The 224,588-nt window shown below is 68.3% G+C and carries 237 protein-coding genes, 1 tRNA gene, 2 pseudogenes and 1 riboswitch (2 of these 241 only partly in view); of the genes and pseudogenes, 97 read left to right on the top strand and 143 right to left on the bottom strand.

The features are described from left to right. Positions 1 to 599, top strand: partial view of a phosphate signaling complex protein PhoU gene (phoU, locus tag PV646_RS08880; RefSeq protein ID WP_500340949.1) — the 3' portion only. The gene continues 67 nt to the left of window position 1, outside the view; only the last 599 of its 666 coding nucleotides appear in the window; the start codon falls outside the window, past its left edge; its stop codon occupies positions 597 to 599. Between the two features lie 6 nt (positions 600 to 605). Here phoU and PV646_RS08885 read toward each other — a convergent pair whose 3' ends face one another. From PV646_RS08885 to PV646_RS08935, 11 genes are all read right to left on the bottom strand, one after another. Continuing rightward, positions 606 to 1,766 (bottom strand): hypothetical protein, encoded by a 1,161-nt coding sequence (locus PV646_RS08885; RefSeq protein ID WP_500340950.1) that lies wholly within the window; start codon positions 1,764 to 1,766, stop codon positions 606 to 608. Between the two features lie 60 nt (positions 1,767 to 1,826). After that, positions 1,827 to 2,618 carry an ESX secretion-associated protein EspG gene (locus PV646_RS08890; RefSeq protein ID WP_500340951.1) on the bottom strand — a complete coding sequence of 264 codons (792 nt, stop codon included), beginning with the start codon at positions 2,616 to 2,618 and terminating at the stop codon, positions 1,827 to 1,829. Beyond that, positions 2,615 to 4,135: a hypothetical protein gene (locus PV646_RS08895; protein WP_500340952.1), complete on the bottom strand. Its 1,521-nt coding sequence runs from the start codon at positions 4,133 to 4,135 to the stop codon at positions 2,615 to 2,617. The genes PV646_RS08890 and PV646_RS08895 overlap by 4 nt, the downstream gene beginning before the upstream one ends. Positions 4,136 to 4,150: 15 nt before the next feature. Further along, positions 4,151 to 4,684: a DUF3558 family protein gene (locus tag PV646_RS08900; RefSeq protein ID WP_500340953.1), complete on the bottom strand. Its 534-nt coding sequence runs from the start codon at positions 4,682 to 4,684 to the stop codon at positions 4,151 to 4,153. A 15-nt stretch (positions 4,685 to 4,699) separates the two neighbouring features. Beyond that, positions 4,700 to 5,062 carry a hypothetical protein gene (locus PV646_RS08905; protein WP_500340954.1) on the bottom strand — a complete coding sequence of 121 codons (363 nt, stop codon included), beginning with the start codon at positions 5,060 to 5,062 and terminating at the stop codon, positions 4,700 to 4,702. Positions 5,063 to 5,340: 278 nt separating this feature from the next. Beyond that, complete coding sequence (gene pstB / locus PV646_RS08910) at positions 5,341 to 6,117, bottom strand: phosphate ABC transporter ATP-binding protein PstB (protein ID WP_500340955.1); 777 nt, start codon at positions 6,115 to 6,117, stop codon at positions 5,341 to 5,343. Positions 6,118 to 6,127: 10 nt separating this feature from the next. Further along, on the bottom strand, positions 6,128 to 7,042 hold the full coding sequence (pstA, locus tag PV646_RS08915; protein ID WP_500340956.1) for a phosphate ABC transporter permease PstA: 915 nt from the start codon (positions 7,040 to 7,042) through the stop codon (positions 6,128 to 6,130). Then, positions 7,039 to 8,103, bottom strand: coding sequence for a phosphate ABC transporter permease subunit PstC (gene pstC / locus PV646_RS08920; RefSeq protein WP_500340957.1), 1,065 nt, complete (start codon positions 8,101 to 8,103; stop codon positions 7,039 to 7,041). The genes pstA and pstC overlap by 4 nt, the downstream gene beginning before the upstream one ends. Before the next feature lie 33 nt (positions 8,104 to 8,136). Beyond that, entirely contained in the window at positions 8,137 to 9,252 is a 1,116-nt protein-coding gene (pstS, locus tag PV646_RS08925) for a phosphate ABC transporter substrate-binding protein PstS (RefSeq protein ID WP_500340958.1), read from the bottom strand. Between the two features lie 197 nt (positions 9,253 to 9,449). Continuing rightward, complete coding sequence (gene mshD / locus PV646_RS08930) at positions 9,450 to 10,325, bottom strand: mycothiol synthase (RefSeq protein WP_500340959.1); 876 nt, start codon at positions 10,323 to 10,325, stop codon at positions 9,450 to 9,452. 10 nt (positions 10,326 to 10,335) lie between these two features. Continuing rightward, positions 10,336 to 11,097 carry a winged helix-turn-helix domain-containing protein gene (locus tag PV646_RS08935; protein ID WP_500340960.1) on the bottom strand — a complete coding sequence of 254 codons (762 nt, stop codon included), beginning with the start codon at positions 11,095 to 11,097 and terminating at the stop codon, positions 10,336 to 10,338. 241 nt (positions 11,098 to 11,338) lie between these two features. Between PV646_RS08935 and PV646_RS08940 the strand changes: the two genes are divergently transcribed. From PV646_RS08940 to PV646_RS08990, 11 genes are all read left to right on the top strand, one after another. Beyond that, positions 11,339 to 11,995: an alpha/beta hydrolase gene (locus PV646_RS08940; protein WP_500340961.1), complete on the top strand. Its 657-nt coding sequence runs from the start codon at positions 11,339 to 11,341 to the stop codon at positions 11,993 to 11,995. Beyond that, complete coding sequence (locus PV646_RS08945; protein WP_500340962.1) at positions 11,992 to 12,810, top strand: LmeA family phospholipid-binding protein; 819 nt, start codon at positions 11,992 to 11,994, stop codon at positions 12,808 to 12,810. The genes PV646_RS08940 and PV646_RS08945 overlap by 4 nt, the downstream gene beginning before the upstream one ends. Beyond that, a complete protein-coding gene (locus PV646_RS08950; protein ID WP_500340963.1) occupies positions 12,807 to 13,220 on the top strand; it encodes a thioredoxin family protein in 414 nt (137 codons plus the stop codon). Before PV646_RS08945 ends, PV646_RS08950 begins: the two co-directional genes overlap by 4 nt. 79 nt (positions 13,221 to 13,299) lie before the next feature. Continuing rightward, entirely contained in the window at positions 13,300 to 13,377 is a 78-nt protein-coding gene (locus PV646_RS08955; protein ID WP_373294250.1) for a putative leader peptide, read from the top strand. Positions 13,378 to 13,449: 72 nt separating this feature from the next. Further along, positions 13,450 to 13,887 (top strand): DUF4395 domain-containing protein, encoded by a 438-nt coding sequence (locus PV646_RS08960; RefSeq protein WP_382435413.1) that lies wholly within the window; start codon positions 13,450 to 13,452, stop codon positions 13,885 to 13,887. Positions 13,888 to 13,917: 30 nt separating this feature from the next. Beyond that, positions 13,918 to 14,763, top strand: coding sequence for a sulfurtransferase (locus PV646_RS08965; protein WP_500340964.1), 846 nt, complete (start codon positions 13,918 to 13,920; stop codon positions 14,761 to 14,763). Positions 14,764 to 14,768: 5 nt separating this feature from the next. Further along, positions 14,769 to 15,068 carry a DUF1416 domain-containing protein gene (locus PV646_RS08970; RefSeq protein ID WP_500340965.1) on the top strand — a complete coding sequence of 100 codons (300 nt, stop codon included), beginning with the start codon at positions 14,769 to 14,771 and terminating at the stop codon, positions 15,066 to 15,068. A gap of 783 nt (positions 15,069 to 15,851) precedes the next feature. After that, a complete protein-coding gene (locus PV646_RS08975; RefSeq protein WP_189159127.1) occupies positions 15,852 to 16,463 on the top strand; it encodes a heme-binding beta-barrel domain-containing protein in 612 nt (203 codons plus the stop codon). 203 nt (positions 16,464 to 16,666) lie between these two features. Then, positions 16,667 to 17,254, top strand: a complete 588-nt coding sequence (pxpB, locus tag PV646_RS08980; protein WP_500340966.1) for a 5-oxoprolinase subunit PxpB — start codon at positions 16,667 to 16,669, stop codon at positions 17,252 to 17,254. Continuing rightward, positions 17,251 to 18,102 (top strand): 5-oxoprolinase subunit C family protein, encoded by an 852-nt coding sequence (locus PV646_RS08985; RefSeq protein ID WP_500340967.1) that lies wholly within the window; start codon positions 17,251 to 17,253, stop codon positions 18,100 to 18,102. Before pxpB ends, PV646_RS08985 begins: the two co-directional genes overlap by 4 nt. A 132-nt stretch (positions 18,103 to 18,234) precedes the next feature. Continuing rightward, positions 18,235 to 20,721, top strand: a complete 2,487-nt coding sequence (locus PV646_RS08990) for a glycosyl hydrolase family 18 protein (protein ID WP_500340968.1) — start codon at positions 18,235 to 18,237, stop codon at positions 20,719 to 20,721. 3 nt (positions 20,722 to 20,724) lie between these two features. Here PV646_RS08990 and PV646_RS08995 read toward each other — a convergent pair whose 3' ends face one another. Next, positions 20,725 to 21,567, bottom strand: coding sequence for an aminodeoxychorismate lyase (locus PV646_RS08995; protein WP_500340969.1), 843 nt, complete (start codon positions 21,565 to 21,567; stop codon positions 20,725 to 20,727). A gap of 27 nt (positions 21,568 to 21,594) precedes the next feature. Here PV646_RS08995 and PV646_RS09000 point away from each other — a divergent pair, with 27 nt between their 5' ends. The 5 genes from PV646_RS09000 to PV646_RS09020 are packed head-to-tail and all read left to right on the top strand — an operon-like array spanning position 21,595 to position 25,785. Then, positions 21,595 to 22,029: a Fur family transcriptional regulator gene (locus PV646_RS09000; RefSeq protein ID WP_229693728.1), complete on the top strand. Its 435-nt coding sequence runs from the start codon at positions 21,595 to 21,597 to the stop codon at positions 22,027 to 22,029. Next, positions 22,026 to 23,087 carry a CAF17-like 4Fe-4S cluster assembly/insertion protein YgfZ gene (gene ygfZ, locus PV646_RS09005; protein ID WP_500340970.1) on the top strand — a complete coding sequence of 354 codons (1,062 nt, stop codon included), beginning with the start codon at positions 22,026 to 22,028 and terminating at the stop codon, positions 23,085 to 23,087. Before PV646_RS09000 ends, ygfZ begins: the two co-directional genes overlap by 4 nt. An 18-nt stretch (positions 23,088 to 23,105) precedes the next feature. Then, entirely contained in the window at positions 23,106 to 23,930 is an 825-nt protein-coding gene (locus PV646_RS09010) for a beta-keto acid cleavage family enzyme (protein WP_500340971.1), read from the top strand. A 60-nt stretch (positions 23,931 to 23,990) separates the two neighbouring features. Then, entirely contained in the window at positions 23,991 to 24,560 is a 570-nt protein-coding gene (locus tag PV646_RS09015; RefSeq protein WP_500340972.1) for an RsiG family protein, read from the top strand. A gap of 43 nt (positions 24,561 to 24,603) precedes the next feature. Continuing rightward, a complete protein-coding gene (locus tag PV646_RS09020; RefSeq protein WP_500340973.1) occupies positions 24,604 to 25,785 on the top strand; it encodes an MFS transporter in 1,182 nt (393 codons plus the stop codon). On the opposite strand, the gene PV646_RS09025 is transcribed toward PV646_RS09020, so the two are convergent. Next, entirely contained in the window at positions 25,728 to 26,618 is an 891-nt protein-coding gene (locus PV646_RS09025) for a DUF8083 family protein (RefSeq protein ID WP_500340974.1), read from the bottom strand. The two genes, PV646_RS09020 and PV646_RS09025, sit on opposite strands and share 58 nt — an antisense overlap. Before the next feature lie 143 nt (positions 26,619 to 26,761). On the opposite strand from PV646_RS09025, the gene PV646_RS09030 reads away from it, so the two are divergent. After that, a complete protein-coding gene (locus PV646_RS09030; protein ID WP_500340975.1) occupies positions 26,762 to 26,950 on the top strand; it encodes a DUF3073 domain-containing protein in 189 nt (62 codons plus the stop codon). A gap of 73 nt (positions 26,951 to 27,023) precedes the next feature. Here the strand turns inward: PV646_RS09030 and PV646_RS09035 are convergent, their stop codons facing one another. From PV646_RS09035 to PV646_RS09085, 11 genes are all read right to left on the bottom strand, one after another. Beyond that, positions 27,024 to 28,019: an NADH:flavin oxidoreductase/NADH oxidase gene (locus PV646_RS09035; protein ID WP_500340976.1), complete on the bottom strand. Its 996-nt coding sequence runs from the start codon at positions 28,017 to 28,019 to the stop codon at positions 27,024 to 27,026. A gap of 81 nt (positions 28,020 to 28,100) precedes the next feature. Then, the gene (locus tag PV646_RS09040) at positions 28,101 to 28,775 is read right to left on the bottom strand and encodes a pentapeptide repeat-containing protein (RefSeq protein ID WP_500340977.1); all 675 of its coding nucleotides are present in this window, start codon (positions 28,773 to 28,775) and stop codon (positions 28,101 to 28,103) included. 51 nt (positions 28,776 to 28,826) lie between these two features. After that, on the bottom strand, positions 28,827 to 30,680 hold the full coding sequence (gene iolD / locus PV646_RS09045) for a 3D-(3,5/4)-trihydroxycyclohexane-1,2-dione acylhydrolase (decyclizing) (RefSeq protein WP_500340978.1): 1,854 nt from the start codon (positions 30,678 to 30,680) through the stop codon (positions 28,827 to 28,829). Further along, on the bottom strand, positions 30,677 to 31,564 hold the full coding sequence (gene iolB, locus PV646_RS09050) for a 5-deoxy-glucuronate isomerase (protein WP_500340979.1): 888 nt from the start codon (positions 31,562 to 31,564) through the stop codon (positions 30,677 to 30,679). Before iolB ends, iolD begins: the two co-directional genes overlap by 4 nt. After that, on the bottom strand, positions 31,561 to 32,466 hold the full coding sequence (locus tag PV646_RS09055) for a Cgl0159 family (beta/alpha)8-fold protein (RefSeq protein ID WP_500340980.1): 906 nt from the start codon (positions 32,464 to 32,466) through the stop codon (positions 31,561 to 31,563). Before PV646_RS09055 ends, iolB begins: the two co-directional genes overlap by 4 nt. Next, positions 32,463 to 33,395, bottom strand: a complete 933-nt coding sequence (gene iolC / locus PV646_RS09060) for a 5-dehydro-2-deoxygluconokinase (RefSeq protein ID WP_500340981.1) — start codon at positions 33,393 to 33,395, stop codon at positions 32,463 to 32,465. The genes PV646_RS09055 and iolC overlap by 4 nt, the downstream gene beginning before the upstream one ends. Further along, entirely contained in the window at positions 33,392 to 34,162 is a 771-nt protein-coding gene (locus PV646_RS09065; RefSeq protein WP_500340982.1) for an ATP-binding cassette domain-containing protein, read from the bottom strand. Before PV646_RS09065 ends, iolC begins: the two co-directional genes overlap by 4 nt. Next, positions 34,159 to 35,208, bottom strand: a complete 1,050-nt coding sequence (locus PV646_RS09070) for an ABC transporter permease (protein ID WP_500340983.1) — start codon at positions 35,206 to 35,208, stop codon at positions 34,159 to 34,161. Before PV646_RS09070 ends, PV646_RS09065 begins: the two co-directional genes overlap by 4 nt. A 15-nt stretch (positions 35,209 to 35,223) precedes the next feature. Further along, the gene (locus PV646_RS09075; RefSeq protein ID WP_500340984.1) at positions 35,224 to 36,210 is read right to left on the bottom strand and encodes a sugar ABC transporter substrate-binding protein; all 987 of its coding nucleotides are present in this window, start codon (positions 36,208 to 36,210) and stop codon (positions 35,224 to 35,226) included. A gap of 14 nt (positions 36,211 to 36,224) precedes the next feature. Next, positions 36,225 to 37,085 carry a TIM barrel protein gene (locus PV646_RS09080; RefSeq protein WP_500340985.1) on the bottom strand — a complete coding sequence of 287 codons (861 nt, stop codon included), beginning with the start codon at positions 37,083 to 37,085 and terminating at the stop codon, positions 36,225 to 36,227. Positions 37,086 to 37,087: 2 nt separating this feature from the next. After that, the gene (locus PV646_RS09085; protein WP_500340986.1) at positions 37,088 to 38,083 is read right to left on the bottom strand and encodes a Gfo/Idh/MocA family protein; all 996 of its coding nucleotides are present in this window, start codon (positions 38,081 to 38,083) and stop codon (positions 37,088 to 37,090) included. Between the two features lie 110 nt (positions 38,084 to 38,193). On the opposite strand from PV646_RS09085, the gene PV646_RS09090 reads away from it, so the two are divergent. The 5 genes from PV646_RS09090 to PV646_RS09110 all read left to right on the top strand — a co-directional run bounded on the left by PV646_RS09090 (position 38,194) and on the right by PV646_RS09110 (position 42,522). Next, positions 38,194 to 39,195: a LacI family DNA-binding transcriptional regulator gene (locus PV646_RS09090; protein WP_500340987.1), complete on the top strand. Its 1,002-nt coding sequence runs from the start codon at positions 38,194 to 38,196 to the stop codon at positions 39,193 to 39,195. Further along, positions 39,192 to 40,685 (top strand): CoA-acylating methylmalonate-semialdehyde dehydrogenase, encoded by a 1,494-nt coding sequence (locus tag PV646_RS09095; protein ID WP_500340988.1) that lies wholly within the window; start codon positions 39,192 to 39,194, stop codon positions 40,683 to 40,685. Before PV646_RS09090 ends, PV646_RS09095 begins: the two co-directional genes overlap by 4 nt. A 402-nt stretch (positions 40,686 to 41,087) precedes the next feature. Then, complete coding sequence (locus PV646_RS09100; protein WP_500340989.1) at positions 41,088 to 41,366, top strand: hypothetical protein; 279 nt, start codon at positions 41,088 to 41,090, stop codon at positions 41,364 to 41,366. Between the two features lie 377 nt (positions 41,367 to 41,743). Beyond that, the gene (locus PV646_RS09105) at positions 41,744 to 42,013 is read left to right on the top strand and encodes a hypothetical protein (RefSeq protein ID WP_500340990.1); all 270 of its coding nucleotides are present in this window, start codon (positions 41,744 to 41,746) and stop codon (positions 42,011 to 42,013) included. Next, positions 42,010 to 42,522 (top strand): BTAD domain-containing putative transcriptional regulator, encoded by a 513-nt coding sequence (locus PV646_RS09110; RefSeq protein WP_500340991.1) that lies wholly within the window; start codon positions 42,010 to 42,012, stop codon positions 42,520 to 42,522. The genes PV646_RS09105 and PV646_RS09110 overlap by 4 nt, the downstream gene beginning before the upstream one ends. A 39-nt stretch (positions 42,523 to 42,561) precedes the next feature. On the opposite strand, the gene PV646_RS09115 is transcribed toward PV646_RS09110, so the two are convergent. Genes PV646_RS09115 through PV646_RS09125 form a run of 3 tightly spaced genes read right to left on the bottom strand, consistent with a single transcriptional unit; the run spans position 42,562 to position 45,575 of the window. Beyond that, positions 42,562 to 44,073 carry a tripartite tricarboxylate transporter permease gene (locus PV646_RS09115; protein WP_500340992.1) on the bottom strand — a complete coding sequence of 504 codons (1,512 nt, stop codon included), beginning with the start codon at positions 44,071 to 44,073 and terminating at the stop codon, positions 42,562 to 42,564. Then, positions 44,074 to 44,592, bottom strand: coding sequence for a tripartite tricarboxylate transporter TctB family protein (locus PV646_RS09120; RefSeq protein WP_500340993.1), 519 nt, complete (start codon positions 44,590 to 44,592; stop codon positions 44,074 to 44,076). It lies immediately after the preceding gene. Further along, positions 44,589 to 45,575 (bottom strand): Bug family tripartite tricarboxylate transporter substrate binding protein, encoded by a 987-nt coding sequence (locus tag PV646_RS09125; protein WP_500340994.1) that lies wholly within the window; start codon positions 45,573 to 45,575, stop codon positions 44,589 to 44,591. Before PV646_RS09125 ends, PV646_RS09120 begins: the two co-directional genes overlap by 4 nt. 112 nt (positions 45,576 to 45,687) lie before the next feature. Between PV646_RS09125 and PV646_RS09130 the strand changes: the two genes are divergently transcribed. Together PV646_RS09130 and PV646_RS09135 are read left to right on the top strand one after the other, a co-directional pair. Continuing rightward, the gene (locus PV646_RS09130; RefSeq protein ID WP_500340995.1) at positions 45,688 to 47,226 is read left to right on the top strand and encodes a sensor histidine kinase; all 1,539 of its coding nucleotides are present in this window, start codon (positions 45,688 to 45,690) and stop codon (positions 47,224 to 47,226) included. After that, positions 47,223 to 47,894, top strand: coding sequence for a response regulator (locus tag PV646_RS09135; RefSeq protein WP_500340996.1), 672 nt, complete (start codon positions 47,223 to 47,225; stop codon positions 47,892 to 47,894). Before PV646_RS09130 ends, PV646_RS09135 begins: the two co-directional genes overlap by 4 nt. On the opposite strand, the gene arfB is transcribed toward PV646_RS09135, so the two are convergent. The 9 genes from arfB to PV646_RS09180 all read right to left on the bottom strand — a co-directional run bounded on the left by arfB (position 47,877) and on the right by PV646_RS09180 (position 54,317). Then, positions 47,877 to 48,305, bottom strand: a complete 429-nt coding sequence (gene arfB, locus PV646_RS09140; RefSeq protein ID WP_191297930.1) for an alternative ribosome rescue aminoacyl-tRNA hydrolase ArfB — start codon at positions 48,303 to 48,305, stop codon at positions 47,877 to 47,879. The two genes, PV646_RS09135 and arfB, sit on opposite strands and share 18 nt — an antisense overlap. Before the next feature lie 9 nt (positions 48,306 to 48,314). After that, entirely contained in the window at positions 48,315 to 49,472 is a 1,158-nt protein-coding gene (locus PV646_RS09145; protein ID WP_500340997.1) for a SigE family RNA polymerase sigma factor, read from the bottom strand. A gap of 53 nt (positions 49,473 to 49,525) precedes the next feature. Continuing rightward, complete coding sequence (gene purM / locus PV646_RS09150; RefSeq protein WP_500340998.1) at positions 49,526 to 50,587, bottom strand: phosphoribosylformylglycinamidine cyclo-ligase; 1,062 nt, start codon at positions 50,585 to 50,587, stop codon at positions 49,526 to 49,528. Positions 50,588 to 50,635: 48 nt separating this feature from the next. Continuing rightward, the gene (gene purF / locus PV646_RS09155) at positions 50,636 to 52,162 is read right to left on the bottom strand and encodes an amidophosphoribosyltransferase (protein ID WP_500342342.1); all 1,527 of its coding nucleotides are present in this window, start codon (positions 52,160 to 52,162) and stop codon (positions 50,636 to 50,638) included. 77 nt (positions 52,163 to 52,239) lie between these two features. Beyond that, complete coding sequence (locus tag PV646_RS09160) at positions 52,240 to 52,584, bottom strand: hypothetical protein (protein WP_500340999.1); 345 nt, start codon at positions 52,582 to 52,584, stop codon at positions 52,240 to 52,242. Continuing rightward, positions 52,584 to 52,919 (bottom strand): hypothetical protein, encoded by a 336-nt coding sequence (locus tag PV646_RS09165; protein ID WP_500341000.1) that lies wholly within the window; start codon positions 52,917 to 52,919, stop codon positions 52,584 to 52,586. Before PV646_RS09165 ends, PV646_RS09160 begins: the two co-directional genes overlap by 1 nt. Continuing rightward, positions 52,919 to 53,254 (bottom strand): hypothetical protein, encoded by a 336-nt coding sequence (locus PV646_RS09170; RefSeq protein WP_500341001.1) that lies wholly within the window; start codon positions 53,252 to 53,254, stop codon positions 52,919 to 52,921. The genes PV646_RS09165 and PV646_RS09170 overlap by 1 nt, the downstream gene beginning before the upstream one ends. Beyond that, positions 53,254 to 53,571, bottom strand: a complete 318-nt coding sequence (locus tag PV646_RS09175) for a hypothetical protein (RefSeq protein WP_500341002.1) — start codon at positions 53,569 to 53,571, stop codon at positions 53,254 to 53,256. The genes PV646_RS09170 and PV646_RS09175 overlap by 1 nt, the downstream gene beginning before the upstream one ends. Beyond that, a complete protein-coding gene (locus PV646_RS09180) occupies positions 53,571 to 54,317 on the bottom strand; it encodes a maleylpyruvate isomerase N-terminal domain-containing protein (RefSeq protein WP_500341003.1) in 747 nt (248 codons plus the stop codon). Before PV646_RS09180 ends, PV646_RS09175 begins: the two co-directional genes overlap by 1 nt. 94 nt (positions 54,318 to 54,411) lie before the next feature. Between PV646_RS09180 and PV646_RS09185 the strand changes: the two genes are divergently transcribed. Then, complete coding sequence (locus PV646_RS09185; RefSeq protein ID WP_093596295.1) at positions 54,412 to 54,735, top strand: DUF2563 family protein; 324 nt, start codon at positions 54,412 to 54,414, stop codon at positions 54,733 to 54,735. Beyond that, positions 54,732 to 56,702 (top strand): alpha/beta hydrolase, encoded by a 1,971-nt coding sequence (locus PV646_RS09190; RefSeq protein ID WP_500341004.1) that lies wholly within the window; start codon positions 54,732 to 54,734, stop codon positions 56,700 to 56,702. Before PV646_RS09185 ends, PV646_RS09190 begins: the two co-directional genes overlap by 4 nt. On the opposite strand, the pseudogene PV646_RS09195 reads toward PV646_RS09190, so the two are convergent. After that, positions 56,699 to 56,989 (bottom strand): annotated as a pseudogene (locus PV646_RS09195) (sterol carrier family protein); the annotation flags it as partial. The gene PV646_RS09190 and the pseudogene PV646_RS09195 sit on opposite strands and share 4 nt — an antisense overlap. Before the next feature lie 147 nt (positions 56,990 to 57,136). Between PV646_RS09195 and PV646_RS09200 the strand changes: the two are divergent. After that, a complete protein-coding gene (locus PV646_RS09200; protein ID WP_500341005.1) occupies positions 57,137 to 58,669 on the top strand; it encodes a hypothetical protein in 1,533 nt (510 codons plus the stop codon). Then, positions 58,666 to 60,354, top strand: a complete 1,689-nt coding sequence (locus PV646_RS09205; protein WP_500341006.1) for a hypothetical protein — start codon at positions 58,666 to 58,668, stop codon at positions 60,352 to 60,354. Before PV646_RS09200 ends, PV646_RS09205 begins: the two co-directional genes overlap by 4 nt. Here the strand turns inward: PV646_RS09205 and PV646_RS09210 are convergent. The 5 genes from PV646_RS09210 to PV646_RS09230 form a co-directional block, all read right to left on the bottom strand. Continuing rightward, positions 60,349 to 61,929 (bottom strand): glycosyl hydrolase family 28-related protein, encoded by a 1,581-nt coding sequence (locus PV646_RS09210; protein WP_500341007.1) that lies wholly within the window; start codon positions 61,927 to 61,929, stop codon positions 60,349 to 60,351. The two genes, PV646_RS09205 and PV646_RS09210, sit on opposite strands and share 6 nt — an antisense overlap. Positions 61,930 to 62,048: 119 nt before the next feature. Beyond that, positions 62,049 to 62,855 (bottom strand): ESX secretion-associated protein EspG, encoded by an 807-nt coding sequence (locus PV646_RS09215; RefSeq protein WP_500341008.1) that lies wholly within the window; start codon positions 62,853 to 62,855, stop codon positions 62,049 to 62,051. Then, positions 62,852 to 64,123, bottom strand: a complete 1,272-nt coding sequence (locus PV646_RS09220) for a hypothetical protein (RefSeq protein ID WP_500341009.1) — start codon at positions 64,121 to 64,123, stop codon at positions 62,852 to 62,854. Before PV646_RS09220 ends, PV646_RS09215 begins: the two co-directional genes overlap by 4 nt. Before the next feature lie 15 nt (positions 64,124 to 64,138). Then, positions 64,139 to 64,513, bottom strand: coding sequence for a hypothetical protein (locus PV646_RS09225; RefSeq protein WP_500341010.1), 375 nt, complete (start codon positions 64,511 to 64,513; stop codon positions 64,139 to 64,141). 123 nt (positions 64,514 to 64,636) lie between these two features. Beyond that, a complete protein-coding gene (locus PV646_RS09230) occupies positions 64,637 to 65,227 on the bottom strand; it encodes a DUF3558 domain-containing protein (RefSeq protein WP_500341011.1) in 591 nt (196 codons plus the stop codon). 150 nt (positions 65,228 to 65,377) lie between these two features. Between PV646_RS09230 and PV646_RS09235 the strand changes: the two genes are divergently transcribed. Further along, positions 65,378 to 68,017: a glycoside hydrolase family 2 protein gene (locus tag PV646_RS09235; protein ID WP_500341012.1), complete on the top strand. Its 2,640-nt coding sequence runs from the start codon at positions 65,378 to 65,380 to the stop codon at positions 68,015 to 68,017. On the opposite strand, the gene PV646_RS09240 is transcribed toward PV646_RS09235, so the two are convergent. The 3 genes from PV646_RS09240 to PV646_RS09250 are packed head-to-tail and all read right to left on the bottom strand — an operon-like array spanning position 68,014 to position 72,872. After that, complete coding sequence (locus PV646_RS09240) at positions 68,014 to 69,810, bottom strand: glycoside hydrolase family 15 protein (protein ID WP_500341013.1); 1,797 nt, start codon at positions 69,808 to 69,810, stop codon at positions 68,014 to 68,016. The two genes, PV646_RS09235 and PV646_RS09240, sit on opposite strands and share 4 nt — an antisense overlap. 20 nt (positions 69,811 to 69,830) lie before the next feature. Then, entirely contained in the window at positions 69,831 to 71,996 is a 2,166-nt protein-coding gene (locus tag PV646_RS09245) for a putative bifunctional diguanylate cyclase/phosphodiesterase (protein WP_500341014.1), read from the bottom strand. A 60-nt stretch (positions 71,997 to 72,056) separates the two neighbouring features. Then, positions 72,057 to 72,872: an SAM-dependent methyltransferase gene (locus PV646_RS09250; RefSeq protein ID WP_500341015.1), complete on the bottom strand. Its 816-nt coding sequence runs from the start codon at positions 72,870 to 72,872 to the stop codon at positions 72,057 to 72,059. A 71-nt stretch (positions 72,873 to 72,943) separates the two neighbouring features. Here PV646_RS09250 and PV646_RS09255 point away from each other — a divergent pair, with 71 nt between their 5' ends. Further along, a complete protein-coding gene (locus PV646_RS09255) occupies positions 72,944 to 73,816 on the top strand; it encodes a pentapeptide repeat-containing protein (protein ID WP_500341016.1) in 873 nt (290 codons plus the stop codon). Between the two features lie 868 nt (positions 73,817 to 74,684). Here the strand turns inward: PV646_RS09255 and PV646_RS09260 are convergent. Then, a complete protein-coding gene (locus PV646_RS09260) occupies positions 74,685 to 75,578 on the bottom strand; it encodes a LysR family transcriptional regulator (RefSeq protein WP_500341017.1) in 894 nt (297 codons plus the stop codon). 78 nt (positions 75,579 to 75,656) lie between these two features. On the opposite strand from PV646_RS09260, the gene PV646_RS09265 reads away from it, so the two are divergent. Both PV646_RS09265 and PV646_RS09270 read left to right on the top strand, forming a co-directional pair. Beyond that, positions 75,657 to 76,496: an aldo/keto reductase gene (locus PV646_RS09265; protein WP_500341018.1), complete on the top strand. Its 840-nt coding sequence runs from the start codon at positions 75,657 to 75,659 to the stop codon at positions 76,494 to 76,496. 42 nt (positions 76,497 to 76,538) lie between these two features. Then, on the top strand, positions 76,539 to 77,333 hold the full coding sequence (locus tag PV646_RS09270; protein ID WP_500341019.1) for a lysozyme: 795 nt from the start codon (positions 76,539 to 76,541) through the stop codon (positions 77,331 to 77,333). Positions 77,334 to 77,366: 33 nt separating this feature from the next. Here PV646_RS09270 and purL read toward each other — a convergent pair whose 3' ends face one another. The 4 genes from purL to PV646_RS09290 form a co-directional block, all read right to left on the bottom strand. After that, the gene (gene purL, locus PV646_RS09275) at positions 77,367 to 79,628 is read right to left on the bottom strand and encodes a phosphoribosylformylglycinamidine synthase subunit PurL (protein WP_500341020.1); all 2,262 of its coding nucleotides are present in this window, start codon (positions 79,626 to 79,628) and stop codon (positions 77,367 to 77,369) included. Beyond that, on the bottom strand, positions 79,625 to 80,296 hold the full coding sequence (gene purQ, locus PV646_RS09280) for a phosphoribosylformylglycinamidine synthase subunit PurQ (RefSeq protein WP_500341021.1): 672 nt from the start codon (positions 80,294 to 80,296) through the stop codon (positions 79,625 to 79,627). The genes purL and purQ overlap by 4 nt, the downstream gene beginning before the upstream one ends. After that, positions 80,293 to 80,532, bottom strand: a complete 240-nt coding sequence (gene purS, locus PV646_RS09285) for a phosphoribosylformylglycinamidine synthase subunit PurS (RefSeq protein WP_030465889.1) — start codon at positions 80,530 to 80,532, stop codon at positions 80,293 to 80,295. Before purS ends, purQ begins: the two co-directional genes overlap by 4 nt. Before the next feature lie 230 nt (positions 80,533 to 80,762). After that, positions 80,763 to 81,371 carry a hypothetical protein gene (locus PV646_RS09290; RefSeq protein WP_500341022.1) on the bottom strand — a complete coding sequence of 203 codons (609 nt, stop codon included), beginning with the start codon at positions 81,369 to 81,371 and terminating at the stop codon, positions 80,763 to 80,765. 80 nt (positions 81,372 to 81,451) lie between these two features. Between PV646_RS09290 and PV646_RS09295 the strand changes: the two genes are divergently transcribed. Continuing rightward, positions 81,452 to 82,432, top strand: a complete 981-nt coding sequence (locus tag PV646_RS09295; RefSeq protein ID WP_500341023.1) for an NAD-dependent epimerase/dehydratase family protein — start codon at positions 81,452 to 81,454, stop codon at positions 82,430 to 82,432. Here PV646_RS09295 and PV646_RS09300 read toward each other — a convergent pair. Continuing rightward, positions 82,416 to 83,342, bottom strand: coding sequence for a trypsin-like serine peptidase (locus PV646_RS09300; protein ID WP_452250595.1), 927 nt, complete (start codon positions 83,340 to 83,342; stop codon positions 82,416 to 82,418). The two genes, PV646_RS09295 and PV646_RS09300, sit on opposite strands and share 17 nt — an antisense overlap. A 264-nt stretch (positions 83,343 to 83,606) precedes the next feature. On the opposite strand from PV646_RS09300, the gene PV646_RS09305 reads away from it, so the two are divergent. Then, on the top strand, positions 83,607 to 84,230 hold the full coding sequence (locus tag PV646_RS09305) for an MBL fold metallo-hydrolase (RefSeq protein WP_500341024.1): 624 nt from the start codon (positions 83,607 to 83,609) through the stop codon (positions 84,228 to 84,230). Here the strand turns inward: PV646_RS09305 and PV646_RS09310 are convergent. Next, entirely contained in the window at positions 84,193 to 84,828 is a 636-nt protein-coding gene (locus PV646_RS09310; protein ID WP_500341025.1) for a hypothetical protein, read from the bottom strand. The genes PV646_RS09305 and PV646_RS09310 overlap by 38 nt on opposite strands. 65 nt (positions 84,829 to 84,893) lie before the next feature. Further along, complete coding sequence (locus PV646_RS09315) at positions 84,894 to 85,778, bottom strand: phosphoribosylaminoimidazolesuccinocarboxamide synthase (RefSeq protein ID WP_500342344.1); 885 nt, start codon at positions 85,776 to 85,778, stop codon at positions 84,894 to 84,896. 79 nt (positions 85,779 to 85,857) lie between these two features. Between PV646_RS09315 and PV646_RS09320 the strand changes: the two genes are divergently transcribed. Next, positions 85,858 to 86,298, top strand: coding sequence for a hypothetical protein (locus tag PV646_RS09320; RefSeq protein WP_500341026.1), 441 nt, complete (start codon positions 85,858 to 85,860; stop codon positions 86,296 to 86,298). On the opposite strand, the gene PV646_RS09325 is transcribed toward PV646_RS09320, so the two are convergent. Genes PV646_RS09325 through PV646_RS09355 form a run of 7 tightly spaced genes read right to left on the bottom strand, consistent with a single transcriptional unit; the run spans position 86,295 to position 91,692 of the window. Beyond that, positions 86,295 to 87,083, bottom strand: coding sequence for an MOSC domain-containing protein (locus PV646_RS09325; RefSeq protein WP_500341027.1), 789 nt, complete (start codon positions 87,081 to 87,083; stop codon positions 86,295 to 86,297). The two genes, PV646_RS09320 and PV646_RS09325, sit on opposite strands and share 4 nt — an antisense overlap. Positions 87,084 to 87,085: 2 nt before the next feature. Next, positions 87,086 to 88,504, bottom strand: coding sequence for an adenylosuccinate lyase (gene purB / locus PV646_RS09330; protein WP_500341028.1), 1,419 nt, complete (start codon positions 88,502 to 88,504; stop codon positions 87,086 to 87,088). A 25-nt stretch (positions 88,505 to 88,529) separates the two neighbouring features. Beyond that, positions 88,530 to 89,279 (bottom strand): hypothetical protein, encoded by a 750-nt coding sequence (locus tag PV646_RS09335; protein ID WP_500341029.1) that lies wholly within the window; start codon positions 89,277 to 89,279, stop codon positions 88,530 to 88,532. Next, on the bottom strand, positions 89,276 to 89,809 hold the full coding sequence (locus PV646_RS09340) for a SigE family RNA polymerase sigma factor (protein WP_030477787.1): 534 nt from the start codon (positions 89,807 to 89,809) through the stop codon (positions 89,276 to 89,278). Before PV646_RS09340 ends, PV646_RS09335 begins: the two co-directional genes overlap by 4 nt. Before the next feature lie 57 nt (positions 89,810 to 89,866). After that, the gene (locus tag PV646_RS09345; RefSeq protein WP_500341030.1) at positions 89,867 to 90,448 is read right to left on the bottom strand and encodes a TetR/AcrR family transcriptional regulator; all 582 of its coding nucleotides are present in this window, start codon (positions 90,446 to 90,448) and stop codon (positions 89,867 to 89,869) included. Between the two features lie 27 nt (positions 90,449 to 90,475). Next, positions 90,476 to 91,153 (bottom strand): hypothetical protein, encoded by a 678-nt coding sequence (locus PV646_RS09350; RefSeq protein ID WP_500341031.1) that lies wholly within the window; start codon positions 91,151 to 91,153, stop codon positions 90,476 to 90,478. 20 nt (positions 91,154 to 91,173) lie between these two features. Further along, positions 91,174 to 91,692, bottom strand: a complete 519-nt coding sequence (locus PV646_RS09355) for a SigE family RNA polymerase sigma factor (RefSeq protein WP_500341032.1) — start codon at positions 91,690 to 91,692, stop codon at positions 91,174 to 91,176. Between the two features lie 132 nt (positions 91,693 to 91,824). Between PV646_RS09355 and PV646_RS09360 the strand changes: the two genes are divergently transcribed. Beyond that, positions 91,825 to 92,817 carry a GntG family PLP-dependent aldolase gene (locus PV646_RS09360; RefSeq protein WP_500341033.1) on the top strand — a complete coding sequence of 331 codons (993 nt, stop codon included), beginning with the start codon at positions 91,825 to 91,827 and terminating at the stop codon, positions 92,815 to 92,817. Then, the gene (locus PV646_RS09365; protein WP_500341034.1) at positions 92,818 to 93,414 is read left to right on the top strand and encodes an HAD-IA family hydrolase; all 597 of its coding nucleotides are present in this window, start codon (positions 92,818 to 92,820) and stop codon (positions 93,412 to 93,414) included. Here PV646_RS09365 and PV646_RS09370 read toward each other — a convergent pair. The 9 genes from PV646_RS09370 to PV646_RS09410 all read right to left on the bottom strand — a co-directional run bounded on the left by PV646_RS09370 (position 93,358) and on the right by PV646_RS09410 (position 100,296). Then, the gene (locus PV646_RS09370) at positions 93,358 to 94,083 is read right to left on the bottom strand and encodes a potassium channel family protein (protein WP_500341035.1); all 726 of its coding nucleotides are present in this window, start codon (positions 94,081 to 94,083) and stop codon (positions 93,358 to 93,360) included. The two genes, PV646_RS09365 and PV646_RS09370, sit on opposite strands and share 57 nt — an antisense overlap. A gap of 38 nt (positions 94,084 to 94,121) precedes the next feature. Next, positions 94,122 to 94,271: a hypothetical protein gene (locus tag PV646_RS09375; protein WP_030465871.1), complete on the bottom strand. Its 150-nt coding sequence runs from the start codon at positions 94,269 to 94,271 to the stop codon at positions 94,122 to 94,124. A gap of 59 nt (positions 94,272 to 94,330) precedes the next feature. Further along, positions 94,331 to 95,461, bottom strand: a complete 1,131-nt coding sequence (locus PV646_RS09380) for a pyridoxal phosphate-dependent aminotransferase (RefSeq protein WP_500341036.1) — start codon at positions 95,459 to 95,461, stop codon at positions 94,331 to 94,333. 20 nt (positions 95,462 to 95,481) lie between these two features. Beyond that, positions 95,482 to 96,648, bottom strand: a complete 1,167-nt coding sequence (locus PV646_RS09385; protein ID WP_500341037.1) for a transglycosylase SLT domain-containing protein — start codon at positions 96,646 to 96,648, stop codon at positions 95,482 to 95,484. A gap of 10 nt (positions 96,649 to 96,658) precedes the next feature. Then, on the bottom strand, positions 96,659 to 96,964 hold the full coding sequence (locus PV646_RS09390) for a hypothetical protein (RefSeq protein ID WP_500341038.1): 306 nt from the start codon (positions 96,962 to 96,964) through the stop codon (positions 96,659 to 96,661). Between the two features lie 133 nt (positions 96,965 to 97,097). Further along, complete coding sequence (locus tag PV646_RS09395) at positions 97,098 to 97,835, bottom strand: ESX secretion-associated protein EspG (protein WP_500341039.1); 738 nt, start codon at positions 97,833 to 97,835, stop codon at positions 97,098 to 97,100. Positions 97,836 to 97,858: 23 nt separating this feature from the next. Then, positions 97,859 to 99,166, bottom strand: coding sequence for a hypothetical protein (locus PV646_RS09400; RefSeq protein WP_500341040.1), 1,308 nt, complete (start codon positions 99,164 to 99,166; stop codon positions 97,859 to 97,861). 9 nt (positions 99,167 to 99,175) lie between these two features. Then, entirely contained in the window at positions 99,176 to 99,775 is a 600-nt protein-coding gene (locus tag PV646_RS09405; protein ID WP_500341041.1) for a DUF3558 domain-containing protein, read from the bottom strand. A 2-nt stretch (positions 99,776 to 99,777) separates the two neighbouring features. Then, the gene (locus PV646_RS09410) at positions 99,778 to 100,296 is read right to left on the bottom strand and encodes a hypothetical protein (RefSeq protein WP_500341042.1); all 519 of its coding nucleotides are present in this window, start codon (positions 100,294 to 100,296) and stop codon (positions 99,778 to 99,780) included. Positions 100,297 to 100,538: 242 nt separating this feature from the next. Between PV646_RS09410 and PV646_RS09415 the strand changes: the two genes are divergently transcribed. Next, complete coding sequence (locus tag PV646_RS09415) at positions 100,539 to 101,387, top strand: AraC family transcriptional regulator (RefSeq protein ID WP_500341043.1); 849 nt, start codon at positions 100,539 to 100,541, stop codon at positions 101,385 to 101,387. Here the strand turns inward: PV646_RS09415 and PV646_RS09420 are convergent. From PV646_RS09420 to PV646_RS09440, 5 genes are all read right to left on the bottom strand, one after another. Further along, positions 101,377 to 102,285 (bottom strand): ADP-ribosylglycohydrolase family protein, encoded by a 909-nt coding sequence (locus PV646_RS09420; protein WP_500341044.1) that lies wholly within the window; start codon positions 102,283 to 102,285, stop codon positions 101,377 to 101,379. The two genes, PV646_RS09415 and PV646_RS09420, sit on opposite strands and share 11 nt — an antisense overlap. Continuing rightward, entirely contained in the window at positions 102,282 to 103,538 is a 1,257-nt protein-coding gene (gene purD, locus PV646_RS09425; RefSeq protein ID WP_500341045.1) for a phosphoribosylamine--glycine ligase, read from the bottom strand. Before purD ends, PV646_RS09420 begins: the two co-directional genes overlap by 4 nt. A 16-nt stretch (positions 103,539 to 103,554) precedes the next feature. Then, positions 103,555 to 104,535, bottom strand: coding sequence for a TAXI family TRAP transporter solute-binding subunit (locus PV646_RS09430; RefSeq protein ID WP_500341046.1), 981 nt, complete (start codon positions 104,533 to 104,535; stop codon positions 103,555 to 103,557). Further along, positions 104,522 to 106,459: a TRAP transporter permease gene (locus PV646_RS09435; protein ID WP_500341047.1), complete on the bottom strand. Its 1,938-nt coding sequence runs from the start codon at positions 106,457 to 106,459 to the stop codon at positions 104,522 to 104,524. The genes PV646_RS09430 and PV646_RS09435 overlap by 14 nt, the downstream gene beginning before the upstream one ends. 77 nt (positions 106,460 to 106,536) lie before the next feature. Next, a complete protein-coding gene (locus PV646_RS09440; protein ID WP_500341048.1) occupies positions 106,537 to 106,797 on the bottom strand; it encodes a UBP-type zinc finger domain-containing protein in 261 nt (86 codons plus the stop codon). Between the two features lie 20 nt (positions 106,798 to 106,817). On the opposite strand from PV646_RS09440, the gene PV646_RS09445 reads away from it, so the two are divergent. After that, complete coding sequence (locus PV646_RS09445; protein WP_500341049.1) at positions 106,818 to 108,374, top strand: Na+/H+ antiporter; 1,557 nt, start codon at positions 106,818 to 106,820, stop codon at positions 108,372 to 108,374. Positions 108,375 to 108,440: 66 nt separating this feature from the next. Further along, complete coding sequence (locus PV646_RS09450) at positions 108,441 to 109,523, top strand: glycerophosphodiester phosphodiesterase (RefSeq protein ID WP_500341050.1); 1,083 nt, start codon at positions 108,441 to 108,443, stop codon at positions 109,521 to 109,523. Here the strand turns inward: PV646_RS09450 and PV646_RS09455 are convergent. Genes PV646_RS09455 through PV646_RS09470 form a run of 4 tightly spaced genes read right to left on the bottom strand, consistent with a single transcriptional unit; the run spans position 109,513 to position 113,084 of the window. Further along, positions 109,513 to 110,637 (bottom strand): LLM class flavin-dependent oxidoreductase, encoded by a 1,125-nt coding sequence (locus tag PV646_RS09455; protein ID WP_500341051.1) that lies wholly within the window; start codon positions 110,635 to 110,637, stop codon positions 109,513 to 109,515. The two genes, PV646_RS09450 and PV646_RS09455, sit on opposite strands and share 11 nt — an antisense overlap. Next, complete coding sequence (locus tag PV646_RS09460; protein ID WP_500341052.1) at positions 110,634 to 111,605, bottom strand: ABC transporter substrate-binding protein; 972 nt, start codon at positions 111,603 to 111,605, stop codon at positions 110,634 to 110,636. The genes PV646_RS09455 and PV646_RS09460 overlap by 4 nt, the downstream gene beginning before the upstream one ends. Further along, positions 111,589 to 112,290 carry an ABC transporter ATP-binding protein gene (locus tag PV646_RS09465; protein ID WP_500341053.1) on the bottom strand — a complete coding sequence of 234 codons (702 nt, stop codon included), beginning with the start codon at positions 112,288 to 112,290 and terminating at the stop codon, positions 111,589 to 111,591. Before PV646_RS09465 ends, PV646_RS09460 begins: the two co-directional genes overlap by 17 nt. Next, positions 112,275 to 113,084: an ABC transporter permease gene (locus PV646_RS09470; RefSeq protein ID WP_500341054.1), complete on the bottom strand. Its 810-nt coding sequence runs from the start codon at positions 113,082 to 113,084 to the stop codon at positions 112,275 to 112,277. Before PV646_RS09470 ends, PV646_RS09465 begins: the two co-directional genes overlap by 16 nt. A gap of 146 nt (positions 113,085 to 113,230) precedes the next feature. Between PV646_RS09470 and PV646_RS09475 the strand changes: the two genes are divergently transcribed. Beyond that, positions 113,231 to 114,388 (top strand): hypothetical protein, encoded by a 1,158-nt coding sequence (locus PV646_RS09475; protein WP_500341055.1) that lies wholly within the window; start codon positions 113,231 to 113,233, stop codon positions 114,386 to 114,388. Here the strand turns inward: PV646_RS09475 and PV646_RS09480 are convergent. Further along, positions 114,381 to 115,670, bottom strand: coding sequence for an adenylosuccinate synthase (locus tag PV646_RS09480; RefSeq protein ID WP_189157335.1), 1,290 nt, complete (start codon positions 115,668 to 115,670; stop codon positions 114,381 to 114,383). The two genes, PV646_RS09475 and PV646_RS09480, sit on opposite strands and share 8 nt — an antisense overlap. 110 nt (positions 115,671 to 115,780) lie before the next feature. Here PV646_RS09480 and PV646_RS09485 point away from each other — a divergent pair, with 110 nt between their 5' ends. The 3 genes from PV646_RS09485 to PV646_RS09495 all read left to right on the top strand — a co-directional run bounded on the left by PV646_RS09485 (position 115,781) and on the right by PV646_RS09495 (position 117,375). Continuing rightward, positions 115,781 to 116,389 (top strand): hypothetical protein, encoded by a 609-nt coding sequence (locus tag PV646_RS09485; RefSeq protein WP_500341056.1) that lies wholly within the window; start codon positions 115,781 to 115,783, stop codon positions 116,387 to 116,389. Between the two features lie 105 nt (positions 116,390 to 116,494). Further along, positions 116,495 to 117,124 (top strand): HNH endonuclease family protein, encoded by a 630-nt coding sequence (locus tag PV646_RS09490; protein ID WP_500341057.1) that lies wholly within the window; start codon positions 116,495 to 116,497, stop codon positions 117,122 to 117,124. Next, positions 117,124 to 117,375: a hypothetical protein gene (locus tag PV646_RS09495; protein WP_500341058.1), complete on the top strand. Its 252-nt coding sequence runs from the start codon at positions 117,124 to 117,126 to the stop codon at positions 117,373 to 117,375. The genes PV646_RS09490 and PV646_RS09495 overlap by 1 nt, the downstream gene beginning before the upstream one ends. Here PV646_RS09495 and PV646_RS09500 read toward each other — a convergent pair. Next, complete coding sequence (locus PV646_RS09500) at positions 117,284 to 118,528, bottom strand: FUSC family protein (RefSeq protein ID WP_500342346.1); 1,245 nt, start codon at positions 118,526 to 118,528, stop codon at positions 117,284 to 117,286. The genes PV646_RS09495 and PV646_RS09500 overlap by 92 nt on opposite strands. A gap of 516 nt (positions 118,529 to 119,044) precedes the next feature. Further along, the gene (locus PV646_RS09505; RefSeq protein WP_500341059.1) at positions 119,045 to 119,464 is read right to left on the bottom strand and encodes a DUF3151 domain-containing protein; all 420 of its coding nucleotides are present in this window, start codon (positions 119,462 to 119,464) and stop codon (positions 119,045 to 119,047) included. Between the two features lie 319 nt (positions 119,465 to 119,783). Here PV646_RS09505 and PV646_RS09510 point away from each other — a divergent pair, with 319 nt between their 5' ends. Next, positions 119,784 to 120,902, top strand: a complete 1,119-nt coding sequence (locus PV646_RS09510; protein WP_500341060.1) for a hypothetical protein — start codon at positions 119,784 to 119,786, stop codon at positions 120,900 to 120,902. Here PV646_RS09510 and PV646_RS09515 read toward each other — a convergent pair. Further along, on the bottom strand, positions 120,882 to 121,172 hold the full coding sequence (locus PV646_RS09515) for a winged helix-turn-helix transcriptional regulator (RefSeq protein ID WP_500342348.1): 291 nt from the start codon (positions 121,170 to 121,172) through the stop codon (positions 120,882 to 120,884). The genes PV646_RS09510 and PV646_RS09515 overlap by 21 nt on opposite strands. 169 nt (positions 121,173 to 121,341) lie before the next feature. On the opposite strand from PV646_RS09515, the gene PV646_RS09520 reads away from it, so the two are divergent. Further along, positions 121,342 to 122,169 (top strand): SDR family oxidoreductase, encoded by an 828-nt coding sequence (locus PV646_RS09520; protein ID WP_500341061.1) that lies wholly within the window; start codon positions 121,342 to 121,344, stop codon positions 122,167 to 122,169. Positions 122,170 to 122,217: 48 nt separating this feature from the next. On the opposite strand, the gene fbaA is transcribed toward PV646_RS09520, so the two are convergent. Next, positions 122,218 to 123,252, bottom strand: a complete 1,035-nt coding sequence (gene fbaA / locus PV646_RS09525; protein ID WP_500341062.1) for a class II fructose-bisphosphate aldolase — start codon at positions 123,250 to 123,252, stop codon at positions 122,218 to 122,220. 157 nt (positions 123,253 to 123,409) lie between these two features. On the opposite strand from fbaA, the gene PV646_RS09530 reads away from it, so the two are divergent. After that, positions 123,410 to 123,694 carry a DUF427 domain-containing protein gene (locus tag PV646_RS09530; protein ID WP_500341063.1) on the top strand — a complete coding sequence of 95 codons (285 nt, stop codon included), beginning with the start codon at positions 123,410 to 123,412 and terminating at the stop codon, positions 123,692 to 123,694. On the opposite strand, the gene PV646_RS09535 is transcribed toward PV646_RS09530, so the two are convergent. Beyond that, positions 123,684 to 124,457, bottom strand: a complete 774-nt coding sequence (locus PV646_RS09535; protein WP_500341064.1) for a TIGR03620 family F420-dependent LLM class oxidoreductase — start codon at positions 124,455 to 124,457, stop codon at positions 123,684 to 123,686. The two genes, PV646_RS09530 and PV646_RS09535, sit on opposite strands and share 11 nt — an antisense overlap. 38 nt (positions 124,458 to 124,495) lie before the next feature. Between PV646_RS09535 and PV646_RS09540 the strand changes: the two genes are divergently transcribed. Next, positions 124,496 to 125,422 carry an aldo/keto reductase gene (locus tag PV646_RS09540; RefSeq protein WP_500341065.1) on the top strand — a complete coding sequence of 309 codons (927 nt, stop codon included), beginning with the start codon at positions 124,496 to 124,498 and terminating at the stop codon, positions 125,420 to 125,422. Between the two features lie 45 nt (positions 125,423 to 125,467). After that, positions 125,468 to 126,319, top strand: coding sequence for an SDR family oxidoreductase (locus tag PV646_RS09545; protein WP_500341066.1), 852 nt, complete (start codon positions 125,468 to 125,470; stop codon positions 126,317 to 126,319). Here PV646_RS09545 and PV646_RS09550 read toward each other — a convergent pair. After that, positions 126,309 to 126,590: a YciI family protein gene (locus tag PV646_RS09550; RefSeq protein WP_500341067.1), complete on the bottom strand. Its 282-nt coding sequence runs from the start codon at positions 126,588 to 126,590 to the stop codon at positions 126,309 to 126,311. The genes PV646_RS09545 and PV646_RS09550 overlap by 11 nt on opposite strands. Positions 126,591 to 126,630: 40 nt before the next feature. Between PV646_RS09550 and PV646_RS09555 the strand changes: the two genes are divergently transcribed. From PV646_RS09555 to PV646_RS09595, 9 genes are all read left to right on the top strand, one after another. Then, entirely contained in the window at positions 126,631 to 127,194 is a 564-nt protein-coding gene (locus tag PV646_RS09555) for a SigE family RNA polymerase sigma factor (RefSeq protein WP_030477748.1), read from the top strand. A gap of 9 nt (positions 127,195 to 127,203) precedes the next feature. Next, on the top strand, positions 127,204 to 127,782 hold the full coding sequence (locus tag PV646_RS09560; RefSeq protein WP_500341068.1) for a GNAT family N-acetyltransferase: 579 nt from the start codon (positions 127,204 to 127,206) through the stop codon (positions 127,780 to 127,782). Positions 127,783 to 127,885: 103 nt separating this feature from the next. Then, complete coding sequence (locus tag PV646_RS09565) at positions 127,886 to 128,794, top strand: ROK family protein (RefSeq protein WP_500341069.1); 909 nt, start codon at positions 127,886 to 127,888, stop codon at positions 128,792 to 128,794. A 26-nt stretch (positions 128,795 to 128,820) separates the two neighbouring features. After that, on the top strand, positions 128,821 to 129,945 hold the full coding sequence (gene nagA, locus PV646_RS09570) for an N-acetylglucosamine-6-phosphate deacetylase (RefSeq protein WP_500341070.1): 1,125 nt from the start codon (positions 128,821 to 128,823) through the stop codon (positions 129,943 to 129,945). Positions 129,946 to 129,949: 4 nt separating this feature from the next. Beyond that, the gene (locus tag PV646_RS09575; protein WP_500341071.1) at positions 129,950 to 130,144 is read left to right on the top strand and encodes a hypothetical protein; all 195 of its coding nucleotides are present in this window, start codon (positions 129,950 to 129,952) and stop codon (positions 130,142 to 130,144) included. Between the two features lie 17 nt (positions 130,145 to 130,161). Continuing rightward, on the top strand, positions 130,162 to 130,884 hold the full coding sequence (locus PV646_RS09580; protein WP_500341072.1) for a DedA family protein: 723 nt from the start codon (positions 130,162 to 130,164) through the stop codon (positions 130,882 to 130,884). A gap of 149 nt (positions 130,885 to 131,033) precedes the next feature. Then, positions 131,034 to 132,179 (top strand): glycoside hydrolase family 18 protein, encoded by a 1,146-nt coding sequence (locus PV646_RS09585; RefSeq protein ID WP_500341073.1) that lies wholly within the window; start codon positions 131,034 to 131,036, stop codon positions 132,177 to 132,179. Positions 132,180 to 132,181: 2 nt separating this feature from the next. Continuing rightward, a complete protein-coding gene (locus tag PV646_RS09590) occupies positions 132,182 to 132,385 on the top strand; it encodes a hypothetical protein (RefSeq protein WP_500341074.1) in 204 nt (67 codons plus the stop codon). Between the two features lie 34 nt (positions 132,386 to 132,419). Further along, positions 132,420 to 133,844, top strand: a complete 1,425-nt coding sequence (locus PV646_RS09595) for an amidohydrolase family protein (RefSeq protein ID WP_500341075.1) — start codon at positions 132,420 to 132,422, stop codon at positions 133,842 to 133,844. Here the strand turns inward: PV646_RS09595 and PV646_RS09600 are convergent. Further along, on the bottom strand, positions 133,841 to 135,217 hold the full coding sequence (locus tag PV646_RS09600) for an FAD-binding oxidoreductase (protein ID WP_500341076.1): 1,377 nt from the start codon (positions 135,215 to 135,217) through the stop codon (positions 133,841 to 133,843). The two genes, PV646_RS09595 and PV646_RS09600, sit on opposite strands and share 4 nt — an antisense overlap. A gap of 174 nt (positions 135,218 to 135,391) precedes the next feature. On the opposite strand from PV646_RS09600, the gene PV646_RS09605 reads away from it, so the two are divergent. From PV646_RS09605 to PV646_RS09615, 3 genes are all read left to right on the top strand, one after another. Further along, positions 135,392 to 136,039, top strand: a complete 648-nt coding sequence (locus tag PV646_RS09605) for a DedA family protein (RefSeq protein ID WP_500341077.1) — start codon at positions 135,392 to 135,394, stop codon at positions 136,037 to 136,039. 280 nt (positions 136,040 to 136,319) lie between these two features. After that, positions 136,320 to 137,081 carry a right-handed parallel beta-helix repeat-containing protein gene (locus PV646_RS09610; RefSeq protein ID WP_500341078.1) on the top strand — a complete coding sequence of 254 codons (762 nt, stop codon included), beginning with the start codon at positions 136,320 to 136,322 and terminating at the stop codon, positions 137,079 to 137,081. A 16-nt stretch (positions 137,082 to 137,097) separates the two neighbouring features. After that, the gene (locus PV646_RS09615) at positions 137,098 to 138,195 is read left to right on the top strand and encodes a right-handed parallel beta-helix repeat-containing protein (RefSeq protein WP_500341079.1); all 1,098 of its coding nucleotides are present in this window, start codon (positions 137,098 to 137,100) and stop codon (positions 138,193 to 138,195) included. Here the strand turns inward: PV646_RS09615 and PV646_RS09620 are convergent. Next, positions 138,192 to 138,827, bottom strand: coding sequence for a nucleoside/nucleotide kinase family protein (locus PV646_RS09620; protein ID WP_093595565.1), 636 nt, complete (start codon positions 138,825 to 138,827; stop codon positions 138,192 to 138,194). The two genes, PV646_RS09615 and PV646_RS09620, sit on opposite strands and share 4 nt — an antisense overlap. After that, positions 138,791 to 139,672, bottom strand: a complete 882-nt coding sequence (locus tag PV646_RS09625) for a PfkB family carbohydrate kinase (RefSeq protein ID WP_500341080.1) — start codon at positions 139,670 to 139,672, stop codon at positions 138,791 to 138,793. The genes PV646_RS09620 and PV646_RS09625 overlap by 37 nt, the downstream gene beginning before the upstream one ends. Between PV646_RS09625 and PV646_RS09630 the strand changes: the two genes are divergently transcribed. Both PV646_RS09630 and PV646_RS09635 read left to right on the top strand, forming a co-directional pair. Continuing rightward, positions 139,671 to 140,645 (top strand): LacI family DNA-binding transcriptional regulator, encoded by a 975-nt coding sequence (locus PV646_RS09630; protein WP_500341081.1) that lies wholly within the window; start codon positions 139,671 to 139,673, stop codon positions 140,643 to 140,645. The two genes, PV646_RS09625 and PV646_RS09630, sit on opposite strands and share 2 nt — an antisense overlap. Beyond that, positions 140,639 to 141,370 carry a sugar phosphate isomerase/epimerase family protein gene (locus PV646_RS09635; protein ID WP_500341082.1) on the top strand — a complete coding sequence of 244 codons (732 nt, stop codon included), beginning with the start codon at positions 140,639 to 140,641 and terminating at the stop codon, positions 141,368 to 141,370. The genes PV646_RS09630 and PV646_RS09635 overlap by 7 nt, the downstream gene beginning before the upstream one ends. Here PV646_RS09635 and PV646_RS09640 read toward each other — a convergent pair. From PV646_RS09640 to pyrE, 4 genes are read right to left on the bottom strand one after another with little or no spacing between them, the layout of a single operon-like run. After that, entirely contained in the window at positions 141,360 to 142,457 is a 1,098-nt protein-coding gene (locus PV646_RS09640; protein WP_500341083.1) for a glycoside hydrolase family 76 protein, read from the bottom strand. The two genes, PV646_RS09635 and PV646_RS09640, sit on opposite strands and share 11 nt — an antisense overlap. A 25-nt stretch (positions 142,458 to 142,482) precedes the next feature. Further along, positions 142,483 to 143,148 carry a TrmH family RNA methyltransferase gene (locus PV646_RS09645; protein WP_500341084.1) on the bottom strand — a complete coding sequence of 222 codons (666 nt, stop codon included), beginning with the start codon at positions 143,146 to 143,148 and terminating at the stop codon, positions 142,483 to 142,485. Beyond that, positions 143,120 to 143,488 carry a DUF2784 domain-containing protein gene (locus tag PV646_RS09650; RefSeq protein ID WP_500341085.1) on the bottom strand — a complete coding sequence of 123 codons (369 nt, stop codon included), beginning with the start codon at positions 143,486 to 143,488 and terminating at the stop codon, positions 143,120 to 143,122. The genes PV646_RS09645 and PV646_RS09650 overlap by 29 nt, the downstream gene beginning before the upstream one ends. 59 nt (positions 143,489 to 143,547) lie before the next feature. Continuing rightward, entirely contained in the window at positions 143,548 to 144,096 is a 549-nt protein-coding gene (gene pyrE / locus PV646_RS09655; RefSeq protein WP_307789490.1) for an orotate phosphoribosyltransferase, read from the bottom strand. Between the two features lie 71 nt (positions 144,097 to 144,167). On the opposite strand from pyrE, the gene PV646_RS09660 reads away from it, so the two are divergent. Next, positions 144,168 to 144,719: a hypothetical protein gene (locus tag PV646_RS09660; protein ID WP_500341086.1), complete on the top strand. Its 552-nt coding sequence runs from the start codon at positions 144,168 to 144,170 to the stop codon at positions 144,717 to 144,719. A gap of 7 nt (positions 144,720 to 144,726) precedes the next feature. Here the strand turns inward: PV646_RS09660 and PV646_RS09665 are convergent, their stop codons facing one another. From PV646_RS09665 to clpB, 8 genes are all read right to left on the bottom strand, one after another. Continuing rightward, positions 144,727 to 145,161, bottom strand: coding sequence for a hypothetical protein (locus PV646_RS09665; RefSeq protein ID WP_500341087.1), 435 nt, complete (start codon positions 145,159 to 145,161; stop codon positions 144,727 to 144,729). Beyond that, a complete protein-coding gene (locus PV646_RS09670; protein ID WP_500341088.1) occupies positions 145,158 to 146,051 on the bottom strand; it encodes a WXG100 family type VII secretion target in 894 nt (297 codons plus the stop codon). Before PV646_RS09670 ends, PV646_RS09665 begins: the two co-directional genes overlap by 4 nt. Then, on the bottom strand, positions 146,048 to 146,362 hold the full coding sequence (locus PV646_RS09675) for a hypothetical protein (RefSeq protein WP_500341089.1): 315 nt from the start codon (positions 146,360 to 146,362) through the stop codon (positions 146,048 to 146,050). Before PV646_RS09675 ends, PV646_RS09670 begins: the two co-directional genes overlap by 4 nt. A 37-nt stretch (positions 146,363 to 146,399) precedes the next feature. Next, positions 146,400 to 147,173 carry an SDR family NAD(P)-dependent oxidoreductase gene (locus PV646_RS09680; RefSeq protein WP_500341090.1) on the bottom strand — a complete coding sequence of 258 codons (774 nt, stop codon included), beginning with the start codon at positions 147,171 to 147,173 and terminating at the stop codon, positions 146,400 to 146,402. A gap of 49 nt (positions 147,174 to 147,222) precedes the next feature. Further along, complete coding sequence (locus PV646_RS09685; RefSeq protein WP_500341091.1) at positions 147,223 to 147,399, bottom strand: LPXTG cell wall anchor domain-containing protein; 177 nt, start codon at positions 147,397 to 147,399, stop codon at positions 147,223 to 147,225. Between the two features lie 258 nt (positions 147,400 to 147,657). Further along, positions 147,658 to 148,392: a TtfA family protein gene (locus PV646_RS09690; protein ID WP_030477725.1), complete on the bottom strand. Its 735-nt coding sequence runs from the start codon at positions 148,390 to 148,392 to the stop codon at positions 147,658 to 147,660. Positions 148,393 to 148,465: 73 nt separating this feature from the next. After that, positions 148,466 to 148,858: a hypothetical protein gene (locus PV646_RS09695; protein WP_500341092.1), complete on the bottom strand. Its 393-nt coding sequence runs from the start codon at positions 148,856 to 148,858 to the stop codon at positions 148,466 to 148,468. Then, positions 148,855 to 151,437: an ATP-dependent chaperone ClpB gene (clpB, locus tag PV646_RS09700; protein WP_500341093.1), complete on the bottom strand. Its 2,583-nt coding sequence runs from the start codon at positions 151,435 to 151,437 to the stop codon at positions 148,855 to 148,857. The genes PV646_RS09695 and clpB overlap by 4 nt, the downstream gene beginning before the upstream one ends. Before the next feature lie 126 nt (positions 151,438 to 151,563). Between clpB and PV646_RS09705 the strand changes: the two genes are divergently transcribed. Beyond that, positions 151,564 to 151,947, top strand: coding sequence for a VOC family protein (locus PV646_RS09705; protein ID WP_500341094.1), 384 nt, complete (start codon positions 151,564 to 151,566; stop codon positions 151,945 to 151,947). On the opposite strand, the gene PV646_RS09710 is transcribed toward PV646_RS09705, so the two are convergent. Together PV646_RS09710 and PV646_RS09715 are read right to left on the bottom strand one after the other, a co-directional pair. Next, positions 151,845 to 153,512 carry an MDR family MFS transporter gene (locus tag PV646_RS09710; RefSeq protein WP_500341095.1) on the bottom strand — a complete coding sequence of 556 codons (1,668 nt, stop codon included), beginning with the start codon at positions 153,510 to 153,512 and terminating at the stop codon, positions 151,845 to 151,847. The two genes, PV646_RS09705 and PV646_RS09710, sit on opposite strands and share 103 nt — an antisense overlap. A 544-nt stretch (positions 153,513 to 154,056) precedes the next feature. After that, positions 154,057 to 154,689: a pyridoxamine 5'-phosphate oxidase family protein gene (locus PV646_RS09715; RefSeq protein ID WP_500341096.1), complete on the bottom strand. Its 633-nt coding sequence runs from the start codon at positions 154,687 to 154,689 to the stop codon at positions 154,057 to 154,059. 314 nt (positions 154,690 to 155,003) lie between these two features. Here PV646_RS09715 and PV646_RS09720 point away from each other — a divergent pair, with 314 nt between their 5' ends. Both PV646_RS09720 and glyA read left to right on the top strand, forming a co-directional pair. After that, entirely contained in the window at positions 155,004 to 156,107 is a 1,104-nt protein-coding gene (locus PV646_RS09720) for an FAD-binding oxidoreductase (RefSeq protein ID WP_452250529.1), read from the top strand. Between the two features lie 6 nt (positions 156,108 to 156,113). Beyond that, positions 156,114 to 156,198: riboswitch (ZMP/ZTP riboswitch) on the top strand. Between the two features lie 13 nt (positions 156,199 to 156,211). Then, complete coding sequence (gene glyA, locus PV646_RS09725; RefSeq protein WP_500341097.1) at positions 156,212 to 157,429, top strand: serine hydroxymethyltransferase; 1,218 nt, start codon at positions 156,212 to 156,214, stop codon at positions 157,427 to 157,429. Here glyA and PV646_RS09730 read toward each other — a convergent pair. Beyond that, entirely contained in the window at positions 157,412 to 157,987 is a 576-nt protein-coding gene (locus PV646_RS09730; protein WP_500341098.1) for a TetR/AcrR family transcriptional regulator, read from the bottom strand. The two genes, glyA and PV646_RS09730, sit on opposite strands and share 18 nt — an antisense overlap. Positions 157,988 to 158,072: 85 nt before the next feature. Here PV646_RS09730 and PV646_RS09735 point away from each other — a divergent pair, with 85 nt between their 5' ends. Further along, positions 158,073 to 158,972 carry an SDR family oxidoreductase gene (locus PV646_RS09735; protein WP_500341099.1) on the top strand — a complete coding sequence of 300 codons (900 nt, stop codon included), beginning with the start codon at positions 158,073 to 158,075 and terminating at the stop codon, positions 158,970 to 158,972. A 411-nt stretch (positions 158,973 to 159,383) separates the two neighbouring features. On the opposite strand, the gene PV646_RS09740 is transcribed toward PV646_RS09735, so the two are convergent. From PV646_RS09740 to PV646_RS09775, 8 genes are all read right to left on the bottom strand, one after another. After that, a complete protein-coding gene (locus tag PV646_RS09740) occupies positions 159,384 to 159,812 on the bottom strand; it encodes a heat shock protein transcriptional repressor HspR (RefSeq protein ID WP_191297829.1) in 429 nt (142 codons plus the stop codon). Positions 159,813 to 159,817: 5 nt separating this feature from the next. After that, positions 159,818 to 160,984, bottom strand: a complete 1,167-nt coding sequence (gene dnaJ, locus PV646_RS09745) for a molecular chaperone DnaJ (protein WP_500341100.1) — start codon at positions 160,982 to 160,984, stop codon at positions 159,818 to 159,820. Between the two features lie 34 nt (positions 160,985 to 161,018). Beyond that, a complete protein-coding gene (gene grpE / locus PV646_RS09750) occupies positions 161,019 to 161,645 on the bottom strand; it encodes a nucleotide exchange factor GrpE (RefSeq protein ID WP_500341101.1) in 627 nt (208 codons plus the stop codon). Beyond that, on the bottom strand, positions 161,642 to 163,516 hold the full coding sequence (gene dnaK, locus PV646_RS09755) for a molecular chaperone DnaK (protein WP_500341102.1): 1,875 nt from the start codon (positions 163,514 to 163,516) through the stop codon (positions 161,642 to 161,644). The genes grpE and dnaK overlap by 4 nt, the downstream gene beginning before the upstream one ends. A gap of 186 nt (positions 163,517 to 163,702) precedes the next feature. Further along, positions 163,703 to 164,545 (bottom strand): DUF4097 family beta strand repeat-containing protein, encoded by an 843-nt coding sequence (locus tag PV646_RS09760; protein ID WP_500341103.1) that lies wholly within the window; start codon positions 164,543 to 164,545, stop codon positions 163,703 to 163,705. Positions 164,546 to 164,627: 82 nt separating this feature from the next. Further along, positions 164,628 to 165,182: a hypothetical protein gene (locus PV646_RS09765; protein ID WP_500341104.1), complete on the bottom strand. Its 555-nt coding sequence runs from the start codon at positions 165,180 to 165,182 to the stop codon at positions 164,628 to 164,630. 4 nt (positions 165,183 to 165,186) lie between these two features. Further along, a complete protein-coding gene (locus PV646_RS09770; RefSeq protein WP_500341105.1) occupies positions 165,187 to 165,765 on the bottom strand; it encodes a TetR/AcrR family transcriptional regulator in 579 nt (192 codons plus the stop codon). An 8-nt stretch (positions 165,766 to 165,773) separates the two neighbouring features. After that, complete coding sequence (locus tag PV646_RS09775; protein ID WP_500342350.1) at positions 165,774 to 166,154, bottom strand: DMT family transporter; 381 nt, start codon at positions 166,152 to 166,154, stop codon at positions 165,774 to 165,776. Positions 166,155 to 166,241: 87 nt separating this feature from the next. Here PV646_RS09775 and PV646_RS09780 point away from each other — a divergent pair, with 87 nt between their 5' ends. Further along, complete coding sequence (locus PV646_RS09780; RefSeq protein ID WP_500341106.1) at positions 166,242 to 168,464, top strand: (Fe-S)-binding protein; 2,223 nt, start codon at positions 166,242 to 166,244, stop codon at positions 168,462 to 168,464. Between the two features lie 56 nt (positions 168,465 to 168,520). Here PV646_RS09780 and PV646_RS09785 read toward each other — a convergent pair whose 3' ends face one another. The 3 genes from PV646_RS09785 to PV646_RS09795 all read right to left on the bottom strand — a co-directional run bounded on the left by PV646_RS09785 (position 168,521) and on the right by PV646_RS09795 (position 170,900). Further along, positions 168,521 to 168,901, bottom strand: coding sequence for a phage holin family protein (locus tag PV646_RS09785; protein ID WP_500341107.1), 381 nt, complete (start codon positions 168,899 to 168,901; stop codon positions 168,521 to 168,523). A 34-nt stretch (positions 168,902 to 168,935) separates the two neighbouring features. Then, complete coding sequence (locus tag PV646_RS09790) at positions 168,936 to 170,189, bottom strand: hypothetical protein (protein WP_500341108.1); 1,254 nt, start codon at positions 170,187 to 170,189, stop codon at positions 168,936 to 168,938. A gap of 159 nt (positions 170,190 to 170,348) precedes the next feature. Beyond that, positions 170,349 to 170,900 (bottom strand): MarR family winged helix-turn-helix transcriptional regulator, encoded by a 552-nt coding sequence (locus PV646_RS09795; protein WP_500341109.1) that lies wholly within the window; start codon positions 170,898 to 170,900, stop codon positions 170,349 to 170,351. 255 nt (positions 170,901 to 171,155) lie between these two features. Between PV646_RS09795 and PV646_RS09800 the strand changes: the two genes are divergently transcribed. Further along, entirely contained in the window at positions 171,156 to 172,136 is a 981-nt protein-coding gene (locus PV646_RS09800) for a cation diffusion facilitator family transporter (protein WP_500341110.1), read from the top strand. Here PV646_RS09800 and dcd read toward each other — a convergent pair. Continuing rightward, a complete protein-coding gene (gene dcd, locus PV646_RS09805) occupies positions 172,133 to 172,714 on the bottom strand; it encodes a dCTP deaminase (RefSeq protein WP_500341111.1) in 582 nt (193 codons plus the stop codon). The two genes, PV646_RS09800 and dcd, sit on opposite strands and share 4 nt — an antisense overlap. A gap of 73 nt (positions 172,715 to 172,787) precedes the next feature. On the opposite strand from dcd, the gene PV646_RS09810 reads away from it, so the two are divergent. Further along, positions 172,788 to 172,861 (top strand) — tRNA-Gly (locus tag PV646_RS09810). Positions 172,862 to 172,919: 58 nt separating this feature from the next. On the opposite strand, the gene PV646_RS09815 is transcribed toward PV646_RS09810, so the two are convergent. Together PV646_RS09815 and PV646_RS09820 are read right to left on the bottom strand one after the other, a co-directional pair. Continuing rightward, positions 172,920 to 173,612 carry an Eco29kI family restriction endonuclease gene (locus tag PV646_RS09815; protein ID WP_500341112.1) on the bottom strand — a complete coding sequence of 231 codons (693 nt, stop codon included), beginning with the start codon at positions 173,610 to 173,612 and terminating at the stop codon, positions 172,920 to 172,922. Continuing rightward, entirely contained in the window at positions 173,599 to 174,474 is an 876-nt protein-coding gene (locus PV646_RS09820; protein WP_500341113.1) for a GIY-YIG nuclease family protein, read from the bottom strand. Before PV646_RS09820 ends, PV646_RS09815 begins: the two co-directional genes overlap by 14 nt. An 89-nt stretch (positions 174,475 to 174,563) precedes the next feature. Here PV646_RS09820 and PV646_RS09825 point away from each other — a divergent pair, with 89 nt between their 5' ends. Next, complete coding sequence (locus PV646_RS09825; protein ID WP_500341114.1) at positions 174,564 to 175,916, top strand: DNA cytosine methyltransferase; 1,353 nt, start codon at positions 174,564 to 174,566, stop codon at positions 175,914 to 175,916. Positions 175,917 to 175,922: 6 nt separating this feature from the next. Next, positions 175,923 to 176,690 carry a very short patch repair endonuclease gene (locus PV646_RS09830; protein ID WP_500341115.1) on the top strand — a complete coding sequence of 256 codons (768 nt, stop codon included), beginning with the start codon at positions 175,923 to 175,925 and terminating at the stop codon, positions 176,688 to 176,690. Positions 176,691 to 177,217: 527 nt separating this feature from the next. Here the strand turns inward: PV646_RS09830 and PV646_RS09835 are convergent. Further along, positions 177,218 to 177,703: a hypothetical protein gene (locus PV646_RS09835; protein ID WP_500341116.1), complete on the bottom strand. Its 486-nt coding sequence runs from the start codon at positions 177,701 to 177,703 to the stop codon at positions 177,218 to 177,220. A gap of 454 nt (positions 177,704 to 178,157) precedes the next feature. On the opposite strand from PV646_RS09835, the gene PV646_RS09840 reads away from it, so the two are divergent. The 3 genes from PV646_RS09840 to PV646_RS09850 all read left to right on the top strand — a co-directional run bounded on the left by PV646_RS09840 (position 178,158) and on the right by PV646_RS09850 (position 179,956). Then, positions 178,158 to 179,009, top strand: coding sequence for a MarR family transcriptional regulator (locus PV646_RS09840; protein ID WP_500341117.1), 852 nt, complete (start codon positions 178,158 to 178,160; stop codon positions 179,007 to 179,009). 47 nt (positions 179,010 to 179,056) lie between these two features. After that, positions 179,057 to 179,425: a roadblock/LC7 domain-containing protein gene (locus PV646_RS09845; protein WP_500341118.1), complete on the top strand. Its 369-nt coding sequence runs from the start codon at positions 179,057 to 179,059 to the stop codon at positions 179,423 to 179,425. 159 nt (positions 179,426 to 179,584) lie between these two features. After that, positions 179,585 to 179,956 carry a hypothetical protein gene (locus tag PV646_RS09850; RefSeq protein ID WP_170176301.1) on the top strand — a complete coding sequence of 124 codons (372 nt, stop codon included), beginning with the start codon at positions 179,585 to 179,587 and terminating at the stop codon, positions 179,954 to 179,956. Between the two features lie 68 nt (positions 179,957 to 180,024). Here the strand turns inward: PV646_RS09850 and PV646_RS09855 are convergent, their stop codons facing one another. Continuing rightward, positions 180,025 to 180,441 (bottom strand): hypothetical protein, encoded by a 417-nt coding sequence (locus tag PV646_RS09855; RefSeq protein ID WP_500341119.1) that lies wholly within the window; start codon positions 180,439 to 180,441, stop codon positions 180,025 to 180,027. Between the two features lie 117 nt (positions 180,442 to 180,558). Between PV646_RS09855 and PV646_RS09860 the strand changes: the two genes are divergently transcribed. Beyond that, positions 180,559 to 180,921: a hypothetical protein gene (locus tag PV646_RS09860; protein WP_500341120.1), complete on the top strand. Its 363-nt coding sequence runs from the start codon at positions 180,559 to 180,561 to the stop codon at positions 180,919 to 180,921. Here the strand turns inward: PV646_RS09860 and PV646_RS09865 are convergent. After that, positions 180,881 to 182,389: a sodium:solute symporter family protein gene (locus PV646_RS09865; RefSeq protein ID WP_500341121.1), complete on the bottom strand. Its 1,509-nt coding sequence runs from the start codon at positions 182,387 to 182,389 to the stop codon at positions 180,881 to 180,883. The two genes, PV646_RS09860 and PV646_RS09865, sit on opposite strands and share 41 nt — an antisense overlap. A 278-nt stretch (positions 182,390 to 182,667) precedes the next feature. Here PV646_RS09865 and PV646_RS09870 point away from each other — a divergent pair, with 278 nt between their 5' ends. Continuing rightward, entirely contained in the window at positions 182,668 to 183,306 is a 639-nt protein-coding gene (locus PV646_RS09870) for a LuxR C-terminal-related transcriptional regulator (RefSeq protein WP_500341122.1), read from the top strand. Between the two features lie 245 nt (positions 183,307 to 183,551). Further along, positions 183,552 to 185,387 carry an acyl-CoA dehydrogenase gene (locus tag PV646_RS09875; RefSeq protein WP_500341123.1) on the top strand — a complete coding sequence of 612 codons (1,836 nt, stop codon included), beginning with the start codon at positions 183,552 to 183,554 and terminating at the stop codon, positions 185,385 to 185,387. 77 nt (positions 185,388 to 185,464) lie between these two features. On the opposite strand, the pseudogene PV646_RS09880 reads toward PV646_RS09875, so the two are convergent. Further along, a pseudogene (locus PV646_RS09880) lies at positions 185,465 to 186,493 on the bottom strand (Cmx/CmrA family chloramphenicol efflux MFS transporter); the annotation flags it as partial. 171 nt (positions 186,494 to 186,664) lie between these two features. On the opposite strand from PV646_RS09880, the gene PV646_RS09885 reads away from it, so the two are divergent. Continuing rightward, positions 186,665 to 187,111, top strand: a complete 447-nt coding sequence (locus tag PV646_RS09885) for a hypothetical protein (protein WP_500341124.1) — start codon at positions 186,665 to 186,667, stop codon at positions 187,109 to 187,111. Here the strand turns inward: PV646_RS09885 and PV646_RS09890 are convergent. The 6 genes from PV646_RS09890 to PV646_RS09915 form a co-directional block, all read right to left on the bottom strand. Continuing rightward, positions 187,101 to 187,892: a DUF1206 domain-containing protein gene (locus PV646_RS09890; RefSeq protein WP_500341125.1), complete on the bottom strand. Its 792-nt coding sequence runs from the start codon at positions 187,890 to 187,892 to the stop codon at positions 187,101 to 187,103. The genes PV646_RS09885 and PV646_RS09890 overlap by 11 nt on opposite strands. 46 nt (positions 187,893 to 187,938) lie before the next feature. Next, a complete protein-coding gene (locus PV646_RS09895; protein WP_500341126.1) occupies positions 187,939 to 189,942 on the bottom strand; it encodes a VanW family protein in 2,004 nt (667 codons plus the stop codon). A 75-nt stretch (positions 189,943 to 190,017) separates the two neighbouring features. Next, entirely contained in the window at positions 190,018 to 190,311 is a 294-nt protein-coding gene (locus PV646_RS09900) for a GroES family chaperonin (protein ID WP_084401587.1), read from the bottom strand. Positions 190,312 to 190,347: 36 nt separating this feature from the next. Beyond that, entirely contained in the window at positions 190,348 to 192,153 is a 1,806-nt protein-coding gene (locus PV646_RS09905) for an NHL domain-containing thioredoxin family protein (RefSeq protein WP_500342351.1), read from the bottom strand. 53 nt (positions 192,154 to 192,206) lie between these two features. Next, the gene (locus tag PV646_RS09910) at positions 192,207 to 192,608 is read right to left on the bottom strand and encodes a DUF4259 domain-containing protein (protein WP_500341127.1); all 402 of its coding nucleotides are present in this window, start codon (positions 192,606 to 192,608) and stop codon (positions 192,207 to 192,209) included. 16 nt (positions 192,609 to 192,624) lie between these two features. Continuing rightward, on the bottom strand, positions 192,625 to 193,533 hold the full coding sequence (locus PV646_RS09915) for a pentapeptide repeat-containing protein (RefSeq protein WP_500341128.1): 909 nt from the start codon (positions 193,531 to 193,533) through the stop codon (positions 192,625 to 192,627). Between the two features lie 106 nt (positions 193,534 to 193,639). Between PV646_RS09915 and PV646_RS09920 the strand changes: the two genes are divergently transcribed. Then, the gene (locus PV646_RS09920) at positions 193,640 to 194,692 is read left to right on the top strand and encodes an NAD(P)-binding domain-containing protein (protein ID WP_500341129.1); all 1,053 of its coding nucleotides are present in this window, start codon (positions 193,640 to 193,642) and stop codon (positions 194,690 to 194,692) included. Here the strand turns inward: PV646_RS09920 and PV646_RS09925 are convergent. Beyond that, positions 194,689 to 195,357, bottom strand: coding sequence for a dienelactone hydrolase family protein (locus PV646_RS09925; RefSeq protein WP_500341130.1), 669 nt, complete (start codon positions 195,355 to 195,357; stop codon positions 194,689 to 194,691). The genes PV646_RS09920 and PV646_RS09925 overlap by 4 nt on opposite strands. 97 nt (positions 195,358 to 195,454) lie before the next feature. On the opposite strand from PV646_RS09925, the gene PV646_RS09930 reads away from it, so the two are divergent. After that, positions 195,455 to 197,767, top strand: a complete 2,313-nt coding sequence (locus PV646_RS09930) for an RCC1 domain-containing protein (RefSeq protein WP_500341131.1) — start codon at positions 195,455 to 195,457, stop codon at positions 197,765 to 197,767. A gap of 117 nt (positions 197,768 to 197,884) precedes the next feature. Continuing rightward, the gene (locus PV646_RS09935; RefSeq protein ID WP_500341132.1) at positions 197,885 to 198,658 is read left to right on the top strand and encodes an HAD family hydrolase; all 774 of its coding nucleotides are present in this window, start codon (positions 197,885 to 197,887) and stop codon (positions 198,656 to 198,658) included. Here the strand turns inward: PV646_RS09935 and PV646_RS09940 are convergent. From PV646_RS09940 to PV646_RS09960, 5 genes are all read right to left on the bottom strand, one after another. Next, entirely contained in the window at positions 198,655 to 198,999 is a 345-nt protein-coding gene (locus PV646_RS09940) for an NTP pyrophosphohydrolase (protein ID WP_500341133.1), read from the bottom strand. The two genes, PV646_RS09935 and PV646_RS09940, sit on opposite strands and share 4 nt — an antisense overlap. Positions 199,000 to 199,013: 14 nt before the next feature. Beyond that, entirely contained in the window at positions 199,014 to 200,381 is a 1,368-nt protein-coding gene (locus PV646_RS09945) for a S28 family serine protease (RefSeq protein ID WP_500341134.1), read from the bottom strand. 52 nt (positions 200,382 to 200,433) lie between these two features. Then, positions 200,434 to 201,285, bottom strand: coding sequence for an NAD(P)-dependent oxidoreductase (locus tag PV646_RS09950; RefSeq protein ID WP_500341135.1), 852 nt, complete (start codon positions 201,283 to 201,285; stop codon positions 200,434 to 200,436). 230 nt (positions 201,286 to 201,515) lie between these two features. Beyond that, positions 201,516 to 201,662, bottom strand: a complete 147-nt coding sequence (locus tag PV646_RS09955; protein ID WP_189157408.1) for a hypothetical protein — start codon at positions 201,660 to 201,662, stop codon at positions 201,516 to 201,518. A gap of 160 nt (positions 201,663 to 201,822) precedes the next feature. Further along, positions 201,823 to 203,016, bottom strand: a complete 1,194-nt coding sequence (locus tag PV646_RS09960) for a DUF8462 domain-containing protein (protein WP_500341136.1) — start codon at positions 203,014 to 203,016, stop codon at positions 201,823 to 201,825. Between the two features lie 154 nt (positions 203,017 to 203,170). Here PV646_RS09960 and PV646_RS09965 point away from each other — a divergent pair, with 154 nt between their 5' ends. The 6 genes from PV646_RS09965 (at position 203,171) to PV646_RS09990 (ending at position 206,500) form a co-directional block, all read left to right on the top strand. Beyond that, positions 203,171 to 203,785, top strand: coding sequence for an SIMPL domain-containing protein (locus PV646_RS09965; protein WP_500341137.1), 615 nt, complete (start codon positions 203,171 to 203,173; stop codon positions 203,783 to 203,785). Further along, on the top strand, positions 203,785 to 203,964 hold the full coding sequence (locus PV646_RS09970) for a hypothetical protein (RefSeq protein WP_500341138.1): 180 nt from the start codon (positions 203,785 to 203,787) through the stop codon (positions 203,962 to 203,964). Before PV646_RS09965 ends, PV646_RS09970 begins: the two co-directional genes overlap by 1 nt. A 165-nt stretch (positions 203,965 to 204,129) precedes the next feature. After that, the gene (locus tag PV646_RS09975) at positions 204,130 to 204,828 is read left to right on the top strand and encodes a hypothetical protein (protein ID WP_500341139.1); all 699 of its coding nucleotides are present in this window, start codon (positions 204,130 to 204,132) and stop codon (positions 204,826 to 204,828) included. Continuing rightward, on the top strand, positions 204,828 to 205,166 hold the full coding sequence (locus tag PV646_RS09980) for a hypothetical protein (RefSeq protein WP_500341140.1): 339 nt from the start codon (positions 204,828 to 204,830) through the stop codon (positions 205,164 to 205,166). The genes PV646_RS09975 and PV646_RS09980 overlap by 1 nt, the downstream gene beginning before the upstream one ends. Positions 205,167 to 205,202: 36 nt before the next feature. After that, positions 205,203 to 205,913: a WXG100 family type VII secretion target gene (locus PV646_RS09985; RefSeq protein ID WP_500341141.1), complete on the top strand. Its 711-nt coding sequence runs from the start codon at positions 205,203 to 205,205 to the stop codon at positions 205,911 to 205,913. Further along, positions 205,910 to 206,500 (top strand): hypothetical protein, encoded by a 591-nt coding sequence (locus tag PV646_RS09990; protein WP_500341142.1) that lies wholly within the window; start codon positions 205,910 to 205,912, stop codon positions 206,498 to 206,500. Before PV646_RS09985 ends, PV646_RS09990 begins: the two co-directional genes overlap by 4 nt. A 29-nt stretch (positions 206,501 to 206,529) precedes the next feature. Here PV646_RS09990 and PV646_RS09995 read toward each other — a convergent pair whose 3' ends face one another. Together PV646_RS09995 and PV646_RS10000 are read right to left on the bottom strand one after the other, a co-directional pair. Beyond that, positions 206,530 to 206,790, bottom strand: a complete 261-nt coding sequence (locus tag PV646_RS09995) for a hypothetical protein (protein ID WP_500341143.1) — start codon at positions 206,788 to 206,790, stop codon at positions 206,530 to 206,532. A gap of 76 nt (positions 206,791 to 206,866) precedes the next feature. After that, a complete protein-coding gene (locus PV646_RS10000) occupies positions 206,867 to 208,072 on the bottom strand; it encodes an acetyl-CoA C-acetyltransferase (protein ID WP_500341144.1) in 1,206 nt (401 codons plus the stop codon). Positions 208,073 to 208,116: 44 nt separating this feature from the next. Between PV646_RS10000 and PV646_RS10005 the strand changes: the two genes are divergently transcribed. After that, positions 208,117 to 209,361 carry a 3-oxoacyl-ACP reductase gene (locus tag PV646_RS10005; RefSeq protein WP_500341145.1) on the top strand — a complete coding sequence of 415 codons (1,245 nt, stop codon included), beginning with the start codon at positions 208,117 to 208,119 and terminating at the stop codon, positions 209,359 to 209,361. Between the two features lie 11 nt (positions 209,362 to 209,372). Beyond that, complete coding sequence (locus PV646_RS10010; RefSeq protein ID WP_500341146.1) at positions 209,373 to 210,134, top strand: MaoC family dehydratase; 762 nt, start codon at positions 209,373 to 209,375, stop codon at positions 210,132 to 210,134. Here PV646_RS10010 and PV646_RS10015 read toward each other — a convergent pair. Further along, complete coding sequence (locus tag PV646_RS10015; protein ID WP_191297787.1) at positions 210,123 to 210,758, bottom strand: TetR/AcrR family transcriptional regulator; 636 nt, start codon at positions 210,756 to 210,758, stop codon at positions 210,123 to 210,125. The genes PV646_RS10010 and PV646_RS10015 overlap by 12 nt on opposite strands. Before the next feature lie 101 nt (positions 210,759 to 210,859). On the opposite strand from PV646_RS10015, the gene PV646_RS10020 reads away from it, so the two are divergent. From PV646_RS10020 to PV646_RS10030, 3 genes are all read left to right on the top strand, one after another. After that, positions 210,860 to 211,489 carry an SCP2 sterol-binding domain-containing protein gene (locus tag PV646_RS10020; RefSeq protein WP_500341147.1) on the top strand — a complete coding sequence of 210 codons (630 nt, stop codon included), beginning with the start codon at positions 210,860 to 210,862 and terminating at the stop codon, positions 211,487 to 211,489. A 10-nt stretch (positions 211,490 to 211,499) separates the two neighbouring features. Further along, positions 211,500 to 212,714, top strand: a complete 1,215-nt coding sequence (locus tag PV646_RS10025) for an acyl-CoA dehydrogenase family protein (RefSeq protein ID WP_500341148.1) — start codon at positions 211,500 to 211,502, stop codon at positions 212,712 to 212,714. Positions 212,715 to 212,787: 73 nt separating this feature from the next. Further along, a complete protein-coding gene (locus PV646_RS10030) occupies positions 212,788 to 213,759 on the top strand; it encodes a thermonuclease family protein (RefSeq protein ID WP_500341149.1) in 972 nt (323 codons plus the stop codon). Positions 213,760 to 213,859: 100 nt separating this feature from the next. Here the strand turns inward: PV646_RS10030 and PV646_RS10035 are convergent, their stop codons facing one another. From PV646_RS10035 to pdhA, 6 genes are all read right to left on the bottom strand, one after another. Continuing rightward, positions 213,860 to 214,186 (bottom strand): hypothetical protein, encoded by a 327-nt coding sequence (locus tag PV646_RS10035; RefSeq protein ID WP_500341150.1) that lies wholly within the window; start codon positions 214,184 to 214,186, stop codon positions 213,860 to 213,862. Positions 214,187 to 214,254: 68 nt separating this feature from the next. Further along, the gene (locus PV646_RS10040; protein WP_500341151.1) at positions 214,255 to 215,175 is read right to left on the bottom strand and encodes a helix-turn-helix domain-containing protein; all 921 of its coding nucleotides are present in this window, start codon (positions 215,173 to 215,175) and stop codon (positions 214,255 to 214,257) included. Positions 215,176 to 215,209: 34 nt separating this feature from the next. After that, positions 215,210 to 215,386 carry a hypothetical protein gene (locus tag PV646_RS10045; protein WP_500341152.1) on the bottom strand — a complete coding sequence of 59 codons (177 nt, stop codon included), beginning with the start codon at positions 215,384 to 215,386 and terminating at the stop codon, positions 215,210 to 215,212. Positions 215,387 to 215,488: 102 nt separating this feature from the next. Further along, on the bottom strand, positions 215,489 to 216,856 hold the full coding sequence (locus tag PV646_RS10050) for a dihydrolipoamide acetyltransferase family protein (protein ID WP_500341153.1): 1,368 nt from the start codon (positions 216,854 to 216,856) through the stop codon (positions 215,489 to 215,491). A 38-nt stretch (positions 216,857 to 216,894) separates the two neighbouring features. Then, positions 216,895 to 217,920 carry an alpha-ketoacid dehydrogenase subunit beta gene (locus PV646_RS10055; protein WP_189157420.1) on the bottom strand — a complete coding sequence of 342 codons (1,026 nt, stop codon included), beginning with the start codon at positions 217,918 to 217,920 and terminating at the stop codon, positions 216,895 to 216,897. Then, entirely contained in the window at positions 217,920 to 219,116 is a 1,197-nt protein-coding gene (gene pdhA / locus PV646_RS10060; protein WP_500341154.1) for a pyruvate dehydrogenase (acetyl-transferring) E1 component subunit alpha, read from the bottom strand. The genes PV646_RS10055 and pdhA overlap by 1 nt, the downstream gene beginning before the upstream one ends. Before the next feature lie 355 nt (positions 219,117 to 219,471). On the opposite strand from pdhA, the gene PV646_RS10065 reads away from it, so the two are divergent. Continuing rightward, on the top strand, positions 219,472 to 220,890 hold the full coding sequence (locus PV646_RS10065; protein ID WP_500341155.1) for a M20/M25/M40 family metallo-hydrolase: 1,419 nt from the start codon (positions 219,472 to 219,474) through the stop codon (positions 220,888 to 220,890). Here the strand turns inward: PV646_RS10065 and PV646_RS10070 are convergent. Then, positions 220,841 to 222,916 (bottom strand): P-loop NTPase fold protein, encoded by a 2,076-nt coding sequence (locus PV646_RS10070; RefSeq protein ID WP_500341156.1) that lies wholly within the window; start codon positions 222,914 to 222,916, stop codon positions 220,841 to 220,843. The genes PV646_RS10065 and PV646_RS10070 overlap by 50 nt on opposite strands. Before the next feature lie 133 nt (positions 222,917 to 223,049). On the opposite strand from PV646_RS10070, the gene PV646_RS10075 reads away from it, so the two are divergent. Then, positions 223,050 to 224,588, top strand: the 5' portion of a protein-coding gene (locus PV646_RS10075; protein ID WP_500341157.1) for an MGH1-like glycoside hydrolase domain-containing protein. Its footprint extends 1,116 nt past the window's final position; 1,539 of the gene's 2,655 nt are visible here — the first part of the coding sequence; its start codon is at positions 223,050 to 223,052; its stop codon lies beyond the right edge, outside the window.

Below are 224,588 nucleotides of genomic sequence, written 5' to 3' on the forward strand. Positions count from 1 at the left end.
TCGCCGAGGCGATGCAGAACGCGACCGCAGCCCTGCTGCAGGCGGACCTCGGTCTGGCCGAGCAGGTCATCAGCGGTGACCAGAAGGTCGACGACGTCCGCTCCAGCATCGAGGAGCAGTCGTACGCGCTGCTCGCGTTGCAGGCACCGGTCGCGACCGACCTGCGCACGGTGCTCGCGGTGATCCACGCCGCCGAGAGCGTCGAGCGCATGGGCGACCTGGCGCTGCACGTGGCCAAGGCCGCGCGCCGCCGGCACCCGGCGTCGGCGCTGCCCGAGGACGTTCAGCCGTACTTCAGCGAAATGGGCCAGATCGCGGTCAAGCTCGCGACCGAGGCCGCGGAGATCATCCGCAACAAGGACGTCGACCGCGCGCGTGCCCTCGAGGACGAGGACGACGCGATGGACGACATCCACCGCCACCTGTTCTCCGTGATCATGGACAAGGAGTGGCAGCACGGCGTCGCCGCCGCGGTCGACGTGACGCTGCTCGGCCGCTTCTACGAGCGCTACGGCGACCACGCCGTGTCGGTCGCCAAGCGCACGGTCTTCGTCGTCACCGGCCGGATGCCCGGCTACGGTGGCGACGAGAACCTCTAAAGTCCCTTAACGAAACTGCCCATCGCGTTCGGCGACCAGCTCCGGATCGGCGTAAGCCTCGGAGAACTCGGCGAGCACGGTGGGCAGTTCTTCGTCCCACGTCGCCCGCGCCTCGTCACGCGGCAGGTCCCGCGCGTCGACGGTGAAGTACGCCCACGCCCGCACGATCTCGGGCAGCAGCGCCAGATCCGCGTCGGACACGTGCAGCTTGGCGGCCACGTCGAGGATCAGCACGGCGGTCAGCGACGCCGGTCCGTAGACGACGGGATCGCGGTTCTGTTCCACCGCAGAGGAAGCGACGATCCGCGCGAACGCCCGTGCAGCCTCGACGTCGGCGATTCCGTGCTCCGAGGCCAAGAACGCGTCGACGACCTCGTCCGTCCTTTCCGGACTGATCGTGGGGATCTCGTATTCCGTGGGCACCAGCGTGCTCACACGGGCGTCGGCGAGTGCGATCAGCTGCACGGGGTGGCGCACGTCCTCCTCGCCCATGAGGCCCTCCTCGGCCTCCTCGTCCGGCCCGTCCGCCCAGAACTGCTCGACGTCCGGCCACACGCGGTCGTAGACGTCGCTGGCGCTCAGGGCGGTGATCCCGTCGCGGAACGCGTCGGGCGTGGAGGCGATCATGTCCTCCAGCAGCGCGACGGTGCCCTCGTCCGGCGTCGAGAACAGCTCGATCGCGGTGGCCCCGAGCACCGGCTGGCGCATGAACAGCACGGTCTCGCCGACGCCCGCGCGTTCCTGGGTGATCGCGATGACCTCGACGTCTCCCAGCAGGTTCGTGACGAGGAAGGCGTCGCGGAAGTCCGGGACGGTGCCGGCGACGAACCACGGGGGCTCGGCGACACCGCGGGCCGCGACGACATCGGCGGCGGCGGCCGAGGCGGCCCGGTTTTCCTCGGAGCCCACGCCGGAGAGCGCGCGCAACGCGGTGAGCGCCGCGGGGTCGTCCATCTCCTGCAGCGCCTCGATCAACGGCGCGGTGCCGGATCCGGCGAGCCAGAGCGTCGCGTAGAGCTCGCTGGCCCAGGCGTCCGCGAGCAACCAGGACTCCGAACGCACCGCGGCCGCCGACTCGAGCAACGCCCCGTACGGGGAGTTGTTCTCGGGCCTGCGGCCGGGCGCCTTGCCTTGCTTCTTCTTGCGGGACTTGCTTTGCGGGCTCACCCGCAGCAATTTAGTCCACCCCGCGGATTTGGCCGAACCGGCCGGAGATGTGCTCCTCCGTCAGGCCATCAGGGTGTTGAGCTCACCCGCGAGCTGCGCGGCGATGCGGGCGTTGTCGGCCGGAGCCTGGACCAACCAGTCCTGGCCGTCGGAACCTTTCCTCTTCTGCGTCAGGTAACGACCTTGGTCCGTGTCGAACCACGCGACCTGCGGCGCGCGGAGTTCCCGCCCGTCGCGTTTCCTCGCCACGACGCCGAACTGCCCGACCCTCAGGCGCGGGCGTTCGGAGATCGCTTCCAACGCCCTGGTCTGCGATTCGGCGGGTGACTGGGTGCGCACGCTGCTCAGATAGGAAGAGGCCTGGTAGTCCTCTTCTCGTCCGCGCTTCGGCTGTTCCTTCACCGGCCGCGGAATGCTCAACGACTGTCCTGGGCCTGGTCGCTCGTTCGGCACGAGGTCCACAACGGACCGGATGAGCTGCGGCGCGCGGATCAGGTCGACCTTCATCATGCGGTCGTCCAGCACGGCGAGGGCGGCCTGTTCACCGGCCGCCCCACCTCTCGCGAGCAACTGCACGTCGCGGTCGGGGTCGAACATCGCGATGGCGTTGACCCCGAACTCGAAGCGGACCAGCAAGGTCAGCGCTTCCTCGATCTCCCCCACGACTCGGCCTCGGCGCGCCAGACCGCGGTTGCCCAGTTCGTTGTAGACCGCGTTGCGAATGCTGCGGCGTTCGTCGTCGGTCTGCCCGAAGTAGGGAAAGTCGAACGGGTACGGGCGGCTACCGAGCCTGAGGTCCTCCCAGAGGATGTCGGCAGCCGCGTGGGACAGCGAGAACGAGTACACCGTCACCCACCGATCACCGGCGGCGCGACCATCGTGTTGTCACCGAAGACGTCGTCCGCCTCGACTAGGTAGGACGGAGCCTTGTGCTCGAGGTCGTCGTCGCCCTGCCCCTTGCCGGCGCCTGCACCCATTCCGCCGCCCATGCCACCCGCACCGGAGGGGCCGCCACGTCCCGCGGCACCCGAGCCGGAGGGACCGAACCCTCCCTGCTGGTTGCCCATGACGCCGGCGGAACCGCCGGGCCCGAAGCCCGCCTTGGCCGCCGCTGCTCCGCCGAAGTTGCCAGCCGCGCCAGGACCGCCGCCAGGGCCGCCCCCACGACCGCCGCCGCCTGCGCCACCTCCGGCACCACCGCCAGCGCCGCCGCCGGCCCCGCCCTGACGTCCGCCGCCGGGACCCTGCTGACCGGAGAGACCAGGGCCGGTTCGTCCAGGCAGGCCGGGGCGACCCGGGCCGTTCGGTCCGATGGGAAGCCCTGTGCCGCCAGGGCCGTTGGCGTTGGTCAGGCCGTTCTGGCCCGTCTGGCCGCCCTGCCCTCCTGGCTGGTACGTCGACCCACCGGGACCGACCTGCGACAGGTTCGTCGAGCCGTTGTCACCGCCCTGTCCCACTCCGCTCGGCGGGGTGTAGCCGCCCGGCGGGGTGTTCGGCCGGCTCGGGGGAGGGCTGAAGGGCGGGGGTGGGGGCGTGGGAGGAGGCGTGGGCGGGGGCGTGGGACCGCCGCTGTCCGCCACGGTGGGCGGCGCCGCGAACGCGGGCATCGTGGCACTCGACTGCTGGAAGCTGCTCGACATGGTCGACATGACCTGAGCGGCGTCCTCGTGGGCCTTCTGCTTCTCGTCGAACTTCGCCTGGATCTTGTCGACCGTGTCGGCCACCTCCCAGGGAGGAGCGGAGAAGAAGTCCCTCAACGCGTCCTTGGTGCTGTACTGAACCGGCGCCGGCATGCTGTGCTTCGCCAGGCTCGCGGCCTGCTCCTGCTGGGAGAGCTGGTTACCGGTGAGCTGCGCGGCCTGAGCCGCGTTGCCCGACCACGCGGCAACGTTGGTGAAGTACCCCTGCGCCTTGCTCGCCGCCACACCGTCCCAGGAGTCGCCCGCGACCGTGGTCGCGTTCTGCAGGTCGGCCTGCAGGGTGGCCAGCGTGTTGCCGATCCGGTTGAACGCGGCCCCCTGGGCGTTCGCCGTGCCGGGCTCCATGTTGTCCGTGACCATGGCCTTGAGCTGGTCGTGCGGATAGCCCATGTAGTACGAGCACGCACTGCTCATCGGCGGCCGGTACGTCTCGACCTGCTGCCGGAGTTCGCGGTTCTGGTCCTCGCGGTACTGGTTCGCCTGCGCCTTGTACTTGAAGTAGTCGGCGATGCTGTTGAACTGACCGAAGAAGCCGGGGTCGTTCTTCCGCCCCTCTTCCCACTCCCGCATCAGCTCGGCTTCGCGGTCCCCGGCGTAGGTGGACTGCCGCGCCTGGCTGTTCGGCTGCGGCGCGCTCTGCGGACCAGTCGTCGCATTCGGATACGTCATGGCTCCCCCTCCGAACTACGGCAGATTCGGCTCGATCGCCTCGGCGACGCTCTGCGACGCCGCGCAGGACCCTTCCAGGCCAGGACCACTTGAATTGACGTCAACGCGTGAAGTAGCCGTTAGGCCGATAGAGACCGCACACGAAAAAGAAGAAAGCGTCTTCTTGATCAGCTTGGCCTCATGCGTTCCCACCTTGATGTCAGATGGCTCCGAGTTCGGCCCCAGCACATAGTCTTTGAGGCCCTGAGTCGCATAGGTACCGAGCCTGACAAGCGTACGATCCTCAGTGCGCCACTGGCAGCTGTTCGCATCCACTTTTTCCGCAGCCGTCAGTTTGAGCCTGGCCACATCAGCCGCCTTCAACAGCGAACACGGGTCGACGTTCGCAATGCCGCTGCCGCTGTTACTGGACGACGAGGCAGGCGAACTCGCGGTGGTCGCCGATGGCGTGTCTCCAGGAGTCGCCTTGCCAGGTTCTTCGCTGGAGCACCCAGAGAGCGCGAGCCCGAGAACAGCGACCGGCAAGACAACGCGTAGCTTCAAAATCATGATCACCAGTGGCTTTCAGTCGGTGTTCCGGAAGGAGCTCGCGTTACTGCTGTCGACATTCTCATATGTCTGAAGAACCGTCTTCATCGCCGCAAGCGCGTCATCAAGCGCAGTCTTCAACTGCTCGATCGCGGGAACGATACCTGTAGTTCCCGCCCCACCCGTGGCGCCTTCATGGTTGTACCTGCTCAGCGTCTTTCCATCCGGACTCGTACCGAGCTTTGTCTCTTGAACAACATCGTTCAAGTCCTGGTCCATGGCGTAGACGTCGTCCAACGCTCGCTGGATGGCGGCGACGTAGGCCTTGGCGCCTTCCTGGCTGACCTTGAACCCGCCCGACGAGGCCGCGTCCTTCAAGCCCCGCATGCTTTCGGTCATCGACTGCATCGACGCCTGGCTCCACGCGCCGTCCGCTGGCCGCACGACTACCCCCTGTGCTCACACGCTCCCGGACAGGACCGTACCGCCATCTGGCGGGGTCTGTCCCGGCTATGACGACACAAGTACCGGTGTGGGTTTCACCAATCAAGGAAGTCCACGCGATAACGACTACTACTGCCGGTTCGAATTCCAACCGAGGCCAGGGAAACGAAAACCGGCCTGGGCGTGCATGCCCAGGCCGGTTGACAGCTCTGCACGAGCCTCGCGCCGCGGATTTAGCCGAACCGGCCCGAGATGTAGTCCTCGGTCGCCTTCTGGGTGGGGTTGGAGAAGATCTTCTCCGTGTCGTCCACCTCGATCAGCTGCCCCGGCTGACCGACACCCAGCAGGTTGAAGAACGCGGTCTGGTCCGACACACGCGCGGCCTGCTGCATGTTGTGAGTCACGATGACGATCGTGTACTCCTTCTTCAGTTCCGTGATCAGGTCCTCGATCGCCAGCGTGGAGATCGGGTCCAGGGCCGAGCAGGGCTCGTCCATGAGCAGCACGTCGGGCTGCACCGCGATGGCACGCGCGATGCACAGACGCTGCTGCTGACCACCGGAGAGACCGCCGCCCGGCTTGTCGAGCCGGTCCTTGACCTCGTTCCAGAGGTTGGCGCCGCGCAACGAGCGCTCCGCCACCTCGTCGAGCTTCTTCTTGTCCTTCACACCCGAGAGCCGCAGGCCCGCCACCACGTTGTCGCGGATGGACATCGTGGGGAACGGGTTGGGGCGCTGGAACACCATGCCGATGGTGCGGCGCACCTCGACCGGGTCCACGGTGGACGTGTAGATGTCCTCGCCGTCGAGCAGCACCTTGCCCTCGACGCGGGCGCCGGGGGCTACCTCGTGCATGCGGTTGAGCGACCGGAGCACGGTCGACTTGCCGCAACCCGAGGGGCCGATGAACGCGGTGACGTTCTTCGGCGGCACCGCGAGCGAGACGTTCTCCACGGCGTGGAACTTGCCGTAGAAGAGGTTCAGGTCCTTGATGTCGAGTCGCTTGGCCATGTCCGCCCGCTCACTTCGTCTTCGGCGCCAGCGCCCGCGAGATCACGGTCGCCAGGAGGTTGAACAGGGTGATGAGGACGACGAGGGTGATCGCCGCGCCCCAGATGCGGTCGAAGCCCGCCGCCGTCGGGTTGTTCCGCTCGTTCACCATCATCAACGGCAGCGACGCCATCGGGCCGTCGAAGAGGTTGTAGTTGATGAACGGCGCGTACGCGGCGAGCACCAGCACCGGCGCGGTCTCGCCCATGACGCGGGCGAGCGCCAGCATGATGCCGGTCAGGATGCCGGACAGCGCGGTCGGGATGACGATCTTGACGATCGTCTTCCACTTCGGGATGCCCAGCGCGTACGAGGCTTCGCGCAGTTCGTCCGGGACGATCTTGAGCATCTCCTCGGTCGTGCGCACGATGACCGGCACCATCAGCAGCACCAGGGCGAGCGACACGGCGAGCGCACTGCGGCCGAGGCCGAAGTACGTGATCCACACGGTGTAGACGAAGAGCGCCGCGACGATCGACGGGACGCCGGTGAGGATGTCGACCATGAACGTCGTGGCCTTCGCCAGCTTCGAGCGGCCGCCGTACTCGACGAGGTAGATGGCGATCATGATGCCGATCGGCACCGAGATCACGGCGCAGACGAGGCCTTGGACCAGCGTGCCGTAGATCGCGTGGTACGCGCCGCCACCCTGCTGGCGAGCCAGCAGGCCGGACATCGACTTCTGCCACCAGTCACCGTCGAGGATGACCGGGAATCCGCGCTGGATCACGGTGTACAGCACCCACACCAGCGGGATGATCGCGATCAGGAACGCGCCCCACACGAGCGCGGTGGCGATGCCGTTCTTGATCTGGCGGGAGGTGCTGACCTTCTGGAACGTCGGCGGCGTCGCGAGGCGCGTGGGGTCCGCGAGGTTGGTGCTCACTCGTACTCCTTGTGGCCGGCGACGATCGAGCGCGCGATGGCGTTCACGACGAAGGTCAGCACGAACAGCACCAGACCGGCGGCGATGTAGGCGCCTGCCGAGCGCGGGTCGTTGAACTCGGGTGCGGCCAGCGCGATCTTCGAGGCGAACGTCGAGCCGCCGTCGAACAGCGACCAGCCGAACGACTGGGTGGCGGTGCTCAGGATGATCGCGACGGCGATGGTCTCACCCAGCGCGCGGCCGAGGCCGAGCATCGAGGCGCTGACGTAACCCGCCTTGCCGAACGGCAGGACGGTCGTGCGGACGACCTCCCACTTGGTCGCGCCGAGCGCGATCGCGCCCTCGACGTGCATCGTGGGCGTGCGCTCGAAGACCTCGCGGCTGACGGCCGTGATGATCGGCAGGATCATCACCGCGACGACGATGCCCGCGGTGAAGATGGTGCCGCCGAGCTGCACGTTCACGTTGCCCTTGGCGAAGATCGGGATCCAGCCGAGGTGCTCGATCACCCACTCCGAGAACGGGAAGAGCACGGGGCCGAGCACGAACAGGCCCCAGAGGCCGAAGACGATCGACGGCACGGCCGCCAGCAGGTCGATGACGTAGGCGAACGGCCGGGCGAGGTTGCGCGGCGCGTACTGCGTGAGGAACAGCGCGATGCCCAGCGCGATCGGCATGGCGATCAGCAGGGCCAGCACCGCGACCACGACGGTGACGAGCGTCAGGTCGAGGATGCCGAACCGCAGGTTCGTCGGGTCGGTGGTGTTCCACTCACGGCTGGTGAGGAAGTTGACGTTGTCCAGTCCGAGCGACGGGATGGCCTGCAGGATCAGGAACAGGCCGATCGCGCCGATGAGGACGACGATGAAGACACCGGACCCCGTCGCCAGGCCCCGGAAGATGCGGTCGCCAGGCCGGACGTGAGGTGCCTTGGTCGTTACTGGAGCTTCCGGTGTCGGGGGAATCGGAGCCTCCGAGGCGTGGGGAGCAGCCGCGACGCCCCGCTCCGCACCGGTGTCACCGGGGCGGGCGGGGCGCTTGGCCACGACGGGATCGTTCATCGCGTCAGCGTTGGCCGAAGTCTCGCATCAACCTCAGGCGATCGCCTTCACGGCGGTCAGGAGCTTGTCCTGGAACGCCTTGGGCAGCGGCACGTAGCCGGCGTCGGCGAGCTGGGCCTGACCGGTGGTGGCGGCAACCGTGAGGAACGCCTTGACGGCCTTCGCGGTGTCGGCGTCGTAGCCCTTCGAGCACACGATCTCGTAGGTCGCGAGCAGGAGCGGGTACGCACCGGCGGCCTTGGAGCCGTAGATCGAGTCGAGGTCGAGGACCAGGTCGTTGCCCTGACCCTTGACCTTCGCGCCGTCGATGGCCTTGCCGGCCGTCTCGGCGGTCAGCTCGACCGCACCGGCACCGGAGTCGATCTTGGCGATCGAGAGCTTGTTGTCCTGAGCGAAGGACCACTCGACGTAGGTGATCGCACCGTCGATGGAGCCGACGGCCTGGGCGACACCGGCGGACTTCTCCTTGCCCTCGCCGACACCACCCTTGAACTGCTTGCCGTCACCCTTGGTCCAGCCACCGGCGACCTTGAGGTACTTCTGGAAGTTGTCGGTGGTGCCCGACTCGTCCGAGCGGTAGATGACCGCGATTTCCTTGTCCGGCAGGGTCGCGGAGCCGTTCAGCGCCTTGATGGCCGGGTCGTTCCACTTCTTGACCGCACCGGAGAAGATCGCGGCGGTGGTCTTGGCGTCCAGCACGAGGCTGTCCACACCGGACACCTTGTAGCCGACGGCGACGGGGCCGAAGACCAGCGGCAGGTTCCACGCCGGGTTGGTCTGGCAGCGCTTGGCGGCGGCCTCGGTCTCGGCGCCTTCCTTGAGCGCGGAGTCGGAGCCACCGAAGTCGACCTGGCCGGCGTTGAAGTTCTTCACGCCCGCGCCGGAGCCCGACGGGTTGTAGGCGAGGTCCACACCGGGGCAGGCGGCCTGGTAGGCCTGCACGAACGCGTCGACCGCGTTCTTCTGCGCGGAGGAGCCTTCAGCGTTGAGCTTGGTCTTCCCACCGCACTCGACGGGGACGGAGGCAGCGTTCGACGCGGTGTTGTTCGTGCCACCCGTCGGAGCGTTGTTGTCACTGCCACACGCACCGAGCAGCAGCGCGCTGGCCGCGACGAGGCCGAGTACGGCACCGTGCCGCTGGATCTTCACCTGGGTCCTCCACCTTGCGGAAGCATTTAGCGGTTCGCGACGAACCCGCCGCTCGCTACGGAAGGTAGGTAGCCAGAATGGACAACCCACCTTGACCAGGTGAACGAGAGGTGAACACAGGACGGGAAGTGACGGGTCACACGGCCGAAAGAGTGAGTGCGTGACCAGCGCGTATGCGTTTTGTGACGGTACGTTGACTACCGCGCGTACTGGACGTCTGCGTCCCAAAGGGTGAAGCCGAGCTTCGTGTAGACGCGGACCGCCGCCGTGTTGTCCGACTCGACGTAGAGCATGACTTCCTTGACGCCCTGTTCCCGCAGGTGACGCAGGCCGGCCAGCGTCAGCGCCCTGCCGAGACCACCGCCCTGGCGGTCCGGGTCGACGCCCACGACGTAGACCTCACCCAGTTCGGGCGTGTGCACCTTGGTCCAGTGGAAGCCCGCCAGCCGGTCCTCGGCGTCGAACGCCAGCAGGAAGCCCTCGGGGTCGAACCAGTCCTCTTCTTCTTTGGCGCGCACGTCCTCGATCGACATCGCGCCCTGCTCCGGGTGCCAGTCGAACGCACGGTGGTTCACGTAGACGACCGCGGCCTCGTCCTTGCCCGCGACGAACGACCGGAGGGTGACGCCCTCGGGCAGCTTGGGCTCGGGCAGGTCGTTCTCGACGCGCAGCCGCATCCGCAGCAGTTCGCGGACCTTGCGGAAGCCGAGCTTCCCGGCGAGCTTCTCGGCGTCCGGGTGGCCGCCGTGCGCCCAGATCCGCAGGGACTCCTGCGGGAGCGCCTTCACCAGTGCCTCGCCCACGCCCTGATGGCGGTACGTCGGGTGCACGGCGAGCTCGGCGACCTTGTTGCCGCCGGAGTCACCGATCAGGTCGACGTGCGCGTATCCGGCGAGTTCGCCGTCCAGGTGCGCGAGGAGGTGCCTGCTGCCGGTCGCGCCGGGGCGCATCCGCAGTCGCACGGCCTCGCCGACCGGGGCCACGCCGTCGGTGCCCCTGGCAGCCTCCAGCAGACCCGTCACCTCGGCGGCCTGGTCGGCCGTCAGCTCCTCGAACCAGCTCAGTTGCGCCACACAGGCGAACCTACCGCGCGATCAAACGCTCATCCAGGACGCGGACGGAGTCGTCGATCTCCACCTCGGCCATCTCGGACGGGCGGCGGGACGAGCCGGGACGCGGCGGGCGGACGAACTTGTAGCCCACGTTGCGGACCGTGCCGATGAGCGCCTCGTGCTCGGGGCCGAGCTTGGCGCGCAGCCGTCGCACGTGGACGTCGACCGTGCGGGTGCCGCCGAAGAAGTCGTAGCCCCAGACCTCCTGCAGCAGCTGCGCGCGGGTGAAGACCCGGCCCGCGTGCTGTGCGAGGTACTTGAGCAGCTCGAACTCCTTGTAGGTGAGGTCGAGCGGGCGGCCCTTGAGGCGCGCGGTGTAGGTGGCCTCGTCGATCACGAGGTCGCCGAGCTGGATCGCGCCGTCACCACCGGGCGCCGTGGTGCCGCGGCGCGAGCGAACGAGTCGCAGGCGGGCGTCGACCTCGGCGGGGCCGGAGTTCGGCAGCAGGATCTCGTCGACGGACCAGTCGGAGTTGACCGCGACCAGACCGCCCTCGGTGACGACGGCCACGACGGGCACGTCCACACCGGAGGAGTCGAGCAGGCGGCACAGCGACCGGGCGCCGACCAGGTCCGTGCGGGCGTCGACCAGCACGATGTCGTGGGGGCCGGCCTCGAGGAGTGCGGACACCTCGGGACGCAGCGGGCGGACGGCGTGAGGAAGCAGAGCCAGAGCGGGAAGCACAGCCTCCGGGTCGGGGTCTGTCGTCAGCAGCAGCACGTCGATGCTCATCGGGGTGCCCTCCAAATCGGCCGTGGTCAGGTCACCTCGACCAGACCAGCGGCGTACGGTGACCGGGCCCCGTTGCCTGCGGATGACGGAGACAATACCGGTGCACCCCGAGAAAGTCCCAGGTCAAGAAGCCGTGCTCACATTTGTTTCCACAGGCGTCATGCCTGTTACATCCACGTCACACGACGGGGTGCTCCTGCACGGCGTCCACCACAAGTGTGAAAGCGACGTCGCTTTCGTTGTGGGACATGGGTTCACGAACCACGTGCGGCGGCCGCACGTGGCCCGCGTGCTCGCCCGGCTGGCCCGTCGGGCCGGTGTCGTCGCGTTCGACTTCCGCGGCCACGGACGCTCCGAAGGACGCTCCACGGTCGGCGCGGACGAGATCCACGACATCGAGGCGGCCGTCCGGACGGCCCGCTCGCTGGGTTACTCGAAGATCGCCACGATCGGGTTCTCGATGGGCGCGTCGATCGTCCTGCGGCACGCCGTGCTGGGGGAGACGAGGCCGGACGCCGTGGTCTCGGTGAGCGGCCCGGCCCGGTGGTGGTCGCGCGAGACCGCTCCCATGCGCCGGGTGCACTGGCTGCTGGAGCAGCCGCACGGGAAGCTCGCCGCACGGGCGCTCGGGGTTCGACTCGGCGGTAGCTGGGTACAGGCGCCGGAGAGTCCGCTCGAGGTGGTCGGGCGCATCACGCCGACCCCACTGCTGATCGTGCACGGTGACCTGGACCACTATTTCTCAGTGGAGCACGCCAGGTCGTTGCACCGCGCGTCCTCAGGACATGCCGAGTTGTGGATCGAACCCGGCATGCGGCACGCGGAATCGGCCGCGACTCCAGAACTGGTAGACCGGGTGGCGGCATGGATCGCCGTTAACGTCGAGGACGAGGGATGACTGCGCAAACCCCTGCACGGCCGCGAAAGAAGAAGTCCCGTCGCGGGAAGTTCCTCATCATCACGGTCATCGTGCTGGGCGTGCTGCTCGTGGCGGCCGACTTCGCCCTGGCGGCGGCCGGCGAGTACCAGATCGCCCAGCGGATGCGGGAGAAGCTGCAGCTCAGCGAGGACCCGTCGGTGCGCATCAACGGGTTCCCGTTCACGCTGCAGGCGTTGCGCGGCGACTACAAGCACGTGGAGATCCGCGCGTACGGCGTGCCGATCCGCAACGAGCAGCAGAACGTCGACCTGCGCGACCTCGACGTCGAGGCCGACCTGCTGCACACCCGCGTCGAACTCGCGGACCTGCTGGCGGGCAACGTCTCCAAGGCGACCATCGACACCGTGAAGGGCAGCGTCCGGATCAAGGCGCTCGACCTGAACCGGCTGGCGAACCAGGTGACGCCGTTCGACAAGCTCTCGATCGAGCCGGACAACCGAGTCGCAACGACGACCCCGGTCGACCCCAAGGCACCCAAGACGACGGCCGCGGTGAAGCTCTCCGGCCAGACCAACGTCGCCGGCAAGGTCATCACGCTCACCGCGTACGGCCAGATCGCACTGGTCAGCGGCGCCATCCAGATCAACATCGACGACATCGAACTCGACGACGCGTCGCTCAAGCAGATCATCCCGCAGCTGCGCCAGGCGCTCGCGATCAAGATCGACCCGGGCACGCTGCCGTTCGGCGCGACGCCCACCGCCGTCGAGGTGGAGAGCGGTTCGTTCAAGCTGTCCGGCGAGATCGCGGATGTACCGTTGGTCCAACGATGACTGGTGTGTGGGCGCTGCTGGGCGCGCTGGCCGTGGCCGGCGCGATCGGTGTGCTGCTCAAGGTCCGCGAGGGCCGCATCTCTTCTCGTTCTCCTAAGCCTTCCGCCGACCTGCCCGCTCCCGTGCGCGACCTGCTCGCGCCGGGGGTGACGCTGGTGCAGCTCTCCACCACGTTCTGCGCGCCGTGCCGGCACGCGAAGGTCGTCCTGCGCGACCTGGCCGACCGCACGGACGGCCTCACGCACGCCGAACTGGACGTCACGAACCTCCCGGACGTCGCGTCCCAGCTCGGCGTCATGCGCACCCCCACGACGCTGGCCCTGACGGCCGACGGCACCGAGGTGTTGCGAGTCGGCGGAGTGCCGAAACGCGACTCGTTGCTGACCGCGCTGCGCCCGCATTTGCCCTAATCCGGTCGGGTGAACCTGCGCTGTTCCATCAGTTGGACATACCTCCCGCACCGAGGGATTGAGGGCTACCCTCGCTGCCATGACCTTGCTGCTCACGAAGCGACGCGCGGTTGATCTGTGCCGCGTGCGCAGCAGCCTGTGTCGCACGACGAGCTGAATCGGGCTGCTTGACGCCCATCAGCTACCTCTGCCGGACTGAATCCACTCGTCCGTTTGCCCGGAGGTCGTCGTGCCCAAAGACTCCCCTGTAGACCCGCGCGGACCGCGCTTCTCCGCCTGGATGACCACCGTCATCCTCGCGATCGTGTTGCTCACCGGCTGGTGGCGTCTGCTCGCCGCCCAGACGGTGCTCTTCGCGATGTGCGCGTTCATCTCGTTGAAGTTGAACCCGTGGGGTCACGTCTACCGCTACGCGATCCAGCCGCGCTTGACCCCGACCACCGAACGCGAGGAAGCAGCCCCGCTGCGCTTCGCCCAGGGTGTCGGCTTCGTCTTCGCCCTGATCGGCACCCTCGGCTACGCCACCGGCCTCACCACGCTCGGCATGGTGGCCACCGGTTTCGCTCTGGTGGCAGCGCTTCTCAACGCGGCGCTCGGCCTCTGCCTCGGGTGCGAGATGTACCTCGTTCTGCGCAGGTACGTGCCTGCCCTCGCTCGACCGCAATAACGACACGCACTACTACAGGAGCAAAGTCCCATGAGCCGTGAGAACGTGCTGGTCTCGGCCGCCTGGTCCGAGGAAAACCTCCAGGCGCCCGGCGTCGTGTTCGCGGAGGTCGACGAGGACACCACCGCGTACGAAGGCGGCCACATCCCCGGCGCCGTCCGGATCAACTGGAAGACGGAGCTGCAGGACCCGGTCCGCCGCGACTTCATCGACCGCGAGGGCTTCGAGAAGCTGCTGTCGGCCAAGGGAATCTCGAACGACGACACCGTCGTTCTCTACGGCGGCAACAACAACTGGTTCGCGGCCTACGCGTACTGGTACTTCAAGCTCTACGGACACACCAACGTCAAGCTCCTCGACGGCGGCCGCAAGAAGTGGGAACTCGACGGCCGCCCCCTGGACAAGGAGGACGTCTCTCGTGAGGCCACCTCCTACTCCGCCCAGGAGCAGGACCTGTCGATCCGCGCGTTCCGCGACGAGGTCGTAGAGGCCATCGGCAACAAGAACCTCGTCGACGTGCGCTCCCCCGACGAGTTCTCCGGCAAGCTCCTCGCCCCGGCCCACCTCCCGCAGGAGCAGGCGCAGCGCGGCGGCCACATCCCGTCCGCGGTGAACGTCCCGTGGTCCAAGGCGGCCAACGAGGACGGCACCTTCAAGTCCGACGACGAACTCCGCGAGCTCTACGCCGAGGCGGGCTTCGACGGCAGCCGCAAGACCATCGCGTACTGCCGCATCGGCGAGCGCAGCTCGCACACCTGGTTCGCCCTGCGCGAGCTGCTCGGCCACGAAGACGTCAAGAACTACGACGGTTCTTGGACGGAGTACGGCTCGCTCATCGGCGTGCCGATCGAACTCGGTTCCGGCAAGGAGGCCTGATTCCCATGTCCAACGGCTGCGGCGCCCCCACCCAGGGCGGCACGATCGACGCGAACACGACAGAAACCGTGCTCGAGGGCAAGGTCGTCTCCGACGGCACCCCGGTAGGCGGAGCCTTCGTCCGCCTGCTCGACTCCACCGGCGAGTTCACGGCAGAGGTGGTCACCTCCCCGGAGGGCGACTTCCGCTTCTTCGCGGCACCGGGCAGCTGGACCGTCCGAGCCCTGCACCGCACGGGCAACGGCCAGGCCGCCGTCTCGGCCTCCGGCCCCGGCGTGCACGCGGTACAGATCGCAGTCGCCTAGACCTGGTCGGTACGACGAGGGCCCCGGCGGTGCTACACCGCCGGGGCCTTCCGCGCTCCGCACTCCACCGCGATGCCGGAGGCGAGCAGTCCGTCTTTGTCTTTCGCAAGCGGTCCAGGCGGTGGGGTCCCATCACGAGTCGCGCCATAGCTCTTGCTGCATGCCTGGAGGGGTGTCAAACCGCCACGCTTTTCGGCGGTTTGACACCCCTCCAGGCATGTGGCCCGCTCTTGGTGTGACTCGTGATGGGACCCCACCGCCAACGCAACCAAACTAAGCAACAGGCAGCCGCCCAACGCAACAGGCGTGCCATCAACCCGCTCATGGCGCGGGCCCCCTGATCAGATTGCCGGGGGTCTGGGGGCAGCGCCCCCAGGGGAAGCACCCAGCAGCGACCCGCCACTCGCTAGGTGACCACCCGCAAGGTCGCGGAGCGCAAGGCGGACCACCCGCAAAGTCGCGGAGCGCAAGGTGACCCTCGCCAGGTCAGCGGACCGCAAGGGCGACCACCCGCAGAGTCGCAGATCGCAAGGTGCCCACGGGACAAGGTCGCGGACCACAAGCCAACACCCCACCCGGCCAACAGACCGCAAACATGACCACCAACCGCACCCCCTCCAACCGCACCCCCGGTGTCCTCCACCACCACAACCCTGCACGTCACCACCAGCGAGATATCCTCTCCACCGTGGAACACATCTTCACCGGACTCCTGGTGCTAGTGACGATCGCCGTGACGTGGTTCGCCGGCTACGTCGTCTACCGCCTCTACTCCGACCAGCGATGAGCAGCGGCGACGAGGCCATCCGCCTGGCCGAGGAACGGGCAGCCGCCACCAAGGCGCGCAACCTCCCGCAGTTCGACGACATGCCCGTCCCGGGTGACACGGCGAACCTGCGCGAGGGCGCGAACCTGAACGACGCACTCCTGGGCGTGCTGCCGCTCGTGGGCGTCTGGCGTGGCGAGGGCGAGATCGTCTACCCGACGATCGACGGCCCGTTCCGCTTCGGCCAGCAGATCACCTTCGCTCACGACGGTCGTCCGTTCCTCGTGTACGAGGCGCGGTCGTGGCTGCTCAACGAGGCGGGCGAGGTCATTCGTCCGGCGGCTCGGGAGCAGGGCTTCTGGCGGCCGCAGGAAGACGACACGATCGAGCTCCTGCTGACGCACAACACGGGCATCGTCGAGCTGTACTACGGCAAGGTGCGCACCCAGACGTCCTGGGAGTTCGAGACGGACGCGGTCATCCGCTCCGCCACGGCCAAGGACGTCAAGGCCTCGCAGCGCCTGTACGGCGTGGTGAACGGCGACCTCGCGTACGTCGAGGAGCGCGCCATGATGGGCCAGGAGATGCAGCCGCACGCGTCGGCGCACCTCAAGCGCATCGTCGGCTAGTTGGATCGTTGAACGATCCCTCGATCTGGAGTCGCCCGGCTAGCTGGATTGTTGAACGATCCTTCGATCCTTCGAACCGGAAGCGCGTGGCTCGTTGGATCGTTGGACGATCCGACGAGCCCGACCAGGTCGATTGCGGGATTGTTGAACGATCTGCGTGTCGGATTGTTCAACAATCCAACGATTCCCCGTAGCATGTACCCATGCTTCTGCGGCGTTGCGGAACCGACGCACTCCTGGTCGAGGTCGACTCCCTGAGCGAGGTCGCGGCCGTCCGCGCAGCCCTCGAACACCTGGACGGCGTCGAGGAACTGGTCCCCGCCGCCCGAACGGTGCTGGTCAAGGGCGCGCTGACCCAGGTCAGGGAAGTTCTCCGGACGGTCGACCTGACCGGAGCCCCCACCACGCACTCCCGCGAGATCACCATCCCGGTCAGCTACGACGGCCCGGACCTGGACCTGGTCGCCGAAACAGCCGGCATCACGACAGCCGAAGTCGTCAAGCTCCACACCGACGCCACCTACGAGGTCGCGTTCTGCGGGTTCGCCCCGGGCTTCGGCTACCTCACCGGCCTCCCCGAGGTCCTCCGGCAACCCAGGCTCGACTCCCCGCGCACGAAGGTCCCGCAGGGCTCCGTCGGCATCGCGGGCGAGTTCACCGCCGCCTACCCCAGACCGACACCGGGCGGCTGGCGGCTCATCGGCCGGACCGAGATCACGCTGTTCGACGCCAAGGCCGAGACCCCCGCACTGCTACAGCCGGGCGACCAGGTCAGGTTCGTGGTCGCATGAGTCGCAAGATCACGATCATCAGGACCGGCCCGCAGGCACTGGTCCAGGACCTCGGCCGCCCCGGCAACGCCCACCTGGGCGTGCCCCCGTCCGGCGCACTGGACCAGCACTCCCTCAAGCTCGCCAACCGCCTGGTGGGCAACGCCGAGGGTGCGGCCGGGCTGGAACTCCTGCTCGGCGGCCTCCGGATCAGCGCCGGCACGAGCTGCACGGTCGCCGTCACCGGGCCGTCCGTCGAGGTCCGCGTCAACGGCAGGCTCGCCGACTCGCACCACCCGATCCACCTCGACCAGGGCGACACCCTCGAGATCGGCACCCCGGACACCGGGCTGCGCACCTACCTCGCGATCTCCGGCGGCGTCGACGTGCCACCGGAGCTCGGCAGCCGCTCCACCGACCTGCTCTCCGGAATCGGTCCAGAACCCTTGCAGGACAACGACGTCCTGCATCTTGGGACGCCTGGACTGCCCGAAGGTGCCGATGTCGTGCCACCGCACGACGCGCTGCAAACGTTGGTCATCCCGATCAGGCTCGGGCCGCGCGACGACTGGTTCGACGAGGCGGAAACCCAGCTGCGGCAAGGCAAGTGGACGGTGTCGGACCGCAGCAACCGGGTGGGCGCGCGTCTGCAGGGCACGAAGCTGAATCGTCGTGACGGGGAGATTCCCAGCGAAGGGATGATCACCGGCGCGGTCCAGGTGCCGCCGGACGGGCAGCCCGTGGTGTTCCTCAACGATCATCCGACCACCGGCGGTTACCCCGTGATCGGCGTGGTGGACAACGATTTCCTCGGAGCGATCGGACAGGCGCGCCCCGGCACGGAGGTCAGGTTCCGTCCGATCGACTGAAGACAGCGTCGTTGACGAGAGTGGTCCAGACCAAATACCGTAACTGCCAGCCGCCGCGGAATCTCTACCAAACTGGAGTTCCGCATGCGCCGGATCCCTGCCCTGTTAGCAAGTCTGGTAGCACTCCTAGCCTTGGCGGTCCCTGCACAGGCCGCCACGGGCATCACCGCGACCTTCTCCCGCACCGGCACCACCGGCAAGTTCGTCGTCGCCAACGCGAGCACCACCGCGCTCAACGGGTGGTCGGTCAAGTTCGACCTGCCCGCCGGCGTCACGGCGAGCAGTCCGCAGAACGCGACGATCGCCCAGAACGGCACGCGAGTGACGCTCACTCCGGCCTTCTACATCAACAACCTTCCCGCCGGACGCAACACCGAGCCCTACAGTCCGACGTTCACGCTGAGCGCTGCGGCCGACCCCACCGGCTGCAAGATCAACAACATGGAGTGCGACGGCAGCGGCACAGCACCACCGGCGCCGACCGGACTGACCGCCGACTACTCGGTCGCCGCAGGCACGGCGAAGTTCATCGTCCGCAACCACGGGACCGCCGCCGTCAGCGACTGGTCCATCTCCTTCACGCTGCCCAACGGCGTGACGGTCGGCAACGGCCAGAACGGCACGGTCAGCCAGAGCGGCAACCAGGTCACCGTCACCCCGATCTACTACAACAAGACCATCAACGCGGGCGCCAGCACCGAGCCCTACAGCCCGACGTTCTCCATCAGCTCGAACGTCGACCCGGTGACGTGCCGCGTCAACAACGCCAACTGCGACGGCAGCGCCGACACACCACCAAGTGTCCCAACGGGTCTCACGAGTCCGAGCAAGACCACGCGCACGGTGAGTTTGCAGTGGAACGCGTCCACGCCGGGTTCGTTGCCGGTCGCGAGCTACGACGTCTACAACGGCTCCACCGTCGTCGGCACCTCCACCACGACGTCCACGATCGTCACCGGCCTGAACCCGAACACCGCGTACTCCTTCACGGTGCGGGCGAAGGACACCAAGGGCGCACAAAGCGGACCCAGCGCCGCCGTCAACGTCACCACCAACAACCCCGCCAACGACACCACGCCACCGACCGCGCCAGCCAACCTGCGTGCGACGGCCAAGGACGCGGGCAGCATCACGCTGGCGTGGAACGCCTCCACGGACAACAGCGGGATCGCGAACTACGACATCTATGTGGGTTCGACCGTGAAGACGACGGTCGCGAGCACCACCGCGGTGATCACCGGCCTCGCGCCGTCCACGAGCTACACCTTCACCGTCAAGGCGAGGGACCTCTACGACAACGTCTCCGCCGCGAGCAACGCGCTCACTGAGCGCACCAACGACATCGTCGGTGGCTACGCCCGTGTCGGGTACTTCGTGCAGTGGGGCATCTACGGACGCCAGTACTTCGTGAAGGACATGGACGCCGCGAAGATGACGCACGTCAACTACGCGTTCGGCAACATCGACCCCGTCAACCTGACGTGTCTGCACGGCGTCACGAAGGGCACGAGCCCGAACCCGCAGGACCCGAACCAGGGTGACGGCGCGGGGGACGCGGAAGCCGACTACAGCAGGCCGATGAGCGCCGCGCAGTCCGTCGACGGCGTCGCGGACAGCGGCTGGGAACCGTTGCGCGGCAACTACAACCAGCTCAAGAAGCTCAAGGCGAAGCACCCGAACCTCAAGGTGCTGATCTCACTCGGCGGTTGGACGTACTCCAAGTACTTCTCGGACGTCGCGGCGACGGACGCGGCACGCAAGAAGTTCGTCTCGTCCTGCATCGACGTCTACATCAAGGGCAACCTGCCCGTGTACAACGGCGCGGGCGGTCCCGGCAGCGCGGCGGGCATCTTCGACGGCATCGACCTCGACTGGGAGTGGCCGGGCGCGGAAGGCCACGCGGGCAACCACTTCGGGCCGCAGGACAAGGTCAACAACACCCTGCTGATCGAGGAGTTCCGCCGGCAGTTCGACGCGCTGAGCACCACCACCGGCAAGCGCTACCAGCTCACCGCGTTCACCCCGGCCGACCCCGGCAAGATCGAGGCGGGCTGGGAGCTCGGCCGCGTCGCGCAGTCGATGGACATCTTCAACGTCCAGGGCTACGACTTCCACGGCTCCGGCAGCGACAACTCGTGGGAGCCCAACCGCACCGGCCACCAGGGCAACCTCTACCCGGACCCGGACGACCCGTACACGACCAAGTTCAGCGTCGAGAGCACCGTGCAGGCCTACCTCGACGCGGGAGTGCCGTCGCGCAAGATCACGCTCGGGCTCGCGTTCTACGGCCGTGGCTGGCAGAACGTGGCCAACGGCGGCAAGAACGGTGAGTGGCAGACAGCGGGAGGTGCGGCTCCCGGCCAGTTCCCGGAGGAGTCGGGCACGCGCGGGTACGCCAACCTCGTCGCCTCGGTGCCGAACTGCACCGTCTTCCACGACGAGGTGGCGGTGGCGACGTCCTGCTACACCGGCAACCAGTGGTGGACCTTCGACGACGTGTGGTCGATCCAGAAGAAGACCGCGTGGCTGAAGTCGAAGAACCTGCTGGGCGCGATGTTCTGGGAGATGTCCGGTGACCGCGGCCCGTTGATGGCCGCGGTCGACGCCGGACTCAGGTGAGGATCAGTACTCCGACTCGTACAGGCCCTGCAGCTCGGTCAGCAGGGCCGACGAGTCGGGCAGCTGCTTGCCGTCCAGCACCGTCACCCGCGTGATCTTGCGGACGCTGGAGCAGAGGAACACGCCCTCGGCGTCGTAGAGCTCGCCGGTCTGGATCGGCTCCACGAGCACGGTCCAGCCGGCGCGCTCGGCGGCGCGGAACAACGCGTACTGCGTGGTGCCGGGCAGGATGCCGAGCTTCGACGGAGGCGTCACCAGGGTCCTGCCGCGCACCAGGATCAGCGTCGAGGTCGGGCCTTCGAGCACCGAGCCGTCCGACGTCGTGAAGACGACCTCGGCGGCACCGCGGCGCTCGGCCTCGCGCAGCGCGGCCATGTTGATCGCGTACGACAGCGACTTGGCGCCCAGCAGCAGCCACGGCGCGCGGTCGGCCAGATCGGCGTCGATGCCCCGGTCGAGCGTCACCGCGGACAGGCCCTCGGCGCGCTGCTTGAGCACCTTCGCGCCGATCTCCATGCCGAGCGCGAACCCGGTGGGCGTGCCGTCGCCGCCCTCGACACCGCGCGTGTAGATGAGCTTGAGGGCGAACTCCTGGCCGCCGGCCCAGTTGCCGATGACGAGCTCGACCGCGCGCTCGAACTCCGCACGGGGAGGGGGCGCCATGTCGAGCATGGCCGCGGACCGGTCGAGCCGGTCGAGGTGGGGCGTGAGTTCGCGGGGCTTCCCGTCGACCACGAGGATCGTTTCGAACACGCCGTCACCGCGCATGAGTCCCAGGTCCTCGACGCGGATCTGCGGCGAGTCGGGGTCAGCGAGGGTTCCGTCGAGCAGTGCCAGCACGCGCATGTGAGCGAGCCTACTAACATCAGTGATGTGGAGACCGCAAGAGGCCTGCGCAAAACGCTGCACGACCGCGGTATGCGAATGACGCCGCAGCGTCAGCTCGTGCTGGACGCGGTCAGGTCGCTGGAACACGCGACACCCGAGCAGATCTGTCAGCGCGTCCAGGAGACGGCGCCGACGGTCAACATCACCACGATCTACCGGACGCTCGATCTTCTCGACCGGCTCGGACTGGTTCGGCACACGCACCTTGGCCACGGTGCGCCGAGCTACTCGGTCGACGATCACCAGCACGTGCACCTCGTGTGCCACGTGTGCGGCTCGATCCAGGAAATCCCGTGTGAGCTTCTCGACCCGTTGGTCGGAACATTGCGGGAGCGCGACGGGTTCGAACTTGATGCAAGCCATCTCGCGCTGTCCGGCACGTGCCGAGACTGTTTGAAGCAGGAGCAGGAGACCGAGTGAGCCTCCCCGGAGCCGTCCCGCCGCCCGACGATTCCACCGACGCAGGCGTGGCCTGGCACTACGGCGACCCGTTCGCCGAACAGCGCTCGGCCGTCCGGTCGGTGGTCGTGGTCGACCGCTCGAACCGGGGTGTCATCGCGATCCCGGGCGAGGACCGGCTCAAGTGGCTGCACCAGCTCACGAGCCAGCACTTCGAGCAGCTGGGCGAGGGCGCGTCCACCGAGGCGCTGATCCTCGACGCCCAGGGCCGCCTGGAGCACCACATGGTCGTCGCGAACGTCGGCGGCACGGTGTTCCTCGACGTCGAGAAGGTCGACGACCTGCTGGCGTACCTGAAGAAGATGGTCTTCTGGTCCAAGGTGGAGCCGCGCGACGCCACGGCGGAGTTCGCGCTGCTGACGATCACCGGGCCGGACGCACCCGCGTTGCTCGAGAAGCTCGGCATCCCGCAGCCGTCGCACGTGGACGCGCTCGGCGAGGGTTTCGTCCGCCGCACCTCGTGGCCCGGCCAGAGCTCGTTCGACCTGCTGGTCCCGCGCGACGAGAAGGCGGCGTGGTGGCAGCGCGTCACGGACGCCGGCGCACGCCCCGCGGGCAGCTACGCGTTCGAGGCGCTGCGGGTCGAGTCGCTGCGCGCACGGCAGGGCATCGACACCGACGAGCGCACGATCCCGCACGAGGTCGGCCTGATCGACCCGGCCGTGCACCTGAACAAGGGCTGTTACCGCGGCCAGGAGACGGTCGCCAAGGTCCACAACGTGGGACGCCCGCCCAGGCGAATGCTCCTACTCCACCTGGATGGTTCTGCCGACGCCCAGCCGGAGACCGGTGACCCGGTCACGCTGGACGGCAGGGTCGTGGGCCGGGTGGGCAGCGTGGTGCTGCACCACGAGCTGGGCCCGGTCGCGTTGGCACTGGTCAAGCGCTCTGTACCGATCGACGCGGAGCTGGTCGCCGGGGCCCCCGAACGGGAGGTCCAGGCACGAATCGACCCCGACTCGGTGCCCGCTGACACACCCGGTCTGGGCCGGGAAGCTGTTCGCAACCTGCGGGGATGACCCCCTAGAGTCGCGCCTATGTCCCTGGGCACGCTCATCACTGTCGCTCCCACCGGAGCGGAGCACGCGAAAGCCGACGTCCCGCAGCTTCCGGTGACCCTGGAAGAGCTGGTATCGACGGCGCAGAGCTGCGAGCAGGTCGGCGCGGCGATGATCCACGTCCACATCCGTGGCGAGGACGCGAAACCGTCGCTCGACCTCGGCCGGCTGAAGGCCACCGTCGAGGCGCTGCGCTCCGAAACGAACCTCGTCGTGCAGCTGTCGACCGGCGGGTCGGTGCACGACCCCGAGGAACACCGGCTGCGCGTGCTCGAGGCGATGCCGGACTCGGCGTCCTGCACGATGGGCACGGTCAACTTCGGTGACGACGTGTTCATGAACCGCTGGGAGTTCATCGTCTCCCTGCACAAGGGCATGCAGGAACGCTCGATCGTCCCGGAGTACGAGATCTTCGACATCGGGCAGCTCGCGTCGCTCAAGCGCCTGCTCGACCAGCACGGCCTGCCCGCGGGCGGCCACGTGCACGTCGACTTCGTCATGGGGGTGCCCGGCGGCATGCCCGGTGACGCCGCGACTCTGGTCGCCGCAGTCAGCGCTCTGCCGGACGGGGCAACGTTCTCCGCCACCGGGATCGGCCGGACCACCCTCCCAGTGATGTTCACCGCTTTGGGTGCGGGTGGCCACCTTCGAGTGGGTATGGAAGACACCGTGAGCTACTCGCGGGGGGTGCCGGTGCGGGACAACGCACAGCTCGTGGCACGTGCCACGGGTCTCTCCAAGATCGCCCAGCGACCCGCTTTGACCCCGGACGAGGCGCGAAAGCTGCTGGGCGTGCACATTTGAGACAAGTTTGGTGCATGGGATGTGTTGGCGGGTAGGGAGGAACTACCGCAGGATGGACACGTGATCGAGGTGCGTCCTGGCGGGCGCCGCCGAATCGACAGGGTGCTCGCCCCCGACTACACGGAGGGCGTCGAGCAGCGCCCGCTCGTCGAGGTGCGCGAACTCCGCGACGAAGCTGCGCAGGAAGAGACAGATCTGTCCTACCTGCGGCGGCTGTTGCACGCGCGCATCGACATCGTGCGGGCGGAGCAAGAGCGCCGCAGCTCGGGTGGCTCGGCCGTGGTCGAGCAACTGGCCACCATCCTCTCCACGAACGCCGTGGGTCCCGCGACCGGTCTAGGCCGGTACCAGACCCATGAGCCGTCACGTGCTGATGCGCATCAACGGCACGTCGAGGCGCTGATCTCCGACGTGGACCTCTCCGACGTGAGCTCCCTGGACGACTCGAAGCTCGGCGAGGTGCTGGAGACGTTCATCTCGGAAGAGGCGTCCGTGTCGGTGCGCCGACGCGAGGTGCAGGTGGTCGTGGACCGGCTCAACGCCGAGATCGCCGCCCGCTACCAGCGCGGGAGTGCGTCGGTGGACGAGTTGCTGGCCGCCGAGCGCGGGCACCGCCGTCCCAAGAGATAAGACGACCTTTCCACTTTCTGAGCAGCCGACCTAGCGTGCCCCCATGGGGTATCGCTGGGTCGTGCTGTCGGTGGGTGCGTTGGCTCAGGGCACGAACGCGGCCGTCTTCCTCGGCCTGCCGGCCATCAGCCCGCAGCTCCAGCAACACTTCTCACTGACGTTGCCCCAGGTCGGGCTGCTTCTCGGCGCGGTCAACCTCGGCACGATGATCGCTCTCGTGCCGTGGGGAGTCGTCGCGGACCGACGTGGCGAACGGCTCGTGATGACCATCGGCGGCGTGGGTGCCGCAGGGTGCCTGCTGTCTGCCGCACTGGGCAACGCCTGGATCGCCGGACTCGCCCTGCTGGGGGCCGGGCTGTTCGGAGCCAGCGTCAACGCGGCCAGCGGCCGGGCGGTGATGTCGTGGTTCGGCAAGGAGTCACGCGGGCTCGCGATGGGCGTCCGGCAGACCGCGACCCCGCTCGGCGCGGCCCTCACCGCGGCCGTCCTGCCCGGCATCGCCCTCTCGTCCGGGGTGCCCACGGCGTTCGTCGTGCTGGCGGGAGTGACGGCGTTCGTGGCGCTCGCGGTCGCGTTGCTGGTCAGGGAACCGCCTGGCGCGATCCGGGCGGGCTCCGAGCACGGGCTGGTGCTCAAGGACCCCCGGTTGCTGCGGTTGTCGCTGGCCAGCGGGCTGCTCGTGGTGCCGCAGTTCACCGCCACCGCGCTGACGGTCCCGCTGCTGCACGAGCACCGCGGCATGAGCGTCACGGCGGCCGCGGCCGTCTTCGCCGTCGCGCAGGTGCTCGGCGGTGCCGGACGGCTGGCGGTCGGGGTGTGGTCGGACCGGGCACGCAGCAGGATCGGACCCCTGAAGATCGTCTCGGTGCTCACAGCGGTCGGGTTCGTGCTGGTCGCGGCACTGGACCAGGCCCCGTTGCCGCTGCTGATCGCGGTCCTGGTGCCGACCTCGCTGTGCGCGCTGTGCTGGAACGGGCTGGCGGTCACCGAGGCCGGTGAGCTCGCGCCGGACGGGCGCAGCGCCACGGCGATCGCGATGCAGAACTCGGCGAACTACCTGAGCGCGGCGGTGACCCCGTTCGTCGCGAGCTTCGTCGCGGTGTCGGTGGGGTGGCCTGCGGCGATGGTGCTGGCGGCGGTGGCCGCCGTGGTCGCGCGGGTGCTGCTTCAGCCGTGGCGTTCCCTGCGGGCCAGCTCGCCCCAGAACTCGCGCAGCGCCTCGTAGCGCAACGCGACCTCCTCGGCGTCGTCCGCTTCGAGGGCGTCGAGGATGGCGTTCACGTCGGCCGCCGACGTGTCCTCCAGCAGGTCCTTGTCCTCCAGCAGCTGCACCAGGCCGCCGTAGTCGAGCTCGACGGCGGAGTGCGGGTGGAAGTGCTCGAGCCAGCGGCCGGTGTCGGAGAGGACCTTGGCCGGCCCGTCCTCCCCCAGGGAGCGCTTCACGGTCTTGAGCGCCCGTGCGACCCGTCGGCGGGCGTCGGCCATGGCCACTCGCCACGACACCTGCCGTTCGGGGTCGTCCTGGGCGCTGGCGAGCACCACACGGCGCTGGGCGGGGTCGACGAGGGCGAACCACGGCAGCGGGATCGTCCAGGTCGTGGAGATCACGTGGACCGCGCCTGCGGAGAGTTCGGCCATCACGGCGGACGCGCGCGCTCGGACCGTTTCCGGCGAGAGGTTGAGGGCGGCGTCCTGGAGGATCGGCGGCGCGGACGCCAGGAAGCCCACCAGAGCGGCGGCGGAGCGGGCCCGGAGGTCCAGCGGGCAGACGAGCGGCCCCGGTCCGACGCGGGCGGCCTCGGAGGTCGGAACCTCGGCCGGACTGATCGTCATCACGTCGAAGGACTCGCCCGGGAGGAGCTTTCGTCCCAACTGTGATCGCAACCACAGCTCCCGTTCCCTCTCGCCTACCTCCGAGCGGGGGATCGGGCCCTCTTCCAGGGCTTTTTCGACCTTGGAAGCTAGCGTTGCGTCCAAGACCGATAACGGTTCGTACACCCGTAGGTAGGCGACGAACGGTCTGGGCACGTGTGCATCCTTCCACGCGAGGGGGGCCATGAGATTTGGCGGTACGTGTCACGCCTACCGCGTCGCGAGGAACCCCATCGGCACGGTACGGTAGTTACCAGGAATCAGTTGTCGAGACGAGTGGGGCCGCCGTTCCCCCGGCCGCCCCCGTCCCTGTGCGAGGGGGTCGAGCCATGGGGCGCGGCCGAGCTAAGGCCAAGCAGACGAAGGTCGCCAGGGAGCTCAAATACAGCTCTCATGAGACCGACTTCGCTGCGTTGCAGCGCGAGCTGTCAACTGACGAAGGGTTGCCGAACGGGAGTGGTGGTGGCGATGAGCCACACGACGACCCGTACGACGACTACGACGATTACCGTCGCTGAATTCAGCCTTCGGAGTTCAAGGGTTGGGCCACCGGTGACCCCGGTGCCCAGCCCTTGAACTCTGAGGGCTCTTTCAGAACGCCCTGGCGTACTGCTTCGGCGCCCTGACCTCCACACCCAGCTGCTGTGCCGCGCGCAGCGGCCAGTACGGGTCGCGGAGCAGTTCGCGCGCGAGCAGGACCAGGTCGGCGGAACCGTCCGTCAAGATCTGTTCGGCCTGCTTCGCCTCGGTGATCAGGCCGACCGCACCCGTGGGCACGTCTGCCTTGCGTCGCACCGCTTCGGCGAGCGGCACCTGGTAGCCGGGCCCGATCGGGATGTCCGCCTGCGCGGTGTTGCCGCCGCTGGACACGTCGATCAGGTCCGCACCCGCGGCCTTGAGCGCCTGTGCCAGCACGACGCTGTCGTCGGCCGTCCAGCCGTTGTCGACCCAGTCGGTGCCCGAGATCCGAACGATCACGGGCACCTCCGGGCCGACCGCTGCCCGGACGGCCGCGGTGACCTCGACGGGCAGGGCGATGCGTTCCTCGATGCTGCCCTCGTTCGTGAGCGGCGAGTAGAACTCGTGCAGCAGGTAGCCGTGCGCGGCGTGGACCTCGAGGACCTCGAACCCGGCCTCGATCGCCCGCAGCGCGCCGTCGACGAACGCCTTCACGATCTGCGTGGTGTTCGTCAGCTTCTCCGGCTGGTTGCCACCGGGGAACGGCTCGGTCGTGGGCGCCACCGGCACCCAGTCGCCGATCGCCTTGCGCCCGGCGTGCGCGAGCTGGATCGCGGGCACCGCGCCGTGCTCCTTGATGAACGCCGTGATGGGCTTCCAGGCCTCGACCTGCGCGTCGTTCCAGATGCCGGTGTCCTGCGGCGAGATCCGGCCACGCGCCTCCACGGCCGTCGCCTCGGCCACGACGAGGCCGGCGCCACCGACCGCGCGGGAGCCCAGGTGGACGAGGTGCCAGCTGGTGGGCACGCCGTCCTCCTTGTCGACCGAGTACTGGCACATCGGGCTGACCGCGATGCGGTTCGGCAACGTGACCGAGCGCAGGGTCAGCGGGGAGAACAACAGGCTCACGGGAGCTCCTCGAACGTTCGTAGACCTAACTAATTGTTCAAGGAACCGGCTCTGCGGGTTGTTCCCCGCGATGGGGTCGTCTCAGTCACTGAACAGCGACGCAGAGACACGGGCGGGCGTGAAGCCCGGCGGCCAGATCGTCTTCCGGTCGACCCTGGCTCCGGCGAGGGCCGCCTTGTCCAGGTTGTCGGCTCGCATGTCGGCACCGCGCAGGTCCGCGTTCGTGAGATCGGCGGCGCGCAGGTCGGCGCCCTCCAGGCAGGCGCCGCGCAGGGAGGCCTCGCGCAGGGAGACCCCTCGCAGGTCGGTGCCGCGCAGGTCGACGTGGGACAGGTCGAGCGCCTCACCCGGCTGCCGGGTGAGGATCGCCAGGGCCGCCTCGACGTCCGGCGCCGGGCTCTCGCCGACCGGTCGCGACGGGTGCTCCGAAGCCGTCCAGGGTGATCGCTCGCGCAGGAAGTCCCCGATGGTGACGTCCACGAGCAGGCGGCTCTTCGCGGAGTCCTCCGCGATCTGTTCGAGCAGGTGGAGACCGTCGACCCTCAGCTCGGCCTCGTCGCTCCCCAGCAACCGGACGGCCCGGCGGTACCCGTCGACGAGTTGGCCGTCCCTGACCTGGAGCCAGGCCAGGGCACCGGACGCGAGGACCAGCATTGCTCCGGAGAACGACGGCAGCGGAGCGGTCGGCGGCACCAGAAGGGCGACACCCAGCGCGAGCAGGGCAACCGCTCCGAGCCTGAACATCCGCTTGCTCACGGAGAGTCATCTTCGCGACCGCATCCGCCCGGCGGTATCCGCTGTTGGAGTTCAGCTCAAATAACGGACCTGCTTGATCTTGCCCTCCTGCACTTCCTCACGGGCCCGGGAGATCTCGGGCCGGTGCGACACCTCCGGCACACCGACCTCCCACCACGCCCCCGCCTCCGTCCACGACGACGGGTGCGTGCGGATCACGACCACGGCGGGACGCCTCTCCGCGACGGACGCTTCGCGCGCCTTGCGGTAAGCGCCTTCCAGGTCACCCAGTGAGTCCACGGTGAACACCGCGCACCCCATGGCCGCGGCGTGGGCGGCGAAGTCGGTGCGCGGGGGTTCGGGGTGTGCCGAGGTGCAGTCGGCGTAGAGGTTGTTGAAGCCCGCGCCGCCCTGGCCCGTCTGCAGGCGGTGGATCACGGCGTACCCGTCGTTGTCGCAGACCACGGCCACGAAGCCGTGGCCCGCGAAGGCTGCGGAGAAGAGCTCGGAGTTCAGCATCAGGTAGCTGCCGTCGCCGAGCAGGGTGGTGACGACGCCCTGGGTGTGGGCGATCGCGGCACCCCAGGCGCCGGCCAGTTCGTAGCCCATGCAGGAGAAGCCGTACTCGACGTCCATCGTGGACTCGCCCGTCGCCCGCCAGCCGCCGATCAGTTCGCCGGGGAGGCCGCCGGACGCGGTCATGACGTAGTCGGTGGGCTCGCTGACGTCGTTCACGACGCCGACCACCTGGGCGTAGGTCGGGAGGTCGGTCGACGGGGTGCGCAGCTTCGTGATGTGCGCGTCCCACTTCGTGCGTTCTGCCAGCGCCTTCGACGCCCATTCCCTCGGCGCCTGCCAGGACCCGAGGACGTCGGTGAGTTCGCGCAGACCCTCGTCGGCGTCGGCCACCAGGGCGAACGCGCCGTGCTTCACGGCGTCGAAGCGGGCCGCGTTCAGGGACACGAGGTGCGCGTCCGGCGAGAAGACGGTCCAGGACGCGGTCGTGAAGTCCTGCAGCCGGGTGCCCACCGCGATGACCAGGTCGGCCTCGCCCGCGAGGACGTTGGCCGAGGTCGAGCCCGTGATGCCGAGCGGACCGGCGTGCAGCGGGTGCTCGTGCGGGATCAGGGTGCGGCCGGCGGTGGTCTCGACGACCGGGATGTCGTGCTGCTCGGCGAAGCGCAGGGCCCGGCCCGCCGCACCCGAGTAGCGGACGCCACCACCCAGCACCAGCAGTGGGCGGGACGAGGTGCGGATCGCCGACGCGGCTTCGGCCAGTGCGACGAGATCCGGGCGCTGGCGCAGTGGGCGGTGGACGACCGGTGCGAACAACGCGTCGGGGAAGTCGTAGGACTCCGCCTGGACGTCCTGCGGCAGCGCCAGGGTCACCGGGCCGCAGTCGGCCGGGTCGGTGAGGACCCTGGCGACCTGCGGCAACGTCGACAGCAGCTGTTCGGGGCGGGTGATCCGGTCGAAGTAACGGCTGACCGCGCGGAACGCGTCGTTGACCGTCGCCGTCGGGTCGTGGAAGTGCTCGACCTGCTGGAGAACGGGGTCCGGGGCACGGCCGGTGAACGTGTCGCCGGGCAGGAGCAGCAACGGCAGGCGGTTGGCGTGCGCGACTCCGGCAGCGGTGACCATGTTCAGCGCGCCGGGGCCGATCGACGACGTGGCGACGCCGACCTGGCGGCGGTGGGTGGCCTTGCTGATGCCGACGGCGGCCAGGGCCATGCCCTGCTCGTTGTGGCCGCGCCACACCGGGATCCGGTCGCGGACCTCCTCCAGCGCGTTGCCCAGGCCGAGGACGTTGCCGTGGCCGAAGATCGCGAACACGCCGGGGAACAGCGGCGCCCGCGAGCCGTCGAGGAGTTCGGTGTGCTGGGCCAGCATCCAGCGGACCAGCGCCTGCGCGGTCGTGAGCTTCACTTGACCCGCCCCTCTGCGGTCGTGACCGGGCAACGGGGGTCCAGTTCCTGGCTCGCCCAGCTGTCGCGGATCCAGGTGTGCGCCGGGTCGTCGCAGAACGCCATCGAACGCTCAGGGCCCGGACCTGCGAGAACGTTCAGGTAGTACATGGGGTAACCCGGCGCCGCGACGCACGGGCCGTGGTAGCCGCGCGGGATCAGGAAGACGTCACCGTCCCGCACCGTCACGTCCTCGTCGATCGAGCCGTCGTCGGTGTACGTGCGGTGGAAGCCGAAGCCCGTGCGGGACGGGGTGACCTGGTCCCGGTCGGCGATGCGGAAGTAGTAGATCTCCTCGTTGTTCACCTCGCACGGTTCGGACTCGTCGTGCTTGTGCGGCGGGTACGAGGACCAGTTGCCGTCCGGGGTGATGAGCTCGCACGCGTTGAGCTTGTCCGCGTGGTCCCAGACGCCCGGAGTGCCGAAGTTCGTGACCTGGCGGGTCGCGTTGCCGGAGCCGCGCACCTCCACGGGGACGCCGTCGGCCGGGCCGTACTTCGGGGTCAGCTTGTTCTCGCAGCGCGCCATCGGGAGGGCGACCTCGCAGCCCTCCTCCGTGGCGAGACGGACCGTCTCGTCTCGCGGGACGTAGGCGAAGTCCGTGACGCGGGTGAAGACCGACTCGCGGCCCTGCAGTTCATAACGCTCGTCGTTGACCTCGACCGACAGCGACCCGGCCAGCGGCAGCACGAACGCCTCGAACTCGCCGGTCTCGATCGTGCGCGACCCACCGGCCTCGATCCGCAGCACGCGCAGACCGGTGTAGGCCCAGCCCGCGTCCTCCGGGGTCAGCGCGATGACGTCGTCGGAGGTCGACAGTGTCCCGTGTGGACGGTGCAGGGTCATTCCGTGATCCCCTTCGCGGTACGGAGGATTTCGGCAGCGGCGGCAACGGCGGCGGCGACGTCACCGTCCGGCGGGTAGAGCAACGCGCGTCCGACGACCAGGCCGCGCACGGTCGGGTGCTGCAGCGAGCGACCCCACGACTTGAGGTCGTCCTCTGGCCGTTCGGACGGAACACCGCCAAGCACCAACGCAGGCAACGCGGTGGTGTCCAGCACGACTTCCGGTTCCTCGGGCGCGGGCAGCTTCAGCCAGGTGTAGGCCGAGGTGGCGCCAAGTCCGGCGGCGACGGCGGAAGCGCGCGAGAGAGCGGCGGCATCCTTCTGCAGCACCAGTTTGTCGTTGTGATCACGCTTGTACGGCAACGGTTCGACCATCGCCATCAGGCCGTGCTCGGCGAGTTCGGTGACGGCCCGCGCGCAGCCTTCCAGCGTCGGGATCGTGCCGGGGTCCGAATCGACCAGGCGCAGCAGCATCTTGCCGCCGTCGAGCCCGAACGTCGCGATGGACGACGCGTCGTACGCGGTGAACCTGTCGTCGATCTCCCAGTCCGCACCGGCCAGGCCGCCGCGGTTCATCGAGCCGATGACCACTCGCTCGTTCAGGCCGTCCAGCAGCAGCAGGTCCTCGATCACGTCCGGCGTGCCGAGCACACCGTCGACGTCGGGGTTCGCCAGCGCCGTCAGCAGACGGGACAACAGCGACCGGCGGTCGGCCATCGCCAGCGGGTCGCCGCCGACGCCGAGGGCACCGCGCGCCGGGTGGTCCGCCGCGACCAGGAACAGCGTGGACTTGCCGTTCAGCAACGAGTGGCGCCGCTTGCGCGACTGGTAGGCCCGTCTGATCGAACCGGGGTCCTCCGCCCGCCGCCACAACAGTTCGCGCCACTGGCCGTCGGTGATCACAGCAGTTCCTCGATCTCTTCCTGGTCGGGCATCGCGTCCGCACAGGCCAGCCGGGACGCCACGATCGCGCCCGCCGCGTTGGCGTAGCGGGCGATCTTCACCGGGTCCCAGCCGGACAGCAGGCCGTGCACCACGGACCCGCCGAACGCGTCGCCGGCGCCGAGGCCGCAGACGACCTCGACGGGGTTCGGCTCGACGGTCCACCGGCCCTCGGGCGTCGCGACGAGAACGCCGTCGGCACCCTTCTTGACCAGTGCCAGCGAGATCCCGCGGTCCAGCAGTCGTGAAGCGGCCTCGTCGGGATCGGACGTGCCGACCGCGATCTCGCACTCCGTCCGGTTGCCCACGGCGACCGTCACGTGGTCGAGCATCCAGCTGATCTCGGTCCGCGCGGTCTCGACGTCCGGCCAGAACATCGGCCGGTAGTCCAGGTCCAGCACGGTGTGGCCGCTCCGGGCGCGGTTCGCCAGCATCATCCGTTGCGAGCCACGAGAAGGTTCGGCGGAGACGCCCGTGCCCGTCACCCACAACAGCGGGACCTCGCGCGTGAGCGACCACGGCACGTCGTCCTCGCCGATCGTCATGTCCGGCGCGGTCGGCAGGCGGTAGAAGAGCAACGGCGGGTCCGCAGGCGGGTTGAGCTCGCAGAACACCACCGGTGTCAGCAGATCCGGTGAGGTGCCGACGTACTTCGACGAGACGCCGAAGCCCTCCAGCGCCTCGCGGACGTAGGTGCCGAAGCCGTCCGGGCCGACCTTCGTCAGCACCCCGGCACGACGGCCGAGCCGCGCGGCGGCGACCGCGACGTTGGTCGCGGTCCCGCCGAGCGACTTGGCGAACGTGCTGACCTGGGCCAGCGGCACCCCGGACTGCTCCGGGTACAGGTCGACCCCGACCCGGCCGACGGTCAGCACTTCCAGAGAGGTCACGCCTCGACACCCCGCAACTCGTGCTCCAGCGCTTCGAGTTCGGCACCGCCGGCCATCTGCTTCGTGAGCTCGTTGATGTCGATCTCGGACTTCTCGTAACTGCCCAGCGCACGGCCTCTCTTGAGCAGGAGGAACCGGTTGCCGACCGGATAGGCGTGGTGCGGGTTGTGGGTGATCAGGACGACGCCGAGGCCACGATCACGTGCCTGGGCCACGTACTTCAGCACCACTCCGGCCTGCTTCACGCCGAGAGCCGCCGTCGGTTCGTCGAGGATCAGCACCTTGGCGCCGAAGTGCACGGCGCGGGCGATGGCGACGCACTGCCGTTCACCACCGGACAGCGTGCCGACCGGCTGCTCGACGTCGCGGAGGTCGATGCCCATGTCGGACAACGCCTTCTTGGTGATCTCCTTGCCCTTCCTGCGGTCCAGGAAACCGAACTTCGTCGTCGGTTCCGAACCGAGGAAGAAGTTGCGCCACACCGACATCAGCGGCACCACCGCGAGGTCCTGGTACACGGTCGCGATGCCGCGGTCCAGGGCCTCGCGGGGCGACGAGAAGCGGATCTCCTCGCCCTCGACCTTGAACGAACCCTGGTCGTGCTGATGGACTCCGGCCAGGATCTTGATCAGGGTCGACTTCCCGGCGCCGTTGTCGCCGAGCACGCAGGTGACCTCACCCGCGTTGACCACAGTGGACACATCGCTGAGCGCGATGACGCTGCCGTAGGTCTTGCCGATGTTCTCGGTCTCGATCAGTGACGTCATCGCCTGACCCTTTCCGCCCGGCGGCGCAGCATGTTGTTGACCAGCACGGCGGCCAGCAGCATCACGCCGAGGAACAGCTGGAACCAGTCGCTGTTCCAGCCGGCGTAGACGATGCCCTGCCGGGCCATGCCGAAGATCAGCGCGCCGATCGCCGCACCCACCGCGGAACCGAAGCCACCGGTCAGCAGGCAGCCGCCGATCACCGCCGCGATGATGTACTGGAACTCGAGGCCGATGCCCTGGTTCGCCTGCACGCTCGCGTACCGCAGGATGTTGATCGAGCCGACGAGCCACGCGGCGAACGCGGTCGTCATGAACAGCAGGATCTTCGACCGCACGACCGGCACACCGACCGCGCGGGAACTCTGCGCGGCGCCGCCGATCGCGAAGATCCAGTTGCCGAACTTGGTGCGCATCAACACGGTCGACGCGATCACGGTGAACAGGACCCACCAGATGATCGACACGTAGAAGCTCGTGCCGCCGATCTGGAACGTCGAGGCGAACAGGAACCCGGCGGACTCGTAGCCCGCCGCCTCCCGCATGCCCGACACCTGCACGCTGCCCGTCACCAGGCGCGTGATGCCGAGGTTGAGGCCCTGCAACGCGAGGAAGCTGCCCAGCGTCACGATGAAGCTCGGCAGGCCTGTACGCATCACGAGCCAGCCGTTCAGCGCGCCCACCGCGAGTGCGAAGGCGAGCGACACCAGCAACGACAGCCAGACGTTGAGTCCCAGCTGGGTGGCGAGGAGAGCCGTGACGAGCGCGGTGGACGCGGTCATGACGCCGGCGGACAGGTCGAACTCGCCGCCGATCATGAGCATCGCCACCGCGACCGCCATGATCCCGAGCATCGAGGCGTCGTCCAGCCAGGTGGCCGCGCCTCCGATGCTCAGGAACTGCTCGGTGACCACGGAGAAGAACAGGAACACCAGCAGTGCGCCGAGCATCGCGCCGATCTCAGGGCGCTTGATCAGCTGATCCATCGCCTTGGGCTTGCCCAGCCGTTCGTCGGCAGCCGGTGGAGCTGTGGCTGTCACGGTCATCTCCCCGCCTCCTCCTTACCTCTTGCCGTTCTTGGCGTACTCCGCGACCTTGTCCACGTTGGACTTGTCGACGAAGCCCGGACCGGTGAGGACGGGCTTGCCGCCACCGAGCGTGTTCGCGTTGTCCTTGAAGAGCTTCAGCATCACGATCGGCAGGTAGCCCTGCTGGTACTGCTGCTGGTCGACGGCGAAGAGCACGTCGCCGGCCTTGATCGAGCTGACCACGTCGGCGTTCAGGTCGAACGTCGCGACCTGCGCCTTCGAGCTCGCGCCCTTGATGGCCGACGCCGCGTTCACGGCGACCTGGGGGTTGAGCGCCAGCACACCGTCGACGGCGGTGTCGGACTGCAGCTTGGCCTTGATGCGGGCCTCGACGTCCGTGGGGTTGGAGATGTCGACCTGGAGGTTCTCCACCGCGCCGCCGAAGCCGGTGCGGGCACCGTCGCAGCGCTGGTTGAGGCCCGAGTTGCCGGCCTCGTGGATCACGCAGAGCAGCTTGGTCTTCCCGGCGGCCTTGAGCTTCTTGCCGGCTTCCTCACCGGCGATCGTCTCCTCCTGGCCGACGTGCGCCATGGCACCGAACTCCGCGCTCTTCGCGCTGCCGGAGTTGATCGTGATGACCGGGATGCCGGCCTTCACCGCGTTCTCGATGGACGTCTTGAGCGCGTCCGGGTTCGCCATCGACACCACGATGCCGCCGACCTTCTGCGACACGGCGTTGTCGATCAGCTTGGCCTGGGCGCCGGGGTCGCCGTCGGAGTTGTAGGTGACGCCGACGCCGAGCTGCTTGCCCGCGTCCTCGGCGCCGACCTTCACGACGCTCCAGAACGCGTCACCCGCGGTGCCGTGCGTGATGACGGAGACCTTGAGGTCACCCGAGGCGGCCGGTGCGTTGTTGCCGCCTGTGTTCTGCGACTGCGTACCCGTGGGGCCGCTGCACGCGGCGAGTAGAGCAACACCGGCGAGAGCGACGCCCGCACGGATGACCAGACGAGACTTCATCGTCTCCAGTCCCTTCAGAGGATCTTGCTGAGGTGCGCAAGACTGCGCGCGGTGTCCTGAAGTGGCTTGTCCACGGGACTTCCGTCCTTGAGCCGGGTGTCCTGCTCAAGCACGAACCAACCGGTGTAGCCCGCCTCTTGAACGAGCTCCACCAGCGCTTCCACGTCCACGTCGCCGTCCCCGAGCGGCACGTAGATGCCCTGTTCCACGGCATCGGTGTAACTGAGCTCGCCGCTGCGCACCTTCGCCGCGATCTCGTCACGCACGTCCTTGAGGTGCACGTGACCGATCCGGTCCGGGTAGCGGCGCGCCAGCTCGACCGGGTCCGTGCCACCGATGAGGAGGTGGCCGGTGTCCAGGCAGAGCTGGAGATCGGAGTCCGCGAGGAACCTGTCGACCTCCGCCTCCCGCTCGACGTGGGTGCCCACGTGCGGGTGGAGCACGGTTTTCAGGCCGTGCGTTGCGGCGATCTCACGGATCTTCGCGCAGGTGCCGACGAGGGTGTCCCACTCGTCGTCGGTGAGCTTCGGCGTCTCGTCGTAGCCGTCGAGTCCCGTGGCGGCGGCGAGCACCAGGACCTCGGCACCACCGGCCTTCAGGATCGCGGCGACGCGGTCCGCTTCGTCCAGAGTGGACTGGACGTCGGTGTGCAGCGTGACGGCGAGGAAGCCGCCGACGAGCCCGAGTTCGTGGCCCGAGAGCAAGGTCTTCAGCGCGGCGGGGTCGGCCGGGAGGTAGTCCGGCGGACCGAGCTCGGTGGCGGTGAGGCCGAGGGAGCGCATTTCGCTCAGCACCGTCTCGGACGGGAGCACGGTGCCCCAGCCCGGTACCTCGCACACACCCCAGGAGATCGGTGCCCCAGCGATCTTCGCCATGCCTAGTTCCCCTCGATCCTCACCGGTGCGCCGCTGCGGCGCGACTGCTCACAAGCTTCTGCCAGGCGGAGGCTGATCAAACTCTCTCGCGCCGGGGACGGGTTCGCGACCTCGCCCTTGATGACCTGCGTGAACAGGTTCATCTCGTTGACGTACGCGCGGTGGAAGCGCTCCGGGAAGCCGGGGTAGGCGTCCGCTCCGGCCACGTGACCGCCGGGCTCCAGCGAGTTCAGCGGGGTCTTCGGGTCGACACCCGCGACCAGCGAGTCCTTGCTGCCCAGCACCTCGATGCGGTGGTCGTAGCCGACCGGGTCGTGCCGTCCGCCGGCCAGCGTGGCGTGCGCGCCGCCCGCGAACTTCAGCATCACGACGGCGTTGTCGACGTCGTCGGCGTCCGCGAACGCCTGGTGCACCAGCACCGAACCGCTCGCGTAGACCTCGACGACCGGCTCGCCGACGAGCCACGGCACGCAGTCGAGGTCGTGGATCAGCAGGTCGCGGAAGATGCCACCGGAGGCGGGCAGGTAGGAGAAGTCCGGCGGGTTCGCGTCGTTGCCGACGGCCCTGACCAGGTAGATGTCGCCGACCTCGCCTGCCTTGATGCGGCGGTTCAGCTCGTAGATGGCGGGATCGAAGCGGCGCTGGAAGCCCACGAGCACCTCGACGCCGGACTTGTCGACGTCCGCGATCAGCGCGGCCATCTCGGCGACGTCGCTCGCGATCGGCTTCTCGCACAACGTGGGAACGCCCTTGCCGATCGCCGCGCGCAGCATCTCGGGGTGTGTGTTCGTCGGGGTGGCCAGGAGCACCCCGTCGACGTTGCTCAGCAGCGTGTCGAGGTCGTCGACGGCCTTGGTCCCGGCGAGCTCCGCAGACGCCTGCGCTGCCCTGCCGGGCACCGGGTCGAAGAGAAGCACCTCGTCGACTCGATCCAGTGCGGCGAGGTTGGTCGCATGCATGGTGCCGATCCTGCCGACACCCGCTACTCCGATCCGCATCGCAGGTTTCCCCTGTTCATCGACTTGAAGCGTTAGAGCGCTCTATTGGTTGGAGCGCTCCAATGCTGTAACTTCGGCCACAGGGTGTCAAGAGGGGAGGTGGTTGCGAAGTGGTCAGGCCGACGATGGAGGACGTCGCTCTGCGGGCCGGCGTGTCCCGTGCACTGGTGTCGCTGGTGATGCGCGGTTCACCCAAGGTGAGCGAGCTGCGACGCAGCGCAGTGCTCAAGGCCGCGGAGGAGTTGGGGTACTCGCCGCACGCCATGGCGCGGTCACTCGCCTCGCGCACGTCGACCGTTCTCGGCGTGATGGTGTCCGACCTGCACAACGCGTTCTTCGCGGAGGTCGTGGACGGCATCGACGAGGTCGCGCGCGAGCAGGGCTTCGACATCATCATCAACACCGGCGGCCGCTCTCCCGCCCGGGAACGCCGGGCCCTGGAGTCGCTGCTCTCCTTCCGCCCCGCCGGGCTCATCCTGCTGTCGCCGGTCGTTCCCGCACTCGCGATCGGCAAGGCAGCCGAACAACTTCCCGTGGTGCTGGTCGCACGTTCGTCTCGTGTCTCCACTGTGGACACCGTGAACGACGACGGCGAGGTCGGCGCGCGACTGGCCGTCGACCACCTGGTGTCCTTGGGACACAACCGGATTGCTCATCTGGACGGCGGCGAAGGCACTCAGGCCGGGCCACGTCGACGTGGGTACGTCGCCGCGATGGAAGCGCACGGGCTCGTGCCGCAGGTCGTGACTTCCGAGTACACCGACGCCGCTGGCGCGCGGGCCATCCGGGGATTGATCGCCGACGACGCCCTGCCCACGGCCATTCTGTCCTGCAACGACTTCAACGCCGTCGGTGCGATCTCGGCACTGGAGGACGCCGGGTTGCGCGTGCCTGCCGACGTTTCCGTCGTGGGGTACGACAACACCTCGCTGGCCGCGTTGCGCCACGTCTCCCTGACCACGATCGACCAGCCCCGTGCCGAGTTCGGCCGGTTGGCCGCCGACGCGCTTCTGCAGCGCGTTCGTTCCGAGCGCACCGAACCGGTGCGCCATCTCCTCACTCCCTCGCTCGTTGTCCGGAACACGACAGCTCCCCCAGGAGGACCGCGTTGAGCACCATCCCCCACTGGATCGACGGCGCCCGCACCACCGGGGTGTCGTCCCGGACCTCTGACGTCTTCAACCCGGCCACCGGCGCCGTCGCGGCTCAGGTCGTGCTGGCCGAGCAGGCCGACGTCGACCTCGCGGTGTCCTCGTCGCTGAAGGCCGCGCAGTCCTGGTCGGAGTCGTCGCTGTCGACGCGGTCGCGGATCCTGTTCGCCTACCGCCACCTGCTGCACACCCATCGCGACGAGCTCGCCGCGATCATCACGTCCGAGCACGGCAAGGTGCTCTCGGACGCGGCCGGCGAGGTGCAGCGCGGCCTGGAGGTCGTCGAGTTCGCGTGCGGCATCCCGCAACTGCTGAAGGGCGAGCACTCCGAGCAGGTCTCCCGCGGCGTCGACGCGTACTCGTTCCGGCAGCCCCTCGGCGTCGTCGCGGGCATCACGCCGTTCAACTTCCCCGTGATGGTCCCGATGTGGATGTTCCCGATCGCCATCGCGACGGGGAACACGTTCGTGTTGAAGCCTTCCGAGCGCGACCCGTCGGCTTCGCTGCGCCTGGCCGAGCTGTGCCAGGAGGCCGGACTGCCCGACGGCGTGCTGAACGTCCTGCAGGGCGATGCCTTCGCGGTCAACGCTCTGCTCGACCACGCCGACGTGGCCGCGGCGTCGTTCGTCGGCTCGACCCCGATCGCGCGGCACGTCTACTCGCGCGGCACGGCGGCCGGCAAGCGCGTGCAGGCCCTGGGTGGTGCCAAGAACCACATGGTCGTGCTGCCGGACGCCGACCTCGACGTGGCCGCGGACGCTGCCGTTTCCGCTGGATATGGCTCTGCGGGCGAGCGGTGCATGGCGATCTCGGTGGTCGTGGCGGTGGGCTCGGCGGGTGACTCGCTCGTTGAGAAGATCGCGTCGCGGACCCGTGAGCTGCACCCGTCCGTGCTGCCGGGCACCGACCCCGCCGCGCAGATGGGGCCGTTGGTCACCGGCGTGCACCGGGATCGTGTGAAGTCCTATGTGGACGCGGGCGAGGCCGCCGGTGCGTCCCTGGTCGTCGACGGTCGTGGTTACGCGCCCGAGGGGCACTCGGACGGGTTCTGGCTCGCGCCGACGTTGTTCGACCACGTCACGCGGGACATGTCCATCTACACCGACGAGATCTTCGGGCCGGTGCTGACGGTCGTGCGTGCCGAGACGTTCGAGGACGCGCTGGAGTTGGTGAACGCCAACCAGTACGGCAACGGCACGGCGATCTACACGGGTGACGGGCTTGCTGCTCGTGAGTACCAGCGGCGGGTGCACGTCGGCATGGTCGGCATCAACGTGCCGATTCCCGTGCCGATGGCCTACTACTCGTTCGGTGGGTGGAAGGACTCGCTGTTCGGGGACACGCACGTGCACGGGGCTGAGGGCGTGAAGTTCTACACGCGGGCCAAGGCCGTGACGTCTCGGTGGCCGCAGCAGCACGGCGTGAACCTGGGCTTCCCCACGCACGGCTGATCCGTTCAGAGCAACGGCCGCCCTGTCCGCCTCAAGCGAACAGGGCGGCCGTTTCTATTTGGTACGAACCACTTTCCACCTGAACAGCTCGCTGATCTGGACAGATGAACTAAGCGAACGATTGTCCTGCTGAAATCACGACCAATTTCGCTGATCTTGGAATATCCGCGCGCGATGGATCGACTCGACAAAGGTGCTGGACACGGAGGTAAGATCCGCGTTCACACCGCCGAACATCGCTTCCTTTCTCGCGGACGCCGCAACGTTCGTTACACCGAGAAAGGGAGAAGAACGCCCTCAGCAGGAGGACCGAACACGATGTCGCCCAGTGAGGACGACAGTCCTTTCGCGACGGCATGCCGCGCCAGCACCCGTTCCGAGTACCTCTGTGCACTGAACCAGTTGCGCCTGTCGAGAGAGCTTTCGTTCCAGCAGGTCTCGGCCAACGCGGGTGAACGCGCGTTGGCGAAGAGCAGCGCACACGCGATGTGCCGCTATCGGTTGCCCAAGCAGGAGGCCACGCTCAGAGCGTTCCTGACCGGCTGCGGAGAGCCGGAGGAGGCGCTCGACCGCTGGGTGGAGCAGTGGCGGCGCGTGACGGCCTCCCGCGCCAACAGGAGGCCGCACCCCGCTGCTCAGCTGGTCCAAAGCTCGGCCAGGGGTTCAACACCACCGGAATGACGCTCCGGCGCGTGCGCGAGCCTAACGTTCCGGCAGAACGCCGACCAGGAAGTTGGACAGAATTAGACGCGGTCAATACGACCAATTGTCGACAGCGTGGTCAGCGACACCGGCGAAGTGGTCAGCGACTGGACACCTGGACTCCGTCGGACGGAGTTGGACGCCGTTGCACCGAGGACATGAAAAACCTGGACGGCGATTCAGTTGGCAATCACCCGTGTGAGTGACATCCTCGTGGTCAAGCCGTTATGCCGCCGAGTTCCGCAGCAACGCCAATTGCCTGCGAACGCATTCCGCGCATCCGGTTCGTAGCTGTTCCCGCACCAGCTGGTCCCCCCGGCGCACGGTGACGCGCCGAGCCCCTTCCAGGAGTTCTGATGACCACCCCTACGCCCTACAACGGGGTTCCGCACCCCCGCAGGCGCTGTTCCCCCTCCGGCACCAGCACGGTCCTGCTGGCGTCCGCCGCCTTCGTCTTCACCGCGTGGATGCTCGCGCACGACCACTCGCCGGTCGTCTCCGTGTCGACGACCGCCGCCGTGCTCGCGGTGACCATCACGCTGAGCCGCAGCCGGCCGTTCACCGCGAGGTTCGGACCGCTGCCGCCGGCGGGTTCGATGGTGGTCTGGGAGGACGACCAGCGATGACGGGCACCGAGGGCGACACGCTGGACCGGTTGAACCGCCTCTGGCCGCAGTTGCTGCTGGGCCTGTCGAGACCGGGCCGGCGTGCGGAGGCGATCGCCGCGTACCGCGAGGTCCACGCGATCCTCGAGGCGGAGCTCGGCACCGGTGCCGAGCAGGTGCGGCCGTTGATCCCGACGTCGACCACCGAGCTGCGGGCCGCGACCGAGGCCGAGTTCGTCGCGCTGCTGCGGAAGATCCACGCGCGGTCCGGGCTGACGCTGCCGGAACTCTCACGGCGGGCGGGTGCGGTGACGTTGCCACGCAGCCAGACCTACTCGTTGCTCAAGCGCGACAAGCTGCCCACGAAGCCCGACCAGGTGCGGGCGTTCGTGAGCACGTGCGGGTTGTCCGAACCGCAGGTGGCCCGCGTGATGGAACTGTGGGCGACGTTGCGCGAGCAGACCGAACTCGCGGTGCGTGGGCCGGAGGACGACAAGCCGTTCGCCATCCTGATCGTGCGCAGCGCATGAGAAAGCCCCCGCCGGGAGAGCGGGGGCTTTCGCGTGCGATCAGGCGTCGACCTTCTCGCGTTCCTCGGACGGAGCCACGGGCGGCTTCGGCAGGAACCTCTTGAGCAGCGGGAAGAACAGAATCACCAGGATGACCACGTAGACGACGATCGCCATCGGGCTGTTGACCAGGCCGGTGAGCGAGCCGTCCGAGAGCTGCAGCGAGCGGCGCATCTGCTGTTCCGCGGCCGGGCCGAGGATCACGCCGATGATCGCGGGCAGCACCGGCAGGCCGTAGCGGCGCATGCCGAAGCCCAGCAGGCCGATCACGAACATCAGCAGCAGGTCGAAGATGTCCGCGTTGACCGCGTAGGCGCCGACCGAGGCGAAGAACAGGATGCCCGCGTAGAGGTACGGGCGCGGGATGCGCAGCAGCTTCGCCCACAGCGGGGCCAGCGGCAGGTTCAGCACCAGCAGCAGCGTCAGGCCGATGAACAGCGACGCGATCAGCGCCCACACCAGGCCGGACTCGCGCTGGAACAACAACGGGCCGGGCTGGATGCCGTACTGCTGGAACGCCGCGAGCATGACTGCCGCGACCGCCGTGGTGGGCAGGCCCAGCGTCAGCATCGTGACGAGGGTGCCCGCGGCGGAGGCGGAGGCCGTGGACTCCGGGCCCGCCACGCCTTCGATGGCGCCCTTGCCGAACTCGTCCTTGTGCTTGGAGAGCCGCTTCTCCGTCACGTACGACAGGAACGTCGGGATCTCCGCGCCGCCGGCCGGGATCGCGCCGAACGGGAAGCCGATCACCGGGCCGCGCAGCCACGGCTTCCAGGTGCGCTTCAGGTCCGCCTTCGAGAGCCACGGGCGGCCGACGGGGATCGGCTCGAACGGCTTGCGGCGCAGGTGGGCCGCGACCCACAGGGCCTCGCCGACCGCGAACAGGGCGACGGCGACCACGACGATGTCGATGCCGTCGGCCAGGTGCAGCGAGCCGAACGTGAGGCGCTGCTGGCCGGTCATCTCGTCCAGGCCGACCAGGCCGAGGGTGAGACCGATGAGCAGCGACGCGAAGCCGCGGATCCGGGAGGCGCCCAGCACCGAGGTGACGGCGATGAACGCCAGCACCATCACCGCGAACAGGTCGGGGGCGCCGATGTCGACGGCGTGCTTGGCCACGAACGGGGCCAGCAGGACGATCAGGATCGTGCCGATGATGCCGCCGGTGAAGTGACCGATGGCGGCGGCGGCAAGCGCTTGCGCTCCTCGTCCCTTGCGGGCCATGGGATTGCCCTCGAACGCGGCCACGACCGCGGCGCTCTCACCCGGTGTGTTCAGCAGGATCGACGTGGTCGAACCGCCGAACATGCCGCCGTAGTAGATGCCCGCGAACATGATGAACGCGCCGGTCGGCTCCATGCCGTAGGTGACGGGCAGCAGCAGCGCCACCGCCATGGCCGGGCCGATGCCCGGCAGGACACCGATCGCGGTGCCGAGCAGCACGCCGACGGCGGCGAGCAGCAGGTGTGTCGGCGTCAGCGCGGTCGCGAAGCCGTTGAGCAGTTGTTCCACCTAGAACACCTCCATCAACGGGCCACCGGGGAGCGGGACACCGAGCAGGTTGTTGAACATGACGAACGTGAAGATCGACAGGCCGGCCGCGATCAACGGGTCGCGCACCAGGTTGCGGCTGCCCAGGGCGTAGGCCGCTCCCCAGAACAGGATCGCGCCGGAGATCGGGAACCCGACGACGCCGATCAGCACGGCGTTCGCGAGGAAAGCACCGCACAGCAGCAGAACCGTGCGCCAGTCGGCGGGTGCGGACAGGTCGACGTCCTCGCCGGCCTCCGCCTCGCCCTTGCCGCCACGCAGCACGTCGCGGGCCAGCAGTGCGGCGACGAGCAGCAGCAGCGAGCCGACCAGGATCGGCACGGCCTTCGGGCCGACCGGGCCGCGCTGGGCGAAGTCCGTGGGGATCCGCAGCGCGTCGGTGAGCACCAGCACGCCGAGCACGACCAGAAGGGCGCAGATGCCCAGCTCGGAGTGGTCGCGGAGCCACTGTTTGGGCCCCGGCTTCGTCACGGTCGTCATGCCAGCCCCAAGTCCTTCAGCACCGTTGCCACCCGCTTGTTCTCGCTTTCCAGGAAGGTCCCGAACTCGTCTCCCGGCGCGAAGGCGTCCGTCCAGCCGTTGCGCTGCAGGGCTTCCGACCACTGCGGCGTCTTCTGGAGGTTCTGGAACACCTCGACCAGCTTCGCCTTGTCGGTCGGTGAGATGCCGGGAGGAGCGACGATGCCGCGCCAGTTCGTGAACTCGACGTCCACACCGGCCTGCCGCAGCGTCGGCGCGTCGATGCCGTTGATGCGGTCCTTGCTCGTCACCGCAAGCACCCGCAACGTGCCGGCCTGGATCTGGTCGCGGTACTCGCCGACGCCCGAGACGCCGAACGCGACCTTGCCGCCGAGCACCGACGCCAGCAGCTCGCCACCGCCGTCGAACGGGATGTAGTTGACCGTCTTCGGCGGCAGGCCCACGGCCTTGGCGATCAGCATCGGCGCCAGGTGGTCGGGGCCGCCGGGAGCCGAGCCGCCGCCGACCGTCACGGTGCCGGGGTTCGCCTTCCACGCGTCGACGAGTTGTTGCATCGACGTGTACGGCGAGTCCTTCGCGACCACGACGATGTCCGGTTCCTCGATCAGCTTCGCGATCGGGGTGGTGTCGAGCAGCGAGTTCGGCGACTTGTTCGTGTACACCGCGCCCACGACGCCCAGGCCCATCGACATGATCAGCTTGCCGTTGCCGCGCTCACCGACCGTGCGGCCCAGTCCGACCGTGCCGCCGGCGCCGGGGAGGTTGAACACCTCGGCGTTGCGCAGCAGGTCAGCGTCTTCCATGGCCTTCGCCGCCGTGCGCGCCGTGATGTCGTAACCGCCGCCCGGCGAGTTCGGCACCAGCACCCGCAACGCCCGCACCTGGTTGCTCTCGCCGCTGTCCGCACCCGGCGTCAGCAGCGGTGGCACGAGCAGGACGGCGAGCAACGCTGCCGTCACTGCCACCCACACCTTCACCGACACTGTGATCCCCGCCTCTCGTCCGCGTGGTTGGACATGTTGCTCTCGTGTAAACCTTGATGTCGCTCTTGCGCTTCTAAGGTTTCTTTCGGTCTTTCTGGTCACGGGAGGTCGCATGCGTCGCAGCCGTTCCCTGGCCAGTCAACTTCTCGCATGGCAACTCGTAGTCGTCACGCTGCTACTGGGCGCGGTGGGCGCGCTGACAGTCGTCCAGACGGGCAGCAACTTTCGCTCCAACGAGGAACGCCGGATGCTGTCGGTCGCCGAGACCGTCGCCGCGAACTCGCTGGTCCAGGAGCGGATGGGCAACTGGCGTGAGCTGTCGGCGCCCGCCGAGACGGCCCGCAGCCTGTCCGGTGCCTCCTACGTGCTGATCCTCAACGACAAGCGGCTCGTGATCGCCTCGCCGGACCCGTCCCAGATCGGGTCCACTCTGGACACCCGCACCACCGCGCTGGAGGGCCGCTCCTGGACGGGCTCGGTCCGCGACTCGATCGAGGCGCACGTGCCGGTGTTCGACCCGCTGAGCCGCCGGGTCAACGGCATGGTGATCGCGGGCGCGGAGGATCCCGGGGTGTTCGCCGGCGCGCTGGAGCAGCCCGTCGACGTGCTGCGCTACCTGGCGATCGCGCTGATCATCGGCGTCACCGGGTCGTTGCTGCTGGCCCGCCGGGTGAAGAACCAGACGCTCGGGCTGGAGCCGCACGAGATCACCGCGCTGGTCGAGAACCGCGAGGCGTTGCTGCACGGCATCCGCGAGGGCGTCGTCGGGCTCGACGGGCAGAACCGGATCACGCTGGTCAACGACCACGCGAGCGACCTGCTGGCGTTGCCGGAGGACGCGGTCGGCCGCTCGGTCGAGGAACTGGAGCTCAACGACCGGCTGCGGGACGTGCTGACCGGCCGCGCGACCGGCGTCGACCAGCTGGTGCTGCGGCAGGGCGTCGTGCTGACGTTGAACCGCATGCCGATCGACGGTGGCGAGGGCGCGGTCGTGACGTTGCGAGACCGCACGGAACTCCTTGCGCTGCAACACGAACTCGACGCCTCGCAGCACGCGACGGACACGTTGCGGGCGCAGGCGCACGAGTTCGCGAACCGGCTGCACACCATCGCCGGGCTGATCTCGTTGAAGGAGTACGACGAGGTCACCAACTACGTTCACCAGATCAGCACGGCGCAGGACCAGTGGCGGACCGAGGTCGGTTCGTCGATCGGCGACCCCGCCGTGGCCGCGCTGCTGATCGCCAAGGCGTCGCTCGCGGCCGAACGCGGCACGGCGTTGCGGCTGGGTCCGGACAGCGTGCTGGGCAGGGTCGACGAGGCCCTGTCCGCGGATCTGGTGATGGTGCTGGGAAATCTCGTCGACAACGCGCTCGACGCGCTGAGTTCGTTCAGCGCCAACGGAACTGGGAAGTGGATCGAGGTGGGTGTGATGCAGTTGGACGACGAGGTCCAGGTCGTGGTGCGCGACTCCGGTCCCGGGGTGGCACCGGAACTCGCGGAAGAGGTGTTCCGGCACGGGTTCACGACCAAGGCGGCATCGCACGGCGAACGCGGCATCGGGCTCGCGCTGATCAGGCGGGCGTGCCTGCGGCGCGGCGGTTCGGTGACCGTGTCCGGTTCGGTCTTCACGGCAAGGCTGCCCTGGTGATCCGGGTGCTGGTCGTCGACGACGACTTCATGGTGGCCAAGGTGCACAGCGGGTACGTCGCGCGCACCGGCGGGTTCGAGGTCGTCGGGGTCGCCCACACCGGCGGGGACGCGTTGCGGCTGGTGCGGGAGTTGAAGCCCGACCTCGTGCTGCTCGACGTCTACCTGCCGGACGTCACCGGGCTGGAAGTGCTGAAGTCGTTGCGCGCCAACGAGGATGTGGACGTCATCGTGATCACGGCGGCGACCGACGTCGAGACCGTGCGCAGTGCGATGCGCGGTGGCGTGCTGCACTACCTGATCAAGCCGTTCGACTACTCGGCTCTACGTGACCAGCTCGCGCACTTCGCGTCGTTGCGCGAGAAGCTGCATCGGCTCGACTCGGCCGGACAGGCGGACGTGGACCAGGTGTTCGGCGCTCGGCCCACCTCGAAACCATTGCTGCCCAAGGGTTTGACGCCGGAAACCGCGCGGCTCGTGGAGAACGCCCTGAGGGCGCATCCGGAGGGGCAGTCGGCGTCGGAGTGCGCGTCGTCGACCGGGGTGGCCCGGGTCAGCGCGCGCCGGTACCTGGAGCACTTCGTGTCGATGGGACGGGCCGAGGTCCGCCTGCGGTACGGCGGAACCGGCCGGCCCGAACGGATCTACGCGTTAGTCCCAGGAGCCTGAACGGCCGCGGCCGCGCTTGGTGTCCGCACGGCGCTTCTTCGAGGCGATGCGGCGCTCCTGCGAACCCCTGGTGGGCTTGGTCGCCCTGCGCACCGGAGGCGGCGGCGCGGCGGCCGCCCGCAGGATCGCGGCGAGCCGTTCCCGGGCCGCGGCACGGTTCTGCAGCTGCGCGCGGTGCTCGGAGGCGGCGATCGTGAGCACGCCGTCGACGAGCCTGCCGGCCAGCCGGTCGAGCATCCGCGCCTTGAGGTGCTCGGGCACCGACGGCGAGGCAGCCAGGTCGAACGAGAGCTCGACGCGGCTGTCCGCCGTGTTCACTCCCTGCCCGCCCGGCCCACCTGACCTGGAAAAACGTTCGCGCAACTCGGACGCCGGCAGCACCAGCGTCCTCGTCACGGTCACGTCGTTCATGCCTCCAGGTTAGAAGGTCAGACCCGGAAGTGTCGCGATCTTTATCAGTTCCTCGCGGTTCAGCAGCGGCGCGGACCTCTGCGGAACGCCCCCCAGGTCGGGCTGGCCCCACACCGCGTCGCTGAAGCGGCCGATGTTGTCGCTGCTGAGCATGATGGTCGTGCCGTCGGGGCGGATGGCGTCGACGTACAACACCTGCGCCCCTGGGGTCGTGCTCGGCAGCTGGATGCTGCGGATCCTGATGCCGTCACGTTCCTCGATGCGGCACGACGGATCGTCGCAGTTGCCCATCTCGGAGCGCGTGGTACGGCCGATCGCGATCGTGACGCCGCCGACGCCCTGCGCGTCCCGCAGCCTGGCCACGGCTCGTCGCTTGTTGTCGGGCGTGTTGGTGTCGCGGGTGAAGAACACGAACGCCTGCGCCCTGATCTCGGGGACGTCCTCGGCGGTGATGCCCGGCGGAAGCCGGTAGCCGCTCCTCAGCAACGCCGTCAGCTGGGCGTTGCGGTCGACCACACCCCCGGAGTCCTGGGACATCGCCGGTGCCGACGCCTTGTGCGGCACCGCCGCCAGGTACCCGGTCACGCCGACCCCGGCGAGCAGCGTGAACACCATCGCCCCCGCGAGCGCCGTGCGCCGGCGGACGAGCTTGGTCTTGCCCTTGCGGATCACCTCGGAGGTGTGGATCCGCGACACCGGCTCGTTCTCCAGCAGGTCGCGCAACGCGGCGAGCCCCTTGGCGGCCTGACTCTTCACCGTGCCCTCCGTCCTGCCGAGGATGCGGGCGGTCTCGGTGATGCTCAGGTCCTCCCAGTACCGCAGCACGACGACGGCGCGTTGGCCCGCGGGCAGCGCGCCGAGGGCCTGGCGGAGGTCGAGGTCCGTGGTGGCGTCCGTGACCGCGCTCTCGGGCACGGCGTCGACGATGCGTTCGCGCTGGAAGAATCCGCGCCGCGTCTCGTCGATGGCGGTGCGCACGAGCACTTTGCGGGCGTAGGCGTCGACGCTGTCCTTGCGCACGCGCGACCAGGCCACGTACATCTTGATCAACGCGGTCTGGACGATGTCCTCCGCGCGATGCCAGTCGCCGCACAGCAAGTAGGCCGTGCGGCGCATGACGAGAGCGCGTGCGTCGACGAACTCCCCGAACTCGCGGTCGCGGTCCAAGTGCCCCTCCTCGGTCGCCGCTTAGTACGCGGCGACCGGTTCAGGAGGTTGCCTCAGAAACGCGGGTGATCGCCAACGAGCTTGGCGCCGCCCTCTTCGGACTTGGTGATCTCGCCGAGCACCCACGCCGGCACGTGGCGGGCGGTGAGGACGGCCAGCGCGCGGTCGACGTCCTCGGGCGCGACGACGGCGACCATGCCGACGCCCATGTTGAACGCCTTCTCCATCTCCTCGCGCTCCACGCGGCCGCGCTGGGCGATGAGCTGGAACACCGGCGCGGGCGTCCAGGTGCCGCGGTCGAGCGTCGCGTGCAGGCCCTCGGGCAGCACGCGGGCCAGGTTCGCGGCCAGGCCACCACCGGTGACGTGGGAGAAGCAGCGGACCTCGGTCTCGGCGATCAGCGCCAGGCAGTCCTTGGCGTAGATCTTGGTCGGCTCCAGCATCTCCTCGCCGAGGGTGCGGCCGAACTCCTCGACGTGGCCCTCCAGCGGCATCCGCGCGATCTCCAGCAGCACGTGCCTGGCGAGCGAGTAACCGTTGGAGTGCAGGCCGGACGAGCCCATCGCGATCACGACGTCGCCGTCGCGGACGCGCTCGGGGCCGAGCAGCTTGGAGTGCTCGACGACGCCGACGCCGGTGCCGGAGATGTCGTAGTCGTCGTCGCCCATCAGGCCGGGGTGCTCGGCGGTCTCGCCGCCGAGCAGCGCGCAGCCGGCCTGGACACAGCCTTCGGCGATGCCCTTGACCAGCGACGCGATCCGGTCGGGGACGACCTTGCCGACCGCGATGTAGTCCTGCACGAACAGCGGCTCGGCGCCGCAGACCACCAGGTCGTCCACGATCATGGCGACGAGGTCGATGCCGACGGTGTCGTGCTTGTCGAGCGCCTGCGCGATCGCGATCTTGGTGCCGACGCCGTCCGTGGACGAGGCGAGGATCGGCTCCTTCCAGCGGTCGAGCTTGAGCTGGAACAGGCCGGCGAAGCCACCGATCCCACCGAGCACCTCGGGCCGGTGCGCCTTGGCCGCCCACGGCTTGAGCTTCTCCACCGCCTCGTCACCTGCGGCGATACTGACTCCGGCGGCGGCGTAGGTGGCCTTGGCGCTGTCGGTCACGTCAACTTCTTCCACTTGGATCTGGGATGCGTAAGGACGTACCCAAAATCAGGGACGTCGGAGTGCGTCTTCGGCACCATAGCCGCTCGCCAGAACGGGAGCCGCCGAGCCCGAGACTCCCTTGAGGCCTTCGAGCAGGTGCTTGCCGATGAGCGCGTCCTGCGGCAGTTCGATCGGGTACTCGCCGTCGAAACAGGCCGAGCACAGCCGCGACTTGGGCTGTTCCGTGGCCGCGACGAGCTGCTCCAGCGACACGTACCCGAGCGAGTCGGCGCCGACCGAGCGACGGATGCCGTCGTCGTCCAGGCCGTTCGCGATGAGTTCCGCCCGTGAGGCGAAGTCGATGCCGTAGAAGCAGGGCCACTTGACGGGCGGCGAGGCGATCCGCACGTGCACCTCGAGCGCACCGGCCTCGCGCAGCATGCGGACGAGCGCGCGCTGGGTGTTGCCGCGCACGATCGAGTCGTCCACGACGACGAGCCGCTTGCCGCGGATCACGTCGCGCAGCGGGTTCAGCTTCAGCCTGATGCCGAGCTGGCGGATGGTCTGTGACGGCTGGATGAACGTCCGGCCGACGTAGGCGTTCTTGACCAGGCCCGACCCGTACGGGATGCCGCTTGCCTGCGCGTAGCCGATGGCCGCGGGCGTGCCGGACTCCGGCACCGGGATCACCAGGTCGGCCTCGACCGGGTGCTCCTTGGCGAGGCGGCGGCCGATCTCGACGCGGGTGGCGTGCACGCCGCGTCCGGAGATCGTCGTGTCCGGCCGCGCCAGGTAGACGTACTCGAAGATGCAGCCCTTGGGCTCGGGCGTCGCGAACCGGGTCGACCGCAGGCCGTCCTCGTCGATCGCGATCAGCTCGCCGGGCTCGACCTCGCGCACGAAGCTCGCGCCGACGATGTCCAGTGCCGCGGTCTCGCTCGCCACGACCCAGCCGCGTTCCAACCGGCCGAGCACCAGCGGGCGCACGCCGTGCGGGTCGCGCGCCGCGTAGAGGGTGGACTCGTCGGAGAAGGTCAGGCAGTACGCGCCCTTGACCGTGGGCAGCAGCTCCAGCGCGGCCTGCTCGATGCCCTTGTCGGCCGCCGCGTGGGCGAGCAGGCCGCAGAGGATGTCCGAGTCGGTGGTGGCGCCGTTGCGCTCGACGATGCCGAGACCCTTGGCCTTCTCCAGCAGCTCGGCGGTGTTCACCAGGTTGCCGTTGTGGCCGAGGCTCAGCGCGCTGCCGGTGGCCGTCGTCCGAAACGTCGGCTGGGCGTTCTCCCAGGTCGTGGACCCGGTGGTGGAGTAACGGCAGTGCCCGACGGCCACGTGGCCCTTGAGGCTCTGCAGGACCTGCTCGTCGAACACCTGGCTGACGAGACCGAGATCCTTGAAGACGACGACCTGAGTCCCGTCGCCGACCGAGATGCCGGCCGCCTCCTGCCCGCGGTGCTGCAGGGCGTAGAGGCCGTAGTAGGTCATCTTGGAGACGTCTTCACCCGGAGCCCAGACGCCGAAGACGCCACACTCCTCACGGGGTTCCTGTTCGGACTGGGAATGGTCGTCGACCACCGAATTGGCTCCCTCACGAATGGGGCTGGCTGCATCCCGAGTGTAAGTGGCGCACCCTGTGCTAGACCCCCCTCAGACCCCTGGTGAGGTGATGAAACTCATGCCTTCCGGCACTCTTGGAGCGTCAGCGGTAGGCCGTTCAGGTACTCGAAGCCGTCGGACACTTCCCGCGCCGCACAGATGATCTCGTCGCCCGTGTTCGCGGTCACGCCGCTCGCGAAGTCGCCCAGTTCCACGAAGGCGTCCTTGAACGCCTCGGGCTCGGGTGCGCCGGACGGCAGCTCGCCGACCGGTTTCACGTACATCCGGGTGGCGCAGATGACGTCGCTGTAGCCGTCGTAGCAGGTGTTGATCCGGGTGACCTCGAAGCGGATCTCGTCCTCCCAACGGCCGCAGCCGGTGAGGACGAGACAGGCCGCGAGCACCGCGATGATCTTGCGCATCAAGCCTTCCTGCACCGGAACAGCTCGGTGGTGATCGCGTTCGTCTGCAGCGCCCCGATGGAGCGTTGCTTGGCGAGGCAGATCACCTCGTCCCCGACCTCCACCTCGCCGTCGATCTCAGCCGGGTGCACGCTCGTACCGGTGAACTGGTCCTTCCGGTAGGCGCCGGGCAGTTCGCCGACGAGTTCCAGCCGGAGACGCGGTTCGGGAGGGGCGGTGTCGTGGAAGGTGTAGACCTCCTCCTCGGCCACCTCGAGGCGGACCTCTGCCGACCAGTCGCCCGCACAGCCCGTGAGCGCGACGCATCCGGCGAGCGCCAAGACGATCTTGCGCATCATGCCTTCCTGCAGGAGACGTGGGTGCGGATCACGGTCGCCTGCGTGTAGCCGTCGGTCTCCTGCCGCGCGCTGCAGCGGACCTCGTCACCCTCACGCACCTCGCCGGAGACCTGGAATCGCTTGACGACCTGCGGTGTCAGGGTGTCCGGCTCGAGGATGTCGCCGGGCACCTCACCCACGAGTTCCATGCGCAACGTGTCGTCCTTGCGGTCGTACCCGGCGCCGACCTCGTAGACCTTGACGATCTCGAACTCGACCTCCTGCTCCCACTCGGCCGCGCCGCAGCCGGACAGCGCCAGACATCCCAGGAGGATCACGACGATCTTGCGCATCAAGCCTTCTTGCAGCTGTTCAGGTGCGTGACGACATTCGAGTTCCCGAACGCGTTCCCCTTCTCCTGCTCCACCTGACAGACCACCTCGTCGCCGACTCGGGCACCTTCGACCTTCGAGGCCTGCATCGACTTCTTCTTCAACATCTCGGGTTCGAGCGAACCCTTGGGCGCATCTCCCACCAGTTCGAGGTCGAAGAACTCGGTCGGGGTGCTGTTGTCGAAGGAAATGATCTTGTACCGAAGCTCCTGTTGCCACGACGCCGCACATCCGGTCAGCAACAGACAGCCGAGCAACACCGCAGCGAGCTTGCGCATCAGTGCCCCCGTCCGACCTGGAGGACGTCCAGCACGCGCCGATCGCCGGTCATCTCCTTGAAGTTCATCCGGTTCCAGAGCCAGAAGTAGACGACCTCTGCCTCGCCGGTCACCTGCGCGTCGCCCTCTTCGCCCGGGGCTGCGGCGCGCAGTTCGGGCACCTCACCCGCGACGAGGGAGATCAGCCACGACTCTGGAACGTCTGTGGGACGCACCGCCGCGGTGCCGGTCACCGTGCTCGGTACGTCGCCGTCGAGGTTGGCCGCGACGATCGTGCTCAGCACCTCGTCGATGCCGTCGGCGCAGAGGTCGGCATCCGTGGCCACGACCTGGCGGACGACCGTCTGCGCGTCGAACCGGCGCAGCACCGTCTCGTGCGCGATCCGGCGGTGCCACACCCAAGCCAGATCGGGCGCGGCCGGCGAGAACGTCCACACCGGGCGATTTCCCGGCACAGCGGCCAGGATCTCCGCGGCTGCGGCGAGCTGCAGGTCGAGGTACTGGAGCGGCGACAGGCCCGCGGGCGGGGGCGACGGCCGCATCGCGGTACGGCTGCCGGTGCGCAGGTACTCGGTGGAGGTCTCCAGGAAGCGCGCGAGGTGGATCACCAGGTCCTGGACGGTCCAGCCCGGCCGGGTCGGTACCTCGGCGGCCGGATCCGCGTCCGCCACTGCCTTGCGGAACAACTCCGCCTGCTCGATGAACACAGCGGTCCACCGCTGGGCCGTCCACCCTGTCTGCACCATGAACGACATCGTGCCCGAAACCGTCCTCCTGCGAAGGGGGAACCGACCATCATGTATCTGCGTCGCATTGATCGGTGACCAACAGGGGGTGGCGATGTTCGGCGTTGAGCCAGAGCTGCTGCGCAACGCGTCCAAGGAGTTCGGCAACGGCTCCGACGCGGTGCGCGAGGCGGCGGAGATGATCTCGATGCTCCAGCTCGACGCGGGCGCGTTCGGTGAGGTCGACGCCGCCGCGGAGTTCGCGGACGCGCTGTCGAAGTTCGTCGGCACGCACTCCCAGGACCTGCAGCGCGGTTCCTCCTGGTTCACCGACGCGGCAGAGGGTCTCGTGTCGAACGCCGAGGCCTACCAGCGCACCGACGAGGACCACGCGGCAGCGCTGAAGAAGCTCTTCTCGGGACTTGGGGGCGGTCAGTGAGCTACACGGATCCCGAGAGCCTGTACGGCAGGCTCGCGTCCGGCGACGTCGGCCGGATCGCCGCGGCCGCCGACCCGATCACCGGCGCGATCAGCGCGGTCGGTCGCGCCGGTGAGTCCGTCGCCAACGGTGGCAAGACCGCCGTGAGCAGCTGGACCGGTGACGCGGCCTCCAAGTTCACCGCTCGCGCCCAGCTGTCCGCCACTGCTGCCAAGGCCGCTGCGGAACGCCTCGGCGCGGGTGTGGACATCGTCCAGGCCGCTTCGCGTGCCTACGGCCAGATGCGCGGCGCCGCAGACCAGGCGATCGGCGTGTGGCGCGGCCGCCCGCCCGGCATGGACGAGGAGCAGACCCGCCAGCTCGCCAACCAGGTCAACCAGCACCTGGACAAGGTGAAGTCGGGCTACGACAACGTTCTGCGCTCCTACGCGAACGCGCTCGCCAAAATTCCGCCGGGCTTCGAGGAGTCCGCGCGCACCGACTCCGGCTGGGGCCGCGCGGCCCAGCGCGGTGGTGCGGGTGGCGCTCTGCCGCCGGTTCCGCCGCCGGGTTCCGACCCGAAGGCCGTCGCCGACTGGTGGAAGTCGCTCAGCAAGGACCAGCAGGAAGCGCTCAAGAACACCAAGTACCAGGAGCTCGGCCAGCTTCGCGGACTTCCCGCCGACGTGCTGGACCATGCGAACCGCAAGCGGATCCCCGAGGACCAGGCGCGGTTCCACGCGGAGAAGGACCAGCTCAAGCAGCAGCTCGCCGACCGCGCCCGCGAGCTCGGCGTCGATCCGAACTCGTCCGAGGGCCAGCGCGCTCTGCGCAACGACGCCCAGGGCTCGCAGCTGATGTCGCAGTACGACGAGGCGGCACGGCGGGCGAAGAACGCGGATGACGCGTTCGGCGCGTTGGGGACGGCCCGAGACCTGAGCAAGGAGACCGGCAAGCAGGCGTACGTGCTGGCCTGGAGCCCGGACGGTGCCGGGGCCAAGGAAGGTGCGATCGCCGTCGCGTTCGGCAACCCGGACACGGCGAAGAACCTCGCGGTGTGCGTGCCGGGCACCACCTCGACGCTCAGCAGCTTCGGCCTGGACCAGGCCTCGAACCTCAGCGCGAAGATGGGCCCGGACGGCGCCGCGATCCAGTGGCTCGGCTACGACGCGCCGGAGTTCCTGCCCGGCCAGGTCAACGACCCGCAGCAGGCGGTCGAGGGCGGCCAGATCCTCGCGAAGGACGTCGACGGCTACCGCACCGCGAACCCCAACGCGCACGTCACGGTGATCGGCCACAGCTACGGCAGCACAGTCGTCGGTTACTCCGCGATGGACAACGGCCTCAAGGCGGACGACATCGTGTTCGTCGGCTCACCGGGCGTCGGCGCGTCGAACGTGGACCAGCTGTCGGCCGGTGGCGGTCACGTCTACGTCGGTGGCACGGAGCACGACCCGGTCATCCAGGCGACGAGTGGCGACTGGTTCACCAAGGACGGGTCGTCGACCGGCCCTTACGACTCCTCGTTCGGCGCCAAGACGTTCGGCACGTCCGGCGAGTCCTGGATCGGGCACGCCCACTCGTCGTACTACGACAAGGACTCCGAGTCGCTGCAGAACCTCGCCAGGATCGCCAACGGTGACGGCGGCAGCGTCACCGAGCAGCGCTGGCAGGACGCTCCCACGCCGCGTGAGGTGCCCGGTTCGGACCTTCCCGGGGTCGGGCCGGTCATCGACTGGGGGGTCAACACCGGCAAGGAGGTCGTCGACATGGGCGAAGACATCTGGCGCGGTGGTGGTCAGGTCGTCGACGACATCTCGAACGGGCGCTGGGGTGACGCGGCCGGGCACGCGGTGGACACCGTGGGCGAGGTCGCCAGTGACGCCGGTGACGTCGTGGTCGACACCGTGGGCAACGTGGTGGAGCTCGGGCGCGACGCCGTCGAGGGTGTCGGTGGCGCGATCAAGACGATCGGGTCGTGGTTCTAGAACCTCACGACCGGTAGCAGTGGTGAGAGGTCGGCTCGGGTCCCGGAGGCGGTGACCCGGGCGTCGTCCATCGCCTCGGTCCAGGCGAGGGTGCCGGTGGCCAGTTCCAGCCACGTGCGCGGGTCGGTCTCGACCACGTTCGGGGGTGTGCCGCGGGTGTGGCGCGGCCCTTCGACGCACTGGACCGCCGCGAACGGGGGAACGCGCACCTCGACGCTGCGGCCGGGCGCGATCTGTTCGAGGGTGCGCAGGCTCAGCCGGACGGCGGCGGCGAGCGCGGGACGTTCTGGCTGGTCAGCCTCACCTCGCAGCCACGGGAGCACGGCTGCCACGGCGGCACGCATCTCGGCGGGGTCGACGGCTTTGGCTGGCACGTCCCCCACATTAGCGAAGGGGCAGCGGCACTCCCGGCGCTGTTGGTATACACCTGGGCTGTGATCAGGAACTTCGCCGTCGTCGGTCCCGGGCAGGCGACCAGGGAGCGGCTGACGACGGCTCTGGCAGCGGCACCGAACATCTCGGTGTACCGGATCGGGCGCGGCGCGGACCCGTTGCCCGTGTCCGCGACCTTCGACCCGGCGGACGAGCCGGGGTGTCGCAGCCTGCTGGACTGGTTCGAACGCGGTGCGCCGTCGGGCGCGGTACTGCTGATGGACGACTGGGAGCTGTGCTCCGGCCTCGACCCGGCGCTGGACCGGACCGTCGAGTGGATCGCCGCGTTCGGGCCGGCGCGTGGTGTGCAGGTCGTCGTCACGGCCCGGAGGTGGTCGGAGGTGCCCGGCCGGCTGCGCAGGCACCTGCACGGCGAGGCCACGGACTTCCTGGCGCTGCACGAGATCGAACCCGATCTGAGCAACAAGTACCAGCGCCACGACCTCCAGGCGGCCATCGGTGCCGACGCCCGCGGCTGGCCGGTGTACCTGGACGTCAACGGGACCCTCGCCGCCTGCCTGGCCCCGCCCGCGGAACGTGAGCAGAAGCTGTTGAGCGCGTTGTTGGGCCTCATGGTCACGCACTCGTCGGAGGACCTGAACTTCGCCCTTTTCGACATGAAGAGCGTCGGGTTGTTCGACGGTCTGGAGGCGGCGCCGCACGTGGCGTGCGCGTTCACGGGCGAGGACGACGACGAGGTGCTCCAGCAGTTCCACACCGGCCTGGCCGCCGAGCTCGACCGCCGGCGTCGGCTCAAGCAGACCGGCGAACCCTTCCCCGCCCTCATGGTCTGCGTGGACAGCCCCGAAGCGCTGGTGGAACGGCACCCCGGTTACCGCGGCCTCCTGCAGTCCCTCAGCGGGGCGGGTCACGAGCTCGGCGTCCACCTGCTCTACTCCGGTGACGGGCAGGCGGCGGCCCCGCCGGCGCAGATCCCCGCCTGGCCGGCCGCGGTTCCGCCGTACGACCTCGAGGAGTGGGCCGAGGTCCTGCCACCGGCCCTGGTCGGCACCTGCCCACCCGCGCACGTGCTCGCCCAGCCGCCGCCCGGCGCCTTCCAGTCCACGCAGAAGATCACGCTGCCGCCACGACCGTCCTCTTCGGACCTGAGGCTGGACGTGCTGCCGCCGGGCGCCATCGGCCTGATCGACAAGCCGGGCGAGCAACGCCGCGACGTCCTGTTCCCGGCGTTCACCGACGAACTGCGCCACGGCGCCATCGTCGGCAAACCGGGCACCGGCAAGAGCACGACGCTGCGCACCCTCGCCGGCCTCCTCGCCGACCCGAGCCGCTACCAGCTCCTCGACGGCCCGGGCGAGCCGCTCGACCCGCAGCGCCACATCGTCGTGACCGCTCGCTCGTGGAACCAGGTGCCGCCGTTCATCCGCGACAGCCTGGGGTTCGCCGTCGAGTTCCGCCTGGACGACCCGGCCACGTCGCTGATCGACCCCGCCCAGGCCGCCCGCGTGCCGGACCGGCCCGGCTTCGGCCTCTCCCTGCCCGACGGCCTCCACACGCAGATCGCGCTGCCGTGAACCACCTCGCCCTCATCGGACCACCCGGCCTCGTCGCGCGCCGGATCGCCGCGCTGCAAGGGATCTACCGCATCGGCCGAGGAGATGCGGCCGGCGTCGCGGTGAGCTTCGAGCCCGGCGACGAGCGGCGGCGGCAGAACCTGCTGGCGTGGTTCGAACGCGGGGCCGAGCCCGGTGCGACGCTGCTGATCGACGACTGGAAGTACTGCGCCGCACAGGATCCCGGGCTGACCGACGCCGTCCGGTGGATCGCGGCGGCCTCGTGGAACGTGCGGGTGATCATCACCGCGCGGGTGGTGGACGAGCTGCCGGAACGGGTGCCGCTGCGGGTCGAGGTGCTGGACTTCCTGGCGTTGCACGGGTTGCGGCGGTTCACCAAGGCTCTCGCGTGGAAGGGGCGGTGGTGGAAGGTCCCGGCCGGTGTCGACTCGAACGGCGTGCCGGTGGTCGTGGAGCTGACGCACTTCGCTGACGGAAAATGGCGCACGGGAACGCATTTGAGCGTCACGTCCCCGGACGCGTTCCGCAGTGTGGTGCTGGGCCTGATGGCCACGCACTCGCCCAAGTTGTTCCAGGCGGTCCTCGTCGACGCGCACGACTCGGACGTGTTCGACGGACTCGACCAGGCCCCGCACGTGCTGGCACGTCATCGCCACGCGGCACGCGATCCGCAGAAGATCGCGGACGTGCTGGCGGCGGAGTCGGAGCGACGGCTCGAGGTCGTCGGCAACACGTGGACGGTCTTCGACCACCGGGGCTTCGACCAGGTGTTGCCGCAGCTCCTGGTGTGTGTGAGCGGGTTCGAGGACATCGGGGAGGCGGCGTTCGCCGGCGTCGCGGCGGACGTCGGGAAGTCCGGGATGCAACTCCTGCTCGACGGTCCGAGCGGCCTGGCGGACCTGCTGGTCGACGACTGCGCGGCGCCCGCGAACCTCGACGAGGTGACGAGCTCGTTGCCACCGCTGATGCACGAGGAGGAGCCCGCACCGGACTTCTTCGCCCTGCACGAGATGCCGAACAGGCACGTGTGGAAGCCACGCCCGGTCAGGCTGCAGTACCGGGTTCCGGTGGGTGTGGACGAGTTCGGGCAGCCCGTCGAGATCGACCTGAAGTCCAAGCACCTCCAGGACGGGATGGGGCCGCACGGTGAGGTCGTGGCACCGGACGACCGACGAGCGGAAGGCATCCGCGCGCTGGTTCTCGGGCAGCTGGCACGGCACTCACCGGACGAGCTGGAAGTCGTTCTCATCGACTTCCACGGCAACGGGGTGTTCGCGGGCATCGACGGCGCACCGCACGTGCGGCACGGCATCGTGGACCTGCTGGAGGACCACGAACAGCGCGCCAGAACTCTGGCGCACAACAACTTCCGGAACATCTGGGACTACCGCGCGGCAGGACTGGTCATGCCCGAACTGCTGATCTGCGTCGACGGCGTGCACGGGCTCCTGGAAGCACGCCCGGAGTTCCGGACGATCCTGCAGACACTCGCCACGGCGGGTCGCACGTACGGGCAGCACCTGCTGCTGTCCGACGTGACGCCGGGCGAGCACGGGTCGTTCCGGCTGGAGTTCAGCGACCAGGGCTGGGTCCGCAGGATCGGCAGGTCGGTGGAGAGGGTCGTGCTCCCCACCGACCTCAACGACGTGGCGTGGTCGTTGCCCGTGGCGATGGCTAGCTCATGAGCGGCGCAGCTTCCGTTGTGCGTCATAGAGGTTGCGCGGCGTGACGCTGGTGGTGCCGTAGAGCTCCAGGCGGGAGTTCAGCTCGCCGGAGAAGTCCGGCTTGTCGATCTGGCCGAAGTCGCGGACCTCGGAGATCGCGACGGTCGCGCTGCACGGCGCCACCTGGTCGATGCGGACGTTGCCGGCGCGCTGGTTGGTGACGGTGACGTTCCAGTGCGCGAAACGGGCGCCGTACAACGGTCCCGCGTTCGCGCTGCCGCCGTGCGCGCCGACGTTGTTGATGGTGATCTCGGTGCGGACGTTGGCGAACGGCAGGCCGCGGTGGGTGTCGAAGACGTCGTGGTCCATGCGGCCGCGGGTCCAGACGTTGCCGCACGACAGGCCTTCCACGTTCAGGCCGTGGTTGCCGGCGCCCGCCTGCGAGGGTTCGGACGGCGCCTCGATCACGAAGCCGTCGGTCAGGTTGTCGTGGGACTGCTCCCGCACGGCGTACGCGTGGTGGTGGCCACGGCCGGACACACGTGTGTTCAGCAGCGAGATCCCCTTGGAGGACACCAGGAGGAAGCCGTTGTCGACGTCCTGGACGTGCACGTCGTCGGCCCAGCAGTCCCACGCGCACTGGAACGCGACACCGTTGTACCCCTTGTCCAGCAGGTGTTTCGGCGTCGGCACCTTGAACATCTCGATCTTGATGCCCTCGACCCCGGACCCCGTGACGACCGGCGCCATCGTGGTCAGGCGGGCCTTCCACTCCGGGCGGATCTCCAGCGGCAACGGCTGCGCGAGCTTGACCCTGTTGCCGCGCACCCACTCCACGCGCACCGGCCACAGGAACGGGAAGTACGACAGGAGCTTGTCCTTGTCGTCCCAACGGTAGGTGGCGGTGCCCGGGACGTCACCGCACATGTGCTTGGGCAGCGAGTAGTTCGCGTCGTCGAGCCGCAGCAGCACGCGCTGGCCCGCCCGCAGCGACCGTCCGTTCTCGACGGTCACGACGAACGAGCCCCGTGCGGCAGAGCTCGTCACGTTCGTCAGCGTCGAACCCTGCTCCAGCTCGTTGCCCGTCCAGCCCTCGAACGGCCACTTCTTCGCCTTGATCGCGTCGACCAGCGGCTGGTACCGGTCGCGGTGGCAGACCCAGACCAGGCCGCCGGACCAGCTCCACGCGGAGTTCTCCGAGCCGTACCGGCTGCGGTTGATGCCGACGATCTCCTCCAGCGACCGGGTCGCGTGGAAGGTCGTCTTCGAGCTGCCCGCGCCGCGGAGCACCACGTTGTCGTAGCCGATGCGGATGATGTCGTCGATCCGGTAGCGGCCCGGAGGCACGTAGACGGTGCCGCCGCCGAGCCTGCCGACGAACTCGATCGCCTTGTTGATCGCGGCGGAGGCGTCGGCCGAACCGTCGCGCCGGGCGCCGAAGAACAGGACGTTCGCGAGGACCGGGCGGCGGGCGGGCTTCTCACCCGTGCGGTAGCCGGCGTAGGCGATGTTCGGGATCTGCGGGTGGTTGTACGGGTTGGCAACGAACTCCTGCCACAACGAAGCTGAGGACTGCGCGGAGGCAGTCCCCGTCATCATTGACGTCCCGACCACCGCAACCCCTGTAGCCAGCAGGAATTGCCGTCTGTCGATGCTCATTTCGCCGTCTCCAAGGGGTCTTGGCCACGGCGGCGGTGGTCAGATCAAACCAGACGTCAGGCTCCTGCGGAACGCATTGCCTCGGAGATCAGCTCGTCGACCTGGTGCATCATCCGGCGCGCGTCGGTCGGCGTGAACGTGCTCCACGGCGGCTGACCGTTCGACGACTTGCGTTGCTGCAGGTAGCGGCCCTCTTCGGTGTCGAAGAACGCGACCACGCGCTCAGGCCGCCAGCGCTTGCCGTACTTGTCCCGGGCGGCGGCACCGAAGTTCCCGGTGTGCACGACGTCGGTGAACATCTTCACCAGTGCCTTCGCGTCGTCCTCGCGCAACCCGATGCTCCGGAAGGCGGCGTCCATCGACTTCGGCGAACCGTCCGTCCGCGCGATCGCCTTCTCGATGTCGGCGCTCGGCAGCGTCACCGAGAGGCCCGTGCCTGCGGGGTGCGCGGGCAGCACCGACAGCACCGCCGAGGCGAGCCCGGAGCCCGCCCACGGCTGGAGCGTCAGCTGGTCGTCGCGCAACGTCGCCAGCGCGCCCCAGTCGCCGTTCGCGACGGCGAGGACGCGCAGGCTGTGGCCGAGCCAGAGGCGGCCGTCCGCCTCCCGCTCGGGCTTCACGAACATGCGCAGGAGCCCGTCCAGTTCGGACGAGAGCCCGCGTGAGTTGCCCAGGCGCCGGTGGTCCAACTGCTGGTAGACGCGGTTCTCGAGCTGAATGCGCTCGTCCCGCGTCTTGCCCGGGGTGGGAACCTTGAGGAGCAGCGGCATGGGGCCGACGTTCATCCGTTCCCACAGCACGTCGAACTCCTCGGCGGAGAGAGTGATCGGCTCCCTCTCCGCCGGTGCGCCGAACAGACTCACTCCGGCAAGCCGCCGATGACCGGCGGAGCGACCATGCGCTCGTCGCCGAACACGTCGTCGGTCTCGACCAGGTAGTCGGCCGCCTTGTGCTCGATGTCGTCTTCGCCTTCGCCCTTCTGGCCGGCCGCGCCGCCACCGGCACCCGCGCCGGCCGCACCGCCCTTGCCGCCACCTGCGGCACCGGCACCGCCACCCGCGGCACCGCCGCGCAGCGCGTCAGGACCGGAACCCAGGCCGGACATGCCGCCGGGCATGCCACCGGGCTTCATCGCGCCCTGCTGGCCGGACGCGCCGAGCGAGCCGGACATCGGCCCGAACGCCTTGCCGCCACCGAGCTGACCACCGCGAACGCCACTGGAGCCACCAGGACCACCGGGGCCACCGGGGCCGCCCGTGCCGGGACGCGTGAACACCGGACCACCGGGGGTCGGCGTCGTCGTGGGAGGCGGAGTCGGCTGAGGCAGGCTCGTGGGAGGCGGGGTGTGCGTGGGAGGCGGCGTCGTCGTCGGAGGCTGCGTCCACGAGGTGTGCGTGGTGTCGGTCGGCGGAGGCGTCCAGCCGGTCGAGACCTGCTGCTGCGGGGTCGGCGTCGGCGAGCCGGTCGACCACGACGGGGTCGTCGTGCCGGTGCCGGTCGGCGCACCGGAGCCGGTCTGCGAGTACCCGGCCCGCGTGCTGCCCGTGCCCGTGTCGGCCGGCGGCGGCGTGTCGATCACGACCTGCGGCGGCGTCGGGAAGTCACCGAGCGTCGAGGAGTTCCAGCGGCTGTCCGACTGGTAGTTCTCCATGACCTTGACGGCCTGGGCTGCGGCGTTGTCCGCCGCGGCTTCCTGCCGCTCGTGGTCCTGCTGCTGGCCGATGACGTGCGCCATGCCGGCCGGACCGGTCAGCGCGCCACCGGCGAAGTCGAGGAAGCCGGGCTTCTCGGCCGTGACCGGGACGACCTCGGGCATCTTCTTGCGCGCCTCGGCGATGTACTCGCCCTGCAGTCGCGCGGAGGACTCCATGGTCGTCGCGCCGGACTCGGCGAAACCGGCCCACTCGGCCAGCGGCGACAGCGCGCCCTGGGCGGCGTCGGCGGCGTCGGACTCCCAGTCCGCGCCCATCTTGGTCAGGCCGGTGTGCAGGTCGGCGTCGATCTGGGCGAGCGTCGCGGCGATCTGCTTCCAGCCGGCCTCGACCGGGATGGAGGCGGAGACGCCGGGACCGGAGTTGATCATCTTGTACAGCTCGGGGTGTGCGTACCCCTGGAAGCGGTGGTCAGTCATCGGTCAGTCCCCCTCTCAGCCCTGGTCTCGCAGGTGCTTGCCCCACATGGCCGAGTTGTCGCCCTCGGTCAGGATGTACTGCTGCTCGATCGCCTTGAGCTGGGCGATGACGCCGACGAGCTGCTCGCGGTAGACGTTCAGCGCGGTCATCGCCTTGTCGGCCGTCTGATCGTTGAAGGCCTTGGACGTCTCGCTGCTGATCGGATCTTCCGCCCAGGGCCGCGTGGGCAGCTGGTCCACCTGGGGCCTGACCCTGAGATCGAACTCGTCCAGGGCCTTCTCGAACGCCGCACGCGCCTGTGGAATGGCTGACGGGTCCACCTTCAGCTTGCGCTGACCGAACTCGGGCGGCGCCGAAACGCCTCCACCTCCACTGTCCGCGAGGTACACGGCACACCCTCCTCAGTACGACCCTCAGGAAATGGATCGCGTGTGCATTTGGGACGACTCTAGCTCTGATGCATGACGCGGGTGACCGGTTCCAGGTATAAGCCGCGTAGTTCTACTCAACTATCACTTGGTGGCCAGAACAGGCCCGACGGCGTTGGCGAGCTTCGTCGCCCGCTCACACGCTCCGTCCACGGTGGCCTTGGGATCACCAAAGGTGAAGGCGCTGACGAAGAGCATCTGACCGTCGTTCGCGTCGATGTAGATGTCGCACCCGAGGATGGTCTTCTGCGGTTCGCGCCTGTTCAGGTAGGCGGGATAGCCGGCCACCTGGAGCTTGGTGACGTTCGCCTCGCCGACCGTCCGCATGAGCCGATCCACGCCGCCGTTCACCAGGGTGTCGACGCCGGTGGTGTAGCTGCGGTCCTCGTAGACGCTGGTGCAGTTCTTGCTGCCCTCGCCGAAGTCGGGGTCCGGGTCACCAGGCTGCGCGAGACGCATGCCGAGGGTCGTCTTCACCTCGGGCGTGATCAGCGAGCACGGGTCGAGCGTCTTCATGTCGACGTTCTTCGGCCTGCTCACCGGGGCGGTACCGGAAGAAGTTCCGGTCGTCGGCGCGGAGCCGGTCTGCTCGCCCGCGGAGGGCTTGCCCGGTTCGGTCGTTGAACACCCGGCCAGGACCGCTGCCAGCAGAAACGGGACGGCAAGTCGACGCATGCGAGTCAAACTATCGGATCACCGGGCACGGAGTGTGGCGTTCGACGTGTCCCGCGTCACCCGTACGACGCATTGCCGGTGACCTCACCAAAAGGAAACCTTCTTTACGATACCCCGAAGCGCCGCCGCCCCGATGCGTCGAGGAGCGACATGCTGCGCAACCGACCACTACCGACCCTGGTCGTGGCGGCGGTGGGACTGGCCCTGCTCGTGCCAGGCACCTCAGCCAACGCGGGCCCCGTGCCCGGCACGGGAGCGGCGCTGAAGGTGGCCGCCGTCCCCGGACAGACCTCCACCATCCCGGACTGGCGCATGCAGACCAGCGCCACCGCCACGCAGTCCGGCACCGTGATCTCCGGCCCGTCCTACTCGGACTCCGGCTGGCTCAGCGTGCCCGCGCGGTCGACGGTGATGGCCGGTCTGATCGCGAACAACAGGTACGGCGACGTCAACTACTCGGAGAACCTGAAGAAGGCCAACCCCAACGACTTCAAGGTGCCGTGGTGGTACCGCAAGGTCTTCCAGGCCGACCCGCAGCCGGGTGTCAACACGTTCCTCAAGCTCAACGGCGGTGTGATCTCCCGCGGTGAGGTGTGGCTGAACGGCACGAAGGTCGCCGGCACCGACACGGTCGTCGGGGCGTACCCGACGTTCGAGTTCAACGTGACCAGCCTGCTGCGCAAGGGTGACAACGCGCTCGCGATCAAGGCATCGCCGTCCGACCCGGCCAAGGACCTGGTGATCCACTTCATCGACTGGGCCCAGCTCCCGCCCGACCGCAACCAGGGCTTGTTCCGCGACGTCGACCTCGCGCAGAGCGGCGCGGTCTCGGTGCGCGGCCTGCACGTGCTCTCCGACCTGCCGCTGCCGAACCTGAACAGCGCCGCGGTCACCGTGAAGGCCGACGTGCGCAACAACACCGGCGGCACGGTCACCACGACCGTCTCCGGCAGCGCCGCGGGCCAGAACTACAGCCAGAACGTGAGCCTGGCCGCGAACGAGACCAGGACGGTCACGTTCCCGCTCACCGTCACCAACCCGCAGATCTGGTGGCCGTACCAGATGGGCGCGCAGCCGCTGTACGACGCGACGGCGGCCGCGACCGTCTCCGGCGCGAAGTCGGACGAGCAGAGGACGACGTTCGGCATCCGCGAGGTCACCTCGAAGATGATCAGTGGAAACGTCCAGTACCAGATCAACGGCAAGCCGATCCTGATCCGCGGCGGCGGCTGGGCGTCGGACCTCTTCCTGCGCACCGACGTGCGGAAGATCGCCGACGAGATGATGCTGACGAAGTCCATGGGTCTCAACACGATCCGGCTCGAGGGCAAGCCCGAGAACGACGAGATCTACGACATGGCCGACCGCATGGGCATCCTGCTCATGACCGGCTGGGAGTGCTGCTCGAAGTGGCAGAACACCGGCGCGTTCACCGCGGAGGACAAGAGGGTCGCGGGTGCGTCCGCCGAGGGCGAGGCCAAGCGGATCCGCAACCACCCCAGCGTGTTCACGTTCCTGATCGGCTCGGACGAGGCCCCGGTGGCCGACGTCGAGAAGATCTACCTGGACGCCCTGAAGCACGCGGACTGGCAGACGCCGATCATCACCGCGGCCGCGCGCCGAAGCTCTCCGCAGCTCGGTGACTCGGGCATGAAGATGGACGGCCCGTACTGGTGGGAGCCGCCGGTCTACTGGTACAACAACCAGAAGGGCGGGTCAGCGGGCTTCGCGTCCGAGATCGGCCCCGGCCTCGCCATCCCGGAGATGGACGAGCTCAGGAAGTTCATGAGCCAGGCCGAGATCAACAAGCTGACGGACTACAACGCGCAGCAGTACCACCTGTCGCCGTCCGGCAACTTCAGCAAGATCGGCTTCTGGGGCACGGCCCTCGACAACCGCTACGGCAAGCCGTCCACTGTGGACGACTTCGTCAAGAAGGCCCAGCTGCAGCAGTACGAGACGAACCGCGCGCAGTTCGAGGCGTTCGGCCGCGACTTCTCCGACACCGGCGCGAACCAGGCGCAGGGCCTCATCTACTGGATGCAGAACGACCCGTGGCCCAAGCTCTTCTGGCACCTCTACAACTACAACCTCGCGACGGCGGGGTCGTACTTCGGTGCCAAGACGGCGAACAAGGCGTTGCACGCGCAGTACTCCTACGACGACAAGTCGCTCGCCGTGGTGAACATGGGCCTGGAGGCCAAGCAGGGCCTGAGCCTCCAGGTGACGGTCTTCAACTCCGACGGCACGCAGAAGGCGAACGAGACGCGTCCGGTCCCGGCCAAGGCCAACGGGTCCGTGCGAGTCGGGAACCTGCCGCAACCGTCCGGTCTGTCGCCCGCGTACTTCGTGCGGCTGTTGCTGAAGGACTCCGCGGGCAAGGAGGTCGACCGCAACGTCTACTGGCTGTCCACCAAGGCGGACACGCTGAACTACAACGCCGGCGACTGGTGGTACACGCCGCAGGCCCAGTACACGGACCTGAAGTCGTTGAGCTCCCTGCGGGCGGGCCAGGTGTCGGTGACCTCCACGACGACACCGGGCGCGGACGGCAGGCAGGCCACCAGCGTGACCGTCAGGAACACCGGCACCTCCGTGGCGTTCTTCATGCGGGCGTCGCTGCGCAAGGGCCAGGGTGGCGCCGAGGTGCTGCCGGTCGACTGGAGCGACAACTACATCACGCTGTTCCCCGGTGAGTCCCAGACGATCAGGGGCGAGTACCGGACGTCCGACCTGGGCGGGGCGGCGCCGATCGTCCAGCTCTCCGGGCACAACGTGAGCAAGCGCTAGCCGCCATAACGGTTCGCGACGACGTCGGGTCGTTCCACGGGACGGCCCGCGTCGAGCGACCACGCCAGCCGCACGTACTGCGCGTGCGTCCAGGCGAGTGGGGTGGCCGAGCCGGTTCCCCGGCCGTTCCACACCTGTTCGGGCAGCATGAGCCCGCTGTTGGCGGCCGCGGCGATCTCCTTGAGCCGCCTGGAAGCACTGGCCTTGTCGCCGGCGAGCAGTTCGTACTCGCCGCGCTCACCGCTCAGCAACGGCCAGAGCCTGCCGTACGTGCGGGTCGGCGTCGGCCAGTTGATGCCCCACGGCCTGCTGTCCGCTGTCTCGCCGTAGCCGTCCTGCGTGAACCGGTGCCAGTAGCCCTGTTCCTTCAGCTGCTGGTCCACGACTCGCACGGTGTTGCGGATGACGGGGTCGTCGGCTCGTTTCACCCCGAGCCGGACCAGTTCCAGGAAGCTCGGGTCCACGACCGCGCGCTGGTCGATGTCGGCCGGGTTGTTGTCACCGAGGTTGTACTTCGTCGCCGCGTCGGGCTGCCCGTCCTTGGTGAGGCGCAGGTAGTACGGCTTCGGCGAGTACGGGCCGGTCCTCGTCGCGGTCCAGCCCTCGACCTTCCGCTGCCACTCGTCGGCGGCCTGGAGGTACTTGTCGGCGTTCTCCCCGTTGCGCTGCAACAGATCCGCGAAGCAGACCAGGCCGGCGACGACCGACGCGATCGTGGCGGGCGAGTAGCCGTCCTGGTTCTCCCACCGCTCCTGCTCGCTGAACGGCGAGTTCGGATAGGTCAGGAGGTAGTCGGCGGAGCGGCGCAGAAAGTCCATTGTGGACTGGTCCTGGCGGTCCAGGTGCCAGGCGAGCAGGAGCGGTGCCGCGACCTGGTCGAGCTGGACCTTGAGCCACACCGGCGTGCCGTCGACGCGCGTGTTCTGCGGCAGGTGGCCGTCCGGTTGCTGCTGCTTCTGGAGCATGAAGTCCAGCGACCGCTCGGCGAACCCGCGGTCTCCGGCGGCGATCATCGCCGTGGACACGTGGTACAGGTCGCGCGGCCACACCAGCGCGTACGGGCCGAGCTCCGGCGCCAGTTCCCGGTCGAACCCGAAGGCCCATGGAAAGCTCGGCGACGCGATCGACGCGCCGGGGTGGGTCTTGTCCTCGGTCGCCGCCAGCACCATCACGGACATGTCGTAGAGCCGCCGGTCCGCCGACTTCGGCCTGGTCAGCCCGTTCAGGTACGTGTGCCAGCCCTGCGCGTACTCCCTTGCGACGGCACGGAATCCCCGGTCCAGCGCGGCCTGGGCTACGCCGTCGCCGAACCCGACCGCGAACGTGCCGTGCGCGCGTCGCACCGGTTCGGTGGGCAAGGTGGTCCTGACTTCGCTGGAGCCCTTCATCGGCACGTGCTCGATCGACAGCCGGACGGGACGCTGCGCCTTCACCTCCACGTCCGCGAGCACCGCGGCGCGCTGCGGGTCGGTGACGTAGGTGATCTCGGCCTGCCAGCCGTCGCCGCGCAGCCTCTGCCGGAACGTCAGCGACCTGTCGTCCGCGGGTTCGGTGTACGCCCGGCCGGGTTTTCCGTCGACCAGCAGCCGTGTCTCCCGGGTCGCGGGCGTGCTCAGGTCGGGGAAGAAGATCTCGGACAGGCCCTGGTGGCCGAGGGTGAACCACACGGGACTCGCCGCGGACCTCGCCGTGCCGAACGCCTGCTTGTCAGCGGGTAGAGGAACGACCTCGGCCGCACGGGCGACCGGTGCCGACATCACGAGCAGGAGCACGACCAGGGCCAATGCCTTCATGCCCCTGGGAGTTCCCCGACCTAGAGATCACCACGCAACAAGCTGTCGATGTTCTCCGGTGGGCCCGGCCGGGCGAAGAACCAGCCCTGGCCCGTGTCACATCCCAGCCGCATCAACCGGGCGGCCTGCGCGGGCGTCTCCACGCCCTCGGCCGTGACGCCCAACGACAGCGCGTGCGCGAGCTGCACCAGCGTCGCGACGATCTGCGCGTCGACCGGGTCTTCCTCGTTCTCGGCGCGCAGCCCCTCCATGAACGAGCCGGCGATCTTCAACTCGTGCACGGGCAGGTGCTTCAGATAGGCCAGGTTCGAGTAACCGGTGCCGAAGTCGTCGATCGCGATGCGCACGCCCATGTCGCACAACGCCCGCAGCGCTTCCAGCGGCTCGTCGGCGGTGCCCATGATCGCCGACTCCGTCAGCTCCAGCTGCAGGTGGTGCGGCGGCAGCGCGCACTCGTCCAGGATCCGCTTGACGTCGCGCACGAGCTCGGGGTCGCGGGACTGCCGCACGGCCAGGTTCACCGACACGAACGGCGCCGCGTCACCGAACTCCTCCAGCCAGCGCCGGGCTTCCTCGCAGGCCTTGCGCAGCACCCACCGTCCCAAGGGGACGATCAGGCCGGTCTCCTCCGCCAGTTCGATGAACCGGTCCGGCGCGAGCCGGCCGAACTCCGGGTGCTGCCAGCGCACCAGGGCCTCGACACCGGTGACGGTGGAGTCCTCCAGGCGCACCAGCGGCTGGTACTCGACGTAGAACTCGCCGCGTTCCAACGCGCGGGGCATCGTGGCGGAGAGCGTGAACCGGGCGACCTCGCGAGCGTTGCGCTCCGGGTCGTACAGCGCCCAGCGCGCCTTGCCGTCGGCCTTCGCCCAGTACAGGGTGATGTCCGCGTCGCGCATCATGTCCGCGGAGGTCGTGCCGGACAGCTGACGTTCGACGATGCCGATCGACGCCGACACCGACAGCTCGTGGCCCGCGATGCGGATCGGCGCCTCCAGCTCGGTCAGCACCCGGTCCGCGACGTCCACGATGTCCTGCTCGCCGGACGAGCCCTCGACCAGGATCACGAACTCGTCGCCGCCCATGCGCGCGACGAGCTTGCCCTCGCCGGACACGGAGTGGTCGAGCCGGCGGCCGACCTCGACCAGCAACTGGTCTCCGGTGTCGTGGCCCAGCGAGTCGTTGATGACCTTGAAGCCGTCCAGGTCGAGGTAGCAGAGGCCGGCCCGCACGTGCTTCGCCCGGTTGTTGAAGACGCGCCCGAGGCGTTCGAGGAACAACGCCCGGTTCGGCAGGCCGGTGAGCGGGTCGTGCAACGCCTGGTAGCGCAGCCGGTTCTGCAGCAGGTGCCGGTCGGTGACGTCCTCGATCATCGCGACCTGGTACTGCGGCTCGCCGTGGTCGTCCCTGACCAGCGACAACGTCAGGTGCGTCCACACCTGCTCGCCGTCGGCCCGGTGGAAGCGCTTCTCGGCGCGGTAGTGGTCGCACTCACCCGCGATGAGCTGGTCGTACAGCCGCCACACGCTGCCCGCGTCCTCCGGGTGCATGAGGTCGCGCACGTTGTACTGGCGCATCTCCTCGACGCTGAACCCGAGCATGTCCTGCAGGGCCTGGTTGACGTCCAGGATCCGGCCGTCGATGGCGGCGATGCCGATGCCGATCGCGGCCTCGGTGAACATGGCGCGGAACCGGGCCTCGGAGGCCCGCAGCATCGACTCGGCCTGGTCGCGGGCGTCCAGCACGGCCGCCCTGATCGCCTCCTGCTCGGCGAGCGTGCGTTCCCGCAGCGCGCGGGCGTACCCGGCGGCCAGCGCGCCCTGCAGGGCGGCCAGGCGGGACGTCAGCCTCGCGTCGCCGGGGAAGCCCAGTTCGGCCAGCAGGTCGTCGCCGAGCAACTGGACCGTGCGGCCGAGCGTGTCGGTGCCGGTGAAGTGCGCGTCGACCAGACGTGAGCCGATCTCGTGACCGGGGGCGGTGCGGAACGGGCTCGCGAACAGCGCCTCGACCAGCCGCTCGGTGAGGTCCTGCAGGTGCTGTGCGACCTCGGCCCTGGTCATCGGCACGTAGCTCGACCCGATCACGGCCGTTGCCCAGCTGCGCGCGAACGCCTCGGCACCGGCCAAAACGGCCGGGCTCAAGGGATAGCGGTCCTCACGCACCCGGTGGTCTACCCGATCGGTCATCTTCTCGGCCCTAACGCCACGAACGCGCAGCATACGGCCGGTCGCCGTCCGGAGTCACCTCTACGCCTTCCGGCCCAGCGCGGCGAACCCCGGGAAGCGCTTGCCTGACTCCTCCACGTCGGCGGGCGCCTCCGGGTGCCAGGCGGGAACCCGGACGACACCGGGCTCGACCAGCGTGAACCCGTCGAACAGGCGGGTGAACTCGGCGCGGTTGCGGAACGTCGACTGCGTGACCTGGCGGTCGTAGATCCTGCGCGCCTCCACCGAGGCGGTGGACTCCACGTCCCCCTCGTCGTAGCCCGCCTGGGAGATCGCCAGGAAACTGCCGGGTGCCATGCGGTCGCGGTAGCGGCCGATGATGCCCCACGGGTCGTCTTCGTCCGACACGAAGTGCAGCAACGCGATCATCAGCACGCCGACCGGCTCGTCGAGGTCGAGGTGCTTGGTGACCTCGGGCGAGGCCAGCACGCCCACGGCGTCGCGGACGTCGGCCTGCAACACGCCGACCCGGCTGTTGCCGCCCAGCAGCGAGCGGCTGTGCGCGACGGCGACCGGGTCGAGGTCGACGTAGACGATCCGGGCCTCGGGGTCGGCGGCCTGGGCGATCTCGTGCACGTTGCCGACGGTCGGGATGCCCGAACCGAGGTCGAGGAACTGCCGGACGCCCCGGCTCAGCAGGTGGCGGACGGCGCGGCGCAGGAAGGCCCGGTGGTTGAGGACCACGTTGCGCAGCTCGGGCATCGTTTCGAGCATCTTCTGGGCGGTGGCCCTGTCCGCGGCGAAGTTGTGCGCGCCGCCGAGCCAGTAGTCGTACACCCGCGCGACGCTCGGACGTTCCAGGTCGATGTCCCCCGGCGCCCAGTTCGGCCGCTCCACTCGCTCACCCCACCCGCGTTCGGACCGTTCCCGCCCATCATGCACCCGCCACTTGGCAGAATGCCGACCTCGTGAGGAAAAGTTTGCTGCTGTCGACCATTCTCGCGTCGATCGGCGCGTTTGTGCTGGTCGGGGGCGTGTTGCTGCTCCTGGACCCCGGCGCGCCCAAGCACGAGGCGATCAAGACCGGCGGTCTGGCGGGTGGCGCGATAGTCGCCCTGTACGCGCTGTGGCTGAACGACCGGCGCCGCAAGGTCGAGGAGGCCCGCCAGGAGCTCGAGGCCCAGCGCATCGACCACGACAGGTCCCGCGTGGCCGACGAACGGTTCGCGCGCGCCGTCGAACTGCTCGGCCACGAGACCGCGCAGGTGCGGGTGGGCGCGATGCACGCGCTGGCCGGCCTCGCGAAGTCCAGGGTCGAGTACACGCAGACCGTGCTCGACATCCTCTGCGCGTACCTGCGGCAGCCGTACAAGCGGTCGCCCGACGACGAGGACGCCGGCGAGATCGAACTGGAGGTCCGGCTCACCTCGCAGCGGCTGGTCGAGGACCTGCTGCCGCGCCTGGAGGAGAAGGACCCGGTCCACTACGACCTCAACCTCACCAAGGCGCATCTCGAGTACATGGACCTGTCGTACCGGCAGGTCGGCGACCTGATCATGCGGGTCGCCCACCTGAACGAGTCGAACGCCTTCCACCACATGGTGGTCCACGGAGACGCCTACCTCACCGACGCCGAGGTGACCGGCCGGTTGTACATGCACCACAACGACTTCCGCCGCAAGGCGTGGTTCAGCAGGGTCAAGTCGCGTGGGCTCGCCGTCTTCACGGAGACGAAGTTCGGTGGCGAGACCAAGTTCTCGAACTCCGAGTGGGCCGACGTGAAGGCGGACGGTTGTGCGTTCGCGGTGGCAGCCGACCTGCCCGAAGCGTGGAGGAACTGACGTGAAGTGGGTTTTCGCCGTTCTCTCCGCGGCCGTGGTCACCGCCGCGACCGCGGTGCTCCTGTACCTGGTGAAGGCGCCGGCCGTGGAGATCGTGAAGACCGCCGGTGTCGCGGGTGGCGCGGTCGTCGCGCTGTACGCGCTGTGGCTCAACGACCGCAAGCACCACCTGGAGAGCGAGAAGGTCGCCGACGAACGGTTCGCGCGGTCGGTCGAACTGCTGGGCAACGAGGCCGACCAGGTGCGGGTGGGTGCGATGCACGCGCTGGCGTGGCTGGCCAAGTCGACGCCGCGCTACCAGCAGACCGTCCTCGACGTGCTGTGCGCCTATCTGCGGCGGCCGTTCGACTACCCGCCGCACGAGCGCAAGCCGGGGGACCCCGACCAGGACTTCGGCGAGGTCGACGAGGCGCTGCGACTGGAGCACCAGGTCCGGCTGACCGCCCAGCGCCTGATCAAGGACACCCTGTCGTGGGGCAAGAAGCGCAAGCACGTGTCCTACGACCTGGACCTGACCGGCGCGGTGCTGGAGTACTTCTCGCTGGACGGCCGGTACGTCAACCGGCTCGTCGCCCGGCGCGCGCAGTTCTACGGCATCACGAACCTGCGCAACGTCCAGGTCAAGAGCGTCACGCTGTTCTCCGGCGGCACGTTCCACGGCAGGCTGCAGATGGACAACGGCAGCTTCCCCGGCGGGATCTCCTTCCAGGAGACCACTTTCGCCGGGCCCGTCGAGTTCAGCGGCGACATGGGCCAGGCCGAGGTGGGCCGGTTCTTCCACCCGGCACCGCAGCCGCCCGCCTCGCAGCGCGGTGAGCTGAAGGTGCTGGACGGCACCGAGTTCCGCGCACCCGCGCCCGGCTGGCACCTAACCAGCGACGCGGAGGCGGCCGGACCTGGCTTCCAGCACCATGTCGAGCAGGACGCTCGCGGCGGCGCCGACGGTGTTCGCGGTGACGACGACGGTCTCGGCGCCGGGCACGTCTCCGCGAAGGCCGACAAACTGCGCGCGATCGGTCTTGAGGGCGAAGGACTGCGGGACTAGCGCGACGCCCAGGCCGAACGCGACGAAGTCGAGCAGGGAGTGCACGTCGTTGACCTCGACGGCGACGTGCCGCTCGACACCTGCCGCGGCCAGCGTGCGGTCGACCTCGTCGCGCGTGCCCCAGTCGGCGTTGAAGTCGACGAACGGCTGCCCGGCGAGTTCGGCGAGCTCGATGCTTTCTCTTGCGGCGAAAGGGCTTCCCGGCGCGCACGCGAGCACGAGCGGCTCACTGGCCAAGGTGGACACCCGGAGGTCGTCCGCGATCTTCCGCTGACGCGTGACGAACGCGAGGTCGAGGCGGCCGGCCCTGACCTCCTCGACCAGCTCGGCGTTGCCGGACTGGCGCATCCTGATCTCCACGCCGGGGTGCAGCTCGTGGAACCGCGACAGCACCGCGGGCAGGTGCACGACGTGCAGGCACTGCAGGCTGCCGACGGACAACGTGCCGCGCAGCAGTCCCTGAACCGCGGCGACCGCGTCCTTGGCCGAGGAGATTACGTTCAACGCGCGACGTGCCTCGGGCAGCAGCGCGCGTCCGGCCTGGGTCAGCTCGACCTGGCGGGTCGTGCGCAGGAACAGCGGCGCGCCCAGCTCGACCTCCAGCGCGCGGATCGACGCCGAGAGCCCCGACTGGGCGACGTGCAGGCGGCGCGCTGCCCTGGTGAAGTGGGACTCCTCGGCGACCGCGAGGAAGTGCTCCAGCTGTCTGAGTTCCACGATTCATCACCTGCGGTGCTCAATGAGATCAGTTCTCTGCGTTGGACAGCTTAATCGTCAGGGTCCAGAGTGGAGTGCATGCAGAAGCGTCGTATCGGAGAAGTGGAAGTCAGCGCCATCGGCCTGGGCGGCATGCCCATCTCCGTGCAGGGGAGGCCGGACCGGGAGCAGGCGGTCGAGACCATCCACGCCGCGCTGGACGCGGGCGTGACGTTCATCGACACCGCCGACGCCTACTCGCTCGACGACACCGACTTCGGCCACAACGAGCTGCTCATCGCCGAAGGGCTGCGCGGCCGTTCCGAAGAGGTGTTCGTGGCGACCAAGGGCGGCCACACGCGCGTGCCAGGCGGCGGCTGGGATCTCGACGGACGGCCGGAGTACCTGCTCAAGGCCGTCGACGGGTCGTTGCAGCGGCTCGGGGTCGACCAGATCTTCCTGTACCAGTTCCACCGGCCGGACCCGAAGACGCCGATCGCGGAGTCGGTCGGTGCCCTGAAGGAACTGCTGGACAACGGCAAGATCCGCTACGCGGGCGTCTCGAACTTCAACCCGGACGAGATCGTGCAGGCCAACGAGATCCTCGGCGGACGGCTCGCGGCGGTGCAGAACCAGTTCTCACCGGTGTTCCGGTCGAGCGAACCCGAGTTGGAGCTGTGCGCGAAGCTCGGCATCGCGTTCCTGCCGTGGAGCCCGTTCGGCGGCATCGGCAAGGCGGGCGCGCTGAGCGGTCCGTTCAAGGAGGTCGGTGACGCCCACGGCGTGAGCGCTCACCAGGTCTGCCTCGCGTGGATGCTCGCGAAGTCCGAAGTGGTAGTCCCCATTCCGGGTGCTTCTCGACCGGCGAGCATCCAGGATTCGGCCTCGGCCACCCACCTGGAGTTGTCCGCAGAGGAGCTGTCCCGCCTGGACGGGTGACCCCGGTAGCAAATTGCGACAAATGGTCGCACGATCTACTCCATGCGGACCTTGATCAGCATCGTGGCGATCGTCGCCGGCATGACGCCGGCACCCGCGTCCGCGGCGCCCTTGCCCGAGGGCTCCGCGGACCACACCGCGGGATCCCAGATCCTCAAACACGAAGGCCCGGGTGACCTTCGTTCGGCTGCGGAGTCACCGCCCACCGAGGGCAAGGTCCCCGGCATGGACGTGAGCAGCCACCAGGGCGACGTCGACTGGAAGTCCTCTTGGAACAAAGGCGCCCGGTTCACCTACGTCAAGGCGACCGAGGGCGTCCACTACCGGAACCCGAAGTTCACGCAGCAGTACAACGGTTCCCTGAACGTCGGCATGATCCGCGGCGCGTACCACTTCGCGCTGCCCGACCGCGCCAACGGCGTGCAGCAGGCGAACTTCTTCGTCGAGAACGGTGGCGGTTGGTCGCCCGACGGCAAGACGCTGCCGCCCGCGCTCGACATGGAGTACAACCCGTACGGCGACACTTGTTACAACATGAACCAGACCGCGATGACGGCGTGGGTCAAGGAGTTCAGCGACACGGTGTTCGCGCGCACCAAGCGTTATCCGGCGATCTACACGTCCACGAGCTGGTGGAACAAGTGCGTCGGCGGCTCGGTGAAGTTCGGTGACGACAACCCGCTGTGGATCGCGCACTACAACTCGAAGCTCGGCGCGTTGCCGATGGGCTTCACGTTCCACACGATCTGGCAGTGGCAGGCGGACGGGCTCTTCCCCGGCGACCAGAACCTGTTCAACGGCAGGTTCGAGCAGCTCCAGCGGATCGCCGCGAGCTGAGGACGGCCCCGGTCCGGGGCCGTCCTCACCCGTCTAGTCGAACAGTGCCGGGAGGGTGCCCTCCCAGGCCTCGCGCAGCTCGTCGAGCGGGAGTTCGCCGAGGCCCTGGATCTCCAGGGCGTTCGACTCCGGGTCGACGACGCCGACCTTGCGCCACGGCAGCCTGCGCGCGGTGCACATGTCGGTGAAGCGCTGCTCCTCGGTGCGCGGGACGGCGACCAGCACGCGGCCGGCCGACTCGCTGAACAGCGCGGTGAACAGGTCGCCCTCGAGGAAGACCCGTGCACCCACCTCGCCGATCAGGCAGGTCTCGACCAGCGTCTGGGCCAGGCCGCCCTCGGAGAGGTCGTGCGCGGCGGAGACCATGCCGTCGCGGGAGCCCGCCACGAGGACCTGGCTGAGCAGCTTCTCTCGCTGGAGGTCGGCCTTGGGCGGCAGTCCGCCCAGGTGGCCGTGGACGTGGTGGGCCCACTCCGATCCGCCGAACTCGTCGTGCGTCTCGCCGAGCAGCAGCAGCGTTTCGCCGGCTTCGGCCCCGATGCCGGTGGGGATGCGGCGCCGCACGTCGTCGATGACACCGAGCACGCCCACGACCGGCGTCGGCAGGATCGCCGTGGAGCCGGTCTGGTTGTAGAAGCTGACGTTGCCGCCGGTCACCGGGATGCCGAGCTCCGCGCAGCCGTCCGCGAGGCCCTTCACGGCCTGTTCGAACTGCCACATGACCGCCGGATCCTCCGGCGAGCCGAAGTTGAGGCAGTTCGTGACGGCGACCGGGGTAGCACCGGTGGCACTGACGTTGCGGTAGGCCTCGGCCAGTGCCAGCTTCGCGCCCTCGTACGGGTCGAGCTTGGTGTAGCGGCCGTTGCAGTCCGTGGACAGCGCCACACCGCGGCCGGTCTCCTCGTCGATGCGGATCATGCCGCCGTCGCTGGGCTGCGCCAGGACCGTGCCGCCGCGGACGTACCGGTCGTACTGCTGCGTGACCCACTTCCTGGAGGCCAGGTTGGGGCTGGCGGCCATGGTCTTGATCAGCTGGAGCAGGTCGTCCGGCCTGGGCAGGCCGTCCGGCGTGTTCGCCTGCAGTTCGTCCTGGTCCGCGGGGCGCTGGATCGGCCTGTTGTACACCGGGCCCTCGTGCGCGACCGTGCGCGGAGGCACGTCGACGACGACCTCGTCGTGGTAGGTGATGACCAGGCGGTCGCCTTCCGTCACCTCACCGATCTCGGTGGCGATGACGTCCCACTTCGCGCAGACCTCCATGAACGCCTCGACGTCGGCCGGCTCGACCACCGCGCACATGCGTTCCTGGGACTCGCTCGAGAGGATCTCGGCCGGGGTCATCCCGGTGGCCCTGAGCGGCACGCGGTCCAGGTAGACGTGCATGCCGCCGTCACCGGCAGAGGCCAGCTCGCTCGTCGCGCAGGACAGCCCCGCGCCGCCGAGGTCCTGGATGCCGACGACGACGCCCTTCTCGAAGAGCTCCAGCGAGCACTCGATCAGCACCTTCTCGGTGAACGGGTCGCCGACCTGCACGCTCGGAAGCTTCTTGCGCTTGGCGGTGCCGGTTCCGGAGTCGTCGAACGTCTCGCTGGCGAGAACGCTGACGCCGCCGATGCCGTCGAGGCCGGTGCGCGCGCCGTAGAGGATGACCTTGTTGCCGGTGCCGCTCGCGTGCGCGAGGTGCAGGTCCTCGGTGCGCATCGCACCGACGCACAGCGCGTTGATCAGCGGGTTGCCCTGGTAGGACTCGTCGAACACGACCTCGCCGCCGATGTTCGGCAGACCGAGGCAGTTCCCGTAGCCGCCGACCCCCGCGACGATCCCGGGCAGCACGCGCTTCGTGTCGTCCGCGTCCGGCCTGCCGAACCTCAGCGGGTCCATGACCGCGAGCGGCCGCGCGCCCATCGCGAGGATGTCCCGGACGATGCCGCCCACGCCCGTCGCGGCGCCCTGGTAGGGCTCGACGTACGACGGGTGGTTGTGGCTCTCGACCTTGAACGTGACGGCCCAGCCGTCCCCGATGTCCACGACGCCGGCGTTCTCGCCGATGCCCGCGAGCATCTTGGCGCGCATCTCGTCGGTCGTGGTGTCGCCGAAGTACTTCAGGTGCACCTTGGACGACTTGTAGGAGCAGTGCTCGCTCCACATGACCGAGTACATCGCCAGTTCGGCGTCGGTGGGGCGGCGCTTCAGGATCTCCTTGATGCGCGCGTACTCGTCGTCCTTGAGGCCCAGCTCCCGGTAGGGCTGCTCCTGCTCGGGTGTCGCCTCGGCGTTCTTGACGGTGTCGATCACGCGTTCACCACCGTGTCGAGCAGGGACAGGAACATGCCCAGTCCGTCGTCCGTGGGGCCGGTGAGCGCGTCGATGGCGTGCTCGGGGTGCGGCATGAGGCCGACGACGTTGCCCCTGGCGTTGGTGATGCCGGCGATGTTGTTGCGACTGCCGTTGGGGTTCTCGCCGACGTACCGGAAGACGACCCTTTGGTTGTCCTCCAGCTCTTTCAGCGTGTCCTCGTCGGCCTGGTAACCGCCCTCGCCGGACTTCAGCGGTACGAGGATCTCGGCGTTCAGGTCGTACCGGCCGGTCCACGCGGTGCTGGTGTTCTCGACCTTGAGCCACTGGTCGCGGCACACGAAGTGCAGCTTGTGGTTGCGGGTCAGCGCACCGGGCAGCAGGTGGGCCTCGGCGAGGATCTGGAAACCGTTGCAGATGCCGAGAACAGGCATCCCCTTGTTCGCGGCCTCGATCACTTCCTGCATGACGGGCGCGAACCGCGCGATGGCGCCGCACCGCAGATAGTCGCCGTACGAGAACCCACCGGGCACGATGACCGCGTCGACGCCCTTGAGGTCGTGATCACCGTGCCAGAGCGGCACGGCCTCCCCGTCGGCGTACCTGACGGCCCGCTGCGCGTCGACGTCGTCGAGGGTGCCGGGGAAGGTGATGACACCGACCCTCATGCCTCGACCCTGCGCACGGTCCAGTCCTCGATCACGGGATTCGCGAGGAAGGTCTCGGCGATCTTGGCGAGCGTGGCGTCGTCGACGTCGTCGGCGACCTCCAGCTCGAAGTGCTTGCCCTGACGGACGGCGGTGATGCCGTCGAAGCCGAGACGAGGCAGCGCGTTCGCCACCGCCTGGCCTTGGGGGTCGAGGATTTCGGGCTTCGGCATGACGTCGACGACGACTCGGGCCACGACAGACTGCTCCCGGGTTTGGAGGGGCTGGCGGTACCTCGGGAGCCTATCTGACCTGTGCGTTCATCCTCCCGACACGTGTTCGGGGGCACAGCGGGGGTGGTCCACCTTCGGGTGAACGAGCTTGCCTCGGCGGGACCGTTTGGTAGAGTGGTGTCAGCCGAGGCCCGTAAGCCAAGGAAGTGTACCCAGCCCACGTCCGGACGGTCGACGGCTGGGTATCGCGCTTTCTAGGGGTAGTCCAGGTCGACGATCGATTCGACGATGGGCATCACCCGCTCCCGCCACTCACCGCCGGAGCCATAGCACCAGGCCGCGAAGTCCGCGATCCACAGCAGTTCATCGTTGCTGCTGCGGCAGTGCTCGTAGACGAGGTTCGTGGACAACGCGACGTGGCCGAGAGCCGTACGGATCGTCAAGAGGTCGTGCTGGTCCCGTTGGGCACGTGAATCAAGCACGAGCCGATGAGCACCGGCCTCCAGCAGATCCTCGACGAGCCTCCTGATGCACGCTTGGCGCGCCGGCTCGTCACCCTGATCACAGCTGCGCTTGTACAGCCGAACGGAGACCCGCTCCTCCACCATCCGGGACGCGATCGCTTTGCGGCGACTGGGGGTCTCCTTCTTGCAGTGCAGCTCTTTCTGACCCGGCATGAGCAGACAGCGCAGGGCCTTGCGGAACTTGTGCAGCCGGCCGGGCGGCACCAAGGCCACCGCCAGCAGATACGTGTTGTTTCGCCGCGACTCGTCGACGAAGGCATGCAGACTCACGGAACGTCCATCGGCCAGTTCCGAACAACAGTTCACCAAGTCCAACTGATCGGGTCCGAACGACTTCACATTGGACCTATTCCAACGAGCTATTTCGCCGAAAGCGAGACCGGTGGCAGCCGAGCCCGATCGGACGGATGCTGGGGATCATGAAGATCCTCGTGCTCGGCGGAACCGTGTTCCTCAGCAAGGCCATCACGTCGGAGGCCGTCCGCCGCGGCCACGACGTGGTCTGCGCTGCCCGCGGTGCCTCCGGCGGGGTGCCAGAGGGCGCGCGTCTCATCAAGGTCGACCGGGACAAACCCGGTGCGTTCGACGCGTTGGCCGGCGAGCAGTTCGACTCGGTGATCGACGTGTCGAAGTACTCGGTGAACTGGGTGCGGGACGCGCTGGAGGCGTTCGGGGGGACTACGCCGCACTGGACGTTCGTGTCGAGCATCTCCGTCTACGCGGACCATGCGACCGGTAGTGACGAGTTGTTGCCGCCGCTGGAAGACGACCCTTCCGAGGAGTTCACCTCCGAGCGGTACGGCAGCGTCAAGGTGGCCAGCGAGAACGCCGTCCGCGAGGTGATGGCGAGCCGCGAGTTCATCGTCAGGGCCGGGCTCATCACCGGGCCGGACGACCCGAGCGACCGGTTCGGGTACTGGCCCGCGCGGATGTCGCAGGGTGGGCGCGTGGTCGTGCCGGACAGTCCTGACCTGGGGTTCCAGCACATCGATGCGCGTGATCTGGCTCAGTGGATCGTGTTCGCGGCCGAGGAGCGGGTCACCGGCACGTACGACTCGACCGGGCCCGTCATGCCGTTCCAGATGGCCATGGGGGAGATCGCCGGGGCGACGGCTCCGGCGGGGACGCAGCTCGTGTCGGTGCCGGAGAGCGTCCTCGAGGATCTTGGCGTCAACCCGTGGGCCGGGCCTCGGTCGCTGCCCCTGTGGTTGCCGGCGGCGTGGGCCAAGATGGTCGGCCGCGACGTCAGCAACGCGCTGGCGAACGGGCTGCGGGTCAGGCCGCTGGCCGAGACCGCGCTCGACTCGTTGGAGTACGAGCGCGGCCTCGGGGTGGACCGGGCCCGGAAGGCCGGGCTCACGGCAGCCGAAGAGCAGGAAATCCTTACAGCAGTGAGTTGATCTGCGCGGCGACGAGGTCGATGCGCACGCCCTGGTTCGGGCAGCCGCCGAAGTGGTGGAGCCCGATCACCTTGTGCGTGCGCCTCGACAGCACGGGTGAGCCGGACGAGCCGCCCTCGGTGTCGCACATGTAGCTGATGTCGGACTGCGAGGAGCTGCCGTTCACACGTACGGCACGCACGACGCAGTAGCCACCGCCGTTGTTGTTGTCGCGCAACGACAACTTCTTCAGCTTCCCGGCCGGGTGGCCGACGATGTACATCTCCTCACCCACGGCCGGAACGCGCGCGTCCAGTTCGAGGTAACCGAACGAGCTGATGGCCGCGAAGTTGTTCACGGTGAAGAGGGTGTAGTCGAGTGCGGCGCTGTACTTCAGCACCGACGCCGCCAGCACCTTCGTGACGGTGGCCGAGGCCGTGCCGCCGCAGGTCGGGCACTGGTAGTTGAACCACACCTCGATGCCACTGGTGCTGGTGAAGCAGTGTTCGTTGGTCAGCATGCGGTTGTTGGGGCCGACCCGCCACGCCGTGCACAGCGAACTGCCGTTGCGCAGCAGCTTCGCCACGGACGCGGTCTTGCCCCACTCGGTCGGGTTGCTGGACTGGTAGCAGACCGCGTCCTTGTAGTCGTTCGTGCCGCAGATGCTCTGCACGGACGGCTGCGACGACATCTCGGCCTCGGTGTAGCCGCGCGTGAGCTTGTCGATCCGGACGCGCGACAGCGGGTTCGTCACCGAGACCAGAGCGCGGTCACCGGTGATCGACATGGCCCAGAAGCCGGACGCGTCGAGCGTCGCGGTCAGCGAGGACTTCAGATCTCTCGTGTACGTGTACTTCTCGGTGCCGTCAGGGTTCGACACCGTGAGCACGTCACCTGGCAGGATTCGCAGGTCCGTGAAATGCAGCTTCACGTATCCGGACCCCGGTCGTTCGATCAACGTCGAACGATTCGTGCCACCCACGCGGACTGAGACGGATTCCTCAGTTCCGATTTCCTGCGTCTGCGGCGACGAGGCCTCAGCAGGCGTAGAGGTGGTGGTAGCAGGGACGATGGTCGTCATCGGCAGGGCAAGTGCCAGTGCCGTGAGGAGTTGCAGGGTTTTCCTCATGCCTTTTGATACTTCCGACGTCACCTGACCGTGTCAGCCCGCCGAACGTCGGTAATGGAGGATTTCGTGAAAGTTGTCCATTTCGGTCATGCCTGCGTGCTGCTGGACTCGGGTTCGACGCGGATCCTGATCGATCCCGGCACGTTCTCCGCAGGGTTCGAGGACCTCACGGACCTCGACGCGGTGCTGGTCACGCACCAGCACTTCGACCACATCGACGCCGAGAAGCTGCCCGCGCTGCTCAAGGCCAACCCGCAGGCGCAGCTCATCGTCGACGAGGGCACGGCGCCCACCGTCGAGAACCCGACCGTCGCCCGGCCCGGTGACGTCTTCGAGATCGGCGACACGACGGTCAAGGTCACCGGCGGCGAGCACGCGCTGATCCACCAGGACATCCCGATCGTGCCGAACGCCGCCTACGTGATCGGCGACGGCGCGTTCTACCACCCCGGCGACTCGCTGTTCGTGCCCGACGAGGACGTCGACGTGCTCGGACTGCCCGCGGGTGCGCCGTGGCTGCGCACCGGCGAGGCCGTCGACTTCATGCGCGCGGTGAAGCCGCGCGTCGCCGTGCCGATCCACGAGAAGACGCTGGCGAGCCCTCAGATGGCCGTCCGGTTCTTCGAGATGCTCAAACCGGACGGCACCGAGGTCAGGCTGCTGACGCCAGGCGAGGCGACGGCAGTTTGACGTAGGTGGTCGGCACGGCGTCGTGAGCGAGAGCGATGTCCACGGCGTCGAGCACGGCCTGCCGCGCACCGGGTCGGTGCAGGTCACGGGCGTCGACGGTGATCCGGGTCAGTCCGCCGCGCCGCGCCGACCTGGCCGCCGCGTAGACCAGCGCCAGCGACCGCAGCTCACCGAAGCTGCTGCGTTCGGTCAGCGCGTGCAGGCGGCCCAGCGTCGCGAGTCCGCTGCCGATCTCGCGGACGGCGTGCGCGTCGGCGCAGCGCTGGAACCGGTGCTTGGCCAGCGCGATCAACGTGCCGGGTGACGCCACGATTCGCCGTGGGGCGAACGTGTCGATGTTGAGGCCGATGGCGTCCATCTGCATTCGGGCGCCCATCAACAACAACCCGGCTTCATAGGCCGGCAGCCGCCGTTGGCCGAGGCCGTGCAGCACGACGGCATCACCGAGGGAGGCGCGCTGCCGCACCCATTCCTGCGCCTTGCCGAGCTCGCGAGGTACTATGAGCAGCGACAACGGCACCTGCCGCGGGTCGAGGGCCGCGGCGAGATCAGCGCATCGGTCGAGGTTCTGCGGACCGATGCCGGACAGAGAGACCACGAGCTGTGAGTGCACCGTATGAGTGCGCCATGCCGTGGTGACATCCGTGTGAAAGCAGAGCTAACTCAGGCGAGCCAGTCAGCGAAGGACCGGCCCGTGAGCCGCTCGTACGCCTCGATGTACCTCGCACGGGTGGCCTCGATGACGTCCGCGGGCAGCGGAGGCGGCGGCACGTCCGACTTCCGGTCCCAGCCGGACTCCGAAGACGTCAGCCAGTCGCGCACGAACTGCTTGTCGAACGACGGCTGCACCCGACCGGGCTCGTAGCCCTCGGCCGGCCAGTAGCGCGACGAGTCCGGCGTGAACACCTCGTCCGCGAGGATCAGCTCACCGGAGGCGTCCAGCCCGAACTCGAACTTCGTGTCCGCCAGGATCAGGCCGCGCGTCAACGCGTACGCGCGCGCCTCGCTGTACAGCTCGATCGTCCGCTCTCGGAGCTTGGACGCCAGCTCGACACCGTGCTTCTCGGCGATGACGTCGAACGACACGTTCTCGTCGTGCGCACCGATCTCGGCCTTCGACGCGGGCGTGAAGATCGGCGGGTCCAGTTCGGACGCCTCGACCAGCCCGGCCGGCAGCTCGATCCCGCACACCGCACCGGTCGCGGTGTAGTCGGCCATGCCGGAGCCCGTCAGGTAGCCGCGCGCCACGCACTCGACGTCGACCATCTGCAGCTTGCGCACCAGCAGCGCGCGGCCGCGGACCTCGGCGGGGATGCGCGGGTCGTCGAACGCGACCAGGTGGTTCGGGGCGAGCCGCTCGAACCAGAACACGCTCATCGCGGTGAGCACGCGCCCCTTGTCGGGGATCTCCGAGCTCAGGATGTGGTCGTACGCCGAGATGCGGTCCGATGCGACGAACAGCAGCAGCTCGTCGTCCACGTCGTACAGGTCGCGAACCTTGCCGCGGGCGACGTGCTGGTAGTCAGCAAGCGTAGGCACGCTGGTCAGCCTACGTGCCCCTGTTTCGGCGACCGATGTACACCCCGCACCTCTACAGATCAAGCGAAAAGAAGCTTAAGGTGCACCCGTGTTCACCAGAAAGGCCCTGTGGATCCCGGCTTTGGCCAGTGCGGCCCTGCTGATCGTGCTGGGCATCGCCGGGTGGAGCTTCGACTCCAGCCCGATCTCGTCCCCCTCGTCCGGCGGCTCGCCGAACACGAGCACGACCCAGTCGGTGAGCATCGTGCCGACACCGGACGTCGCGGACATCTCGGTCAAGACAACGTCGTCATCCACGACCACCACAACCCCGACGACGAAGACCACGCAGCCGAAGCCGCCGCCCGTGCAGCAGCCGCCGGCACAGCAGCCGACGACCAGCGAGACCCCGCCGCAGCGAGGGGTGTTCGTCGCTGAGAACGCCACGTGCAGCCCGGAAGGCGCTCGCGGCATCGACATTCTCGACAGGGAATTGGTCTGTCGCAAGGATCCCAGCCGCGGCGACCGCCTGCGCTGGCAGAAGGTCTAGGCGCGCCACTCCAGCACGTCGATCTTGTCGCCGACCGCGATGGCGCCGGTGGTCACGACCTGCGCCTTCATCCCGAACGTCACCCCGCCGTCCGGATCACGACGGTAGGTCGCAAGCGTTCGAATCGGCTCGGGACCGGCCTTCAGCCCCGTCTCCTGATCGACCATCGGCACGGCGCACCGCACGCAGTCCTTGGCGTAGGCCAACTCCACGTCACCGATGGCCGCGCGCCGCACCCGGTCCTCCGTGTGCGGTTCCGGCCAGCCGGACACGACCACGTTGGGGCGGAAGCGGTTCATCGGCACCGGCTCGCCACCACGCTCCAGGATGCGCTCGTTCAGTCCGTCCAATGAGGACAGCGAGAGCACCAGCAACGCGTTGCCGTCCGCGTAGCCGACGACTCCGGTGGTCTCACCGGTCGTCTCGCGGTGGATGTCCGGCGGCGTGCGCACGAGCCGCACGGACCTCTTCAGAGTCGAGGAGAAGGCTTCCGCCGCCTCGTCACCCTGGTCCACTCCGGACCCGTGCCACGTGTGCACGACGACCGGCACCCGAGGTCCGTCGGCGACGATCGGGAAGTGCGCTCCACCGAGGTGCAGCGCGGAGTCCGTCAGGTACGGGTGGATCGCCGCCATCTCCGGGACCTTGCGCTGCGACAGGAACACCCCGTCGTCGTCGACCAGCATCATCATCCGGTCGCCGAGCAGCCCCGTCGGCTCCACGGCGCGGGATGCGACGGAGAACCCGCCGCATCCCTTGATCGGGTGGACGACCAGGTCGGACACGATCACAGGATCGGCTCCGGCTCGTAGGCCGGGTACTTGTCGACGACCGCGGCGACCTGCTCGACGATGGCCGCGACCTGCGCCGACGCCACGCCGGTGAACGACAGGCGGTCGGCCAGCAGCGCGTCCAGGCCGGCCTTGTCGAGCGGCAGGCGCGAGTCGGCGGCGAGCCGGTCCAGCAGGTCGTTCTGCGCGAGACCCTGCTCGCGCATCGCCAGCGCGACGGCCACCGCGTTCTCCTTGATGGCCTCGTGTGCGGTCTCACGGCCGACACCCGCGCGCACGGCCGCCATCAGCACCTTCGTCGTGCCGAGGAACGGCAGGTAGCGGTCCAGCTCACGGGCGACGACGGCCGGGTACGCACCGAACTCGTCCAGCACCGTCAGGAACGTCTCCAGCAGCCCGTCGAACGCGAAGAACGCGTCCGGCAGCGCGATCCGGCGGACGACCGAGCACGACACGTCGCCCTCGTTCCACTGGTCGCCCGCGAGCTCGCCGACCATCGACAGGTAACCGCGCAGGATCACCGCGAAGCCGTTCACGCGTTCGCACGAGCGGGTGTTCATCTTGTGCGGCATCGCGCTGGACCCGACCTGGCCGGGCTTGAAGCCCTCGGTGACGAGCTCGTGGCCCGCCATCAGCCTGATCGTCTTCGCCACCGACGACGGCGCCGCGGCGAGCTGCACGAGCGTCGAGACGACGTCGAAGTCGAGCGAGCGCGGGTAGACCTGGCCGACGGACGTGAGCACGCGCTCGAAGCCGAGGTGGCCCGCGACCGTCCGCTCCAGTTCCTGCAGCTTCTCGGGGGTGCCGAGCAGGTCGAGCATGTCCTGGGCCGTGCCGACCGGGCCCTTGATGCCGCGCAGCGGGTAGCGCGCGATCAGCTCGTCGAGGCGGGAGAACGCCACCAGCAGCTCGTCCGCGCCCGTCGCGAAGCGCTTGCCCAGCGTCGTGGCCTGCGCGGCCACGTTGTGCGAACGACCGGCCATGACGAGGTCCGAGTGCTCGGCCGCGAGGCGCGCGAGGCGGCCGAGGACGGCGGCGACCTTGGAGCGGATCAGCTCCAGCGACCGCAGCACCTGCAACTGCTCGACGTTCTCCGTCAGGTCGCGCGAGGTCATTCCCTTGTGGACCTGCTCGTGACCCGCGAGCGCGTTGAACTCCTCGATGCGCGCCTTCACGTCGTGCCGCGTGACCCGCTCGCGCGCCGCGATCGACTCCAGGTCGACCTGCTCCAGCACGCGCTCGTAGTCCGCGATCGCCGTCGCCGGAACCTCGATGCCCGCAGCGGCCTGGGCCCGCAGGACCGCGAGCCACAGCTGGCGCTCCAGCACGATCTTGTGCTCGGCCGACCAGAGCGTCGCGAGCGACGTGGAGGCGTACCGACCTGCGAGGACGTTGGCGATGCGGGGCTTCGTCACGCCCTCAGATTAGTGCACGTCGTGGTCACTCCCACGTGATGCTCGGGTCCATGACCAGCGCTGTGAGCACCGGCACTCGCACCGGCACGCTCTGCCGCAGCCCCTGCCCGGTCGTCGGGTTGTAGTTGTAGGAGGAGATCCTCACGGTGTAGCCGTTCTGGAACGTCCGCACCGCCATGGACGCCGTGAGCTCGGAGCCCTCGGTGCGCTCGATCTCGGTCACGACCGTCCCGTCGCCCTGCGTCACGTCCCTGCACGCCGACGCGCCCTGGCAGTAGACCTTCGAGCTCTCCTGGTTCTTGCCGGCGACCACCTCGAGCGCGGTCGGTCCGATCATGTCGGTGAAGCCCAGGTAACCGCTGTAGTCCGGATCTCCCGGGCGCTTCGTCTCGGTCGTCGAGGTGTACGGCGGGTACCTGAGGCTCCCCGTGCGGAAGCTCGCGTAGACGTCCTTGTGGCCGGTCATCCGCTCCACGCTCGCCGCGAGCACGTCGCCGATCCGGCGGGCCTTGCGCTCAACGTCCACGGTCGGTGTGGCCGGGACGCTCGACTGGGTCTCGGCGCCGAGACGGGCGTCCTGGTCGCGCGGCAGCAGACCGGGCAGCGAGAACGACGCCACGGCGATCATCGCCGTAGCCACGCCCACAGTGACCAGCGCTCGTCGACGACTTTTTTTCTGCTCGACCCGCCTGATCAGGGTGTCGGGATCGAAGTCCAGGGGCGGCTCGTCCCAGACGGCCAGCAGCATTCCCTCGCGGATCTCCTGCTCACTCACGACGCGACCCTCCCCGAACTGCTGTCGAGCTTCTCCACGATGGTGCGCAGCGTCGCGAGGCCACGCGCCGTCTGGCTCTTGACCGTTCCCTCGGTGCATCCCATGGCGACCGCCACCTCGGCGACCGGCAGGTCTTCGAAATAACGCAGCACGAGCACCGCCCGTTGACGTGGCGGCACCTGCAACAGCGCGGTGTGCACGAGCTCACGCGCCCACAGCTTGGCGCTGGTCGTGTCCGGGTCCACGGTGGCGTCGGCGGCGTCGGGCAGCTCTCCGTCGCGCTGCTCGGCTCTCCGCCACGGCCTGCGCTTCTCGTCCAGCCAGGTGCGCAGCAGCACCTTGCGGGCGTAGGCGATCAGGTTGTCCAGGTCCTTGATCCGCTTCCACGCCAGGTACATCTTCATGAGGCTCGACTGCATCAGGTCTTCCGCTGTGTGCCAGTCGCCACAGAAGAGGTACGCAGTACGTCGCAAAGACGCGGCATTGGCTGCCGCGAATTCGCGAAAGCCCTGTTCGTCGGCCTTGCGCATGCGTTCCCCTCTCGCGTCCTCAACCAGGGGAACGCATCGGAGGAACGCGGGGTTGCATCACGCGTGACGCGAAAGAGCCGAACGGAGCATCCTGCCCGCGACGCCACGCGGGTCCGACCGGAGCTCGATGAACGAGTTGACCACCGAGCCGTCCACGATGGCCATCATCTCCTCGACCCCGTCGCTGTCGATGTCACGACCGGTTCGGGCGATGACGTCGGCGATCAGCTCGCGCAGCTCGGTCGACAGCACGCGCATCACCGGCCGCAGATACGGGCGCCGGCCGGTGGCGACGAGGCGTTCGTAGCGCAGCAGCACCGCTTCGAGGTCGGTCATGCTCTCGCCGATCAGCAGGTCGAGCACGAACTCGACGAGCTCGTCGTCGGTCATCTGCTCCCGGATCTCCGAGAGTCGTTGCCGGAAGAGCGCGAGCTCACTGCGGCCGTGGAACTCGACGGCCGCGGTGATCAGCTCGTCCAGCGAGTCGAAGTAGTACGTGGTCGACGCGAGCGGCAGACCTGCGCGTTCGGCGACCGCGCGGTGCCTGACCGCGTCGAAGCCGCCCTCCGCGAACAGGCCGGACGCGGCCTCCACGAGCGCCTGCCGCCTGCGCTCGCCCTTGGGAGTTGCTGCCGTCATAGTCGAGCCAGGGTACTCGGCGGACGGTCAGAACTTGGGGGCCAGTACGTCCGCGAACCGCTTGGCCTGGCCTTTCAGCTCTCCGTCGCCCTCGGTGAACACGTAGAGGTCCTGGCCCTTCGCGGTCTCCCGCTTCTCCGCGCCGGCCGGGGCGTCGAACGACTGAGGCGTGACGATCGCGGTGATCGTCAGTCCGTCGATCTTGAAAGCGGCCGAACGGGAGTCGGTCGAGCACGACAGCGTGGGCGTCTCGGCGGAGGTCGGTGAGACCGAAAGCTCGTCGGCGAGGGCGTCAGCGAGCTCTCGGTCCACACCTGCACAGCCCTGCACTGTGCCGTCACTGGTACCAAGACCAGTGCTTCCCGGTGTCGACACGTCCCCCTGCGTGGACTTGCCTTCACCGGAGAAGTTCGTGGGAGGAGGTTGTGCCTCCATCAGGGTCATCGGAGATTCTGCCGCGTTGTCCTGCTTCTGCCCAGGACCCGCGACGTTCGCACCGCCCGTGTCCTGACTTACCCAGCTGTTCGCGGCGAAAACCCCGCCGAAGCCGAGCACCACGACGAAGGCGGTGCCGGCGGCGATCGAGTTGCGCAGGCGCACGGTGGCGCGGTGGGAGGCCTTGCGCACGTCGCCTGCGTCGAAGGACGCCGGTGGTGCGTCGTGTGCGGCGTCGCGGAACAGGTCCGCGAGCTTCTGCTCGTCCATCTACGGCCTCCTCTCGCTGGTCACGACGCCGGTCGCAGGTCGTCGATGGTGTCGCCCAGAGCTTCCCTGAGCGCTGCCAGCCCGCGCGCGGTCTGACTCTTCACAGTTCCTTCCGAGCACTTCAGCGCCTCGGCCGTGGCCGTGACGTCGAGGCCCTCGAGGAACCTCAGCACGAGCACGGCCCGTTGCCTGGGCGGGACTCTGCGCAGACCCTTCATCAACGCCTCGCGCGTCGCGACCGTCTCGCCGATCTCGTTGTCCGTCGTCGGTGACTCGGGCATCTCGTCGGTGAACTTCTCGCGCCGCCACGGACGGCGTGACTCGTCGATCACCGCGCGCACGACACTGCGTCGGACGTAGGCGTCGAGAGCCTGCTTGTCCCGGATCTTCCGCCACCTCCTGTGCAGTGCCACGAACGCCGTCTGCGCGAAGTCGTCAGCGCGGTGCCAGTCGCCGCACAGCAGGTATGCCGTTCGGCGCACGGCCTCACGGCGAGCCACGAAGTACTCCGCGAACTCCTGCTCGTCGCGCTGATCCACGCGGACTGCTCTCCGCTCGTTCCTCGAGTTGCACTGACAGGACGGAAACCGGGTCACCAACGGTTGCACGAACCATCCACGAGAGCTACATCACCCCCTCGGTCGTTCACCTGATGTGATGTGATCGAGGCTGTGACCCCCATTGACCTGCGCTCGGACACCGTCACCAAGCCCGGCGAGGCCATGCGCCGGGCGATGGCCGCGGCCGAGGTCGGCGACGACGTCCTGGACCACGACCCGACCATGGCCGCCCTCGAGGAGCGGGTGGCGTCGTTGCTCGGCGTCGAGGCCGCCCTCTGGGTTCCCTCCGGTTCGATGGGCAACCTCATCGCGCTGTACCTGCACCTGTCGCGCGGGGACCGGTTCCTCGCTCCTCTCGGCGCGCACGTGCTGGACGCCGAACTCGGGACCGCCGCGTGGCTGGCCGGCGGGATGCCGCACGCGCTGCACGACGTGTCTCCCGAGGCGGTGCTCGCCGCGGCCGGGGGTGAGTCGCCCTACTACGGGCTGCGCACGACGTTGCTCTGCCTGGAGAACACGCACAACGCGTCCGGTGGCACGGTGACCACCGTCGACGAGCACGCCGCCCTGGTCGCCGCCGCCCGGTCCGCGGGGCTCGCGGTGCACCTCGACGGGGCCCGGCTGTGGAACGCGTCGGTCGCGCTCGGGGTGCCGCTGCCGTCGTTGACGGCCGGGGTCGACACGGTGCAGGTGTGCCTGTCGAAGGGGCTCGGCGCGCCGGTCGGTTCGGTGGTGGCGGGCTCCGCGTCGTTCGTGGTGGAGGCCCGCCGGGTGCGGAAGATGCTGGGCGGCGGAGTGCGGCAGGGCGGTGTGCTGGCGGCCGCGGGTCTAGTCGCGCTCGACCGGATCGACCTGCTGGCAGCCGATCATTCCAATGCCAATGGATTGGCTTCCGGGTTGAGGGCGCTGGGCTGGGAGGTGGACGAGCCCGCCACGAACATCGTGCTGGCGTCGGTGCCCGACCTGGACAAGACGCTGCTGTCGCTGCGCGACGTCGGTGTTCTGGCCAGTCCCATGTCAGGCAAGGTTCGGTTCGTGACGCACGGCGACGTGGACTCGTCCGACGTCGCCGAGGTGCTTCGTCGCCTGCGAGAGGACGTCTAGATGCGCTGGATCGTGTTCGACTTCGGCGAGGTCATCAGCCAGAGGAACCCTGCACGGCCCGCGATGGCTGCCCGGCTCGGGGTGTCGTTCGACGACTTCGAGGCCGTCTACTGGGACCGGGACGCGTACGACCGGGGCGGGTCCGACGCCGACTACTGGGGGCGGATCGGTTCCGCGCTCGGGGTGCCGCTCGACGACACGCTCGTGCGTGAGCTGACCGCCATGGACAACGCGGGCTGGCTCGACGACCCGGTGCTGCAGACCGTCGCGTTGATCGAGGACCTGTCCGCGCTGGGGGTGCCGCTGGCGTTGCTGTCGAACGCGCCGTCGACGTTCGGGAGGCTGGCCGAGAAGACACCGTGGGCCAAGCACTTCCGGCACCTGATCTTCTCGGGTGACCTCGGCTGCGCGAAGCCGGACGCGGCGATCTGGGCGCGTGCGGAGGCCGTGATCGGGTCGCCGGACCTGATCTTCTTCGACGACCGGCTGTCCAACGTGGAGGGTGCGTTGATCGCGGGCTGGGACGCGCGCCTGTGGACGTCAGCCGCTGCTGCGCGTGCCGAGCTCCTTGCGGAGTTCGGCGATCTCGGTCCTTAGGTTCCGGAGTTCCTGCGCGGTCTCGAGCTCTGCTTCCTCGACGCCGCGCAGTTTCTCCACGAGCCAACTGGCGATCGTGCCGGTGATGACACCGAGCAGCGCGATGCCGCCGACCATGAGCAACCCGGCGACGAGCCGCCCCTCACCCGTGACGGGGTAGCGGTCGCCGTACCCGACCGTCGACATGGTGGTCAGCGTCCACCACAGCGCGTCGCCGAACGTGGTGATGCTGGCGTTCTCCGCGTGCCTTTCCGCATCCAGCACCGCGAGGCTCGCGCAAAACGCGACTATTGCCGTCACGCCTGCGACGTAAATGCTGACGCGTTGCCTGATCTTGTGCTGGAACTTCTTGTTCAGCAACGTGATGACGGTGATCAGCCTGAGCACCCTGAGCTGCCGCACCATCGGCAGAACAACCGCGGCAAGATCGAAAAGATGTGTTCTCAGGAACTTCAGCTTGTTCTGCGCCAGCGTGACCCTGGTGATGAAATCCGCCGCGAACAGCGCCCAGACCAGCCACAACGCGATCTCCAGAGGCACGTGCATGGCCCCGTGATCGTCGAGAACCTGCCACGCGTAGGCGGCGAGGAACACTCCGGCGAGCGCCGTCAACGGCCACTCGACCTTTCGCTCCCACCGCTCGAGGCGGGCCTCGTTGGCTAACAACACCGCCTCATGGTGAGTGGTGCGTTCGCATTAATCCAGACTCATCGCCTGGATTTGATCGCACCGTAAGCCGCGGTGCCTGCGAGGAGTAGTCCTCCAATCACAGCGAGCCAGAAAAGACCTTTCACCACGGCTCCGACGACGGCCAGCACGATCCAGATCGCCACCAGCCACCCGATGATCGCCCACATAGGACCTCCCCTTCCCTCACGCTGTGAACGTCCGGCGACGCTGTTTTGTTGCTCGTGGGTCAGAGCCAGGCCTTCAGGCGTCGCAGGGCCTCCTCGACGTCCTCCGTGGCGCCCGCGAACGACATGCGCACGAAGTGGTGCCCGTCCACCGGGTCGAAGTCGATGCCCGGCACGATCGCGACCCCGGTGTCGGCCAGCAGCCGCTTGCAGAAGTCCATCGAGTCGTCCGTCAGGTGCCGCACGTCCGCGTACACGTAGAACGCGCCGTCGGCCGGAGCGAGCTTGTCGATGCCGAGGTCGGTGAGGCCTTCGAGCAGCAGGTCGCGGTTCGCCCGGTAGCGCTCGAGGTGCTCGGCCGTCTCCGCGTACGAGTCCTCGTGGAACGCCTCGACCGCCGCGTACTGCGCCAGCGCGGGCGGGCACAGCGTGAAGTTGCCCGTCAGGCAGTCCACGGCCCTGCGCAGTCGTTCCGGCAGCAACATCCACCCGAGTCGCCAGCCGGTCATCGCGAACGCCTTGGAGAACGAGTTCACGACGATCGCGTCCCGGCTGGTCTCCCAGGCGCACCGGAGCGGCTCGCCGTAGCTGATGCCGTGGTAGATCTCGTCGCTGATCAGCTGCACGCCGTTGGTGCCGCACCAGGCGGCGATCGGGTCGACGTCGGCGACGGTGCCGGTCGGGTTGGCCGGGCTGGCCACGATCACGCCCTTGAGCCCGGGATCGAGCATCTCGACCGTGGGCTGGAAGCGCGTCTCCGGCCCGCACGGCAACTCGACGACCTCGCACCCCAGCGCCTTGAGGATGTTGCGGTAGGCCGGATATCCCGGCCGTGCCAGCGCCACCCGGTCGCCCGCGTCGAAGGCGGCCAGGAACGCGAGCGTGAAGGCGCCCGACGAGCCCGTGGTCACCACCACGTCGTCCGCCGACACGTCGAGGTCGTACTGCCTCTTGTAGTGCCCGGCGATGGCCTGGCGCAGTTCGGGAATCCCGAGTTGCTCGGTGTAGCCCAGCGAGTGCTCGTCCAGGGCCCGTGCGGCGGCCTCCCGCACCGGGCGCGGCGCGGGACTCGACGGCTGTCCGGCCGCCAGGGAGATCACGTCGCCGTGCGTCCGCTGCCTGAGCGCGGCAGCGGACAGCACGTCCATGACGTGGAAGGGCGGGACGTCGGCGCGGGCGGCCACGGTCAGCATGACGTCAGGCTAACCACAGGTCAGTACCCCTGGTATCCGCCGCCCTGGGACATCGCCTTCAGGCCCGGGTGGCCTTCGAAGCCACCGTAGCGCGAGAAGGTGTAGCGGACGCCGGCGACGATGTTGTCGATCGGATTCCAGATGTCGTCGTGGCCGGGCAGCTTGTGCGCGTTGAACGTCGAGTCGATGCACTGCATGAGGCCCTTGGAGGGCGTGCCGGCCTGGGCGTTGGAGTCCCAGAGGTTGATGGCGTGCGGGTTGCCGCTCGACTCCTTCTCGATGATCTTCCAGATCTCGTCGATGTTCTCGTCGGTGACCGGGATCCCGTTGGCCTGGAGGATCTTGATGGCCTCGCGGATCCACTCCTCGACGTTGCCGGGCGGTGGGCTGCCCGAGGGCGGGCCGCCGCTGGAGCCGAGGCCGCCCGCGCCGCCGCCCTCACCTCCGCCGCCTCCGCCACCACCACCGCCGGAAGCGCCACCTCCTCCACCACCGCCACCGCCGCCGTGGTTGGTCGCGGCTGGCGCGGGTGCGGGCTGCGCGTCCGATGTGGACGAAGGCTTGGTGGACTCGTCGGGTGGCGGGGTCGCGGTCCATTCGACGGGCTTGCCCGGGGCCGGGGTGAAGGACTGGGTGTTGGGGTCCTCGAGCGCCGAGAACTTCGGGGTCAGTCCGCCGGGGCGGCCCTTCAGGGTGCCTGCGGCGGAGTTCACCGCGCTTTCCGCCTGGGAGACAACGGGCCGGGCGTCACCCGTGGCCTCGGCGCAGTAGCCGCGGATGAGGCTGTCGACGTCCTCTTGTGGCTGGTTGCGGAGTTGCTGACGGGCCTGCCGGGCGCGGCTCAGCAGGTCTTCGCAGATGCGGCTCATCGAGGTCTTCGCGGTTTCCAACGCGTTCGCGGCCGCCTCCAGGTCGGTCGCGGCGTTGGTGAGCGCTTCGGCCATCGAGGTGCCGCACTTCGTGACGTTGGCCATGTAGGCGACGAAGCCGTCGGCGGACTTGCCTTCCCAGGCGCCGTCGAGCTGTGCGACGGACCGCTGCACGACGTTCGTCTGGTCGCCGCACTTGCCCGCTGCCTGCTTCCAGCGGTTCGCGATGTCGCGCACGGCCTGGGGTTGGGCGGTCTCGATCTTGTCCGCGAGAGCCGCCAGGTCCGCGCCACCCGGCAACGCCGCGACTTCGTCCATCGCGCTCACGTCAGACCGCCTTCAGGGAGTTCTTGTTGGTTTCCTCGATGTCCGCGACGTTGGTCTGGACCGCGTCGAGCGCGCCTTCCACCTTGCGCAGCACCTTTTCGGCCGCCTCGAACTCCTGCACGCCTGTCTGGTCCATTGCGGACACCGCGCTGGAGATCGCACCGGAAGAACCGAGTTTCCCGAAAATGTCCGGATTGCCGTACTGGCCGGAAAAGCCGTCACCGATCGCGCCGAATTGTCCGGCTTGGCTGCTCACGGTCGTTCGGCACTGTTCCATGGCTTCAGTGTTCAACTTGGTCGGAGCCATGCGCTTACCCCCTAAAACGTCTACTCGTCGACCCTAGAACGAAGTGCGGCGGGCGTTGCGCCGATTCGCTCTTTCGAGACGACGATGCCCGCCCGTCGAGTTCGACGGACGGGCACGTACGGGGGTTCCGTGATCAGACTTCCTGCAAGAGCTCCCAGATCGATCCGGCGAGCCGATGGTTGTCGACCGGCGTGATCGTGCACCACTGCCGCCCGTCACTGCTCGGTTTGAGCTGACGGAGATAACGCCCGTTGTGCGTGTCGTGGAAGGAAACGACACGACCGGCACGCCGCCCGTTGCGCTGCACCCCGAACTGCCCACGCGTCGACATGCCGTCGAGCATCCCGGCGAGTTCCTGCGCGTCACCGAGCCGCATTCCCCGCCGTTCCAGCATGGTGATCATCCGCTGCGCGTCGAGCCCGACGTCCTTGGCGGCGGCCACCAACTCGTCGTAGGGCATGCTGGTCGACCGCCCGAACCCGGCGGGCATCTCACCGGCGACCGACACCGCGGCCTCGGCGAGAGCCGTGCCCCGAGCCTCGATCAACCACATCTCGTCACGGTCCTGCACCGCCAGGATCGCCTCGTCCCCGATGGCCGCCGCGAGCCCGCTGATCTGCCGGTCGGCCCAGATCCACAGGTCGATCGACACCTGGTGGTTCGCCAGCAGCGCGAACCCGTCGGCGAGCTCGGGCACGACCCGCCCGTTGCTCGCCAGCCCGCGCGCCTCCAGCGACTCCCAGGCCCGTTTCACCACCTCGGACTTCTCCGTGTGGGTGACGGAGGGAATCCGCGTGTCGAGCGCGACGTGCGCGGCCGGGAGGCGTTGCGCCTCCCAGACCACGGCGAACTCCACTGTGGACAGAACCACAGAACCAGGTGAGCTCAAGGGATCTACTTGTCCTTCGGGTCTTCGCCGATGACGGACTGAACCACCATGCGGTCATCACCGAACATCTCGTCGGAGTCGACGCCGTACTTGCGCACGTGCTCGCCGTCCTCCTCGCCCTCGCTCCTGGCACCACCGGCGGCAGGCGACATGAGCGAACCACCACCCTTGCCGGCCGCACCACCCTTGCCGGCGGCCGCGGGACCTCCGCGACCGGCATCGGGCCCGACACCGCTGGCACCACCGGGCGTCATCGCTGCACCCGGACCCTTGCCCGCGACGCCGGTACCGCCGGCGCCACCAGGTCCTGCACCTGCACCTGCGCCGCCTGCGCCGGTCTTGCCGCCTGCGCCGATCGTGCTGGGCGCGCCCTTGGGACCGGTGGGGGCGATGGGCGTCTTGGGAGCCTGGCTCGGTCCGCGTCCGCCGCCGACCACCTGCGCGCCACGAGCACCAGTCGCGCCGCCGGCGAGACCGGCCGCCCCGAGTGCCGCGGCCGCCGTGCCGAACGACGGGACGCCGGAGGGCTTGGGCAGGCCGAGGCCGGCCGCGACCGGAGTGCCTGATCCGGCGCCGGGGAGGACGCCGGTGGCGTTGCCGGGGGTGCTCGGGGTCAGACCTGGCGTGCCGGTGAAGCCGGGGGAACCCGGGCTGCCTGGGCCGCCGGTGTAGCCGGGGCCGCCGGTGATGCCGGGAGGGCCGCCTGCGGGCGTGCCGACCTGGGGGCCGACGGGAGTGGCGACCGCGCCGCTGGCCACGACGATGTCCGGCGGCGGGGTGGGTACGCGGAAGCCGTCGAGCGAGTTCTGGCTGTTCCGGACGTAGCCGTTGAGGCTGTCGATGGCCTGCTGACGAGCCGCGTTGGTCGCCGCGACCTCCTTGGCGTGGTCGGTCTCGACACCGAAGAAGCCGCCGACCTTGTCTCCGAAGTTCTGCTCCGTGTCACCACGAAGGTTCTGCGGAGGAGGCGTGCTGTGGCGGGCCTGGCTGGTGCTCTCGCCCTGCTGCGTCATCGCCTGGGAGCTCTGATTGGACGCCTGGCTGCCGTCGTCGAGCCCAGCGGCGACCACTTCGGTCTTCGACTGGCTCTTCTCGGCGGTGGCGCCACCCCACTCGATCTTGAGCGCCCTGAGCTGGTCCCTGATCGCCTGGTCGACCGTTTCCAGCGTGTTCGCGAGTGAGCGCAAGGCCGCTGACGCTTCGCCGAACTTCGCGGCGACCTGGGTGCCCGAGAGCTTCTGGACCTCGTTCGCGAGATCCGCGTTGGACCAACCGTCGAAGTTCCAGTCAGTGAGCTGCCGATAACCCGACATGGCTCCCCCTCACTTCAATGTCTTGAGAGTCGCAAGCGCCAAACCAGCGGCCTTCTCGGCCTTACCGCACAGGACCGCCTGGTCCTTTTCGTCAGTCGTCTTCGGGATGTAACTGACCATCAGCTGCTGTCCGTCCGCGACGTCGACCGAGATCGAGCAGTCGAAACCACTTCCGCCGGACAACTCGATCTTGGCGGCGCCGTAGTCAGCGACCTTCGTCGCCGTGACGGTGACGTTTCCCCCGCCGGTGAACCAGTAGTCGACGCCTTTGTGCGTGACCGCGCCGATCGTGTAGGTGAATCGGCCGGAGTTGGAGTAGTGGCAGCTGGGCGATTCCGCGCCGTCGACCAGATCGAGTTTGGTGGCCCTGGTGTCGAGCGTGTCGATCTGCTGCATCTGGGCCTGGGTCAACAGCTTGCACGGATCGACCGAGCTCAGCGCGAGGCTCGCCGGCCGGGCGGGCATCTTGCTCGTGGACGAGTCGTTGCCCGAGGAACCGGTCGTCGCGACGGGAGTGGCAGTCCCCTTCTCGCCATCACCGGTGCAGGCCGACAGGGACACGAGCGCCGCCGAAAGAACAACGGCAGCGACTACCTTGGAAGTGCTCATCTTCACGATTTCGGCCTGAACGTCGCCTGGATCTCTTCTTCGGTGAATCCGTACTGCTGAGCCGACTCCCTCAGCTGGTCGGAAAGGCCTTGGAGAACTTTCATGTATTCCTTGATCCGATTGGCGTACGAGTCGTCGTGGTAAACCAGACGATCGTTCCAGGCGTTCACGATCTCCGACGTGACCACACCGTCGACCGACTTGATGCGCAACTTGTCGATCGTGTCGTCGTACACCTTGGACAAGGCCTGCCACTGCTGTTCGATGACCTTGCCCGCCTGCAGGACGGTGCCCTTTTCGACGTGGAACTTCTGGGTGCCCCCGCTCGCCAGACCCATGGTGACCCGGTCCATGACCGCGTTCGCGGCCATCAAGGCGCTGGCCGCACCGCCCACCACGCCACCGACCGCCGCAGCGGCACCGAGAACGGCGTCCGCCCCCACGTTCTCCTGTGTCACGACGTCATACCCCCGTACGGTTGGTAACGGTCCGGTCCCGCTTCGCAGGCTACCAACGCCCACGTAAGAGCGACCTGTAGTTGGACGAAGACCACCCTTCGTCGGTTCCACATCACGCTCAGTGTCGTACCTGTTGGCACAGTGCGCACACGTGCACGGTCCGCGACTGAATACCCATCGCCGACGTCGAACAATCGGCGTACCAAATTGATCATCACGGCTGTCGTTGAGCAGATCGCGGCAGGCGATCGGACAGGGCACAACAAGTCGGGTGAGAACGCGCAGAGCCCCATAGCGTTGACCACGTGCTAGAGCGACTCAACGAAGCCATGGCCCGCATCGAGGAAGACCTCGAACAAGAGGTCGACGTCAAGGTGCTCGCACGCATCGCGGGCACCAGCGAGTACCACCTGCGCCGGATGTTCAGCGCTCTGGCGGGCATCCCGCTGAGCGAGTACATCAGGCGCAGGCGGCTGACCAAGGCGGCGAACGAGGTCCTCAGTGGACGGAGCTCGCTGCTCGACATCGCCGTCAAGTGGGGTTACGGGTCCAACGAGGCCTTCGCGCGGGCCTTCAAGGCCATGCACAAAATTGGGCCTCAGGAGGCTCGTGCTGACAAGAAAGTGTTGCAGTCGCAGCAGATTCTCACGTTCAAACTTGTTGTGGAGGGGAGTACGAGCATGGAGTACCGGGTTGTCGAGAAGGACGCGTTCCAGGTTGTCGGCAGGGGGACGCGGGTGCCGTTGGTGCACCTGGGGATGAACCCCGCGATCGTCGAGTTCGTGAAGGGCATCGGGATGCCGACGCTCGACCGGATGAAGGCGCTCAGCGACGGGGAGCCCGGCGGGATGCTGGCGCTCACCTTCAACCAGGAAGGGAATCAGGAGGGCGACATGCTCGACTACTTCCAAGGGGTGGTGACGAGCAAGGAGGCGCCGGAGGACATGGAGACCCTCCCGGTTCCCAAGAACACGTGGGCTGTGTTCACGGCTACTGGGCCCTATCCCGAGACCATTCAGTACATGTGGCGGGACGTGTACACGCAGTGGTTCCCGTCCAACAGCTACGAGAGTGTTGAGGGGCCGTCGATGTTGCGCACGCAGATCGACGGGGATCAGGCCACTGCCGAGTTGTGGATTCCTGTCACCAGCTGAGGACGAGGCGTTCCATCACGTCTCGTAGTTCCAGCACGGACAGCCAGTTCGACGGGATCACGGCGACGCCGTCGCGGGCGCCGAGGATGTTGCCGCAGATCGAACCCGTCGAGTCGCTGTCACCCGAGTGGTTCACGGCTACCCGGAGCGCCGAGGCGAAGTCGGGCGCCACCAGTGCGGCGTGCAGGCCGATGGCGAGGGCTTCTTCGCCCACCCAGCCGCCGCCCAGTTCGGAGGCGATCTCCTCCGGGGTCAGCTGGCCCAGGCCCATCACCTTGTCCAGCAACGAGGTCTGCTCCTCGTGGCCGTCCCAGCGGACCAGTTCGGCGCGGGCCACACCCACCGCCGTGACCAGGTCCGCGCCGGCCAGCAAGGCCTGCACGATCACTGCCAGGGCGCCCGCGGACAAGTAGCCGCTCGGGTGGTGGTGGGTCATCTGGGCGGTGCCGACGGCCAACGAAAAAACTTCGCGCACGTCCGACGACCAGACGGCCACGGGGGCGGCGCGCATCACGCCGCCGCAGCCCTTCGAGTCGTTCTTCTCGTTGTGCTTCAACGCGGTGATGCACGTGTGGCCCGGCGCGCGCCGGGAGTGCAGGCGCTGGTCCGCCATCAGCCAGCCGTCGTTCAGAACCAGTGGGCCGCCCTGCGTGTGCAGCCAGCGCCCGTAGGCGGCCCGCACGGTCAGCAGCGGGTCCACGCCGTGCTGACGTGCCAGCAGGAGGCCTTCCAGCGTGAACAGCACCATCTGGGTGTCGTCGGTGATCTCCAGCGACGGCAGGTCGACGACACCCGCGGGGCCGTGCTGGTGGCGGATCGTGTCGATCGACGAGAACTCGATCGGCGCGCCCAGGCCGTCGCCGACGGCCCCGCCCAGCACGCACCCCAGCAGGCTCACGGCAGGGTGATCTTGCCGTCGATGGCCTTGGCCGCGATGTCGGAACGGTGGTGCGAGCCGGTGAGGTGGATGTCCGCGATGCGCTTGTAGGCGCGGTCGCGGGCCTTCGACAGCGACTTGCCGGTGCCCACCACGGACAGGACGCGGCCTCCGGTGGAGACCACGGCGCCGTCCTCACGGCGGCGCGTGCCCGCGTGCAGGACGCCGTCGGCCTCGGCACCGGTGATCACGTCGCCGGTGCGCGGGCGGTTCGGGTAGCCCTCGGCCGCGACCACGACCGTCACGGCGTAGCCGTTCTCCCACTCCAGAGCCGGAAGTTCCGACAGCGTCCCGGTGGAAGCCGCCAGGAACAGAGCCGAGATCGGCGACTTCAGCAGCGCCAGGACCGACTGGGTCTCCGGGTCGCCGAAGCGGCAGTTGAACTCGATCACCTGCACGCCGTTGGACGTCAGCGCCAGGCCCGCGTAGAGCAGGCCGACGAACGGCGTCTCACGGGCGCGCAGCTCGTCGACCACGGGCTGGACGCACCGCGTCACGATCTCGGACACCAGGCCCTCCGGCGCCCACGGCAGCGGCGCGTAGGCACCCATGCCGCCGGTGTTGGGGCCCGCGTCGCCGTCGCCCACGCGCTTGAAGTCCTGCGCCGGGATGAGCGGCACGACGGACACGCCGTCGGTGACGCAGAACAGCGACACCTCCGGACCGTCCAGGAACGACTCCAGCAGCACCGGGTGGCCGCCGTCGAGCAACGTCATGGCGTGCGCACGAGCGGCCGCCAGGTCCGACGTCACCACGACGCCCTTGCCCGCGGCGAGACCGTCGTCCTTCACCACCCACGTCGGGCCGAAGCGCCCGAGAGCGGCGTCCAGACGGGCCGGGTTGTCCACGACCTCGCTGTGCGCGGTCGGCACCCCCGCCGCGTTCATGACGTCCTTGGCGAACGCCTTGGACCCCTCGATGCACGCGGCCTCGCGGGACGGGCCGAAGCACGGGATGCCGAGGGCCCTGACCGCGTCAGCGGCCCCGACCACCAGAGGTTGTTCGGGGCCGACGACGACGAGATCGGCCTTCCACTCCTTCGCGAGGCCGGCGACGGCCTGAGCGTCGGACACGTCCACGCCGTAGATCTCGGCGTGCCCGGCTATGCCTGCGTTGCCCGGCGCGCACGCCAAGGCAGACAGCTTCGGGTCGCGCGACAACGCGAGGACAAGGGCATGCTCACGGGCTCCAGACCCGATGACCAGGACGCGCACGAGGCCTCACAGTAGTTCAGCCCAGTGCCTGCTTCGCTCCAGGGTGGAGCGGAACGGGGTCGGTGGCCGATGCCTTGTCCTTCGCGATGTCCTTCACGGCCGGGTGGACCTTCTCCAGGTCAGCCTTCTTGTCGAAGATCAGCTTGGTCACGGCGCAGGCGTTGCCGGCCGCGAAGTCCTCACGGACGAGCAGCAGGTTCGGCACCACGATCGTGGACACCTCGGCCACCCCGTAGGTCGCCGCCGGGATCGGCGCCGTGTCGTACACCGGGCTGATCTTCTTCATCTCGGGCAGCAGCGGGGTGATGTCGACGAACTTCACCCGGTCCTTGAGCGACGTGGTGATGTCCGTGATCTGCGGCGTCGGCAACCCGCCGGACCAGATCAGGCCGTCGATGCTGCCGTCCTTCATGCCGTCCGCGGTCTTGGTCAGGTCGAGGCGCTGGGCCTGCACGTCCGAGTCGATGTTGAGCCCCGCCGACTTCAGCAGGCGGCCCGCGATCACCTCGGTGCCGGACTTGGGCGAACCGGTCGAGATCCGCTTGCCCTTCATGTCCGCGATCGAGTTGATCCCGGAGTCCGCCCGGACGAGCACCTGCGTGTAGTTCGGGTAGATCCGCGTCAGCGCCGCGATCTTCTCCTTCTTGCCGTTGAACGCCCCGGTGCCGTTGACGGCGTCCGCAGCGGTGTCGGCCAGCGAGAACGCGATGTCGTAGGTGCCGGCGACGAGCTGCTGGATGTTCTGCACCGACGCACCGGTCTCGGCGGACGACGCCTTCAGCTTCGAGTTGTCGGAGATCAGCTTCGCCAGGCCGCCGCCGACCACGAAGTACACGCCACCGGAGTTGCCGGTCGCGATCGTGATCCGGCCGTCGGACGCCTCGCAGGACGCCTGGGAACCACCGGCGTCCGGCGTCGTGGGTGTGCGCTTGCCGCCACACCCGGAGACCACGAGCGCCAATGCGATCGCGCCGATCGCGTACTTATGCAGCTTCACGAACCCTCCTACGGGTCACCAGGTGTACCGCCACGGCCACCACGAGGAACCCTGCCCCGATGGCGATCGTCAACGGCTGCAGGTAGAGCAGGAACAACGCGGCCGGCACGCACAGGATCCGTTCCGGCCAGCGCGCGGGACCGAACAACCAGCCGCCCGTCAGCACGGCGAGAGCGGCGACTCCCAGCGCGGACGCTCCGAACGCCCACACCGAGTCGAGCAACGGCCCGCGCAGCAGCAGGGCCGAACCGGCGTCGGTCAGCACGAACGCCAGCGGCACGAGGAACGCGGGCAGCGTGTACTTCCACGTCTGCCACATGGTCTTCATCACGTCGCCGCCGGTCAGCGCCGCCGCCGCGACGGCCGCGAGGGCCGTCGGCGGGGTCACCTCGGACAGCACCGCGTAGTAGAAGATGAACATCGCGGTCTCGGCCGGCTCGACGCCCAGGGTGATCAACGCCGGGCCGATCACGACCCACGAGATGATGAACGACGCCGTCACCGGCACCGCGAGCCCGAGCACCGACACCGCCACGGCCGCGAGCACCGCCGTCAGCATCAGCACCACGACGGGTTCCGAACTGATGACGGACGCGAGGTCCACCAACGACCCCGCAAGCGCTTGCCCCAGCCCGGTCTTGGTGATCGTCGACGTGACCACGCCCGCCGCCGCACACACCGCGATCACCGGGAACGCCGAGCGCACGCCGACGGACAGCGCGTCGGCGATCAGCCGGAACCACTCGCGCCGGTGGTTGATCAACGCGAACAGCGCGGCCACACCCGTCGCGTACACGACGGCCTTGTAGACCGGGATGTCCAGCGCCAGGAACACGATGATGATGAAGAGCGACAGGAAGTGGTACCAGCCGAGCTTCAGCACGTCCCAGAACCGCGGCGCGTCCACGTCGACCGGCCGCGCCCCGAACCGCCGCGCGTCGGCTTCGACGGCCAGCGCGATGCCCAGGTAGTAGAGCAGCGTCGGGATGATCGCCCAGATCAGCACCGACAGGTACGAGACCTGCAGGTACTCGGCGATGATGAACGCCGCCGCGCCCAGCGTGGGCGGCGACAGGATCGCGCCGATGCCGGACGCCGCGAGCAGTCCGCCCGCGTTCTCCTTGGGATAACCGGCCTTCTGCAGCATCGGCCACGTCACGGCACCCAGCGACACGGTCGTCGCGGTACCGGACCCGGACACCGTGCCGAGCAGGAAGCCCGCGGTCGCCGCCGTACGACCAGGCGCCGTCCGCGACTTGCGGAACGCGGCGAAGCTGACGTCCACGAAGAACTTGCCGGCACCCGAAGCGTTGAGCACCGAACCGTAGATCGTGAACAGCACGATGTAGGTCGCCGCCACGTCCAAAGGCGTGCCGTAGAACCCGCTGGCGTCGTTGAAGAAACCGTTGATGATCTGCGGGAAGTCGACGCCGGAGTGCGAGATCGACCACGACGGCGGCAGGAACCCGCCGTAGTAGGCGTAGGCGATGAACGCCAGGCACACCACCGGAAGCACCCACCCGGTCGTGCGCCGGCAGGCCTCCAGGATCAGCACCAGCAGGACCGAGCCCGCGATCACGTCGAGCGTCGAGAGCTGGCCCTGCCGGTTCAGGAACTCGTCGAAGCCCCCGAACAGCGGGTAGGCGCCCACCACGAACGCGGCACCGGCCAGCACCCAGTCCCACCAGGGCGGCGTGTGCCCGCGCCCGTAGGCGAGGAACACCAGCGGCAGCGTCACCGCCAGGAAGATGATCAGGTAGTACTGACTTCCCTTGGCGAACGGGAAGAAGACCTGCTTGAGCACCAGGAGGGCGATCAGCAGGCCGGCGATCCACAGCGCCCGCTCCCACCTGGGTGAGAGCGAACGCGACGGCATCTCCTCGTCGTGCTCCGCGACGATGCGGGCGAGGTCCGGGTTGGCCACGGACCGACCGTACTGTGGGGGCGATCACAGCCCCAGAGGATCAATCCAAAGGAACTGCAAAGACTCGGACCGCCTGCTCAGACGATTGCACTGTCCACATAGCACCAGCGCCAGGTCTCGCCCGGCTCGAACGAGCGCATGACCGGATGCTGGGACGAACCGAAGTGCGCGGTCGCGTGCCTGTGCGGGCTCGAGTCGCAGCACGCCACGTGCCCGCAGGACAGGCACATCCGCAGGTGAGCCCAGTTGCGCTCGCCCAGAGCGAGGCAGTCGACGCAGTCCTCGGTCGACTCCGGTTGCACCGATCGAGGCAGAGCCGCCACGTGCGAACAGGTCATGGCTTCCATCATTACGCAGAATGAGCGGCATGCACGGGCCTGAACTTCTGCTGCTTCTCCTCGGGGCGCTGGTCGTCACCGCCGTCGCCCGCCGGCTCAACTGGTCGGCGCCGCTGGTGCTGGTCGCCGTCGGCCTGGTCGTCTCGTTCATACCGGGCGTGCCGGAGTTCGAGCTCGACCCGCACCTGATCCTGCTGGTGGTCCTGCCTCCGCTGCTCTACAGCGCGGCGCTGGACAGCTCGTACCTCAACATCCGTGCGAACCTGCGTCCCATCGGACTGCTCGCGGTCGGGCTGGTGCTGTTCACGACGCTGGTGGTCGGGGTCGTGGCGAAGCTGGTCTTCCCGGACCTGCCGTTCGCCGCAGCGCTGGTGCTGGGCGCGGTCGTGGCGCCGCCGGACGCCGTCGCCGCCGTCGCGATCGGCCGGAAGCTCGGCCTGCAACGGCGCGCGATGACGTTGCTGGTCGGGGAGAGCCTGATCAACGACGCCACGGCGCTGACGGCGTTCAAGGTCGCGGTGGCGGCCGCGGCGGGCGCGGCCATGGCCCCCGTCGAGGGTGTCGGGTTGTTCCTGCTGGTCACCGCTGGCGGTATCGCGGTCGGCCTGGTCGTCGGCGTGGTGGTCCGGTTCCTGCGCAGGCGGCTCTGCGAGGGCGTGCTGGAGACCGCGCTGGGACTGCTGGTGCCGTTCGGCGCCTACCTGATCGCCGAGGAGGTCGCGCACGTCTCCGGTGTGCTCGCGGTCGTCGTCGCGGGGCTCTACATCGGCCACCACTCGCCGCGCGGCGGGTACTCGACCCGGTTGCAGGACGCCGCGGTCTGGAAGGCGCTGGACGCGTTGCTGGAGGCGTTCGTCTTCGCGCTCATCGGTCTGCAGGTGTCCACGATCATCCGGGACGTCGACCTGGACGCCGCGCTGCTGCTCGGCGCCGGTGCCGTGCTGCTCGCCGCGATCCTCGCCCGGTTCGTCTGGATGTACCCGGCCACCTACATCCCGAGATACCTGTCGAAACGCGTGCGCGAGCGCGAACGACCGCCGCACCTCGGGCAGGTGACGGTGATCTCGTGGGCCGGCATGCGGGGTGTGGTGACGCTGGCGGCGGCGGCCGCGGTCCCCGAGAACGTGCCGGGACGCGACATCATCCTGTTCTGCGCGTTCGTGGTCACGGTCGCGACGCTGCTGCTGCAGGGCCTGACGTTGCCGTGGCTGATCAACAAGATCGGCTTCGAGGGCGACGACGCCCGCGAGGACGCGCTGGCCGAGGCGCAGGTGCAGCACCGGGCGGCGCAGGCCGCGGTGACGAGGCTCGACGAGGTGACCGACGAGGTGCCCGACCACGTCCGCGACCAGCTGCGATCGCTCGCCGAGCACCGGGGCAACGCCGCGTGGGAACGGCTCGGGCGGCAGGAGGAGGAGAGCCCGGCGGCCGCGTACCGCAGGCTGCGCCGGGTGATGCTGAGCGCCGAACGTGACGAGTTCGTCAAGGCCAGGGACAAGGGCGAGATCGACGACGAGGTGCTGTTCCGGGTGTTGCGCGAACTGGACCTGGAGGAAGCCGCACTGTCTCGTGAGTAACCGTTCACCTGCTTTTCGTGTTGCGATGCTTGAGTGCGCTCTCAACACGGAATGGGAGGTCGAACGATGCATCGGAGAGGTCTTGCCGCTGTAGTCCTCGTGTTCGCGGGTGCGGTGGTGGCGTCCCTGCCCTCCGCCTCCGCACACGACGACAAGGGTCCGATCGTCATCGGGCACCGCGGCGCTTCGGCGTACCGGCCCGAGCACACGCTCGCGGCCTACGAGCTCGCCGCGCGCATGGGTGCCGACTTCATCGAGCCCGACCTGGTGCCGACCAAGGACGGCAAGCTGGTCGCCCGGCACGAGAACGAGATCGGCGGCACGACGAACGTCGCCGACAAGACCCAGTTCGCCGACCGCAGGAAGACCAAGACGATCGACGGCGTCGCGGTCACCGGCTGGTTCACCGAGGACTTCACGCTCGCCGAGCTGAAGACGTTGCGCGCCAAGGAACGCATCCCGGCGATCCGCCCGCGCAACACCCTCTACGACGGCCGCTTCGAGGTGCCGACGTTCCAGGAGGTCATCGACCTCTCGAAGCGCCTGTCCCGCGAGCTGCGCCGGGAGATCGGCATCTACCCCGAGACCAAGCACCCGACGTACTTCAAGTCGATCGGTCTCGCGCTGGAGCCGAAGCTCGTCGACACCCTGAACCGCAACGGGCTCAACCGGGGCAGCGCCAAGGTCTACGTGCAGTCGTTCGAGGTCGCGAACCTCAAGGAGCTCAACCGGTCGTTGCGCGTGCCGATCGTGCAGCTCGTCAACGGTTCGGGCGCGCCGTACGACTTCGTCGCGGCCGGTGACAAGCGCACCTACGCCGACCTGGTCACCCCGGCCGGGCTGCGCGAGGTCCGTTCGTACGCGGACGGCGTCGGCCTCACCAAGGATCTGATCGTCCCGCGCGACGCGGCCAGCTTCCTCAAGGCGCCGACGACCGTCGTGAAGGACGCCCACCGGGTCGGTCTGATCGTGCACTCCTGGACGTTCCGCAACGAGAACTCGTTCCTGCCCGCGGACTTCCGGTCCTCCGCCGACCCGGCCGCGTACGGCCGGGCCTTCGAGGAGTACGACCTGTTCTTCAAGCAGGGCATCGACGGCGTGTTCGCGGACAACCCCGACACGGCCGTCGAGGCCAAGGTCAAGCGCTAGCGAGTGCGAGCGTGCGGTCCGTGTCGAGCAGACCTCGCTGCTTGAGCAGGGGCCGCACGCCCTCACCGAACCAGTACGCCTCTTCGAGGTGCGGGTAGCCGGAGAGCACGAACTCCTCGATCCCGATGGAGTGGTACTCCTCGATGAGGTCCGCGACTTCCTCGTGGGACCCGACCAACGCCGTTCCCGCGCCACCACGCACGAGTCCGACGCCGGCCCACAGGTTCGGGTAGATCTCCAGCCCCCGGACGCCACGGGTCAGGTCGCCGCCATGCAACGCCAACATCCTTTGCTGCCCAACGGACTCCGACGCACCCAGCTGTTCCTGCGCCTTCGCCACCGCGGCCGGGTCCAGCGCGTCGAGGAGCTTCGCGGCCGACGCCCACGCCTCCGCGGACGTGTCCCGGCTGATCGTGTGCAGCCGGATGCCGAACCGGATCGGCCGGTCCGTCAACGCCCGCACCCGCGCGATCTTCTCGGCCACGTCCTGAGGTGGCTCGCCCCAGGTCAGGTAGACGTCCGCACGAGCCGCGGCGACCGGCAGAGCGGCGTCGGACGAGCCACCGAAGTAGATCGGTGGCAGCGGGTCCGGCACGGCCAGCGCTGTGGCGTCCTGCACCTGGTAGTGCGCGCCGTGGAACGTGAACGGCTTGCCCGTCCAGATCCCGCGCACGACCTGGAGGAACTCGTCGGTGCGCGCGTACCGCTGGTCCTTGTCGAGCCAGTCGCCGAACCGTTGCTGTTCAACGGAATCGCCGCCGGTCACCACGTTGAGCAGCAACCGGCCACGCGAGATCCGCTGGTACGTCGAGGCCATCTGCGCGGCCAGCGTCGGCGAGAGCACGCCCGGCCGGAACGCCACCAGGAACTTCAGGGTCTTGGTCTGCGCGATCAACGCGGAGGTGGTCAGCCACGCGTCCTCGCACCACGTTCCGGTCGGGGTGAGCACGCCGGTGAACCCGACCTGCTCGGCTGTGCGCGCGATCTGCGCCAGGTAGTCGATGTCCGGCTCACGACGGGCTCCGGCCGCGGGCGCGCGGTTGGCGTGGAAGTGCTCCACGACCGTGCGACCGTCACCGGACGTCGGCAGGAACCAGTGCAGCGTGATGCTCATGCCAGATCTCCCTGGAACCTCGTGTCGACGAACTTCCCGAAGTCGACCTTGCCCGGCAACGTCTTCTCCTCGGTGAACGCGTCCGCGAGCTCCTGCTCGGACTTGATCAGGGTGTCGTCGATCTTCACCGGCAGGTCGCCGTTGCGGTTCACCGCGGCCAGCGCGACCTCGTACTTCAGACCCGTCTCCGCCGCCCACGCCTTCGCCCACTCCTCGCGGTGCGTGTCGGCCCACTTCTGGGCCTTGTAGTAGCGGATCAGGTACTCCTTGAGCGCCGGGTTCTTCCCCTTGTCGTCCAACGCCTTGCGGCCCGCGACCTGGAAGCCGTACCCGTTCGACTTGCCCTCGCCCGTGGTCAGCACGCGCGCCTTGGCCTCCTGCTGCGCCTGCGCGGTGTAGGGGTCCCAGACCGCCCACGCGTCGACCTTGCCCTGCGTGAACGCGCCGTACGCGTCGGAGGGCTGCAGGAAGTTCAGCGTCACGTCCTTGGTCGACAACCCGTTGGCGCGCAACGTGAGCAGCACCTGCCCGTGCGCCGAGCTGCCCTTGGCGACCGCGATGTTCTTGCCCTTGAGATCGGTGACCTTCTGCAGCGGCGAGTTCTCCGGGACGAGGATCGCGTCGGCCTCGACCTGGCCCTTGGACGCGCCGATCGCGGCGATCTTGGCGTTCGCGGCCGCCGCGAAGATCGGGGGTGTGTTGCCCACACCCCCGATGTCGATGGCTCCGGCGGACGCGGCTTCGAGCAGCGGCGGGCCGGAGGTGAAGGTGGACCACTCGAGCTTGTACGGGAAGTCGTTGAGCAGACCGGCGGCCGTGAGCAGTGCCTTCGCCCCGCCCTTCTGGTCGCCGACCTTGAGCACGACGTCGCCGGCGGCGGTGTCGGTGGAGGCGGCCGTCGAGCACCCGGTGGTGAAGAGGATCGCGGCGAGCAGGGCCAGCAGGCTTCTGTTAGGCGGCTTCTTCAACGTCCACTCCCAGATCAGCGAGTACGCGGGTGCGTTGCTCCACAACGGATGCCCGGCGGCGCGGGCGGGGCAGGTCGACGTGGTGGGTGGCGACGATCCGGCCCTCGTCGAGCACGAGGATGCGGTCGGCCAGCAACAACGCCTCGTCGACGTCGTGCGTCACGAGCAGCACGGCGGGCTTGTGCCTGATCCACAGGTCTTCCACCAGGTGGTGCATGGCCAGGCGGGTCAACGCGTCGAGCGCGCCGAACGGTTCGTCGAGCAGCAGCACGTCCGGTTCGCGCACCAACGCCCGTGCGAGCGAGACCCGTTGCGCCTCACCGCCGGACAACGTCAGCGGCCACGCGTCGGCGTGATCGGTCAGCCGCACTTCCTCCAGCGCCTTCAACGCGATCGCACGGCCGTCCGGTCGGTGCAGGCCCAGTGAGATGTTCTTCCAGACCTTGCGCCACGGCAGCAGACGCGGCTGCTGGAACGCGATCGACACCGTCCCGGGGACGTCGGCGGCGCCCTCGACTTCCCGGTCCAGGCCCGCGAGGATCCGCAGCAACGTCGACTTCCCGCAGCCACTGCGCCCGAGCAGCGCCACGAACTCGCCGGGCTCGACTTCGAGGTCGATGCCGTCGAGCACCGTCCGTGCACCGAATGCCTTGGTCAGGCCGCGCACGCTCACCGCTTTTGCCATCGCAGGATCCTCCTTTCCAGCAACCGCACCAGGGCGTCCGTCGTCAGGCCGAGCAGCGCGTAGACCACGAGGCCGACGACCACGACGTCGGTGCGGAGGAACTCCCGGGCGTTGTTGATCAGGAAGCCGAGACCGGCGTCGGCGTTGATCTGCTCGGCGACGATCAGCGACAGCCAGGCGGTGCCGAACGCGATCCGCAGTCCCACCAGGGTTTGCGGCACGGCGGACGGCAGCACGACGTGCACGATCCGTTCGATCCGGCTGTACCCGAGCACCCGCGCGGCCTCGACCAGGCCGGGATCGGTCTGCCGGATTCCGGCGTGCAGGTTGAGGTAGAGCGGGAACGCCACCCCGGCCGCGACCAGCGCGAGTTTGGGTTCCTCGCCGATGCCGAACCACAGGATGAACAACGGGATCAGGCCGAGGTGCGGCAGCGTCCGCAACATCTGGACGGGCGGATCCAGCAATGTCTCGCCCCACCGGGAAAGGCCGGAGGCGAGCCCCAGAACAACACCGGCGAAGCCGCCGATCAGGAATCCGAAGAACACGCGGGTGATGGACACCGCGAACGCCTCGCCCAATTGGCCGTCGGCGATCAGCTCACCGGCGGACTGCGCCACGGTGAGCGGGGAAGCGAGTTTGTCGGGCGACAGCACGCCCGTTGAGCTGGCCAGTTGCCACAGCAGGACCAGCGCGACAGGGCTGATCCACCGCAGCGGCAGCGTGAACTTCCGCGCTTGCACGGGCGCCGCGGTTTTCGGCCGCGAGGCCACTCCTGCTATGGACAAGGTCATGGGCGGAAGTACAGGCGAGCCCACGGGATGAGTCAACGACGCCCAAATCGTGAAAACGCGTCGTACATCGAGATGTTCCCCGCACGGACATATTTCCTGCCAACGGCTGAGTGACAGCCGGAGTCCCAGCGATCACGATTCACGCCATGGATCCGGAAGGCGACAGACCGGGGGTGCCTCGGGGCACCGCACTGCGGCTCGCATCGCTGACATTGCTGACTTCGGCGACCACCGTGCAGATCTTCGGTCAGTACGCCTCCGCGTGGACGACGGCGACCCCGCTCGACGACGCCCGTTGCCAGGTCCGGTCGGGGTTCTACCCCGCGGCGGCCAATGAGTCCAAAAGGGACGGTTACCGGACGTGCATGGACGCGTTCCTCGGTGATCGGTGGCCGTGGCTCGCGGGCGGACTGACCCTGCTCGTCACGGTGGCGTTGCTGTTCTACGCCCTGCATCCGATGTGGACGCGCTACCGGCGGAACCTGGCTCCCGTTCCCGGCGAACTGGTCGAGCCGCTCGCCGAACTGGTGGCCGGTGTCCGCAAGCCGCCGGTGTTCCTGCTCGACCGGGCGAAGGTCAGCGCGGGCACCGTCGCGTTCGGCACGCACCGGCGCAGGTACCTGGCACTCGACGTCGGCGTGATGGCGTTGCGGCGCATGGAACCCGAGTCGTTCCGCGCCGTCGTGCTGGACGGACTCCGCACCGGTGTCGCGATCACCGCCGCCACCAGGGCGCTCTGGCGCGCGTTCGTCGTCGTGGTGCTGACGCCCTACGTCCTCACGCTGTACGCCACCGTCGGCTGGCAACTGCTCGCGCTGGCCGGTACCGCCGCACTGGTGCGCTACGCGCGCTCAGCGGCGTCCTGGACGGCCGGAATCGTGGTCCTGGGAGTCGCGGTGGGCCTGTGGTGGTCGTGGCCGGCACCGGGCACGACCGACGTCGACTCGGCGGTGGGCAGCTGGCTCGACGGCGGCGGCTGGGACCGGGTGACGACCGTCGTGCGGGCGAGCGAGCAGGTGTTCACCGGCGTGCGGGCCGCGGACCCGGCGGCGATCGCGGCCGGGTGCGAGGCGCTCGGGCCGGTGCTGCGCGAGCCGTTCCCCGCGCCCCCGGACCCGAAGATCGCCGCGATGTGGGCGGACGGGTTGCGGGCGCTGGAGAACGGCACGCGGTCGTGCCTCACCGTCTTCCGGGACGAGGGCCCCGACGACGGGTCGATGACGAGCGAGTTCCTGAAGGGCCTCGACCAGCTGGAGGTCACGCAGACCGCGCTGGCCGAGGCCCGGCAGCGGGCTGTCAGCTGAGCACGTCGTGGCGCACGATCGTCTGGTCGCGGCCGGGACCGACACCGATCGCCGAGACGCGGGCGCCGATGATGCTCTCCAGGTACTCGACGTACGCCTTGGCGTTCGCCGGGAGCTCGTCGAACGAACGGCAGTGCGAGATGTCCTCGAACCAGCCCGGCAGCTCCTCGTAGACCGGGACGGCGTGGTGCACGTCGGTCTGGGTCATCGGCATCTCGTCGACGCGGCGACCGTCCACTTCGTACGCGACGCAGACCGGGACCCGCTCCAGGCCCGACAGCACGTCGAGCTTGGTGAGGAAGTAGTCGGTGATGCCGTTGACGCGCGAGGCGTAGCGGGCGATCACGGCGTCGAACCAGCCGGTGCGGCGCGAGCGGCCGGTGGTGACACCGAACTCGCCACCCTGCTTGCGCAGGTACTCACCCTGGTCGTCGTTGAGCTCGGTCGGGAACGGACCGGAGCCGACGCGGGTCGTGTACGCCTTCAGGATGCCGATCACGGTGCTGATGCGGGTCGGGCCGACACCCGAGCCGACCGTCGCGCCACCCGACGTCGGGTTCGACGACGTGACGAACGGGTAGGTGCCGTGGTCGACGTCGAGCAGGGTGCCCTGCGAGCCCTCGAGCACGACGATCTCGTCGCGGTCGAGCGCCTGGTTGAGCAGCAGGCGGGTGTCGGCGATGCGGTGCACGAAGTGCTGACCGTGCTCGAGCACCTGGTCGACGACCTGGTCGGCGTCGAGCGCCTTGCGGTTGTAGACCTTGACCAGCACCTGGTTCTTGAAGTCCAGGGCGGCCTCGACCTTCTGCCGGAGGATCTTCTCGTCCAGCAGGTCCTGCACGCGGACGCCGACGCGGGCCAGCTTGTCCTGGTAGGCCGGGCCGATGCCGCGCCCGGTCGTCCCGATCTTGGCCTTGCCCAGGTAGCGCTCGGTCACCTTGTCGATGGCCACGTGGTACGGCATGATCAAGTGCGCGTCCGACGAGATCAGCAGACCACTGGTGTCGACGCCCTTCTCCTCCAGGCCCGCGAGCTCCTTGAGCAGCACGCCGGGGTCGACCACGACACCGTTGCCGATCACGTTCTTCACGCCGGGCGTGAGGATGCCGGAGGGGATGAGGTGGAGGGCGAACTTCTGACCGTCCGGGAGGACGACGGTGTGACCCGCGTTGTTGCCGCCCTGGTAGCGAACGATCCACTGGACACGCTCACCGAGGATGTCGGTGGCCTTGCCCTTGCCCTCATCGCCCCACTGGGCACCGATCAGCACGACGGCCGGCATGTGAAACTCCAAGCACTTGGACTGGTTCGAGCGAATGCCGGTAAGTGAGGGTAGACCAGGAGATGACCGTGCGCGGAATCGTGTTGGCCTGCGGAAACACGCAGTTGCCAATGATCGCTCAACGTGACGACGTGGTGGCCGTTCCAGCACGCCCCGGCAAGGACGACGTGGACCGCCATCTGGACGCCGATCGGCTGGTCGTGGTGGGTACCGACGCCGACCTCGCCGCGGTGGCGTTGCGGTTGCTGCGCAAGGAGAAGCTCGGTTCGGTGGCACTGGGTTACGTACCCGCCGCCGATTCGTCCGTTGCTGCCCTTTGGGGGCTTTCGACCGACCCGGCACGTGCCCTCGACGTAGCTCTGAACGGTGACGTAGATCCCGTTCCACTCGTCCGCGACGACGTCGGAGGTGTGTTGGTGGGTCTCGGCGTGTTGGCCCCCGTCCGGGGCGTCGGGTACAGCGACGCGGACAACGTGCTGCGCGGCCAGGCGTCGCGGATCGAGTGCACGCCGGACCCGGACGGCGGCCTCGGCCTGCAGATCCGGATCGTCAACAAGCGCCTCCTCGGGTCCAAGGTCCGGGTGAGCCGGCCGCGGGCGTTCCAGCTCGGCTGCCTCCCCACGACGGTGGTCCTGGACGGCCACAAGCACCCGCGCCCGATGGACAAGTGGACCTGGTACCGCCACACCGAGGACCTGAGGCTCGTCCGAGGCGTCTAGTCGTCCGCCTGTCATTCACTTGAGGGTCACTCGAAGGCATTGCGCAATTTCATAATGTGACTGAGGGTATGTCCCGATCACTTCCCAACAAGGAAGGTCGGGACGATGTCAAAAGTTAACCGAACCATTGGTGTTTTAGTTGCCACAGCGGCTCTCACCTTTGGTTTTGTTTCCCCTGCACTCGCGACACCGCCGAACATCCCCTCCGCAGCCACCGCTCGCACCGAATTGGCCGGACTCACCGTTCGCGCCGACGGTTCGATGACGGGCTATTCGCGCGACAAGTTCCCTCACTGGGTGACCCAGTCCGGTACCTGCAACACTCGTGAGGCCGTGCTGAAGCGGGACGGCACCAACGTGGTGACCGACTCCAGTTGCGCCGCCACGTCGGGCAGGTGGTTCTCGCCCTACGACGGCGCGACGTGGTCCGCGGCTTCCGACGTGGACATCGACCACATCGTGCCTCTGGCGGCGGCCTGGAGGTCAGGAGCGTCGTCGTGGACGACCGCACAACGCCAGTCGTTCGCCAACGACATGTCGGGCCCGCAGCTGATAGCGGTGACGGACAACGTGAACCAGTCCAAGGGCGACCAGACCCCGGCGACGTGGAAACCGCCACTGACGACGTACTGGTGCACCTACGCGAAGATGTGGGTGCACACCAAGTACCGCTGGAGCCTCAGCGTGAACTCGGCGGAGAAGACGGAACTGACGGGCATGCTCGGAAGGTGCTGATGACGCCACTCTCCTCGCTCTTCGTGGCGGGCCCCGGCGGCGTGATGACCGACGAGGTCGGCGTCGTGACGGGAGACCTGGAACTGTCCACCGAGCTCGCCGAGGACGGCAAGCTCAGTGCGAAGGTTCGCTACGAGGGCGCGGACGAGTGGTATGCGATCACGGGCGGTTCGTGCGTCCTGGCCGATCCTCGCGATCACGAACAGGTGCACTCTCTTCTGCACGGACTTCTGCACCGGCCGGAGGGCTGAGCGGAGGCAACGCCTCCATCGCCTCACCGCGGTTGAGTCCGGTCGCCTGCAACAGGTCCACCGCGACACTCCGGATCTGCGCCAGCACGACCTTGGACGAGAACCCGTCGCCGCCGAGACGCCGCGCGGTGAGCACCCGCGCGGCGTCCCGCACGGCCTCACGCGTCGCCTTGGGCTCCCGCCCCTTCTCCAACTCACCCTTGAGGCAGTCCACGGCGTCCGCGTAATCCTTGAGCACGTCCGGCACCCCGTCCGGAATCCGCTCACCGGCCTTCAACGCCGCCATGGTCCGCCGAGCCAGCACACGAGTGTTCCGAATCGCGTAGTCCACCGGCCCAGCGGCAGCCTGATACCGCTTGAGCTCGTCCTTGGACCGCCACCGAATGGGCGCGATCTTCGCGATCTCACTCCCGGTCTGCAACGCCGACTTGTAGTCGTCGATCGTCGTCTGGCTGTTCCGGAGCTCGGCCAGCACCCCAGCAGCCTTGACCGAATCCTTCTGATCCAACGCCTCGGCGAGCTCCCTCAGCGCTCCGCTGAGCGTGTTCGTCAACGCCTTCAACTGCCGCTGAGCCACCGTCACGGGATTGGCCGGAATGAGCGCGGCCACAGCAAGCCCCATCAGCCCACCGGTCAACGCGTCGATCATCCGGTCGAACCCACCACCGGCACTGGGCGGCAACAGGGTCGCCACCAGCACCGCGCTGCTCCCAGCCTGCAAGGCGATGACAGACCCACCGTCGAGCAACACAGCAGCGGACATGGCCAACGCCACGACCAACGCGATCTGCCACGGCCCACTGCCGATCCAACTGATCAGCGCGTCCCCGACACCGACACCGACAGACACACCGACGACGAGCTCACCAACCCGCCGAAGCCGCTGCCCCAACGAAACCCCAAGGCACACAACAGCAGCAATAGGCGCAAAAAACGGGTGCGGATGCCCAATGAGGACGGTAGCCACAACCCAGGCAAGCCCAGCGGACAGAGCACATTGGACGATCGGCAACGCGGCCCCGCGCCACCGGCCGAGCCCCCGCCCGACAGCTTCCCGAACCGCGCCCACACACACCCCGCTCGCCCGCCGTACGCCATTACCGCCAGCCAGTCTCGAACCAACGGCCACCAGCCACAACCCGCGACCAGGCATTTCCAGCCCCAGGGGCAAGCAACCTCACATCCCAGCGGCGAGCGAGGCGGGGTGGGAAATGGGGCAAGTGACGCGGACAGGCAGAACTTCCGATCGCACGCGAAGCCGAAGGCGAGCCGTCCTTAGCAGGCGGTCCAGGCGGTGGGGTCCCATCACGAGTCGCGCCATAGCTCTTGCTGCACCTGAGAAGGGGTGTCAAGCGGACACGCTTTTCGTCCGCTTGACACCCCTTCTCAGGTGTGGCCCGCTCTTGGCTCGGCTCGTGATGGGACCCCACCGCCAACGCACACAGCTACGCAACAGGCAGCCGCCCAACGCAACAGGCGTGCCATCTACCCACCCACGGCGCGGGCCCCCTGATCAGATTGCCGGGGGTCTGGGGGCAGCGCCCCCAGGGGAAGCACGCAACGCAAGGTCGCCGCCCGCAAGGTGACCACCCGCAAGGTCGCGGACCGCAAGGTCAGCGGACCGCAAGGTCAGCGGAACGCAACCCAACCACCGGACAACGCGACAAACTCAGACCAGCCCAAGCGCAGCCGGCGCCTTGGGGTCGGAATCAGCGAGGAACCGAGAACACCGATCCCACTCCTCGTCCTCCCCGATCTCCCGAGCAGCCAACGCCAAAGCCCCCAAAGCCCTCAAAAACCCCTGATTGGGCCGGTGATCCCAAGGAACAGGCCCAAACCCCTTCCACCCGGACCGACGCAACTGGTCAAGCCCGCGGTGGTACCCGGTACGGGCATACGCGTAAGCAGCAACAGGGTCCCCACCAGCCAACGCCCGTTCAGCCAGCAACGCCCAGGCCTCGGAGAAGTCCGGATAAGCCCGGACGATCTTCGCGGGATCAGTGCCACCGTCAGCGGCGGCCTGAGCCTCAGGACGTTCGGGAAGACGGGTCGGCTCGGGCCCGAGGAGATTCTCAACCATGGCACCCATCGTGCCGCATGGACGAACCCGAGCCAGCCGAACGTCCTCATCCTGGGACCGGGACCAGACGTGCGACTAGAGGAACATCCGCAGCACCGCGGCCACCACGGCCAGCATCAGCACGGTGACGAGCACCCCGGCGATGATCCGCTGCTTGGTGGTCGCCTTGTAGCTGTCGGTCTCGGAGCTCATGGCCGTGCACCTTGCCCTGACCACCCGATCAACTTCAACGTCGTTCACTCCATCGTGCACACGAATTGGAAACATCAGGGTAAAACCAGGGGCAATCAGCCTTCCTGGACCCCGGACCCGCGCTCATGATGTTCGGATGATTCAGGGGGCACGGCAGTTCAGGGACCAGTACTGGGAGCGGGGCACACCGGGCAGGGAGACTCCGGCCAAGCTCACGAAGCAGCTCTACCAGCTGTGGCTCGTCGGTCTCCTGCTGAAACTCATCGGCTCGTCGTGGGACGTCTCGTGGCACTTCAAGTGGCTCCGGGACGACCTGGCGCCGCCGCATCTGATCAACACGGTCGGCACGGTCATCGTGGTCGGGCTGACGTTGTTCCACACGTTCACCGGTTATGGCGGTGACAAGCTGACCATCCGGTTGATGCAGGTCGGAAGCGGGATCTTCCTGATCGCCCTGCCGATCGACATCATCAACCACCGCGTCAACGGGCTCGACATCACGAGCTGGAGCGGCTCGCACGCGCTGTTGTACCTGGGTACGGCGGTGATGCTGGCCGGCGCGATCCGCGGGTGGATGAAGCACTACCCCGAGGGCAGGTACCGGACGTTCGGGCTCGCCGCTCTGTGGTTCTTCTTCCTGGAGAACGTCTGGTTCCCCAACCAGCACCAGGAGTACGGCGTGCGCGCGTTGCAGGCCTACGACAGCGGTAGGGCCGAGGCCGAGCCGATCCTGTTGCAGTTCGCCGCGGACCAACTGGGCGTGCCGGTCGGCAGGGAAGCCGTCGTGCACTTCGCGCTGCCCATCGCGGACTGGGTCTACCCGGTCTGGGGACTCGTGGCGGCAGCGATCGTGCTGGTCATCGCCAGGCGCACGATCGACAGGCGCTGGGCGGCCACCGCCGTCGCGGCCGGGTACGTCGCCTACCGGTGCCTGATCTGGCCGATGCTCGCCGGGATCGACTTCCCGAAGTCCGCGGTGCCGTTGTTCCTGGTCCTGGTCGGGCTCGCGATCGACGCTGCACACGCCATCGAGATGCCCACGCCGGCCGCTGCCGTGCTGGGGTCCGCGGCCGTCACGACGGTCGGGTACGTCGGCATCTGGTTCCAGCAGGAGTACCTGTGGGGGCCGCCGATCTCGTTCTCGTCGGCGGCGGTCACGGCCGTGCTGCTGGCGGTGTTGTGGACGGCCGGGGACATGGTGATCCACCGGCCGCAGACCCGGCAGCTGATCGCGTCACGCCTCGAGCTGGGCTGACAGCCTGCTGGTGATCCGGCCGAACAGGTCGGCCAGCGGCTCGCCGACGTCCCGCCCGAACTCGGTCAACCCGTAGGTGACCTGGGGCGGGGTCGTCGGTGCCACCTCGCGCCAGATCAGGCCGTCGTCGACGAGCCCGCGCAACGTCTGGGAGAGCATCTTCTCGCTGATGCCCCGGATGCTCTCGCGCAGCTCGAAGAATCTGAGGTCGTTGGTCTGCAGGGAGATCAGCACCCAGATCCCCCACCGGCTGGTGACGTGGTCGACCATCTCGCGCGCGGGACAGGTGGTGTGAAACACCTCATACCGCTCTGTCGCACCGGACCGCGTGAACTGTTTTCCGACCTCCACGTCCGGAGCTTACGTCGAGGTACGTCCTTACGAAAAGTAAGCCTGATTCCTAGCGTCGTGCCCGAAACGACGACGAAGGAGCCAGAAGATGATCGTGGTGACCGGGGCGACCGGGAACATCGGACGCCCACTCACGAAGGCCCTGGCCGAGGCGGGCGAGCAGGTGGTGGCCGTGTCGCGGCACGTCGCCGAGGTACCGGACGGCGTGCGGCACGTCCAGGCCGACCTCGCCCGGCCCGACAGCCTTCCGCTGGCCGGCGCGAAGGCGTTGTTCCTGCTGCTGTCCGGCGACCTGCACGCGGTCGGCGCCAGCCCCGCCGACCTGGTCGAACGGGCCGCCGCGCAGGGTGTGCGCCGGGTGGTGCTGCTGTCGTCGCTGGGCGTGCGGACCAGGCCGTTCGGCACGACGCGGATCGAACTGCGCGGGCTGGAGGACGTGGTGCGCGGGTCCGGCCTCGACTGGGCGGTCCTGCGGCCGGGCGGGTTCGCGTCCAACGCGCTGTGGTGGGCCGAGGCCGTGCGCGCACAGCGGACCGTCGCGGCGCCGTTCGGGGACACCGCCCTGCCGATCATCGACCCGGCGGACATCGCCGAGGTCGCGGCCGTCGCCCTGCTGAGCGACAGGAACGGCGTCCTGGAACTCACCGGCCCGGAGGTGATCACGCCGAGGCAGCAGGCGGAGACCATCGCGGCCGCCCTGGGCGAACCCGTGCGGTTCCACGAGCTCACCCGCGCCGAGGCCAGAGCGGGCCTGGAACAGCTGATGCCGGGTGAGCTCGCCGACGACACCCTGGACATCCTGGGCTCGCCCACCCCGGACGAGGTGGCGGTGAGCCCGGACGTCGAGAAGGTCCTCGGCCGCGCCCCGCGCACGTTCGCCGACTGGACCGCGCGCCACGTCGAGTCGTTCCGCTGAAAGCAAAAGGGCCCCGGCGCACAGCCGGGGCCCTCTTCACGCCAGGTGTCAGCCCGCGATCATGCGGCCCGACGACTTGAGGTGCTCGCACGCCTGCGCGATGCGCGCGCCCATGGCCGTCTCGGCGGCCTTGAGGTAGCTGCGCGGGTCGTACGCCTTCTTGTTGCCGACCTCGCCGTCGATCTTCAGCACACCGTCGTAGTTCGCGAACATGTGCGCGGCGATCGGACGGGTGAACGCGTACTGCGTGTCCGTGTCGATGTTCATCTTGATGACGCCGTACGACACGGCCTCGTGGATCTCCTCGAGCAGCGAGCCGGAGCCGCCGTGGAAGACCAGGTCGAACGGCTTCGAGCCGGCCGCGAGGCCGAGCTTCTCCGCGACGACGTCCTGACCCTGCTTGAGGATCTCCGGGCGCAGCTTCACGTTGCCCGGCTTGTAGACGCCGTGCACGTTGCCGAAGGTCGCGGCGAGCAGGTAGCGACCCTTCTCGCCGGCGCCGAGGGCCTCGACGGTCTTCAGGTAGTCCTCGGGCGTCGTGTAGAGCTTGTCGTTGATCTCGTTGTCGACGCCGTCCTCCTCGCCACCGACGACGCCGACCTCGATCTCGAGGACGAGCTTCGCCTTGGCCGAGAGGTCGAGGAGCTCCGAGGCGATCAGGAGGTTCTCGTCCAGCGCGACGGCCGAGCCGTCCCACATGTGCGACTGGAAGAGCGGGTTGCCGCCCTTGTCCACCCGCTCCTGGCTGATGGCGATCAGCGGACGCACGTACCCGTCGAGCTTGTCCTTCGGGCAGTGGTCGGTGTGCAGCGCGATGTTCACCGGGTACTTGGCGGCGACGACGTGCGCGTACTCGGCGAGCGCGACGGCACCGGTCACCATGTCCTTGACCTTGGTGCCCGAGGCGAACTCGGCTCCACCGGTCGAGACCTGGATGATGCCGTCGCTCTCAGCCTCGGCGAAGCCGCGCAGAGCCGCGTTGAGCGTCTCCGACGACGTGACGTTGATGGCGGGGTAGGCGAACTCGTTCGCCTTGGCCCGGTCCAGCATCTCCGCGTAGACCTCGGGAGTTGCGATGGGCATCGGTGGTCCTCCTCAGGCGCCCTGAACGGGTGTCAGCCCGCATCCTACGAGGCGGGGTCAGGGGCCCGCGCCAGTGGCCGTCCTCACAGAGGGATCGATCAAGTACCAGTTGACCAGCCGGTCTGCACTACCCGCCGGTAGGGGGATAGTGGAGGACATGGCAACCGCTCAGTGGAACGGCAAGATCATCGCTTCGAGCGACGACACGGTCGTCGTCGAAGGCAACCACTACTTCCCGCTCGAGTCCGTCGATTCGGCCGTGCTGAAGCCGACCGACTACACCACGCACTGCCCGTGGAAGGGCGACGCGAACTACTACTCGTTGCAGGTGGACGGCGCCGAGAACACCAACGCGGCCTGGTACTACGCCGAGCCCAAGGACGCGGCGAAGCAGATCAAGGGCCACGTGGCGTTCTGGAAGGGCGTCGAGATCAGCGCCTGAGCCCGAGGGCCGAGGCCAGTTCCGTGTAGTGGCCGTTCAGCGACTGGACGGCCACGTGGTCGGCTCCCGCGTCCACGTGCGCCCGCAGCTTCGCCGCCACCTGGTCCGGGCTGCCGTGGGCGACCAGGGCGTCGATCAACCGGTCCGAGCCCTTGATGTCCTCGTCGGTGAACCCGTACCGCTGCCAGTTGTTCGTGTAGTTGGTCAGCGTGAAGTAGAACGCCAGCTTCTCGCGTGCGATGGCCCGCGCGACTTCTGGATCCTCTTCGACGACGACGGTCACCTCGGGTGCGAGGAGCTTGTCGCCGAGCGCCTTGCGGGCTTCGGCCGTGTGCTCGACCGGCACCAGGTACGGGTGGGCGCCGGCGGTCCGGTCGGCGGCGAGCGCGAGCACCTTCGGCCCGAGCGCGGCGAGGACCAGGCGGTCGGCCGGCACGTCGAGCCGGTCCAGGTAGGACACGAGCTTGTCGTATGGCTTCTCGTAGGCCTGGTCGAGCTGCCGGTGGCCCACGCCGACGCCGAGCAGGAACCTGTCGCTGGCGAGGCGCCGGAACTCCGCGGCGACCGCCTCCGGCTCCGACTGCCACACGTTGACGATGCCGGTCGCGATCGTGATCGAGGTCGTGGAGTCCAGCGCCTGCTCGACCGCGGAGAGCTCCGGTGAGCCACCGATCCAGAACGTGCCGAAGCCGAGCGCCTCGACCTCGCCGATCCTCCCCGCCCACTCCTGATGCGAGCCCCAGACACCGAACGTTCCCAGCATGCGAACCCCAATCGTCGCGGCGGACTACCTTTCGCAGTATGCCGATCTTGAGCACCACAGACCTGGACGTGGCCCGCCTCTGTTTGGGTGGCAACGTGTTCGGCTGGACCGCCGACGAGGCCCAGTCGTTCGCCGTGCTCGACGCCTACGTCGAGGCGGGCGGCAACTTCGTCGACACCGCCGACGTGTACTCGGCCTGGGGCGAGGGCAACTCCGGCGGCGAGTCCGAGACGATCATCGGCAGGTGGCTCGCGCGGCGCTCCGACCGCGACCGGATCGTGGTGGCCTCGAAGGTCGGCATGCTCGCCGGCTTCAACAACCAGAAGCGCGACACCGTGCTGACCGCCGCCGAACGCTCGTTGAAGCGCCTCGGCGTCGACCACATCGACCTCTACTACAACCACCTCGACGACCCGACCACGCCGCTCGAGGAGACGCTCGCCGCCTACGACCAGCTCGTCCGCGACGGCAAGGTCCGGTACGTCGCCGCGTCGAACTTCTCCGCCGCACGGCTGGCGAAGGCGCTGGAGATCCAGGAACGCGAGGGCTTCGCGAAGTTCGTGGCGCTGCAGCCCGAGTACAGCCTGGTCAGCCGCGACAAGTTCGAGGGTGACCTGCAGGACACCGTGGCGGAGCACGGCCTCGCCACGCTGACCTACTCGTCGCTCGCCAAGGGCTTCCTGAGCGGCAAGTACCGGCCGGGCGTCGAGGTCGAGAGCGCACGGGCCGGCGCGGCCTCGAAGTTCCTCGACGAGCACGGCCTGCAGGTCCTCGAAGTGCTCGACGAACTGGCCGAGACGCACGGAACGACGGTCGCGGCGGTCGCCCTGGCGTGGCTCGCCCAGCAGCCGACGGTGGCCGCGCCGATCGCGTCCGCCCGCACGTTGGAGCAGCTCAGCGACCTCGTCCCGGTGCTCACGCTCGAACTGACCCAGGCCGAGGTGGACCGCCTGAGCGCAATTTAACTTGCCAGTAGCTTACCGGGAGTAGGTTGCGTTACCGTGACGGGCATGGACGTCACGGGCAAGGTGGTAGTGATCACCGGCGCGGCCAGGGGCATCGGCGCCGAGGTGGCGAGGCAGCTGGCCGCGCGCGGGGCTCGTCTCGCACTCGTCGGGCTTGAGAAGGCCCAGCTCGAAGAGGTCGCGCGGGAGACCGGCGGCAGGGCCTGGGAAGCCGATGTCACGGACTGGGACGTGCTCGACCGCGTGATGAACGAGGTCGCGGCCCACTTCGGCGGCATCGACGTCGTGGTGGCGAACGCGGGCATCGCGGCCACCGGGTTCATCCGCTCGATGGACCCCAAGGCGTTCGAACGCGTCATCGAGGTCAACCTGCTCGGTGTGTGGCGCACGGTCCGCACGGCGCTGCCGCACCTGATCAAGAGCCGTGGCTACTGCCTGGTCGTGTCGTCGCTCGCGGCGATCGTCCACATCCCCGGCAACGCGGCCTACTCGGCGGCGAAGGCGGGCTGCGAGGCGTTCGCGGACAGCCTGCGCGCCGAGGTCAGGCACCTGGGCGTCGGCGTCGGCACCGCGTACTTCTCGTGGATCTCCACGGACATGGTCAACAGCGCCGACGAGCACCCGGTGTTCGGCAAGCTGCGCCAGGGCATGCCGGGACTGGCGAGCAAGAAGTACCCCGTCCGCAACGTCGGCAAGGCCGTGGTCCGGGGCATCGAGAAGCGGTCGAAGGCGGTCCACGTCCCCGGCTGGGTCGGCGCTCTGAAGTACTTCCGCGCGTTCACGCCGATGGTCGTGGACCGCCAGGCGGTCGAGGAGGTGGCCGACGCGGACCGTCAGATGGCCGCGAGCGACACCTCGGGGCTGGTCGGGCCGGGCGGCCAGGCCGCTAGCCGGTGATCCACGGGCCCATCAGCGGGGTCCACTCGCGAATGGACCACTCGGCGACACCCGCGGGCGTGTACGGGTCGGCGGCGATGATCTCCTTGAGAGAGGCTTCGTCCGCCGCCTCGTAGATGATCAACGCGCCGAGGTCGTCCGCGTACGGACCGGAGGCGAGGATCACGCCTTTCTCGACGAGCGAGGCGATGTACTCGCGGTGTTCGGGGCGCACCGCGAGGCGCTTCTCACGATCGGGACCGAACACCAATTCGACTGCAAAGCGGGCCATGCCACCACCGTAGTGAAGCTGACCGGTACCGTCCTACCTTGTGGTTGGCGAAGAAACTCCGCGCACCGTGCAGGACACCCTGACCAACCTGCGAATCAAGGACGGCGTCGCAGGACCTCCCACAGGGCCCCTCACGCTCGAAGACCTGTACAAGCAGCACCGCATGCGCCTGGTGAGGCTCGCGCTGCTGCTCGTCGACGAGCCGTCGACGGCCGAGGACGTGGTGCAGGAGGCCTTCACCGGCCTGCACCGCAACTGGAAGGGCCTGCGCGACTCGCAGGCGGCCGTCGGCTACCTCCGCACGGCCGTGGTCAACGGCTCCCGCAGCGTGCTGCGCCGCCGCAAGACGGCCCGCGACTACACGCCGCCGCACGTGGCGAACGCACGTTCGGCCGAGTCGCTGGCGATGCTGACCGCGGAGCACCAGGCCGTGGTCAAGGCGTTGCAGCAACTGCCGCCGCGCCAGCGCGAGGTGCTCGTGCTGCGCTACTACGGCGACCTGTCCGAGGCGGAGATCGCCGAGGCCACCGGCATCTCGAAGGGCACCGTGAAGTCGACGGCGTCCCGTGCGCTCGACGCGCTGCAGAAGATCATGGCGGGCTAACGCCGGACCATGACGGTCATCCTGTCCGTGCCGTCCTCAGGGGCGGCACCGGCTCTGGAGCTGCGCCCGTGGCAGCCCGACGACGTGCCGGCCCTGCTCGCGGCGCACCGCGATCCGCTGCTGCGCCGCTGGCTCGCGACCTCCCTCGCCGACGAGGCCGACGCCCGGCGGTGGCTGGACGCGCAGGCCACCGGGTGGGCGGACGCGACCCGGTTCAGCTTCGCCGTGATCACCGACGGTGCCCCGGTGGGTCACGTGGTGGTGAAAGCGGGGCCGGACGGCACGTCCGAGGTCGGTTACTGGACAGCCGCCCAGGCCCGTGGACGAGGAATCGCCGTGAGCGCGGTGAACACCGTCTCGCAGTGGGCGTTCGACGTCCACGCGCTCACCCGGCTCGCCCTGCTGCACGCGGCCGGCAACGAGGCGTCCTGCCGGGTGGCGATCAGGTGCGGTTACGTCCTGGAGGACGCGCTGCCCGCCGCACCACCCGCCTTCCCCGCCGAGGGACATCGGCATGTGCGCACCGCCTCCGACCAGCCACGCGCGGTGCCGTCAGTGGTAAGTAAACTTGACCGTTTCCCCAGCTGAGGTCGTTTTGACCGATGCGGGCGGTTTCAACTCGTAAGACCACCCGCCCAAATCGGCACTTGGTATAGACCAATAGGCCCCCCATGCCGCAGGATCAGATCCCGTGGCACGCAGACACGTGGTCGCCGTTGACATCGGTGGCACCGAAACCAAGGCGGCGCTCGTCATCGGGACCTCGGAGGCGGTGGCGGCGCAGAAGCACGCGCGCCGGGCGACTCCCGGTGAGCTGGAGCCCCTCCTCGACGTCATCGCCGAGCTCGTCGACGAGCTCAGCAACGCCTCCGAGCACGACGTCGACGCCGTGGGGATCGTGGCGCCGGGCATCGTGGACGAGGCGAACGGCGTCGGCGTGTACACGACGAACCTGCCGTGGAGCCAGTTCCCGTTCAGCGCCGTCCTCACCGAACGGCTCGGCGTCCCCGTCGCGTTCGGCCACGACGTGCGCGCCGCGGGCCTGGCCGAATGCCGCATGGGTGCCGCCAAGGACCTGCGCAACGCGGTGATCATGCCGATCGGCACGGGGATCGCCGGCGCTCTGCTGCTCGACGGGAAGATCTACAGCGGCGAGGGCTTCGCCGGTGAGATCGGCCATGTGAACGTCGGCCACGGCGTGCCCTGCGCCTGTGGCCAGATCGGCTGCGTGGAGACAGTGGCGTCCTCCGCGGCGATCGCCCGCCGGTACACCGCACGTACCGGCACCCCCGTCAAAGGCGCTGCTGAGGTCGCACTCAGGGTCCGTGCCGGGGAGGAAGACGCCGTCGCCGTGTGGCACGAGGCCGTGGACGCGCTCGCCAGGGGGATCCTGGTGCTGGCGACGTTGCTCGGCCCGGAGGCCGTGGTGCTCGGCGGTGGGCTCGCACTGGCAGGAGACCTGCTGGTGGATCCCTTGCGGGAAAGGCTGGACGGGCTGATCGCCTTCCAGCGCCGACCGGAGCTTCGGCTCGCGGCGCTCGGCGACGAGGCGGGCTTCCTCGGCGCGGCGTTGCTGGCCATCGACACGCTGGAGGCGTGATGAGCACGTGGGGTGGACCAGTCGACGTGACCCTGACCGGGGGTCGGGTCGTCACGCCGGGAGGGGTGCTCGAGAACGGCTGGGTGAGCGTCCGGGACGGCAGGATCGCCGCGGTCGGTGAGGGCGCCGCGCCCGACGGCCCGACGACCAACGTCGGCGGCGGCACGATCGTGCCGGGTTTCGTCGACATCCACTGCCACGGCGGTGGCGGTGCCGCGTTCACCAGCAGCGACCCGGCGAAGGTGCGCAAGGCCGCGGCCGCGCACCGCAAGCACGGCACCACGACGCTGCTGGCGTCGCTGGTCACCCGGCCGGTGCCGGAGTTGGCCGACCAGGTGGCCGCGCTGGCCGAGCTCGTCCAGGAGGGCGTCGTCGCGGGCGTCCACCTCGAGGGACCGTTCCTGTCCGCCGCCCGCTGCGGCGCGCACGACCCGGCGATCCTGTGCCCGCCGGAGCAGAGCGCGGTGACGAAGCTGCTCGACGCGGGCAAGGGCACCGTCCGCATGATCACGATCGCGCCCGAGCTCGAAGGCGCCGTGAACGCCGTGCGCCAGCTCGTGGACAACAACGTCATCGCCGCCATCGGCCACACCGACGCCACCGAGGCACAGGTCCGTCCGGCCGTGGACGCCGGAGCGTCCGTGGCGACGCACCTGTTCAACGGCATGCGCCCGTTGCACCACCGCGAGCCCGGCCCGATCGGCGCGCTGCTGGACGACGAACGCGTGACCGTCGAGCTCATCTGCGACCTGGTGCACCTGCACCCGACCGCCGTCCGCCTGGCCGCCCGCCACGCGGGTCTGCAGCGCACCGTCCTCATCACCGACGCCATCGCGGCGGCGAGCGTGGGCGACGGCGTGTACGACATCGGCGGTCTGGAGGTGCGCGTCGTCGACGGAGTGCCGACGTTGGCAGGAGGCGCCTCTCTCGCGGGCAGCACGCTCACGATGGACATGGCGTTCCGCAACGCCGTCAACTCGTGCGGCCTGACGCTCGTGGAAGCCACGCACGCAGCCTCGACCCGCGGCGCCGAACTGCTGGGCCTCGACACCGGCAAGCTCGAAGCGGGCCTCGCGGCGGACATCGTCGTCCTGGATGCAGAATTGAAGCCACAGGACGTGATGGTCAGGGGCGAGTGGGTCAAGGACTAGGTGCATGGCGGACGATCCGGAACGACTGGTGACTGACGCGCTGCGAGCCCAGGCGACCAGCACAAATGCCGGATTTGTCGCACATGTCCCAATCGTCGAAGAGCCGCCCGCGCAGATGTCGGTGTGGTGGATCCTGGGGCTCGCGTTGATGTTGGGCCTGGCAGCAGGCACGGTGGCGGCCGTGATCACGCTGAGCTGACCTGTACCGTTGGCGCCGTGACGATTGCATTGGGCCCTGACTGGCTGGACCCCACCGTGCTGCTGAACGGGCTCGGCCCGTACATGCTCATCGGGTTGTGCCTCATCATCTTCGCGGAGTGCGGGCTCCTCGTCGGTTTCTTCCTGCCCGGCGACTCGCTGCTGTTCACGGCGGGTCTGTTCGTCGCGGCGGGCACCATCGACACCCCGCTCTGGCTCGTCTGCGTGCTGCTGACGGTGTGCGCGTTCGTCGGCAACGTCGTCGGCTACTACATCGGGAAGAAGGCCGGTCCGGCGCTGTTCAGCAAGCCGGAGTCGAAGATCTTCAAGAAGGAGTACGTCGACAAGACGCAGGAGTTCTTCGACAAGTACGGCGCTCGCGCCATCGTCATGGCCAGGTTCGTGCCGATCGTCCGCACGTTCATCACCGCCATGGCCGGCGTCGGCAAGATGGACCCGAAGAAGTACTTCACGTACTCCGCGATCGGCGGCGTCGCGTGGGCCGCGGGTCTGACGGTCCTGGGCTACTTCCTCGGCCAGGTCGAGGTCATCAAGAACAACCTCGAGGTCACGCTGATCCTCATCGTGCTCCTCTCGGTCGTGCCGATCATCATCGAGGTGATCAAGGCGCGCAAGGAGAAGAAGACGCTGGTGCAGGCCGAGGCGGACGACATCACCCAGGTCATGCAGGCCCAGATCAACGACGACTCGACGCAGATCATCCCTCGCGTCGAGCGCTGACCGACACGACCTGAAGGCCCGTCTGCTCCGGCAGGCGGGCCTTTTCCGGTTCTCGTTCCGGCACGAACCAGTACCTGCTCGCCCTATTGCGGCAGACCGGACATCGGCCCTAGGTTGCTTTGGTCTGGACCACTGGGTGGAGGCCATCGATGTCGTTGTTCCGCAAGGGGTTGGCGGTCACGCTGGCCGCGCTGTCCGTCTCAGTCGGCGTCGGTGTCGCCGACGCGTCGCCGAAGAAGATCGTCGGCGCCTACTACGGCAACTGGTACAGCGGCTCGAAGCCGATCTCGTCCATCCCCACGAACACGCCGATCACGCACCTGTTCTACGCGTTCTCGACCATCGAGAACGGCAAGTGCACGATGACGGCGGAGACCGCCCCCAAGGACTTCGCGGACATCCGGGACCTGAAGAAGCGCAAGCCGTCGTTGAAAGCCCTCATCTCGCTGGGCGGCTGGGGCGCGGGTGGTTTCTCCGACGCGGCATTGACCCCCGGCTCACGCAGGACGCTCGTTCAGTCCTGTGTGGACCTGTTCTTCCGCGACGGCACGTTCGACGGCATCGACATCGACTGGGAGTTCCCCGTCTACGGCGGCCCTGCCGAGATCACGGACCGTCCCGTGGACAAGCGCAACATGACTCTGCTGACGCGCGACTTCCGCAAGGCGCTGGGCTCGCGCAAGCTCGTCACCGCCGCACTGCCGGCGGGCCGCCTGCAGACCGACGGCCCCTACGACCCGGCGAAGTCGTTCGAGCTGCGCGAACTCTCGCGGATCATGGACTTCATCAACGTCATGACGTACGACCTGGGCACCGGTTTCTCGCCCGTAGCCACGTTCAACGCCGGGTTCCGCGAGGTCGCCAACGACCCGATGCCGGCCGCGGACCGCAAGTGGAACAACGTCGTCGGTGCCATCGACTACTACCAGCGGCACGGCGTTTCGCCGCGCAAGATGGTGCTGGGCACGCCGTTCTACGGTCGTGGCTTCACCGTGAAGACCGAGGGCCCGCAGCACGGTCTCTACCAGCCCTACGACAGCGCGTTCTGGGTCGACGGTTACGAGGAGGCGTTGAAGCTGAAGGCGACTCCGGGCTGGCAGGAGTACTGGCACCCGGTCGCGCAGTCGCCGTGGCTGTACAACGCTGCGGAGAAGAAGTTCGTGTCGTACGAGAACCCGCGCTCGATCAAAATCCGCGCGGACTTCGCCAGGTCGCGTGGGTTGCTCGGCACGTTCATGTGGGAACTCGGGCACGACGACGCCCAGCACTCGCTGCTCAACGCCATGTCCCGCTAGTGGTGCGACAGCAGACGGAGGACCGCATCGCGTTGCTGCGCCAGGCTTTGCGGAGCCGCAACACGTGGCAGGTGTCGGCGGCGCTGAAGTACGTGGCGGAAAAACTGGCCCCGGAGGACCGTGCAGCGCTGATGCCTGAGCTCGTCGAGCTGAGCACCAGCCCACTCTGGGCGGCCGACGCTCGCGAGGTGCTCGAAAGGATTTGAGTCTCACGTAACGTCACGGTGTTGGTTGAACGGCATGACGACCACTCGACGTGAAGTGCTGGGATGGCTGGCCGGACTCGGTGCGGCAGCGGGCGCGGGCCTGCTGCCGAGCACAGCCAGCGCCTCGACGAACGTGACGGTGTTGCGCGGTGCGACGCTCGTCGACTCGTCCGGCGTCCGATCTGACGTGACCATCGTGCTGGCGGACGACAAGGTTCTCGCGGTCGGCTCGTGCGACCTGCCGTTGCCGCGGGGCTCGACGGTGCTCGACGTCGCCGGCAAGTTCGTCATCCCCGGCCTGTGGGACATGCACGTGCACGGCGCGTTCCTGGACAAGATCACGCTGCCGTTGTGCCTGGTCAACGGCGTGACGGGCATCCGTGAGATGTGGGGCTACCCGCCGATCTACGAGCTGCGCGAACGGATCGAGCGCGGCGAGGTGTTCGGACCGCGACTGGTGGTCGGCAGCATGATCATCGACGGGCCGCACTCGACACTGCCCGGCGCGACGATCGTCAGCACGCCCGAGGAGGGCCGCCAGGCGGTGCGGGACGCGAAGGGCGCGGACTTCGTGAAGGTCTACTCGTACCTGGACCGCCCGACGCTCGAAGCCATCGCGGACGAGTGCGCCCAGCAGGCCACCACGTTCGCCGGGCACTGCTCGAACCACGTGCCGCTCGGCGACGCGAGTGACCTGGGGCAGCGCACGTTCGAGCACATGTACGGCCTGCCGCTCGCCACCAGCACACGCGAAACCCAGCTGCGCCAAGCGATCGCGACCCTGCCGCTCGACCCGGCGAACCCGTTCGCGTGGTTCAAGCAGGTGCTGGAGTTCGAACGGCAGGCAACGCTGACGCACAGCTGCGGCAAGGCGGTTCAGCTGGCAAAGCGGTTGCAGCGCAACAACTCCGCGTTGTGCCCGACGATGGTCGCCATGCGCGTGTACTCCAGCCCGGCGGACCGGTTCGCGAACGACCCGCGGATCAAGTACATGCCCTCGTTCTACCGGGACCTCTGGCGCGACGGCCTGACGAACTGGGTGCCGGTGACCGAGCAGGAGATCCGGCAGCAGGCCGCGTTCTTCCGGCGCCGCCAGGAGCAGGTCGCCGAGATGCACGCGCTCGGCGTCGAGGTCCTCGTCGGCACGGACGCGGGCAACCCGTACTCGTTCTCCGGCTTCTCGCTGCACGACGAACTGGAGTTGCTCGTCGAGGCGGGCCTGTCGCCGAAGGCGGCGCTGAACGCGGGCACCCGAAACGCGGTGGTGAAGCCCTGCGCGGACGCGAACCTCGTCGTGCTCGATGGCAACCCGCTGAAGGACATCCGCAACACGTCACGGATCCACACCGTGCTGACCCGAGGACGGGTGCTCGGACCCGCTGTGCGGCAGCAGATGCTCGCGGACGTGGAGAAGGCCGCTCGGGAACCGTTCCCCACGGCTGTCCGCACCTGTTGCTAGAGGCCGAACATCGAGCCGGGGTTGAACAGGTTCTCCGGGTCCAGCGCACGTTTGATCTCGCGGTGGACCCGGAGGCCGACCGGCCCGATCTCCTTCGCCAGCCACTCGCGCTTGATCTTGCCGATGCCGTGCTCGCCGGTGACCGTGCCGCCCAGCGCGAGGCCCACGGCCAGGATGTCGTCGAACGCCTTCTGGGCGCGCGCGAACTGGTCGGCGTCCGCGGGGTCGTAGACGATCGTCGGGTGCATGTTGCCGTCGCCCGCGTGGCCCACGACGGCGATCTTGAGGCCAACCTCCTTCGAGATGTCCTCGCAGCCCTGGATGAGCTCGGCGATGCGGGTGCGGGGGACGCACACGTCGTCGGTCAGCCACGAGCCGTAGATCTCCAACGCCGTGAGAACGGCCCTACGCGCCGTCAGCAGGTCACGGCCTTCGTTCACGTCGGTCGTCGAGTAGACGAGGTCGGCCTCCAGGCAGATCTCCTCGATCTTGGCCAACTCGTGCCTGGCCTGCTCGCCGCCCGCGTCGGACTGGCAGATCAGCAACGCGGCGCAGCCCGGTCCGGCGCCCAGTTCGGTCTTCAGGTACGTCTCGGCGGCCTCGATCGAGGTGCGGTCCATGATCTCCATCAGCGACGGCACCAGGCCCTCGCGGACGATCCGGCTGACCGCCGCGCCCGCGGTGGCGGTGCTGCCGAACGCGGCCACCAGCGTCGCCGGGGCCTGCGGGAGGGGCCTGAGTGCCAGCGTGGCCTTGGTGATCACGCCCAGCGTGCCCTCGGAGCCGACGAACAGCTTGGTGAGGTCGTAGCCCGCCACGCCCTTGACCGTGCGGCGGCCCGTTCGCAGCACCTCGCCGTCGGCCAGGACGACCTCCAGGCCGAGTACCGAGTCCGTGGTCACGCCGTACTTCACGCAGCACAGGCCGCCGGCGTTGGTGGAGAGGTTGCCGCCGATCGTGCACCAGTCGTAGCTGCTCGGGTCCGGTGGGTAGAACAGGCCTTCCTTCTCGACGGCGCCGCGCAGGTCGAGGTTGACCACGCCCGGCTCGACGACGGCGAGGCGGTTGTCGGTGTCGATCTCGACGATCGCGTTCATCTTCGTCATGACGAGGACGACACAGCCCTCGATGGCGTTCGCGGCACCGGACAGGCCGCTGCCCGCGCCCCGAGGGACGATCGGGACGCGGTGGCTCGCGCAGGCCCGCACCACCGCCTGGACCTGCCCGGTGTTCAGCGGGAACACCACCGCCAGCGGACTGCCGTGCGGCGCCAGCGGCATCATGTCGCGCTGGTAGCTCGCGGTGACGTCGGCGTCGGTCAGGACGCCGGAGTCGCCCACTGCGGTGCGGAGTTCGGCGAGCAAGGTCTCCATGCGCTCCACGCTAGTGCGGCGACTGGGCGAGGTGGCGAAGAAATTCTGGCCTGGTGAGGACCCTCGACCGAGGGGAGTTCACGTCGTGACTCGGTGTGCTCAATCCAGATTTCGCCGACCCGTTGACCCGATGTCGCCGCGCTGCCCTCACGGCACGACGTAGGCTGGCTCACCGTGGCGCATGCTTTCGCCTCGCTGGAGACCGCGGGTCCGGTGGCCGTCTGGGTCATCGTGCTGAGCTTCATCTTCGTCGAGTGCGCTTTCATCTTCGGGCTCTTCCTGCCCGGTGACTCGCTGCTGTTCGCGGCCGGTGTGGTGCTGGCTACGCACAACAGCGAGTTGTCGGCGTGGCTGCTGTCCCTCGCGGCCCTGATCATCGCGGTCGTCGGCAACCAGGTCGGGTACTTCATCGGCCGGGGTACCGGCACGCGCGTGCTCGCCCGCAAGGGCGGCAAGGTGCTGAACCGGGAGAACCTGAAACGCGCGGGCGACTTCCTCGACCGACGCGGGTTCTGGGCCGTGGTGCTCGCCCGCTGGATCCCGTGGATCCGGACGCTGGCGCCCATGATCGCCGGTGCCGCGCGGATGGACCTCAGGCGGTTCACGCTGGCCACGACCATCGGTGCCATCGCGTGGGTGCCGACGCTGGTGCTGGCCGGTTACTACGGCGCGGGCTTCCTGCAGTCGATCCCGTGGCTCGAGACGGCGGCGATCATCGTGAGCATCGTGTTCTTCCTGGGTGGCACCGGCTGGGGGATCTGGCGCTACCGCCAGGAGATGGCCAAGCCGATCGACGAAACGGTCGAAGTCGGCTCGAACTGACGACAAATCACTTGAACAGTGCTTACCTGTCCTTTGACATAAAGGGGCGGGGAGGCCTGTCATGCGATTACTCGGTGCGTTTGCCGTTTTAATTGCGCTGTTCGGATCAGCAACACCGGCACAAGCGCAAGGTATGCCTCGATGCGGTCAAGTCGTACTCGTTGAGTTCACACTCAGGGGCAATTGGGGATGTGGCAACGGACCCGCGCTGATCGTGGGCGCCAACGGGGTGAACATCAACCTCAACGGACACACCCTGAGTGGTACCCCGGCAATCAGCATGACCGACGTCGACGGCACGACGATCAGCAACGGCCTCATCGTCGACAGCCCCGTCGTCGCGATCAACGCCACCAACACCCGGTTCGTCGACTCGGGCCTGCTCTGGCGGGGCGACACCGCGGTCTTCGACTGGCCCGGCTCGACGGTGACGTTCCTGCGCAGCCGTCTCAGCGTGTGGCGGCTCTCCTGCGGCTCGCGGTGCGCCGTGGTGGACGGCGCGACCGCGTTGAACGAGCTCTACGCCGACCACCACCTGGTCATCCAGGGCGGCGGCAGCAACATCGAAACCATCGGGGCACCCACCACGGAGGTCGTCGGCCACAGGCTGTGGGCACGCAGGATCGGCGGCGAGGAGCTGACGATCCGGGGCAGCTGGATGACGTACGGCGAGATCATCGCGAGCAAGCGGATCCACCTGCTGGACAACACGTTCACCGCGGACATGCAGGTCGTCGTGCAACAGCCGGCCACCGGCGTCATCAGCGGCAACGTATTCGCGAACTCGCGCACCAACGGCCTGCTCGTGCGCCCGCAGCAAACGCTCAACGGCCCGTTGCTGATCGAGCACAACAAGTTCGTCTACAACCGCGGGGACGGGCTGCGGATCGACGTGCCCATTCCACTCGACATCACCGTGCGCGACAACGTGAGCGAGAACAACGGTCAACACGGAATGTGGGCGACACCGGGCACCGTGATCGACGGTGGCGGCAACACCTCGTTCAACGACAAGCTCGGCTGCTACACCATCAGCTGCTGACCACAAGGGGGAATAGATGAAGTCGATGGGTTTATTCGGCGTTCCTATTTTACTGCTCGCTTGTGCAATTCCAGCCCAAGCGCAAACCGATCCCCGCTGCGGTGACGAGATCACCACCAGCGTCACTCTCACCGCCGATCTGACCTGCGCGGACATCGGCCTGGTCATCGCGGCCGACCGGGTCGTGCTGAACCTCAACGGCCACACGCTGAGCGGCAAGATCGCCCTGCGGGCCGACGAGGTGTCCCGGGCGGTCGTGCACAACGGCGCCATCAGCGGTCACCGGACCAGCGGCGTCACCCTCCGCGGCACCCAGAACACGATCTTCAACAACGTCACCCTCACAGCCGGTGTCGACGCCGCCGACGCGCGGGACACGTCGTTCCAGCGCGTCCGGCACAGCAGCCGCTCCGGCGAACTGCTTTTCACCGGCTTCTCGCAGCTCCAGGCGCAGGACTCGTCGTTCGAGGCGTACGCGTTCCGCTGCCTGGACCGCTCGACCTGCAGACTGATCCGCTCGCAGACGACCGTCTCGGACTACTTCACCTGCGACGACACCTCTCAGTGGCAGGTGACCGCGGGCAGACTCACCGCCACCTGGATCAGCTGCTCGACCCTGGCCGTCACCGGCGCCGACCTCACCACGTTCCGGCTGACGACCAAGGCGCTCACGATCAGCGACGCCCGCGTGGGCGGTGGCGTGGTGCTGCAGACGAACACCGCGCGGATCGTCCGCACCAGGTTCAGCGGCGGGCAGGCAGCGCTCATGATCGTGCGGATCGAGGGCGGCACGATCAGCCAGAACACGTTCGCCGACGGCCGCGCCGCCGGGTTGTTCGTCAACGTCGACACCCCCGCCAAGCTCGCCGTCGAGGCCAACGCGTTCACCGGCAACGGCCACCTCGCCGAGTTCACCGACCTCGGCGGCAACGTCGTGAAGGACGGCGCGCACCTCCACGTCGGCGAGGGCTCGTCGGTGGAGGTCACGAGCAACCGCGCGGCCGGCAACGCGCGGTACGGCATCTGGGCTCAGCCCGGGGTCACCGACGACGGCCGCAACACCACGCACAACGACCCGTTGGGCTGTCTGAACTTGCAGTGCATCCCCGTCTAGAGGACCTCGGTGATCAGCAGGTCCGCTGATCCCTTCGACGAGTTCACCATCAACGCGTTGACGTGGTCCGTGCCGTGCAGCACCCGCTCCTCCGCCTCCGACAAGGTGCGCCCGTACCGCAGGTGGCGGTCGATCAGGCGCTGCACGCGCACGTCCTCGTCGATGAACAGGAACCACGCCTCGTCCAGGATGATCCGGACGCGCTTCCACTTGTCGTAGTTGAGCAGCAGGTAGTTGCCCTCGGTGACGACGAGCGGGACGTCCGGGTGCACCGGCACGGCGCAGGCGACCGGTTCCTCGATCTCGCGGCGGAACTCCGGCGCGTAGATCATGTCCGGCCCGCACGCCTTGATCCGGCCGAGCAGGTCCACGTAGCCGGGGATGTCGAACGTGTCGGGCGCGCCCTTGCGTTCGACCAGCCTCAGCCGTTCGAGCTCGCTCTGCGCGAGGTGGAAGCCGTCCATCTCGACCAGCACCGCCTGGCCGTCGAGGGCCTCGACGAGCCGGCGCGCGAGTGTCGACTTGCCGGAACCGGGTGCGCCGCCGATGCCGAGAATCTTGCGCTCACCCTGATCTGTGAGCACCCGAGCCCGTTCTAGCAGCTCGTCGAACCTGACCTGCTGTCCTGCCACCGCGCCAGCTCCTCAACCCAGTCCCCGACCGCACCGACGCGAACGGCGGCCGCCTCCGACGCGAATCCGATGGCAGCCACCGGGTCCGCTCCTGACGCCAGCGCGTAGGCGTACGCGCCGTGCCAGACGTCGCCGGCACCGTTCGTGTCCTTCACCTCCGCCACGGGGACGGGCAGCTCTCCGGCCGAGCCGTTCCGCGACCAGGTGACCGGCTTCGCACCGTGCGTGCGAATGACCAGCGGCACCCCGTAGGAGTGCACCTCGGCCTCGGACCGCTCGAACCCGGCAGAGCAGGCGGCCACGTCCACCAGCGGCAACAGGTGATCGAGGACAGGTTTCCAGCTCCCGGCGTCGAGCACCACAGGCAATCCCAGTGCTTTCGCCTGCCGGGCGACGGGGATCACCAGCCCGTCATGATGTCCGTCCAAGAGCACGACGTCCGCGGCGGCCAGGAGATCGGTCAAATCCGGCGCGATCACCGGCACGGAGGCGTTGCGGGAGACGACCGTGCGCTCCCCGTCAGCGTCTCTGACGACGACCATGCTCACGGGCGTCGTGCCCTCCACGGCGGTGACTTGAACTGGGTCCAAGGACGCCCTGACGAATTCACCCAGTGCGTCGGCACCCAGTGCGGTGAGCAACGAGGCCCGTCCGCCCAGTGCCGCGACCGCACGGGCCGCGTTCGCCGCCGGACCGCCGGGTGACAGCACCGCACCGAGCGAGCGGATCTTCTGGCCGGGTCGAGGAAATTCACCCACCCGTTGGGTCACGTCGAGAGTTGTGAGCCCGACACACAGCACGGCGGCCATCTGGCCTTCCTCCAAACGGGTATGGTCCCAGGTCATGGTCACCATGCGGGATGTCGCGGCTCTCGCGGGGGTCTCCATCACCACGGTGTCACACGTGATCAACGAGACGAGGCCGGTCGCCGGGGACACGCGCGAGCGCGTCCAGAAGGCGATCGACGAGACCGGGTACACGGGGGACGCGATCGCGCGTTCGCTGGTCATGGGCGGCACGAAGTCGCTGGGCCTGGCCGTGTCGCTGGTCTCGCACCCGTATTTCGCCGAGCTGATCGCCGCCATCGAGTCGGAAGCGACCCGGTGCGGCTACTCGCTCGTGCTGATCGACACGAGAGACACCCCCGAGTCGGAGCAGACAGCGGTCAGAATGCTGCGCTCGCGAAGAGTCGACGGGCTACTGCTCACACCCTCCGCCGGCGGGGGGAGCCTCGTGCTGCCGGAGCTCAAGAAACTCGGCATCCCGACGGTGCTGGTCGACCGGCTGACCGTGTCCAAGGACATCGACCAGGTCGGGCCGGAGAACGTCCAGGCCACCTCCGGCCTGGTCAGGCACCTCGCGGAGCTCGGACACCGCCGGATAGGCATCGTCTGCGGCCAGGCGGGCGTGGCGACGACCGAGGAACGCATCCTCGGCTACCGCCTCGGCCTCGGCCGCGCGGGCCTGAAGTGGGACGAGGCGCTGGTCTCGCAGAGCGGCTGGCTCGCGCCGCTGCTCGACCAGGAGGACCCGGCCACCGCCGTCGTCGCGGCCGACCACCTCGTCACCGTCGGCATGCTGCACGAGGCACGGGCCCGCGGCCTGAAGCTCGGCACGGACCTGGCCGTCGTCGCCTACGACGAGGTCGAGTGGGCCACCCTGATCGAACCGCCGCTCACCACCCTGGCCCAGCCGGTCGAGGAGATCGGGCGGACCGCGGTGAAACTGCTGCTCTCCCGCATCGCCGACCCGGAGAGGGCGCCGGAGACCATCCGGCTCGCGCCCTCCCTCATGCACAGGCAGTCCTGCGGATGCTGATCCCCGGGCTCGTGTCGGTGACGTTCCGGCAGCTCACGATCTCCGAGATCGGCGAGCTGGCGACGGAGTGCGGGCTGCAGGCCGTCGAGTGGGGCGGCGACGTGCACGTGCCGCCCGGTGACTTCGCGGCGGCGCGCAAGGCGCTGGACACCGGTCTGAAGGTGGCCGCGTACGGGTCGTACTACCGGGCGGGCGTGTCCGACCGGGCCGACCTGGCGCCGATCCTGGAGACCGCGGCCGAACTGGACGCGCCGTTCGTGCGGGTCTGGGCCGGCACGGCCGGCTCCGAGGAATGTGCCGACCGCGCGCCGGTGGTCGAGGCGCTGCAACACGCCGTCGAACACGCCGAGGCGATGGGCACGAAGATCGCGCTGGAGTACCACCGGAACACGCTGACGGACACGCTGGACTCGACGGTGCAACTGCTCGACGAGGTCGACGGTGTGGTGTCGTACTGGCAGCCGAGCGGCGGCCAGGACGTGTTCTCGGCCATGAACGAGGTGCGGACGCTGGAACCGGTGACGGCGCACGTCTTCTCGTGGGGCCCCGGCGGCTTCAAGGAGCGGTTCCCGCTCGCGCAGCGCCGTGACCTGTGGAAGCCGGTGCTGACCGAGCTCGCGCGCGACGGCATCGAGCGCAACGCGCTGCTGGAGTTCGTGCTGGACGACTCAGTGGAGCAGTTCCGCGAGGACGCCAGGACGTTGCTGGGCTGGCTCAAGCAGTAGCGACGTCCATGCCGTGCCGTTCGAGCAGGGCGGCCGCTTCCAGGCACATCCAGCCACCGAGCTGGACGGACAGGTCCTGGCCCTCCTCCAGGTCGGCCGGAACCGTCCACTCAGGACCGAACAGCGGGCCGCTGACGGCCATCACGCGGTTGAGCCACGCCGCTTCCGCCGACTGCACCACGAGTTCCCGCGCCAGGTCCGCAGTCTCGTGCCGGTCGGGGTCGAGGTCGAGGATGGTCAGCGCGGCCTGCGCGAGGTAGCGCGTCAGGATGCCCGCGAACAGGCCGCCGTCGCCACCACCCTGCCCCCTGATCACGCCGTTGGTGGCGAGGTCGTCGTGCACCGCGGTGATCGTGCGAGCGGCCTTGTCGAGCCACTTCTCGGGCTGGCCGTGCTTGGCCAGCTCGATGCACGCGCCGATGAGAACTCCTTGGCAGTACGTGTAGATGTTCTTCTCGTACTCGCGGATCTCACCGTTGGGGTGGACGTGCAGGCCGTCCCACGCGAGGCCGTTGCCGGGGTCCACCAGGTGCTCCTCGACCCAGTCCACGATGGACCGTGCGCGGGCGAGGTCGGTGCGGTCGTTCCGGCGGGCCAGGAAGATCGCGGCGGGGCCGTTCGCCGGGACGTTCTTGAAGTCGTCGTTGCGCTTCCACCAGATGCCACCGCCGGCGTGGTCGGTCCACGCGTCGCGCAACCGCTCGGCGATCGCGATCAGGGCCTTGGGCTTCGCGATGCCGACCTCGCGCTCGGCGCGTTGCAGGGCCAGGCCGAGCCACGCGATGTCGTCGTAGAAGTCGTTGGTCCAGCCCAGGACGTTGCGCACCCGGATGCCCCGCACGACCTTGGTGATGGCCGTCTTGCGGAGCTCGTTGGGCGAGCGCAGGTAGCCGTCGATCATGCAGTCCAGCAGGTGCGCCTGCCACCAGTAGTTGAAGCTGGTGTGGATCTTGTCCTTGAAGAGCGGAGGCCACGCCCGCGCCCCGAGGAGCGTGCCCGGCACACCCCAGACCCGCCGAAGGTGCCTGGAGTACACCGCGCGCTCCGCGACGCCCGCGCGCGCCGCCAGCAGTTTCGCGATCGCCACAGGATCATGGTGCGTGCTTGACCGGTCAAGAAGCTCGGTGAATCGCCCAGTGGTACAGGCCCATCGCCACAGAAGTTGTCAGGTTGTAACTGCTGACCTTCTCGCGCATGGGCAGGCGGACGATCCGCGACGCCTTCGCGCGGACCTCGTCGGACAACCCGTGGCGTTCCGAGCCGAACGCCAGCACGGCGTCGTCCGGGATCGGGCCTTTCAGCAGGTCACCGTCCGCGTCGAAAGCGATGAGCTCGCCCGCGAAGTCGAGGCTCGTGACCTTGGCCACCGGCAGCGCGAAATGCAGCCCGGCGGAGCCCCTCAGCACGTTGGGATGCCACGGATCGATGTCTCCTGTGGAGATCACCCCGCCCGCGTCGAGGCCGGCGGCCACCCTGATGGCCGCACCGAAGTTGCCGAGGTTGCGCGGGTTGTCGAGCAGGACGACGGGGGCCGGCCGGTCGAACGGCAGGTCCGGCTTCTCCGCGAACCCGGCCACACCGGTCGGGTGCGTGCGGCCGACGCGCAGCTTGAACTGGTTCTGGTCGACCTCGGTGGCGGCCGCGAACCGCTCGCGCAGATCGGGTGCGTGCGTCTCGGCGAGGCTGATCGCGGCGGCGAGGTCCGTCGTGATCAACGGGTGCACGGCGGCGCCGAAGCGCAACGCGTGCTTAACAGCGTGAAAGCCTTCGAGCAGCACGGTGACCAGCATAGAAGCCGACCCACGAGAAGATCACGATCGACCCCAGCACCAGCTGGACCAGCATCGACGCGCTCTCCGGGTACCAGACGCCGTCGATGTAGTGGTCGATGAACCCCGACCCCAGCGGCGGCATCCCCGCCTCCGCGCGGAAGTACTCCTCCGCGGTCGTGAGCGGGCACGTCACCGGCACCAGCAAACTGAGGATCGCCCACGCACCGATAGCCATGTGCGCGTAGATCACGCCGCGCCACCGCCATGCGATGAACCCACCCACGAGCAGGAACGCCAGCACGGCGAAGTGCAGCAGCATGACCGCTTCGGCGAAGAATCCAGCCATTCGCACCACCCCGTCCTCCAGACTAAGACGGGGTGGCTCGAAGCGCTCTCGATAAAACCTCAGGCGAGCCCGAGGTCGTTCAGGTCGAGCAGGTAGCGGTACTGCAGACCCTCGGCCTCGATGGCCTCCTTGGCGCCCGTGCCGCGGTCGACGACCGTGGCGACACCGATCACGTCGGCGCCGTGCTCGCGCAGCGCGTTGACGGCCGTGAGCACCGAACCGCCCGTGGTGGAGGTGTCCTCGACCGCGAGCACCCGCTGGCCGCGCACGTCGATGCCCTCGATCTGGCGCTGCATGCCGTGGGCCTTGTTCGCCTTGCGCACGACGAACGCGTCGAGCACGTCACCGTCGGCACCGGCGGAGTGCATCATCGCGTAGGCGACGGGGTCCGCGCCGAGGGTCAGACCGCCGACCGCGACGAAGTCCCAGTCCGACGTGAGCTGCCGCAACAGCTTGCCGATCAACGGGGCCGCCGCGTGGTGCAGCGTCGCGCGCCGCAGGTCGACGTAGTAGTCGGCTTCCTTGCCGCTGGAGAGAGTCACCTTGCCGTGCACCACGGCCAATTCGCTCACGAGACGAGCGAGTTCCGACTTAGCGTTCGCGTCCAAGACCACTTCAGTTCGCACGGGTCGTCAGCTTCGCACATACGGGCGCTCGACGCCTCGTACGCTGCATCACCGTGAGCACCTTGTACGTGGAACAGCCGTGGACGTTCATGAGCCTGCTGGCCCGGCCGCACTACCGCGTCGAGGTGTTCGACGAACGGGACGCGCCGGTCGCCGTCGTCCGGGAACGGACCGGGCCCGGCCTCCAGCGGCCGCTGCGGCACACCGGGTTCTCCGGCTGGACGACGTTCGACCTCGACGTCGTCGCGCCGGACGGCCTGCCGTTCCTGCGCATCGACAGGGGGTTCGGGCGGCGCTCGCCGGTGCGGGTCAGCACGCCGCAGGGCCAGCTGATCGGGACGATCAAGACGCACGGCCCGTGGCAGCAGTCGTTGCACGACGCGACCGGTCAGCAGCTCTGCTTCTTCGGTGACGTCGCGCGGATCCAGACCGGCGGGCGGGCCAAGCGCAACGGCTCGCGGGTGCGGCGGGACGTCGTGCAGATCAACCCGGCGGTGACCGAACCGGTGCGGTCTCTGGCGACCGCCTGCGCGGTCGCCTTCGACGTCGTTCGCGGTACCGGGACCAGCCACACGAGCAGTGGTGGCGTGAACTGGCCCGTCTGAACCCGACCTACCAGGCGTCCTTGCGGAAGTGGCTCGGGCCGTCGTCCTCGTCGTCGGGCGGTGGCGGAGGAGCGGGTGTGCCCGAGGCGATGACGTCCTCGACGTCCAGACCTTCCTCGAGTGCCCGGTAGGCACGCTGAAGATCGGGCACGCCCACCGCGAGCGCTTGCTGAGCACCAGGATCGTTCAGCGCGCGACCCGCGGCGACGTCGGCCCACGACAGCTCGCCGGCGTCGACGCGGCGCTGGAAGTCCTTGAGCTCCTTCGGCGCACCCGGCGACTTCGCGAACCGTTCGATCTCGCGGAGGTCCTGTTCGGACAATCCGCGCGAGCGGCGCTGCACCTGGGACGCGGCGGTCGCGACCTTGCCGAGGTCGTCGACCCTGGAGTCGACCTCGGAGAAGAGCGCCTGCAGGCGGGCCTGGTCGTAGGGGAACGTCACTGCTGACCACCGCCGGTGGGTGCCGGGGCGGGCGCCGGAGCAGGTGCGGGAGCGCTGGCGCCCCGGCCGGAAGCCGCGGACCCCGCCTTGCCGAGGCCGTAGGCGCCGAGACCGACGCCGATCGCACCGGACTTCGCGGCGGCCACGCCGTTGTCGTACTTCTGCTTGCCGTCCTGGACGCCGTCGACGACGTCCAGCGCGTCGTTGACGTTCCTGACGTCCTTGAGCTTCATCAGCGCCGTGCCCATGGCCACGATGCCGTCGACCATGCCCTTGACGCCCTCGATCAGCGTCATGATCGACTGGATGATCTTGCGGATGGCGTCGACGATCTGGATCGCGTCGTAGACCATCCACACCGCACGGCCCCAGCCGACGACCGGGATCACCGCGGTCATGGCCGCTTCGAGCAGCATGGTGCAGAGCTTGTCGAGCAGGAACAGGGCGACCTTCGTGGCCGACCGGCACGCGGACGCCATCGACTGGAACTTGTTGCCGATGATCCGGGCGACCTGGGAGTCCGCCTCGATCGCGATGACCCACATGGTGTCCATGCGGCGCTCGAACGCCTGTGCCGCGCCACCGTCCCAGTGCGGGCCGAGCTGCCCGGCGCCGTCACCGACGTTGTGCCGCACGGAGTCCAGCGCCTTGGCGACCTGGTCCCACGCGTTGGCGTTGGCGTCGATCTTCTCGAAGTCGCCCACCAGCGGGCTGATCAGCGACTCGATCAGGTTCTCGCCGGTGACCTTCTCGTAGATCCAGTTGACGCCCTGCAGCTTCCACCCGGCAGCCTCGATCAGCTCCTTGGTGGTCTGCCTGCCGGGACGGTTCTCGGCGGCCGCGTTGAGCGCGACCGACGGGTCCTGGACGTCCGCGTACGCCGTGGTCATCGGCCACCTCCGGCCTGCTTCAGCAGCTGCACGCCGTGAAGATCGACCTTTTCGTAGGACTCGGCCGTCTTCCGCAGGGCCTCGGCGTCCTTGAGCATCGTCTTGTTGGCGAAGTCCAACGTCTCCCCGTAGAGGTTCGCGACGCCGGTCACGACGGGGTGCAGCAAGGTCAGCAGGCCGGTGAACCCGCTGGTGTCACCGCCCTTGGAGATCGCGTGGTCTTTGATGGTCAGGAAGTGCTGGGCGTTGCGGTCCAGCAGTTCGCTGTACCCGCGCAGCTCGTCCGGTTCGACATGGAACTGTTCGCTCACGAGGGCTCCGACGCGCCATTCGGCCCAACGGTTCCGCTCAGGTGCGTCCGCGTCCGCCCGCGAACCGCGACGCCATCCGGCGCACGAGCGCCCGCGGCAGCAGCCTCGTGATCGTCACGATCGCCTTGTACTGCAGACCGGGGATCGACAGCGGCTTGCCCCGGCGCAGGTCGCGCAGGGCCTCGTGGACCAGTTTGTCGACGGGGACGTAGAGCCAGTTCGGCGTCTTCGACATGTCGATCTGCGCGCGCTTGTGGAACTCGGTCCGCACGAAACCGGGCGCCAGCGCCATGATCCGCACGCCGGTGCCCTCGGCCGCGAGCGCCGTGCCCTCGGAGAACGCCGTCACCCACGCCTTGTCGGCGCTGTAGCTGGTGCCGCGGCCGGGCAGGAAGCTGGCGACGCTGGACACGTTGATCACGTCGCCCTTGCCGCGCGCGATCATGGCCGGGATCGCGGCCCGGCTCAGGCGCAGCACGGTGGTGACGTTGACGTTCAGCTGGCTCTGCAGCTTCTCGACGTCCGTGGCGAAGAGCTCGCCGTTGTTCGCGAAGCCCGCGTTGTTGACCAGCAGGTCGACGGGCGACTCGGCCAGTCGCTGCTCGACCTTCAGGCGGTCGTCGTGGTCGCTGAGATCGGCCGGCAGGACGTCGACCTGGACGCCGTGGCGGTCGTGCAGCTGCTTCGCGAGCTCCTCCAGCGCGGACGCCGTGCGCGCGACCAGCACGAGGTCGTACCCCTCGGCGGCAAGCCTGCGGGCGAAGGCGGCCCCGATCCCGACGGTCGATCCGGTCACCAGTGCGGTTGGCATGCCACCGAACGGTAGTCGGAAAGTCGCCGGGGTCGAAGGCCGCCGATGATCACACTTCGTTCTTCGCCGGGCGGCGGAGCACGAACAGGCGCAGCGCGAGGCCGGAAACGACCATCGCCACCCCGCCGAACAGCAACCACCCGACCGACGCACCGGTGTTGGCCAGCGTCACTACGGACGCCGTGCCGGCGACGGCAACGGGTGCAACTGCCTTTCCTCCGTACATCGTGGATCCCTTCCGGGGGTTGGGGGACACGACGGTCTTGCTGCTCGGACTATCTGAATCAGGGCCGAATGTTTTACACGGAGTGAAGTGTGATGTAGCTCACAGCACTTTGGATACGGTCTGGAATAGCGCTGGTAGGAGTAGGACGACCAGCGGTACAAAATCTTGTTGATCACCTAACGTCACCTGAGCCAGGCGTGCGAGGGGCATGAAAAAGCCGCTGCCGGGTGTCCGGCAGCGGCTTCGGTGAAGGTTTCGTCAGGGCTGCTTGCGACCGAACGACGGGCGGTAGACCTCGCCGCCCTCGTCCTCCTCGGCCACCGGCTCCTCTCGCTCGGACGGGTCCGGGTCGAACGGGTCGATGACGTCCGCGAGCTCACCGACGTCGCGCAGCAGCCGTTCGAGACGGGCGGGCGACGAGTTCGGCGGCGCGGCGGCCAGCACCCAGTCGTTCTCCATCCAGACGACCGTGACGTCGCCACCGATCTCCTCGGCGGCGTCGATCAGGTCCGGTGTGATGATCTTGCGAGCCGCCGGCACGTCCGTGACGAACGCGTACCGCGACCCGACCGGCCCGAGCATGTCGGGCATCGGCTTCTTGTCGTCGTCGCGCTGGAACGGGACCGTCGACAGCCACAGCTCGATCACCACCGACAGCGCCCTGCGGCAGCGCACGCCGACCAGCACGGAGTTGACCTTGCCGCCGGTCTCGTGGTCGAGCACGTAGACCTGCCTGCGGCCGTCCGCGGTGAAGGTGGAGCCCGCGACGACGTCCCGGGCGAGGCCCGTGCCGTAGTACGCGATGGCCCCGGCTTCCCACCGGGTCGGCAGCACGTGGTCTGTCTCCTCGAACTGCCAGCCACGCAGGGCAGCCCAACGGCGCCGTTCACGATTACGCGCGGTTCGTTGCGCCCGGTCGGTCGCGAGCAGGGCGAACCCCGCCACGCCCGCCACCGCGGCGACGGTGAACCAGACCCACGCCGGTATGCCCACAGCGAGAGCCTAGTGGGTCGGAGGCGAGGAACGAAGATCACTTCCGCGCGTCGTGACCTGGGCGTGCCTTTCCTCAGGTCAAGAAGCCGCACGAGTGCGGCACCACGACGACCTGATCAGCGTCCTCGTAGACGATCCGGCCGGGGTCGTCGCTCTCCAGCCGCTCCCACGCCACCCCGTGCGCATCGAGGAGGGCCAGGTACCCCGGCAGGCGCTCTTGGAGGTGCGTCGCCTCCACCTTGAACCACGCGCGGGCGCCGGGGTTGACCTCCCGGTCGTAGACCGTCGGGTCGACCGTGGACGGGTCGGTGTAGGCGGCGTTGTACCAAGCGTTGCCGACGCGCACGAACTCTTCCTGTGCCGCGGTGAGCTCACCGCGCCGGCGCAGGCCGTTCACCAGTCCGAAGACGCCGGGGAAGTTCCCGTTGGTGTTGGCCTGCGCCGCCTGGTACCTCACGAACGTCACGCGGTGCGGCCCACGATCAGGCCGCTGTTGTCGTCCAGCACGTCGACCCGCACCGTGTCGCCGTCGCGCACCTCGCCGGCCAGCAGTTCCTTCGCCAGCTGGTCACCGATCGCCGACTGCACCAGCCGCCGCAACGGCCGGGCGCCGTAGATCGCGTCGAAGCCGTTGAGCGCCAGCCAGTCGCGGGCCGACGGCGTGACGTCCAGCGTCAGCCTGCGAGCCGCGAGCCGGTCCGCCAGCCGGGCGATCTGGATGTCCACGATGGACGTCAGCTCCTCGGTGAGGAGCGCGTGGAACACCACGACGTCGTCCAGCCGGTTCAGGAACTCCGGCTTGAAGTGCCGTTGCACCACGGCCATCACCGCGTCGCGCCGTTCCAGGTCGGTGAGCGACGGGTTCACGATGGTCTGCGAACCCAGGTTCGACGTGAGCACCAGGATCGTGTTGCGGAAGTCGACCGTGCGGCCCTGGCCGTCGGTGAGCCGGCCGTCGTCGAGGACCTGCAGCAGCACGTCGAACACGTCCGGGTGCGCCTTCTCGACCTCGTCCAGCAGCACGACCGAGTACGGACGGCGGCGAACCGACTCGGTGAGCTGGCCGCCCTGGTCGTAACCGACGTAACCGGGAGGCGCGCCGACCAGGCGGGCCACCGAGTGCTTCTCGGAGTACTCGCTCATGTCGATGCGGATCATCGCCCGCTCGTCGTCGAACAGGAACGCCGCCAGCGCCTTCGCGAGCTCGGTCTTGCCGACGCCGGTGGGGCCGAGGAACAGGAACGAGCCCGTCGGGCGGTCCGGGTCGGCGACTCCGGCGCGCGTCCTGCGCACCGCGTCCGACACGACGCGCACGGCCTCGGCCTGGCCGACGACCCGGCGGGCGAGCTCGTCCTCCATCCGCAGCAGCTTGGCGGTCTCGCCCTCCAGCAGCCTGCCGGCCGGGATGCCGGTCCACGCCGCCACCACGTCCGCGACGTCGTCGGGGCCGACCTCCTCCTTGAGCATCGCGGCGTCCTGTGTGGACTCCGCGGCGACGGCGAGTTCCTTCTCCAGCTCGGGAATCCGGCCGTAGCGCAGTTCCGCGGCACGACCGAGGTCACCGTCGCGCTCAGCGCGTTCAGACTCGCCGCGCAACGACTCCAGCTGCTCCTTCAGGCCGCGGACGCGGTCGATGGAGCCCTTCTCGTTCTGCCAGCGGGCCGTCAGCGCGGCCAGTTCCTCGCGCTTCTCCGCGAGCTCGGCCCTCAGCGCGTGCAGCCGTTCGACGGACGCCACGTCGGACTCCTTGGCCAGCGCCATCTCCTCGATCTCGAGACGCCGCACGGCACGTTCGACGGTGTCGATCTCCACAGGCCGTGAGTCGATCTCCATGCGCAACCGGGACGCGGCCTCGTCGACGAGGTCGATGGCCTTGTCCGGCAGGAAGCGCGCGGTGATGTAGCGGTCCGAAAGCGTTGAAGCGGCAACAAGAGCGGCGTCCGTGATGCGCACGCCGTGGTGCACCTCGTAGCGCTCCTTGAGCCCGCGCAGGATGCCGACCGTGTCCTCCACCGACGGTTCGCCGACCAGCACCTGCTGGAAGCGGCGTTCCAGGGCGGCGTCCTTCTCGATGTGCTGGCGGTACTCGTCCAGGGTCGTGGCACCGACCATGCGCAGCTCACCGCGGGCCAGCATCGGCTTGATCATGTTGCCGGCGTCCATCGCCGACTCACCGGTCGCGCCGGCACCGACGATCGTGTGCAGCTCGTCGATGAACGTGATGATCTGCCCGGCCGAGTCGGTGATCTCCTTCAGCACGGCCTTGAGCCGTTCCTCGAACTCACCGCGGTACTTGGCACCGGCGACCATCGAGCCGAGGTCCAGGGACACGACCTTCTTGCCGCGCAACGACTCCGGCACGTCACCGGCCACGACGCGCTGCGCCAGGCCCTCGACGATCGCGGTCTTGCCGACACCGGGCTCGCCGATCAGCACGGGGTTGTTCTTGGTGCGCCGCGACAGGACCTGCACGACCCGGCGGATCTCGGCGTCACGGCCGATCACGGGGTCGAGCTCGCCCTTGCGCGCGCGTTCGGTCAGGTCGACGCCGTACTTCTCCAGCGCCTTGTAGGTGCCCTCGGGATCGGCCGACGTCACCCGCGCCGACCCGCGCACCTTGGCGAAGGCCTCGGTCAGCGCGTCCGGCGTGGCACCGTGCCGCCGCAGCAGGTCCGCCACCGGCCCGCCGTGCTGCGCGAGCCCGACGAGCAGGTGCTCGGTCGACACGTACTCGTCACCCATCTCGGTGGCGAGCTCCTGCGCCTTGTTGATCACCCGCACGGCGTCGCGCGAGAACTGCGGAGCGGACACGGTCGAGCCGGAAGCGCTGGGCAGCGAACGGGACAGCTGCTCGAGCTCCTTGCGCACCTGCGCCGGGTCGGCCCCCACGGCCGACAGCAACGGCGCGGTCAACCCGTCCGTCTGCGCCAGCAGTGCACTGAGCAGGTGCACGGAACCCACGTCCGGGTTCCCGTTCAGCGTCGCGGCCTGCACCGCCGCGGACACGGCCTGCTGCGTCTTGGTCGTCGGGTTGAAAGCGTCCATTCCTCCACCTCGTGGTCAGCCTCCAGCATGGACCATCATCCCGCACAACGTCAGAAAAGTTGAGCGTGTTCCGCTCAACCTTGAAATCGGTACAGATCACACGCCGACCAGGCGATGATCACGCCCATGACGTCCATCATCCACAGCATCACCATCGACGCGCGCGACTCCTACGAGATCGCCTCCTGGTGGAGCAAGGTCCTCGACCTGCCGATCCACCCCGACGACAACCCGGGCGACCCCGAGTCGATGATCGAACTGCCGAACGGCATCCGCTACCTGTTCATCAACGTGCCGGAGAACAAGGAACTCAAGAACCGCCTGCACCTCGACCTGCAGCCGTCAGACCTCACCCGCGACGAGGAGGTGGAACGCCTCGCCGGCATCGGCGCGACGGTCTTCGACGATCAGCGCAGGCCCGACGGCACCGGCTGGGTCACGATGCGCGACCCGGAGGGCAACGAGTTCTGCGTGGAACGCAGCGCAGCCGAACGCACCCCGACCTCCTGATCATTGTCACTCGAAAGCACCAACGACTTGTCCACAACAGGCCCTGACTTGTCCACAATCCGCAGGTCAGTATCCACAGGTGAGGCAAGCTCAGTCGCGACCGTCTGTGCACCAGAACCCGTTGGAGTGACAATCTCGTCGTCCATCGAGTCCCGCAACGGCTGCTCCTTGATCAGCAACACCGCGATGACCGTGAACACGGCGAGACCAGCGGCGATGAGGAACAACTCACCCATCGCGTCACCGTAGGAATCGCGCACCACTGGGGAGAGGGAACCGGGGTCGAGCGTCTTCGTGCTCACCGAGGCAGCCAGCACCGCCCCGAGCACCGAGACGCCGGCCGTCCCACCCAACGACCGCAGGAACGTGGCAGTGGAGCTCGCCGCCCCAAGGTCAGCCATCCCGACACCGTTCTGCACGGCCAGCACCAGGTTCTGCATGGTCAGCCCGACACCAACACCGACCAGCGCCAGGTAGCCACCCATCAACACCAGGTTCGTCCGATGATCGATGGTCCCCAGCAACGCCAACCCGACGACCAGCGAGAACGCCCCCCAGACCAGGAAGCTCTTCCACTTTCCGCTCTTGGCGATCAGCTGCCCGCTGACGGTCGACGAGATGCTCAGCCCGAGCACCAACGGCACCGTCAACAGCCCGGCCTTGGTGGGCGAGAACCCACGGGCGATCTGGAAGTACTGCCCCATGAACACCGAGGCCCCGAACATCGCCGTCCCGACCGCGACCCCACCGAACATCGCGAGCACCACGGTCCGGTTCTTGAACAGGTGCAGCGGAATGACCGGCGCAGAAGCCCGCCGCTCCACGAAGTAGGCCCCCACCAGCGCCAACAGCGCACCGCCGACGAACAGCGCACTCTCCCGACTCACCCAGGCGAAGTCCTTACCGGCGAACGACACCCACATCAGCACCAGACTGACACCACCGGTGATCAGCGTGGCCCCGAGGTAGTCGATCTTCACGTGCTGCTTCTTCACCGGCAGGTGCAACGTCTTGTGCAAGACGGCCAACGCCACCAACGCCAACGGCACGCAGACGAAGAAACACCACCGCCACCCAGGCCAGTCGACGAGGAACCCACCGACCAACGGCCCACCGACAGTGCCAGCGGAGATCACCATCCCGGTGTACCCGCTGTACCGCCCACGCTCCCGAGGACTCAGGAGCGCCCCGACGACAACCTGCCCCAGCGCCTGCACACCACCCATCCCGAGCCCCTGCACGACCCGGAACGAGATGAGCTGCTCCATGTTCGAACTGAACCCGGACAGCACAGACCCGACGACGAACAGCACGATCGCCGCCTGCAACAACTTCTTCTTGTCGAAGAGATCCGCGAGCTTCCCCCACAACGGCGTGCTGGCCGTAGAAGCCAGCAACATCGCCGTGATGACCCACGTGTACTGCGTCTGCGTGCCTTTGAGGTCGGCCAGGATCGTCGGGAGAGCGTTCGAGACGATGGTCGAGCTGAGGATCGCAACGAGCAACGCCACCCAGATACCGGACAGCGCTTCGAGGATCTCCCGATGAGACGAGGGCCGAGTCAAACCGGCACACCTCCAGCAATTAGTTGATGTCATACAACTATATCTGGAGATACTTAGCAAGGCCAACTAATTCGGTGGCTGATCGGTCACACCCAGCATCACGCCCCGCGCTCAAGCCCGGATCGCACGCGAGGCCGAAGGCGAGCACCCCCGACGGCGAAGCCGAGGCGCTTGGCTTGGCTTTTCGCTTTGAGCCAAGACAGAGGGGTGGTGTGTCCCATCACGAGTCGCGCCACAGCCCTTGCTGCATGCCTGAAGGGGTGTCAAGCGGACACGCTTTTCGTCCGCTTGACACCCCTTCAGGCATGTGGCCCGCTCTGGTGCGGCTCGTGATGGGACACACCACCAACGCAACCTTCTAAGCAACAGGCAGCCGCCCTCAGCAACAGGCGTGCCATCTACCTACGGGTGGCGCGGGCCCCCTGATCAGATTGCCGGGGTCTGGGGCAGAGCCCCAGGGGAAGCACGCAGCAGTGACCCGCCACTCGCAAGGTGACCACCCGCCTGGTCGCGGATCGCAAGGCGACCACCCGCACGAGCCGCGTCAAGCATCAACCTGAGCACTCTTCCGAGCCTTGACCTCGAAAAAGTCCCCACCCTTCCGCCGAACGTCATCAGTCCCCCAATCCCGGATCCGATCCACGGGAACCATCCGGGGGATGTGCTTGCGACAGTGGATGTAGGCCTCCTCGACAGACACCACCACCCACCGCTCGATCTTCCGATCCTCCACGGCCAACTCAGCGAACTCCTCGAACGGAGCGATCCGCGCAGACCCGTTCACGTGCAGCCCGATCAGGTCCTCCGTGAAGTCCAGCATCAACATCCCGACGTGCGGGTTCTCCATGATGTTCCCGAGAGACGCCATGACCCCGTTCCCCCGGTACTCGGGGTACACCAACGTCCGCGAGTCGACCACGTGCAGAAACCCGGCCGACCCTGCCCGCAGCGAGGAGTCGCACTCCCCGTCCGCATCGGCGGTCGAGATGAACGCCATCTCCATCTTGGCCACGAAGGCGGCCATCACGGGGTTGAGGTGATCGAGAACCTGGTCCGAGTAGAAGCGCGTGGCGCGATCGGACGTCTCCAGGGCACATTGGAGGAAGTGCTCACCGCGTGAGCCTGGTTGCTCAACACGGTCGGGTGAGGTGGTTTCAGTCAGCTCAGGCAGGGACACGCGCCCAACCCAAGCACGCAAGCACGCAACCCGGTACAGACGGACCCTCACATTCACACTGTTGCGGTAACAACTAAACACATACAGTGACCATGCTTCGCTCGAAGGTGGCATCAAGGAGTCAAACAGCCCGATCAGGGGTTACTGTCCACCCTGTCGGGGGACGGATGCTTGACGAGGACGAGCGCCTTGCCGGCGCCACTGAGAACGACGATGAAGAACGTGGAGACTGCGCGCGGACCATGACTGCGAACGCTGTGCTGAGCCCCATCCCTACCCCGCCCCACCGAGAACCCCCGCCTGGTGTCACCGCGATGGTGCGGATGATCCGGGAGAGCTTCGCGGTGGTGGAGCCGCACTCCGAAGAAGTGGCGAAGTTCTTCTACGGAATGCTCTTCTCGCTCTCGCCTGCCACACGCGAGATGTTCCCCGCGAACATGGAGGTGCAACGCAGCCGTCTGCTGCGCGCCCTCGTGCACGTGGTGCAGATGGTCGACCGCCCGGACGACCTGATCCCCTTCCTACGTCAGCTGGGCCGTGACCACCGGAAGTTCGGTGTCATCAACGTCCACTACGAGGCGGTCGGGACCGCACTGCTGTCCGCGGTGAAGAAGTTCTCCGGCGCCGCCTGGACGCCCAAGGTCGAGATGGCGTGGGCCGAGGCCTACACCCTCATGGCCAGGGCGATGCAGGAGGCGGCCGACGCCGACAACGGGCCCGCCTACTGGCACGCGACGGTGCTGGAGCACCAGCGCGTCTCGTGGGACCTAGCCGTCGTGCGCCTGCAGCCGGACCACCCGGTGAGCTACAAGGCCGGTCAGTACGTCAGCGTGGAGACCCCGCAGCGCAAGCGCCTGTGGCGGTACTACTCGCCGGCGAACGCACCGCGCGAGGACGGCGTCATCGAGTTCCACATCCGGTCCGTCGACGGCGGCTGGGTGTCCCGCTCGGTGGTCGGCCACACGCAGGCCGGTGACACGTGGCGCATCGGACCGCCCATGGGACGTCTGTCGGTCGACCGCACGACCGGGACCGACATCCTGATGGTGGCCGGTGGGACGGGTGTCGCCCCGATGCACGCGATCATCGACGAGATGTCGCAGTACGGCGAGAACCCGCGCGTGCACCTGTTCTACGGCGGCCGCACCCGCGAGGACCTCTACGACCTGGACAACCTGCAGCGCATCGCGACCACGAACCCGTGGCTCACGGTCGTGCCGGTGCTGGAGTCGGACCCCGGCGTCCGAGGTGTCGAGCAGGGCAGCCTCGCCGACGTGGTCACCCGCTACGGCGCGTGGGAGGACCGGGACGTCCTGGTCTGCGGCAGCCCGGCCATGATCAGGTCGACGGTGTCCCGGATGCTCGTCGCCGGAACTCCTCTCGACCGGATCAAGTACGACCCGTTCACGCTGGACTAAACTCGGCACGTCGTAAGCGACTGGCGTGCCGAGGGTGGAACTGACCACCGGGAAGCGACGGCCGAGCGCACCGAACGCCTGGGTGCCCGGCACGGAGTGATGCCGTGCTGCGCGAAGTCGATCCCGAGATCGCCACCCTCATCCAGGCAGAGGAACGCCGTCAGGCCAGCAAGCTGCGCATGATCGCGTCCGAGAACGACGTGTCGTCAGCCGTGCTTGAGGCAACAGGCTCGGTGCTGACGAACAAGTACTCCGAGGGCTACCCCGGCAAGCGGTACTACGAGGGCCAGCAGATCATCGACCAGGTCGAACAGCTCGCCATCGACCGGGCGAAGTCGCTGTTCGGCGTGGACCACGCGAACGTCCAGCCGCTGTCCGGCGCCCCGGCGAACCTCGCCGTCTACCTGGCGTTCCTGCAGCCGGGTGACACCGTGATGGGCATGTCCCTGCCGATGGGCGGCCACCTCACGCACGGATGGGGCGTGTCCGCGACCGGCAAGTGGTTCTCCGCGGTCCAGTACGAGGTCCGCAAGGACACCGGTGTCGTCGACATGGACGAGGTCCGCGCGCTCGCGCTGGCCGAACGCCCGAAGGTGATCTTCTGCGGCGGCACGGCGATCCCGCGCACCATCGACTTCCCGGCCTTCGCGGAGATCGCGAGGGAGATCGGCGCGGTTCTGGTCGCCGACATCGCGCACATCGCCGGCCTCGTCGCGGGCGGTGCCCACCCGTCGCCCGTCGGGCACGCGCCAGTGATCACCACGACCACGCACAAGACGCTCCGGGGCCCGCGCGGCGCCATGATCCTGTGCGACGCCGAGCACGCGAAGGCCATCGACCGGGCGGTCTTCCCCGGTCTGCAGGGCGGTCCGCACGACCACACGACGGCCGCCATCGCCGTGGCCCTGCACGAAGCCGCCCAGCCCGAGTTCCGCGAGTACGCGCACATGATCGTGAAGAACGCGCAAGCACTCGCGGACGCATTGCTGGACCGCGGCTTCGACCTGGTCTCCGGCGGCACGGACAACCACCTGGTCCTGATCGACCTGACGTCCAAGCTGGTCGGCGGCAAGCCGGCGGCCAGGGCGCTGGACCGGGCGGGCATCGAGCTGAACTACAACGCGGTCCCGTTCGACACCCGCAAGCCGTTCGACCCGTCCGGCATCCGCCTCGGCACGGCCGGGGTCACCACGCGCGGCCTCAAGCCCGAGCAGATGCCGTTGATCGCGGACTGGATGGACCGCGCGATCGCCGCCCACGACAACGACCAGGCGCTGGACCGCATCGCCGCCGAGGTCGGCGAGCTACTCGGCTCGCTCTAGCCTTCCCACGGCCTCACGCACCTCGCTGAACGTCCGGCGGGCGACTTCCGCGAAGTCCCCGCCGGTCGGCAGCCAGCGCTCGTAGCCGTGGTTGAACGCCAGCACGCCCAGTTCAGCGGCCACCGCGGCCTCCAGCTCCGGCACCCCGCGCCGCTTCAACGCGTCCGTCATCGCCACGGCGAACCCGACCATCTTCAACGCGGACCGCTCACGCAGCTCGTCGTTGCTCGCGATCACCGCCAGCCGCTGCGGCCCGTGCGCCCGCCGCTCCTCGGTGAACGTCACGGCCGTCGCCACCAGCGCCGCCTCGACCACGTCCAGCGGCGACGCCTCCGCGGGAGCCTCCGCGATCGCCGAGGTCATCAGCTCGGCCAGCACGTCCTGGCCACCGAACAGCACCTCGCGCTTGTCCCGGAAGTGCCGGAAGAACGTGCTCTTCGTGAGGCCCGCGCGCTCGGCGATCTGCGCGACCGCGGTGTTCTCGTACCCCTGCTCGTCGAACAGGTCGAGTGCGGCGCGCACCAACCGCTCCCGCGCGTCCGGCTCCCATCGACCCATGACGCACATCCTAAGTGATGCGACTCAGTCCCATCACTCTGCTACGGTGATGAGACCAAGTCCCATCACTTCGAAGGACAAGCACATGAAGGTCTTCGTCACGGGCGCCAGCGGCCACGTCGGTTCAGCGCTGGTTCCCGAACTGCTGCGAGCAGGCCACCAGGTCACCGGACTGGCGCGCTCGGACGCGTCCGCCGCCAAGCTCGACGCCCAGGGCGCCGCGGTCCGGCTCGGCGATCTGGACGACCTCGACGTGCTGCGCAAGGGCGCGGCCGAGGCGGACGCCGTGATCCACCTGGCGTTCAAGCACGAGGAGATGTACGCGGGTGACTACCAGGGCGCCTCGGACGCCGACCTCTCCGTGGTCCAGGCGTTCCTCGACGAGCTGTCCGGCACCGGCAAGGCGCTGATCGGCACCGGCGGCACGCTGTCGTACTCGGGTCTCGGCCGCACGGCCACCGAAGAGGAACGGGTCTCCAGCGAGAGCCCTCGCGGTGCCGCCCGCAACGCCATCGTCGACGCCGCGAACGTCCGGGGCGCGGTCGTGGTCTTGCCACCGACCGTCCACAGTGCACTCGACACCGCCGGCTTCATCCCGATCCTGGTCAGAACCGCCCGCGCCACGGGGGTTTCCGGTTACCCCGGCGACGGCACGAACCGCTGGTCCGCCGCGCACACGGTGGACGCGGCCCGGCTCTACCGGCTGGCCGCGGAGAAGGCTCCGGCACAGTCGATCCTGCACGCGGTCGCCGAGGAGGCCATCACGATGCGGGAGATCGCCGAGGTCATCGGACGGAAGCTGGACGTGCCCGTCGAGAGCATCCCGGCGGAACGCGCGCAGGAGCACTTCGGCCCGCTCGCGTTCATGGTCTCGCGGGACGCGCCGACGTCCGGCGCACGCACGAAGGCGTTGCTGGGGTGGGAACCGACGGAGCCCGGCCTGCTGGAGGACCTGGAGAGCGGGTTCTACTTCGAGCAAGGCTGAGCTTCGAGGGCTTGGGAGCCCTGGAGGGCCCGCCGCTGATACGCGCGACGGACCGGCGTTCCAGGCCTTCACGCACCAGTCCGGCCACCGTGGCCGGCATGGGTTCGCAGCACCTCTCGATCGCCTGCCGCTGTGGTCGCCCTCTCGCCGTCGCCGCCCGCCACCTTCCGCTTGCGGGGAAGGTGATCATGGTTTCCGGACATCTAGTAGACGGCGCCAGGCGTGGATCAGGACAAGGTTCACTCGTCCGAGTGACCGCGGTGCCCGTCCGACAGACCGTCGGACCCCTGCCTGAAAGTCAACTCCCGCAAGGGAACCGTGGCGAACGGCGCGACGCCGCGTCCATGCGGTGGTCTCAGAACTCGACCACTCGCGGACGCGGCATCGCGAAGACGTCGTACAGGCGCTCGATCATTTGCGGGGCTTCGGTTTCCAGACGACGAGGGCGGTCTCCTGCCGGATCGGCACGAGATCACGACGATAGGAAGCGTGCACCGCGGCGGCCGTGGAATCGGCCGCCGCCAAGGCTTGTGCAAGTTCCTGCTGGAGTTCTACAACCCGCGACTGCAGAGCGTCCACCTGGTTTTCCAGGTCGATGATCCGCTTGATGCCGGCGAGGTTCACGCCCTCGTCCTGCGAGAGGCGCTGGACCTCGCGCAGCAGCACGATGTCCCGCATCGAGTAGCGGCGGCCACCACCGTTGGTGCGGCCCGGCGAGACCAGGCCCAGCCGGTCGTAGGACCGCAGGGTCTGGGCGTGCAGGCCCGACAGCTGGGCCGCCACCGAGATCACGAAGAACGGCGTGTCTTCATCAGTCCCGGGAGGGAAGGGAAAACCCACCGAACTCACCGCCCTTCAAGCAGCGCGTTCAGGTCACCGCGCGGGTCATGATCGCTCGTCACGTCGGCGTACGCCTCGAGGGCCTTGCGGGCCTCGGACGACAGGTTGTTCGGCACGGCGACCTCCAGGGTGATCAGGAGATCCCCCGCGGTCCCGTCCCGCTTCGTGATCCCCTTGCCCCGCGCCCGCAGCACGCGCCCCGAAGCCGTACCGGCGGGCACCTTCAGGGAAACCTTGCCGTCCAGCGTGGGCACGGTCAACGTGGTTCCGAGCGCGAGCTCGGAGAACGTCATCGGCGCCGTCAGCGTCAGGTCGTTGCCCTGACGGCCGAACACGCTGTGCGGGTTGACGTGCACGCGCACGAACAGGTCGCCGCTCGGGCCACCGTTGCGCCCCGGTTCGCCTTGTCCCGCAAGGCGGATCCGCTGGCCGTCGTCGACCCCCGAGGGGATCCGGACGGTCAGGGTGCGGGTGCGGGTGCTGACGCCGTCACCCCCGCACTCGGGGCACGGGTCGTCGATGATCCGGCCGGTGCCGCGGCAGTCGCGGCACGGCTCGCTGAACGCGAACGCGCCCTGCGACCTCGTGACCAGGCCGGAACCCGAGCAGGTGGCGCAGGTGTGCGGCGTGGTGCCCGGCTTGGCGCCGGAACCGCTGCACGTCGTGCAGGCGGCGGGGGACGACAGGCGCAACGGCACCGTCGCCCCCTTCACCGCCTCGGTGAAGTCGATGCGGACGTCGGTCTCGACGTCCTCGCCACGACGCGGACGCGTGGCCGACCCGGGAGCCGTGCCGCCACCGCGCCGGTTGAACAGCCCGCCGAGCAGGTCGCCCAGGCCGCCACCACCGGTCCCCTGCGCGGCACGGCCGAACAGGTCGTTGACGTCGAACCCGCCGGAGCCGAAGCCGCCGGAGCCCGGGAAGCCACCGCCGCCCGCGAACAGGCGGCGAGCCTCGTCGTACTGCTTGCGCTTGGCCGGGTCCGACAGCACGCCGTAGGCCTCGGAGACCGCCTTGAAGCGGGCCTCGGCCTTGGCGTCACCGGGGTTCGCGTCGGGGTGCAGCTCACGGGCGAGCTTGCGGTACGACTTCTTGATCTCGTCCGCGGACGCCTCGGAGGAGACGCCCAGCTCGCGGTAGAAGTCCTTCTCGATCCAGTCCCTCTGACTCACCGGACGGCTCCTCCTTCCCCTAGAGGAATAGAACTCAGACTTCTTCGGACGGCGCTGCGGCGGCGGGCTCGTGATCGGTCACCGCGACGAGCGCGGGCCGGACGAGCTTGTCGCCGAACGTGTAGCCACGACGCAGGACAGCGGTGACGGTCGGGCCGTCGACGTCCGGGGACGTGCTGTGCTGCACGGCCTCGTGCACCGACGGGTCGAACGCCTCGCCGTCGTGCGCGAACGGCTCCAGGCCGGTCTTCTGCAGCGTGGACACGAGCTTGTCCGCGACCGCCTTGAAGGCACCGGTCAGGTCGCCGTGCGCGGCGGCCCGCTCGATGTCGTCCAGCACGGAGAGCAGTTCGGAGGCGACGGACGCCTTCGCGTTGTTGATCACCGCTTCCCGGTCGCGTTCCACCCGCTTGCGGTAGTTCGCGTACTCGGCGGTGAGCCGCTGCAGGTCCGCGGTGCGCTCGTCGAGCTGGGTCTTCAGCTCGGCGGCGACCTCGTCCACGACCTCGGCGACCAGGGGTTCGGCCGGAGCAGCACCTTCCTCGTCGGCAGCGTGGGCCGGCGCCCGGACCTCACCCGTTTCGGGGTCGATCCGGCGCCGGTCGTTCACGACTACCTGAGGCTGCTCCTCGTCAGGGGCGGCGTGCCTCGGTTCGGTCACTTCTTCTCGTCCTCGTCCACGATCTCGGCGTCGACGACGTCGTCGTCCTTCTTCGCACCGGCACCGGCGCCCGCACCAGCGGCACCCGGCGCGTCGGCACCAGGGGCCTCGGCGCCGGGAGCACCCGGAGCGTTGGCGTAGATCGCCTGGCCGATGGCCTGGGACTCGGTCGCGAGCTTCTCGACCGCCGTCTTGATGGCGGCGATGTCGGTGCCCTTGAGCGCCTCGGTCGCCTCGGCGATAGCGGCGTTGACCTTGTCCTTGATCTCGGCCGGGAGCTTGTCGTCGTTCTCCTTGACGACCTTCTCCGTCTGGTAGACCAGCGTCTCGGCCTGGTTGCGGACCTCGGCCTCCTCGCGGCGGCGCTTGTCCTCCTCCGCGTGGGCCTCGGCGTCCTTGACCATGCGGTCGATGTCGTCCTTCGGCAGCGCGGAGCCACCGGTGATCGTCATCGACTGCTCCTTGCCGGTGCCCAGGTCCTTCGCCGACACGTGGACGATGCCGTTCGCGTCGATGTCGAAGGTGACCTCGATCTGCGGCACGCCACGGGGGGCGGGCGGCAGGCCGGTCAGCTCGAACATGCCGAGCTTCTTGTTGTGGGCCGCGATCTCGCGCTCGCCCTGGAAGACCTGGATCTGCACGGACGGCTGGCTGTCGTCAGCGGTCGTGAAGGTCTCGGAGCGCTTCGTCGGGATCGTGGTGTTGCGCTCGATCAGCTTGGTCATGATGCCGCCCTTGGTCTCGATGCCGAGGGACAGCGGGGTGACGTCGAGCAGCAGGACGTCCTTGACCTCACCCTTGAGGACACCGGCCTGCAGGGCGGCGCCGACGGCGACGACCTCGTCCGGGTTCACGCCCTTGTTGGGCTCGCGGCCGCCGGTCAGCTCCTTGACGAGCTCCGCGACGGCGGGCATGCGGGTCGAGCCGCCGACGAGCACGACGTGGTCGATGTCGCCGACGGAGACACCGGCGTCCTTGATCACGTTGTTGAACGGCGCGCGGGTGCGCTCGAGCAGGTCGTTGGTGATGCGCTGGAACTCGGCGCGGGACAGCGTCTCGTCGAGGAACAGCGGGTTCTTGTCACCGTCGACGGTGATGTACGGCAGGTTGATCGACGCCTGGGACGAGCTGGACAGCTCGATCTTGGCCTTCTCCGCAGCCTCACGGATGCGCTGGAGGGCCATCTTGTCCTTGGTCAGGTCGATGCCGTTCGCCTGCTTGAAGCGCTCGACCAGCCAGTCGACGACGCGCTGGTCCCAGTCGTCGCCACCGAGGTGGTTGTCACCGGAGGTCGCACGGACCTCGACCACGCCGTCGCCGAGCTCGAGCAGCGAGACGTCGAACGTGCCGCCACCGAGGTCGAAGACCAGGATGGTCTGCTCCTTCTCGCCCTTGTCGAGGCCGTACGCCAGAGCGGCGGAGGTCGGCTCGTTGACGATGCGGAGCACGTTGAGGCCCGCGATCTGGCCGGCCTCCTTGGTGGCCTGGCGCTGCGCGTCCTCGAAGTAGGCGGGGACGGTGATGACCGCGTCGGTGATCTCTTCACCCAGGTACGCCTCGGCGTCGCGCTTGAGCTTCATCAGCACGCGCGCGCTGATCTCCTGCGAGGTGTACTTCTTGCCGTCGACCTCGTCGGTCTGCCAGTTGGTGCCGACGTGGCGCTTGACCGAACGGATGGTGCGGTCGACGTTGGTGACGGCCTGGTTCTTCGCGGGCTGGCCCACGAGGACCTCGCCGTTCTTGGCGAAAGCGACGATGGACGGGGTCGTCCTGGAGCCCTCCGAGTTGGCGATGACCGTCGGCTCACCGCCTTCGAGGACTGCGACGACCGAGTTGGTCGTCCCGAGGTCGATGCCGACTGCACGCGCCATTGGAGTTCCTTCCGCTAGTACTTGTTGAGCGTTGCTGGCTCAAGTTTGCCATCCGCTCAAACCTGAGCCTACCCGACTCAAGCTTTCTGACTGGCTCAACGGCCGGGAAAGTCTGCTTGTTCCCTCACAACGCGACGAGGGCCACCCCTTGTGGAGTGGCCCTCGACACAGTCCCCCTGGTCAACCTCAGGCCGCGAGCACCCGGATGTCCCCCGAGCCCGCGTTGAGGTTGAGCTCGATCGACGCGTTGGGATCGGTCGGGACGTGGATCCCGCGCTCCCCGCTGTCCGCCGAACCGACGATCTTGAACGGCCCCCCTGGCATCCGGATGGTGATGTCTCCCGACCCCGTGATCGCCCGCACCTGTTTCGCCGCCGAGAACATGAGCGTGATCCGCCCGGAGTCGGCGTTCGCGATCACCTCGTTCTCCATCGAGGTGCCGTCGATGTCCCCGGAACCCGCGACGAGCAGCGCCTTGCCCTTGATCGCGTCCAGCACGATCCGGCCGGACCCCACGTCGGCCGTCACGGCACCGCCGACCCTGGTGGCCTCGAATTCACCGGATCCGGTCCTCACCTTGACGTCCCCCGCGATGTCGCGGGTGACGACCCTGCCGGAGCCGGTCTTGAACTCGACCGCTGCCATGCCCTCGAAGACCGCGTCCCCCGACCCGATGTCACCGACCACGGAGATCTTCGCGGACGGGACCACGACCTCGTAGTCGATCTCGCAGTTCCGGCCGCAGCCGTCGAGCACCAGCGTGTCGCCCTCGATGCGGTGAGCGACACCCGAGGGCCTGTTGTCCTTGGTGTGCTCGACCTTGCGGTGGATCTTCGTCTCGGCCAGCCCCTGCTGGTACCGGATCGTCACGTTCCCCGAGTCGTTGTCGCTGCGCACCTTCACCGAGGTGAAGGTCTCCCCGACGACGTGGTCGTCCTGGAACTCGTACTTCATGATGCGGATGCCACAGCCGGTCGACACTGTGAGCACCGCCCCCGCCACCAACGCCACCAGCGCCGTCCTCATCATGGACACAAAACTAGAGGCGACGGCGCTCAGCTACACGGTTGCAAGCCCCCGAAGGCGGGGTGGGGCTGTCCCTACCCAGTACTCAGACCAGGTCTTCGAGCACGGACCGCAAAGCCGGTGCGGTGCGTGCCGGGTCGTTCAGGAAGCGCGTGGACGCCAGCACGTGCGCGGGCGCGATGCGTTCCCACAGCAGGCCGTCGACCGGCACCTCGGCGATGTGCAGCTCCACGCTCTGCGCCCACCGGCCGATGCGCGACTCGATGCCGCGCAGCACGTCCCCTATCGGTAACGCGGCGGGGCTCTGCACCTGGTGCAACTGCTCGATGCCGGACTTCAGCGCGAGCACGACGGCACGGCTGGCGGGACGGGTCAGCAACGCCTCGGCGTCCTCCGGGGTCGCGGGCTCGACGCCGCGCCTGCACGCGTCCAGCGCGTCGGCCCACCAGCCGGGCCACTCGGCGGTCACGACGGCGCGGTCGGTGCCCAGCGGCACCTGCACGGGCAGGGACGGGTCCAGGCCCGGGACGTGCGGTTCGACGTCCACCGACAACGCCAGCGAATCCCGCACGTAGAGCGCGGCGAGGAGGCCCAGGCTGACCCCGTGGCTGATGCCGGACACCTCTCGCGCGAACTTCATGACCTCATTCTTCCCGCGGAGCGGCCGTGAATTCGTCGCGGCCGCGGATCAAGAAGGACACGATTGGCTCCAGCTCGTCCTCGTTCGGAGCAACGTCGGCGATCAGGCCCTGCATCAGCAGCCCGTCGATGGCCGCGAGGAACGCGCGGAACGCGACGGGGTCCGCCGGCTGCACCACCTCCACCGCGAGGTCGAGCCACCGGCGCGCGGCGGGCTTGAGCTCGGGGCGCCTGCCTGCCAGCAGGTAGAGCTCGTACTCGGCGAGCGTGCGGCAGCGGTTCTCGTTCACGGCCCTGGCCAGGCTCTGCGCGATCTCCCGTGCGGTGCCGCCGCTCGCGACGATCTTCAGCATGTCGTCGCACAGCTCTTCCGCCGACCACACGAGCGTGGCGATCAGCAGGTCGTCGAGCGTCGCGAAGTAGTAGGTGGGTGCCGTCGTCGGCACGCCGGCCTCACGGGCGACGCTGCGGTGCGTCACGCCCGCGACGCCCTCGCGTTCGATCACGCGCAGGGTGGCCTCGACGATGGCGCGGCGCTTCTTCTCGCCGCGCGCCTTGCGCCCGTCCACCTTCTGCAACTCCACTGCCGCGGTCAGTGCGTCCTCCCGAGTTCGAGCGTCACCACGCCGCCGATGATCAGGACCAGCCCGATGACCATCGTGGGGTTGAGGGTCTCGCCCAGGAACTTCCAACCGATGATCGCCACGGATGCAACGCCGATAGCGGACCATACGGCGTAGGCGACGCCCACGGGCATACCCAACTTCAACGCGCGCGAAAGCGCGGTGAAGGCGATGGCGTACCCGAGGACGACGATCACGGACGGCCAGAGTCTGGTGAAACCCTCAGACAGCTTCAGCGAGACGGTGGCGGCGATCTCCGCCACGATCGCCGCGGCGAGATACAGGTACAACACGGCGGCCTCCGGAGGTTTGGACCTACTACCTGAACAAGTGTTCCATAAGTTTTTGATCAACTTATGGGTACTTGACCGGTACTCCGGGAGACACCGGCCACGTCCAAGTGGTTACCCATCAGTAACGTGGCCTAGAATCCCGCCATGACCCTCCAGCTGGTTCTCGGACTCGTCGCCGTGGCGGTGAGCGTCGTCGCCTGGGGCGTGTTCGTCGCCGCCGTGCTGAAGCAGATCAAGATCATTCGGCTCGGCCAGCCGGACGGCACCCGCTTCGGGCCGTTCGTGCCGCGCATGAAGACGATGATCGTCGAGTTCGTCGCGCACACCAGAATGGCGAAGTTCCGTTCGGTGGCCCCGTGGCACTGGATGGTGATGTGGGGCTTCCTCATCGGCTCCGCGGTGCTGTTCGAAGCGTACGGCGAGGTGTTCGACCCGCACTTCCACTGGCCGATCATCGGCACGTGGTCGATCTGGCTGCTGCTGGTCGAACTGCTGGGCGTCGGCACCGTCGTCGGTGGTGTGGCCCTGGCCGTGATCCGCCAGCGCAACCACCCGCGCCGCGCCGACCGGCTCTCCCGCTTCCAGGGTTCGGACTTCAAGTCCGCGTACTTCGTCGAGGCCGTCGTCATCATCGAGGGCGTCGGCATCCTGCTGGTCAAGGCGTTCAAGCAGTCGAGCGGTCTCGAGGTCGCTCCGCTGTGGACGTCGTTCGTCACGCAGCCGCTCGCGCAGATCCTGCCGTCCGCGCCCATCTGGGTGTCCGTGATGGCGCTGGTCAAGCTGCTGAGCGGCATGATCTGGCTGATCGTCGTCGGCCGGAACCTGACGATGGGCGTTGCCTGGCACCGGTTCTCGGCGTTCTTCAACATCTACTTCAAGCGCGAGGACGACGGTGGCGTCGCCCTGGGCGCGCTGAAGCCGATGATGTCCGGCGGCAAGGTCCTGGACCTGGAGGAGGCCGACCCGGACAAGGACGTGTTCGGCGTCGGCAAGGTCGAGGACTTCACCTGGAAGGGCGTCCTCGACTTCTCCACCTGCACCGAGTGCGGCCGTTGCCAGTCCCAGTGCCCCGCCTGGAACACCGGCAAGCCGTTGTCCCCCAAGCTGGTCATCACGCAGCTGCGCGACCACATGTACGCCAAGGCGCCGTACCTGCTGGCCGGCGGCTCGAAGGACATGGGCGGCGACGAGGTCGGCATCACCGAGGACAAGTACGAGGACTACAAGAAGCGTCTCGAGTCCATCGACGTGCTGGCGATGGCCGAGGCCGAGCGCCCGCTGATCGGCGGCCCGGACGAACTGGGTGTCATCGACCCCGAGGTGCTGTGGTCCTGCACGACCTGCGGCGCGTGCGTCGAACAGTGCCCGGTGGACATCGAGCACGTCGACCACATCGTCGACATGCGCCGCTACCAGGTGCTGATCGAGTCGAACTTCCCGACCGAGCTCGGCGGGATGTTCAAGAACCTGGAGAACAAGGGCAACCCGTGGGGCCAGAACTCCAAGGACCGCCTGGCGTGGACCGAGGGCCTCGAGTTCGAGGTGCCGGTGTTCGACGGCGAACTGGGCGACGCGGAGTACCTGTTCTGGGTCGGCTGCGCCGGTGCGTTCGAGGACCGCGCGAAGAAGACGACGCGCGCCGTCGCCGAACTGCTGCACACCGCGGACGTGAAGTACACGGTGCTCGGCCCGGAGGAGACCTGCACCGGTGACCCGGCCCGCCGCGCCGGCAACGAGTTCCTGTTCCAGATGCTCGCGCAGCAGAACGTCGAGGTGCTCAACTCGGTGTTCGAGGACCGGCCCGCCGGTCAGCGCAAGATCGTCGTCACGTGTGCGCACTGCTTCAACACGCTGGCCAACGAGTACCCGCAGGTCGGTGGCACGTACGAGGTCGTGCACCACACGCAGCTGCTGAACAAGCTGGTGCGCGAGCGCCGTCTGGTGCCGGTCGCGCCGGTCACCGAGGACGTCACGTACCACGACCCGTGTTACTTGGGCCGTCACAACAAGGTCTACGAAGCACCGCGTGAGCTCATCGGGGCGTCGGGCGCGACGCTGCGCGAGATGCCGCGGCACGAGGAACGCTCCATGTGCTGTGGTGCCGGTGGCGCTCGCATGTGGATGGAGGAGCGGATCGGCAAGCGCATCAACGTCGACCGCGTGGACGAGGCGTTGTCCACCGCGCCGTCGAAGATCGCGACGGGCTGCCCGTTCTGCCGCGTGATGCTGACCGACGGTGTGACCGCGCGTCAGGCCGACGGCCAGGCCGGTGCGCACGTCGAGGTCGTGGACGTGGCGCAGATGCTGCTGGAGTCGGTGAGGCGTGGTCAGCCGACCCCGGTCGTGGAGGAAGACGCAAGCGTCTGAAGCACATGAGAAAGGCCCTCGGTCCGCACGGACCGAGGGCCTTTCTTCGTTCTTGCTCAGTCGTTGTCGGTGATCTTGTCGTAGACCACGTTCAGCACCCAGCCGGTCAGGGCGACGATGATCGCGCCCCAGAAGGCGGGCCAGAAGCCGTCGACGCGGAACGGCAGGTCGAACTGCTCCGCGAGCCAGCCGGTGAGCATGAACAGCAGCGCGTTCACCACGAGCCCGATGAGGCCGAGCGTGACCAGGTAGAACAGGCAGCCGAAGAACTTCACGAGCGGCTTCACGACCGCGTTCACCAGGCCGAAGATCACCGCGACGCCGATCAGCGTGAGGATCCTCGACCCGGTGGAGCCCTCCCCGAGGTCGATGCCGGGGAGGGCGGTCGACACCCAGACCGCCACGGCAGTCAGCAGCACATGCACCAAGATGCCCATGCCGCGCAGACTAGCCGTGGCGGGTCCTATGTGGTCAGGACCGGCGGCGGCGCGCCATGAAGAACGCGCCCGTTCCCGCCGCGAGCAGCAACGTGCCGAGTGCCAGGAAGCCCAGCGGCGAGGCGCCCGTCGACGCGAGACCCGTCTTGTTGCCCGCCTTGGCCACGGCCTGCGTGGTCGTGGTGGTCGGTGCGGCGGCAGTGGTGGTCGACGTGGTCGGCGCGGTGGTCTCCGCGCCCTTCTCCACGACCTTCACGGGCAACTGCAGGAAGTTGTCGCTGGTGTCGACGTCGTTCAACCCGCGCATCGGGTTGAACACGACCAGCTGCAAGCTGGTGAAGACGGTGCCCGCGGGCGCGAACGTCAGCTCGATCTCTTCCGTCGCACCGGGAACGATCCTGTGCTTGAGCTCGAACTGGGTGCTGGTCTCGGCTTCGAGGGTGTCGCTGTGCCGCAACACCTTCGCGTGGAACTGGCCCAGTCCGATCGTCGGCATGACGGGCGCGTTGCCGGTGTTGACGAGCCGCACCTTCGCGGTGATCTCCTCGCCGACCAGGTAGGTGTCCTTGGCCGGGATGAGCGAGCCCTTGACGGTGATGTTCGCCGCCGCGGTGATGTAGCGCAGGTCGACCTGCTCGGTCTGACCGGTCAGCTTGCGGGTGCCGGTCGCCCAGTCGATGTCGGTGGCGGCGTTGGGCTTGCCGAGGACCAGGCCCTCGCTGTTGAGCAGCGGCGCCGTGAGCGTGTAGTCGCCGAGCGGCAGGTCGATCCGGTACGCGCCGTCCGCACCCGCGGTCCTGGTGACGTCGGTCGGGGAACCGTCCTTGGCGTTGCCCGTGACCCTGAGCCCCTCGGTGATGGGCTGCTCGCCCGCCTGCTTGGTGCCGTCACCGTTGGCGTCGACGTACGCGACGCCCTTCACGACCTGGCCGGCGAGTGCGAAGTCGCCGGCGGTCACCGTCTCCGAGGTCGTGTAAGAGCTCTTGGCGCTCGTGTAGTTGACGAGGTCGAGGGTCTCCACCTTGTACGTGGACTTGCGCAGCTTCTGGACCCTGTACATGCCGCTGGGGCCGACCGGGAGATCGATCGTGAAACCGTCCTCGCCGGTGACCCGGACACCGGGCCCGCCGACCCGCACACCATCACCCTCGTCGAAGGTGTTGTTGCCGTTGTGGTCGAGGAAGACCCGACCGGTGATGCTGATCGTCTCGTCCTGCGCGAGGGCGGGAGCGCCCGTCGCGGTCAGCACGAGGGCAGCCGTCGTCGCGACTGCGAAGGTGTTGCGCACTGTTTCCCCCAGCGTCCGAATTGCTCCACTTAGGACATCGAAACGCCGGGGGTCGGCGTTGCATGTTCCAGGTCACTCCGACAGCGGATAGCCACCCATCTCGCACCCCTCCCTCTCGTGCCAGTTAGCACGATATCGGATAGTACGAGTTCGTAGCAATTACTCCTTGCTGTCGAGTGCGAGCCTCGTGCGACGACGGGCGGGCCCGAGCTCGCCGGACAGCACCTCCATCACCTGGCGCAGCAGGTCACGCAGGTGCTCCAGGTCGCCGCCCGGCAACGCGGTGAGGAGGTCGCGCTCCCGTTCCGCCTGGCCCGCGACGATCTGCAGGAAGATCTCGCGGCCGGCGTCGGTCAGCGTCGCGGGCAACGACCGGCGGTCGGCGGGGTCGAGTTCGCGGACCACCAGACCCGCCTTCTCCAGCCGGTCGAGCCGGCTCGTGATGGTGGTGGCCGGGCTCAGCGTGCCGTTCGCGAGCTGCTTGGGGGTGAGCCGGTGGGGCGGCCCGATCCAGAACAGACGCGCCAGGATCTCGTAGTCGGCGCGGTTCAGGCCGTGCGGCGCGGCGATCTCCGTGGCGAGGAAGTCGAGGTACTTGCTGATCTGGTGCACCCGGTCGACCACGCCCTCGACCACCGGATCGATCGCCGGAACCATGGCCCTCCACGACTCGACCTCGGCATCGGTGTCGTCCGCACCACGGTTGCCCATCCCGCAATGGTAGTTGCGCCCGCATGCAGAACGGCCCGCGTCTCTCCCGGACGCGGGCCGTTCCGTCTTACCCCCTGGTGATCAGCGTTCCCCCCGGTGCAGATCCCGCATGTAAGACACCCCAGGTGCGCCGGATGTTGCCCCCGCGGTGGAATGTCACTCGAATGCAGTAGCGCTCACACCTGCTTCGCCGCCACCTGATTCCCGTCGCGCGCAACGGGTGCGGGCAGGTCAGGAGGCCTAGGGTGATCACCCATGAGCGAGAAGCCGCAGGGTTCAGGCGAAAGCAGCCTCACCGTCGTACTGGCTCTGCTGGTGAATCTGGCGATTGCGGTCATGAAGGCCATTGCGGGCGTTTTGACCGGTTCAGCCGCGATTCTCTCCGAGGCCGCGCACTCGGTGGCCGACACGTTCACCGAGGCACTCCTGCTGACCGCACTGCGCCGCTCGGACCGCCCGGCCGACCGCCGGCACCCGTTCGGCTACGGCAAGGAGCGCTACTTCTGGTCGCTCCTCGCGGCGGTCTCGATCTTCGCCTCGGGCGCGATGTTCGCGTTCTACGAGGGTTTCCGCACGGTCTTCGGCGAGCCGGAAGCGCAGACCCGCCCGCTCGTCGGCTACATCGTGCTCGGCCTCGCGTTCGCGCTCGAGTCGATCTCGTGGACGCAGGCGTTCCGGCAGGTACGTTCCGAGTCGGCCGCTCACGGCCGCGGCTTCTGGGACTTCCTGCGCGTCTCCGACGACCCGACCGTGAAGACGGTGTTCCTGGAGGACTCGGCCGCCCTGGTGGGCCTGGTCCTCGCCTTCGCGGGCCTCGGCCTGCACCAGCTGACCGGCTCGTCTCTGTGGGACGGCCTCGCATCCCTGGCGATCGGCGCACTGCTGGCGTCGGTCGCGTACGTGCTGGCCCGCACCAACCGGGGCCTGTTGATCGGCCGCCAGGCAGACCCGGTGATGGTGAAGGCGATCTGGCGCCGGCTAGCCGAACTGCCCGAGGTCGACGCCGTCGTCGACGTGCTGACGATGCTCATCGGCACCGACCGCGTGCTGCTCTGCGCCCGCCTCGACTTCGACGACGCCCTGACCGCGCACCAGTTGGAAGACGCGTGCGTGCGCATCTCCGCGGAGCTGCGCACCGAGTTCCCCGACCTGGACGAGATCTTCCTCGAACCGGTGCCGCGCACCGATCCCGACCTGCGGCGCCGCGTGCTGGAGCGCTACGGCGACCTGAGCTAGCGACGCGTGTCGGTCTGGTGGAAGTTGAGGTAGGCACGGCTCGGCGTGGGGCCGCGCTGACCCTGGTACCGGCTGCCGGCCTGCGCCGAGCCGTACGGGTGCTCCGCCGGGCTCGACAGCTTGAACAGGCACAGCTGCCCGATCTTCATGCCGGGGTGCAACGTGATCGGCAGGTTCGCGACGTTCGACAGCTCCAGCGTGATGTGACCGGAGAAGCCGGGATCGATGAAGCCCGCCGTGGAGTGCGTCAGCAACCCGAGCCGCCCGAGGCTGGACTTGCCCTCGAGCCGCCCGGCCAGGTCGTCCGGCAGCGTCACCATCTCGTAGGTGCTGCCGAGCACGAACTCACCGGGGTGCAGCACGAACTGCTCACCCGCGGGCGTCTCGACCAGACTCGTCAGCTCGTCCTGCTGCTGCGAGGGGTCGATGTGCGTGTACTTGGTGTTGTTGAAGACCCGGAAGAACCGGTCCAGCCGCACGTCGATGCTCGACGGCTGGAGCATCTCGACGTCGAAGGGGTCGAGGGCGAGACGGCCGGACTCGACCTCTTTGCGCAGATCCTGGTCACTCAGCAGCACCCGGACAGGCTAACCGAAGACCCTGGCACCGCTGGTGTCCGCTCTGTGTATGATCGGCGACGAGCTTGCTCACGCGGGTGTAGTTCATTGGTAGAACGACAGCTTCCCAAGCTGTAGAGGCGGGTTCGATTCCCGTCACCCGCTCCAAGAAGAAGGCCCCGACCAGTGCTGGTCGGGGCCTTCTTCTTGGAGCAATACCGCCTCGTCAGGGATTGATCAGCCGCTCACGACCGCCGGGGTGAGGCCAGGGCAGGTCGTCGTAGTCCGCGACTTGCTTCTCAATATGCGCTCGCATCTCCTCGATCAAGATCGATGCGTCGTGTGTCGTGCCACCGTCGGTGCGCTTGCGCCCAGCGTGCACGGTGTCCCACTTCGTCTTCGTGGCCTGCCTCGTGCGCTGTCCCTGCTCCCGGCCACCGAACCCCGTGAGCAGCACGTTCCAAACCGGTCGATACCCATTGACCAACCCATTCTCTCCCAGGTCGATGTGCACATCCGGCATCAACAAAGCCCGGAAGCGGAACTCGGCGACCGGGAGATTTCCTCCGATGATCGACTCGCGATGATCGCGCAGCCGGCCGAAGAGGCGCTTCGGATTCACCTTGTTCGTCCTACCGGCGATCGAACGGGCGCGGCCGACGTAAACCGGGATCTGCAAATTGCTGAGCGGACGGTAGAATTCAATGCCTTCACCCCGGTAGTAGATGGCATAAAGCCCCGCCCCCTCGAACTGCGGCAGATCGCTACCCATAGCAACCAATGGCTGCCGTTCGAAGCGCTCGCAGATGGTGGTCGAGATCTGCTCGGTCGACAACGGGTCAAACGAGGCTGGAACATAGTTGACCGACTCCGCATCCCGCTTCGACTGACGGCCGCGCTTGCGATCACTCGTCGACACTGAAAAGATCATTCTCGTCTTCGATCATTTCTTCGGCAGACACCTCTGGCTGCGCTTCCACGACGGAGCCGTGCCTGAAATAGCGCCAAGCGCTTTTGTACTCGGTCGGCGAGTCGCCGTACATGATGACATAACCCATCAGTGCGACGATCTGCCAGTCAGCCGGCAACCGCTCAGATGCCAGACGAAACGCCTGAACAGCGGACATTTCGCCGTCCGGCATCGACAACCCGATTGACGCCGCGCCTGGCGGCTCCGCGTAGCGGAAGTTGTAGGGGAGCTTGCTCTTGAGCACCTTGAGAAAGGAGCTCAGCGTGAGCGACCGGTTGTTGAGACCGGAGAGCGGTTGACTCAGATCAATTGGGAACTTGAGGTCGAAATGATTCCTCTTGATCTCGGTGGTGTCCCGCTTGCGTCCAGGATCCTTGTTGCCGAACCCATTGTTGTTCCACGGAATTCCACCCTCACCTTTGTAGTAATTAATGAGCAGACGCTCGGGCGCCAGGGCGGAAAAGTCCTCATCGACGTAGAGGCAGGAGAAGCCGACGTCAGCCAGGCTGATGTTCTGACGGCCGCCGAGCTTGCGAAAATGGTCTGACAGGCGCGCCCGAAGGGAAGCGTCCGCCTTGCCGACGTAGACGAACTCATCGTTGAGGTACAGCTGATAGACACCTGGCCGCTCATCTATCGCGAGCAGGTTCCGCGCGGTCAGCGGAGCATGATCGAGACGCTTCAACGCCGCCGCGAGCTGGTCCGCGAGCGCCTTCGTGATACTCAGCCGGAAATCACCGTGGAACAACCCACTCCGGCTCGATGTGGCCTCCCCCGGCACGGCATCGCCCCCCTTTCCTAAGTTGATCACCGAACACTCTATGACGCATCTCACGATCGGTCGACACAGTTGACCGACCCGACTTTCCATGATCATCAACTCCGCGGTATGATTTGCGGATGGTTGAGCAGGCCGAAGAAGCAAGTGAGCCCCGCACCAGCGTGGAGCTGTTCGCAGGCGGCGGCGGACTCGCCATGGCCGTCCACCAAGCAGGTTTCAGGCCACTGCTGTTCAACGAGTTCAACAAGCGGGCCTGCGAGACGCTCGTGGCGAGCGCGAAAAAGACTCTGGGAGTTGACGGTCTCGAACGCACGGACGAGACGCGTCCGAAGCCACCAGAGCTCGGGCAACCGGCGCCTTTGTACCCCGGCGACGTGCGGGAGCTCGATCTGAGCGCGTTGCAGGGCAAGGTCGACGTCCTGGCCGGCGGTCCTCCCTGTCAGCCATTCAGCGCGGGCGGTGTCGCCAAGGGCGACGAGGACAAGCGCAACATGTTCCCTGCCGTCTTCAAGGCTGTCCGCGAGATGCGTCCGAAGGTCGTCATCTGCGAGAACGTGCGCGGTCTACTGAGGCCGTCGTTCGCCGAGTACTTCCAGTACATCCAGAACGAGTTGCGGCTTCCGTTCGAGAAGCGCGACGACGACGTGCAGTGGCAGGACCACAACGCTCACCTGACACGCATCCTCGACAAGCTGTCGGATGATGACGATCATGCCGACCACTACAAAGTCGTCATGGTGCCGGTCAACGCCGCGAACTACGGCGTCCCACAGATCCGCAACCGCGTGGTCATCGTCGCTTTCCGCGCGGACCTCGGAGTTGATGTCGACGCGTTCGGAAAGCACGTCACCACCGAGAAGTTCTCAGAGGCAGCCCTGCTCCGATCGATGCGTGACGAGGACGGCCCCTATTGGCAAAGGCACCACACAGTGCCAGGCCATGCGCGGGAGAAGGTCCGGAGCCGGATCCCCAAGGTGATCAAAGAGGACGACTGCCAGCCATGGCGCACCCTTCGCGATGCCATCGAGGGCTATGGAACCGACACAAAGTTGCAGCCGCTGCCAAAGGTCGACCTGGGGCGGTTGGACGAGAAGTTCAACTTCGGCGAGGAGTTCGAGATCGCCGACCATATCGGCTGGCCAGGTGCCCGGATCTACAAGGGACACACGCCCAACGAGCTCGACCGTCCCGCAAAGACCGTAAAGGCAGGGGTACACGGTGTTCCCGGCGGCGAGTCCGTGGTGTTGCTCGACGACCGGGTCGAGGATGCGGACTCACCTGACGGATGGCGCTACCTCCATCGCTACATGACCGTCCGCGAGACCGCCAGGGTGATGACGTTCCCAGACGAGTGGCTCGGGGCCGGCCCGCGCGGCGAGCAGATGCGCCAGCTGGGCAACGCGGTTCCCGTCGTTCTCGGTGAATTCTTCGCGAAAGCCGTCGCGGAGGCACTCGACCAGGCCGGACGCTGAACGACCATGATCGTGGCGAACGACGGGTGGCACTGGAAAGATCAATTGCCTCCTGAGCGTGCGTACAAGCGGCACGCTCGCGCCGTCTCACCAGCTGCCGAACAGGATCGCGCCGCCAAGGGCCGGTACCGGCGGAACGTCGAATTGAACGATGGCCGCCAGGCACTCGCCTCGATCAGCCTGCGCTTGTACCGGAGAACGCGCCGAATCCGGGCTTACCTTCGCTGGTCGCAGGACGGCAAGACGCGGGAGATCTACGTCTGCGAGGTCGAGTTCGCCTCTCGTGGGCAGAACTTGGCCGAGGCGTGGCGACAAGCTGACGAGAAAGGCCTGCTGGCGAAGCCTGTTCTGCCCGCCGATTCGACGGCTTCCTCGGTGGAGGTCCGAGCGGCGATGCGTGGCAACCGAGCCAAGGACACAGGGCCGGAGATGGCGCTTCGCCGCTTGCTTCACCAGCGCGGTCTTCGCTACCGGGTCGACGCTCGACCGATCGCGGAGGTGCGTAGGCGAGCGGACGTCGTGTTTCCTGGTGATCGCGTCGCGGTGTTCGTGGACGGGTGTTTCTGGCACGGCTGCCCCGAACACCACCGTCCGGCGACGAAGAACGCCGACTTCTGGCGCGAAAAAATCAACGGCAATCGGTCTCGAGACGTGGAGACCAACAAGATCCTGCAGGCTGCGGGATGGGCGGTCATCCGCGTGTGGGAACACGAGAACGTCACAGAGGCAGCGGACCGCGTTGAGTGCCTCGTCAGAGATACACGCGGCACCTGAAACCGGGCCGCTAACCCGGTTAACGCGACAGCTTCCCAAGCTATAGAGGCGGTAGAGGCGTTTCGATTTCCATCACCCGCTCGAAACCAAAGCCGGAGTGCGTCTGCGGAAAACGCAGACCGCTCCGGCTTCGATATTTTCTGGGGGCCAAGCCCTCCAGACCCCGGCCGGGCGGCTCCGCCTCCGGACCCCAGCTCATCAGAATCTGCAATCATGACCCATGCCGATCCGCTTGCCCCCTGTGTGAGGCTACTGCTCGCGGGATCTGGTGCGTCGCAGGTGTTTGCTGATGTCACAGGGCGCTGACAACGTGGCAAGTATCCTTCTTGTTCGCCCCAGAAAGTCACTGCGCGTCAAAACTCAGCGGTCAGCTCGAAAGCTTGACCCCAGTTCCAGCAAGGGATGAGGCTCGCTTACCGCCCGTGCCGCTGGTTCAGGCGTACTGCGAGGCTTGCGACAACCAGGAGGCAGGTCAGCGCACTTATTGCACACTCTTCTCCCTGTCTGGGGCCTGGACTCGAAGTGCACTAGCGCGGCACGCGAGCATGTTTCCGATGCTCTGCGCGCTCAGCTCGCAGAGCACCAGCAGTTTCGGTGACTCCGATTGCGGCGCGCGCTGCAATTTTCTCAACCAAGCCGCGGTTCCGCAGGCCAGAAGAAGTCAGGTCGTCTATCACGTCGGTGACAGCAGCAGCCTGAACAGCCGGAGACCAGCGGCTCATCAGGTCCATCAGGTCCACGAAGCTCTCCGTCATCAAGTACGGCGAGAACCCGACGGCGTTGCCCACCTCCAGCAAGTACCGGGTGGGCGTGTCTTCGTCCTGGTGGCGGCGCCGCCACGTGGTGATGTACAGCGACCCATCTTGATCACCGATTTTCAGGAACGGCTCCCAGCCTTGCTCCTTCAACCAGCTTTTGACATCGCCGCCGTCCTCGATGCCCTCCAGAACGTTGATCGGTTCCCACTGCCCGTTGGTAGTCAGCCGTAAATCCCGCTTCAAGTTCATCTCCATAACGGCAACTCTAGCGAAGTTTGCTCCCGAACTACCGCTGTCATCATTGCCGCGTTCAGAGTTTCTTTCTTCATCAAGGAGGCCCCTGCGAGGGCGTCTGGTCGTTCGTGCCTGCATCCGTTGCGGAGCTCAACCCTGGAAGGTGCCGAGCGGGCCTGGCCCGCGTCGGTGACGGCGACGGCGACCGTCCGCAACGAACGAGGCCACGACCGGCAACCTCTACGAGGAACCGCGAGGCATCGCAACGTCATCCTGACGTCCCTATCAACATCAATCAGCGAGTCACACCTGACTCGCCGGCCTGCGCTTGTCCACCTCTACTGATTCATTTATCGGAAATGAAATGCTGGCCCGCTGGGCTGGAATGCTTCACTCGATCAGGTGATGCTTGGCATGGCTTGGCGGTGTCGGCGGGTAAGAAGTAGCTCGGTTGGTCGCTCTTTCGATATCGGGTGTGGTGCCCGAACGAGTGATCGGCACACAAGACAACCCCGCTCTGTTAGTTCGAATTCACCCGGAGTCACCCCTGAGACGCGAAAATCGAGTCGCATTCGACGTCCTCGCGCAGGCCCTGGCGCAGTGTCATGCGGATCGAGTCACCGGAGCGTTGCGCATCGTGGGCAATGCGGGTGGGCTGTTTCATTTGCGCGACGGCGCGGTGATCTCGGTGGAAAGCCCTGGTTCGCCCGGAGTGGAGTCGTTGTTGCTCAGCTCCGGCCGGATCGGGGAAGAGGACTGGACCGCGGCTCTCGTGGAGAGCGTCGAGACGCGGTCGCTGCAGGCGGCGCTCGTGGGGCGCGGGGTCATCGGCGCGGCCGAGCTCCAAGGTCTGGTGATGGATGGTGTGCAGGACGGGGCTTTTGCCGTGGCCGTCGGTGAGATCGAGCAGCACGTCGTCGACGAGGGCAGCGATCCACCGCTGTTACCTGCGGCGGAGGGTGTCGCGCCGGATCTGCTGCTGGCGGCCACCGGTCGCCGGCTGGAGGCGATCGCCTCGTTCTCGCTGTCGCCGTACCGGGACCGCGTGGTGCCCGGCGATGGTGCGGACGAGGCTTCGACCGCGCAACGGCGGGAGATCGTCGCGCTCGCCGACGGGCGGCGGACCGCGCGGGACCTGGCGTTCGCGCTCGGACGGAGTCTCTACCCGGTCACCGTCGAGATCGCCCTGATGCTCGCTGATGGACTGCTCGAAATCGCCCCGCCCGCGACGTCTTTTCGATGTACGCACTGGGGACTGGCCGCGCTGCGCCCTCGGGCGGAAGTCCGGCCGGATCTCGGAATCTCCCTGAAGTCTTCGGAGGTGTGATGTTTGTCCTGAGCGGTTCGACATTTCCGATTCTGAAAGGGAGTGAATTGGACTACGACGCTCTGAGCGCCGAGCTGCGCAAGCTTCGCGAGAACGTCGCCGGAGTGACCGACACGGTCATCGCCGCGTCCGACGGCATTCCCATCGTCGCCGACGTGGCGAAGAACATCGATCCCGCCCACATCTCCGCGCTGGCCGCCGCCGACCTCGGCATCGCGAGGCAGGCGGCCGAGGTCATCGGCCTGGGCACGCTCAGTCAGACGGTGGTGTTCGGCAGCGAGGGCTACATGGCCGTGTACGCCATCGGCAGGTTGTCACTGATGGTCGTGCTCGGGGACAAGGGGCTGAACCTCGGGCGGCTCCTACACGAAACGCGGCCCGTGATCGAACGGGTCGGCGCGATTCTGACCGCGTAGACGCGCCCCGCGCGAAATTGGTCGCAGCACATGTCCACGATCGGTTCATGGCTCTCGTCAATGATGCCTTCCTCGTGGAGGCAGATCCGCACACGACCGAGGCACGGCAAATCGGATGCGCCGCCTTGGTCACCAGACGACATAGGGAAGTGGAGTTTGATGAACATCGATACCGCGTTGAAAGAGGCCATGTCCATCTCCGGCGCTGTCGGTGTCGCGCTGGTCGACTACGACAGCGGAATGTCGCTCGGCACCAGCGGCGGAGGCGACTGGCTCAACCTCGAGATCGCGGCGGCCGGGAACACCGAGGTCATCCGCTCCAAACTCCGGGTGATGCAGTCGCTCGGGTTGAGCGACAGCATCGAGGACATCCTGATCACGCTCCACCGGCAGTACCACCTGATCCGGTTGATGGGCGGCGTGAAGAACCGGGGTTCGCTCTTCCTCTACCTGGTGCTGGAGAGGGACAACGCGAATCTCGCGCTGGCCCGGCACCAGCTCAAGCGAATCGAAGCCGATCTGATCGTCTAGATCGTAGGAACACCTCGTTGAATGCCGAAGGCCCTCTCGTCCGAGAGGGCCTTCGGCATTCAACGAGTTCAGTCGACCGGCAGGCCCCACGGCCGGCGGTCCAGCTCGACCCAGCCGCCACCGCGTGCGAGCGCAGCGCGCACACCGGCCACGTGCTCGGCGAACGACGCCAGGTCGCCGTGCAGCAGTTCGGCGCGCTCGACGTCCAACGGATGTGTGTCGTCGTGCCACAGGTCGACCGCGAACGAGGCGACGAACGACAGCGACTGCAGGAGTTGCAGCAGCGCGACGGAAGGGCGCGGGTTCTCGTCGAGGTAGGAAAGGCGGATCTCCTCGCACACGGCGAGCAGCGATCGGACCTGACGGATGGCGTCGGCCGGCGTGCCGTTCCACGACGGGTCCGGCCACACGCGGTCGCTCAGCTCCAGCCAGAGCCGCCAGCCCGTGGCGAGTTCCTCGTCGTCTGCAGGAGACCACTTACCCATGCATCCACTGTGCATGCGCGAGCAACAAGAGTCTCGTGACGATGACGCACGCCACGGCAACCGATGCGCCACACATACGTCCTGTAGCGCATGACGCGTAGCTGGCAAGGGCAAAGCGTGAAGAGCCTCGCGAGAGGGCTCGCCCTGGGCGTGGTCCTCACGGTGCTCGCCCTCCCCGCACTCCAGTACGAGATCACCGACCACGCGAACCTGCTGACCCGCGTGCTGGCCTACGGCTTCCTGCTCGTGCCCGTCGCGGTCGTCACGGTGCTGAGGAGCGACTTCCCGGTCACGCACACGACCGGGCTGGTCGCGGGTGCGACGGTGGTGCTGGCGAGCACGGCGCAGACCTACACCGGCACGCCGATGCCCTACGTGTGGCTCGCGGCGGCGACCCTGTTCGGGTGCGCCGCCGCGAGGATCATGCGGAACGAAAGGCTTACGCCTTCACCTTCTCCGGTTCCGGTTCATCGGAGTTGAGCGAGTCCAGCAGCACGTCCCGCTCGGTGGAGGGCTCCTTCTTCAGGAAGCCGATCGACAGGTAGAGCACCAGCGAGAGCAGCAGTGGCCACGACACGAGCACGCCCTTGGTGACCCAGGCGGCCTTGTTGATCTGCTCGATGTACAGGAACGCCCACATGCCGAGGCCGCCGACGACCGAGGCGATCGCCGCGGTCGAGCCGATCCTGCGGAACCACGGCAGCAGGCCGAGCATCAACGGGATCGCGATCGGGCCCATCGTGGCGGCGACCAGGTCGACCACCACCTTGAGCACGAAGCCCTGGCCTCCCGAGGCGATCGCGATGATCATGCTTATGCCGATGAAGGCGAACGTCGTGATGCGGGCCAGCTTCAACTGGTTGTCCGCCGAGAACGTCTTCACCTTCTTCCACAGGTGCGGCAGCATGTCGCGGTTGATTACCGCGGCGATGACGTTCGCGTCCGACGACACCATGGCCATGGTGTGCGAGAAGAAGCCGGCCAGGACCAGACCGATCATGCCGGCGGGCAGCATCTGCTTGCCCATCTCGATGTAGGCGTTCTCCGCCTGCGCGCCCTCGAGGCCCGGCACGATCAGCGGCGCCGCCCACATCGGGAAGAACAGGACGAGCGGCCACACGAGCCACAGCGCGGACGAGAGCAGCGCGGAGCGCTTGGCCGCGAAGCCGGACGGCGCGGCCATGTAGCGCTGCGCCAGGTTCCACATGCCGCCGTTGTACTCGAGCGTCTTGATCAGGAAGAGCGCCATGAGGAACGTCGACGTGTAGGGGCCCGCCAGCGGGTCGCTGTGGCTCTCCGGGAGCTTGTCCCAGATCGTCACCGGGAAGTCCCAGCCGAGCGTGCTGGCGACGGCGAAGAGCATCGCGAAGCCCGCGGCCGCCTGGATGATGAACTGGCCGAAGTCGGTGAGCGCGTCGGCCCACAGGCCGCCGAGCACGGAGTAGACCATCGTGACCAGGCCGATGATGATGATGCCCCAGGTGATGGGGACGCCCGCGAAACCGCGGAGCAGGATCGAGACGGCCGCCCACTTGGCGGCGATGTCGACGACCTTGAGCAGCGCGCCGGCGTAGGCCATGACCTGCTGGGTGGGCACGTTGTACCGCTTGGCCAGGTACTCGAGCGGTGACTTGACGTCGTGCTTCGCGCGCAACCGGTTCCACCTCGGCGCGAACAGGAACGCACCGATGCCGACGCCGATGCCGATGGTCAGCGACCACCAGACGTAGACGGTGAGTCCGAGCCGGTACGCCTCAGAGGCGAACGCCACGAACATGACGGCGCTGTAGCCCGACATGTGGTGGGAGATGCCCGACAACCACCACGGCATCTTGCCGCCTGCCGTGAAGAAGTCGGCGATGTTGTGGACTCGCCCGCGCGACCAGAGCCCGATCCCGACCATCACGAAGAAATAGCCGACAACCACGATCCAATCGAGGGTGCCCATGTGACCTCCTTGCGTGCACACACGTGTGCCCGCGAGAGCACCAGGCCTCATGGCGGCGGAACCTGGCACATCCGCACGGGATATGTGACGTAGGTCTTACGAGACTGTTGCCCCGCGGCGGAAGACTTTGGGCGGTCTTGAATCACATTCGTGACCCTTGTTCATCCACGTGAACCGTCTTGGCGTCTTGTCACCCCCGATCCCATTGCCTGACCCATTCCGCGTCACGCGGAAGAGGGAACGCCGTCACTCCTCTGGAAGCACGAACGGAGGTGCTGATGCTCCCGTCCAGCCGGCCTGCTCCCGGCGTCGCGCTGATCGATCCCGTGCCGCTCTACCGCGAAGGTCTGTCCGCCCTGGTCAGACGCACTTCCGGCCTGCGCTGGCTCGGCTCTACCGGCGATCCGCACGCGGCCGTTCGCCTGCACGAACGCCTGCGTCCCGACGTGCTGCTCATCGACTCCGTGCTCGACCCGGTGGGCCATCTGGCCCGCCTGCTGGTGGAGCGCGACCCGACCCTTCTCGTCATCGGACTGGTCCGCGACGCCCACTCGCACGCCAACTACGTCACGACCGTGCTGGAGGCGGGTGTCCGCGGCGTCGTGCCGCGCAGCGCCCAGCCGGAGCAGATCGTGCGGGTGATCGCCGAAACCTGCCGTTCACGTGGCTACGTGCACCCCGACCTGCGACCGAAGGAACGGCCGACGCTGACCAAGCGCGAGTACGAGGTGCTCACGCTGATCGCGGAGGGCCTGGAGAACCAGCAGGTGGCGAAGGAACTGATCGTCTCCGTGGAGACCGTGCGCACCCACGTGAAGGGCATCCTGCGCAAGCTCAGCGCCCGCGACCGCACGCACGCGGTCTCCCTCGCCTACCGCTCGGGCCTGCTGATCGGCCGCCCGGCCGTGCTCGAGTAGGTGGCGCCGTCCGAAACGGCGCTCAATCCTCCGGATCCGCCATCTCGCCCGCGCGGGCGCACATCCGGTTCCCGAGTGCCCCGCACGCGTCTGACCGGCTCTCATGCCCGATTCAGGCCACGCGGAGGAGTGTCTGTTTCGCCACCAGTGGGTGGTCGGCCTTGCCGGGGTTACTGTCGGGTAATACTCTGTTGTTACCGGTCAGTAGGCGACCCCGCCGCGACCCTGAGGAGTGAGCTGACGAGATGGGCCACTACAAGAGCAACGTCCGGGATCTCGAGTTCAACCTGTTCGAGGTCTTCAACGTGCAGGACCACCTCGGCACGGGGCCGTTCGAGCAGTCCGACGAGGACACGGCGCGCAGCGTGCTGGCCGAGGTCAAGAACCTCGCGGAGGGTGTCCTCGGGGACTCCTTCGTCGACGCCGACCGCAACCCGCCGGTGTTCGACCCGGCAACGCACTCGGCCACGCTGCCGGAGTCGCTGAAGAAGTCGTACCAGGCGGTGTGGGACGGCGAGTGGTATCGCCTGTTCCTGCCGAACGAGCTGGGTGGCTTCGGCACGCCGCCGTCGGTCACGTGGGCCGCTTCCGAGCTGCTGCTCGGCGCGAACCCGGCCGTCTACATGTACCTGGCGGGTCCGAGCTTCGCGACGGTCGTCTACAACAACGGCACCGAGCGCGACAAGCAGTGGGCTCAGCTGATGATCGACCGCGGCTGGGGCGCCACGATGGTGCTGACCGAGCCGGACGCCGGTTCCGACGTCGGCGCCGGCCGCACCAAGGCCTTCAAGCAGGAGGACGGCTCCTGGCACATCGACGGCGTGAAGCGCTTCATCACGTCCGCCGACCAGGACCTGACCGAGAACATCATGCACATGGTGCTCGCGCGTCCCGAGGGCGACGGCGTCGAGGCGAGGCCGGGCACCAAGGGCCTGTCGCTCTTCCTGGTGCCGAAGTTCCACTTCGACCCGGAGTCCGGTGAGCTGGGCGAGCGCAACGGCGCCTTCGTCACCAACGTCGAGCACAAGATGGGCCTCAAGGCGTCCACCACGTGCGAGCTGACGTTCGGCCAGCACGGCGTGCCCGCCAAGGGCTGGCTGCTGGGCGAGGTGCACGACGGCATCGCGCAGATGTTCGACGTCATCGAGTACGCCCGCATGATGGTCGGCACCAAGGCCATCGCGACGCTGTCGACCGGTTACCTGAACGCGCTGTCCTACGCCAAGGAGCGCGTGCAGAGCGCCGACCTGACGCGCATGACGGACAAGACCGCGCCCCGCGTCACCATCACCAACCACCCGGACGTCCGCCGCAGCCTGATGCTGCAGAAGGCGTACGCCGAGGGCCTGCGCGCCGTGTACCTCTACACCGCGACGCAGCAGGACAAGGTGATGCTCGGCGGCGACGACGCCAAGCTCGCGGCCCAGGTCAACGACCTGCTGCTGCCGATCGTCAAGGGCGTCGGCTCGGAGCGCGCGTACGAGCAGCTCGCGCAGTCGCTGCAGACGCTCGGTGGTTCGGGCTTCCTGCAGGAGTACCCGATCGAGCAGTACATCCGCGACGCGAAGATCGACTCGCTGTACGAGGGCACCACGGCCATCCAGTCGCTGGACTTCTTCTTCCGGAAGATCATCCGCGACAAGGGCCAGGCGCTCACCTTCATCAACGGCGAGATCCAGAAGTTCCTCGACAACGAGGGCGGCAACGGTCGTCTCAAGGAGGAGCGGGCGCTGCTCAAGCAGGGTCTCGAAGACCTGCAGGGCATGCTCGGCGCGCTGGTCGGCTTCCTGACCACCTCGCAGGAGGACGTCCGCAACCTCTACAAGGTCGGCCAGAACTCGGTCCGCCTGCTGATGACCGCGGGTGACGTCCTCGTCGGCTGGCTGCTGCTGCGCCAGGCCGAGGTCGCGCTGGAGAAGCTCGGTGGCACGCCGTCCGCCAAGGACAAGGCGTTCTACGAGGGCAAGATCGCGGTGGCGTCGTTCTTCGCGAAGACCGTGCTGCCGGAGCTCACCTCGCGTCGCAAGATCGCGGAGTCCACGGACAACGCACTGATGGACATCGACGAGAACGTCTTCTAGGACGTCTCGACGACAACGGGGCCGTACACCTCCTGCCCGAGGTGAACGGCCCCGTTTTCATTGCCTCACAACGAAAGCACGACCGGTCCGACCGCGGCACCGATGTTCAGCGCGGCGGTCGCGTAGGAACCGGCCATCGTGGGCGCGCCCGACGCGTGGTGCAGCACGCGCGCGATCACCGTGCTGCCGACCGCGAACGACACCGCGCCGAGCACGAACACCAGCGACAGCAACAAGATCGGCTCTCGGCCGAGCACGTCGAGGCTCAGCCAGCCGACGAGCACCACCGGCCCGCCGAGTGCCACGACGGGACGCGGCGAGTGGTCAGCGAGCCTGCCGCCGACGTGGACTCCGACGAACGACCCGATGCCGAACAGCACCAGCGCGACCGGCACCCACCACTCGCCCAGTCCGGCCACATCGGTCACCACCGGGGCGAGGAAGGTGAAGTGGCCGAACGTCACCGCGTTCACGAGGACCGCGAGCGCGATGACGAGCAGGAGCCTCGGCTTGCCGAGTTCGGCGAGCTCCGGCCTCAACGCGGGTGGCGCGACCCGTTCCCGGCGCGCCGGAATCCCTTTGAGGACACCGATCGCCGCCGGCACGCAGAGCACGGCGACCGCGAGGAACGTGGCACGCCAGCCGAACGCGGTGCCGAGCAACAACCCTCCCGGCACACCGGCGATCACGGCCACCGTCGTGCCGGCCAGCAGCACGGCGAGCGCCCGTCCACGGCGTTGCGGAGGGACGAGCGAGGCAGCCGTTGTCAGTGCCACGGCGAGAAATCCGGCGTTCGCGAGTGCGGCGAGCACCCTGGACGCCAGCAACACCGCGAAACTCGTCGTGACGGCACCGACGACGTGTGCGGCCAGGAAGACGGCGACGAACCCGAACAGGCTCAGGCGCGGTGACCAGTTGCGGGCGACGACCGCCATCAACGGTGCGCCGACGGCCATGCCCGCGGCGAACGCGGACGTGAGCAGACCGGCGGTGCCCACCGGTACGCCGAACTCGGCCGCGATGGACGGCAACAGCCCGGCGAGCATGAACTCAGAGGTGCCCATGGCGAACACGGCCAGGGCGAGCAGGTACAGCGAAAAGGGCACGGAGGAGCTCCGAGGGACGAAGGGTTTTCGGGGCTGACGGCTAAACCGCAGACCCGACCCTGGATGCCTCAGGACTCGACATGATCGGCACGCTAGCGCGATCACCTCACACGATGCAGCTTGATTTCGTTGTCAGTTGACACTCGCTCGTTCGGAATCAAAGATTGGCTGGTGTTCCTGTACCTGCTCATCACGTGTGCGATCGTCGGCGTCGTGGCGCTCGCGGCGATCGTCCTGCGGCGCCTCAGGACCCGGCAGGTGCGCCAGGACGGGCTGTGGTTCGGGTACCAGCAGCACATGAACGAACTGCGCGCAGCGTCGCCGGAAGCCGAACTGGCGACGGTCGCGCGGGTGTACCAACGAGCGGGGAGCGGCACCAAGGCCGTGATCGTGTGGCAGCGGACGGAAGTCGAGCAGGACTGCTGGTTCGAGGGAGCGAGCCCGAATCCCGGTGATCTCCTGCTGCTGCGCGGAAGCCCCGGCTGGGGGCCGGACTCCGCCAGTCCCAACGTCCTCTACGTCGCGCCGGGACAGGTCCTGTCGTCCATGACGGTGGAGGCGCGGGCGGCCGCGGCCCGGCATCTGCACAGGCTCGCGGCCACCGGGGTCACTCCTTGAGAGCGCGCGCCGCGGCGAAGCAGTAGATGCCGAACGCGGCGATGCCGATCGCCACCGCGGACAGCAGGAACATGCCGTAAGGCTGTGCCGCCAGCGTCTTCAGCGCCTTGTCCATGCCGCCGGACTGCTGGGGATCCGCGTTGATCGCGGCGAGTCCGACGAGGACACCGATCACGCCGTACGCGGTGCCCTTGCCGATCCAGCCGATCCGGCCGACCGGCTCGATCCACTTCGGGGCCTTGCCCATGTCGAGGTCCTTCTCGAAGGACTTCTTGATCCCCTTGTAGATGATCACGCCCGCGATGGCCAGTATGCCGATCGCCACCGCGCCGACGAGGAACTGGCCGGCGGGCAACGCGAGCACCTGCGCCGTGAGTTCCTGTTGCTGCTGGTTCTGGTCGCCGCCACCACCGGAGCCGGTCGCGTACTTGAACGCACCCAGGGCGATACCGGTCGCGGTCACGGCGCGGGCAGCGGAGCCGATGCGCTTGGAGATGCGCTTCCGCTTCTTGCCGATGTACGTGTAACCGACGAACGCCAGGAGCAACTGCCACAGGGCGAAGCACACGAGGCCGATGCCGAGCGTCCACAGCAGCCACACGCCGCCCTGGGCGATGTCGCTCACCGCGCCCTTCGAGTCGGCCTGTTCGGAGTCACCGAACGCGACCTGGATCGCGAGCCACGCCACCAGGACGTGCACGACCCCGTACAACACCATCCCCGCGCGCCCCAGCGTCTGGACGGCGGGGTGTCTTCGCGCCTCATGCGCAACAGTGGCCACGAACGGGTGAATACCCGCGCGTGGCCACTGTGAATCCGCGATTTTCTCAGCCGCCGGGCGGCGGCTCACAGACGATCTTGAGCTGCGGGTCGTAGCGGACCGTGCGCGTCTCGACGCGGGGCGCGCCGCCCCGGCGGTCGATGATCGTGCGGGTGTCCGTCACCGAGAAGCCGGGAACGCCGTTGGTCGGCGAGCACCCGGCCTTGTTCACCTTCCGCTCAGTCGGCTGGGTGGGGTTGAACTCGCCACTCGTGGACCCGGTGACGTCGTAGTTCTTGGTGCCCCACAGGACGACCTTGATCGAGGAGCCCGTCCAGATCGTCTGGATCGCGACGCCCGTGTCGTCCGGGTTCGTGAACGCGACGTCGATCAGGCTGTTCCCCGCGCCGTCCATGAACACGGTGGCCTCGCGGCCCTTCGGGTACCGCGTGATCCAGTAGCTGTGCTCCTTGTGGCCCGCGTCCTTCATGCCCGCGTAGTAGTACGCGTTGTAGAGCGTGGTCGCGAACTGCGAGATACCGCCACCGACCGCCTTGCCGGGGATGCCGTTCTCGATGATGCCCGATTCGACGTAGCCCTGCGCGGTGCCGCGGGGGCCGGTGAACTTGTTGAGGCTGAACGTCTCCTTGGGCTTCACGATCGCGCCGTTGACCTTCTGGGCCACGACCCGGATGTTGACGCCCGAGGCGGCAGAGAAGTCATTGGTCTGGAACTCGCCGATGATCTCCTTGATGCCCATCTTGTTCGCCTGCTCGGTGGTGACCTTCGCGGGCGTGTGCTTGTACTCGAACTTGACCTCGCGCGCGTCCGTCTTCTTCAGCGTGTCGAAGTAGGGCTGGAGGTTCTTGTCCCAGTCGAGGTCGAGGCCGTCCACCGAGGGCTTGACCGTCGGCCTGCCGCCCTCGAAGACGATCTCGGCGTCCTTGCCCTGCTTGACCGTGTCCTTGAGCTGCGGCGTCGTGACCTCGGCGAGCTTGTCCTTGTTCGGCGTGACGTTCAGCGCGCCACCGTCACCGGGAGCGAAGGCCAGCGTGGAGCCGATCTGCTCCGGCGTGAGCGTCGCGTCCTTGCCCTCGCCCTTGATGACGACCGGACCGGACACCGCGGTCTTCACGACGTCGTTGAGCGCCTTCTCGACGCCCTCCTTGGTCGTCTTGACCGGGGTGAAGTCCATCGGGACCTCGACCGGGTTGCCAGAGGCCCAGTTCGCGACGACCGAGCCCACGGCGTCCTCGGCCTTGAGCTTCTGGCCGTCGTGCGGCTCGACCGCGACGGGCGTCGCGCCCTCGAACTTGATGGTGCCCTCGACCGGGTCGTGGTCGAGCTTGGGGCGCAGGGCCTCGAGCGCGCCGGCGACCTTCGCGTCGTCCGCCTTCGTCGCGACACCGACCTCGCGGCTGGTGAAGAACGAGGTGACGCGCGTGAACGGGCTGAGCGGCTGGCTGCCGGCACGTTCGATCGTGCTGTTCCAGTCGAGCTCCAGACCCGCGGCCTTGGGGTCGAGCTCGGACGTGACGTCGCCGGCCTTGAGCGCGACGGGCTTGTCCAGCCGCGGGCCGATCTCGTCACGGAGCTTCTTCTCGGCCTCGTCGTGGCCCATGCCGCCGACGTCGACGCCCGCCACTGTCACGCCGCGCGGCACGTTGCCGCTGGAGACGAGGATGTCGAGGCCGTAGAGCAGGCCGAAGGCGCCGACCACGGCCGCGGCCACGATCAACGCCTTCTTCTTCGTGTTCTTCGGCTGGGCCTCGTCCTCGCCCGGCTCGATCATCACGGGCCCGTAGACGCCGGAGTCCTCCGGGCGCGGCTCGGGCTGCGGCTCCGGCGGCGCCACCGGCTTCATGTACTCCGTGGCGGCCTCGCCGGCCGGGAACCCGACACCGGGCACCGCCGCGGTGATGGTCGGCTCGCTCGAGTCCGGCTCCTCAGACGGCCACGCCTCGGTCGAGGCGTCCACCTGGACCGGAGTCATCTTGGTCGTCTGCTCCGAGGACGTGCCGCCGGGACCCACCGGAGGCATCGCTCTCGTCTTGTCAGCGTCGTACGGCACAGCTCTCCCCGTTGCCCTGTCTCCTGAGGTGGCCCATGTGTGTGTAGCTATCAGGCGTCGATCACGAACCGGCGCTCATAGGTACAGACCAGTACCGTGTTCGGTGAGCTCCGTCGCCACCGCGTGCAGATCGCGTTCCCTCATCACGAGATACGTGGTGCCGTGCACCTCGACCTCAAGCTGATCTTCCGGGTTGAACATCACCCGGTCGCCGACCTTCACGTGGCGCACGCTGGTACCGACTCCGAACACATCACCCCACGCCAACCGCTTCGCCATCTGGGCCGTAGCGGGGATCACGATGCCTCCGCTGGAACGCCGCTCGCCGTCCTCGGGCGAGATGCGGACCATCACACGGTCGTACAGCATCTGGATCTCGAGCTTGACATCAGGCACCAGCAGAGTCTACGTGCCCTGCTGACCATCCTCGTCCATGCCGCCCATCAGCAGCGGAAGCCTGGTAGGTGCATCGGCAACAACTCGAACGGGGACACCCCAGTCCTGCCTGGTCAGGCGGCAGACCGGGTGTTCGTCGGCAGGATCGTCACTGCAACTGGCGGCCTGCGCTACGACGTGCAGAACGCCGTTCGTGACCTGATCGTTGATCCGCAACGCCCGTACCAGTTCGGTGGTGACGCCCGCGCCCTCGAGAATCAGCTCCGGGGGTGAGCTGGTGATCTCCAGACGCGTTGAGGGGCCATACCTTTCGTCCAGCTTCGTCCCTTTTGGAGGGGTGAAGACGACGGCCAGTTCGAACTCCCCGGCGGCGATGTCGGTGGACGGCCGCTTCACCTCGTGGGCGGCGCCGTCGATCTTCACGGCGGCCGCCGTGAAGCGTTCGAGCCGGTGCGCCGCGCTCGCGACCACGACGAGCTCGTTGTCGACGACGAGCGCGTCGGACGGCTCGGCGACGTCCGTGGCGATGGTGGTCAGGGTGTTCGTCTCAGGGTCGAAGCGCCTGATCGCGTTGTTGTAGGTGTCGCTGATGGCGACGGAGCGGTCCGCGAGGACCGTGACGCCCAGCGGGTGCTGCAGCAGGGCCTCGTCCGCGTCGCCGTCCTTGTGCCCGAACGAGAACAGCCCCTTGCCGATGACGGTGTGGACCTCGCCGTTCTCGAGGTACCGCAACGCGCTCGTCTCGGAGTCGACCATCCACAGCCGATCGCCGTCGGCCGCGAGCCCGGACGTCTGCGCGAAGAACGCACCGTCCGCCGGCCCGTCGTTGATGCCCTCGACGGTGGTGCCCGCGAGACGGCGCACGGTGCCGGCCTCCGGGTCGAAGAAGCTCAGCGTGTGGTTGCCGGCCATCGCGATGGCGACGCCACCGTTCCACCACGCGACGTCCCACGGGCTGGTCAGCTCGATCTTGTCGGCAGGCCCGTTGGTCTCGCCGTCACGCCACTGCTCACCGGTGCCCGCGAGCGTGGTGACCTCACCGGTGTCGAGGTCGAGGCCGCGCAGGAGGTGGTTGACCGTGTCGGCGACGACGACCCGGTTGGTGCCCGGCACCAGCGTGAGCCCGGCGGGCTCGGAGAAGGTCGGGGTCAAGCCGTCCTGACGGCCGCGTTCGCCGGTGCCGATGCGGCGGATCACCGTCTCGCCGTCGGCTTCGAGCTCCACGATGCTGTGGTGCGCCGAGTCGCTGACCAGGATCGTGTTCTGCGGCGTGACGATGGCCTTGGCGGGGAAGCGCAGCGTGGTGTCCGCCGGTTCCGGCGCCTGGTACGGCCCCTGCCCGCGGTGCAGCGTGCCCTTCTCGTCGTGCTCCTCGACCAACTCCCTGATGATGGTCCTCAGAGCCTCGACATGCCCCTCACCAGCGGCGACGTGCACGACGTAACCCTCGGGGTCGATGAGGTCCAGCGTCGGCCAGGCCTTCACGGCGTAGTTCTGCCACGTCGTGAGCTCCGGGTCGTCCAGCACCGGGTGGTGCACCTCGTACCGTTCGACGGCGGCCTTCAGCGCCTCCGGGTCAGCCTCGTGCACGAACTTGGGCGAGTGGACGCCGATGGTGACGAGGACGTCCTCGAACTCCTTCTCCAGCGGCCGCAGCTCGTCGAGGACGTGCAGGCAGTTGATGCAGCAGAAGGTCCAGAAGTCGAGCAGCACGATCTTGCCGCGCAGGTCCTTGAGGCTGATCTGCTCGCCGCCGGTGTTCAGCCAGCCGCGTCCTACCAGCTCAGGGGCTCGGACACGGGCACGGCGCTTCACAGTCGTCACGGCGGTATCCAACACTGTGGACGGTCGCGCTGTTCCTGCGTCCATCAGGTGAGAAGGACGGCCTTGAGGTCGGCGACGCTCTGCCTCCACTGCGGGCCGTACTCCGTCTCGTCCCACAGCTCGACCAGTTCCGACTCCGGCGCCAGCACGCGGTCCAGAGCGCTGACGGCGAGCGGCCGGAGGTCTGCCGAGAAGACCGGCAGCGGCTTCTTCGGCGCGTACGAGGTGGTGATCGGGGTGCCTGCCGGGAGCTGCGCGGCGATCAACGCGGCCGAAGCCAGCGCCTTGCAGGCCTCGTAGCTGTCGAGGTACTCGTCCGACTCGATCGTGTCGGTCAGCGCCGACCGGACGAGCGTCTCGCGCTCGGTTTCCAGCGCGTCGTCCAACGAGCCGGAGAAGTCCGCGGCGGTGTCGTTGTCGAAGTGTCCGATGTCCCAGGTTCCCATGGCGGTGATCATGACATCAGGCACCGACAATTCCGGGCAGCTTCAAGCCCGGCTTCTCGCCCTCGTCGAACACCGGTGCCTTGGTGATCACCGCCTCGGACAGGTCCACCTCTCCGCCGGCGAACCTGGCGCCGCGGAACGACACCTCGCCGCCGTTGAACTCCGCGCCCTCGAACTTCACGCGGCCCGCGCGGAACTCGGCTCCCTCGAACGTCACACGGGCGCCGTCGAACGACGCGCCGCCGAACCACACCTCGCCGCCGCTCACCACCATGCCGTCGAACGAGATCCAGCCGCCGGGGAAACGGGCCAGGCTCAGGAAGAACCTGCCGGAGGGCAGGTGGATGCCGGAGAAGTCAGCGGACCGCAGGACGGCGCGAACCAGGTCGAAGTCGTTGCCCTGCCAGCTGAACGGCGCGTCGGCGCGCAGGTGGCGGGAGATCACGGAGGTGATCGCGAGGCGCACCTCGGACTCCGCGTCGAGGTACCACTGCGACTCCACCGACGGCTCGTACGGGATGCGCAGGTACGAGCACAGCACGTCGATGCAGACCTGGCGTTGTTCCGGCCATTCGTCGGCTAGGGACGCCAGGGCGTAGATGCCCGCGAGGCGAACCGTCGGGGCCTCGTTGCCGATCTGGTTGCAGGCGGCGCCGAAGCGTTCGTTGAGCAGCTTCGAGCGTTCGCGGGTCTCGGCGGACTCGCTGATGCGCTGTTTGCGGTAGGCGACGACGAGTGCGACGACACCGCCGACGCCCGCCACGACGGTCAGGGCGACCTTGATGATGTCCAATCTCGACGACGACGCGGCTGGGAAACCCAAGGCGGCCCACAGGAGTGCTGCGGACGACGCAAAGACGGCTAGGCCGATCAGCACCACCAGGCCGACGTGCCTCTTGATTGACCAGAGCAGGCCGGAGTCCACGGTGGTGGACGTTAGCGGCGAGTCCCGCTCAGCGGGACGGAATTGACCGGAACCCGGTGCCTGCCCTCATGATGGAACGCAGACCGCCCGTCTGAACCTTTTCGCCGTGATCGGCGTAGAGGACGCCGGGAGGTGCGTGATGGTGGAGTACCTGGTGATCGGTGCAGGTCCGGCGGGCTTGCAGATGGGGCGGTTTCTACACCGTGCGGGTCGCGACTACCTGATCGTCGAGGCGGGGCCAGAGCCCGCGGGCTTCTTCCGGACGTTCCCGCGGCACCGGGTGCTCTCGACCGACGACAACTCGCTGTTCGAGGGCGTGCCGTTCGCGCGCTACAGCAAGCGGTCCTTCCCCGGCGCGGACGACCTGGTGCGCTACCTGGAGGACTTCGCGCGGCCGTTGAACATCCGCTACAACACGCGGGTCGACGACCTGGGGCAGTACCCGGCACGGCACGTCGTCGTCGCGACCGGCAAGAAGCCCCACGTGCCCGGCATTCCGGGTGTCGAGCACACCGAGACGTACGCGAGCGCGAGCACCGACCCGACCGAGTACGCGGGGAAGCGGGTGCTGATCATCGGACGCGGGCCCAGTGCGTTCGAGACGGCGGACAACATCGCGTCCACGGCACGGCTCACGCACACCGTCGGGCGGTCGGTGCTGCGGATCGTCAAGGACGGCAACGAGTTCGTCGCGACGATCGACGGCACCGGCGACCTGCGGTACGACAAGGTCGTCGTGTGTGCGGGGTTCCGCAGGGACACCGCGCTCGACGGTCCGGACGTGCACGTGCTCGCGGGTGACTCGATCAAGGCGATCCGGCACGCCGCCAGGGCGTTGCACCGGTCTCTGGAGGCCGAGCACCACGGGGTGCCGTGGCCGCACCGCCGGTTGCGCAGCCGGCCGGACGCACTGGCGGCGACGATCGCGACGCGGGCCAGCGAGATCCCGGACGGACTGGCCGATGTCGTTGTGACACAAGGACAACATGCGTTGCTCTACGACGAGATGCCGACGACCGAACGGCGCGGGTTCGTCGTCACGAGCACGCAGGTGAGGCACTACCGGCGCAACGAGCTGATCGCCGTCGAGCGCCGGTTGCACCGCAAGCCGCTGGAGAGGTTCTTCTCGCAGCAGCTCGCGGTGCCCTGCATTTCCTAGACGGGCAGCGTGCGCGCGAGGAACTGAGCGGACACGTCCCAGGCGCGGTCGGCGGCGTCTTTGTCGTACCAGGGGCCGAGGTGGTTGAGGAACGCGTGACCCGCGGCCTCCAGGTGCATCTCGGCACCCTCGTGCGACTCCACCGCGTCGACGACCTTCTGGTAGCCGGTGATGAACGCGTCCTCGGTGCCGAAGACGAACTGGATCGGGCACGACACCTGGTCGAGCGCGCCGATCTGGTCCGGCACGCCCGAGCCGTAGAACGACACGGCGGTGTCCGGGTCGGAGGCAGTGGCCGCGGCGTAGGCCAGGGTGCCGCCGAGGCAGAAGCCGAGCACGCCGACACCGCCGGTGACCTCGGGCAGACCGCGCAGGTACTGCACCGACTTCACGACGTCCTGCACGGCGAGCGGGAAGTCGAGGTTACCGACGACCTCCATGGACTTCGCGATCCCGGCCTCGTCGTGCTCACCGACCCAGCCCGGCTGGAAGCGGTGGAACAGCTCGGGCACGGCCACGACGTAGCCGAGCGCGGCGAGCTTCTCCGCGATGCCGCGCAGGTACCCGTCCAGGCCGAAGATCTCCTGGATCAGCACGATGCCGGGGCCGGAACCGGACTCCGGGAGCCACAGCGGCAACGGCATGTCGTCAACTCGATGGGTCATGCCCTGATCTTGCCTGAATGGGCTGGTGGGGGGTCGCATTCGGGTCCTGCCGCGTCTACGCTGTGGGCCGGTTCGTAAGGGGATCTTGGGGGATTTCATGAGACGGCTATCAGTCGTGCTCGTCGGCACGCTCGTGTTGGTCGGGGTTCAGACGACAGCGGCGCAGGCACAGCCGGCGCCGGCGGCGCAGCAGGCGGTGGACGAGGGCACCACCTTCGTCCCGATGGCCCCGCGCCGGGTGCTCGACACCCGCAACGGCACCGGCAACGGCGGCAGCACGCAACCGGTGGAGCACGGCCTGCAGCTGAACCTCTCCGGAACGCTGCCCGCCACCGCGACGGCAGTGGTGCTGAACCTGACCGGCACCCAGCCCACGGCGGACACCTACATCCGGGTGTCGCCGGTCAACTACAACGTGCCGAACATCTCGAACCTCAACCTGGTCACCGGTGAGACGAGGGCCAACCAGGTCACCGTCCCCGTGGCGGCGGACCAGAAGATCTACCTGTTCAACAACGTCGGCACCACTCACCTGATCGCGGACGTGGCCGGCTACTACACCCGCGACACCACCGGGGCGCGGTTCGCGACGACGCCCCCGACCCGGGTCATCGACACCCGCCAGACCAGTGCCGTCGGCCCCGGCGCGTCGATCGACGTGAGCCTCGCCGCTCTGCTGCCCTCCTCGGCCCGCTCCGTGACCTTCAACCTGACCGGCACCGAGCCGACGGCGAGCACGCACGTGACCGCGCACCCGACGGGCTCGCCCCGTCCCGACGCGTCGAGCCTCAACCTGTCACCCGGCCAGACCTCGCCCAACCTCGTGACGGTCTCGCTCGGCACCGACCGCAAGGTGACGCTGTACAACAACCTCGGCAACACCCACCTGATCGTCGACGTGGTCGGCTACTACGCGACGGACCGCGGGCACAGGTTCTTCCCCGTGGCCCCGGTGCGCACCTACGACACCCGCACGGAGACGGCAGGGCCGCCCGGACCGGGTCAGTCCAGGGCCGTCGACCTCGCCAAGAGGATCGCGCCCACAGCGGCCGCGGCGGTGCTGAACCTGACTGCCGCCGCGCCGACGTCCGACAGCTTCATCACCGCGCACTCGTCCAACATCGCGCGTCCGGCCACGTCGAACCTGAACCTGACCGCGGGGCGTGACACGGCGAACGGTGCGGTGGTCGCGCTGCAGAACGACGCGTGGATCAACCTGTACAACAACCAGGGCCGGACGGAACTGATCGTCGACATCGCGGGCTTCTTCGGCACGCCGGCGCCGTGCGAGGCCGACTGCCTGTACGGCTGGGGCGGGTACGAGACCGGCTACGGCCCGACGCCTGCGCGCCGTCCGTGGCTGTCCGGCATCACCTCGGTCGACACGAGCGCCTACAACACCCTCGCGTTGAAGTCCGACGGCACCGTGTGGTCCTGGGGCGAGAACGGCTACGGCCAGCTCGGCACGGGCGGCACCGGCGGCCGTTCGACCGTGCCGCTGCGGGTGCACGCGCTCACCGGCGTGACCGCGGTCGCCGCGGGCACCTGGACCAACTACGCGTTGAAGTCCGACGGCACCGTCTGGGCGTGGGGCTGGAACGAGGCGAGGCAACTCGGCACCGAATACTCGGGCGACTCCAACACCCCGTTGCAGGTGTACGGCCTCACCGGCGTCACGGCCATCGCCGCCAGCCACCAGGGTGCGTACGCGCTGAAGTCGGACGGCACCGTGTGGGCGTGGGGCAACGACGTGTGGGGCGGCCGGGGCAACGGCACCTGCCCGACGGGCTACGTCTGCCCGCCCGGCACGCCGCTGAAGGTGGCCCTGCCGCTGCCGGGAGGCACCAAGATCACCGCGATCGCGGCGGGCTCGTCGGAGACCGGTTACGCGCTGCGCTCCGACGGCACGGCGTGGGCGTGGGGACGCAACTGGGCAGGCGAGACGGGCACCGGCGCACCGCCGCGCTCGAGCGTGAGCCCGACGCAGGTGGTCGGACTCACCGGTGTGGTCTCGATCGCCGGCGGTGACGAGGTCGGGTACGCCACCACCTCCGACGGCAAGGTGTGGGCCTGGGGCAACGACTACTGGGGCGTGCTGGGCACGGGAACCTCGTGCGCCGACCCCGAGTTCTGCAAGTCGAACGTCCCCGTCGAGGTCAAGGGCCTGACCGGCCCCGTCACGATCGAGAGCGGCGGCGGGACGACGCTCGCCGTCAAGCCCGACGGTTCCGTCTGGGCCTGGGGTCGCAACGACGACGCGGGCAACCTGGGCAACGGCACCACGGACACCTGCAACGAGTTCCCGCTGACCCCGGCCTGCCGGGCGAGCACTCCGGTGCGGACCACGATCAGCGGTGTGCGCGACGTCGCCGCCAGCGGATTCGGGATGTACGCGGTCGTCCAGGGCTAGTCGGGCGAACCACTGGTGAAGGCCCTCGGCGCTGCGGCGCCGGGGGCCTTCCCGTTTCCGGTCCGAGTGCGGGAAAGCGCTCGTGCGACGCGAGGTCCCTGCCCGATAATCAGCCCCATGATCAGGTTGATCGCGACCGACCTCGACGGCACGCTGCTGCAACCGGGCGGGGTGCTGAGCGATCGCACCCGAGCCACGCTCCACGCCGTCGACGCGGACGTCGTGGTCGTCACGGCGCGGCCGCCCCGGTTCGTGCAGGACCTGGACCTGACCGGCACGGCGATCTGCTCCAACGGCGCGATGCTCTACGACCTGACGAACCGCGAGGTCACGCACGCGCAGACAGTGCCGCTCGACGTCGTGCGCAAGGTGTCCGAGGCGTTGGCCGAGGTGATCCCGAACGTCGGCATCGCGGTCGAGACCGGGCTGGAAGTGCTGTCGGAGCCCGGTTTCCAGGGTTTCGGGCCGAAGAATCCACACAGGACACTGGAGTTGCTCGAGCACGTCCTCGACGAGGCGCACCAGGTCGTGCAGATGCTCGCGTGGGCGCCGGACGCCGAGTCCGACCACATGATGGAGATCGCGCGCGAGGCCGTCGGGCAGCACGTGTCGGTGACGCACTCGGGTGGGCTCGGGTTGCTGGAGATCAGCCCGCCGGGCGTGTCGAAGGCCGCCACTCTCGAATCCCTGTGCAACACAAGGGGAATCGGCAAGCACGAGGTCGTCGCGTTCGGGGACATGCCGAACGACCTGTCGGTGCTCGGGTGGGCCGGCACGGCGTACGCGATGGGCAACGCGCACCCGCTCGTGAAGCAGGCCTGCACCAACCACGCGCCGCCGAACACCGAGGACGGCGTCGCGCAGGTCCTCGAAAGCCTGTTCAGGCTCTAACGACGAGGCACCGAGGTGGGACCGGCCACCTCGGCACCCAGCGCGATCACCCGTTGCCGCAACTCGCGGTCAGCGGTCACCACCGTCACGACGCGTCCGGCGCCCTCGGCCCGCACGACCTCGACGATCGTGTCGTCACCCTCGCCGGGAGCGGAGACCACGCGGACGTCGTCGACGGAGGAAACTTTGCGCGCCTTGCCCTCCACGACCAGGACGACCTCCTCGTCACGGCCGCGCAGGGCGTCGCGGAGGCGTTCGGCCGCGGCCGCCCGGTCACGCCACCACCCGTCCGGGACCGATCCCACGACGTTGGCGGCGTCGACCACGAGCAGCGGCTTCACGCCTCCAGCGTGCCTCAGCCCCGGCGCGCCCGCAGCGCGTCCAGCGAGTCCGGGCCCTCGTCCACGGCAAGGGCCGCAACGGGAGCGGACGAGACGCCGGCCCAGCGCAGGACGGCGGCCGTGGCGGCAGCGCGTTCCTTCTCGGGCAGCTTGGCGATGTTCGCGCCGTGGTTGCCGCCGGGCACCGTGAACGACAGCGAGTCGCGCGTGCCTCGACCGAGACGGAACGGTTCCGCGCTCCACGGGTCGTTCTGCCCGTTCACGAACAGCAGCCGCGAACCCTGGTAGCGCACCCACGAGTCCACGTCACGCATCGCGGACCGGTCGAACCGCGGGAACCTGATGTCGGGCGAGACCATCGAGCGCGGCACGGAGGAACCGGGGTGGCGCAGCAGGTCGCGCACGGCCGACTCGTCCGCCTCTGGCCAGCCGAGTTGCGTGCCGGCCTGGTAGTAGTACGCCGTGTAGGGCGCGACGCCCGCGTCGGTGTAGAAGTCCCAGCCCACGGTCGCGTCGATGAACTTCCACAGGTCGTCGACCGAGGCACCCGCGCCGGGCACGATCGCGCACTGCTCCTGGGTGCCGTACTGCCAGAACGTGAACGGCGTGTCCAGCACCAGGATCTCCAGCGCCTTGTGCGCGCTGCCGAACTGCTTGTAGGTGTAGCCGCGCGCTTCCAGCCGGGCCACGAACTCGTCGCGGTGCTGCAGGATCTGCCGTTGCACGCCTTCGAGGCGACGGTTGCACGTCGGGTCGTTGCCGACCTCGCGGATGAACTTGCCGTAGACGTCGCGGTCGTTCACCACGTCGTTCGGCGCCACGTACGCAATGGTCGCGTCGACGTCGCGCGGGAAGAAGCGGCGGTGGTAGATCGACGTCATGCCGCCCTTGCTGGCACCCGTCGACAGCCACTTCGCGCCGTAGATCTTCTTGAACGCGGTGACGATCCGGTGGTGGTCGTTGGCCGCCTGCCAGATGTTCAGGTCGTCCCAGTCGGCCGGGGAGGGCCGTGACGGCGGGAAGAACCGCTGCTCGACGCTGATCTGGTTGCCGTCGACGAGCCGGGTGGGTTCGGACGGGTTCGGGCCGGACAGGTTGTAACCGCTGGTGTGCAGCACCATCGGCTTCGACTCGGCCTTGTGCAGCAACGAGAAGCGCTGCTCGAACTTCAGGCCGCGCGGCTTGCGGTGGTCCGCGGGCTGCTGGAAACCGAGGACGAACGTCCGCGCGGTGCCGGACGTCCCCTCGCTGATGATCCGCACACCGGGAACGGCGGTGATGCGGTCCTTGATGTCGGGGGCGGCGGACACCACTGCGGCGGTGGCGGCGACCTGCGCCGATGCCAGGCCGAACGCCAGCAGGGAGCGTACGAGTCTGTTCACCAGGCCAAACTATTGAGCCCGCACGCCCCGCCGGACCGGCCGATCGTCGGGGTTATTCGAAGCTGGCGTAGTAGGACGCGGCCATGTCCTCGTCGCCGTGACCACCGTCGGCCGCGCGCTTCAGACGTTCGGCGGAGGCCTGTGCGACGTCGAGACGCACCTTCGCGCGGTCCGCCGCCTCGGCGACGAGCCGGGCGTCCTTCAGCGCGTTCTCCACGGTGAACGCGGGCTCGAAGGAACGGTCGATGATCGCGCCACCCTTCGTCTGCAGGTACGGGGTGTCGATCGCACCACCGGACACGGCCTCGAGGAACAGCTTCGGGTCGAGTCCGGACGCCTCGGCCAGCGACACGGCCTCGCCGACCGCCGCGGTCAGCGCGAGCACCCAGCTGTTCGCGACGAGCTTCAGCTTCGACGACGCTCCGGCCTCACCCACCCACATCGTGCGGGCGCCGATCACGTCGAACACGGGCTGCACGCGAGGACGAAGTCCCTCGGCTCCGGACGCGAGCACGACGAGCTTGCCCTCGGCCGCCGGCTTGGTGCTGCCGAGCACGGGCGCGTCCACGAACTCCAGTCCGAGCGAGCGGGCCAGCGCGATGTGGTCCTCCGTGGCGTCGACTCCGACCGTGGACGCCTGGATCCACACGGCGTCGTGCGGCAGTGACGGCGCTGCGGCCTGCATGGCCGCGGTGACCGTGGAGCCGTCGTTGAGCACCGTCAGCACGACCTCGGCGCCCTCGACGGCGTCAGCGGGGGTGTCGGCGACCGTGGCGCCCTTCGAGGCGAGCGGTTCGGCCTTGGCGCGCGTGCGGTTCCAGACCCGGACGGTGTGTCCGGCGGCGGCGAGGTTGGCTGCGATGGGGGCACCCATGAGGCCGGTGCCGAGCACGGCGATCTCCATGTACCCCAGCAAACAAGAAACCTCGCGGTGCTGCCAGGTCGGGGGTCCGACAGCACCGCGAGGTCAACAGTGACATCGGCGGACCGACGTGCGCTGTTACAACGCCATCATACTGTGGCGTGGATCACGTTTAACAGAATGAAACCCCTGGAGCGCGGGAGGTGCTCCAGGGGTTCCGGTTGGGGAGGCACTCGCAAGCGGGGCGCCGCGCGAGTGCCGGGTCTTCAGGGTCAGCGGAGGGTGGTGACCTGAGCCTGGGCGATGGCCATCAGCTCGTGACGCATGGACGGGGTGGTCGCCATGTCGATCGCGCGAGCCACGGCCTTCTGGTTGCGCGCCTCGGCACGGCGGGCGCGGAGCTTCGCTGCGAAGTTCATCTGGGTCTGCACTTCCCTCTGTGAGGTCTTGCTGGGCTGGTGACTCAAGTATGCACCTTCGCGCGCATGAAAGCACGCGATTATCCGGTGAGGTGTGGCACATGCCGATGAATCATCGGCTGACAACGTGAACGGCCGGACAACGCCGGGGTGCGTCAGGTCACTCCTCGCGGCCGAGCAGGAACCGTCCGAAGTGCGGCACGGTGAAGGCGATCTGACCCCGTTCCGCGCTGTAGACCAGGCCTTTCTTGATGAGCGAGTCCCGCGCGGGCGACAGTGACGAGGGCTTGCGGCCGAGGTGGTCGGCCACCTGGGCGGTGTTGACGCCCGCATCCTTTCCGTCGGTCAACTCGGCCATCGACCGGAGATACTCGCGTTCAGCGGGCGTCGCACGCTCGTATCGGGAGCCGAAGAAGCCCACGGCCAGCTCCGCGTCGGCCTCCGGAGCGGCCACCGAGACGTCCAGCGCGGTGATCGGATCAGCCGGCGCGGCGTCCCAGGCGGCCTTGCCGTAGGCCTGGATGAAGTACGGGTAGCCGCCGGAGGCGTCGAACAACGCGTCGAGCGCCTCGTCGCTGATGCCCGCGTCCTCGCGTTCGACCGGGGCGAGCACGGCGCGGTCGGCGTCCTCACGACTGAGGCGGTCGATGCGGACGTAGCGGAAGAGGCGTTCCGAGTACGACTTGCTGGCGGACAGCACCGCCGGCAGGTGCGGCAGACCGGCGCCGACGACCACCAGCGGAGCACCGATCTGCGAGAGCTCGTGGCAGGCCGCGCACAGCGCGCTGATGTCGTCCGGCTTGAGGTCCTGCATCTCGTCGATGAGCAGCGCGACGCCCGTGCCGACGTCCTGCGCGAGCCCGGCGACGTCGGTGAACAGCTCGACCAGGTCGATCTCGATGTCACCGGAGTCCGCGCGGCCGGAGGCGGCGGGCACGTCGATGCCGGGTTGCCAGCGATCGCGCAGCTTGGCACCGTCCGGGGCGGCTCTCAGCGCGAACGCCTTGAGGATCCCGAGGATCGCCTCGACCCGGTCCGGCGCGCGGTGCCGGACCGCGAGGTCGCGGATCGCCCGGTGCAGCGCGGCGCTCAAAGGCCTTCTGAGGTCGGCGTCGGGCCTGGCCTCGACCTTGCCCGCGCCCCAGCCGCGTTTGACGGCCATCGACCGCAGCTCACCGAGCAGCACGGTCTTGCCGACACCCCGCAGCCCCGTCAGCACGAGGCTGCGTTCGGGACGGCCGCGGGCCACGCGTTCGAGCACCACCTCGAACGCGCCGACCTCCTTGTCCCGGCCGGCGAGCTCAGGAGGCCGCTGGCCTGCACCGGGAGCGAACGGGTTGCGCACCGGGTCCATGACTCGCACCGTATCCGCGTTTCTAGGGCCCGTATTAGAGACGCGCAGACGAAGCTCGAAGTGCGGCCGGATGCCGCTGTATACGTTTATCTAGTGATCGAGCAATAGAGCCTGATAGTTGCGGATGAACCCCGGTGCAGGTTGGCTGGCTCACGTGGCTGAAGTCGTGACGAAGGGGACAGGCGAGGTCGAGCGCACCGCCGACCGCGCCCAGGTGGACGTGACGTTCGAGGCTCTCGGCGCCGATCGCGCCGAGGCGGTGAGCACGCTCAACCAGCGCATCTCCGCGGTCGAGCCGCTGCTCGAGGAGTTCGAGGTGCGGTCGCGGCAGCTGTCCGCGCACGACAACTGGGACAACAACCAGCGCGTCGGCAGCCGGGCATCGCAGCAGTACGTGATCTGGGTGAAGGACCTCGACCGCCTCGACGCACTGCTCGCCGAGCTCGTGCAGGCCGAACCGTCCTGGGTCAACGGACCGTCGTGGACGCTCGTCGACGACACCGAGGCCATCCGTGAGGCGCAGCAGGAGGCAGTGACAGACGCTCTGCGACGCGCCGAGGGATACGCATCGGCGTTGGGGCGGCGGCTCGGGCCGTTGCTGCGCATCGGCGACACCGAGGGCGGCGCGCACTACCAGCCGCGGATGATGAGCGGCGCGGCGTCGTTCGAGATGGCCGGGCCCGCCGGGATGGTCGACCAGCTGAACCTGAAGGCGCAGCAGATCACCGTGTCGGCCTCGTGCACGGCCGCGTGGTCGTTGCTCGACTGATGGAGACGGCGCTGGTCCTGGGCATCGGTGGGGTGGTGGTGCTGTTCCTCGCGGTCTTCACCACCCTGGTGTTGCTCGGGCGCCGGGCGCGGCGTGGGCGTCGAGAGGGGCGCTACCCGTACCGCGCCAAGCCGAACGGCACGTACGACAACTCGTCCTCGTCCGGCGGCGACGTGTGACCAAGCGGCTCCGCTTCCCCCCGACGGAGTCACCGAGCGCGACGATTTGATTACCCAAAAGGACTGCGCGGTCCTGGGCACGTCGCTATGGTCGGTTCGTACGCATGAGCGCTACGGAACTCGGGGGAATGCGTTGTGCCTCTTGAGCACATAGAGCTGGCGAGGTTGGACGTTCCGGACACCCCGCAGACCAGAGCTCGCCTGGCCGAACTCACCCGTCCCGGGGGCGTCGCCCTTCAACCGGCCAACACCTACGAGGCCGGCGATCCCGCCGGGATCCTCACCATCGTCGTGGACAGAACCCAGATGGTGACGAACGTGCGCATTCGCCCGAGGTGGTTCGAGCAACTGCGACCAGAAGCGTTTCCGGCCTCTGTCTACAACACGTACGTGACCGCGGTTCAGCGCGCGCTCATGGTGGAGGCAGCTCACCAAGCCCCGGAACCGCAGGGCCGGCCCGCACCTCCTGCGCCGAGAGCAGATCCCACTGATCTTCCGCTTGACGAGTGGACGGCGAGTACGAGGTCGCGGCTCGACGCCATCGACGCCGAGTACGACGCGATCCGCCGCCGAGAGCAGACGCCTCCGCAGGCCGGCGTCACCGCGATCCGCAGCCCGCTGGGCTATCTGTCGATGCAGATGCGCAACGGCGGGCCGATCTCGCTGCAGGGTGATCCGCAGGCGTTGGACAACCCGTCCGAGACAGTGCTGGCCGACGACGTTCTGCGCCTCTTCGTCAGAGCGGGTCTCGGCATTGATCCCGGCGAACGTCCCCACCCAGCGGCACGGCCGCGAACCGGCGCCAACGAAGGCGACGACGACTACTTCACCGATTTCCGCGTCTTGGGCAAGGGGGACTGGTAATGGCCGGCTACGAGGTCGTCACCCAGGATCTGCGTGAAGAAGCCAAGCTCTGGCAGGAGAAGTCCGACAGGGCCGAGCCGATCGTGCAGGCCGTACGCGACACATACCTCACGGCATCGGCGTTCTTCGTGGGAGACCTCGCGACCCTGGGGGCCGGGATGGTCAACGCCGCGTTCGAGGCAGGTCAGTACGAACAGTTCCGCGCGTTCATCGAGAAGTGCGTCACGGAAGCCGTCACCGAGTTCAACCAGATCGACGGCGTCCTGCGCAAGATCGCGGACGAGTACGACCGGACCGAGAGCGTCAACGAGATCGAACTCCGCGAGTTCTACGGCTAGTAGGAGCACCCCAGTCCAATGAGCAGTTCCGGTGAATTGACCAACTTGTTCGAGCGCGGGTTCCAGGGGCTCGAAGACAAAGCTCGCGAGTGCGCCCAGAAGTTCAACTCCGGCATCGACCACATCAACGACTGGCGCTTCGTGCTCGGCCCCGCGATGCTCGTCATCAGTCCGGCTCTCGACGTCATTCGCGAAGCCATGGAGAAGATGTTCAAGCTGATCAGGAAAGCGGTGGAGCACCACATGCCCGTCGTGTCGCTGATCTGGCAGTCCTTCAACTGGGTCGAGAAGGTCCAGCAGCCCATGAACGGGCTCAGCCACCAGCCGTCCGACACCTACCTGGCCGCTCGCTGGTCCGGTGAGGCCGCCACCGCGTACTCGCAGCGGTTCACCGCGCAGAACAACGCGATGACCGCCGTCTCGACCAAGGCCGACGGCGTCAGCAAGTGGCTGATGGACATCGCCAAGTACAACGTCGAGTACATGACCGAGCTGTCGAAGATGGTGACCGAGTTCCTCGGTGCGCTGGTCGCCGCCGCGATCGAGGGTGCGACGGTCGTCGGCATCGTGTTCTCGGTCAAGGATCTCGCAGGCGCCATCGGCACCCTGGTCACCCAGTCTCTCGACAACCTGGTGGGCATCGCCAAGCGGTTCGTCGAGGCCCTCAGCAAGGTGCGGGACATCCTGAGTCTGATGACCGATTCGAACCTGCCCGGCCAGGGATGGCCGCAGGCGGTGAAGGGGTGAGGGTGGTCGTCGGCGCGGTAGCCGTGCTGGCCCTGGTCGCGGGCTGCAGCGCCCAACGCGCTGAGACGCCTGCGGTCGACCCGACCTCGACGCCGGTCTCCACACCACCCACGAGGTCGAGCGGTTCAGCCGCTGGTCCGGAGAAGTACACAACCGAGAAGCTGAAGAGCTGTCTGGACATCCGGCAGCAGGTCGGGGCAGACCTCCCACCTGCTCAACCGGACGACGACCAGCGGCTGGGCTCCACCTCGTCGGTGAAGACCTGCACGTTCAAGGCAGCCGAGCAGACGATCATCTTCAACGTCCGCTCGTGGGAGAACACGGACAACGCTGCGGGCATCGTGTCCGGACCCGACAGCGCGAGGAAGTACTTCAGCGACCGCACCGCGTCGTGGGAGAAGGACAGCGGCGTGGCCGTCGGTTCGGACGTGCGCTGGCGGGACGCGCAAGCCTCAGCATGTGCGTTGGAGGCTCTCGACGAGAACGCCGTGTTGACCGTCGTGCGCAGCGGCAGCGCCGAGAGCGAGCAGTGTCGTACGTCCGTGCGCGAGCTCGCCAAGAAGTTCTACGCCGCCGTGCAGCCGTAGTCCCAAGGCGTGGATCGACAGCACGATCGCTAGTGGCCGTTGAGCGACTCCATCGCGTGCTGCACCGCGACGGCATCGCTGTCGTCCGGATGCGCCTTCAGCCAGTTCGTCAGCCACTCGACTCGCCGCTTCGCCGCCGCTGCCAGCGTCAACGTGATGTAGGCGCGGCGCTCCCACTCGCGCGCCGATCGCATCGCGTCGGCGGCCGGCCGCCATTCGTCGCGGAGGGTGCCGACCAGGGCGCGCGCCAGCACCGGGTCTCTCTCGGGATCAACCTGCAGGTCCTGCATCCCACCCCCAGTGTCGCTGTGAAACGACACTGTGAGTGTGCATGAGGGACTGTCGACTTCGGCAAGCCTAAGTGCGTCACCGTTCCAGAATCGCTGTGATCCCTTGACCTCCGGCGGCGCAAATGGACACGAATCCGCGTCCACTTCCCTTTTCGTGCAACAGTTTTGCGAGAGTCGCGACGATCCGGGCGCCGGTGGCGGCGAACGGGTGCCCTGCGGCGAGCGACGAGCCGTTGACGTTCAGCTTTGCCCTGTCGACCTCGCCCAGTTCCTTCTCCCAGGCCTTCAGGGTGGCGAGCACCTGCGACGCGAACGCCTCGTGCACCTCGTAGAAGTCGAAGTCCTGGAGCGTGAGGCCTGCCTTGTCGAGCATGCGCGGTGCGGCGTGCACGGGGGCCATGAGCAGGCCCTCGTCGCCGTGCACGTAGTCGACAGCGGCCGTCTCGGCGAACGTCAGGTAGGCGAGGACCGGGAGCTTGCGCGCCGCCGCCCACTCCTCGGTGGCCAGCAGGACCGCGGAGGCGCCGTCGGAGAGCGGAGTCGAGTTGCCGGCGGTCATCGTGTCGCCGAAGACCGGCTTGAGCTTCGCGAGCTTCTCGGCGGTGCTGTCCGGGCGGAGGTTCTGGTCCCGCGTCAGACCGAGGTACGGGGTGACGAGGTCGTCGAAGAAGCCCTCGTCGTAGGCGCGGGCGAGGTTCTGGTGGCTGCGCGCGGTCAGGGCGTCCTGGTCCTCGCGCGTGATCTCGTACCGAGCCGCGGTGACGGCCGCGTGCTCGCCCATGGACATGCCGGTGCGCGGTTCGCCGTTGCGCGGCAGGTGCGGGACGACGTGACTGGGGCGCAGCTTCGTCAGGAGGCCGACCTTGCGGGTGCGGTTGAACTCCAGCAGGAGTTTGCGGAAGTTCTCGTTCACGCCGATCGGGGCGTCGCTGGTGGTGTCGACGCCGCCCGCGATGCCCGACTCGATCTGGCCGAGCGCGATCTTGTTGGCCACGGCGATGATCGCTTGCAGGCCGGTGCCGCACGCCTGTTGCAGGTCGTAGGCGGGGGTCTCCGGGCTGAGCCTGCTGCCCAGGACCGACTCGCGGACGAGGTTGAAGTCGCGCGAGTGCTTGAGGACGGCTCCCGCGACCACCTCGCCGAGCCGCTCGCCCTGCAGGCCGAAGCGGCTGACCAGGCCGTCCAGCACCGTCGTGAACATGTCCTGGTTCGACGCGGTGGCGTACGGGCCGTTCGAGCGGGCGAACGGGATGCGGTTGCCGCCGATGATCGCTACTCGCATGCCGCCATACTACCTACTAGCGGGTAGACTTACTAGCGAGTAGGTTGTGTGACGTGGACAGCTACCAGAAGTTCGCGAGGTCGGGACTCGGCCGTCAGCTCGTGCGCAGGCTCGGCCTGCCGAACCCGTACCCGTTGCGCCGCGACGCCGCGCTCGCCACACCGGTGCTGGTCGGTGGCGCCACCCGGCTGCCCTTTCTGAAGCAGCTGGAAACAGGCTCCGCCCCGTACGGCGCGCTGGTGTTCGACGCGTCGGAGATCTCCTCGGTCGGCGACCTGAAGCAGCTGCACGAGTTCTTCCACCCCGCGATCACCCAGCTCGGGCCGTGCGGGCGGGTGGTCGTGATCGGACGGTCGCCGGACTCCATCGCGCAACGGGCCCTCGAAGGCTTCGTGCGGTCGGTCGGCAAGGAACTGCGCCGCGGCGGCACGGCCAATCTGGTGTACGTGGCCGACGGCGCCGAGGACGGGGCCGAGTCGACGCTGCGGTTCCTGCTCTCCGGACGGTCCGCGTACGTGTCCGGGCAGGTCGTCCGCGTTTCCGACAACGCTGCCATCGGGACGCTGGAGGGCAAGGTCGCGCTGGTCACGGGTGCTTCGCGGGGCATCGGTGAGGCCATTGCGGCCACGCTCGCCCGCGACGGCGCGCACGTCGTGTGCCTCGACGTCCCCGCCGCCGGGGACGAACTGTCGAAGGTCGCCAACTCCCTCAACGGGTCGGCGTTGCAGCTCGACATCACGGGCGACCCGGCGAAGTTGACCTCGTACCTGATGGAACGGCACGGCGGCGTCGACATCGTCGTGCACAACGCGGGCATCACGCGGGACAAGACGTTGGCGCGCATGGACTCCTCGCGGTGGGACTCGGTGCTGGAGGTCAACCTCGCCTGCCAGGAGCGGATCAACTCCGCGCTGCTGGACGGCGACGTGCTGCGCGACGGCGGGCGGATCGTCGGGGTGTCGTCGATCGCCGGCATCGCGGGCAACGTCGGCCAGACCAACTACGCCACGTCGAAGGCCGGCGTGATCGGGATGGTGCAGACGCTCGCACCCGTTCTGGCTGCTCGCGGCGCCACGATCAACGCCGTGGCGCCCGGTTTCATCGAGACGAAGATGACGGCGGCGGTGCCGTTCGCGACCCGTGAGGTCGGGCGTCGGATGAACAGCCTGTCGCAGGGCGGGCTGCCGTCCGACGTCGCCGAGACCGTGGCGTGGTTCGCGTCGCCGGGATCCGGTGGCGTGAACGGCAACGTCGTGCGGGTGTGCGGCCAGATGCTTTTGGGGGCCTGATGCTGCCCGAAATGAATCTGGTGCGTGCCGCCCTCACGTCGTTCCGGCGCGGGGAAACGCTTGCCGCCCCACCGGTTTCGGCTTCGGTCGACGTGTCGCTGAAACACCTGGCGGCCTACAACGCGGTGTGCGGGTTCGGGCTGCGTGACGCGTTGCCGTTGACGTACCCGCACGTGCTCGGGTTTCCGTTGCAGATGAAGCTGATGTCCGGCGCCGGGTTCCCCTTTCCGTTGCCAGGCCTCGTGCACGTCGCGAACCGGATCACGCAGTCGCGCCCGCTGACGGTGGACGAGCCGCTGGAGATCACGGTGTCGGCGCGCGACCTGCGGCCTCATCCGCAGGGCACCCAGGTCGACGTGGTGACGTCGGTTTCCGGTGTCTGGGAAGGGGTTTCGACCTATCTTCGACGCACGGGAGGCACTTCCGGCGCGAGTGAGCTCGAGCGGCCGGTCGGTTCGGCGGTGTGGAAGGTGCCCGCGGACATCGGCCGGCGCTACGGCGCGGCGTCCGGAGACCGCAACCCGATCCACCTGCACCCGTTGAGCGCCAAGCTCTTCGGCTTTCCGCGCGCGATCGCGCACGGGATGTGGACGAAAGCGCGCTGCCTGGCCGCGTTGGAGGGACGGCTTCCCGAGGCCGTGACGGTCGACGTCCGGTTCAAGAAGCCGTTGCTCATCCCCGGCCGTGTCGAGTTCTCGGCCTCGGAGGGTTCGCACGGCTGGGAGTTCGCCGTGTGGGGCAAGGGACCCCACCTCGTCGGCTCAGCGACGTGATGGTGGATGCCACACGTTGCCGTCGACCAGGTCGCCGAAGCCCATCCAGACGAGGTTCATGAGGCGGGCCGCGACGACGCCGGCGGGTTCCTCGGGGTGGTCCAGCCACCAGTCCGCGAGCGACTCGCCGGCCCCGACCAGCGCGGCGGCCAGCGACTCGGCCTCCAGCTTCGTGGCGGGCGCCTTCGTCGACTGCGTGAGCAGCGCCGCAACCAGTGACACCGCCCGTGCGCGCATGTCCATGAGCTCGACCGCGAACGGCCCGCCCTGGTTGGACGCCTGCCGGTGCAGCACCATCCAGCTCGCCCGGTTCTCCCCGACGAACCCGAAGAAGGCCCTGAGCCCGCTCCAGAGCTGCACGTCGGGCTCCTGGTCGGGCTCGACGCCCGTCGCGATGGCCTCCATCATGCGGGTGGCCTCGCGCCGGATGCACGTCGCGAACAGCTCTTCCTTCGAGCCGAGGTAGGCGTAGAGCATCGGCTTCGAGATGCCCGCGACCTCGGAGATCTCGTCCATGGAGGCCGAGTGGAAGCCGAGCCGGGAGAACACGTCGACGGCAGCATCCATGATCTGCCGCTCACGCACCGCGCGTGGCAAGCGCTTGGCTCGACCTTCTGTGCGCATCACTACCCCTCAGTTCGGAGCAGCAAGATTATCCGATCGGCTTGCCGCACTATCTACTGGTGAGTAGTCTTACTCGCGAGTAGGTACCAGGAGGTGTGTCAATGACGCTCGACCTCACGACCGAGGCGATCGCGAAGCTCAGCCCGGCCGAACTGATCAGCACGTTGCAGCAGATCACGCCGGACGACCCGGCGCTGGCCGAGGTGGACATCGACGTCATCGCCCGCGGCATCGACCCGAAGAAGCTCGGCAAGGACGACTTCGCCGCGTTGCTGAACGCCCTGGGCGCGCTGGCCGACGGCGGCGCCGACCTCGACCTGGCGAAGATGGACCCGTCCAACTTCGCCCGCATCATCTCGCGCGCCTCGAAGGACCAGATCGAGGCCGTGGTCGCAGACCCCGCGCTGCGCGTGCGGGTGCTGGACGAGGTGTTCCGCCGCATGGAGGTCCACTTCCGCGCGGACCGGGCGGGCGCCACTCGTGCCGTCGTCCACTTCCACGTGCTGGAAGACGTCTACGAGGCGATCATCGAAGATGCTCAGTGCACGATCAACAAGGGCGTGACGCGCGAGGCCCGTGCCATCGTGACGCTCACGCCGGCGGACTTCCTCAAGCTCGCGACCGGCAACGCCTCCGCCCCCGTGCTGTTCATGACGGGCAAGCTGAAGGTGAAGGGCGACCTGGGGTTCGCGGCCGGGTTCATGAGCCTGTTCAACATCCCGAAGGCTTAGGAGACTTCTTGTGGGTGGCTTCTCGCTCGAGCTGAACGAAGACCAGACCGACCTGCGCGACTGGGTCCACGGCTTCGCTCGCGACGTCATCAGGCCGGCGGCCTCCGAGTGGGACGAGCGCGAGGAGACACCGTGGCCGGTGATCCAGGAGGCGGCGAAGATCGGCCTCTACGGCTTCGAGTCCCTCGCCACCTGGTTCGCCGACCCCATCGGCCTGTCCCTGCCGATCGCGACCGAGGAACTCTTCTGGGGTGACGCCGGCATCGCGCTGGCCCTGATGGGCACCGGCCTGGCCGTAGCGGGCATCTTCGCGGGCGGCGAGCCGGAACAGCTCGCCGAGTGGGTGCCGGAGTGCTTCGGCGACGAGTCGGACCCGAAACTGGCCGCGTTCTGCGCTTCCGAACCCCAGGCGGGCTCCGACGTGGCCGGCTACCGGACTCGCGCCCGTTACGACGAGGCGACCGACGAGTGGGTGCTGAACGGCCAGAAGGCGTGGGCCACCAACGGCGGCATCGCGAACGTGCACGTCGTCACCGCGGTGGTCGACCCTGCGTTGGGGTCTCGTGGCCAGGCCGGTTTCATCGTCCCGCCGGGAACGCCCGGCTTGTCGTCGCCCGGCAAGATCAAGAAGCACGGCATGCGTGCGTCGCACACGGCCGACGTGTTCCTGGACGACGTGCGGGTGCCCGGCCGTTGCGTGCTGGGTGGTCGTGAGCGGTTGGAGGCTCGGCTTGCGCGGGCTCGCGAGGGGTTGAAGGCCGGCGGCCAAGCCGCGATGGCCACCTTCGAGACGACGCGTCCGACCGTGGGCGCGATGGCCGTGGGCGTCGCCCGCGCCGCCTACGACTACGCGCTGGAGTACGCGAAGGACCGCGAGGCGTTCGGGCGCAAGATCATCGAGAACCAGTCGATCGCGTTCGACCTCGCGAACATGCGCATGGAGATCGACGCGTCGCGGCTGCTGGTGTGGCGGGCGGCCTGGATGGGGCGCAACAACGTTCCGTTCACCGCGGGTGAGGGGTCGATGTCGAAGCTCAAGGCTTCCGAGGTGTCGGTGTGGGCTACCGAGCGGGCGATCCACATCCTGGGTGGAGCCGGGTACACCCGTGAGCATCCCGTTGAGCGGATGCACCGGGACGCCAAGATCTTCACGATCTTCGAGGGGACCTCGGAGATCCAGCGACTGGTGGTGTCCCGGATGATCTCGGGGATGCAGATCAGGTGACGGCCTGAACATCTTTGGTAACGAATGACTTCTTTGCTCCGATTGGACCACCGATCGGAGCAAAGGAGAACCGGTGCTGTTGTTGCCCAATGTGATCGGAGCGGCACTGCTGGCCGCGGTCGTCGGTGGTGTCACTGCCGCCGTCGTGCTGGACGAACCGGATCTCGTGCGAACCGAGGTGGCGCGCGTGGTCGACGGCGACACCATCGAGGTGCGCACCGGCGAGCACACCGAGACGGTCAGGCTGCTGAACATCGACGCGCCGGAGGTGGCCGACTGCCTGCGCCAGGAGGCGACGGACCACCTCCGGTCGTTGTTGCCGGCCGGTACCCAGGTCGTCTTGGAGCACGACGTCGAGCGCACCGACCGCTACGGCCGGACGCTCGCCGGAGTCGTCAAGATCGACGGCACGCTGGTGAACGCCGAGATGGCCAGGGCCGGACTCGCAGGCGTGATCACCATCGGTCAGAACGTGCGGTTCCACGCGCAGGTGAGCTCCGCGGCGTGGGAGGCGTCCGCGCAGAAACGCGCGCTGCACTCCGCCGACATCTCCTGCACGGTGCCCGCCCAGGTCCAGGTGGTCACCCAAGCCGCCCAGGCCTCCGTGCCACCACCCACCGGCACCCCGGCCGAACTGACGGCGGCGGGTGACGTCGCCACCGCCGCTGCCGCCCGCGCCGACGCGCTGCTGGCGCGAGGACTGGTCTGGACGGTGCTGTCCGCCGGCGACCAGTCCGATTTCCGCGCTCTCGTCACGGCCGCGCGCGCCACGCTCGGTCAGCGCGAGAAGGACCTGCGGGCCGCCGCCACGGCGGCGACTGCTCGAGTGGCCGAAGAGAAGCGCAAGGCCGATGCCGCTGCGGAAGCGCGCCGGCAGGCGGAAGCAGCGGCGGCCGCGGAGGAGCAGCGCAGGGCCGACGCGGCAGCGGCGGAGCAACGTCGCAGGGACCAGGAGCAGCAGTGGACCCCACCTGCCGCATCGGATTCCGGATACACCGGCAAGCGCTGTTACAACCCGGGCGGCAAGACGTACCGACCGTGCTGAGGACTTGAGGTGATGGCCCGCCGTACCCCTGAACCGGCGGGCCGCTCACAACATCCCGTTTCGCGGTTATGTGGCGGTAAACGTCCTGGTTGGACGGACGCTAGAGCGGCAGCGTCAGGACCGCGCCCACGCGCTTGAGCTCCCGGCGGTGCACGGCCAGCAGCACCGTGTCGTGCGGGCGGCGGAAGTGCAGCACCACGAAGTTCGGCTGCGGCGGGTCCTGGTCGACGATCTGCTCGACGCGGCCCTCGTCGTCGCTGAAAACGATCCGCTCGGCCCAGATGATCTTCGTGGGGCCGAAGAACAGTTCGCCCTCCTGCCACTCACCGTCCAGGAAGACGTCCGCGTCCCCACGCGAGTAGTCCTCGTCCGACGAACCGAAGGCCTCGCCGAACACACTCCCCAGGATTTCGAACAGAGCAGACATGGCGATTCCCCCTTCGTTGCCACGAGAACGAGCTGGGCGCCCAGCTGGTTCCCACAGATTTCGAGGGTCTAGCCGAACGGCTGGCCGGCTTCGCGCAGCCAGGCGCGCTCGCGCGAGTGGTCCGGCATGGCGGGCCAGCCGTTGACCTTCGCGATCAGGACCCAGTACCGCTCGGCGCGCGGGTCCGCGAAGTCGGAGAGTTCGCGGAGCTTTGCCACGAGGGACTCGTCGTTCGGCAGGCCCAGTGCCTGCGCCCAGTTGGCGTTCACGCGGGCCACGACCTCGCGTGCTTCGGCGGACTCCGGGGCGATGCCCGCGTCGATCGCCTCGCGTGCCTGGGCGATCGCGAAGTTGAACGCCTCCATCTGGTCGCCCTGGGGCGGGCTCAGGTCGACGCCTTCACGACGCTGTTCCTCGTGCTGCTGGGACATCCGCTTCACGACGGCGCGGAAGTCCTGGTCCTGCACCAGCTTCGCGAGTTCGACCCACGCTTCCAGCTGTTCGGTCGACGGGTCGTCCGGCAGTTCGACGCGCACGGAACGCATGTGCTGCTCGAACTGCGGGTCGAGCTCGTAGGGGCCGAACACCTCCTCGAAGAAGTCGTCGAGGATGCGCTGGCGTTCCTCGTCCGACATGCGTGCCAACTCGTTCATCAGTTCCATCTCCCCTCCCTTGGCGACGGCGCGCAGGACGGCGCGGCGCAACCGCAACGTCTTCATCTGCGCGTCGATCGCGTCTGCGTGTGCACGCGCCACGTCGGTCACCGACACCTCGCGGGCCAGCACCTTGCCGGCGGTCGGCAGGTCCACGCCCAGGTCCCGGAGCGTGCGGACGAGCTTCAGCCTCGTCAGCGCGTCGGTGTCGTAGGTGCGGTAGCCACCGGTGGTCCTGTCCGTGGGCGGGATGAGGCCCGAGTCGGAGTAGAACCTGATGGTGCGGACGGTGAGTCCGGTCATCCTGGCCAGCTCGCCGATCTGGTAGCGCGTCACGGGGAGAACTCTGCAGTCTCCAGTAGGTGGAGAGTCAAACCTTCGCCTGAGGCGGGTCCATGACGACGATCAGGAACGTGGCGATCGGCCCGAGGAGCAGCGACAGCAGGAACCAGGTGAGCCCGCTGCGGCCCTTGGCCTGCGCCAGTCCGGCGTTGATCAACGTCAGGGTGCCCCAGCCCGCGAAGTACTGACCACTCGTCTCGATCATGCCGGCAGCGTTTCACGACGTCAGACGACGTGCGGGCAAAGACAAGGGGTCCCTCGCCCGCTTCACGCGAACGAGGGACCCCTCGGAGAACTACGAGCTGATTCAGTAGGTCATCGCGATGCCCGGCTCGGCCAGCAGGGCGCCGACGTCGGCCAGGAACTGCGAACCCTGCTGCCCGTCGACCACGCGGTGGTCGAAGGAGAGCGCGAGCTGGCAGATCTTGCGGATCTTGATCTCGCCGTCGACCACCCACGGCATGTCGCGGATCGCGCCCAGGGCGAGGATCGCGGACTCGCCGGGGTTGAGGATCGGCGTGCCGGTGTCGACGCCGAAGACGCCGACGTTGGTGATCGTGATGGTGCCGTTCATCATGTCGGCCGGCGACGTCTTGCCCTCGCGGGCGACGGTGGCGAGCTCGTCCAGCGCGACCGCGAGTTCCTTCAACGACATGCGGTCGGCGTCGCGGACCTTCGGCACCACCAGGCCGCGCGGCGTGGCTGCCGCGATGCCCAGGTGGACGTAGTCCTTGTAGACGATCTCGTTCGCCGCCGCGTCCCACGTCGCGTTGACGTCGGGCGTGCGGCGGGCCGCGAGGATGATCGCCTTCGCGCAGAACGCGAGCGGCGTCAGCTTCACGCCGCGGAACTCCGGCGCGTTCTTCAGGCGTGCGCGCAGTTCCATCATCGGCGTGACGTCGACCGTCAGGAACTCGGTGACGTGCGGTGCGGTGAACGCGCTGTCCACCATCGCCTGCGCGGTCGCCTTGCGGACACCCTTGATGGGCATCCGGCGTTCCCGCGAGCCGTTGTCCACAACGGACTGCACAGGTGCGGCAGCCGGTGCGGAGACAGCGGTTTCGACGTCCTCACGGGTGATGACGCCACCGGGGCCCGAACCCGCGAGCGCGTGCAGGTCGACGCCGAGGTCCTTGGCCAGCTTGCGCACCGGCGGCTTGGCCAGCGGCACGTACCCGCCAGGAGCCTGCACCGGCGCGGCCACCACGACGGGAGCGACGACCGGAGCAGGAGCGGGAACGGGAGCCGGCGGAGCCACGACGGCAGCGGCCGGAGCGGCGGCGGGCGCGGAGTCCTTGCGGGCACGGCGTTTCGCGACACCGGACTTCGGGCCGTAACCGACGAGCGTCGCGATGCGTCCGCCCGGCATCTCCTCGCCGATCTTGCCGGACGAGGTGCCGTTCGCCTCCGCCGCGACGGGAGCAGGTGCGGATGCCGGTGCGGCCGCCCCACCGGGATCGGTGTCGATCGTGATGATCGGAACGCCGACCTCGACGGTCTGGCCGGGCTCGGCCAGCAGTTCCGTCACGACGCCGGCCCACGGGCACGGCAGCTCGACGGCGGCCTTGGCCGTCTCGATCTCGACGATGATCTGGTTGACCTTGACGGTGTCACCGGGCTTGACGTGCCAGGTGAGGATGTCGGCCTCGGTCAGCCCCTCTGCCGTGTCGGGCAAGGGGAATTGCTTGTACTGCGGCATTTCCGGTTGTCCCCTTACCAGGCGAGAGAGCGGTCGACGGCGTGCAGCACCCGGTCGAGGTCGGGGAGGAACTCCTCCTCGAGCTTCGACGGCGGGTACGGGGTGTCGAAACCGGTCACCCGCAGCACCGGTGCCTGCAAGGAGTAGAAGCACTCCTGCTGGACCTTGGCTGCAATCTCGCTGCTGATCGAGGACTCGGACGGTGCCTCGGACACGACGATCAGGCGACCGGTGCGGCGCACCGAGTCGTAGACCGGCGCGAGGTCGAGCGGCGACAGCGTGCGCAGGTCGATGACCTCGAGCGACGTGCCGTCCTCCGCGGCGGCGTTGGCCGCGTCCAGCGACGTGCGGACCATCGGGCCGTACGCCACCAACGTGGCGTCCGTGCCGGACCGCAGCACGCGCGACTCGAACAGCTTGCCGGGCTGGGCCGTGGTGTCGACCTCGCCCTTCTCGTAGTAACGGCGCTTGGGCTCGAAGAACAGCACCGGGTCGTCGCTGTCGATCGCCTGCTGGATCATCCAGTACGCGTCGGCCGGGTTCGAGCACGAGACGACCTTGAGGCCGGCGGTGTGCGCGAAGTACGACTCCGGGGACTCCGAGTGGTGCTCGACCGCACCGATGCCGCCACCGAACGGCACGCGGATCACGATGGGCAGCTTGATCTTGCCCTGGGTGCGGTAGTGCAGCTTCGCGACCTGCGACACGATCTGGTCGAAGCCCGGGAAGATGAAACCGTCGAACTGGATCTCGCACACCGGGCGGTAGCCGCGGATCGCGAGGCCCACGGCGGTGCCGATGATGCCGGACTCCGCGAGCGGCGTGTCGAGCACGCGCTGCTCACCGAAGTCCTTCTGCAGGCCGTCGGTGATGCGGAAGACGCCACCGAGCTTGCCGATGTCCTCGCCCATCATGATGACCTTGGGGTTGGCTTCCATCGCCGCCCGCAGGCCCATGTTCAGGGCTTTGGAGATCGTGAGCGTCTGCACCGGGGAGGCCGGGGCAGCAGCTGTGGAACGGTCCATGGTCGGAGCAGCCATCAGTGCTCACCTCCAGCAAAACCCGAGACGTAGTCGAGGAATTCGTCGCGCTGCGCGTCGAGGACGGGGCTGCCCTCGGCGTACACGTTGCTGAAGATCCGTTCAGCGGGCGGGTCGGGCATGTTCGTGCAGAACTCCCGCAACTCCTCGCCCAGCTTGTCGGCGTCCGCCTCGACGCTCTCGAAGAACTCGTGGTCGGCCCACTGCTGGCGGACCAGGTAGACCTTCACGCGCTCGATCGGGTCCTTGAGCTTCCACATCTCCAGCTCGTCCGACAGGCGGTAGCGCGTCGGGTCGTCGGAGGTGGTGTGCGCGTCCATCCGGTAGGTGAACGCCTCGATCAGGATCGGGCCGTTGCCGTGGCGGCACTCGTCCAGCGCCCACTTCGTCACGGCGAGCGTCGCGAGGACGTCGTTGCCGTCGACGCGGATGCCGGGGAAGCCGTAGCCGCGGGCGCGCTGGTACAGCGGCAGGCGCGACTGGCGCTCGGTGGGCTCGGAGATCGCCCACTGGTTGTTCTGGCAGAAGAAGACGAGTGGCGCGTCGTAGACCGCGGCCCACACGAAGCCCTCGTGCACGTCACCCTGGCTGGTCGCGCCGTCGCCGAAGAAGCACATGGTGGCTTCTCCCTCGTCGTCGCCGACCTTGCCGTCGAACTTCTGGCCCATCGCGTAGCCGGCCGCGTTGAGGACCTGGTTGCCGATGACGATCGTGTACGGGTGGAAGCGCTTCTCGACCGGGTCCCAGGTGCCCTGGTCCGTGCCGCGGAAGATGCCGAGCAGCTCCGTCGGGTTGATCCCGCGCGTCCACGCGATGCCGTGCTCGCGGTAGCTCGGGAACGCCATGTCGGTCTGGCGCATCGCGCGACCGGCGCCGATCTGCGCGGCCTCCTGGCCGAGCAACGGCACCCAGATGCCGAGCTGGCCCTTGCGCTGCAGGGCGTTCGCCTCGCGGTCGACCCGGCGGATCAGGACCATGTCGCGGTACAGACCGCGCAGTTCCTCCGCCGTGATGTCGATGTCGAAGTCGGGGTGCTGGACCCGCTCACCCTCGGGGGTGAGGAGCTGCACCAGGTCGGCGCCGCCCTCGTCTGTCGCTCGCAAGCCTGCGATCACCTGTTCCGCTGTCGGTTTTGCGGCAGTGGCGGCCGGCGCTGCATCCGGCTCAGGGTGCGTCCATTGCTCAGGGGACGACATGCGCCTTCTCCTCTGTCTTCTCCGACCGCCTGATCGCTCGTGACGACCTCGTGCGGCGACGTCGGCGGTCGCCGCCAACCCTGTGGGGCCGGAGGCAGCCGTCGACGGTGACGGTGGCTTACGACCACATCCTGACACGGCCTCACCCGAGTTGGTGAGACCCGTCCCACTTCGTAACACACGAGTCAACGTTCTGATCAGCGACAACAGTCGGAAGTTCGACCTTTTGTCCTCCGACTAGGCCGTCCGACTACCGGACGCCGCTGTCCCGGTTACCGATCGTTAACTTAGCTCGAGGTCTCAGGGATAGAGGCTACGGACGCGAGCGGAGGCGGAGTCGTGACAGGATCGAGAAGTGGACCGCTCAGTTGTGACCAGCACTGTCAGGACGCTCTGGGACGACGACATCGTCCCGAGCCTGTCTCAGCTCGTCGCCGTGCCGGCGATCTCGCCCGCGTTCGACCCAGCCTGGGAAGAACACGGAGAGTTGGCCGCCGCGATCGAGCACGTGCGCCTCTGGATCGAGTCACGCGACCTGCCCGGAGCAACGCTCGAAGTCGTCCAACTGGCGGGACGAACCCCGCTGCTGGTGGTCGACGTCCCCGCGTCCGGTAACTCGGGCGACGACACGGTGTTGCTCTACGGACACCTGGACAAGCAGCCGCCGGTGGGTGGCTGGGGTGAGGGGCTCGGTCCGTGGACCCCAGTTCTGCGTGACGGACGTCTCTACGGCCGTGGCGCCGCCGATGACGGCTATTCCGGATATGCCGCAATCGCGGCGATCGAGGCCGTGCGCGCGGCGGGCGGCTCGCACTCCCGTTGCGTCGTGCTGCTGGAGACCGGCGAGGAGTCGGGTTCGCCCGACCTGCCCGCCTACCTGGAGCACCTCTCCTCCCGCCTCGGTCAGGTCGCGCTCGTCGTCTGCCTCGACTCGGGCGGCTCCGACTACGACCGCATGTGGCTGACGACGTCGCTGCGCGGGCTCGTGCAGGTCACGGCCACCGTGCGGGTGCTGGACGGCGGCCTTCACTCGGGCATGGCGTCGGGCATCGTGCCGTCGTCGTTCCGGATCGCGCGGCAGCTGCTGGACCGGATCGAGGACTCCGCGACGGGCGAGATCCTCGTGCCGGAGATGCACGTCGAGATCCCGGCCGGACGCCTGGCCGAGGTCCGCGAGGCCGTCGAGGCCGCGCCCGGTGCCCTCTGGGACCCGGTGCCGCGCGTCGGCGACCTGCAGCCGATGTCCTCCGACGAGGTCGAGCTGGCGCTGAACTCCGGCTGGCGGCCGACCCTGTCCGTCACCGGCGCCGAGGGCCTGCCCCTGCCGGACGACGCGGGCAACGTGCTGCGGCCGTTCACCTCGCTGGTGCTGTCGTTCCGGCTGCCGCCGACGGCGTCCGCCGAGGCCGCGCTGGAGGCGGTGCGCGCGAAGCTCACCACCGACGTGCCCTACAACGCGACCGTGGAGCTCTCCCGGGTCGAGTCGGCCGACGGCTGGAACGCCCCGGAGCTGGCGCCGTGGCTGACCGCCGTGCTGGACGACGCCGGCAAGGAGGTCTTCGGAGCGCCGTGGCGGACCGTGTCGCTCGGCGGCTCGATCCCGTTCATGGGGCTGCTGCACGAGGCGTACCCCGAAGCGCAGTTCGTGGTGACCGGGGTGATCGGCCCCGACTCGAACTGCCACGTGCCCGACGAGTGGCTGCACCTGGCGCACGCCGCCCGGGTCACCGAGGCGATCGCCCTGGTGCTGGACGCGCAGTCGAAGCAGAGCTGAATTCCTCGAGCAGTGCCATGCCTGTCGCCGGGTTGCTCCCCGCGTAACGACGCGCTCTAGCGAGTGCGTCCACCTGCGCGGGGAGGACCTCGGTCAGGTCGTCGGTGAAGTGGTCGCGGACGACGGCGAGGAACGCGATCCGTGCCGCCGCCCTGTCCGCGAGATCACCGATCGCGGTGTGCTCCTTGGAGTAGGAGGCCCGCACCAGTTCGCGCAGGACGTGCAGGTCCGGGTCCGGATCGGCGAGCACTCGCAGCAGTTTCGTCACGCCGTCGTGGTCGTCCAACGCCGTCAGCGCGTCGCTCGTCGTCTTGCACACCCGGTCCAGTTCGTCGGCGACCAGCTTCTCGGTCACGTCCGCCAGCGACGTGCCCCTCGGCTGCCGGACGATCGCGCGCGCCGAGCGGGTGAGCTGCCGGGCGAGTCCCCCGGAGAACGCGTAGGCGAGCGCCACGAACACCTCGGGCAGCCCGTCGACCGACCTGCTGATCAGACCGCGGGCGAGCTGGAAGTCCAGGTAGTCGACCCGGACGACCTCGTCGAACGAGCTGTCGAAGACGCTGCGCAGCCCCATGCCCGCGAGCTCGAAGTCGTGCTGGGCCTCGGTGGACACCGACATCAGGTAGTAGCAGCCGGGCACGTCGAACACGGCCTTGATCTCGTTGAGGAACCTGCGGGCGGGCTCTCCCGCACCGATGCGGTCGATCTCGTCGATGGCGATCACCACGCGCACCGGGTCCAGCGTGCGGGCCACGGCGCCGACGAACCCGCGGAAGTCGTCCACCACCTCGGGAAACGTCGGCGGGCGCCCGGTCAGGCTGGTCGCGCGCTTGTGGGCGAGCTCCGCACCGCGGAAGCCGAACTTCCCACTGGTCTCACCGGTGAGGGTCTGGACGTACGCGATGGTGCGGAGACCCCGCTGCGCCGACCTGGCGAGCTGGACCCGTTCGTCGTGCCGGATCCACCAGCGACGCCGGACGGCCTTGGGAGCGGTCTCGCGGAGGTGGGCGAGCACCGCGTGGCAGGCCCGCGCGTAGAGGTGCAGCACGAACTCGCGCGGGACGTAGTCGACCGGTGCCGCGACCAGCACGCTCAGGTCGGAGGCCTGCCCCTGCCGGCGGTAGGCGCCCTGGCAGAACGCCCTCAGCAGGTTGGTCTTGCCGGAACCGCGGGGGCCCGCGAGCGCGACGCTGCCGCCGTCGAGGGTGTCGACCAGCTCGGCCAGCTCCCTGCCCGCCGGCACCGGCTGGTGGCTGATCAGCGACCCGCCGCGGTGCAGGTTCCGCGCGTCGCCGAACACCAGCGTGGTGCCCGGAACGATCCGGGTGTCACCCAGCTCGGCTCCCAGTGCGGGCAGCACGCCGTCGTTCAGCATCGCGGATCGCCATTCCACGAGCGCCCGGTCCGCCGCGGCAGCCCTGGAGGCGAGCATCGCCGGTGGCAGGAAGACGTTGAGGGCGTCGATCAGGAAGCCGCTGCCCCAGAGGAGCCCGAGCCCGAGCGGCAAGGTGACGAACAACCAGGGCCAGGGGCCCACGAACAGTGCGACGAGGTTCGCGCCGAACGCGAAGAGGCCGACGGCGCCCAGTCCCATGCACCCGCAGAACCACGCGACCGTCCTGCCGACCACGCCCAGGTACGAGACTCCGAGCACGACCGCGGCGATTCCGGCGGCGGCCACCGTGTAGCTGGCCATGGGCAGTCCGGGGTCGCCGTTGACCCCGTACTTGAACACCAGCCGTACCAGCACGCTCTGGGTCAGCGGAATCACGAAGAGCACGAGGAAACGCCACAGGAACGGGTGCTCCTTCGCGGAACGAACCACGTTCCGCGCGCGTACGGGTTCGAGGCGGAGCTCCGCGTAGCGGTCGTGGTGAGCACGCGCCGAGGCGACGATCCACGGCTTGGCACGGCGCAGCACGGCCCGCAGCGCCTCGGGATCACCGGCCGGTTCCCCGTGCGCGCCCGGCCGCAGCGCCGTCTCGACGGCCTCGTCGAAGACCTCGTCCTCGGTCACCCCCAGCATGGTGCGCTCGTTCGGACACGACCGAAATGCGCCGATCAGGTCACACCCCGCTCCACCCGCAGTCGAGTGAGGAAGAACTCAACCGAGACGTGGCCCCGACCAGGCGTCCTACCTGGTGTCCCACACTGGGGCGATGGGCGAACAAGCGGAACGGGCGCGTCTCGCGGAGTCGGAGAACCCGACCTCGCCGTGGCGGCTGTGGGGGCCGTACCTCTCGGGTCGCCAGTGGGGCACGGTCCGCGAGGACTACTCGCCCGAGGGTGACGCGTGGGCCTCGTTCCCGTTCGACCACGCTCGTTCGCGCGCCTACCGGTGGGGCGAGGACGGCATCGCCGGCATTTGTGACGTGCACGGGTTCATGAACTTCGCCGTCGCACTGTGGAACGGCAAGGACCCGATCCTCAAGGAGCGGTACTTCGGCCTCGCCAACGAAGAGGGCAACCACGGCGAGGACGTCAAGGAGCACTGGTGGGTCACCGACGGGACGCCCACGCATTCCTGGATGCAGGTGGTCTACCGGTATCCGCAGCGCGAGTTCCCGTACGAGCAGTTGCGGGAGATGGCGCGGAACGCCGGCAGGGAGAACCGCGAACCCGAGCTGAGTGACACCGGGGTGCTCGACGAGAACCGGTTCTTCGACGTCCAGATCACGTACGCGAAGGCCGAGACGGACGACATCTGCATCGAGATCAGCGCGACCAACCACGGGCCCGAGGACGCGCCGTTGCACCTGTTGCCCCAGTTGTGGTTCCGCAACACGTGGGCGTGGGGGCGGGACCAACGGCCGTGTCAGCTCGTTGCGAGCACCACGGCCGGCCGGAAGGTCACGGCTGACCACGGCAACCTCGGCCGGTACACGCTTCATCTGGACGACCGGCCGTCGATGCTCATGACGGACAACGAGAGCAACGAGGTCGCGCTCTTCGGGGCCGAGCGGAATCCGTCTCCGTGGGCCAAGGACGGCATCTGCGACTACGTGGTGCACGGCAACACCAGCGCGTGTCAGGTCGTCGGGCCGGACGAGACGGGAGTGGCGGGCACGAAGTTCGGTGCCTGGTACTCGTTCGACCCGGTGGAGCCGGGCGAGACGGTGACGATCCGGCTGCGGCTCATCGGCGGTGACGGGCACCTGGACCCGTTCGGGCCGAGCTTCGACGAGACCGTGGCCGCGCGGAAGGCCGAGGCCGACGAGTTCCACGACGCCATCGCGCCGCAGACGAGTCCCGAGGAGAAGCACGTGCTGCGGCGCGCGCTCGCGGGTCTCATGTGGACGAAGCAGCACTACCGGTTCCGCACGCGCGACTGGCTCGACGGCGACCCGACCAAGCCCGAAGCACCGTCGAGCAGACGGACGCCCGAGGCGCGCAACGTGCACTGGCGGCACCTCGACGTCGCCGACGTCATCTCGATGCCGGACGAGTGGGAGTACCCGTGGTTCGCGGCGTGGGACCTGGCGTTCCACACGATCCCGTTCACGCTGGTCGACCCGGCGTTCGCGAAGGAGCAGCTGCTGCTGTTCTGCCGTGAGTGGATGATGCACCCGAACGGCCAGATTCCCGCCTACGAGTGGGAGTTCGGCGACGTCAACCCGCCGGTGCACGCATGGGCGGCGTTGCAGGTCTACCGCGCGGACGGCAGCCGGGATCGCGGGTTCCTGGCCAAGATCTTCCAC

It is taken from the genome of Streptomyces sp. ID05-26A (genome assembly GCF_033794685.1).
Lineage (GTDB): Bacteria > Actinomycetota > Actinomycetes > Mycobacteriales > Pseudonocardiaceae > Lentzea.

Excerpts from the sequence above, each read along its gene's own strand:
- PV646_RS08895 (WP_500340952.1), bottom strand. The coding sequence starts at position 4,135 with ATGACGTATCCGAATGCGACGACTGGTCCGCAGAGCGCGCCGCAGCCG.
- PV646_RS08900 (WP_500340953.1), bottom strand. The coding sequence starts at position 4,684 with ATGATTTTGAAGCTACGCGTTGTCTTGCCGGTCGCTGTTCTCGGGCTC.
- PV646_RS08905 (WP_500340954.1), bottom strand. The coding sequence starts at position 5,062 with ATGACCGAAAGCATGCGGGGCTTGAAGGACGCGGCCTCGTCGGGCGGG.
- pstB (WP_500340955.1), bottom strand. The coding sequence starts at position 6,117 with ATGGCCAAGCGACTCGACATCAAGGACCTGAACCTCTTCTACGGCAAG.
- pstC (WP_500340957.1), bottom strand. The coding sequence starts at position 8,103 with ATGAACGATCCCGTCGTGGCCAAGCGCCCCGCCCGCCCCGGTGACACC.
- PV646_RS08935 (WP_500340960.1), bottom strand. The coding sequence starts at position 11,097 with ATGAGCATCGACGTGCTGCTGCTGACGACAGACCCCGACCCGGAGGCT.
- PV646_RS08945 (WP_500340962.1), top strand. The coding sequence starts at position 11,992 with ATGACTGCGCAAACCCCTGCACGGCCGCGAAAGAAGAAGTCCCGTCGC.
- PV646_RS08950 (WP_500340963.1), top strand. The coding sequence starts at position 12,807 with ATGACTGGTGTGTGGGCGCTGCTGGGCGCGCTGGCCGTGGCCGGCGCG.
- PV646_RS08955 (WP_373294250.1), top strand. The coding sequence starts at position 13,300 with ATGACCTTGCTGCTCACGAAGCGACGCGCGGTTGATCTGTGCCGCGTG.
- PV646_RS08965 (WP_500340964.1), top strand. The coding sequence starts at position 13,918 with ATGAGCCGTGAGAACGTGCTGGTCTCGGCCGCCTGGTCCGAGGAAAAC.
- PV646_RS08970 (WP_500340965.1), top strand. The coding sequence starts at position 14,769 with ATGTCCAACGGCTGCGGCGCCCCCACCCAGGGCGGCACGATCGACGCG.
- PV646_RS08975 (WP_189159127.1), top strand. The coding sequence starts at position 15,852 with ATGAGCAGCGGCGACGAGGCCATCCGCCTGGCCGAGGAACGGGCAGCC.
- pxpB (WP_500340966.1), top strand. The coding sequence starts at position 16,667 with ATGCTTCTGCGGCGTTGCGGAACCGACGCACTCCTGGTCGAGGTCGAC.
- PV646_RS08985 (WP_500340967.1), top strand. The coding sequence starts at position 17,251 with ATGAGTCGCAAGATCACGATCATCAGGACCGGCCCGCAGGCACTGGTC.
- PV646_RS08995 (WP_500340969.1), bottom strand. The coding sequence starts at position 21,567 with ATGCGCGTGCTGGCACTGCTCGACGGAACCCTCGCTGACCCCGACTCG.
- PV646_RS09010 (WP_500340971.1), top strand. The coding sequence starts at position 23,106 with ATGTCCCTGGGCACGCTCATCACTGTCGCTCCCACCGGAGCGGAGCAC.
- PV646_RS09020 (WP_500340973.1), top strand. The coding sequence starts at position 24,604 with ATGGGGTATCGCTGGGTCGTGCTGTCGGTGGGTGCGTTGGCTCAGGGC.
- PV646_RS09025 (WP_500340974.1), bottom strand. The coding sequence starts at position 26,618 with ATGGCCCCCCTCGCGTGGAAGGATGCACACGTGCCCAGACCGTTCGTC.
- PV646_RS09030 (WP_500340975.1), top strand. The coding sequence starts at position 26,762 with ATGGGGCGCGGCCGAGCTAAGGCCAAGCAGACGAAGGTCGCCAGGGAG.
- iolB (WP_500340979.1), bottom strand. The coding sequence starts at position 31,564 with ATGACCCTGCACCGTCCACACGGGACACTGTCGACCTCCGACGACGTC.
- PV646_RS09065 (WP_500340982.1), bottom strand. The coding sequence starts at position 34,162 with ATGACGTCACTGATCGAGACCGAGAACATCGGCAAGACCTACGGCAGC.
- PV646_RS09070 (WP_500340983.1), bottom strand. The coding sequence starts at position 35,208 with ATGACCGTGACAGCCACAGCTCCACCGGCTGCCGACGAACGGCTGGGC.
- PV646_RS09075 (WP_500340984.1), bottom strand. The coding sequence starts at position 36,210 with ATGAAGTCTCGTCTGGTCATCCGTGCGGGCGTCGCTCTCGCCGGTGTT.
- PV646_RS09080 (WP_500340985.1), bottom strand. The coding sequence starts at position 37,085 with ATGGCGAAGATCGCTGGGGCACCGATCTCCTGGGGTGTGTGCGAGGTA.
- PV646_RS09085 (WP_500340986.1), bottom strand. The coding sequence starts at position 38,083 with ATGCGGATCGGAGTAGCGGGTGTCGGCAGGATCGGCACCATGCATGCG.
- PV646_RS09105 (WP_500340990.1), top strand. The coding sequence starts at position 41,744 with ATGACCACCCCTACGCCCTACAACGGGGTTCCGCACCCCCGCAGGCGC.
- PV646_RS09110 (WP_500340991.1), top strand. The coding sequence starts at position 42,010 with ATGACGGGCACCGAGGGCGACACGCTGGACCGGTTGAACCGCCTCTGG.
- PV646_RS09120 (WP_500340993.1), bottom strand. The coding sequence starts at position 44,592 with ATGACGACCGTGACGAAGCCGGGGCCCAAACAGTGGCTCCGCGACCAC.
- PV646_RS09130 (WP_500340995.1), top strand. The coding sequence starts at position 45,688 with ATGCGTCGCAGCCGTTCCCTGGCCAGTCAACTTCTCGCATGGCAACTC.
- arfB (WP_191297930.1), bottom strand. The coding sequence starts at position 48,305 with ATGAACGACGTGACCGTGACGAGGACGCTGGTGCTGCCGGCGTCCGAG.
- PV646_RS09160 (WP_500340999.1), bottom strand. The coding sequence starts at position 52,584 with ATGCGCAAGATCATCGCGGTGCTCGCGGCCTGTCTCGTCCTCACCGGC.
- PV646_RS09165 (WP_500341000.1), bottom strand. The coding sequence starts at position 52,919 with ATGCGCAAGATCGTCTTGGCGCTCGCCGGATGCGTCGCGCTCACGGGC.
- PV646_RS09170 (WP_500341001.1), bottom strand. The coding sequence starts at position 53,254 with ATGCGCAAGATCGTCGTGATCCTCCTGGGATGTCTGGCGCTGTCCGGC.
- PV646_RS09175 (WP_500341002.1), bottom strand. The coding sequence starts at position 53,571 with ATGCGCAAGCTCGCTGCGGTGTTGCTCGGCTGTCTGTTGCTGACCGGA.
- PV646_RS09180 (WP_500341003.1), bottom strand. The coding sequence starts at position 54,317 with ATGGTGCAGACAGGGTGGACGGCCCAGCGGTGGACCGCTGTGTTCATC.
- PV646_RS09185 (WP_093596295.1), top strand. The coding sequence starts at position 54,412 with ATGTTCGGCGTTGAGCCAGAGCTGCTGCGCAACGCGTCCAAGGAGTTC.
- PV646_RS09210 (WP_500341007.1), bottom strand. The coding sequence starts at position 61,929 with ATGACGGGGACTGCCTCCGCGCAGTCCTCAGCTTCGTTGTGGCAGGAG.
- PV646_RS09220 (WP_500341009.1), bottom strand. The coding sequence starts at position 64,123 with ATGACTGACCACCGCTTCCAGGGGTACGCACACCCCGAGCTGTACAAG.
- PV646_RS09230 (WP_500341011.1), bottom strand. The coding sequence starts at position 65,227 with ATGCGTCGACTTGCCGTCCCGTTTCTGCTGGCAGCGGTCCTGGCCGGG.
- PV646_RS09235 (WP_500341012.1), top strand. The coding sequence starts at position 65,378 with ATGCTGCGCAACCGACCACTACCGACCCTGGTCGTGGCGGCGGTGGGA.
- PV646_RS09240 (WP_500341013.1), bottom strand. The coding sequence starts at position 69,810 with ATGAAGGCATTGGCCCTGGTCGTGCTCCTGCTCGTGATGTCGGCACCG.
- PV646_RS09245 (WP_500341014.1), bottom strand. The coding sequence starts at position 71,996 with ATGACCGATCGGGTAGACCACCGGGTGCGTGAGGACCGCTATCCCTTG.
- PV646_RS09265 (WP_500341018.1), top strand. The coding sequence starts at position 75,657 with ATGCAGAAGCGTCGTATCGGAGAAGTGGAAGTCAGCGCCATCGGCCTG.
- PV646_RS09270 (WP_500341019.1), top strand. The coding sequence starts at position 76,539 with ATGCGGACCTTGATCAGCATCGTGGCGATCGTCGCCGGCATGACGCCG.
- purQ (WP_500341021.1), bottom strand. The coding sequence starts at position 80,296 with ATGAGGGTCGGTGTCATCACCTTCCCCGGCACCCTCGACGACGTCGAC.
- PV646_RS09295 (WP_500341023.1), top strand. The coding sequence starts at position 81,452 with ATGAAGATCCTCGTGCTCGGCGGAACCGTGTTCCTCAGCAAGGCCATC.
- PV646_RS09340 (WP_030477787.1), bottom strand. The coding sequence starts at position 89,809 with ATGCGCAAGGCCGACGAACAGGGCTTTCGCGAATTCGCGGCAGCCAAT.
- PV646_RS09345 (WP_500341030.1), bottom strand. The coding sequence starts at position 90,448 with ATGACGGCAGCAACTCCCAAGGGCGAGCGCAGGCGGCAGGCGCTCGTG.
- PV646_RS09350 (WP_500341031.1), bottom strand. The coding sequence starts at position 91,153 with ATGGACGAGCAGAAGCTCGCGGACCTGTTCCGCGACGCCGCACACGAC.
- PV646_RS09365 (WP_500341034.1), top strand. The coding sequence starts at position 92,818 with ATGCGCTGGATCGTGTTCGACTTCGGCGAGGTCATCAGCCAGAGGAAC.
- PV646_RS09375 (WP_030465871.1), bottom strand. The coding sequence starts at position 94,271 with ATGTGGGCGATCATCGGGTGGCTGGTGGCGATCTGGATCGTGCTGGCC.
- PV646_RS09380 (WP_500341036.1), bottom strand. The coding sequence starts at position 95,461 with ATGCTGACCGTGGCCGCCCGCGCCGACGTCCCGCCCTTCCACGTCATG.
- PV646_RS09385 (WP_500341037.1), bottom strand. The coding sequence starts at position 96,648 with ATGGACGAAGTCGCGGCGTTGCCGGGTGGCGCGGACCTGGCGGCTCTC.
- PV646_RS09390 (WP_500341038.1), bottom strand. The coding sequence starts at position 96,964 with ATGGCTCCGACCAAGTTGAACACTGAAGCCATGGAACAGTGCCGAACG.
- PV646_RS09400 (WP_500341040.1), bottom strand. The coding sequence starts at position 99,166 with ATGTCGGGTTATCGGCAGCTCACTGACTGGAACTTCGACGGTTGGTCC.
- PV646_RS09405 (WP_500341041.1), bottom strand. The coding sequence starts at position 99,775 with ATGAGCACTTCCAAGGTAGTCGCTGCCGTTGTTCTTTCGGCGGCGCTC.
- PV646_RS09440 (WP_500341048.1), bottom strand. The coding sequence starts at position 106,797 with ATGACCTGTTCGCACGTGGCGGCTCTGCCTCGATCGGTGCAACCGGAG.
- PV646_RS09445 (WP_500341049.1), top strand. The coding sequence starts at position 106,818 with ATGAGCGGCATGCACGGGCCTGAACTTCTGCTGCTTCTCCTCGGGGCG.
- PV646_RS09450 (WP_500341050.1), top strand. The coding sequence starts at position 108,441 with ATGCATCGGAGAGGTCTTGCCGCTGTAGTCCTCGTGTTCGCGGGTGCG.
- PV646_RS09455 (WP_500341051.1), bottom strand. The coding sequence starts at position 110,637 with ATGAGCATCACGCTGCACTGGTTCCTGCCGACGTCCGGTGACGGTCGC.
- PV646_RS09465 (WP_500341053.1), bottom strand. The coding sequence starts at position 112,290 with ATGGCAAAAGCGGTGAGCGTGCGCGGCCTGACCAAGGCATTCGGTGCA.
- PV646_RS09470 (WP_500341054.1), bottom strand. The coding sequence starts at position 113,084 with ATGACCTTGTCCATAGCAGGAGTGGCCTCGCGGCCGAAAACCGCGGCG.
- PV646_RS09475 (WP_500341055.1), top strand. The coding sequence starts at position 113,231 with ATGGATCCGGAAGGCGACAGACCGGGGGTGCCTCGGGGCACCGCACTG.
- PV646_RS09480 (WP_189157335.1), bottom strand. The coding sequence starts at position 115,670 with ATGCCGGCCGTCGTGCTGATCGGTGCCCAGTGGGGCGATGAGGGCAAG.
- PV646_RS09485 (WP_500341056.1), top strand. The coding sequence starts at position 115,781 with ATGATCGCTCAACGTGACGACGTGGTGGCCGTTCCAGCACGCCCCGGC.
- PV646_RS09490 (WP_500341057.1), top strand. The coding sequence starts at position 116,495 with ATGTCAAAAGTTAACCGAACCATTGGTGTTTTAGTTGCCACAGCGGCT.
- PV646_RS09495 (WP_500341058.1), top strand. The coding sequence starts at position 117,124 with ATGACGCCACTCTCCTCGCTCTTCGTGGCGGGCCCCGGCGGCGTGATG.
- PV646_RS09500 (WP_500342346.1), bottom strand. The coding sequence starts at position 118,528 with ATGCCTGGTCGCGGGTTGTGGCTGGTGGCCGTTGGTTCGAGACTGGCT.
- PV646_RS09505 (WP_500341059.1), bottom strand. The coding sequence starts at position 119,464 with ATGGGTGCCATGGTTGAGAATCTCCTCGGGCCCGAGCCGACCCGTCTT.
- PV646_RS09510 (WP_500341060.1), top strand. The coding sequence starts at position 119,784 with ATGATTCAGGGGGCACGGCAGTTCAGGGACCAGTACTGGGAGCGGGGC.
- PV646_RS09515 (WP_500342348.1), bottom strand. The coding sequence starts at position 121,172 with ATGGTCGACCACGTCACCAGCCGGTGGGGGATCTGGGTGCTGATCTCC.
- PV646_RS09520 (WP_500341061.1), top strand. The coding sequence starts at position 121,342 with ATGATCGTGGTGACCGGGGCGACCGGGAACATCGGACGCCCACTCACG.
- fbaA (WP_500341062.1), bottom strand. The coding sequence starts at position 123,252 with ATGCCCATCGCAACTCCCGAGGTCTACGCGGAGATGCTGGACCGGGCC.
- PV646_RS09530 (WP_500341063.1), top strand. The coding sequence starts at position 123,410 with ATGGCAACCGCTCAGTGGAACGGCAAGATCATCGCTTCGAGCGACGAC.
- PV646_RS09535 (WP_500341064.1), bottom strand. The coding sequence starts at position 124,457 with ATGCTGGGAACGTTCGGTGTCTGGGGCTCGCATCAGGAGTGGGCGGGG.
- PV646_RS09540 (WP_500341065.1), top strand. The coding sequence starts at position 124,496 with ATGCCGATCTTGAGCACCACAGACCTGGACGTGGCCCGCCTCTGTTTG.
- PV646_RS09545 (WP_500341066.1), top strand. The coding sequence starts at position 125,468 with ATGGACGTCACGGGCAAGGTGGTAGTGATCACCGGCGCGGCCAGGGGC.
- PV646_RS09550 (WP_500341067.1), bottom strand. The coding sequence starts at position 126,590 with ATGGCCCGCTTTGCAGTCGAATTGGTGTTCGGTCCCGATCGTGAGAAG.
- PV646_RS09560 (WP_500341068.1), top strand. The coding sequence starts at position 127,204 with ATGACGGTCATCCTGTCCGTGCCGTCCTCAGGGGCGGCACCGGCTCTG.
- PV646_RS09575 (WP_500341071.1), top strand. The coding sequence starts at position 129,950 with ATGGCGGACGATCCGGAACGACTGGTGACTGACGCGCTGCGAGCCCAG.
- PV646_RS09585 (WP_500341073.1), top strand. The coding sequence starts at position 131,034 with ATGTCGTTGTTCCGCAAGGGGTTGGCGGTCACGCTGGCCGCGCTGTCC.
- PV646_RS09595 (WP_500341075.1), top strand. The coding sequence starts at position 132,420 with ATGACGACCACTCGACGTGAAGTGCTGGGATGGCTGGCCGGACTCGGT.
- PV646_RS09600 (WP_500341076.1), bottom strand. The coding sequence starts at position 135,217 with ATGGAGACCTTGCTCGCCGAACTCCGCACCGCAGTGGGCGACTCCGGC.
- PV646_RS09610 (WP_500341078.1), top strand. The coding sequence starts at position 136,320 with ATGACCGACGTCGACGGCACGACGATCAGCAACGGCCTCATCGTCGAC.
- PV646_RS09615 (WP_500341079.1), top strand. The coding sequence starts at position 137,098 with ATGAAGTCGATGGGTTTATTCGGCGTTCCTATTTTACTGCTCGCTTGT.
- PV646_RS09630 (WP_500341081.1), top strand. The coding sequence starts at position 139,671 with ATGGTCACCATGCGGGATGTCGCGGCTCTCGCGGGGGTCTCCATCACC.
- PV646_RS09625 (WP_500341080.1), bottom strand. The coding sequence starts at position 139,672 with ATGACCTGGGACCATACCCGTTTGGAGGAAGGCCAGATGGCCGCCGTG.
- PV646_RS09635 (WP_500341082.1), top strand. The coding sequence starts at position 140,639 with ATGCTGATCCCCGGGCTCGTGTCGGTGACGTTCCGGCAGCTCACGATC.
- PV646_RS09650 (WP_500341085.1), bottom strand. The coding sequence starts at position 143,488 with ATGGCTGGATTCTTCGCCGAAGCGGTCATGCTGCTGCACTTCGCCGTG.
- PV646_RS09670 (WP_500341088.1), bottom strand. The coding sequence starts at position 146,051 with ATGACCACGGCGTACGCGGACGTCCAGGACCCGTCGGTCGCGCTCAAC.
- PV646_RS09680 (WP_500341090.1), bottom strand. The coding sequence starts at position 147,173 with ATGCCAACCGCACTGGTGACCGGATCGACCGTCGGGATCGGGGCCGCC.
- PV646_RS09685 (WP_500341091.1), bottom strand. The coding sequence starts at position 147,399 with ATGTACGGAGGAAAGGCAGTTGCACCCGTTGCCGTCGCCGGCACGGCG.
- clpB (WP_500341093.1), bottom strand. The coding sequence starts at position 151,437 with ATGGACGCTTTCAACCCGACGACCAAGACGCAGCAGGCCGTGTCCGCG.
- PV646_RS09705 (WP_500341094.1), top strand. The coding sequence starts at position 151,564 with ATGACGTCCATCATCCACAGCATCACCATCGACGCGCGCGACTCCTAC.
- PV646_RS09720 (WP_452250529.1), top strand. The coding sequence starts at position 155,004 with ATGGTGCGGATGATCCGGGAGAGCTTCGCGGTGGTGGAGCCGCACTCC.
- PV646_RS09730 (WP_500341098.1), bottom strand. The coding sequence starts at position 157,987 with ATGGGTCGATGGGAGCCGGACGCGCGGGAGCGGTTGGTGCGCGCCGCA.
- PV646_RS09735 (WP_500341099.1), top strand. The coding sequence starts at position 158,073 with ATGAAGGTCTTCGTCACGGGCGCCAGCGGCCACGTCGGTTCAGCGCTG.
- dnaK (WP_500341102.1), bottom strand. The coding sequence starts at position 163,516 with ATGGCGCGTGCAGTCGGCATCGACCTCGGGACGACCAACTCGGTCGTC.
- PV646_RS09760 (WP_500341103.1), bottom strand. The coding sequence starts at position 164,545 with ATGATGAGGACGGCGCTGGTGGCGTTGGTGGCGGGGGCGGTGCTCACA.
- PV646_RS09765 (WP_500341104.1), bottom strand. The coding sequence starts at position 165,182 with ATGAAGTTCGCGCGAGAGGTGTCCGGCATCAGCCACGGGGTCAGCCTG.
- PV646_RS09780 (WP_500341106.1), top strand. The coding sequence starts at position 166,242 with ATGACCCTCCAGCTGGTTCTCGGACTCGTCGCCGTGGCGGTGAGCGTC.
- PV646_RS09785 (WP_500341107.1), bottom strand. The coding sequence starts at position 168,901 with ATGGGCATCTTGGTGCATGTGCTGCTGACTGCCGTGGCGGTCTGGGTG.
- PV646_RS09795 (WP_500341109.1), bottom strand. The coding sequence starts at position 170,900 with ATGGGCAACCGTGGTGCGGACGACACCGATGCCGAGGTCGAGTCGTGG.
- PV646_RS09800 (WP_500341110.1), top strand. The coding sequence starts at position 171,156 with ATGAGCGAGAAGCCGCAGGGTTCAGGCGAAAGCAGCCTCACCGTCGTA.
- PV646_RS09825 (WP_500341114.1), top strand. The coding sequence starts at position 174,564 with ATGGTTGAGCAGGCCGAAGAAGCAAGTGAGCCCCGCACCAGCGTGGAG.
- PV646_RS09830 (WP_500341115.1), top strand. The coding sequence starts at position 175,923 with ATGATCGTGGCGAACGACGGGTGGCACTGGAAAGATCAATTGCCTCCT.
- PV646_RS09835 (WP_500341116.1), bottom strand. The coding sequence starts at position 177,703 with ATGGAGATGAACTTGAAGCGGGATTTACGGCTGACTACCAACGGGCAG.
- PV646_RS09850 (WP_170176301.1), top strand. The coding sequence starts at position 179,585 with ATGAACATCGATACCGCGTTGAAAGAGGCCATGTCCATCTCCGGCGCT.
- PV646_RS09855 (WP_500341119.1), bottom strand. The coding sequence starts at position 180,441 with ATGGGTAAGTGGTCTCCTGCAGACGACGAGGAACTCGCCACGGGCTGG.
- PV646_RS09865 (WP_500341121.1), bottom strand. The coding sequence starts at position 182,389 with ATGGGCACCCTCGATTGGATCGTGGTTGTCGGCTATTTCTTCGTGATG.
- PV646_RS09870 (WP_500341122.1), top strand. The coding sequence starts at position 182,668 with ATGCTCCCGTCCAGCCGGCCTGCTCCCGGCGTCGCGCTGATCGATCCC.
- PV646_RS09875 (WP_500341123.1), top strand. The coding sequence starts at position 183,552 with ATGGGCCACTACAAGAGCAACGTCCGGGATCTCGAGTTCAACCTGTTC.
- PV646_RS09900 (WP_084401587.1), bottom strand. The coding sequence starts at position 190,311 with ATGCTGTACGACCGTGTGATGGTCCGCATCTCGCCCGAGGACGGCGAG.
- PV646_RS09910 (WP_500341127.1), bottom strand. The coding sequence starts at position 192,608 with ATGGGAACCTGGGACATCGGACACTTCGACAACGACACCGCCGCGGAC.
- PV646_RS09925 (WP_500341130.1), bottom strand. The coding sequence starts at position 195,357 with ATGACCCATCGAGTTGACGACATGCCGTTGCCGCTGTGGCTCCCGGAG.
- PV646_RS09930 (WP_500341131.1), top strand. The coding sequence starts at position 195,455 with ATGAGACGGCTATCAGTCGTGCTCGTCGGCACGCTCGTGTTGGTCGGG.
- PV646_RS09935 (WP_500341132.1), top strand. The coding sequence starts at position 197,885 with ATGATCAGGTTGATCGCGACCGACCTCGACGGCACGCTGCTGCAACCG.
- PV646_RS09950 (WP_500341135.1), bottom strand. The coding sequence starts at position 201,285 with ATGGAGATCGCCGTGCTCGGCACCGGCCTCATGGGTGCCCCCATCGCA.
- PV646_RS09955 (WP_189157408.1), bottom strand. The coding sequence starts at position 201,662 with ATGAACTTCGCAGCGAAGCTCCGCGCCCGCCGTGCCGAGGCGCGCAAC.
- PV646_RS09960 (WP_500341136.1), bottom strand. The coding sequence starts at position 203,016 with ATGGACCCGGTGCGCAACCCGTTCGCTCCCGGTGCAGGCCAGCGGCCT.
- PV646_RS09970 (WP_500341138.1), top strand. The coding sequence starts at position 203,785 with ATGGAGACGGCGCTGGTCCTGGGCATCGGTGGGGTGGTGGTGCTGTTC.
- PV646_RS09980 (WP_500341140.1), top strand. The coding sequence starts at position 204,828 with ATGGCCGGCTACGAGGTCGTCACCCAGGATCTGCGTGAAGAAGCCAAG.
- PV646_RS09995 (WP_500341143.1), bottom strand. The coding sequence starts at position 206,790 with ATGCAGGACCTGCAGGTTGATCCCGAGAGAGACCCGGTGCTGGCGCGC.
- PV646_RS10000 (WP_500341144.1), bottom strand. The coding sequence starts at position 208,072 with ATGCGAGTAGCGATCATCGGCGGCAACCGCATCCCGTTCGCCCGCTCG.
- PV646_RS10010 (WP_500341146.1), top strand. The coding sequence starts at position 209,373 with ATGAATCTGGTGCGTGCCGCCCTCACGTCGTTCCGGCGCGGGGAAACG.
- PV646_RS10015 (WP_191297787.1), bottom strand. The coding sequence starts at position 210,758 with ATGCGCACAGAAGGTCGAGCCAAGCGCTTGCCACGCGCGGTGCGTGAG.
- PV646_RS10020 (WP_500341147.1), top strand. The coding sequence starts at position 210,860 with ATGACGCTCGACCTCACGACCGAGGCGATCGCGAAGCTCAGCCCGGCC.
- PV646_RS10035 (WP_500341150.1), bottom strand. The coding sequence starts at position 214,186 with ATGTCTGCTCTGTTCGAAATCCTGGGGAGTGTGTTCGGCGAGGCCTTC.
- PV646_RS10045 (WP_500341152.1), bottom strand. The coding sequence starts at position 215,386 with ATGATCGAGACGAGTGGTCAGTACTTCGCGGGCTGGGGCACCCTGACG.
- PV646_RS10055 (WP_189157420.1), bottom strand. The coding sequence starts at position 217,920 with ATGGCTGCTCCGACCATGGACCGTTCCACAGCTGCTGCCCCGGCCTCC.
- pdhA (WP_500341154.1), bottom strand. The coding sequence starts at position 219,116 with ATGTCGTCCCCTGAGCAATGGACGCACCCTGAGCCGGATGCAGCGCCG.
- PV646_RS10070 (WP_500341156.1), bottom strand. The coding sequence starts at position 222,916 with ATGCTGGGGGTGACCGAGGACGAGGTCTTCGACGAGGCCGTCGAGACG.